Genomic DNA, 230686 nt, shown 5'->3' on the forward strand with positions numbered 1-230686 from the left:
AGGTTGCGTGCCGCATCTACCGCACCCTGAAAGCCCAGTTTATCTGGGACACCATCATGACCAGCACCTACGACTACGCCGAGCCAGGGTTCATCCTGATCGACAAGGTCAACCAGATGAACAACAACTGGTTCTGCGAAGACATCCGCGCCACCAATCCCTGTGGCGAACAGCCCCTGCCCCCGTACGGCAGCTGTCTGCTGGGTTCTGTGAACCTGACCATGTTCGTGGACTACCCGTTCACCGACAAGGCCAGCTTCAACTATGAGAAGTACCGTAAAGTCGTTGGCATCTTCACACGCATGCTGGACAACGTAGTGGAAATCAATGGCCTGCCGCTGGAAGAGCAGCGCCACGAAATCACCTACAAGCGCCGCCACGGCATGGGCATTCTCGGCCTGGGCTCCACCCTCGCCATGCTGCGTATGCCGTACGGCTCGTCCGAATCCGTGCAGTTTACCGAGGAAGTCGTACGTGAAATGGCCGTGGAAGGCTGGCGCCAGTCCCTGGCCCTGGCCGACGAGAAAGGCCCGGCGCCGATCATGAACGACGAGTTTGAAGTCACCCCCAAGATGCTAACCAAGTGCCCGCAGCTGTCCCAGGACGGCTACAAGCTGGGCGACAAGCTCAAGGGCAAGGTACTGCACGCCAAGTACAGCAAGTACATGCAGCAGATCGCCGGCGTAGAGCCGGAGCTGATCGAGCAGCTGGCCGAGAAAGGTGGCCGCTTCACGCACCACACCTCCATCGCGCCCACCGGCACCATCAGCCTGTCACTGGCCAACAACGCCAGTAACGGCATCGAGCCGAGCTTCTCGCACCACTACGCGCGCAACATCATCCGCGAAGGTCGCAAGACCAAGGAAAAAGTCGACGTATTCTCCTTCGAGCTGCTGGCGTACCGCCACCTGGTCAACCCCGGTGCCATGCCCTTCTCTGAAGAAGAAGACAAGCGCCTGCCCCACTACTTCACCACGTCTGAAGACGTGACGCCGGCGCAGCACGTGGACATCCAGGCCGCAGCCCAACTGTGGGTGGACTCGTCCATCTCCAAGACCGCCAACGTGCCCCAGGACTTCGCGTATCCGGACTTCAAAGACATCTACATGTACGCCTACGACAAAGGCCTGAAGGGTTGCACCACCTTCCGCTTTAACCCGGAAGCCTTCCAGGGCGTGCTGGTTCAGGAGAAAGACCTGGAAAACACACTGTACGAATTCACCCTGGACGACGGCAGCAAGGTGACCCTCAAGGGCAACGAACAGGTGGAGTACGACGGCGAGCTCCATAACGCCGCCAACCTGTTTGATGCGCTTAAAGAAGGCACCTACGGCAAATACTGATCCCGGGAACCGACACAGGACAACGAACATGACCGTTAAAATCAGCAACAAAATCGTCGGCTACCGCGTAAAGAAAGCCGACCCAGAATCAGCACAGCCAGCCGCGCAGCCGGAAAACAAACCGGTTGAGATGAACGAATACATCGAACGGCCGGACTTCCTGCTGGGCACCACCTACAAGATCAAGCCGCCGGTGGCCGAGCACGCGATGTACATCACCATTAATGACATCCTGCTCAACGAAGGCACCGACCACGAAAGCCGGCAGCCGTATGAAGTGTTCATCAACTCCAAGTCGATGGAACACTTCCAGTGGGTAATCGCCCTCACCCGCGTTGTCTCCGCCGTGTTCCGCAAAGGCGGCGACGTCACCTTCCTGGTGGAAGAACTGCGCAGCGTGTACGACCCCAACGGCGGCTACTTCAAGAAAGGCGGCGTGTTCATGCCCTCTCTCGTCGCCGAAATCGGCGCCGTGATCGAGAAGCACCTCAAGGCCATTGGCCTGATTGAGAGTGAGGAAATGAGCGAAGTCACCAAGCGCATCCTCGCCGAAAAACGCGCCGAATTCGAAGCCAGCCACACCACGGCCACGAACGACGACAAAGCCGGCGACTACCCACCCAACGCCACCATGTGCGGCAAGTGCAGCACCAAGGCGGTGATCGTGATGGATGGGTGTGCGACTTGCCTGTCTTGCGGCGATAGTAAGTGCGGTTGAGGTGATTGACTGCGACGAGTGATGAGAAGGCCTGAAGTGTTAAAGCTTCGGGCCTTTTCTTTTTTTGGGGTCTCCGGAATCATTGGACCGTTTTATGATTGCGGAAATGCGACCGCTTCATGATTGCGCAGTATAGAACCTGCGATCTGGGCTGTTTCGCTTGGTAGGTTACTGTATTTACGGCTATTTTTAGCGAGTATTTTAGGGAATCGGTTAGATCGTGAAACGTAATAACGAAGCCGTCAAGTTTTGGCAATCACTGAGACGTCGGTTTAACTGCTGTTAGGCGGCGTCGATAGTGTGATCCAGGTGTCGGAAAGGTTGTTTAGAAGTCAGAAAATAGACGTACTTGGGAATGTTCAAGTCGGGCGTGATCATTCCGTCAACACTCTCATGTGTGTAGTAGACTTCAGGGAGTTTGACTGTAGGATAGGGGAATATCGATGGACGAAGCTTTGATTCAGATAACAACCGGCGTGATAAACCATCAGATTGACGGTGTAACTTCGCGTTTGTCAGGCGAAGTAAAGTCATTATGGACAAAACACGTTGCTTCTTTTAAGAAATACTTACTGGCTTCAAACAAGAGGTACGAAGCCACTAAGACTCTGCTGTACAAAGATCAAGCGGTACCTCTTCGTGACATATATGTAGGGACACGATTGAGGCTTGACAGGCAAGAAGTTTCGGAGCTTGACTTTATAAAGCAACTGTTGGAGGGGAACCGGTGTCTGGTTAGCGCAACGGCGGGAGCGGGTAAGTCGTTTTTCTCGAAATGGGTGTTTTTAAAAATCCTTTCCGGGAAAGAGTCGATTCCGCTGTTCGTGGAACTGCGTAATCTGAATGGTACGAACTTCGGCGTAATCGAATATTTGCTCAATGATTTAAAAAATAATTTCAACGTCACAATGACGCGAGATCTACTTATTGAGCTTATTTCTCGCGGCAAGTTTACATTAATTCTTGATGGCTACGACGAGTTAACCAAGGATAAGGTCAAAAAGATAAATGCAGAACTTCGGTCTTTAGAGGTTCCTTTTGCTGAGTCTTCAGTCCTAATTACGACACGCCCAGGCGGGGAAGAGTTGGAGTATTTATCGGGATTTACTACCTATCAAGTTCAGAGTCTTAAACTTTCTGATGCCATATCACTGGTAAAAAAGCTCAAGTATGACGATACAGTCAAGAGGTCGTTCTTACGTAGTCTCGAAGACCAGCTTTTCGAAGAGCATAAAGATTTCTTGTCAAACCCTCTCCTGCTCACGATTATGTTGATGACGTATCGTGATTTGGCGGAAATACCATCTAAAATGCACATTTTTTACGAACAGGCATTCGATACTTTGTACTATCGACATGATTCATCGAAAGGTATGTATCGCAGAGAAGTCGAATGCCAGCTAGCCATAGATGACTTTCGAGATATATTAGCGTGCGTGTCTGCGTCTAGTTATATTCGTGGTCAGATTACCTTGACGAATACGGATCTTATTGCCTTTATAAGGAAAGCTAAACAAACAGCCAATATTCCGAAGCTCACTCCGAGTAAATACGTCGATGATTTGGTGCAGTCAGTCTGTATATTCCTACAAGATGGGACTCGATATACTTACAATCATCGTAGTTTTCAGGAATATTTCGCTGCTCTCTTTCTTGTACAAATTCCTACCGAGAAAAAAATCGAGGTCTATAAAAGATTTCTGAGTCGGGAAGGAACCGACAAGGCATTGACGCTTGCATTCGAGATGAATCAAGCAATGGTGGAGCGAGAGTTCATAAAACCAATGTTGAAAGAAATACTCGCACTGGCGAAGAAACCAGAAGATTTATTGATATCTTGGATGAAGTCGATAAAGTTGGAGAGAATGAGCATTCATCGAGTTGTGAACGGTAAACAAAAAATGACACTTAGTAGACCACGCTACAGTTTGGTGGAGGCGACCAATTACTGGCATTTCCAGTTATACATTGAACAAATGTACAAAAAGAGTGCAAAAAAATACTTGAAATTTGGATTGATGACACAGAAAGCTTTTGTAGAAGAGTTTGGAAGTGGAGAACACTCTGAAGTCATAGAGCTAGGTGCGAACATGACAGCGGAATCAAGTTCAATACTTGGGCGCCTCGGTATCATAGAGATTAGTAAAAGGCGGTTCGAATTTCTAAAGTGGCTAATCGCTGATATCGATTTGCGAGACAAACGAACTGGGAGTTCTGAGCTTGAGGCTTGGCTTTGACTGAAGATGAAAGAAGGGTTTGTTTGCATTTCCATTGCCCGAGTGTAACCGACGCGGTTCGGCTAAGAGGAAAACCGCACCGCCTAACAAGACGGTCAACCGGACGCTGGACTTCCCGCTCTTCAGTCCCCTGAATCACGATGTGATGAATGGCTGCCCTATCAAACACATACAGATACCCTGACCTGTGTTGTTTGCTGTAGGTACCGAGCAACTCGAATTCACCAATCTTCTGGCCGATCACTTCCCCTTCCGGCAAGCCGAACTCCCTGCCCTGCTCTTCCGCAAGCAGTTGCAGCCAGTTCGGTAGTACGGAGCGCTTTTCAGGAATGAATATGGACTGAATAAACTCGCCGGTAACACCGGTGAGGCCTACCTGCGAATACATGGATTCCCCATCGACAACCTGGTGAGACAGCACCCAATCTGCGTATTTAAGGATGAGCATATTGCTCGAATGGGAGATCAATTCAGGCTCTGGATATTCCAAGGCCAGATCTTGCGAGACTACCAACGTGCCGGAATAGCCCAAGACGGGGGGAGAAATTAGCAACGCACAGGCTAACGCTCAGAATCCTTTCATATTCGCCTCCATGTGAATTGCTGATAGCCTAGCGAAAGGGAAGCGATATTGAAATATCCATTGGGGCATTGCCCTCATTCCGAAACCGAGCACGATGCAGGCTCTATAGCTTTCAGTAGGCGATCTTATGACAATTGAATCCTGGTTTACGTTTGTCCTCGCGTCAGCGGTTCTACTGGTTATTCCCGGCCCTACGATTCTGGCCGTCATCAGTTATTCCGTTGCTCATGGTCGCCGTGCCAATATTCCTCTGGTGGCTGCGGTCGCGCTCGGTGACTCTACGGCATTGTTTGCTTCACTTGTGGGGTTGGGGGCGTTGCTTGCGGTATCTGCGTTCTGGTTCACAGTTGTAAAAATAGCGGGTGCTTTATACCTGCTTTACCTTGGTATCAAGTTGTTTCGGGCAGGCTTCTCTCCCACTGACATATCGGAGCCGGCGCCTGACTCCTCCCATTTGAAGTTGTTCACCAACACGTATTTAGTAACGGCGCTCAACCCAAAGGGCATCGTTTTCTTCATGGCTTTTTTACCGCAATTCATCACGCCGGGTGGAAACGGGGTGTTCCAAATGTGGTTGCTTGCAGTCACTTTTGTTGCCTTGGCGACCATCAATGCCACGCTTTACACAGTTTTCGCATCCTCGGCACGTCGGCTACTTGTCTCGCCCAAAGCACAGCGTAGATTTAACTTTGCAGGTGGTGCGTTACTTTCAACAGCAGGTGTTTGGGCATTGTTTGCCAAACGTCCGGCGATATAGAAGCGAACGAATGAGCGAATTCGTCGAAAACCTCAACGATGTATTTTGCCAGTTCGGCCCGGTTTCCGTTCGGCGTATGTTCGGTGGCTATGGCGTGTACCACGATGGCCTAATGTTTGGCCTTGTTGCGGATGATGTTCTGTATTTGAAGGTCGATGGGGAATCGATGGGGCGGTTTACAGAGCTGGATTTGGAGCCGTTCGAATACGAGAAAAATGGCGCTAAGATTAAGATGTCTTACTACATGGCACCGGAGAGCATTTTCGAGGATTCTGAAGAGGCAAGAGAATGGGCAGAGCTGGCATTCAATGCGGCGCTCCGGGCCAGGAAACCAGCAGCAAGAACCAAGGCAAACAAGAAATGACAGCCTACGTAATCGGCCATGGACTTACCCCGGTACAGTAGGCGCTCCTAGCCTTTGATCGGAGCATAAGAGGAGTTTTCATGAGAGTAGGCTTGCTGATCATCGTGGCATTCTGGTGCCTTCCAGTTTCTTCTCAAACGCTCGAGATTATGGGGTCGGACGAGGGTTTTCTGCCGTTTTATTACGGTGACAACCTTAACAAGGGCATTCTGGTCGAGGTGATCAATGAGTTCAGCCTGGAAGCCGGTATTACAGCCGGTTTTCGCCCGATGCCGCGCAAGCGCCAGGCCTGGGCCCTGGAAAAAGGACAAGCCAACGCGGTTTTTGCCAACCCGTTGTGGATGCCGCTACCAAGCCGGATGCACGCCGTCGGACCGGTGTTAACCTGGCGTGATCGTCTGTTCGCACAACCTGGCCGGCAACCGGCCTCCTTCGATGATCTTGATGGCAGCATCTGTCTGCGAAAATGGTTTGTCTACAGTGATCAACTTGAGCGGCGGATTGGTACCAACCTGGCCCGCCATGACTCTTACAATGCCCAACAGATGCTGGGCATGTTTCTGAACAAACGCTGCGATTACGCCGTCATGAACGAAATGGAGTTCCGGTTTCTGGCAAAGTTGGTGGAAGTCGATCCGAATTTTTACAGCACGGAACTGATCGACGCCGAATGGCCGGTCTATCTTGGTATCCTCAAAACCGAGGCGGCTCTGATTGAAGCGGCGGAAGCTTTTTTCGCTACCCGCACGGTTGATGCGGAAGCCATGCTACCCAAACTGCCGCCGCCGGACCGGCACATCTCGATTCAGCCGGACAAGTAAGGCAACTGATTACTATGACCGCTACCCTCACCATGGATCATTTGCGCCGCTACGCCATCTCGCGCAGTCTCTTCAAGCCGACCACTTTGGCACGTGCGATTAATAAACTGGGTTTTGTCCAGCTCGACCCAATACGAGCGCCGGCACGGGCGCAGGATTTGACGCTCCGCCATCGTGTTATCGACTACCAGGCGGGTGACCTGGAGGCTCGCTACCCGCGCCTGGCGGTCGAGGAAGATTTCTTTATCAACTACGGGGTTCTTCCCCGTACCACGCAGCGCCTTATGCACCCGCGCACGGCGCGCACCGAGTGGCCACGCTCACGCTGGGAACAGGCGCAGGCGGTGCAGGAATTTGTGCAAAGCCGTGGTGTCGTTCACCCGCGCGAGGTGGACTCAGCCTTCGAGCATGGCACCACCAAGAATTGGTTCGGCGGTAATAGCCGTGCCAGTACGCAGCTCTTGGACGGCATGCATTATCGTGGGCTGCTGCGTGTGGCAAAGCGCGAAGCCGGGGTACGCCTGTATGCGCCGCCGCTCGCTGATGAGCTCGACGCGGTGAACCCGGATACCACACTGGACGCATTGGTCGACGTAGCAGTCGCAAAGTATGCCCCGCTGCCTGCGGCTACGCTCAGCCGCCTGGTAACGAGCGTGAGTTCTTCAGCGGTCCCGCAGTGGCGCGAGCGTCGTCGTGAAGCACTCGCGCGTGCAAAGGCTCGCCTGCCCCAGGCGACAGTCGATGGCTGTCGCTGGTTTTGGCCCATCGGCGAGAATCCTGGCAGTCGCCGCTTTGCGAGTGACAATGTGCTGGATGACCGCCTGCGCCTACTGGCGCCCTTCGATCCTTTAGTTTGGGACCGCGATCGCTTTGAGCGTTTCTGGGGCTGGGCCTACCGTTTTGAGGCCTACACTCCGGCACCAAAACGGGTGCGTGGTTACTATGCACTACCTATGCTGTGGCGCGGTCATGTCATAGGCTGGGCTAATGCCGCCGTACGTGATGGGCAACTGGAGCTAGAGCCAGGGTACGTGCGCGGACATGCCCCAGACGACACCGCGTTCAATCCAGCGTTGCAGGACGAGCGGGTACGCCTCGAGCGCTTTCTTTCGCTGTGAGGCTCGGTGTGCGTGCGTCAAATGAGAGCAGTGTACTTGAAGTGACACCCTCCACCAGGGAGAAGCCCGATGGGTCTGAAAGAACATTTCCAATTATTGGCCGCTTACAATCAGTGGATGAACGCAAAGGTCTACGAAGCGGCCGGTCGCCTCTCCGCCTCGGAGCTAACCAAGGACCGTGGGGCCTTCTTCGGCTCCATTCTGGGAACGCTCAATCACATCGTTGTGGCTGACACCCTATGGTTCAAACGTTTCGTGACCCACCCATCCTGCCTGGACTCATTTCAGGCTGTCGTTGATCTTGAAAACCCTAAGAGCCTGGATCAGATTGTCTTTGACGATCTGGACGGCTTGAAGGAACACCGGATCTGGCTGGATCGCCAGATAATCGAATGGACATCCCTGCTTTCAGAAGAGGACCTGGATTTTGTTCTCACCTACCACAACATGAAAGGTATTCCTGCCAGTAAGCGGTATTCAATCCTGGTTCTTCATTTCTTCAACCATCAAACCCACCACCGCGGGCAAGTTTCAACGTTGCTGTCGCAGATGGGTGTGGATGTTGGCGTTACCGACCTGTTGGAACGGATTCCGGATGAAACGCAGGTATAACCAAAGCCGGTCTTGAGGTGACTCCGGACTGGCGAACAGCCACGCTGGCCTCAGGATAGAAAATCACGTCTACACTCAAAGTGGTGAAGGGTTAGCTGCGCCCCAATGTAGGAGCAAGAAGTGCAGCACCATTCGTACTGGGAATAATCACGATTGGTAATGATTAAGGAAGAAAACAATGTCTGCCCAACTACTCAAGATTTGTCTGCCTGCCCTGCTTCTCCTAAGTGCCTGTGCTGTGAAAACCGGCGGCTTACCCGGAGATCCCGCCCATCTAAAAGTTGAGCCCAAGCTGTTCTGCCCGGGCGATGAAGTAACCGTCAGCTGGGATGTCGGCAATATCCCGCGTGATCGATCTCATTGCGTTGTTCTGGGCGAGGATTACACGTCCGACGCTAGCTGCGGCACCACGGCTGAATGCCCTACGGATGGCAGTTGCATTGATGGGTTTTGCTGTCCTTCCTCGTTTCCGACCGGCATTGCGCAATCCTGCCCGAACCATAATGGATGCTACCCGCCGTTCGAACTGACCGTTACCGCAGACACGCTCACGCTTACCCCACCGGTGAACAACGAGAACGAGGAATTAGCCGGCTCGCGGACCGTTATGCCCACCGCCACCACTACGTTCAACGGCCAGGTCAGCTTTGAAGGCGAAAACTACACCATGGCGGGAACCACAGAAGTAGTGCAGCTCACCCCGCCATCCACCCCGGTCTATGAGTTTCCGTTTGTGTGCACCGGTGCAAATCCGGGATGGCTACCGCTCGATCTTGATGAGGAATTTGGCTGGAGAGAGCGTCGATATGCCAGCGACAACGTGCGGGTTGTCAATGTGCGTAACACAACGGGCCACACCATCCAGCTACGTACGAACAACCCGGCAGTCGGCCCGGTCACGCTGGAACCGGGGCAACGCACTGACGCCTTTAATGGCCACCCGCAAGGAGAATGGTCTGCGAGCCTGTCTCCCAGTGACCCTGCTTCTCTTGTACCTCCGCGCTGCGGAGCCACTGACATTTCCGATCCTTGGCCCGACCTGCAGGTCGAAGCGACCTTGGAATGCGCGAATCCCGATATGGATTAGATTCATCACTCCGTAGGCATACTGAATGAATGTAGAAGTCTCGATCACAGAAGGAAGAACTGAGCACCTATCAGAGATACGCGGCCTGATCCTGGAATGGGGTTACTCCGTCAACGAATCCCAGGCTCGGGAATGGCTCATGGCATTACTGGAATCCCCGAGCCATCAGATATGGGTAGCTATTTCAGATGCCGCAGTGGTTGGGTGGGCGGTCGCCGAGAGGCGTATTTCTATCCGTGAGCTGTTTACCTCTGAGATCACTGGGCTGGTTGTGAGCGCCAATGTTCGACGGGCGGGTGTTGGGCGCTTGCTCGTTCAGGCTGTTGAAGACTGGTCCCGCGCCAAAGGGCTGTCACGGGTTGTGGTACGATCCAATGTGAGTCGTTCGGAGTCCCATGGGTTTTACCCGTCTATCGGTTTCGAGCATACAAAGACGACTCATGTTTATGTGAAAGATCTGGATGGGTCCACGCTATGAAGTGCATTTTCACCATACTTTTGGGCATAGGCCTTATTGGTTGTGCATCGCAGCAATCAGCCGTCGATCTGAAGAACTCGGATTCTGCCATCATTGGTGAAAAGCCCGAAGGTTATCCAAAAACCTTTATCAAACGCCTGCCTGATTTGCCCGGCTTTTGTATTGAGGTGACAGAAGACTGGAGAAAACATCCGTATCAGGGTGAGACGATCTGGCTGAAGGAAAAAACGATAAAGAGTCTGAACTGCCCTGGGGAACCCTTGCCGGGCTCTACCAATGTATTGAAGAGATAAAGAATGATTGACCGCAAATATCACAGAATCGTATTTTCGTTTTTCATGTCACTGTTGATGTCCTGCATCATGTCGCTGGTGATCAGCGTTTTTAACGTGGGGTGGACCAGCAATATCGTTTCAATCTGGCTGAATGCCTGGCTTTTTGCGTTTGTCGTCGCCTTTCCCACCATCATGCTGGTGTCGCCCGTGGTTCACAAGCTGGTCAGCCTGGCGTTGAAGGACGAGGCTTGATTTCTATTTCTATTTCTATGCCTCTGCTCGGAGCAACCTCGGCCGCTTGCGCTTCATCTGCCAGCGCCAGAGCCATTCCAGGGGCCCTTGGGTGAACAGCCGCAGCCAGACAGCGCTGAAGATCATCTGGGCGATGAAAAATACCGTTGAATACAGCATCAGCGCTGCGAGCGAGAGTGAGGCGAAGCGGTCGCCCCACATGCCATAGAACACGCAGATGCAGACGGCGGACTGCAGAATGTAGTTGGTGAGTGCCATACGACCGGTTGGCGCAAGGGCCGAGCGAACCGCCCCGGTCAAGTGCCCCCTGCCCCGCCACCAAAGCAGCAGAACGGCACCATAGCCCATGGCAAGCAACGGTGGAGCGCCTACACCGCCCAGCAAATTGACAACCCTGTGGGCCAGGCTCTCTTCACCCAGTTTGACCTCGGCCATGGCCAGGGCGGTGCCGACCACCAGGCCAACCAGTGCCACCACAATCAATAGCCGGACATGGCCCGAATTGCGCTCCGCCAGGTGCAGGCGGGCAGCAGCGGCGCCAAATAGAAACATCGCCATCACCCGTAGGGGGCGCAGGTGTTCAATCCGATCCAGAAACACGCTGACGCTGAGGTAGGCATTGGCTTCGACCACCTCCAGGTAACTCCCCCCACTCAGGGCTGGCACATTGTCCTGCAGCAGGCGCAGTGAAAGGCCGCTTCCGAGATCCGCCAACCCCAACTGGGGCTCGAACCAGAGTGCTACACCCGTGACTACCAGCAGGGCAACGCCGCAGGCAGCCAGCGTTGGAGCGCGAACGTTCAGGAAGGCCCCCAGGAAAAGCCCCATTACCCCGTACAGCATGAGGATGTCCCACGGGGATAGGAACAGAGAATGGGCGGTGCCAATAACCAGCAGCCCCAGCATTCGCCGCAAGTGATAGCGGACGGGGCTTTGCTGTACCCGCTGGGCCAGCATCATGAAGCTGTAACCAAACAGCAGGGAGAACAGGCTGTAGAACTTGGCCCGCACCAGGATGTCCAGCCAGGTGGCAATGGGTTCGTCCCATTCCGACCAGGTTAACGCTTGCCTTGTGTCAGCGGAGACGAACCCCCAGCCCGAGAACACCTGAATATTAATCAGCAGGATACCGAAGATGGCAAAGCCCCGAAGGGCATCCAGACCGTCAATACGTTCGCCTTTGCTCGCCATTTCGGATACTCCCTGCGCCGCAGTTGGGTTCTTTCCGTATAAACGCAACCTTCGCATATCAGGTTTAGCGGTAATAGATGAAGATCGCTTGAAGGCTACCGGATCGTAACTGGCGGTTCGTTGACAGCCGTCGGACTGTGCACGCAGCATTGGAACCCTTAGCATTTGTAACCCGGCGCAAACAGGGAGCCCCATGAATCTGCAACCTATCTTCTCGCAGGCCGGTGCGGCACTGTTGGCCCTCTTCGTTCTCAGCCTGGGTTCTGTGGCCCAGGCCGATGACTGGTCCCCGACTCTGCAGAAAGAAATCGAACGCATTGACCGAACCTTCTCTGGCGATCTCGGGGTCTACATCCGTCATCTGGGTACGGGCCAGAAGGTTTCTCATAACATCGACCAGGACTGGTATCTGGCCTCTACCGTCAAAATTCCGCTAGCCATCGTATTGATGCAACGTGCCGAGAACGAAGGCCTGGATCTGGAGCAGAAACTCACTCTCCGGGCTGCAGATTATGTGGATGGCACTGGAGATCTGCTCTGGGTGGACCCCGGTGCCCGTTACAGCCTGGAAGAGCTCAACAGACGCTCTATTGTCGACAGTGACAGCACAGCAACCGACATGTTGATACGTTTTCTTGGCGAGAAATCATTCGGAGAGGATGTGGCACGGCTGGTTCCCGAAGGGCTGGGGCCGATTACCACGATCCTCCAGGTGCGCTACGACGCATACAGGGAAGTTCACCCCAGTGTTTCGGTGCTGACCAATCGTGATTTCATCGATCTGAAAACCGCCCGCACCTACCAGGCGCGGTACGATATGTTGCTGGAAAAACTCAACATTACTGCAAGAGAGGCGGATGCCAAAGGCGTGCGTGAAGCCTTTGAGCGCTATTACCAGCGGGGAATCAACTCAGGCAGTCTCGAAGCCTTCGGGGCATTGCTGGAGCAACTGGTCAGGGGCGAACTGTTGAATGACGCCCACACGGACCAATTGCTGGGGTATCTATCCGAAATAACCACGGGTGATCACCGGATTGCAGGGGGCTTGCCAGCGGGCACCCATTTCGCCCACAAAACCGGCACCCAGGTGGCCCGCTCCTGCGATATCGGCCTGCTCAACCCCCAGGCACCCGATGAAGCGGTTATCGTCGCGGTTTGCGCACGCGATTATGCAGCCCTGTCGGAAGCGGAAAGAGCCTATCAGGCGATTGGCAATGCGCTGCATGAGTCGGGGCTAACGGGAACCGTAGATTAAGGCGCGTCACCCAATTCCAAACTCACCCAATCATGCTAGGCTGATCTCAAACAACTCGAACCAGCCAAGGCACAACCAATGAGAAAGAACATTCTGATTACCGGTGCCAGCACCGGCCTCGGTGAAGGCATGGCCCGCGAATGGGCCGCCAAGGGCTGCAATCTTGCGCTCTGTGCGCGGCGGGCGGATAAGCTGGAAGCATTACAGCGGGAATTACAGCAGGCCTACCCCGATATTCGGGTGCTGGTCCGCGGCCTGGACGTGTGCGACTACGAGCAGGTGTTCGAGGTATTCCGGGGCTTTCGGGAAGAGCTGGGCGGCCTTGACCGCGTGGTGGTGAATGCAGGTATTGGCAGCTCCCAGCCGATTGGGCGCGGGCACTTTGCCGCCAACCGGCAGACGGCGGAAACCAACTTCATCGCCGCCATTGCCCAGAGCGAGGCGGCGATGGAGATTTTCCGGGAACAGAACAGTGGGCATCTGGTACTGATGTCGTCAGTCAGCGGTGTTCGCGGCTTCCGTGGCCCTATCAACGTCTACGCAGCCACCAAGGCCGCCGTAGCGTCACTGGCTGAAGGCCTGCAACTGGACACCAAGGGCAAGCCCATCAACGTCAGCAACATCATGCCGGGCTACATCCTCACCGACATCAACCGCGATACCAAGAACGCCCCCTTCCGGGTGGATCTGGAAACCGGCGTAAAAGCTCTGGTGAAAGCGATCGATTCCGAGGTACGCCGCGCCTATGTGCCCTGGTGGCCCTGGACACCGCTCAGTTACGTGTTAAAGGCCCTGCCCTTTGGGTTATTTGCGAGGGCGATGTAACCAGTCAATTACCCATCCCGCAACAGAACCGCCGGATTCAGCCGCATCGCCCTCAACGTAGGCAGCAATCCTCCCAGCAACGCCAGCGCGCTGACGACGCCGGCCACCAGTGCGCCGATCCACCACAGATCTCCCGCTGGCAGTTTGAGCGCCAGGTCTGCCACCGGCAGCGCGATCAGCGAACCCAGCGCCGTGGCAAACACCGTTGCGAGAAAGGTCAGCAAGCCGGTTTCCAGCAGCATGGAGTTCCGGATGGCCTGGTGCCTGGCACCGAGACAATGCAGCAGGTTGGCCTCGTAGAGTTGGCGCCTGCGGCTGACGCTGACCACGCTGGACAACACCAACAGGCTTGCCAGCAGGCTGACGGACGCAACCGCCGCAAGGCCAGCGGCTGCCTTGTTGAGCAGGTCTCCCGCCGTTTCAAGCCAGTCCGCCGTGCGCAGCGTGATGACGTTGGGAATGTTGCCGGCCAGCCATTGCTGCGATTCCTTGGCGGCGGTGTCGCTCTGGTAGACCGCGCCGACGTACAGGCTGATCAGTCCATCCAGGGCGCCTTGCTGCAGAACGCCTTCAAACCAGAATCGGGTCTGTAGGCCTTTCTGGCGGTAGATGGCCCGGATTTCGACGATAATCGGCTGGTCCTGGGCCGTGAACTCAATCCGGTCGCCCACCGTTAGCCCGAGTGCGTTGGCTTCACGGTCTTCCATCGCCATGTAGGCCGGCTCCCCTTCCGGGGCCGGAGTGCTCCACCAATTGCCTTTTACCAGCTCAAGGCCTTCCGGATTTCGCGCCAGGTAGGTGAGCTTGTATTCGTCACCCATGGCTTCGCGCCTGGCTCGGGGGTCGTCAGCGAGCGCGTCTGCGATGGGCTCTTCATTGATGGCGGCCATTCGGGCGCGAACCAGTGGCAGAAGCTCCGTTCTGCTGGACGGGTCCAGCGATTCAAGGCCGGACGTGAGCGGCTCCATCTGGTCCGGGAACACTTCATAGAGGATGAGCGCGGGGGATTCCGCCGGGATCGTGGTTTCCAGCGCTCTCAAAAGTGTGGTGACCATCAGGGTACAGGCCACCACCAGGGTCAACGCGGTGCCGAGCGACAACAACGTTGCCCTCAGTGGCGAATCCGGCCGGTGGAGGTTGGCGAGCGCCAGCCGCCGGGCGAACTTGCGGTCAGCAAAGCCACTGTTTTCCAGCGCTTTGGCTCCTCGCCGCAGCCCTTTGATGATGCCCTCCAGCAAGGCCCAGAGTACGACCACCGCCAGCAGGAACAGGAATCCCAGTTGCGGCGACGGCAACCAGAACAAGGTGGCGCTGATATAGATCGCCAGCAGCACGTAGCTCGCGATCCGCCATGTGCGGGGTTCGTTACGGGCGGCCTGTACCTGCCCCCGGAACAGCCCAGCCGGTGACGCGGCAAGGGCCCTGGCCAGGGCCGGCAGCGCGAACACGTAGGCTGTGAGTACTGCAAACAGCCAGCTCAGCAGCAAGGGAACAAACCACAGGGATAACCAGCCCCCTGCCCCTTCGGGCCCGGACAGCGCGTAGGCGTCGCCCGCGAGGGATATCGCCACCGCGGAAAACCCCAATCCGATTCCGCCACCGATCAGGCCAGCCAGGCTGCCCAGCAGTCCGATCTGCAACAGGTAAATGGCCACCAAGGGTTTTCGGCGCAGGCCCAGCGTCTGCAGGGTGGCGATGGTACCCAGTTTTTCATCCAGGTAGGCGTGTATGCTGTTGGCGACACCGACGCCGCCAATAAACAGCGTGGTGAAGGCAATCAGGATGAGCGCTGTGGCAATCTGGTCCAGCCGTTCGGCGATGCGTTGGCTGCGCTCGGCGAAGGTGGTGGTATCCCAGTTTGGTTCCGGGAATGCCTGTTCGAAGTCCGCCAGCCACGTATCCAGGTTCTGGTCGGTCTTCACCCGGTATTCGTAGTCCACGCGGCTGCCTGGCCGGATCAGTTCCGTCGCCTCGACCGCCTGTTCGGAAATCATGATGGGCAGGCCACGCCAGTTGGCATTCAGGCGACGGTCCGGCTGTTTCTGGATCAGGCCGCTGATGCGAAAGGTGGCCGCGCCGATCTCGATCTGGTCCCCGATGGTCTGGCCCAGGCGCTCGGCCAGCAAGGGGTCGATCACGGCGCCCCATCGGCCATCCTTGCGTGCGGTTAGCTCGGCACGCGACTGATCCGGCGTTAGCTGCAACTCACCGTAGAGCGGATAGGCCTCATCCGGAATCAGGATCTCGGCGCGAAAGAAGCCGTCACCGCTTTCGCCACTGACAATCGTGTCGAACTCCCGAACCAGCGAAAGAGTCCCGGTGCGCCCTACCCAATCGATCACGTCACTTGGTAACGGCTCACTGGCATCGAGCTCCACATCGCCACCCAATAACATGCGGGTATCCGCCAGCAGGCTCTGCTCGATCACCCGGTAGAGGCTGGCCGTAGCGGCCACCAGGGTAACGCCGAGGATAAGGCAGGCGAGAAAGACCTTGAGCGCAGAGATGCGCGATCGCAGATCGGTGATCGCGAATTTGAGCATCCACAGCGGCTTTGTCTGAGCGTTACGCTTCATAAAGGCGCCCACCATCCATCCGGACCCGGTGCTGGCAGCGCTCCGCGACACGTTCGTCGTGGGTCACCAGCACCAGGGTGGATTTGCTTTCCTTGTGGAGGTCGAACAGCAGCGAGAGTACTTTTTCTCCTGTGGCATGGTCCAGGTTGCCGGTGGGCTCATCGCCCAGCAGCAGACTTGGCTGGTGCACCAGTGCCCTTGCGATCGCGACACGCTGTTGCTCACCCCCGGAAAGCTGTCCTGGATAATGCTGCAGCCGGTGGGTAAGGCCGACCGCCTCCAGCATCGAAAGGGCCTGCTCGCGGGCATCCGACTGCCCGGCGATTTCCAGCGGCAGACTAACGTTCCCAAGTGCCGTCAGGCCCGGCAACAAATGAAAGGACTGAAAGATGATGCCCAGGTGTTCGCTTCGCCAGTCGGCCAATGCGTTGGCATCCATCTCGCCCAGGCGCTGGTTGCCTACGAGGATCTCTCCACTGGTCGGGCGCTGGAGCCCGGATAGCAACAGAAGCAGCGAGGTTTTCCCACTTCCGGAGGGGCCAGTAATCGCCAGTGTGTCGCCGGGCGGGATCGTGAGTGAAGCGTTGTTGAGCACCGCGACGGTGCCTGACTCAGTTGGGTAGGTAAGGTTAATGTCGCTTATCTGGACGCTGGTGGACACAAAGGCACCTTTCTTTTTAAATAACAGAATGTAGCTTGCACGGCGATTATGACGATAGCGGGCAGCCGCACAGAAGCTGAAAAATGATTGACAGTGATTCAACGTCATTGAGAGTACGAGCAGTTTTCCAGACTAGCGCACCGTACGAAACGGGTCAGACGCAGTTTTACACGACTTTTGCAAAGATGGGAGAGCGCTATGGCAGGTGGTTGGTCCCGGGATGGCGCCGTTCAGGATCAGATCGACGCGAGCGTAGACGACGAGGTGCAGCGCGCACGCAGCCAACTGGTGAGCGGCGAGAGTGCCACCCATTGCGAGGAGTGTGACAGTGCGATTCCGGAAGCGCGCCGCAAAGCGATTCCCGGGGTTCAACTTTGCGTTGCGTGTCAGTCTAGTCTTGAAAAACACGAAACGTCTCATGGTGGTATCAATCGCCGTGGCAGCAAGGACAGTCAGCTGCGCTGGTTCAAGAAATACGGCATCCGTAAACGTGAAGCTGGCGTGCTTTTCCCGCTTGAAAGGAACTCTTCAAAGTACCCGCATAGTGATGAAAAGTGAGCCTGTCCTCAGACAACGTGGTTACAGCACCAACGAGGTTGCAAGGAACAGCATCAGGCCCATACCGATAATGTCGGTGAACGTTGTCAAAAAGATGCTGCTCGCAGTGGCTGGGTCGGCGCCGAACCGTTTGAGCACCAACGGCACCGCCACCCCGAAGATACCGCTGCCCATGCAGGCGCCGACCATGGCGATGAAGATAACGAGGCCGAGCATGGCCGGGTTAGCGGAATCGGTGGACAAGGCATAAGCAAACATCGCAATACCGGCAATGACGCCAACGGCAGCGCCATTGAGTGCGCCCAGTAGAACTTCCTTGCGCAGCAATCGCCGGATTGGATAGTCATTGATCTGCCCCAGGGTGATGCCCCTCAGGGTAATGGCCAGCGCCTGACAGCCGGTGTTGCCGCTTTGCCCGGCAAGAACCGGCAGGAAGGCCGCTAAGGCAACAATCTGGGCGATGGTGCTCTCGAACATGCCGACTACGAAGGCAGCAGCGAACGCGGTAATCAGATTCACCTGCAGCCAGGGGTGGCGCATGCGAAACGCCGCCAGCACCGGTGTGTTGATCTGTTCTTCCTTTGCCACACCGTATTGGGAACCGGCCTGGGCACTGAGTTCCGATGCGATGCGTTCGTAGAGCTTCCAACCCCGCACCTCGCCCACCACGTGCTGCTGCTCGTCCACCACCGGGTACATGCGGTAGTGTCGGTAGAGCACTTCACTGACTGCATCCTTCACCAGCGTGCCTTCCTGGAACGCAAACGGCTCTCGCACCATAATGGTAGCCAGCGCCTCAGAGGGTTTGGCCAGAATCAGGTCCCGCATGCCGACCACACCCACCAGGCAGTCATTATCCGTCACGAAAATGTAGCTAATCTCCGAAACATCGGCGCTTTTCACCATGAAGGTCAGCGCCTCCGCCACGGTGTAGCTGTCCGGTAATGTTGCTGTTACCGGCGTCATCAGTTCGCCGACGGTTTCTTCCATGCCGGAAAGCACTGCGCGGGTCGCCGCTTCTTCCGGTGCGGACAGATCTCCGAGATGTGAAGCGATGACCTGTGCCTGTTCCGCAGGCAATCGCGAAAGGATGAACTGAATATCGTCCACGGGTGACTGCATCAGCTCTTCAGCGGCATCCAGCGGATTGAGATCGCGCATACGCTCAATCCGCTCGATCAATTCCATATTCTGGGTCATTTCGCGCTCCGACATCAGTGCCTGTTATATGACTATAGCAACACTGACCGATCAGCACCGGTTGGCGTGCCGCAGCCGGAGCGTTCTTCTAGTGCAGACGTAGCAGCCGGTTCAGGCCCCGGATCATCGCCCGCATGAGGTCTCGACGCGCCCTGCGCTGATCCCGCTTCACTTGCTCAAGATTGACGCCTCCCATCCCATCGCGATATCTGAGCGGTATGCTGCTCCGGTGCAACTCTTTTGCATTACCGTCTGCCGGCTCGCGGAAAGCCAGCGAATTGCCACCGCTAAGGTAGGTCTTTTCTGCTGAGATCAACATGTCTCTATCCTCCCTGGCGCCGCACCTTGTGGCGGATCGCACTGGTTGTCGTATGAGTTCAGGTACATGCTAAACTTGTTCTAAACTGCAAACTATTCCCTAGAACCGAGAACAGACTTTGCAAAAACGAACAGATAAACAACCCAAAAAATCGCCCACCGCCTCCGCGAGAACACGGAGCAATCTGGCGTGGAATGACTTTGAACTGGTGCTCGCCATTGCTACTTCTGGCTCGCTCTCTGGCGCGTCTCGGGCGTTGGGCGTGAGCCACGCTACGGTGTTCCGGCGGCTGGGCGATGTTGAGCAGCGCCTTGGGGTGATTCTCTTTGAGAGAGGCCGCACAGGTTATCGGCCCACACTGGCAGGGGAAGAACTCGCAGACACGGCAAAGGTCATGGACGAGGCCGCCCTGGCCGCCGAACGCAAGGTGGCCGGCCGTGACCTGGAGCCCAGTGGCGAGATCTGGACCACCACAACGGACTCTCTTCTGATGGGCGTGCTGGCACCGTTGTTCACGCAGTTCCGGCACAAATACCCAGGCATTGTGTTGGATGTTGCGGTGTCCAATCAGTTGTTCAATCTCACACGTCGGGAGGCGGACGTGGCTATACGCCCCTCCAACCGTCCACCGGAAAACCTGATTGGCCGGCCACTGACCACCCTCGGCCAGGCTGTCTATGCTCACAAAGACCTCGGCCTGACGCCGGGAACCTCCATAGAGGCCCTTGCCAGTGAGCCCTGGATTGGCGCCGGGCCGAGGCTTCAGGATTCCTCCGTGGACCAGTGGATGGATAACCACGCGCTGAAGCAGGCCTGTGTTTACCGTGTGGATACCCTGGTGAGCATCCTCAGCGCCATTCGCTCCCGCATGGGGCTGGCCGTGATGCCCTGCTATCTCGCGGACGAGGACCCGGACATCGTTCAACTCACCGACCCCATTCCAGAGCTGGAATACGGCCTGTGGTTTCTGATGCATCCGGACCTGCGAGGCGTGGTGAGGATTCATGCGCTGATGGATTTTCTGACAGAGGCCGTCCGCGCCCAGAAAAATCGCCTGGCCGGGCGTCGTTTGTAATAACCGGCTACGCTGATGTCATCCATGGAAAGAAGGCACAAAGACAATGCAATGCGCTCTGATCTATGACTTCGACGGCACCCTTGCCAAAGGCAACTGCGCCGAACACGGCCTGATGCCGGCCTTGGGTTTGAACGAGCATTCCGACTTCTGGCCGGAAGTGAATCGCAAGAACCGTGAGCGGGACGGCGATGAGATACTCACCTACCTCGGCGAACTGGCCAAGCGCGCCCGCGATGAGGGCAAGCAGGATGAGCTGAAACCGGAGAGACTACAGGCCTACGGAAAGTCCATCCCCCTGTTCCCCGGGGTCGTGGACTGGTTTGACGCCATCAACTGCTTCGCCAGCGACCAGGGTATTGCCCTGAGCCATTACATTGTCTCCAGTGGGCTGGAAGAGATGATTCGCGGCACGCCGGTGGCGAAGCATTTTAAGAAGATTTTTGGGTGCCGCTATCACTATGATGAAGCCACAGGGCATGCCAAGTGGCCCGCTGTAGCCATCGATTACACCACAAAAACCCAGTACCTTTTCCGCATTAACAAAGGCATCGAAAACAGCTGGGACAACGTCACCATTAACGAATACATTGAACCCGGTGAACGCCCCGTGCCCTTCGACCACATGATCTATTTCGGCGACGGTGACACCGATATCCCGGCAATGAAAATGGTGAAGGCGCAGGGCGGGTGCAGTCTAGCGGTGTTCGACGGTGACAAATGGGGCGACGGCAATACCCAGAATAAGATCGAAAAGCTTATCTCCGAAGAGCGGGCCAACTACGTGGTACGGGGTGATTACACATCCGGCAGCCAGCTGGATGTAACGGTTCGAGGTATACTCAGGCTGTACAAGCGGAAGCATGGCTAAATGAACGCGGAGAAAGCCGCCGACTGATACTGAACGGGAAACAGCAGCGTGATGCCAGAATTGAAAACCGTCGGCCTCTTTTTAGTGACCGCCCTGGCCGAGATCGTCGGCTGCTACCTGCCCTATCTGTGGCTGCGGGAAGGCAAGACCATCTGGCTGCTGATCCCCGGCGCCCTGAGCCTGGCCGCGTTCGCCTGGTTGTTATCGCTGCACCCGACGGCCGCTGGCCGGGTGTACGCAGCCTATGGTGGTGTTTATATCTTTATGGCGATACTTTGGTTATGGGCCGTGGATGGCGTTCGGCCAACGGTCTGGGATCTGGTGGGCACGGCTGTGGCTTTAACGGGCATGGCCATCATTATGTTTGCGCCCAGGAGCACGTAACGCACTGAGGATATGATGGCGGGCATGACCAACACCACCGTGAGTAAACCCATTTTCTGGCGCGATGCCCGACTGCCCCATGTGGAATTACGCAAGGTCAGCGACGGACGCCAAGTCTGTTATGCCCCTCACAGCCATACGCAATGGTCCATTGGCGCTATTACCGGCGGCGAAAGCACCTATCAGTATCGGGAGGATCTTTTCCATGTTCGCGCTGGTGATCTGGTACTGATGAACCCGGAGTGGGTTCATTCATGCAACCCCATCGACAACCAGCCCTGGGCCTACCTGATGCTGTATGTGGATACCGGATGGCTGACGGATCTGCGGTTTCGGGCCGGGCTGCTGCCAACCCCACACTGGCAGGACATTGCCACTGCAACCCTCTCGGAGCCCATCTGGTATGAACGCTACTGCCGCATGGCAGAGTGCCTTCTGGATGCTCAGCGTGCCCTTCTCGAAAAGCAGACCGAGGTGGTGGAGTTCCTGTCAGACCTGATGCATGAATTGGCCCGGCAACCGGTGGTGCAGCAACCAAAGGCGCCGGATGCCCTGACTGAGCTGGCACGCTATCTGGACAACCACATGGCAGAAGACGTATCGCTGGATACGCTCTGTGAAATTTCCGGTTACAGCGCCGGCCACCTGATCCGGGCGTTCAGGCAATATTTCGGGCTTACGCCCCATGCCTATCTTCTCAACCGCCGCATCCAGCTAGGGCGCCTTGAGCTCGCCAACGGCACCCCTATCGCCGAGGCCGCACTGAACGCAGGCTTCGCCGACCAGCCTCATTTCCAGCGCACGTTCAAACGGCTGATGGCGGCAACGCCGAATCAGTATCGACAGTCCTCAACCAGTCACCAGATACAGGCAGCTGATCGCAAGCAATAAAGCCAGGGTCCGGTTGATGGTCACCAGCACCGCAGGCCGCTGCACGTATCGCCGCAGGAAAGCCCCCGCATACACCCAGCACGCCAGGGACAACCAACAAATCGGCAGGTAGAGCGACGCAAACAGCAGGATCTGCTTCAGGTCGTGGGCGCTGGTATAGGCGCCGATGCCAGACGCCGAGGCCAGCCAGGCTTTGGGGTTCAGCCACTGCATGATTGCCCCGGTGCCGAAGCCCGGCGCCTTATCAACACCTGTTTCCGGTAGCTGGCCGCTGTCCATGGCCAGCTTTATACTCAGATAAAGCAGGAATGCGACACCGCCCCATCGCAACAACGTCTCCAGCATCGGCACCATGGTCAGCAGCGAATAGAGCCCCAGCCCTACGGCAACGAACAGTGCGATGAAGCCCAGGGTTGCACCGGTTACGAAGATCAGCCCCCGGGAAACCGGATAGCGGATGCCACTGCTCAGACAAACAAGGTTGACCGGCCCCGGGGAAATGGACGCCGCCAACGCAAACGCGGACATGGGCAGAATCAGGGAAAGGCTCATGGATGGTATTCTCCGTTCAGGTTATGAGCGGAGTTTGCCCCGAACACTGAAGCCGGTATTGAACAAAATTGCGGTTCGCGAAAAGGTTCCAGGCGATATTTCCCCTGGAACCTCATGCACCGAGTTCAGGCGCGCGCTTCCAGAACAATGTTGAACGGAGTTTCCGCCGCTCTGCGGACCTTGCGGAAACCGCCTTCTTTGATTACTTCTGTCAGCTTTCGCTCTCCCGCCTGAGCGCCGAGCGCGAGACCAGTCTTCTGTGCCAGGGCTGTGGGCACACAGATACTGGTGGATGCTGCGTAGAAAAGCCGCCCTACCGGGTTGAAGTTATCACTGAGTTCGTCGGCGGCCATTGGTTCAACCACCATCCAGGTGCCATCCGGTTTGAGTTTTTCGAACACATGGGCGGCCGTACCCGCTGGGTCTCCCATGTCGTGCAGGGCATCAAAACAGGTTACCAGATCGAAATCGCCTTCCTCGAAATCACTCGCCGTCGCCTGTTCAAAGCGCACTCGGCCGGGGTCAAGGCCCTGTTCTTCACGGTGTGCATTGGCAGCGTCAATGGAGCCCCCATGGAAGTCGAACCCCACAAACGTCGAGTTGGGAAACGCCGCTGCCATCAACAGAGTGGAGTGGCCATGGCCGCAGCCAAGATCGGCAACCCGAGCTCCGCGCTGCAATTTCTCTACCACACCATCCAGGGCGGGCAACCAGCTCTGAACCAGGTTGTGCACGTAGCCTGGACGAAAGAACTTGGCAACGGCACAGAACATACATTGAGCCTGGTCACCCCAGGCAACGCCTTCACCTGTGCGGAACGCAGCACGCACCTTTGGTTCGTTCTCAAATGTAGTAAAGGCATTTTCGAAGCCCCCAATCATGTAAACCGGGCTGTTTTCATCTGCGAATACCATCGCCTGCTCCGGAGGCAATCGGAAACGCCTGGTTGCCTGGTTGTAGTCCAGGTAAGTCGAGGCCGCCTGATGGGCCAGCCATTCCCGTAGATAGCGCTCGGAATAGCCGGTTCTCTCGGCGAGCTCAGACGAGGTTGCCGGCCCGCCACTTTGTAGCTCCCGATACAGGCCTAGCCGATCACCCATCTTGACCAGGGCGGCGCTGTAGGCGCCACCAAGGTCTCCAAGAACCTGCCCGACAAAGGCATTGAGTTTGTTTTCATCAAAAACTTGAGTTGCTTCCATGATCGTTCTCCCGGATTTCGTGGAGGTATGAGGTTGTCGTGGCGACGAACCTACTCTCTTCCCTGAGGAAAACCGGGCACGCAGCTCACATGACCATAGTGGAGGTATTCCGGTTCGGGCAAAATGATCATCCGCCCGGCAAGCATGACTGATCTACCGGAGTTCATGGAACGACCTCTCCCGGCGCCAGGTCGCCGGGGCTTGTCCAACGGCACGCTTGAACGAGCGACTGAACGCTTCTTCCGACTCGTAACCCACTTTATGGGCGATGGTGGCCAGCTTGGCGTTACTTTCAACCAATAGGTTGGACGCCACCTGCATCCGCCAGCATCGAAGATACTGCATGGGTGGCCGCCCAATCAGTTCAACGAAACGCTCCTGCAGCGCCGAGCGCGAAAGGCCGGCATGACTCGAGAGCTTTTCCAGGGTCCAGGCTTCCGCCGGCTGGCTGTGCATCAGGCTGAGAACCCGGCTCAGGTGCCGATCCTTCAAGGCCGCGAGCCATCCGGTCTGCGTTTTCGGCATCGTGCTCAGGTAAAGCCGGATAAGATCCACAAACATCATTTCACTCATCCGTTCCAGAACGGCTTCACCACCGGGCCGTCTCGCGCCAGATTCGGCTTGCGCAAGCCTGGCCAACTGGCCGGTCCAGCTGTTTTCAGACAACTCGCTGGCCCGAGCATGGATAATCCGTGGTAATGACGTGAGCAAAGGATTGAAGGGGCCGAGATCGCATCCCAGAAAGCCGCACAACAGCGTGGCAACTGGCTGGGACATGTCGGTTCCGTCATGAGGAGTGGCCGGACGCACGCGTTTGTTGTCCTGCTGGTGCACCATAAACGGTAAGCCGGCACGCCGTTTGAGATTTGCAATCAGGAATGGAAGGTCGGGCTCCGCCCTGAGTCCGGGAGCACAGGACATCACATGGGCATCACCATGGGGAAAGAGAATGACATCCCCGGCGTTCATTTCAAACGATGGCTCCCCCGTTATGCCTGCCCAACAGGTGCCATGCAGCACAACATGGTATTCCATCAGGTGCTCAGAGGCCGGCAGGACGGTGCCAGAAATCAAGACCGAGGCGGGCGCCTCAATCACCCAGGTACCTGCACATTCAACGTGAAAGAACAGTGCTCCGCGCAGGCGAATACGACGAAGCAATCCGGAAAGCACATCCTCGCTCATGACAGTTGCTCCGACCGCAATCCTGTTTCACAGACACGCGACTGCCTATCTGATCAAATTCCATTCAACCATAACCCGAACAGGAAAGCGCTTTATTCGTAAGGAATGAACTCCGCCTCATCCCCAACCACCTTATCGAACCGCCCTGCCCGCCAATCGTCCTTGGCCTGCTCGATTCGTTCTTTCCGGGACGATACAAAGTTCCATTCGATAAACCGGCGGCCTACCGGTTCACCGCCGATCACCGCGATGCGGGTGTCTTCCGTAGCGGTGACGGATACACCCGGTTCACGAGCAAACACAGTCATACTGTGCGCTGGCAATTCGGAGCCGTGGGCCGTCAGGCCGCCCTGGGCCACGTAAACAGCACGTTCGGGGGCGTCGGGCAGCTCGAGTGTCTGCCCGGCCTTGAGGGAGGCTTCCAGATATAGGGTGTCGCTGAATTGTCGCACCGGCGAAACCACACCATAGGCGCTACCGATCATAACCCGTACCGGGACATCCTGGATGGTGATCGCCGGGATGTCGTCACTTGGATAATGATGGAAAGCTGGCTCTGTCTCCTCGTGGTCTTCCGGCAGCGCCAGCCAGAGCTGCAGGCCATGCAGCCGGTGATCCTCTACTGTGATGCTCGGGCGTTCACGTTCAGAATGGGTGATGCCACGGCCGGCCACCATCAGGTTAATGTCGCCGGGGCGGATGGGCTGGAGGCTGCCGATGGAATCCCGATGGAGAATCTCGCCCTCGAACAGGTAGGTCACGGTTGCTATGCCAATGTGCGGATGCGGGCGCACATTGATGCCCTGCCCCGCCGAAAAATCCGCCGGCCCCATTTCATCAAAAAAGATCCAGGGGCCAACCATTTTCTGTTTTGCAGTCGGTAGCAGGCGGCGCACGGAGAAACCACCGAGATCCGTGATGCGAGGGCTCAGTATGGTTTGAATTGCACTGCAGGGTGCCTCGATAGCGTCGCAACGTTGTTCGGCAGACTCCAATACATTACTCACGGCACCGCTCCTATGCGTATGTTCAGGAAGTTCCACATTGCCCCGAATAATTGAGATGTTCAACTATCCAATACAGCGACGGACGTATTTGTTAGTCTCATCGTGTCTACCATTGTTAGAACAGGGAGCGTTTTATGAAAACCATTGGCCTTCTTGGCGGCATGAGTTGGGAATCCACTCAAACCTATTACCGGCTGATCAATGAGGGCGTGAAATCACGTCTGGGCGGATTGCATTCCGCAAAGCTGGTGCTCTATAGCGTGGACTTCGCGGAAATTGAAGCGCTTCAACACCAGGGAGACTGGCCGGCAACCGCCAGGATTCTTTCCGGCGCAGCGCTTTCCCTGGAGAACGCGGGAGCGGATTTTCTGATGATCGGCACCAACACCATGCACAAAGTAGCGCCGGAGATTGAAGAGGCTATCAACATCCCCCTGCTTCACATTGCCGATGCCACAGCGAAGGTGCTGACACAGGACAACATCCAGCGCGTGGGGCTCTTGGGTACACGGTTTACCATGGAGCAGGCCTTCTACCGCGAGCGCCTGGAAGCGGCTGGCATTGAGGTGGTCACACCGGATGCTCCCCAGCGGGCGGAGGTTCATCGGGTCATCTACGAAGAACTCTGCCAGGGCGAGATCCAGGCGCCTTCCCGGGAGGCGTATCTGGCCGTCATCAACTCACTGGCCGAGCAAGGTGCGCAAGCGGTCATCCTGGGATGCACGGAAATCGGCCTGCTGATCAAGCAGACCGATACCCCCGTCCCGCTGTATGACACAACGGCGATCCATGCAGCGCAGGCCGTGAATCAGGCCCTCACGGAGGACTGATTTCAGCAGGGGCCATGCTAGCGCTCGGTCAGCAAGGCAGCACGCTCAATCATTGGGCGCCAGTCCGGTTGCACCGGCAGTTGGAATGTATCCGCCAGCACCCGCTCTATACCATCTGCCTCCAGGACCTCCCGGTGAGTACGGCCATCGGAGTAACGGACCGTATAGCGGCCGTTCAGCAGTGTGTAGCGGGCCTCCGTGCTGGTGCGAGCCACCATCAGGTTTTTCCGGAAGTGTGAATCCGGGTGCTCAGAGGTGTACCAGTTGGCAACCTCGTAGTCACCTTCCAGACGGGGTTCGCTAGACAACTCGTAGACGGGCTTCCATTGCTCGTCTATCCACATCTGTAGCAGCATTCCCGGCCCGAACGGGATCAGCCGGAAAGTCTCGTGGGAAGTGGCCTGGGGTTCTATCGTGTCCATGCGGAGCGGCGTCGTGAGTACGCAGCCTCCAAAACCCACGTCCACCAGCCACGGCACGTTGTCCACAACAACCCTTAGCGCCATGTGAGAGTATGGCTGCGGGGCGGTCCCGGGCGCTGCATTCCAGCGTACACGGGCGGAAAGGCCTTCCACGTGGAAACCGATGGCCTCAAGCACTCTTTTGAACAGGCCATTGTGCTCAAAGCAGTAACCACCGCGCCTGCCATGGACCAGCTTGTCTTCTACGGCATCCGGGGCGATATCCACACCGCGCTCCAGCAGTACATCAATGGCCTCGAACGGGATGGCGTCCGGATGGCGCTGATGGAGTTCTTTGAGAGTCTCCAGGGTCGGTGCCACGGGCCCCTCACTACCGATGCGTGCCAGGTAAGGCTCCAGGTCCACATTCGGTGGGTACGAGCACTCCAGAGCCGTGGCAATCTCATAGACCGCAAAGGGGGCGTAGGTATCCAGGAAGCGCACATCGGCGTTGCGCTCCCGGAACTGTGCTTTGAGGGACTGGCCGGCTTCACCAAGAAGACCCCGCCCAAGAGCGATGAGATCATAATTCCGGGCGTCGTAACGCTCCGTTGCCTTCTCAGGCTCAGCCGTGCCCTGGGCATCGATACCCAGGGCCGTGAGTTCACCCAGCACCGCTTCCAGGACCGCCTCGGAACGCCCCAACACCAGAACACGTGCTCCGTTCAGGGAAATAGAGTCCTCCTTAACTGCTGTATTCATGCCGTTACCTCCCCATAAGGATTGTTAAGCCGGGCCTCACGGATGCTGCCATAGATAACGCCCACCTCAATGTCCTGGCTCATGATATTGGTCTCCTCGCTGTATTGTGGATGTGGTTATGGACGATAAGACCTAAACCTTAGTTTAGGTCAAGCCCCCGATTCACCGATACCCGCGGCCGCATCGGTAATTACTGAACCGTATAGGAAACTCGGGGCTTTCCGCTGGCAGAATTCCGGATAAGAGCGCATCGTTAGGAATCTCGATTACCGCGAGGCCTTTACTTCACCACTCTCTTACTGAGTTACCTATGACCACTGCTACCTGGTTTCTATTACTGGGCGCCCTTCTTCTGTTAGTGGGCTTTACGGCGTCCTACATCAAAAACGGGCCTGCCACGTCAGCCATTGTGTACCTGCTCGTCGGTTTTGTTGTCGGCCCGATGGGCTTTGGACTGTTCCACTTCAACCCACTTGAAGAATCCGCACTGCTGGAACTACTGACCGAAATAGCCGTGTTGATTTCGCTGTATTGCGCTGGCGTTAAAATGCCCGCCCCGGTGACCTTCAGGCGGTGGCGCAACCCCCTGAGACTGGCGGTTGTGTCGATGTCGCTGACCGTGGGTATTGTGGCGCTGTTTGGATACTTCTGGCTGGCCCTGCCCCTAGGCGCAGCCGTACTGCTTGGTGCCGTAGTGGCGCCCACCGATCCGGTGCTTGCCACCGAAGTACAGGTTCGGCATGCCGATGATCCTGACCGGCTGCGGTTTGCGCTAACCAGTGAAGCAGGAATGAACGACGGCAGCGCCTTTCCTTTCGTGATGCTGGGGCTCGGACTGTTAGGTTTGCATGATCTGGGAGATGTCGGGTGGCGATGGTTCGCGGTTGATGTTGTCTGGGCCAGCGGCGCGGGAATCGTCATCGGTATTGTGGCCGGCTGTCTGGTCGGCTGGCTGGTTCAGAAACTGCGCACCACGTTCACCCACTCCGAGTTTCTGGAAAGTTTCCTTGGGCTGGGCCTGATTGCGTTTGCCTATGGCATCAGTCTGCTGGTCAATGCCTGGGGATTTCTGGCGGTATTCAGCGCGGCAGTGGCATTGCGGCATACCGAACTGAAGCTGGCCGGTCTTAAGCAGTCCTATTCAGATGCAACGTCCGGAGAAACCTATCCGGGCGAGGCGCCGCTGGCCATCGCCCATGTGCATCAGAGCTCTCTGATATTCAACGAACATCTGGAGAGGCTGGCAGAAATCGTTCTGGTCCTGCTGATTGGCGGTTCCCTGTTCTGGGATTCATGGAGCTGGCGCGCGGTTGGTTTCGCCGCCTTTCTGTTCTTCGTCGCCCGCCCCATCAGTGTTCACCTTGGCCTGCTCGGCAGCAAGGCGCCGATCCGGTTGCGAAATCTCGCGGGTTGGTTCGGTGTGCGGGGCATTGGTTCTCTCTACTATCTGATGTACGCCATCCAACATGGGCTGCCGGAAAACATTGCCCTGGAGTTGATTCACCTGACCCTGGTGGTGGTCGCCCTGTCGATCCTGGTTCATGGCGTAAGCGTTAAACCGGCCATCGCTCGATTCTGGCGGGCGCGAAAATCGGCGCACTGAAGCGCCCGCCATAGTGAACATTCTGCTCGATCAACGAAGCAGTGGCAGCAACGTGTTTTGCCAGATCGACGTTTCATATTGCTCGCGGAACCACCCAAGATGGCCAATGCGACTTTCGCCAACCTCCTTCGGATGAACTCGGTGCATCGTGACAGCCGCGTGAGTGTAGAAACTGTGCAGTGAATCAACATTCCGCCGGGACATCATTTCGTCATCAGAGAAGGCGACGGCGGAAATGGGTACCTTTACCGCAGCGAACTGCTCGCGCAGTGCCCGGCCTTCTTTCCCCACCGCGTATTCGGGGTCGAGGCACCATTGCCGCCACTGGCGTATCACATTGGGCGGTAAGTCACCCACGATGTTCAGGCGCTTTCCGGGAAAATAGCCAAACATCCGCACACTGACAGGTGCCATGAAGTACCACAAAAACCAGGCAATGCGTTTGGTGGGTGGTGAATTCTCACGCCAATAGCCGCTGCCACAGGCGACGGTAACCGCGTGATCCAGATCGTTTACGTTCAGCGTCATACCCAGCAACTGGCCGCCGACGCTGTGCCCAATCCATTGAAGACGCTGCCCCGGGTAATGCTGACGGGCGAAGTCGATAACCGCCCGGCAGTCTTCACTCCCCCACTCCGTCACCTTGACCGGGCAATCCCGAAGATGGCTGTTCAGGGAGGCGCCCATACCGAAATAATCGAAGGTTATCGCGGTAAAGCCCTGGCTGCTCAGATAGCGTGCGAATTTCTCGTAGCAATGCTGCCCCACACCCATAGCGCCAGCTACGATGACGACCGAACTGGACTGAGCCGCAGGAAATACCCGAAGCTGGATTCGATGACCACCCGGTGTTGTGACGGGCACATCCTTTCTATTGGTTGGGGGTAATGAAGACTCCCTGGCACTCATGATAGTTCTCCTGATACTTGCCGAATACCTTGCCCTGGTGTCAGAAATCGTTGGCGAGATGATTGAGGAACTTAAGGATGACGGTCACTTCTTCGTCACTGAAACCCTCGGTCATACGATTGTTCAATTCCGTGATCAGCGGTTTGGCGCTCTCGATTTTCTCGCGCCCGACATCGGTGAGATACAGGCGGGATGCACGGCCATCCCTGTCACAGGTGCGTCTCTCCAACAGGCTCTTGTTCTCCATCCGCCCGGCCAGCCCCGTCAGCGCGGAACTGTTCAGGTGCAGGCTGTGGGCCAGGTCCTTCAGCAGACACCCCTCGTCACCCGCAACCAGCAACAGAGCCCCCACCTGGGTGACCGAAATACCCAGCGCTTCTTCGCTGCGCTGGTCAGCGTGTTTGTATACTCGATGGCGGGCCTTGTTCAGGAGATAGAAAAACCGTTTATCCATTAGTCACCCAGTTACTTCACATGTGAATCAAATATACTACACGTGTGAAATATCTGACAAGCCCGTCAACGCAGCGTTGGACATCCGGCGCAGTCAATTCCTATACTCGAAGTCCATTCCGCTGGAAGACTTTCTTTATGCGCGTTTTCGCCAACCCCGTCGGTTCCGGCTCTCTCTGGTTTGATAATCTTGCTACGGCTGACGGTACGCCGGTGGCCTACGACCCCCAGGCGCGAGCATTTCTACCGATGCCACCCTTCTGCGCCAACCGGGACGTGATTGGCTGCAACTGGATCGCACCGGAGCAAGGCGCTTTCTGTCGCGCCTGTGCAATGACGGCGCTGGCACCAGACCCATCGATTGCCAACGCCATCCCCAACTGGGCCCAAACCGAGGCCTCCAAACGCTGGGTGATCGATAATCTGGGTCGCTGGCACTGGTTTCGCCCGGAAGACCCCGGCGCAAGGCCGGTGTTCCATATGCTCGCCGAGGGCCCTACTCCGGTGCCAATGGGCCACGCCCAAGGCGTCGTCACCATCAGTGTCGCAGAAGCAGACCCGGTGCTGCGCACCACCCGCAGGGAGGCGCTGGAAGAGCCCTACAGAACGATGATTGGCCACATGCGCCATGAGATTGCCCACATGCTCTGGTGGCGTCTGAGCCTGCGTGAGGACTTCCTGGATGCCTTCCGCGCAATGTTTGGTGACGAGCGCATCAGCTACCCGGGCGCGCTTCAGCACCACTATGAGAACGGCCCGCCGCAGGACTGGAAAAAGTTCTACCTCACCAGCTATGCCTCGGCCCATCCCCATGAAGACTGGGCGGAAACCGCGGCGCATCTGTTACACCTGACGGACCTGACCGACAGCTTTGTGGCCTCCGGTTTAACCTCTCCGGAAGTGCCAGGTCCGAACTGGGATCCCTATTCAGAACCAGACGCCCAGCGTTTGATCCATATCGCCGCGTCCATCGCCATGGGCGTGAACCATGTAAACCGGTCAATGGGTCTGTCTGACCTGTACCCCTTTGTTCTGTCGGATTTCGCGCGCCACAAGCTGGCGTTTGTGCATGACTGGCTTCGCAGGGGTGCCCAGGGGCTCTGAATAGCAGAACTTGCATAAAAAAACGGCGTTTCAACTTTCATTGAAACGCCGTTTTACTATCGAAATGCCCGCACTTTGGTGCGGGCATTCAATCACGACAGATCGAAACGATCCGCGTTCATCACCTTGTTCCAGGCGGTGACGAAGTCCTTGACGAACTTCTCCTTCGCGTCTGCCTGGGCATACACCTCAGACACCGCGCGAAGCTGCGAGTTGGAACCGAAGATCAGGTCCACACGCGTACCGGTCCACTTCACGTCGCCGGTTTTGCGATCGCGCCCTTCAAACACGTCCGCGTCAGCCGATGTTGGCTTCCACTCGGTGTTAAGGTCGGTCAGGTTCACGAAGAAATCGTTCGTGAGTTTGCCCGGCGAGTTGGTCAATACACCGTGCTTCGATTGCTTGTAATTGGCACCCAGTACCCGCAAGCCACCTACCAGTACCGTCATCTGCGGTGCGCTCAGGTTCAGCAACTGCGCCTTGTCGATCAACATTTCCTCGTCGGAAACGGTGAACGCCGCGCGGCGATAGTTGCGGAAGCCGTCCGCTTCGGGCTTGAGCCAGTCAAAGGCTTCAACGTCCGTCTGGTCATCGGTTGCATCGGTGCGTCCCGGTGAGAACGGCACGTCGATGCTGTGGCCTGCATCCTTGGCGGCCTTCTCAACCGCGGCATTACCGCCGAGCACGATCAGGTCAGCCAGGGAAACCTTCTTGTTGCCCGACTGGGCATCGTTAAAGGACTTCTGGATGCCTTCAAGCGCCTGTAGCACCTTCGCCAGTTGCTGTGGCTCGTTTACTTCCCAGTCTTTCTGGGGAGCCAGGCGGATGCGGGCGCCGTTGGCCCCACCGCGCAGATCGGAGCCACGGAACGTCGACGCGGCAGACCATGCGGTGTAAACCAGCTCGGAGACCGACAGGCCCGCTCCCAGGATCTTGCTCTTGAGGTCAGCAATGTCCTGGGCATTGATCAGCTCGTGATCGACCGCTGGCACCGGGTCCTGCCAGATCAGGTCTTCTGCCGGCACTTCAGGGCCGAGATAGCGGGCTTTCGGGCCCATATCGCGGTGCGTCAGCTTGAACCAGGCGCGAGCAAAGGCGTCCGCAAACTCTTCCGGGTTCTTATGGAAGTGCTCGCAGATCTTGCGGTATTCCGGGTCCTGCTTCATCGCCATATCGGCGGTGGACATCATGATTCCCACGCGCTTGGACGGATCTTCCGCATCAGGCGCCATGTCTTTCTCGGTCAATCCTTTCGGCCGCCACTGCTGGGCGCCGGCCGGGCTCTTGGTCAGTTCCCACTCGTAGCCAAACAGCACGTCAAAATAGCTCATGTCCCATTTGGTCGGGCTGGGTGTCCAAGCGCCCTCGAGACCACTGGTAATGGCATCACGGCCCTTGCCGCTGCCATGGCTGCTCTTCCAGCCCAGGCCCATTTCTTCGATCGGCGCTGCCTCCGGCTCTGCGCCAACCTTGTCCGGATCACCAGCGCCATGGGTCTTACCAAACGTATGGCCGCCAGCGGTCAGGGCTGCTGTTTCATAGTCATTCATCGCCATTCGGGCAAAGGTTTCGCGAATGTCGCGAGCCGATGCCAACGGGTCCGGGTTTCCATCCGGGCCTTCCGGATTCACGTAGATCAAACCCATCTGAACCGCGGCCAGAGGATTTTCCAGGTCGCGATCACCGGAATACCGGCTGTTCGGCCTGTCACTGGTGGCCAGCCATTCCCTTTCCGCACCCCAGTAAATGTCTTCCTCGGGCTGGAAAATGTCCTCACGGCCGCCGGCGAAACCAAAGGTCTTGAAGCCCATGGACTCAAGGGACACGTTGCCAGTGAGGATAAACAGGTCGGCCCAGGACAGCTTATTGCCGTACTTCTGCTTGACGGGCCACAGCAGACGGCGGGCCTTGTCCAGGTTGCCATTGTCAGGCCAGCTGTTGATAGGCGCGAAACGCTGGTTGCCGGTGCCGGCACCACCGCGTCCATCACCGGTTCGATAGGTACCGGCGCTGTGCCATGCCATACGGATCATGAACGGACCGTAATGGCCGTAGTCTGCGGGCCACCAGTCCTGCGAATCTTTCAGTACGGTTTCTATGTCCTTCTTGACCGCAGGCAGGTCAAGTTTCTTGAATTCTTCAGCGTAGTTAAAGTCTTCCCCCAACGGGTTCGACTTGGGGTTGTGCTGGTGCAAAATACCCAGGTTCAGTTGGTTCGGCCACCAGTCGTTGACACCCGGACCCTCGTCCTGCAGCTTTGTGCGGGCCCCGTGCATAACCGGGCATTTACCTTCGTTTCCGCTCATATCACTCTCTCCGTGGGTTGCTACCATCTCTTTCGTTGTTTCATTGATCGTTGTTGCACTGACAAACGGAACCAATCAGCTACCAATCTAGTCAATGTACTCGCATTTTTCACTATTAGTTCAGGTTGTTTTTTCGTACCAATGCAATAGTTTTTGTTTATCAATATGTCCCCCCGCGAGTTACCGGTTGATAACTGTGATCTGGTTGCTGAAGATCTATACTGAACACTCAGAGATTTGAAACGTTCACTGGCATAGCGACGGGAGTTTTGGATGAACACTCAGGAACAGCTTGAAAGCACCATCCGTGAACTGGTCTGCGAAGGTAAGGGCATTCTGGCGGCGGACGAGAGCAATCCAACCATCGCCAAACGGTTCAAGGCGGTTGGTGTGGAGTCCACCGAAGAAAACCGACGACACTATCGCAACCTGATTCTCGCTGCGCCGGGGCTGGGAGAGTACGTCAGTGGTGTGATCCTGTTCGAGGAAACCCTGCGACAGCACGCGGACGATGGCGCCAGCCTACCCTCTGTGGCGGCAAAACAGGGCATTGTGCCCGGCATTAAGGTAGATAAGGGCAAGGGCCCGATGGTTAATGCCCCCGGGGATGAGATTACCGAGGGCCTGGATGGATTGGCCCAGCGGCTTGAAGACTACAAGGAACTCGGTGCGCGGTTTGCCAAGTGGCGGAACGTTTACCACATCACCGATACCAACCCCAGTCGCGCCGCCATTGAGGCAAATGCAGAGGTCTTGGCACGCTATGCCGCCATCTGCCAGTCCTGTGGTGTGGTACCCATCGTGGAACCGGAAGTGCTGATCGATGGCGACCATAGCATCGAGCGAAGCGCGGAGGTGAATGAGGCCGTTATCAACGAAGTATTTCAGGCCCTGCGGCGCCATCACGTTGAGCTTGAGACCATGATTCTCAAACCCAGCATGGTCACTCCTGGCAACGCCAATGGCCAGAAGGCAAGCCCAGAGGACGTGGCAAAACACACCTTGAGAGTGTTCCGGCGTGTGGTGCCGGCAGCGGTACCCGGCATCAACTTCCTGTCTGGTGGTCAGACACCGGCAGAAGCGACCCTGAACCTGAACGCTATGAACAGTGGCCCGGCGCTGCCCTGGACACTCAGCTTTTCCTACGGGCGGGCACTGCAGGAGCCAGCCCAGAAAGCCTGGGCGGGCATTTCCTCCAACCGCGAAGCCGCCCAGGCGGCGATGGTTAAGCGTGCCAAGCTGAACAGCCTGGCCACCCTCGGGCAGTATGCTTCGGAAATGGAGGGCTGACCTCTACGGCCAGCCTTCGTATCAACAACCACCGGTGCAATTCGCGGAGCCATCAAAGCTCATGGTTTTTCCGCTCAGCGGAACGTGAACGGGCACTGAGGACAGGCTTATAAACTGCTTGGTGCGCGTTCCGTCCCGGACCATGCCATCCTGTGTGGCGGCCTCGTTGGCGTGGGACGCGATCACCGCGTTTGGCTTTATCAGGTCATTTACCACGTAGGCCGCCTCTTCGGGGCCAGTGGTGTAGGTGTCACCGATGTTGAGAACGACAAGACCGGCACCGTAGTGGTCTTTGACAACCAGTTTCTGCTCAGCGGTGATACCGGTGTCACCGGACAGGTACACCACCAGGCCGTTGGTGAACGTGAGCACGTAGCCGGTGGGCGGTCCGACACTGGCGCCAACGCCCGCCGCTTTCAGGTATTCCGCCAGCGGGCCGGTGAGAAAGCTCGGCGACAGGCCGTTACTGTGCACGGCAGGCACGGTCGTGATGGCCACACCGCCCACCACCCGTTCAGCACCGAACCTCACCAGCAGGGAATCCTCTGGATTACCCTCCACGCTTTTGAGCTTGCTGGCAAAAAAGGCCGGCATTTCGCTACCCGTTACGATCTTTGCCTTCTTGGCAGCGGTGATTTTCACGGAATTGGACTCGGGAAGCACCACCACCGGAACCTCCGGCCCACCACAGCTACCCTGATTAACCTCGCGAATATGGCGATCCCCCACATGGTCGCCATGAACGTGGGATACCAGCACCACGTCAATGTTGCCTAATCGCGGATCATCGGCACCCGCAACGGTTCGACCGGCGTCATAAAGAATACGGGTGCCATTGGGGTCCTCAAAGATCAGCGCCCGGTCCATGGCGCAGAATTCGCCGTCATGGCTCCCAAGCGGGGTAACGTTAACTGTGTCGGCAGCGGCCGACAGCGATACGGCGCTTGCCAGAAAGGCAGCAACCAGGCTCTTGCAGGCGTTATTCATATCTCCCTCTCCACGGTTTTTGGCGGTACCATAACCAATACGATGGATGCGTCACTTCATAGCAGTGTAGCTGGAGAATGGAATTCCGGAGTGGTAAACGTGAACAGATCTATGCAGCTTCAGTAACCGGGACGGGCTGTCGAAGGCAAGCCAGCATGGGGGCCACGTCACGGATTTTTCTGGCTTCGGGCCACAGCCACTGGGCCTCCGCGTAGCCGCCACGCAGATAGTTCAGCCATTGTTTGATTCGGCCGGTCACAAACCTGTCTTCAAGGCGGTCCTGCAGCGCAACGGCGTAGCCTTCTACCAGCCTGACCACCTCGGGCCAGGTCATATCCGCCACCGATTCCTTGAGCTGGCTTGCACGAATCCGCCGTGCCAGATCCGGCCGGGCGATCAGCCCACGACCGATCATCACATCGTCACAGCCAGAGACCTCACGGCAGCGCCAGTAATCCGCCACGGTCCAGATCTCGCCGTTGGCGATCACATGGGCATTAACCGCTTCCCTGACCCGGGCCACATCTTCCCAGTAAGCCGGCGGCTTGTAGCCGTCCACCTTGCTGCGGGCATGAACCACGATTTCGGACGCGCCGGCCGCTTCCAGCGCCTGGCCACAGGCAACGCCCATGGAACGGTCATCGTACCCCAGACGCATTTTCGCGGTCACCGGCACATGAGCAGGCACGGCGGCACGAACCGCTTCCGTAATCTGTTGCATCAATTCGGGCTCGCGCATGAGCACGCAGCCACCCTTGTGCTTGTTCACGGTCTTGGCGGGGCAACCGAAATTGATATCAACCTGTGTGGCGCCCAACTCCACCGCCTTGGCGCCATGCCGGCCCATCTGGACGGGGTCTGAGCCCAGCAGTTGAACGGCCACCGGTACGCCAACCTGGGTTTCGCAGCCATTGTGCAGTTCCGGGGCGTATTTGTAGAAAATACGGGGCGGCAACATGCCCTGAGTCACGCGAACAAATTCCGTTACGCACCGGTCGATGCCACCAACGGCTGTCAGTGTCTCTCGAATGGGTGCATCAACCAGCCCTTCCATTGGGGCAAGGATTATTCGCATCAGGGCTCCACGAATTGATCAAGGAATAAACGGGTGGGAATTGTAGAGAAGTTTTAGGGACGTTGGTAGGCCGGAATTACAAGCGTTCCACGCTGACGAACTTACCCTGGTCATCAAACAGGATACGGAAACTGCCCTGTACGCCGTCGCGAAGGTAAAAGCGGGAGAGAATACGGGCCGGGAAGCGGACGGATCGCCCGTCCCGGGCCGTGGTGTGGACATCCGTCGCCGAGCCCTGATAGAGCTTGATCCACTCATCAGGGCTGATATCGACGTCCACGATAATCTGCTGCATCAGGCGGCCTTAGTTGGCAAGCTCAAGCAGCAGGCGGTTCAGGCGGCTCACGTACGCGCCCGGGTCCTGCAGTTGCTCACCACTGGCCAATGTGGCCTGGTCCAACAATACGGCAGACAGCTCCTTGAAGCGGTCCTCGCCCTGCTCGTTCTCAAGGCGCTGAACCAGCGGATGCTCAACGTTGATCTCGAAAATCGGCTTGCTGTCGGGCACTTTCTGGCCCGCCGCTTCCATGATTTTCTTCATCTGCGCGCCCATATCGAAGTCGCCAACCACCAGGCAGGCCGGTGAATCAGTCAGGCGGTTGGTTACCCGCACTTCCTGCACCCGGTCATCCAGTGCGGTCTTGATGCGCTCCAGCAGGTTCTTGTGTTCCTCGGCAGCCTCTTCCTTGTGCTTCTTGTCTTCCTCAGTTTCCACTTCGCCAAGGTCGAGATCACCACGGGCAACGTCCTGGAACTGTTTGCCGTCGTACTCGTTCAGATAGCCCATCATCCACTCATCGATGCGGTCAGAGAGGATCAGCACCTCGATGCCTTTCTTGCGGAACACTTCCAGGTGCGGACTGCTCTTGGCGGCCATGAAGTTGTCGGCGGTGATGTAGTAAATCTTGCTCTGGCCTTCCTTCATACGGCCGATGTACTCATCCAGAGACACGGTCTGCGCCTGCTCACCGGTATGGGTGGACGCAAAGCGCAGCAGGCCGCCGATTTTCTCGCGGTTACTGAAGTCTTCCGCCGGGCCTTCCTTCAGCACAGTGCCAAATTCATTCCAGAACTTCTGGTACTGCTCCGGCTCTTTCTTGGACAGCTTGGACAGCATATCCAAAACCCGCTTGGTCACCGCTGTACGGATGCTTTCAACGGTGCTGTCGTTCTGCAGGATCTCACGGGAGACGTTCAGTGACAGGTCGTTGGAATCGATCACACCCTTGGTGAAGCGCAGGTACAACGGCAGGAACTGCTCTGCGTCGTCCATGATGAACACGCGCTGCACGTACAGCTTCAGGCCGCGGGGCGCTTCCCGGTTATACAGGTCAAACGGCGCACGTCCAGGTACATACAGCAGGCTGGTGTAATCGAGCTTGCCTTCCACCTTGTTGTGCGACCAGGTCAGCGGGTCTTCGAAATCGTGGGCAATGTGCTTGTAAAACTCTTTGTACTCCTCATCCTTGATCTCACTGCGAGACAGCGTCCACAGGGCGGTGGCGTCGTTGACCGTCTCATACTCGCCCTTTTCACCCTCTTCTTCAGATTCGGACTTCATCACCACCGGGAAAGAAATGTGGTCGGAGTACTTCTTCACCAGGTTGCGCAGACGGAAACCGTCGGCAAATTCCTTGGCGTCATCCTTCAGGTGCAGGACGATCTGCGTGCCGCGCTCGTTCAGGTCCACATTCTCAATGGTGAACTGGCCATCACCCGCAGACTGCCAATGAACGCCCTCTTCCACCGGTGCACCGGCGCGGCGGGTAAACACTTCCACGGAATCGGCCACGATGAATGAGGAATAGAAGCCGACACCAAACTGACCGATCAGCTTGCTGTCCTTCTTCTCATCACCGGAAAGCTGCTTGAGAAACTCCGCAGTGCCGGACTTGGCGATGGTGCCCAGGTTCTGGATAACATCGTCCCGGTTCATGCCGATACCGTTGTCGCTCAGCGTGACGGTGTTCTTTTCTGCATCGAAGTCGAGGCGGATTTTCAGTTCCGGGTCGCCCTCGAACAGGCTGTCGTCTTTCAATGCAGCGAAACGCAGTTTGTCTTCCGCATCCGACGCGTTGGAAATCAACTCACGAAGGAAAATTTCCTGGTTGGAGTACAGGGAGTGGATCATCAGGTTAAGCAGCTGCTTAACTTCGGTCTGAAAACCCAGGGTCTCTTTTTGCGATTCAACCGTCATGGCTTGTTTTGTCTCCTGCTGTGTTTGCTTCGGTGGAGCGGCGCGGGTTCGAAGCCCTGTCCAAAACACGCTGTGAATACGTCCATGTACGCTCGGCTCCGCCATCCATGGCTCCACACGGTTTTGGACAGGGCTTCAAACCCACGCCACCCGACTATTGAGTAATACTGATTCTGGCACGGAGCCCGGGCGAGCAGTTGAGGATGGGCTTACGAAACCGTGCGGAGCCATGGATGGCGGAGCCCGAGCCGCACAGGGACGTCTCGAGGCGTGTTTCGTAAGCCCATCCTCAACTGCTTGCCTGCACCAGTGCCTGAGTTGTTAGAACCAGAAATGGGGCTAGACCGGGGCATTTCAACCCCGATCAAACGAATTCAGTCTTCCAGAAGGAAGTGCGCCCGTGCGGTCGCGATGGGCTGGGAGCGGGACTTCTGCCAGGCGGTGATCATCACATTGGCTACGCGGTTACCCTGGCGGGTAAGCTGACATTCCGCAAAGGTCTCGCGGTCGAGGCCGGCACGCAGGTAATCCAGGGAAAAATCCACAATGCGGGGCATGCGCAGGGCTTCCTGGGACATCATCAGGTAAATCAACGCAGAAAGCTCCATGAAGCCACCAATCACCCCGCCATGAATGGCCGGCAGTATCGGATTGCCCAGGTTTTCTTCCTTCTTCGGCAGGCGGAAGATCAGGTCATCGCCATAGCGATCACACTCCAGGCCGATAAACCGGGCGTAAGGGATACTTTCCAGCATGCGGGAGAAGTCACCGGTTTCCTGGGTATAGCGGAGGATTTCCGGGTTGGTCATTCTTCGCCTCCGGTAATCAGATCGCGGAAGGATTTCGGGGTTGCTTCCCTGCCGATCCGCATGAAGGTGCCCACGCAGTTCGCGATGGTCTCACCGGGGTCCTGGAAGGCCTCGCAACGGGTAAAAATAATATTGCGGGTAACCTTGTAGGCTTCCGCCCGAGCATATACCGGTTTACGGGGCTCGGCCGGGCGCATGTAGTCCACTCGCAGGTCCAGAGTCGGGCATAGCTCGAATTCGTCCAGGGCGCACAGGGTCGCGGAGCCAGACGCCGTATCCATCAACGTCGTGATGGCGCCACCGTGGATCACTCCCGTGTCCGGGTTACCGATGATACGGTCACTGTACGGCAGGCACAGCGTCAACTGCCCATTTTTTACCGCGGTTACCGTCAAACCCAGTTCTCGCCCCTGGTTCAGGGTGTCGATAAACCGGCGCACCCGATCCATCCCAATGGAGTCTTTCATAACGTTCGGCTCATCACGTCAGTGTTGGGTTTCTTTATCCGATTCTTTACCGGAGTCTTTCTCAGTGTCCGACTTTGGCAGCGGCTCCTCGAACACCTTGCCGTCTCGCAGCGCCCTCAGCGCGGTAGAACGGAACTCCCGACGGTACAAAACGATGACGATCAAGGTAGAAGCACCCATGAATACCAACGGGTGGATAAACCAGGAAACCACGGCCAATGCATAATAGTAAGAGCGCAACCCAAGGTTGAAGGCATCGCCCGCAAGATTGCAAACCCTTCCGGCGCTCTTTGCAAAGGCTTCCCGGGCAGCAGGACTTGCCTTGGTATCGGTTGTGAGCGGTGCACTGCCAATCAGCACGGAGACGAAATTGTACATCCGCATGGACCAGGTGAACTTGAAGAACGCGTAGATGAAAATCACCATCAACACGACCATCCGCATTTCCCAGATTTCCCGGCTGGGCAAGGTGCCAAACGGCATGGTACTGAACACTTCCATGACCTCTTGGGTGTATCCCAGCGCAGTAATGATACCGGCCAGGATCAACAGGCAGCTGGACGCGAAAAAGGCACCGTTGCGCTCAAGGTTACCCACCACGGAGGCGTCGGATATACGGTTATCCCGGCGAAGCATCACGCGCATCCAGTCTTCACGATAAAGGTCGAGAGTGTTGGAGAGGCAGGGTCGATCGTTGGCCTTGCGCCTGGAATACTCGGAATAGCCCAGCCAGCAGATCAAAAACCAGATCAGGGCAATGAGTTCCAGATAGTTGCTCATGAAGTCGTTCCGGATGCGGTATAAAACGGGAATTGGAGTCTTTGATCATACCGCAAAGCCGACAAAGCCTCCACACAACAAGCTCTTACGGGTAGTATCACAGGCGCTCACAGGGATATGGTATAAACATCCCAATGCCCAGCAATGGCGACCGCGGATATCTGCCAGGGTCTGCCCAGGTATTCAAACAAGGAGTTTATCGTGAACGTTCACAAAGGCTTTCGACATCTTTCCGTTTTTGTGCTGGTGGCCTTCCTCGCCGGTTGTTCAGTCAACCCGGTAACCGGCGAAAAGCAGCTGTCATTGATTCCCGAGAGCCAGGAACTCTCCATTGGCAGTGAGCAGTACAAGCCCACTCAGCAAACCCAGGGCGGTCAGTTCTATCTCGACCCGGAATTGAATCTGTACGTCAGCCAGGTAGGCCAGAAGCTGGCAAAGGTCAGTGATCGGCCCGACCTGCCCTACGAGTTCGTGGTATTGAACAGCAGTGTGCCCAATGCCTGGGCGCTCCCGGGTGGCAAGATTGCCATCAACCGTGGCTTGCTGATGGAGTTGGAAGATGAAGCTCAGCTGGCATCAGTCCTTGGCCATGAAATTGTTCACGCCGCCGCTCGCCACAGCGTCCAGCGCATGCAGCAAGGCATGCTGATCAGCGCAGGCGTGGCGGGGTTGGGTTTTGCCCTCTCTGATAACGAATGGGCCGGCCTGATCATGGGCGGCGCGGCCATGGGGGCGCAACTCGCACTCGCCCAGTACAGCCAGGGAGATGAGTTGGAGTCCGACCACTACGGCATTCGTTACATGAAAGCCGCCGGATACGACCCGCAGGCAGCGGTGGAGCTGCAGGAAGTGTTTGTGCGGCTCTCTGAGGACCGTGACACAAGCTTCATTGAAGGCATGTTCGCCACTCACCCGCCGTCACAGAAACGCGTTCGTGAGAACCAGGAACTGGTCAATAAAATTGGCGCGGGCGGCTATCGCGGCGAAGAAACCTACGAGAAGAAGCTGTCGTTCCTGCGCAGCCGCCAGCCTGCTTACGATGCCTATGACGAAGCCATGAAACTGGCCAGCAACGACAAGCTGGACGAAGCTCTCGCCAAAGTGAATGAGGCCATCAAGGTAGAACCGGAAGAAGCCGCTTTCTACTCACTTCGTGGGCGCATCTACCGGGCCAAAGAAAACCTTGATAAAGCCGCCGCAGACTTCGACAAGGCCACGTCGTTGTATCCGGAGATGTTCACTTACCAGCTTCACAGCGGCCTGAATGCCCTGGAGCTGAACAATTATGACAAAGCCCGCGAACACCTGAGCCAGGCCAATCAGGTTGTGCCGACATCAATCGCCTACCTGCGGCTGGGTGATGTTGCTGTCAAGCAGGGTAAACGCCAGGAAGCCATCCAGTATTACAGCACCGCAGCAGAGGCCGGCGGTGAGGTGGCCGAGGAAGCAAAACGCAAGCTGGCCCAACTGACGCAGAACTGACGTCATCGTCCGCATTGACTTTTAGAGCAATAACTCTAAAAATCGATGTACTTAAACAACAATCGGACGATTGCCATGCTTGCGAAACGTATCCAGCCGATGGTGTTCCAGGCCCGGCGGCTTTATGTGGAGCTGATGTTCCAGGTGATGGGGCGCGCGCTCCAGGCTGTCAGTGAAATTGATTCCGCGGTGCAAAAGGAAGCCCGGGCCCTGCCCGATGGCTTCCTGTTTGAAATGATGGTGATGCCAGACGGGTCACGACTCATTGTTGAACACACCGGGAATGGCCGCTTTCATTACCATGGGGACTCCGCACCTCGCCCGGTGGACCTGTCCATTCAGTTCAAGCACATCGCTCACGCCTTCCTGGTGCTCTCGTTCCAGGAGAAAACCTCGGTGGCGTTCGCCAACGACCGCATGCTGGTGGATGGCGATATCAGTTATGCCATTCGCATGACCCGCGTCCTCAATCGGCTTGAAACCTTCATCCTGCCCAAGCTGGTGGCGAAACGTGCGGTAAAGGAATACCCCTCAAACCTTCACCTGCCTGAGAAACTCCTCAGCGCAGCCCGTATCTACCTCAAGGTTGCAACCCATTTTGTCGAGACGGTGAGAGCATAATGACGAACCAATATTACGAGTTTTTCTGCCCGGTCAAAGTCATCGCCGGCAAAGCGGCTCTTGAGCATATTCCTTACGAGCTCACCGGCCTCGCCGCCAAGCGCCCGATGATCGTAACCGACAAAGGTGTCAGGGCCGCCGGCCTTCTGGACCCGGTAGTCGCGGCCTGCGAGGAAAGCGGGCTGGAAATTATCAGCATCTACGACGATGTACCGCCGGATTCGTCCACCGACGTGGTCAGGGACATTGCCGGCATCTATCGTAGCGAGAAATGCGACTCCATCATTGCGGTGGGTGGTGGCTCTGCCATCGATACCGCCAAGGCCGTGAACATTCTGGTGTCAGAAGGCGGAGATGACATTGCCGCCTACAGTGGCGCGGGGGTGATCAAACATCCCCTGAAACCGTTCCTGGTGGTTCCTACCACCGCCGGTACAGGCTCGGAGGTAACGTCGGTAGCCGTCATCACTGACACAACCAAATCGGTGAAACTCCCCTTCACTTCGTCATTCCTGCTGCCCAATGCGGCCGTGATCGACCCCAGGATGACACTGACACTGCCTCCCCACATCACGGCTGCCACCGCCATGGACGCCATGACCCATGCCACGGAAGCCTTTACCTGCATGGCCAAGAACCCGCTTAGTGATGCCTATGCCACAGCGGCGGTTAAAAAGATCAGCACCTCGCTGTTGCAGGTCATGGATAACCCGAAAGACAGCGATGGCCGACTGGAGCTGGCGCAGGCCTCGACCATGGCCGGGATCGCCTTCTCGAACTCCATGGTGGGACTGGTTCACGCCCTCGGGCACGCCACCGGCGCCATCTGCCACCTGCCCCATGGTTTGTGTATGAGCCTGTACCTGCCTTACGTACTGGAGTACAACCTCGAGTCGATCCGGGCACCGCTGGGCGAGTTACTGCTCTACCTCGAGGGGCCTGATGTCTATTCCGCCACACCGGCCAGCCGCCGCGCGGAAGCCAGCATATCAGCCCTGCGCAAGCTGCGAGACGAGCTCCACAAACGCTGCAAACTGCCCCGCACTCTCAAGGAAACAGGCAGCGTTGAGGAACACCAGCTTGATACCATCGCCGAAATGGCCATGGACGACGGCGCCATGATGTTCAATCCGAAAGAGGTTAGCCTCGAAGATGCTCGCGCGGTTCTGAAGCGCGCCTGGGCCTGATCGGGTAACGCCCGGCACCCGGCTCAGGCCGGGTGTTTCAAGCCCTTCAGGGAATACAGGCCGACACTCAACGCTACAAAAACATTCAAATCATGTCATTGAAATTGACAGGAGAAACAGTGACAATTCCGCAGTAGCTGGCAGGGATGTAGCCGGATTAGAATATCTCCTTGAAACAGAGCCTCGCATCTATGCGCAAAGACTCATCCAGTCGGCACATCCTGATCTCTATTGCGTCACTGGCACTCCTGTTTACGTCCCTCTGCGGCGCAACCGCATTCGCTAACGAGGAAGCTCCCTCACAGGACGCAGAGCGCGTATTCCGATTTAACGTCTCGCCGAATGGCTACCCCCCTTACCTGATCACAGAAGGCGACAAACAGTCCGGCATCATGTGGGACGTGGTTGTCCTGGTGGCTAAGCAGTTGGATTATCGCGTTGTCGCCGAAAAAATTCCCCGCAAACGGGTCGATCAGATGCTGATGGACGGCTACATAGACGGCACCACCCGGGCGAAGGAATGGACTGACAACCCCGAGGATTTTGTCTTCACAGATCCCGTGGTGAATATTGAAGAAGTCCTGTTTGTGCCGAAAGACTCAGCGTTTCAGTTTGAAGTGCCTGAGGATCTGCTTTCGAAAACCCTGGTAACCCACCTCGGTTACCATTACCCCGCATTGGAACCGTACTTTGAGTCAGGAGACATCAGGCGCTTTGACGTCTCCAAGGACCGGGACATGTTCCTGTACGTTCTCCATGGCGAAGATCTCGACGCCGCGATCGCAGATCGCCTGGTTGGCAAGTGGATCCTGAGGAACGAGGGGCTCCAGAGAGAGTTCACCACTACCTCGACCAAGCTCAGCGAATACGGTTTCCGACTGATGCTCCGGAAGGAGTGGGCACCTTTTGCCAACGCGTTTAACCGGGAACTCCAAGCCCTCCGGGAAAACGGCAGACTGGATGAAATTCTCTCCAACTACCGTTAATTCCGGAATCGCCTCTGTTATTCAAGTCGCCTGAGCAGGAGCATCGGCGATACGCTCAATACGGGCTTCAGTTGCCAGCGACCGAACAGCGCCAACACCAGGGCACTGAACAGTGGGATGGGCAGTATGGTCTGCCAGTGCCAACGGAACTCGCCTTCAAACATGCGGAACTGCAACGCCCAAACGGCGCCTTCCGCAGCCGCAACGCCGAGAATACCGGCAAAGAATCCCAGCAACGCGAATTCCAGCATGGTACTCCTTACCAGCAGTGTCTGTCGGCCGCCCAGAGTCCGCAGCAGCGCACCTTCCCGTTGCCGATCCTGCATGGTGGCACTGACTACCGCAGCCATCACAACCAGAGCGGCGGCCAGGATCAACGCCAATATCGCTTCGATAGCCTGGGTAACCTGCCGTACGATTTCCTGAATACGCTCAATCACATGGTCGATTTCAAGTACGGAAACCGTGGGAAACCGGCGTGAAAAATCGTTGAGCTGGGATTTCAGGTCCGCCGGCAGATAGAACGCCGTAATCCACGTGGCGGGCATGTCTTCCAGCCCACCTCCCGGAGGAAACGCCATGTAGAAATTGGGTTTCATGCTGTCCCACTGGACCGTACGAACACTGGTCACGGTTTCCGTGATCTTCTCTGAGCCAATGGTGAAGCCAAGCTCATCCCCCACCTCAACACCGAGCTTTCCAGCCAGCTCCGCTTCAATGGAGACACCGTCGGTCTGCCCGTTCGTGAACCATTGGCCAGCAACAATGCCGTTGTCCTCCGGCAATTCTTCCATCCAGGTCAGGTTTAACTCGCGGTTAAGGGCACCGACCCGCTCGTCCTTGGTCACGGCTTCCTTCACCGGCTTCCCATTCAACTCGGTAAGCCGGCCACGGACCATGGGATACAGCTTCTCCAGTGGGTGCCCGCGTTCGGCCCAGAATGCATCCACCTCATCCACCGCCTCCGGGGCGATGTTGATCAGGAAGTGATTGGGCGTGTCTTCAGGCAATTGCGACTGCCAGTCGTCCAGCAGGGACGTTCTGACAAGGATCAGCGTAGCCGCCAGCATCAACGTCATGGCGAAGACCGCAATCTGGGACAGGCTGGCTCGGCGATGCCGGTACAGACCCACAAGTGCCAGCCGCCAGGCGTTCCCACCACCACTGATGCGACGCAGTGTAGTGACCATCAACCACCCAAGCAGGCCCAGAGTACCGAGCAGCAAGGCAAGCCCGCCAAGCAGGGACAACACCAGGGACACTTCCCTGGCGTACATCCATACCAAGCCAAAGATTGCGACGACTGCAATCACCAGGTCGGGAATCGCTTCGCGGCCGGATTCGCCGGGCTGGCTTCGCAACACCCGCATCGCCGGTACATTCCGCAGCCTTCGGATGGGCGGATACGCAAAGGCAAACAGCGACACCAGCGCTGTCAACAACGCCGGCGCCAACGCATTGGGATCAATCTGGTAGTCTATCTGCCGCTCCAGCACATCCCCCAACACGCTGGACAGCAGCCAATACAGAGGTAAGGCCACCAACAGGCCGCCAACGGCACCAACAATACCCCACAGAGCCAATCGACGCAGGTACAGGCGGCCTATTCCCTGGCTGCGAACCCCCAGGGTTTTCAACAGCGCGACGGTATCCCGTTGCGATAACGCGTACTGACGGCTGGCGACCGCCACGGCGACCGCCGCCAACATCACCGCCAGGCTGCCACCCAGCAACAGAAAACGCTCAGCCCGTTCCAGGGAGCGGGAGAAGGTCTCGCCGTCTCGCACACCCTCCCACTCGTGGCTGGGCTCCAGACGTGGCTGCAGCCAACCGTAGTAATCGTCGAGCAGCGCTTCTTCACCGGCAAACAGGTACACGTATTCAACCCGACTGCCCTCCTGAATCACACCGGTTGCGCCAACGTCATCCACGTGCATCATTACCCGCGGCGCCAGAGCAGACATATTGAAGCCGCCGTCCGGCTCACGCACCAGCAGGCCGGAAATGATCAGCCCCTGATTACCAACCTCCAGGGTGTCTCCCAATTCAAGCTCCAGGAGTCGCAGCAAACGCGGGTTGATCCAGACCTCGCCCGGCGCAGGTCCATGGGCAACCGTTTGCCTCGGCGCCTCCGCACCCTCCTGGTATTCCACTTCGCCCCGCAGCGGGTATGCGTTGTTCACCGCTTTGACCGACACCAGCTGGAAATTCCCGGCACCAAAGACCATCGTGGAGAATTCGACCATACGGGCCGTTTCCAGCCCTCTTTGCTCGGCTTCCTGCATCCAACCCTCAGGAATCGGGCGGCCGTTTTCCGCTTCCAGTTGGCGATCCGCGGCAAGAAAAGAGCTGGCTGACGACACCAGGGTACGCTGCAACTGGCTGGCGAACAGGGCAATGGTTGCTACCGTGGCAACCGCGATGATCAGTGCCGAGAGCACCACACGAACATCCCGTTCCCGCCAGTCACGTTTGACAGACATGAGTTTCTTTGAAGCCGCCATCAGTTCACCGCTTCTGGCTGAGGGGCCGTCGAGGGCTCGGTCAATACACCGGCCTCAATATTGAATTGTCGGCCACAGCGTGCGGCAAGCCGTTCGTCGTGGGTCACCATGACCAATGTTGTGCCCTGCTCCCGATTCAGGGTCATCAACAGGTCGGATACGTCAGCGCCAGTGCGGTTGTCGAGATTGCCCGTGGGTTCGTCGGCAAACAGGATGGCCGGCTCGGAGGCAAAGGCGCGAGCAATGGCCACCCGCTGCTGTTCGCCACCGGAAAGCTGCCTCGGGGTGTGAGAGAGCCGTTCGCCAAGCCCGACCCGTTCCAGTAACTCCTTTGCTTTGGCTTTTGGAGAATCGAAACCGCCCAGCTCCAGCGGCAGCATAACGTTCTCCAGCGCGGTCAGGGCCGGCAATAACTGGAATGACTGGAACACGAAGCCAACACGGCGGGACCGGAGTTTCGCGCGTTCATCCTCACTGAGCTTGCTGATCACCGAACCATCAAGTTCAACAGTGCCATCAGATGGGGTATCCAATCCGGCCAACAGCCCCAACAACGTGGTTTTGCCGGAGCCGGAGCGCCCGACAATGGCGACGGATTCACCCCGGTTGATTTCCAGGCTGACCCCCTGCAAGATCGTCAACGTATCTGTCTCCAGGCTGACCTTGTGCGTCAGGTTACTGACTTTCAGCATGGGGCTAACGTTATCCGGTTTGTGATCACTTAAGTCGCTCACGAGCTCTCCACAACGGTTGTCTTGAACACAGGACCTCTATGCATACGGTATTTTTACGCCTGAGATCAATAGTTTTTCTCGCTTTAATGTGTGTTGGTGCCCAGGCTCAGGCCAGCCAGAGCACACTGATGATCGTTGGCGACAGCCTCAGCGCAGCCTACGGCGTGCAAACCGGGGAATCCTGGGTGGCTCTGCTTCAGGAACGGCTCGAGGGCGAGGGCCTGGACCACTGGCAGGTGGTGAACGCTAGCATCAGCGGCGAAACCACCGACGGCGGTCTACGCCGCCTGCCGGATCTTCTGGATAAGAACGAACCCGCCGTTGTTGTCATCGAGCTCGGCGGTAACGATGGCTTGCGGGGATTTCCGCCCAACGTTATCCGCCAGAACCTGGCCCGGATGATTGAGCAGGTAAAGGAGGCGGGCGCCGAAACCCTGCTGGTGGGCATGCAGATTCCGCCCAATTACGGTCAGCGATATACCCGCGCCTTCGCGGACATTTACCCCGAACTTGCCGACAAATACGAGACCGAACTACTCCCCTTTTTCCTGGAAGGTATCTATGACCAGGAAGGCATGATGCAGGGCGATAGCATCCATCCAACGGCAGAAGCGCAGGGTCAATTGCTCGATAACATCTGGCCAGTACTGGAACCCATGCTCAGGGAATAGCCCTGCTTTAAGCCACCAGCGTGCGGGCATGTGCCACAGCCCGCCGCTCCGACCAGTAATAGCCATCCTGAACGTGCTCAACAAAGCCGACATGGCCGCCCCAACGGGGCGCTTCCAGCCGCACGTAAGAGCCCAGTTGCGCACGGGACTCCGGAAAACATTGCCGGGACAGGAACGGGTCATCGGCAGCGTTAACCATCAGCGCCGGCACACGGATGTCCTTTAAAGTCCACAAGGCAGAACAGTTTTCCCAATAGTCCCTGGCATCTCGGAAACCGTGTAACGGGGCGGTGTAGCGATCATCAAACTCATGGAAACTGCGAATCTTTTCGAACCCGGTAATATCGATCAGCCCCGGGAATCGTTTCGACTTCTCTTCCATCTTCGCGTGAAGGTCACGCAGAAAACGTTGCATATAGATACGCCGGCTGGGCCGGGCCAGCGTATCGGCACTGCCGGCCAGGTCACAGGGTACGGAGTAGGTGATAGCGCCGCAGATACGGCTATCCACCTGCTCTGACTTCTGCCCGAGGTATAGCAGAGTGAGGTTACCGCCCATGCTGAAGCCCGAGAGCATCACTTTTCCATACCCCTGAGCAAGTCCATGCTGCACGACCCTGTCCAGGTCGCCGGTTGCGCCGCTGTGGTAAAAGCGGGGCTGGTGGTTCATCACACCGCCGCACGAACGAAAGTTCCAGGCCAATACATCCCAGCCGTCGTTCAACAGCGCCCGCGCCAATCCCTGCATGTAAGGACGCTGACTGTGCCCTTCCAGGCCGTGGGATAACACTGCCAACCGGTCGTTCCCCTGGCGATACCAATCCAGATGTAACTCGTCATCGTCCTCTGTTGGCAGCGATTCCCTGACCGGCTCTGTCAGTGACACCTTGCGAAACAGAGTCGGCCAGACAGACTGGACGTGGCCATTGCGCAACCACAGCGGTGGCTTGTAATACAGATTGTGGTCGTACAAAATTTAACCTTTCAATTCATGGGGTTGACGCCGCCGGGCAAAGTCCCTATTATGCGCGCCATTCCGACTTTGTTCCCCGATAGCTCAGTTGGTAGAGCAACGGACTGTTAATCCGTTTGTCGCTGGTTCGAGCCCAGCTCGGGGAGCCATTTACAGCACCTCCTCTCGCTGCATGAACTCCCGCAGCACCCGAAACAACGTCACCCCATCTCTGGTTCCTGCCATTTCCCGGATTGAGTGCATGCCAAACTGTGGCACACCGATATCCAGCGTTGTCACCCCAAGATTACCGGCGGTGAGCGGGCCAATCGTGCTTCCACACCCCATGTCACTGCGCACCACAAAAGTTTGATATGGCAGGTCAAGCTCATCACTGATGTGGCGGTACAACGCTGCTGAGCGGCTATTGGTGGCGTAACGCTGGTTATGGTTGACCTTGATCACTGGCCCCTGGTTCAGAAGCGGGCCGTGGTTCTCGTCGTGCCTGTCCATGTAGTTGGGGTGGATACCATGAGCGTTGTCCGCCGAGATCATCATCGAGCGGGCAATCGCGCGCGCCCGACCCTTACCGCACCAACGATCCAGAACCGCTGACAGGAACGGCCCCTGAGCCCCTTCCGCCGACATGCTGCCCACTTCCTCGTGGTCGTTGCATACCAGCAGCGCCGGTTCGTCTCCGGAAGATTCGATCAAAGCCTGCAGCCCTATGTAACAGCTCAGCAGGTTATCCAGCCGTGCCGATGCAATGAAGTCCTCGCGCAGCCCCACCAGCGATGCTGGCTGGGCGTCGTAGAAGCCAAGCTCATAGCCCAGAATTTTACGAACGCGGACACCCGGGGCCTCCGTGGCCAATTGGTCGGTCAGCAGATCGGTGAAGCGGGTGGTGTCGTCCTCCGGCACTTGCATCAATACCGGCGGAAGATCGGTTTGTGGATTAACCGTGCGATTGCTGTTGGCTTCCCGGTCCAGATGAATGGCGAGGCTGGGTATATACGCCACGGCCTTGCGAAAATCGATCAGTGTGTCTTTCACCGACCCGGACTCATCCACGTAAGTGACCCGACCCGCCAGGGACAGGTCACGATCAAACCAGGGATTCAGCAACACGCCGCCGTACACTTCCACACCCAACTGGAAAAACCCCTTGCGGCGCAGTTCCGGGTTGGGTTTCACCTTCAGACAGGGGCTGTCGGTGTGGGCACCCACCATACGAATACCGGCTTCCTCGGGGTCGCGGCGACCAGTGCGGAACGCCACGATGGATGAGCCGTTACGGATGGCGTAATAGCCCTGCCCCGCTTCCAGTTCCCAGTCTTCTTTCTCATCCAGGGCCCTGAAACCCGCCTGATCAAGACGATGCTTCATACTGGCTACAGCGTGCCAGGGGGTCGGTGATGCGTTCAGAAATTCGAGCAGATTGGTGTTAAATTCAGCGTGTTCCATGATGTCCCTGATAAACTGATAATTGCGGCGCCAGTATGGCATGATGGCGCCCGACGTCATATCCGTACAAAACGGCTGCCCGCGCAGCCCGGCTACCCGGAGAGTGTACCTTGCCCGCACCGCGTTTTCTTGATATCGAATACTGCCAGACCGACGACGTTCTGTTCCCCGTGGCCATGGCCTGGTCACTGGAAGACGGTCAGATGAAAACCGTCGTCATCGCCCCGGCCGACGAATGGATACCGGAAGACGCCGACCTGGGCGATATCGACCTGCTCTACCTGGAAGAACAGGGCGTACCCCTGATCGAACTGGCCCAGGAGCTTCATCAGGACCTGCCCGACCAGACGGTTTACGTGGACGGCATGGACCCGGACGAAATCCTGGTGGATCTGATCTTCACCGCCGTCGCCATGGACGCGCCCTTCGAAATCGCGGGCATGGAAGAACTGGTCACGTCCCTGCCCCGGGAAGCACTGGACGACCGACGCAGGCAACTGCTGTCCGACGAAGGCCTGGAACCTCAACTGCCCGAAAACGGGGTCTATGCATTATTATTGATTGCACGTGAGGAAGGCTTCTTCGACTGAACCCCATCCTACAACGTCGCTGGCAATGCGAACTGTGACTTGTGTCGACGTAACAAACAGTTACAGAAGGCAGAATCTGTCGGAATCCGACAACGCCAGGAAGCCCAATAACAATGAACACGCTGTTGCGACACCTCTTCACGGCCGCCACGCTTTCCGCAGCATTGCTCACACCGGGCATGGCCAGCGCACAGGATAAAGTTCCCCGCGAAGGCATGACCTACGTCGGCATTCTGGCCACCGGCCTCAACCACCGGTCTGTAGGCCAGAACACCCTCGAAACAGCCTGGTCAACCACAGGATCCATGGTGCTTGGAACACATATTTCCGAGTATTTTCACGTGGAGATCCGCGCAGGTGCGGGTACCACCACCGCCGAAATCGACAACGAACTGGAATTGGACATCGAGTACTTCGCCAGTTGGTACATCGGCGGCCATTACCCGATCACCGATTACGCCAACGCCTATGCCCAGTTCGGGTTTTCCCACGTTCAGGGGGTAGCCACTCTGACTCAGCTGGGCAAGGCCCGGGAAGCCGATCCTGACGATGACTCGCCCTACGCCTCAATCGCGGACGAATATCCGGACAGTTCCTTCAGCGTGAGCTGGCTGCTTGGCCTGGATTTCGAGGTTATCGATAATGGTTTCATCGTCCTGGAAGGTGGCCGGTTATTTGAAGACACCGAAACCGGCGCGAACACCTTCCAGTTCTCAACCGGTTTTAAATACGAGTTCTGACCTGCCAGCACCGGTGAATTCGAGCATTGCGCTGAAAATCCCGGTCCAGGGTGTCCCGGGTCACTTCTTCAATGGCGAACTCCTCTTCCAGGCTCTCATCCAGCTTGAAGCGCCGGAAGTTGGTCGAGAAAATCAGCAGGCCCTCTGAGGTCAGCCGCTGCATCGCCTGGCGTATCAACCTGCCATGGTCTTTCTGAATATCCAGTACCCCGGCCATGCGGGCGGAATTCGAGAAGGTGGGCGGGTCCATAAAAATCAGGTCAAAACGCTGATCGCTGGTTGGCTTGCCCGCCAGCCACGCCAGGCAATCCGCCTGCTCCACCCGGTGATGGGATGCATCGGCACCGTTAAGCGCGAGATTCTCCTGAGCCCAGTTCACATAGGTTTTCGACATGTCCAGGCTCAGTGAACGGGTCGCGCCGCCGACCGCTGCGTGCACGGTGGCCGCTCCGGTATAACAGAAAAGATTCAGGAACCGCTTGCCCGCAGCATTCTGCTGAATCCAGTTGCGTACTGGTCGATGGTCCAGGAACAGGCCCGTATCCAGATAATCCTTGAGGTTCACCTTCAGAACACAACCATGTTCGTGAACGTTGAAAAACTCTCCGCTGGCTGCCTGCTTTTCGTACTGGCTGGTACCTGTCTGCCGCTGTCGTTGCTTGCAGACCATGTCTTCCCGCTCGACACCGATGGCGTCAGGAATCACCGCCAGAGCCTCGGTCAACCGTTCCCGTGCGGAACGCTCGTCGACTGACTTGGGAGCAGCGTACTCCTGAACGTGGACACGACCCTCGTAGACATCAATAGCGAGTGCAAACTCGGGCATATCGGCGTCATACAGGCGGTAACAGCCGATACCCTGCTTGCGGGCCCACTGGCCGACGGTCTTCATATTTTTCTTCAGGCGATTGCGCAGCATCGCAGCGCGCTCTTCATTGGCGATGCGAAGCGTCACCTCGCCAGGTACATCGGGCTCCCGCGGTGTCATGGCGCTGGCGTCATCCACGTTGAACAACAGCAACTGCGCCGGCAACTTGCCGTTGTAGAGTCGGTACTGCTTGTAGCTGCGAAGGCCTATGGATTTGCCGTACTCGGGCGCACCGGTGAATACGCCAAACCGCCAGCCCGGCAACGCTTCCTTAACGGCTTCACCCAGGCTGCGATAAAGACCACCCAGCTCCTTGCGTTCGCTCAGGCGCTCGCCGTAGGGAGGGTTAACCAGCACCAGGCCAGTCTCAGCCCAGGCCTCTTCGCGGCTGAACTGGTCAACTCCTTGCTGCTTGATGGTTACGATGCCTTCCAGGCCAGCCCGTTGCAGGTTGTTCCCTGCGGTTTGTATCACCCCTCGATCCTGGTCAAAGCCCAGGAAGGCAGGAACGCGCCCCTCAATGCCCTGCTTGCCTGTATAGGCGCGCTTCTCGGCTTCCTGGCGCAGTGACAACCACAGGTCCGGCTGGTGGCCCAGCCAACGCTCAAAACCGAAACGTTCGCGCTTGCGGCCGGGCGCCAGATCCAGAGCCATCATGGCAGCCTCAATCACCAGCGTGCCGGAACCACACATAGGGTCGATGAAATCGCCGCCGGCTTTCGCCAGTTCCGGCCAACCGCATCTCGTCAGCAGAGCCGCCGCCAGATTTTCCTTCAGTGGCGCTGCCCCCTTTTCCGTGCGGTAGCCCCGCTTATGGAGGCTGTCGCCGCTCAGGTCGATGCCTACCGACAGTTTGCCGCGATTCAGGCGTGCGGATACCGTTACATCCGGGTTTTTGGCGTCCACGGAAGGCCGCTGACCACTGGCACTGCGCAGACGGTCCACAATGCCATCCTTCACTCGCTGGGCACCATATTGCGTGTTTCGGATGGCTTCGTTCTGACCGACAAAGTTGACGCGAAAACTGCCATTCATCGGAATATGCTGCTGCCACTCCAGATCCGTCACACCCCCCAGCATCTGGTCACCGGAGGTGGCATCCACGTCCGCCAGATGAAGGATGACCCGGTTTGCGAGCCTCGACCACAGGCAGGCACGATAGCCACTTTCAAGGGTGCCGTTGGCCCAGACACCTGCCGGTGCGTTCCGGACCGGGTCCATGCCGAAGGTACGCAGTTCGTCCTCCAGCAAATACTCCAGGCCCTTGGGGCAGGTTACGAAAAAGTTAAGGTCTGACACGTTCGACTCCTGAGTCGTTTCTACGATGGCTAAGGTCGTGGGATTAGCGCATTTTCCGAGGTTTTCACTGGCTTGTTATGTCACACAACTATAAGAGAAGCTTCATATAGATGAAATAAATAGTGTACAAGGGCGCTGGCTTAGTCTTACCTTGTAGGTGACGCGTCGTTCCGGGGAGCCAACAAAGGGCTCTCTGTTAACAGGATCCTGACTGCTCTGGCCATACCTGACAATAGTGGGTTACCCCGGAAGGGTTGCCCCAAGTCTCGGCCACGGCAGATGTGTACACGCTTGTTCTGTTAATCCATCAGTGAGGAACGGCATGAAAAGACAGAAAAGAGATATGTACGCTCGTGCATTCAAACGGGGTTACCTGGCCGGCGTGTCCGGTAAAGCAAAAGACAGTTGCCCGTTGGAACAGCCGGAAGTTCGCCAGGAATGGCTCAACGGGTGGCGAGAAGGCCGCACAGATCAATGGGAGGGCATGACCGGCGTATCCGGCATCCACAGACTGGCAAACGTAACGGCATAACGTTGTTTGTCAGCACCCCGAATCTTTAATCTGATCTTTCAACAACACACAATTTGGCGCAGTACCCAGAGCAACCCAAACGGGTCCTCCCGACCCGTACCATGCGATGAAACGCCACGGGGTTTATTCCCCGCACGGGCCCGCTAAGCGGGCCCACTTTATTTCTGGCCTCACTTCCTGGCACACCTCATGGCACACCGTTCTCACCACCGCATCAAGTCAGACGCCGAATCGCGTCGACCGACTCCCGGATCAGCGCCGGACCGCGATAGATAAAACCGGTATAAATCTGCACTAACTTTGCGCCGGCACGAATTTTCTCAGCCGCGCTGTCACCGTCGGTAATGCCGCCTACCCCGATAATCGGTAACGACTCTCCCAGTTCCGCATACAGAGCCTGAATCACCCGGGTGGAAGACGCCTTTACCGGCGCCCCGCTGAGCCCCCCAGCTTCTTCCGCGTACCGATGCCCGGCAACGGCCTCGCGGCTGATGGTGGTATTGGTGGCTATGACACCGTCCAGCCCCGACTCTTTCAGAGCGTTGGCCACAAAGCGCACTCCGTCGTCGTCCATATCCGGGGCAATCTTCACCGCCAACGGCACGTAGCGCCCATGTTCCTTCTCACAACGTGCCTGCTCCTCCTTGATGGCGTGCATCAGGCCCTTTAGAGAGTCGCCAAACTGAAGATCCCGCAGGCCGGGCGTATTGGGGGATGATACGTTCACCGTGATGTAGTCAGCGCGGGAATACACCGCCGCGATACCTTTGCGATAATCTGACTCGGATTCCTCGTTGGGTGTGGCCTTGTTCTTGCCGACATTGATACCCAGTACGCCGGCGTAACGACGCTTGTCCACCTGATCCAGCAGGTGCTCAAGGCCATGATTGTTAAAACCCATCCGATTGATAATGGCGCTGTGCTCAGGGAGCCGGAACATTCTCGGCTTCGGGTTGCCGGGCTGAGCCAGAGGCGTGACAGTGCCTACTTCGATAAACCCAAATCCCAATGCGCCCAGGGCATCCAGATGATCAGCGTTCTTGTCGAGCCCTGCAGCCAGCCCAACGGGATTGGGAAACTCCAGGCCCATCACCTTGGTTGGCAGCGGCTCCGGCTTGCTGACGAGCGCCTGGAGCAACCCGAGCTTTCCTGCCATATCGAGCCCCGACAACGTCAGGTTATGAGCAGTCTCCGGTGGCAGCCGGAACAGCAGTTCGCGCATAATGCCATACATACACAATCTCCCTGATCGAGAACGATGCGGAGTATACCGGAAGTTTTCCACAGCATCGCCCTACACCTTAAATATGACGGCTAAATGTCTGTAGCGTTAAGCTCTTGTGACCTTTTCCACGGAATCTGTGGATAACCCTGTTGAAAATCGCGGGGCAACGCGGCCGAACCCTTGATATTCGCGCCAGCCTACAGATTGATCATTTTTTGATCAGTTTATTTATTTATAAATATCAAATAGTTACGGAGCCTTTTCTGTCACGGCAGGCAGTTCGGTCACAGAATGTTACGTCATTCAGCGATTACGCCCATGTGCATAAAACATACAGTGGCAGGTTCGTTATACTGACGATCAGGCCCACGGAGAACCTCAATGACGGACCAGCAGACCTTTTCCTCCCAAGAACACAAGGGACTTCCCCAGGAGCGCAGGGCAGCATCGCGTGTAACCGTTATCGGAATGCTACTGGATGGTGTACTGGGCATTCTCAAGGTCATCGCCGGAACGCTGTTTCATTCCCAGGCGCTGTTGGTGGATGGCATTCATTCCTTTACGGATGTCGCATCGGACCTGGTCGTACTGGGCGTCATGCGGGTGTCCCGTCAAGCGCCAGACCAGGACCATCCTTATGGCCACCAACGCATAGAAACCATGGGCACCATGGTGCTCGGCAGCATCCTCATTGCCGTTGGCGCGGCCCTGGCCTGGGATAACACCCTGCGACTGCTTGATGGCGGCGCTGTGAACATTCCCGAATGGCCGGTGTTGGTGGCAGCCGTCATCTCCATTGCCAGCAAGGAATGGATCTATCGCTACACGCGTCGGGTTGGCATAGCGATCCGTTCTGACCTGATCATCGCCAATGCCTGGCACAGCCGCACTGATGCCCTCTCCTCCGTGGTGGTGCTCTTCTCGACCATCGGCGCCATGCTGGGCTATCTGTGGCTGGACATTCTCGCGGCAGTGATTATCTCCGGGATCATCATTCACATCGGTTGGCGCTTCACCCGCGACAGCGTGAAAGAACTCGTCGATACAGGCCTGTCCCCGGAAGATACCGAAGCACTGAAACACATCGCCAGTAAGACCGACGGCGTGCGCAACGTGCATGAACTTCGCAGCCGACGCATGGGGCATGACATCCTGCTGGATGTGCACCTTGTGGTGTCGCCGGAGATCAGTGTCTCCGAAGGGCATCAGATAGGAATGCAGGTGGTAAAAGCCATGCGCAATGCCCTGGACAACATTCTCGACATCAATTTCCACATTGATGCCGAGAACGACGAAATCCACCCCCAGACCTCCGAGCAACTGCCCGCCCGAGCGGAAATCCGCGAGGTACTTCACCAACACATAGAAAACCTGCCGTCCAACAACCGGCTACGGCTTCATTACCTCCGCAACCGGGTCCATATGGAACTGTTTATGGAGATTCCTGAGTCTGAGGCACTTCCCGACGCCCGTCAGATCAGCGAGGACCTTGGCCGCTACGCGTGGTTCGGCAGCCTCAGGATATGGCACGCCCATACCGAGAACTGACAGGGCGTCTAGCGACGCCGCTTTTCCTCCATGCGGGACAGGAACTCCTGCATGATCAGGGTGTATAACTCCCCTCCCAGGAAGCGATCCTCAACCCCGGCATCAATGCTGGGGTTGTCGTTTACCTCAATGACTGCCACTCGGTTACCAGACTGTTTGATGTCCACACCGTAAAGGCCATTGCCGATCAGACGTGTGGCGTTGAGCGCTGCCTGGATGACGTTCCGGGGCACCTCGTACGTCGGCATGGTATCGAAACCACCGCTGTCCACTTCCGCGCCACCGTGCTGGTAGATTTGCCAGTGTCCCTCCACCATGTAGTATTTACAGGCATAGATGGCCCGGCCGCCAAGCACCCCGATACGCCAGTCATAATCGGTGTAAAGGTACTCCTGGGCCAGTACCAATGCCGACTGTTTGAACAGCTCTTTCAGGCCCGCCCGCAGCGTTTTTTCATCCTCCGCCTTGGTGACTCCCCGTGAAAAGGCGCCGTCAGGAATCTTGATAACGGCAGGAAAGCCCAGATCACGAATCACCTGTTCAGCGCTGTCTTTCTGATCTTTCGACAGAATCAGGGTTTTTGGTGTCGGGATCTTGTTGTTCTTCAACAGATCCGCCAGATAGACCTTGTTGGTACAACGCAGGATCGACACCGGGTCGTCGATCACCACCATGCCCTCGGCCTCGGCCTTGCGGGCGAAACGATAGGTGTGATGATCGATGGCAGTAGTCTCGCGAATAAACAGGCCGTCGTATTCCGGCAGCCGCATATAATCACGGCGGCCGATCTGCTCCACGTTAATCCCCAGCTTACGGCCAGCCTTCTCGAATTTCTCCAGCGCCTCTTTGTCGCTGGGAGGCATTTCCTCGTCCTCGTTGACCAGCATCGCAAGATCAAACCGATAACGACGGCGGGTACGGGGTTTGCGCCAGACCATGCTGCTGAAACGGTCAAACGCCGCCGCGAATGCATCCTGTTCTTTCCCTTTCAGGTCGGCGGGACAGCCTGGCTTCATGGACGCTATCTGCCAGGTTTTGCCACGGCGGAACACCACGTCCAGAACCGGGCACGGGAAACGATCAAACAACGCGCGTGCAACCGGCTTCAAATCCCCATGTTCCGCCTGCCCGAAGTACGTGCGGACACGCACTTCCCGCGTGGCGTGGTTATTGTCACCGGCGGGCTCGATCTCAGCCCCGGCTTCCTCAAGCCAATTGATCACGCTCGCATCCAGTTCATCCAACTGCAGCGAGAACAGCCCTTTGCGGCTGAGGTCGTTGAGCGTCATCACAGACGGCACCACATGATGGCCACGAGCCTCAGCCAGTAGTGAACAGTAATAGCCACGACTGAGGTACCGGGCGCTCTGGCACAGGTTGATCACCCGCACCCGACTGGAAGTGGGCGCGGAGAACTGTAGATACTGATCAAAAGTCAGCACGTCTTCACTGGGGTAATACGGTGCCCAGTCCTTGGCGCGGTCAACAACAATCAACAATCGTGACATCAGTGGCATTCCTCCATGAAGGCAGTGCCGGAAGCTTGGGGAACACAGGCCCACCATGCGTCGACGGTGCCTGTACAATCTCGCAACAATACGCCGGAACGCTTTAGCCTACAATTAGCACGAAATGCGTGCTTTTACGCATGATTGCATGCTATCGGCAACGTCAGCACTCACTCATAATAGCCGTCAAAGCTGAATCCGGCGAAGCCGCCACATTTGAGTTATCCAGAGTTCTTTCACTATGACATCACTCGCTTTTCGTCACGCCACAAGCGATGACCTGGACGCACTGGTAAAGCTGGAGAACCGCTGCTTCGCTGAAGACCGGATCTCACGGCGCAGCTTCCGGCGCTTCCTGGATATGCCGCGGGATCGCCTGATTGTCGCGTTGGCCGGCGACGAACTTGTGGGCTACTGCCTGGTGTTGATGAGCGCGGCCACCCGGCTGGCGAGAATCTATTCCATCGCGGTGTCGCCAGCCGAACGCGGCCGCAATATCGGCGAGCAATTGGTGCGTGAGGCAGAAGCTGCGGCGGTCGACGCCGGCCGCATTGTGATGAGACTCGAAGTGCGGGAAGACAATTCCCCGGCGATACGGCTCTACCAACGCCTGGGCTATCGCCAGTTCGGCACCTATCGGGACTACTACGAAGACCACGGCACCGCACTGCGCTTCGAGCGTCGTATCCTGTTCTACGAACCTTCGCGGGAATTTCCGGCGGTACCCTATTACCCCCAGACCACAGAATTCTCCTGCGGCCCGGCAGCCCTGATCATGGCCATGGCGGCCCTGGATGAACAGCAGCCAATGACCACCCTGGAAGAACTGAAACTCTGGCGTGAGGCCACCACCATCTTTATGCTCGCCGGCCACGGCGGCTGCGGCCCCCACGGCCTGGCACTGGCGGCCTGGCACCGCGGGTTCCACGCCAGCGCCTACATCAGCAAAGAAGGCGCCCTATTCAAGGATACGGTTCGCAACGACGACAAAAAGCGGGTTCTGGAGCTGGTGCACGAAGGCTTTCTCTACGACATCGGCCAGACCGGCATCGAACTCCATCACGACCCGCTCACCCTGGATGGCATGGAGGCTGCGCTCCACGATGGCCGCGTGCCGGTGATCCTGATCAGCACCTGGCAACTGAATCGCAGCCGCGTGCCCCACTGGGTGACGGTGTGTGCGATGGATGATCAGTTTGTATACCTGCACGACCCGGAAATTGACACGGACGTTGGTGAGACCGTCGCTGACAAGCAATACCTGCCGGTAGACCGCCGGGTGTTCGACCGCATGTCCCGTTACGGCAAGAACCAACCGTTGCAGGCAGCGGTCATAGTAGGACCAAGACGTTAGCCAGTCCGCAAGGCAGCCTCTTTAAGCTCGGAAATATCATCCCGTAACCGCGCAGCCGTCTCGAAGTCCAGATCCGCAGCGGCCTTGTACATATCGTCCTCCAGGCGGGTGATCTCCTTGAGAACCTCTTCCGGAGAGCGGTTACCCGCCTTGGCACGGTACTTCTCTGCCTCCTCGGCGGCCTTCTCGCCCGGACGCTCGGCCTTACGGCGACCGCGACCACCGCCACCACCGGCGCCTTCCATGATATCCGCGATCTTCTTGTTCAGACCCTGCGGCGTGATGCCATGCTCCTCGTTATGGGCCGCCTGCTTCGTTCGGCGGCGTTCGGTTTCGTCGATCGCCCGCTGCATGGAACCGGTGATCCGATCGCCATAGAGAATCGCCTTGCCGTGGAGGTTACGCGCAGCCCGCCCAATGGTCTGGATCAGCGAACGTTCCGAACGCAGGAAACCTTCCTTGTCGGCATCCAGGATAGCCACCAACGATACTTCTGGCATATCCAGACCTTCCCGCAGCAGGTTGATGCCTACCAGTACGTCAAACTCGCCCCGGCGCAGGTCACGGATGATCTCAACACGCTCTACGGTATCGATGTCCGAATGCAGGTAACGCACACGGATATCATGCTCCATCAGGAAGTCTGTCAGATCTTCGGCCATACGCTTGGTGAGCGTGGTCACCAGAACCCGCTCGTTGACGTCAGTGCGCAAGCGGATTTCCGAGAGCAGATCGTCCACCTGGGTAGAGGCCGGGCGAACTTCGATTTCCGGGTCCAGCAGGCCGGTTGGCCGCACCACCTGTTCAACCACCTGCCCTGCATGCTCGGCTTCGTAGTTGCCGGGGGTGGCGGAGACGAACAGCATCTGCGGCGCAATCCGTTCCCATTCATCAAAGCGCATGGGCCGGTTATCCAGCGCAGAAGGCAGTCGGAAGCCGTACTCCACGAGAGTTTCCTTACGGGACCGGTCGCCCTTGTACATGGCGCCGATCTGGGGAATGGTGACATGGGATTCGTCCACCACCAGCATCGCATTGGCTGGCAGATAATCGAACAGCGTCGGAGGCGCCTCGCCCGGCTGGCGACCAGACAAGTACCGGGAGTAGTTCTCGATGCCGTTGCAGTAGCCCAACTCCAACATCATTTCGATGTCGTAGCGGGTGCGCTCTTCCAGACGCTGCGCTTCCACCAGGCGATTGTTGTCCCTGAGTTGCTGCAGGCGCTCATCCAGCTCGACCTTAATGCGCTCAACGGCATCCAGCACTTTCTGCCTTGGCGTGACATAGTGGGATTTCGGATAAATGGTGACACGGGGCACACGCCGGAGAACCTCACCGGTCAAGGGATCAAAGTAACTGAGGTTTTCCACCTCGTCATCGAACAACTCAATGCGGATGGCTTCTTTCTCGGATTCTGCCGGAAACACATCGATCACATCTCCCCGCACCCGATAATTGGCCCGGTGGAATTCGACATCGTTGCGGGTGTACTGCAGCTCGGCGAGGCGCCGGAGGATGTGACGCTGGTCGATCTGGTCACCCCGGTCCAGGTGCAACATCATTTTCAGGTAGGACTGGGGATCACCCAGGCCGTAAATGGAGGATACGGTGGCAACGATGATGGCATCCGGCCGCTCCAGCAGGGCCTTGGTCGCCGACAGACGCATCTGCTCTATATGTTCGTTGATGGAGGCGTCTTTCTCGATAAAAGTATCGGAAGATGGCACATAGGCTTCCGGCTGATAGTAGTCGTAATAGGAAACGAAATACTCCACCGCGTTGTCCGGGAAGAACTCACGAAACTCGCCGTACAACTGGGCTGCCAGGGTTTTGTTGTGGGCCATGATGATAGTCGGCCGCTGCACCTGCTGAATGACGTTGGCAATGGTAAAGGTCTTGCCCGAGCCGGTCACACCCAGGAGCGTCTGGTGGGCCAGGCCGGAGTGGATACCGTCCACCAGCCCATCAATGGCTTTGGGCTGATCCCCAGCTGGCTGAAACGGGGAATCCACCTTGAAGGCGCCGTCTTTCATGAGCGCGCCGGTTTCTGAAGTGGCCATAGTCTGGAGACATCCTTCGTTCAATCAAAAGTGATCTGGGCAACGCATTGCACCGCGAATATCAAAAGGTGCAATCTGCAGAGAAACTTATCGTCACGCGGGCTTCATGATACCATCTGAATCGTCAAAGGCGGCCTGAACATGGTGGAAACCACTACCCCGACGCCGCCGGAGCCCTATCAGACGCAGCTTTAAGGAGCGCAAGTTTGGACCTTCAACTTTCCAGCCGAGTACAGGCAATCAAGCCCTCTCCCACCCTCGCAGTCACCAACAAGGCAGCGGAACTTCGCGCTGCTGGCCAGGACATTATCGGCCTGGGTGCCGGCGAGCCGGACTTCGATACCCCGGATCACATCAAACAGGCGGCCATCGAAGCCATCAACAACGGCCAGACCAAGTACACCGCCGTGGATGGTACGCCCGCACTGAAAAAGGCGATCATTGCGAAGTTCAAACGGGACAACGGCCTGGAATACGAAGCCAACCAGATCTTGGTAAGTGGTGGTGGCAAGCAGAGCTTTTTCAACCTCGCGCTGGCCACACTGAACAAGGGCGACGAAGCCATTATTCCAGCGCCGTACTGGGTATCTTACCCGGATATGGTACTGGTGGCTGAAGGCAAACCGGTTATCATCGAAACCAGCGCCGACACCCGCTTCAAGATCACCCCGGAGCAGCTGGAAAACGCCATCACCGAGCGCACCCGCCTGTTCGTGATCAACAGCCCGTCCAACCCAAGTGGCATGGCTTACAGCCTGGACGAGCTGAAGGCCATTGGCGAAGTGCTGAAGAAGCACCCGCAGATCATGATCGCCACAGACGACATGTACGAGCCGATCCTGTGGACCGGTCAGCCGTTCTGCAACATCCTGAACGCCACGCCGGAGCTGTACGATCGCACTTTCGTGCTCAATGGCGTGTCCAAGGCCTACTCGATGACCGGCTGGCGCATCGGCTACGCCGCTGGCCCGGCAAAAATCATCGGCGCGATGAAGAAGATCCAGTCCCAAAGCACGTCCAACCCGGCATCGATTTCCCAGGCGGCCGCAACGGCAGCGCTGGACGGTCCTCAGGCCTGCGTGCAGGAAATGGTCACGGCGTTCAAAGAACGTCACGACTACCTGGTAGAAGCCCTGAATGCCCTGCCGGGCGTTGAATGCCTGCACGGTGACGGGACCTTCTATGTCTTCCCGAGTTTCCAGGCGGCCATTGACGCAGACTCGGGTGTCAGTAACGACGTAGAGTTTGCCGAGAAGCTGTTGAAGGAAGCCGGCGTGGCTCTGGTGCCGGGCTCCGCTTTCGGTGCACCGGGCCATATGCGCCTGAGCTTCGCCACTAGCCTGGATACGCTGAAGCAGGCCATTGAGCGTTTGCAGAAAGCGCTGGGCTAAAAATCCTGGCAAGGGGTTGACGAGGCGTTGGGGTAACCTTAATATACGCGCCTCGTCACACGACGACGTTCCCCGATAGCTCAGTTGGTAGAGCAACGGACTGTTAATCCGTTTGTCGCTGGTTCGAGCCCAGCTCGGGGAGCCACTATTCCGAAAAGCCGCTAGTCCTCTGGATTAGCGGCTTTTTTCGTTTTGGTTCTTTGGGTTTAGGTTTGGCCCTAGCCTGTTGGTATGGTGCACCCTAGCCGGCTAGTAGCGGTGCCACGGCGAGGTAGGACTTCCTTCCCGAAAAACGCTACAAGCACGTCCGTGTGCGCTTGGGCTCCGCCATCCATGGCTCCGCACATTTTCGGGAAGGAAGTCCTACCCCGCCTGATTCAGCCTCTGGAGTTATCGAAACAGATTACGCTGCGCCAGTGCACCCTATGCTTACAACTCCAACATCGATAACCACAGCTATCAATAAAAATCGCCTAACAGCGATATCTGAAAGTTCAAACCGGTGCGGTGGTGGCTCCCTCCCAAAAATGTGCGGAGCCATGGATGGCGGAGCCCAAGCGTACATGGATGTACTAGAAGCGTTTTTTGGGAGGGAGCCACCACCGCACCGAAGCACCATACTATCAGGCTAGAAAAGAATCAGACCAAGAACCAAAGTTAAAGGCCAACCACCTCAGAGTGAATAGCCTCCAACGCAGCCAGAGGATCAGCAGCCTGCGTAATCGGACGGCCGATGACCAGGTAGTCGGAACCGGCTTTGAGGGCATCTGTAGGCGTCATGATGCGTTGCTGGTCGCCCTTGTCGGCAGACAGCGGACGGATGCCCGGGGTGACCAACTTGAAATCCTTGCCTTGCTCCGCTTTCAACGCCGGCGCTTCCTGTGCGGAGCAGACGACGCCGTCCAGGCCGCAGTTGCGGGTCAGAGTTGCCAGGCGGGATACCTGGGCTTCCGGGGAATCCGTGATACCGATACCGGCAAGATCCTCCGGCCCCATGCTGGTCAGCACAGTAACGGCAATCAGCAGTGGCCGATCCTTGCCGAAGCTTTCCAGGCGGTCGCGGCAAGCGGTCATCATTTTCTCACCGCCGGAGGCATGTACGTTCACCATCCAGACACCCAGATCCGCCGCGGCCGCTACGGCTGCGGACGTTGTGTTCGGGATATCGTGAAACTTCAGATCCAGGAAAACGTCGAAGCCGCGGTTCTGCAGGTCACGAACCAGAGCCGGCCCTGAACGGGTAAACAGCTCCTTGCCGACTTTAAGGCGACACTTCGCAGGGTCCAGTTGATCAACCATAGCCAACGCGGGCTGATCGGAGGGGAAATCCAGGGCAACGATGATTCGGGGATTATCGGGGGTTTGCACGGTCAGTTTCCTGCAGAATGTCGTGTTTTCGGGTTACTCAGCTTCCACGCCCTGTATTGGGCGAACGGTTTCCCACTGCTTGCAGCTGGGGCACAGCCAATGCAATTGCTGACCGGAGAAACCGCAGTTTACACATCGGTATACCGGGCGGTTGGCGAGTATCAAGTGGCCGATGCGGCTGACCAGACGGCCTTCGTCCGTCGTCATGCCTTTTTCATAGCCCGCCAGTTCCACCAGGCGCAGCAGACCGCGGACGCTGGGGCGGACTTCCAGTTCCCGGCGCAGTAACTCGATTGCAGCCATGCGGCCGGAGGTTCGCTCTACGGCTTCAACCAGCGCCAGCAGCAAGCTCGTGCTCGGCCAGGCTTCGTAGAACTTGCCAAGTTTTTTGACCAGACGCCCAACATCGCCGTGTTCGCGCTCAAGCTTCATCAGCCGGTCCACAGCTTCTGAGCCGAATTCAGGGTTCTGATCGAAGACTTTCAGGCTCTGGCTGGCCGCGTCCCGGTAGCTGCCCTGGCGAATGAGCAACTTCATCATGATAAACGTGGCCCGGACACAGGAACGATCGTACTCCAGTGCTTCCTTGGACAGCTTCTGAGCCATCCAGCGGTCGTCGTGCTTGAGGGCATCCTCAGCCTGCTCGCAGGTTATATAGGCCAGCATTTTGTACATGCGGGCATCGTGGTCGCCGGTCGTCAATGTACGGGCGACCTGCCCTGCTTTACCCCATTCCTTTTCCTGCTGGTACAGCTCGATCAATTGCAATGAAGACTTACGGCCGTACTCCCTGTCGCCCATCAGTTGATGAAGCAACGCTTCTGCCCTGTCCAGAAGGCCTGCGTTCAGGTAATCAATGGCCAGTTCGTAGGTGACCTGTTGAGAGTAACGCGGCGGCAGTTCCGGACGGGCAAGGAGGTTCTGGTGAATCAGAATGGCCCGGTCGGTCTCGCCCTTGTGGCGGAAATGGGCGCCGATAGAGAGGTGCAGGCCCACCGTTTCCTTATTCACAGCCAGAGACTGAACGAAGTTCTCAACCGCCTGATCGGAATAGTTGGTGAACAGAAATTGCAGACGATCCTTAACGGATTCCTCATCGGAGATCGGCGTTTTGGAGCGCTCCCTAGTGCTGCCCATTCGCCCCACAAACCAGCCAGCGGCCACCGCAACCGTTAACAGCAGCCATTGAAGCACTATATCCATTAAAGCGTCCGGTCGTTCTGGGCCCTGGATTTCTCCAATGCCTGCTCGGTACGAGCAAGTCGTTTTTCGAGGTTACGGCGGGAAACCGATGTGCGAACGGTTGCAAGCATGGTAATCAGAACTCCGATCAAAGCGCCGATCACAAAAGACAGGATAATCCAGACGGCAACACCGTGAGGCTGAGTCTCAAAGAGCAGGAAATTAAGGGAGACTGCCATCTGATTATTCAGGGAGAAAACAAGTGCTACCAGAACCAGAAACAATACCAGCAGAATGAGAAGGACCTTCTGAAATCCGGCCATAGTCGCAATGCTCCACACGGACCTGGTTGTTTACCTCAGGACCTGGTTAACGTCTTTCCCCAAGAGGGTAATCAGAAGCCTTTTTTAAGGCTATCGTTTACCTGCTCACGCAACTCCTTGCCTGGCTTGAAGTGCGGAACAAATTTGGCCGGTAATTGCACGGCTTCGCCGGTTTTCGGGTTACGCCCGGTTCTGGCTGCGCGATGGTGTAATGAAAAGCTACCAAAACCCCGGATCTCGATTCGCTGGCCATCCGCCAGTGATTGGGACATGTGTTCAATAATCGTTTTCACAGCCAGTTCCACATCCTTCACTGAAAGCTGCGTCTGCTTGGACGCAATCAGCTCTACCAGTTCAGACTTCGTCATTGGGCTCATCCCTCTTCACATTATTATCGGATAGCCGGTTACCAGCTCCTTGCCTCTAGTTTAGCCAAACCAGAAAAAAACACAAAAAAAACGGGCTCTTAGAGCCCGTTTTTTTCATACCAACCGGAAATGTTATTCCTTGTTGGCGTTTTGCTGCTGCATCTGCTCCTTGATGAGATCACCGATGGTCGTCGCACCAGAGGAAGATTCAGCCGCTTTGGCGCGAACACCTTCCAGCGCCTGCTTGTCATCTTCAACGTCCTTGGACTTCACAGACAGGTTGATAACGCGGTTCTTGCGGTCGATGCTGATGATCTTCGCTTCAACTTCGTCGCCTTCGTTCAGCGCGTTGCGTGCGTCTTCAACACGGTCACGGCTGATTTCAGAGGCTTTCAGTACAGCTTCAACTTCGTCGTTCAGGGTGATGGTAGCGGCTTTTGCGTCAACCGCAGATACCGTGCCCTTCACGATGGAGCCCTTGTCGTTCAGCTGTACAAACTCGGCGAACGGATCGCTTTCCAGCTGCTTGATGCCCAGGGAGATGCGCTCACGCTCGGGATCAACAGACAGGATAACGGTTTCAACTTCGTCGCCCTTCTTGTATTCACGGACGGCTTCTTCGCCAGTCTCGTTCCAGCTGATGTCTGACAGGTGAACCAGACCATCGATGCCGCCGTCCAGGCCGATGAAGATACCAAAGTCAGTGATTGACTTGATCTTGCCGGAGATACGGTCGCCTTTGTTGAACTTGCTGGAGAAATCTTCCCACGGGTTAGCAACACACTGCTTGATACCCAGGGAGATACGACGACGCTCTTCGTCGATGTCCAGAATCATCACGCCCACTTCGTCGCCAACCTGAACGACTTTGGACGGATGGATGTTCTTGTTGGTCCAGTCCATTTCGGACACGTGAACCAGGCCTTCAACGCCTTCTTCCAGCTCAGCGAAGCAGCCGTAGTCGGTCAGGTTGGTTACACGTGCAGTAACCTTGGTACCTTCCGGATAACGACCCTTGATATCGACCCAGGGATCTTCGCCCAGCTGCTTCAGACCCAGTGATACGCGGTTGCGCTCACGGTCAAACTTCAGAACCTTGACGTTGATCTCGTCACCGACATTGACGATTTCGCTCGGATGCTTGATGCGCTTCCAGGCCATATCGGTAATGTGCAGCAGGCCGTCAACACCGCCCAGATCTACGAACGCGCCGTAGTCGGTCAGGTTCTTGACGATACCCTTGATTTCCAGACCTTCGGTCAGGGTTTCGAGCAGAGCTTCACGCTCAGCACTGTTTTCAGCTTCCAGAACGGCGCGGCGGGAAACAACCACGTTATTACGCTTCTGGTCGAGCTTGATAACCTTGAATTCGAGTTCTTTGTTCTCCAGGTGCGCGGTATCGCGAACCGGGCGAACATCTACCAGCGAACCAGGCAGGAAGGCACGGATGCCGGCCAGATCGACGGTGAAACCACCCTTGACCTTACCATTGATAACACCCTTAACCACTTCCTCAGCTTCGAAGGACTTCTCAAGTACCTTCCAGGCTTCTGCGCGCTTGGCTTTCTCACGGGACAGACGGGTTTCACCGAAGCCGTCTTCCACAGCGTCGAGAGCTACGTCAACAACGTCGCCGATAGCAACTTCCAACTCGCCTTTTTCATTGAGGAACTGGGAGGCGGGGATAACACCTTCGGACTTCAGTCCGGCGTTAACGGTGACCCAGTCGTTATCGACGTCTACAACGGTTCCCTGGACGATGGAACCTGGTTGCATGTCAATTTCTTTTAGGCTTTCTTCAAAAAGATCCGCAAAGCTCTCGCTCATTATGTGTCCTATGTGATCAACGCAAGTTTACTCCGTGCTACCAGCAACACGGTCTGTTAGTTTCAATCCGGATCCAGCCAGTGGCTGGCCGATAACGCCGAATCCGGAATTTCAACAACAAAAAGGTGTAGTCAGGCCTGACCTGCTGCGGCCATAACCCTGACTAGCACCTCTTCTATACTCAACCCCGTCGAATCAATGACTTGCGCATCGTCTGCAGGCTTGAGCGGGGCGGCGGCGCGGTTCATATCCCGCTCATCGCGCACCCGTATCTCCTTTAAAAGGGCGTCAATATTAACATCGACCCCTGCGTCCTTCAACTGGCTGTAGCGTCTTTGCGCACGCTCTTCGGCACTGGCTGTCAGGAAGATCTTCACTGGCGCGTCCGGGAACACCACCGTTCCCATGTCACGACCGTCCGCGACCAGCCCGGGAGGCTTCTGGAAATCACGCTGGCGCTGCAGTAGCGCGTCGCGCACAGGCTGCATGACAGCCACCTTCGAGGCATTGTCGCCACAGGTCTCTGTACGTATATCTGCGGTGACGTCAACACCGGCCATCAGTACCTTTGCCGGCTCACCTGGTGGGGTTGGCTCAAACGCCACATCGAGGCTGGCGGCGACTTTTACCAGAGACGGCTCATCATCCAGGGACACGCCCTGCCGCTCCGCAGCCAATGCCGTGAGGCGATACAGCGCGCCACTGTCCAACAGGTGCCACCCCAACCGGCGGGCGAGCATCTGGGTAATGGTGCCTTTACCGGAACCGCCAGGGCCGTCCACGGTAATAACCGGTGCCTTGCTTTCAGCCATTACTCAGCCCCTTCGGCGGCGATATTGATGCCAGTCTGCTTTGCCAACTCCACAAAGCCCGGGAATGAGGTGGACACGTTGGCGCAATCGGTCACCTCGATATCCCCTTCAGCCCGCAGGGAGGCGACGGAGAACGCCATAGCTATGCGGTGATCCCCGTGGCTATTCACGGTTCCAGCGGTCATCGTCTGACCACCATCAATGACAATACCGTCTGGAGTCACGGTGGTTTCCACTCCAAGCGCGGTCAGGCCGTCTGCCATCACCTGGATGCGATCACTTTCCTTGACGCGAAGCTCTTCGGCGCCGCGCAGAACCGTTCTGCCCTCAGCGCAGACTGCGGCAATAAACAGCACGGGGAATTCGTCGATTGCCAGCGGAACCTGATCCTCAGGGATATCGATACCCTTGAGTTCGGCGGAACGAACGCGAAGATCAGCGACCGGCTCCCCGCCAATCACACGCTCTTCGAGGACTTCTATATTAGCCCCCATCATGCGCAGGATGTTAATCACGCCGACTCTCGTCGGGTTCATGCCAACGTGGCGGATGGTCAAGTCGGAATCCGGGGCAATACTCGCCGCAACGAGGAAAAACGCTGACGAAGAGATATCCGCCGGTACGTCTATGGCGGTGGCGGTCAACGAACCGCCACCGGTCACGCTGGCCGTCGCGGTATCGCGATGCACGTGATAGCCAAAGCCTTCCAACATGCGCTCAGTATGATCCCGGGTAGGAGCTGGCTCGGTAACGGAGGTTACGCCCTCGGCATAGAGACCGGCGAGTAACAGGCAGGATTTAACCTGGGCGCTGGCCACCGGCATCTCATAATGAATGCCGGTTAGCGCGTGCCCACCCCGGATTTTCAAAGGCGGCCGCCCGCCCTCGGCAGTGTCAATCACCGCACCCATTGCTCGCAACGGATCTGCCACACGCCCCATGGGACGCTTGGAGAGGCTTTCGTCGCCGGTGAGCTCGGAGTCAAACGGCTGCGCGGCCAGCAAGCCCGAGAACAGGCGCATGGCAGTACCGGAATTGCCCAGGTACAAAGGGCCGCGCGGCGCCTGGAGACCATTGATACCGACGCCGTGAATGCGGACAAACCCCGCGTCCGGCCCTTCAATGGTCACCCCCATGTCGCGGAACGCCTGCAAGGTTGCCAGGCTGTCCTCGCCTTCAAGGAAGCCTTTCACTTCCGTGATACCGTCGGCAAGAGCACCCAGCATGATGGATCGGTGGGAAATGGATTTGTCGCCCGGCACGCGTATCTCGCCGGAAATCCGGCCGCCGGGTTGAAGACGGAACGTTACCTGTTTCTGACTGTTGTTTGTCACGTAAGCCTGTCCTGAAAGCATCTTGGAAAAATGTTCCCGCGCCGCCTTGGCGCGACTGAAAACCCGCAACAGAGTTGCACTGTCCTGATCGGCGATGGCGGTACGAAGCTGATCCAGATCGTGGGTAAAATGATCAATGACCCGCAACACCGCATCCCGGTTGGAAAGAAAGATATCGTGCCACATCACCGGGTCGCTGGCTGCAATTCGGGTGAAGTCCCGGAAACCGCCCGCTGCGTAGCGGAAAATATCCAGATTTTCGTCCTCGCCTGCCAGGGTATCCACCAGTGAGAAAGCAATAAGATGAGGAAGATGACTGGTGGCTGCCAGCACCTCGTCGTGATAGGCCACAGACATGGTCAGAACCGTCGCACCACAGCCTTCCCACAATGCCCTGAGCTTCTCCAGGTCGGGCTGACCAACGTTCTCCGCCGGCGTGAGTATAACCTTGTGATTGGCAAACAACTCAGGGTTGGCCGCGCGGATGCCGCTTTTTTCAGAACCGGCGATGGGGTGGCCGGGTATCACTTTCGCGGGCAGGTCGCCAAACACCTCTCGCACATCGTTGACGAAACTCGACTTGGTGCTGCCGACGTCCGTCAACACGGCGTTTTCGCCAAGATGGGGCCTGATTTCCGCCAGCACTGCCCGCGTTGCCTTAACCGGTACCGCCAGCACCACAAGGTCGCTGCCGGCCACAGCCTCAGCAACCGACCCGGCAGCTTCATCAATAACGCCTAATTCCGTGCCAAGCGCCAATTCGTCCGCGCGCTTGTCAGCGCCCACAACGGTAACCGCGAGGCCATTGTCGCGGATCGCTTTGGCCAGAGAACCACCAATCAGCCCAAGACCAATAACAGCAACACGCTGGAACAGTGGCTGAATCTCGGACACGTTACTCTCCCCGTCCGCTGGACGTATCCAGTGCACGGGCCAAAGCTTCGATAAACCGTGCATTTTCTTCGGGCAAGCCAATCGACACCCGCAGATGCCTGGGTAGGCCGTAGCCGCCGATCGGCCTGACAATCACACCCTGCTCCAGTAGCGACTGATTGATGTCAGCCGCCTGATCGCCCACATCCACAGCAATAAAGTTGCCGGCAGACGGAATGTATTCCAGCCCCATGTCGTTAAAAGCGGACTCGAGCTGTTTCATCCCGGCTGCATTCACTTCACAGGAGCGCCGCAGATAGTCTTCATCGCTCAACACAGCCGTCGCCGCTACCAGAGCCAGAGAGTCTACATTAAAAGGCTTACGTACACGATTGATAACATTGGCAATGTCCGGCGAGCTAACACTGTAGCCAGCTCGCAGCGATGCCAACCCCCAAGCCTTGGAGAATGTCCTGGTAACGATCAGGTTCGGATAGCGCTTGAGCAACGACAGGCCATCCACATAGCCCTCCCCCTGAAGGTATTCACAGTAGGCTTCATCCAGAACCACCAGAACCCTGGGGGGAATACGGGCCAGAAACGACTCGATCGCCTCAGCGCCATGAACCGTGCCCGTGGGGTTGTTGGGGTTGGCCACAAACACCAGCGCGGTGCGATCTGTTATCGCCTCCACCATGGCGTCGAGGTCATGGCCATAGTCCCTGGCGGGCACCGACACACCTTTGGCGCCGATCGCCTGGGTAACAAGCGGGTATACCGCAAAAGCATATTGGGAAAACACGACTTCCGAAGAGGCATCTGCAAAGCACCGTGTGATCACCTCCAGGACATCGTTGGAACCGTTGCCAAGGGTAATCTGAGCGGGCGCCACGCCGTATCGGGCCGACAATGCCTGCTTGAGATCAAACCCATTGCCATCGGGATAGCGACAGAGCTCGTCCAGGGCTCCCTTCACCGCCGCCAGCGCCTTTGGGCTGGGCCCAAGAGGGTTTTCGTTGCTGGCCAGCTTGATGATGTTGTCGGGCTTCAGGCCCAACTCCCTGGCCAGCTCATCAATGGGCTTGCCCGGCTGGTAGGGGGATAGCGCCTGCACGCCTTTGACCGCCAGACTTTGGTAATCAATCGACATTTCGACCTTCCTCAGTCATTTGCGTTTCTGTCACAGGACCCCAATAGGATAGGACCCCAGGCGCTTCAACTCGACCGCCTCTTCATCGATCTCTGACAGCACCTTGCTGACCTGCGCATCTTCCACATGGCCCTCAAAATCGATGTAGAACACGTAGGCCCAGGTGCCGCTGGGCGATGGGCGGGTTTCGATACGGGTCAGGCTCAGACCATGTTTGTGGAACGGCTCAAGCAATTGATACAACGCACCAGGCTTGTTGCGCATGGACACCAGAATGGACGACTTATCGTTACCACTGGCCGGCACTTCCTCACGGCCGATGATCAGGAAACGGGTGGTGTTGTCCGGACGGTCTTCGATACTGGTCGCCAGCATTTCCAGGCCGTAAAGTTCCGCTGCCATGTCTCCTGCGATCGCGGCTGTGCCCGGCTCTTCCGCTGCGCGCCTCGCGGCTTCGGCATTACTACTGACCGTGACCCGCTCAATACCGTAACGATGGGTATCCAGCCACTGCCGGCACTGGGCGAACGACTGCTGATGGGAATAAATGCGGACAATGTCCTGCCCCTGGTGCTTTGGCGACACCATCAGGTGGTGGTGTATCCGCAACTGCACTTCGCCGCAGATCTTCAGCGGCGAGGACATGAACATATCAAGGGTATGGTTGATCATACCTTCCGTGGAATTTTCCACCGGGACCACACCATAGTGGGCCGCGCCGGATTCCACTTCACGGAACACTGCATCGATGGCGGGCAAAGGCACGCTGACCACGGAGTGCCCAAAATGCTTGAGCGCCGCCGCCTGGGTAAAGGTGCCAATCGGCCCGAGGAAAGCGATGTGCATCGGCTTTTCCAGTGCCAGGCACGCGGACATGATCTCCCGGAACAGTCGGGCCATCTCCTCGCCGGACAGCGGGCCGGGATTGCTCTCCTTTATACGCCTCAAAACCTGGGCTTCACGTTCCGGACGGTAGAAGAATACATCCTCACCCGGGTTGGCTTCCATCTTCACGCGAGCCACTTCCTGGGCGCATTCCGCGCGTTTGCTGATCAGGTCCATGATTTCCTGATCCAGGCGATCAATATCGACCCTCAACTGCCCGAGACGGGCCTGCTCATCGCTCATGATCAGCCCCGCTCCTTCGCAAACACGGTCATGTAATCAATCAACGCATCGACACCGGCTTCTGGCATGGCGTTGTAGACGCTGGCCCGCATGCCACCCACGGAGCGATGGCCCTTGAGGTTCAGCAACCCTCTCTCATTCGCACCTTTCAGGAAAGTACTGTTGAGCGCGTCATCTGCAAGGGTGAACGGTATATTCATCCAGGATCGGAAGCGCGGGGATATCGGGTTGGCGTAGAAGTCGTTCTCATCAATAAAACCATACAGTTTGCTGGCTTTACGACGATTGACCTCACCCATAGCCGTAACACCGCCCTGCTCTTTCAGCCATTTGAATACCAGGCCTGCGAGGTACCAGGAGTATGTCGCCGGCGTGTTGTACATGGAGTCATTATCCGCAATGACCTGATAGTTCATCATCGTCGGCGTGATCTTGAGCGCCTTGCCCAACAGATCCTTGCGAATGATCACGACCACCAGGCCGGATGGACCGATGTTCTTCTGGGCCCCGGCGTAGATCAGGCCAAATTTCGAGATGTCCAGCGGGCGTGACAGCATGGTGGACGACATATCCGCCACCAACGGCACGGAACCGCTCTCCGGCACGAAGTTGAACTCCAATCCGCCGATGGTTTCATTAGGCGTGTAATGCAGGTAAGCCGCATCGGTGCTCGTAGTCCAGCTATCCTGATCGGGAATGCTGGCAAAGCCACTCGATTCGCTGCTTGCCACGACATTAACCTGACCATAACGGCTGGCCTCGGCGATGGCTTTCTTCGACCAGATACCCGTGTTCACGTAGTCCGCAGACGTCTTGTCGCCCAACAGGTTCAGTGGAATGGTCGAGAACTGGCTGGACGCACCACCCTGCATGAAGAGTACGGCGTAATCATCTGAAACGCCGGCCAATTCCCGAAGGTCTTTCTCGGCAGTTTCGGCGATTTCCACGAACTCGTCACTGCGATGGCTCATCTCCATCACGGACATGCCGGTGCCGCGCCAATCCAGCATCTCTTCCCGTGCCTGTCGCAAAACAGGCTCCGGCAAGGTTGCCGGGCCTGCACAAAAATTATACGCCCTGCTCATCACTTCCTTCCTCACCGTCGACCTCTTCGGCATCGGTTTCGGCAATACGCTCAACACCCACGAGGCGTTCGTCTTCCTGGCTCAGTTTGATCAGGCGAACACCCTGGGTGTTCCGGCTCAGAACCGATACTTCGTCGGTGCGGGTACGCACAAGCGTGCCTTTGTCCGAGATCAGCATCATTTCGTCGCCTTCAAACAGCTGCAACGCCGTGACCAGGTTGCCGTTACGCTCGGAACACTGCATGGCGATAACGCCCTGGCTGCCCCGGCTGTAGGTCGGGAACTCGTCGAAGGTGGTGCGCTTACCGTAGCCGTTCTCACTGGCCGTCAGCAGAACCGCGTTTTCCTGCGGAATGATCAGTGACACAACATGATGTCCTTCCGGCATTCTGATACCGCGCACACCGCGAGCCGTACGGCTCATCGGACGTACCGCTTCCTCGTTGAAGCGAACGGCCTTGCCCGCCGAGGAGAACAGCATGACTTCCGCATCACCCTTGGTGATGGCCGTACCAATCAGGGTGTCACCCTCGTCAAGCGACAGAGCAATCAGACCATTGCTGCGCGGACGGGAGAAATTCGGCAACGGCGTTTTCTTGACCACACCCGCCGAAGTGGCCATCAGCACGTACTGGTCTTCCGGATAGTCACGAACCGGCAGGAAGGTGGTAATACGCTCCCCTTCTTCCAACGGCAGGATGTTGACCATCGGACGACCGCGGGACGCGCGGCTGGCCCGGGGAATCTCGAACACCCGCAACCAGTACACCTTGCCCCGGTTGGAGAAGCACAGAATGGTGTCGTGGGAGTTCGCTACCAGCAGTTTCTCGACGAAATCTTCGTCTTTCATGGACGTAGCGGCCTTGCCGCGACCACCACGGCGCTGGGCCTGATAATCTTCGACGGCCTGAGTCTTGGCATAACCACCGTGAGAGATGGTGACCACCAGATCTTCCTCGTCGATCAGATCGGCGATGGTCAGGTCACGCTTGGAGCTGGTGATTTCGGTCAGACGGGTATCGCCAAACTCGGTCACCACCGCTTCCAGTTCTTCACGGATAACCTGCATCAGGCGGTCCGGATCGCCCAGAATTTCCAGCAGGTCGGCAATCTTCTCGAGAATGTCCTTGTACTCATTCTGGAGCTTTTCGGTCTCAAGACCGGTCAGGCGGTGCAGGCGCAGGTCCAGGATCGCCTGAGCCTGTTCTGGCGACAGGTGATAAAGGCCGTTGCGCAGGCCAAAGATCTCCGGCAGATCATCGGGGCGGCATGCGTCTTCGCCCGCCCGCTCAAGCATCGCCAGAACGTCACCCGGTGCCCAGCCCTGAGCCATCAGCTTCTCTTTCGCCTCGGCCGCAGCCGGAGACGCCTTGATCAGCGCGATGATTTCATCGATGTTCGCCAGAGCAACCGTGAGGCCTTCCAGGATATGGCCACGTTCGCGGGCTTTACGCAGTTCGTAAATGGTACGACGGGTAACCACTTCGCGGCGATGCCGGACAAATGCGTCCAGCATTTCCTTGAGGTTGAGGATTTTCGGCTCGCCGTTGATCAGGGCGACCATGTTGATGCCGAAAACCGTCTGCAACTGAGTGTGGGCAAAGAGGTTATTAATGACCACGTCCGGGTTTTCACCGCGACGCAGCTCAATCACTACCCGGATACCTTCCTTGTTGGACTCGTCCCGCAGCTCGGAGATGCCTTCCAGTCGCTTCTCTTTTACCAGCTCTGCAATTTTCTCGATCAGCCGCGCTTTGTTCAGCTGGTACGGCAGCTCGGTAATAATGATGGCGTCGCGGTTGGTTTTCTTGTCGTGCTCGATTTCATGGCGGGCACGGATGTAGATGCGCCCACGGCCGGTGCGGTAGGCCTCAACAATGCCGGCGCGACCATTAATGATGCCCTGGGTGGGAAAGTCCGGCCCCGGAATATGCTCCATCAGGTCGTCGATGGTCATATCCGGATTATCAATCAATGCCAGGCAGCCGTTCACAATTTCCGTCAGGTTATGGGGCGGAATATTGGTGGCCATACCCACGGCAATGCCTGAGGAACCGTTTACCAGCAGGTTGGGAATCCGAGTGGGCAGTACGTCCGGAATCTGTTCGGTGCCATCATAGTTGGCCACGAAATCCACAGTTTCCTTGTCCAGATCCGCCAGCAGGGAGTGGGCAATCTTCTCCATGCGGATCTCGGTGTAACGCATGGCAGCCGCGTTGTCGCCGTCGATGGAACCAAAGTTACCCTGACCATCCACCAGCGGGTAGCGCAGGGAAAACGGCTGGGCCATACGAACAATGGTGTCGTAAACGGCCGAGTCACCATGGGGGTGATACTTACCGATGACGTCACCCACCACACGGGCGGATTTCTTGTAGGCCTTGTTCCAGTCGTTGTTGAGTTCGGACATGGCAAACAGTACGCGGCGATGCACCGGCTTGAGGCCGTCGCGCACGTCTGGAAGTGCCCGCCCCACGATGACGCTCATGGCGTAATCGAGATAGGACTGTTTGAGCTCGTCTTCAATATTTACCGGCAGGATCTCTTTGGCTAACTCACCCATCGAGAAAGGTTCCTTTGCATTTGCTGGAAGTCGTTTCAGGGCCGTTCAGAGCGCCCCATAGTTATTCTTTAACAAGCGGCCAATACTACCACATTCAACCCCTTAGCGGGGGATATGGCGGTGGCCGTCAGTCAAAAACCACAGTCTTGTTTTCGTAGGTAATCACACGGTCTTCAATGTGTGCCCGCAAGCCCCGTGACAGCACGTTTTTCTCCACATCCTTGCCCAGCCGAACCATGTCTTCAATGGAATCGCTGTGGCTGATGCGGACCACGTCCTGCTCGATGATGGGGCCTTCGTCCAGATCCTGGGTCACGTAGTGGCAGGTGGCGCCAATCAGCTTCACACCCCGGCTGTAGGCCTGGTGGTATGGGCGGGCACCCGCAAACGACGGCAGGAAGCTGTGATGAATGTTGATCACCTTGCCCGGGTACTTCTCGCACAGACTACCGGGCAGGATCTGCATATACCGGGCCAAAACAACCACATCGGCTTCATAGCCTTCTATCAGGCCATCCACTTCACCGAAAGCCTCGTCGCGGTTGTTCTGGTTCACCGGAATATGGTGATAGGGTATCTCATGCCACTCCACCATGCGCCGGAGGTCTTCATGATTGGAAATAACCGCCACGATTTCGGCATTGATCTCGCGGCTGTGCCAGCGATGGAGCAGATCCGCCACGCAATGGGATTCCTTGCTGCACATCAGGATCACTTTCTTGGGCTGGGCCGAATCAGCAATGTGCCAGTTCATATTGAACTCGCGGGCAATCGGCTCAAAGGCCGTGCGGAACTGGTCCAGGCCGAAAGGGATCGAGCTGGCCTTGATCTCATGCCGCATGAAGAACCACCCGGTCTGGGTGTCGGAGTGGTGGCTCGCCTCTGTAATCCAGCCATTATAGGTCGACAGAAAGTTACTGACCTTGGCAACAATCCCCACCCGATCCGGGCAGGAAATCACAAGACGATAGGTATGCTCCATGGAAGCCTTTCCTTAATCTGATCCGGGATCACGGGCGCGCAATTTCACACCCTTAAAAATGACCGGCTATGATAGCTTATCTGAGCACCAGAAACGAGGCACAGAAACATGGATAGACACCCCCTACAGGCAGGTGCCCGAAAAGCCGTCGCAGGCCGCTCACTGGCCGCGAGAATGATGATCGCCCTGGCGCTACTCTTACCTCTACAGCCGGTAACTGCAGAGGCCATTCTAGAGGGAGAGCGCCACCACCCGGTGCAGGCCAGGAACGGCATGGTGGCTACCAGCCACACCCTGGCCACCGAAGTTGCGTTGAACGTGCTGAAGAACGGCGGCAATGCGATGGATGCCGCCGTTACTGCCGGATTCGCCCTGGCGGTCACCCAGCCGCGCTCCGGCAACATCGGTGGCGGCGGGTTTATGCTCTACGCACCGGGCAACGGTGAAGCGGTGGAGGCCATCGACTATCGGGAGAAAGCACCGGCCGCTGCCACCGAAACCATGTTCCAGGACGACGATGGTAACGTGGTCGAGAATCGCAGCCGTTTCACCCACAAGGCATCCGGTGTGCCCGGCACCGTCGCCGGCCTGGCGATGGCCCTTGAACGCCACGGCACGCTGTCGCTGGAACAGGCCCTGGCCCCGGCGATCAAGCTCGCGCGGGAAGGCTTTATTGTACCCGCACGCTTCACCGAGGGCCTGGAACAGGCGCGGGAACGACTGCAGCGCTGGCCGGCAACTCTCGCAACCTTCTATAAAGAGGATGGCTCTCCGTGGCAGCCAGGCGAGCGATTTCGGCAACCGGAGCTTGCCGACACCCTTCAGCGCATTGCCGATCAAGGCATCGATGGCTTCTATCAGGGCAAAACCGCGCAACTCATCGTAGAGGAAATGGAACGAAACGACGGCCTGATCACACTTCAGGACCTGAAGAACTACCAGCCCCGGGTCCGCCAGCCGGTTCATGGCACCTACCGCGGCCACGACATTTATTCCATGTCACCACCCTCTTCCGGCGGCACCCACATCGTGCAGATCCTTAACCTTCTTGAGGGATACCCGCTCGGCGACTTTGGCCACAATTCCGCCGCCAGCATTCACCACATGGCCGAAGCCATGAAGCTCGCCTACGCTGACCGCGCGGAATACCTCGGAGATACTGACTTTGTGGAGGTGCCGCTAAAGGGCCTGACCAGCAAGGCCTATGCCGAAACGTTGCGTAAAACCATTGATCCGGCCAAAGCCAGGCCGTCGACCGAGATCAGTGCCGGTAACCCTGGGGCCTATGAAAGCCCGGAAACCACCCACTTCTCCGTTGTCGACCGCTGGGGCAACGCGGTTTCCAATACTTACACCATTAATTTCAGCTACGGGTCCGGCATCACCGTTGGCGGGGCGGGTTTCCTGTTGAACAATGAAATGGACGACTTCAGTGCCAAACCCGGCGAACCCAACGCCTATGGACTGATCGGTGGCGAAGCCAACAAGGTGGAGCCCGGCAAGCGTATGCTGAGTTCCATGTCGCCGACGATTGTCAGGCGTGATGGTCGTAACTATCTGGTTACGGGAAGCCCCGGCGGCTCCCGAATTATCACGACAACCTTGCAGGTGCTGCTGAATGTGATTGATCATGGCATGAACATTCAGTCTGCGGTGAGTGCCCCAAGGATTCACCACCAATGGTTGCCAGACGAGATCCGCATTGAACAGGGCATCAGCCCGGATACCGTGAGGCTGCTGGAGGAAAAGGGGCACAAGGTGGTGACAAAAAGTGCCATGGGCGCCATCCAGAGCATACTGATCGATACTGAAGGAACCCTCTACGGCGGTGCAGACCCGCGCCGCAGCACATCTTCAGCCATGGGCTATTGAGGGGCACACAGCCCCGGGAGGCATTATGTTTTTATCCGTTCAACTGAGCTGCTACCCACTCACCGATGACTACAAGCCGCCCATTCGTGCCGTTATCGAGCGGCTTGAAAAAACAGGGCTGGAGATCTTTCCGGGCCGCATGAGCACCGAAATGTTCGGTGAGTACGACGAGGTAATGCGCGTGCTCTCAGACACCATGAAATGGTCGTTCGAGGAGTACGGTAAAGCGGTGTTTGTGGCCAAGATCATGGAAGGTGATCGCCGGCCACGCTAGGGCGCTTTTGAGCCAGGCCCAGACACTCGCTCTAGTCTGGTGTAACTTTCAAAACACGTCCGTCAGCATTATCCGTTAACAGATAAACCGAACCGTCAGGGCCCGTTACGACGGCCCTGATGCGTTCGCCCAGCTCACCGAACAGGGTTTCCACGTCCGTTGCCTTGCCGTCCGCCAACCGAACACGATGCACCTGCCGGGTCACCAGTCCGCCAACCAACAGATCACCCTGCCACTGAGGAAACAGATCGCCGGTGTAAACGGTCATGCCCGATGGGGCGATGGATGGCGTCCAGTGCAGCAGCGGCGCCTCAACGCCCTCACGCTCCTCGAACGGGGTTACCCGCGCACCGGTATAGTCCAGCCCATGGGTGGTGACCGGCCAACCGTAGTTGGCGCCCGGGCGAATGACGTTGATCTCATCACCACCCCGGGGCCCGTGTTCATGAGCAATCAGCCGGCCCTGTTCGCTGTCGTAGGCCAGCCCCTGCACATTGCGATGACCATAGCTGTAGATTTCACCCTGGTAGGTGTCGTGCCCTGCAAAAGGGTTGTCGTCCGGCACGCTGCCATCCGGGTTAAGGCGCACAATACTGCCAATGTGGTTTTGACGGCGCTGGGCCTGCTCGCGGTAGTCGAAACCGTCTCCGAGGGTTAACACCAGCGTATCATCCGGCAGCCATACCATCCGCCCTCCATAATGAGCGCTGCCCTTCTTGGCCGGTTGTACCCGGAATAGTTCGCTCACATTCTCCAGGCCCTGCTCTCCCAGTTGCCCCCTGGCCAAGCAGGTGTGATTGGCATCCATGGTGCCACAGGCATAACTCAGGTAAATCTGTCGGCTCTCCTCGAAGTCCCTGGCGGGAAGCACATCAAACAGCCCTGCCTGGCCGGATGCGAAAACCTCCGGCACACCATCCAGCGGTTCCGGCATCAGGTCGCCGTTAGCCGTCAGCATTCGCAAACGTCCCGGCCTTTCAGTAACCAGCATTCGCCCATCGGGCAGGAACGCCATTGACCAGGGATGTTCCAGGCCGCTGGCCACAGTTTCAATCGTATAGTCTGTCGCCTCATCCGCTATGGCATCAGATTCAGGCAGAACCGCCCCGGCAACCATCAGAAGCATCGCAACAGGCACTGCCGAGGCATTGCCATTTTTACGGGGCAACCGGGAAACCAGAACGGCAAACAACAAACCAGAGAGAGCAGCCGTTACCAGCATGGCCAACAGTCCACCCATATCTCGCGTGGCAGCGATCAACGTAGGCATGGGCGCCAATGCATCCACAATCCGCAAGGTCGCCCACAATCCCACAGCCGAGGCAAGCGGGCACAGCCACAAACGGCCTGATTGACCAGCCAGCCGGGCCACAAGAGACGCAGCACCCTGAGAGAACAGGAAACTGAGCCCGAAGAGGATGGCGTACAAAGGGGCAAAGTTCAGAAGATCCTGAACTGTGGTTTGCAAACGGGTCGCCATACTGATTTCAACCCCCAGGCCTTCCAGCGCCTGGAGATTGAACTGGGTTTGCACAAGGCTGCCCAGCACGGAGCCCACGATCAACGCGACGATGAATGCCAGCACCACTCTCCTCCAGCCAACCAATGCTGCCATTACTTCTCTCCGGAAGGCTCCAGCTTGTCCTGAGTGCGCAGTTCGAAGTCACTGGCGTCGTGCCGTTCATGCAACTGCCTGCTCTCCTCGCCCCAGGTGCGGTTTACCATCAATCCACGCTTGACCGCCGGGCGTTCTGCGATCTCATCGGCCCAACGCACCACGTTCTTGTAGGTATGCGCTTCCAGGAATTCCGCCGCTTCATACACCTTGTTTTTCACCAGTGCGCCGTACCAGGGCCAGATCGCCATATCTGCGATGGTGTATTCGTCGCCCGCAATGTAGCGATTGTCGGCCAGTTGCCGATCCAGCACGTCCAACTGGCGCTTCACTTCCATGGTGTAGCGGTTGATCGGGTACTCGTATTTTTCCGGTGCGTAGGCGTAGAAATGGCCAAACCCACCGCCCAGGAACGGCGCACTGCCCATTTGCCAGAACAACCAGTTCATGGTTTCCGTGCGCGCCACAATGTCCGTCGGCAGGAACTCGCCAAACTTCTCAGCGAGGTAAAGCAGGATGGAGCCGGATTCAAACACGCGGACGGCCGGCGTGTGGGTGTGGTCCATCATTGCCGGTATCTTGGAATTCGGGTTCGCGTTCACGAAACCACTGCCAAACTGTTCCCCCTCGGTGATGCGGATCAGCCAGGCATCGTATTCCGCTTCCTTGATGCCCTTGGCCAACAGTTCCTCGAACATGATTGTGGCCTTCACGCCATTCGGGGTTGCCAGTGAGTAGACCTGGAACGGGTGCTCCCCTACCGGCAATTCTTTCTCGTGAGTGGGTCCGGCGATGGGGCGATTGATTTGCGAAAAGGCTCCGCCGCTCTCGGCATCCCATTTCCAGACTCTCGGTGGCGTGTAGGTGTCATCGGTCATTCATTCTTCCTCAGTTTAGTGGATCTGTTGGTAACAAGGCCTCACGCGGCCAGTTCCTGGCGCATCATGTTCAGCAGTCCGCCTTCGATAACCATACGGACCTGGCGCTCGCTAAGTTCATGCGTCAGTTCATAACGTTCGCCGTTCCGGGTATTTTTCGCAACAATCCTGTCCCCGGCTTTTAATGTTTCAACCAGCCCCTCAATCGATAACTCATCGCCCTGCTCGATGCTATCGAAGTTCTCCGGAGTGACAAAGCTCAAAGGCAACACACCAAAACTGGACAGATTCTGCCAGTGTATGCGCGAATAACTCTTGGCAATCACTGCCCGCACGCCCAGATAACGGGGCGCCAGCGCCGCATGTTCACGGCTTGACCCCTGGCCGTAATTGTCACCGCCAACGATCAGAGACCCGGTGTCCTGATACTCTTTTGCCCGTTCCGGATAGGTTGGGTCCAGCCGGGTATAAGTAAACTCGCTGATGGCCGGAATGTTACTGCGAAACGGCAGTATCCGGGAGCCGGCAGGCAGGATGTCGTCGGTGGAAACATCGTCACCAACCTTGAGCAGAACCGGCGCCTTCAACGAGTCAGGCAGTGCCTCAAACGTCGGCAGGGTGCTGATGTTCGGCCCCTTCTCAACCACCGTTAATTCCGGGTGCTTCGCCGGCGGGCGGATATTGCGATCATCCACATAAAAGGTGCTGTGCTCGTCGAACACAGGATAGTTCATATCGAGATCACGAGGGTCTGTAATCACGCCGGTCAACGCAGACGCCGTGGCTGTTTCGGGGCTGCAGAGACAGACTTTGTCTTCATCAGTACCCGACCGACCCGCAAAGTTCCGTGGAACGGTGCGCAGGCTGATCTGATCCGTTGCCGGTGCCTGCCCCATGCCAATGCAGCCATTGCAGCCGGTCTGATGCAGGCGCGCCCCAGCGCTGAGCAGATCGGTAAGATGGCCCAGTTCTACCAGGTTTTCCAGAACCTGACGCGACGTGGGGTTGATATCGAAAGATACTCCTTCGCAAACCTGACGGCCCTTCACCATCATCGCAGGAACTGCGAAATCCCTCAGGCCAGGATTCGCGGAGGACCCAATGTAGGCTTGGTAGATGGGCTCGCCAGCCACTTCCCGCACCGGGAACACCTTCCCTGGACTGCTGGGAAGTGCAATCAACGGCTCCAGCTTGCCCAGATCGATCTCGTCATGCAGATCGTAGGTGGCGCCGCGGTCGGCTTCCAGCCTCTGGAAGTCACCTTCCCGCTGTTGCTGCTTGAGAAAATCCCGCACCGCATCATCCGCCGGGAACACCGTAGCGGTGTGTCCCATCTCCTGCCCCATGTTCGCGATCACATGGCGGTCCATCGCGGACAGCCCTTTCAGGCCCGGCCCATAGTACTCGATGATGTTCCCGGCACCGCCCTTCACTCCGTGGCGGCGAAGCATTTCCAGGATGACATCCTTGGCACTCACCCAATCCGGCAGTTTCCCGGTCAGCTTCACGCCCATGACCTTTGGCATGTTGAGATAGAACGGCTCTCCACACATGGCCATGGCCACAGCCAGACCGCCAGCCCCCATTGCCAGCATTCCCAGGGAACCGGCAGCGCAGGTATGGCTGTCGGAGCCAAGAAGGGTCTTACCAGGTTTTCCAAAGCGTTCCATGTGCACTGGATGGCTGACGCCGGACCCGGCCGGGCTGAACCACAGGCCGAACCTCTCGCAGGCACTGCGCAGGAACAGGTGATCATCGGGGTTGCGGTTGTCAGTCTGCAGCAGGTTGTGGTCAACGTACTGCGCGGACAACTCGGTTTTGACCTGGCCAAGCCCCATGGCCTCCAGCTCGAGCATAACCAGTGTACCGGTTGCGTCCTGGGTCAGCGTTTGATCGATCTTCAACCCGATTTCCTCGCCGGCCTTCATCGTTCCCGACACCAGGTGTGACTCGATCAGCTTCGTGGCAACATTGCGCGGTTGATTCTTCGTCTGTTTCGTCATCGGATGACCTCCATGCGAGCCAGATTTCAGACCTTCATACCGTTAACTATAGATCCCGCTGGCCAACCCTGTCGTCAGGACTGGGGAAAACACAGCTCCTTGCTTCGGGACGTCAGGCTGCTCCACTTCGGTTTGCTGGTGTTGCGTACTTTTTTCAGATAGGTGTTCACGTCGCTGAAGTGCTTTTCGGTGGCCCCCATCCCGGTTGCCTCGTCCCGGTGAACACCGGACATAAACATCAATGCCTTATATTCATCACCGCCATCATCAATCGTGCCGCTGAGTAACTTCAGATGTGAGGCGCAAAAGATGTGCAGGTTGCGTTTATCGTAATCAACCTCTTGGGCCCAGGCCCAGCTGTTAAAGCTGAGCGCCACCAGAAAGACAGAAGTGCACAGGGTTGGCTTCATGAGGTTTTACTCCCGAAAACACCAAGCGCTGTTGGTGCGTGAATTGCGTGGTCGTCCCGGACGGACTGGGCGTAAACAGCAGCCCAGATGGGACATGTCAGAAATCGGTGCAGCCTTGTTCACTGGAAAGGTTAACTCCAATCAACAAGGCTAACCAGTAGATCAGGCAAGTGTCTTGCGATTGCGGAATTTCAATGTGGCCAATGGAAGCAGTAACAACAGCCAACTGGCTGCGCCACCGCCACCGCTACCGCCACTGCTACCGCTTGGCGCCACCTCTTGTTCCAGAAACTCCAACTCATTTTCAGCCATGGTCATCAATGCTTCGATTTCATTCAACCGAATCTGTTGCGCCTGGAACAGTCCCTGATCCAGCTGCTCTTTGATTAACACATCGCTATTCGAAATCGCTCTGGCCACATGAGCCAGTCGACGCTTGAGCTCGGCGTTACCCAAGCGCACTTCACCATCCGCAATTTCCGCCCCTATACCCAGAGAAACTCCGCCGTTCAAGTTACCATTCATGGCCAGTACGTTTAGCTGTAAAAACTCACGATACGGCAAGCACTGTGATGGGTCTTCGGCAGGATCACCTTCTGGAATGGTTCCGATAACAGGCTTCGGGTCAGCAAAAGGATCAGAGCAGTCATAGTCAGGTGCACTCCCATCGCTGTAAACCGGGTAATCCACAACGCTCATCTGACTGATGTAAAGCCCGTTATCGCTCCCATTCGAAGACTGATTTGCGTCCAAACGCCAGGATTCGCCAACTTCACCGTCTACATAGGTGCCGTCGAAAGCTTGCCTAACCGGCCCGCCAGCCGTTGCTGTTGAATCGTGCCAGCGTATACGGAGGTTGTTTTCCTTGAGTACCAGAGCGCCATTGGAAAAGTCCTCGTCGCTAACAATACAATCCGTGCCGATGCACAGATTCCCCTGCACGACCGTTTCATCCGCCCTAATCTGATCAGCATTAGACGATGAAGCCGCAGCGGCACACACTACAAAAAGACTGCATTTAAACAATTTCATGATTGATGGTTCCCAGCTGAGCAAGTGTTGTTAGTCAATCTGGGCCGCAACAGCCTCAAGCCGATCAACCAGGTCAGTCAGGCGGGATTCCAGGCCAGCCAGACGAACATCCAGGGCATCCACTTCATCAGACACCGAGGCCGTCGCCGTCGTTTTGAATGTGTTGAACTGCGCGAGTGTTATCGCATCGCTATCGTCGACAGCGTCCGCCACGAACGTTACCCGACGCTCGGAGCCCAAATCGCCGACCGAGATCGCATCCGCCACCACTTCCGCGCCGGCGCCCAAGGCTACGTCGCCTTCCGCAGAGATCACCACAGAATCAAGCTGGCTGGTTAAATTCCTGATAAAGAAGGTCGACGGCAATGCCGATCCACCATCCGTGATGCCCAGCAACCAGTCCTCGGTCGGGAAACTTGCAGAGACGCTAGTATCCCGCAACAGGATCTGCGGTGTTGGTGAATGCAGTCGGAGTGTGTCGAAACCAAATTCAGCATCAACCACACAGTGTTCGCCGGCACACAAAGACCCCTTCACGATCAGATCATCCTGAACGACCTCATCCGCGTGACTCAAGACAGGTAACGATACTGCAAGTGTAGACGCCAAAACGAAGGACTTTCGCATTCCATAATCCCTATTTGATGATACGCAGCCAATTGTGCGTAATTAGTCGCATTCCAAACTCAGGCGTCCGCCTCGCAACGAAGACCTATCCAATAAATAGACAAACAGCTGAAGCTTATGTCAGAAAATTAATAAATCAATGAAATACTTGCGACACGATAGATTTATGGCCGCTCAATTAGAGCTAGTATGGTGTGATTGCCTGTCACGTTTCTTGGGCCAGGCCAAACCCGAACGGAAATCGGGGCCATAATAAACAAGGGGAACAGCCATGAAACAAATTGTTCTCGTGTCTTCCATTGGTGTCCTCGCTGTAACGGCCAGTATTTCTTTTTGGCTGAGCCAGACTGACTCCTCTGTTGACACCGAAAAATCGATCAGCAACCCGCAAGCTACCCAGGCACTGACTCAAGAGCCGCAATCGACCAGCCAAAGCCAGAACAGAGGGCTTACAGCCGAACAACAGGCTTTGCTGGACAACCCGCAAACGCTGGAACTGGCCAACCGGCTCGACTTTGAGGAAGAACTGCACACCTTCTTTGCGAACGCCAAGAGCCTGTCTTCGGAAGAGCGCGCTGCGGAGGCAGCAATACTGGAACAGCGCCTGGCTGAGTACGAACGCCTGGGACAGGTCAGCGCAGCAGAGAGCCTGATGGTTCGCATTGCCATGACAAAACTCACCATCGAAGACGAAGCCGCGCAGAAACGGGCGTTGCAAGGCCTGATTGACCGGCAGAATGCCGCTGCGCAGGCACGCAAAGAAGAATGGCTGGCCAAACCCAGGCCGGAGTTTGAAGCCTATAAGCAGCAGGAAAAACAGATCGTGAAAGAGGTAATGGCAATGGACAAAGTGCCTGCAGGAATGACCCGCAACGAGTACTTACGCCAGCGATTGCTGGAAGCCCGTGTGGCCGCCAACAATAATGGCGATGCGCCTCAATAACGCATCGCCATCCCTACTATCGGCGGGTTCCCCGATTCCGGAGAACCTGATACCCAATGTTCTACAGAAGCTGATCAAGTGCCCAATAGAGCGGATTGAACGGCTTGTTGTAGTCAGCCTGCTGATCGGTTTCAGAGGCCTGCATCACAGCACCGCTTCCGTTCAACACGTTGGCCACAAAGTCATCCAGCTCCAGCCCGGCTTCCTGAATGTCTGAGTTGGCAAACTCAATAATTGTGGTGCAGTGGCTCTCGTTCACATCGCGGAACCATGGCAGGTAATACCCAAAATTATTCAGGTTGGACAGGGTACCCTTCAGGCGCTCTGTATCCGTATACCAGCGTTCGTGGATCAACGCCTCTTTGGTAGCCTGATCCGGCGCATTCTCGATTTCCGGATAGAAACGCTCGTAAGAATAGGAGGAGTAATTCAGATCCTGCCAGAAATGCGTATGCCCCATCCGATCATTCGGTAGCTCCGCAGAAAGGGCCGTATACAGTGAGCCGAGATCGTTCAGGTTCATCAGTGGAAGCCCGTCACTGAGGTATTCCAGCGGACCATTGGGCTGATCCAACCCCCAGGCATCACGGATAAACGACTGCAACAACACCGAAGGATAAGCTTCTGGATCCGCTCCGGAAGGCGCACTGAAGGCAGGTCCAGAGTCGTTGATCATGTACCCCCGGTTGGGCTCCATATCTCGGCGAGTCGGGTGATAATTGGTCAAACTGCCCAGGCCGCCGGCACTGCATCCGGTCGTCAGCAATTGCTTCGGCCGCTGCAGATTATCCTTCACCCACGAAATCGCGGCGCGGGTGTTGCGAAGGCCATTGTGATGCCAGATCAAAGGCTCCGCTTCCCCTTCCGGATCTTCGTACACGGCCACCTTGTCACCGGAGTAGACGTCTCCCGTGCAGTACGGGATATAAACCATGTTCCAGTTCTGGGTCTTGACCGATGTCAGTGGATTCAGGCGCACCACAAACGGACTGACCAAGCTGGCACTGGGGTTTGTCAGGTTCATGTAGTCATCGGGAATACCGTCCGGGTTGCGGGCTCCCCGAATGCCCGTCTGGCCAGAGCAGCTCTCGTAATCCCAGCAAGCGCCGCCCCCTTCCAGGTAGATAATCGTATTACTGGTGTTCGGCACGCGGTTCACAAAGAACTTGTACTCAGAGCCGTTACCACAGACAGCGCCGGTTTCGGGTGCCAGGGGAATGGTTTGCCAGGCGTAATAGTTGCCTGGCGAAAAACCATCGTTGAACCCCGGCGGGTTGGCAAGTAAGGGGTAGTCACCCTGACGCTGAGCTGCAGTAACCGGGTTATCCGCTGCCGGTGGGTTAACCAGATTCCCGAGTGTTCGCCAGAAACCATAGTCACCCAGCTCAGCCATCGCCGGGCCTGTTACGCCCAGTAGAATAAGAACAACTAGCAGTTGGTTCTTGATGCTCGTTTTCACAGGCATCCCTCCTTGATTGTTGTTATTGGGGCGTAGTCAATCATTGAGCTCACCCCTGAATCGAAACTAGACGTGACACTCTGTCATTTCAATGAATACCCCTAGAACAATTGGTCCTAAAAAATGATAGGTAATAGCGTTATTGAAAAATGTAAAGGAAATGACTGAATTGGAGAGAACTACCTCATCTACTGCCTACTTAATATTGGAACATGGCCAGCCGTGTCTCCAGCGCATCGGGCCGCTCTGCGGTTCTATGGCTGATTGGCAGTTCCATCGCCATGGGCTTTGGCATCTGGTCCATGCACTTTATCGGCATGCTCGCCTTTAGCCTTCCCATCGAACTAGGCTACGACGTCCCCCTCACCCTGCTGTCATTAGTCATCGCCATAGCGTGTTCTGCGTTCGCCCTTTATCTGGTGTGTCAGGACACGCTGCCCTGGGGGCGGCTGCTATCGGGTGGTTTACTGATGGGCCTGGGTGTAGCCAGCATGCACTACATCGGTATGGAAGCATTGCTCATGCATCCGTACATTTTCTATGTACCCTGGCTGGTTGGGCTATCCATTGTTATCGCCATTGTCGCGGCCACTGCCGCCCTTTGGCTGGCGTTTCGACTGCGAGAGAAAGCAAGCGCGCCACCTTCGGCCGCATTGGCGCGTCCCTGGTTATGGGGTGCGCCATTATCGGCATGCACTATACCGGAATGGCGGCCTCCAAATTCCCGATCGACAGCTTTTGCGGCGCGGCCAACAGCGGGATCGATACAAAGTGGCTGGCTGTGCTGGTCATCATTGTCAGCCTTGCGGTGTTCGCCATTGCTCTAATTGTGTCAATGCTTGATGTACGCACCAGCCAACTGTCCAACTCACTCGATGACGCCAAGAAACAGGGCCGCAACGGCTACTGCTTTTTCGAACACGGCATGAACGCCAATGTGCACCTGCAGATGCAAATGCAGCAAAATCTGCGGCAGGCCGTCAGCCGCAACGAGCTGGTACTGCATTATCAGCCCAAGTTTGTTGCACCTGACGGCCCCATGACTGGCCTCGAAGCCCTACTGCGATGGCTGCATATTCCGGCGAACGTGAACGCCCATTCTGGCTGAACGTGAACACCCTTTTTCTTAACGCATCACCCACCGGAGTTTGTACTCCGGGTGTTCACGTTCAGTCAATTTCCTGAAGTCTTTTTCTCATTGATTCTCCTTTCAGAGCCCAGCGGTGGGCGTTGTGCATGAGTCTGTCCAGGATGGCGTCAGCCAGGGTGTTGTCACCGATAGCGGCGTACCATTGATCGGTAGGCAACTGGCTGATGATCATGGTTGAGTGAGTGCCGTGACGGTCATCCATGATTTCCATCAGGTCGTTTCGCTGTGCCGGTTTCAGAGCTTCCAGCCCCCAGTCGTCCAGGATCAGCAGCTTTACTTTGGCCAACTGGCTGAGAGCTTTCTGGTAGGTGCCATCGGCTTTGGCCTGGGTCAGTTCCAGCAGTAATCGGGAGATCCGGTAATACCGGGTGCTGAGGCCGTTCAGGCAGGCCTGGTGCCCCACGGCGCAACCGAGGTAGGTCTTGCCGCTGCCGCAAGGGCCGGTGATCAACAGGTTCTGGCCCCGTTCGAGCCAGTCGGCCTGGGCCAGTTGAGCTACCTGGGCCTTTTTGAGGTTGCGCGGGTGCTGGTAGTCGATGTCCTGAACGGACGCCCGGAGCTTGAAGCGAGCCTGGCGCACCAGACGATCCTGCTTCCGGTGGTCCCGGCTTTGGAACTCCCGATCAAGTAACAGTTCCAGGCGTTCGGTGAACGATAGCTCGTCATAAGTCCCCGGCTGATTTTGTTGATGCTCCAGGGCGGCAGCCATGCCGCCGAGCTTCAGGTCTCTCAGTCGTGTCAGGGTTTGTAAGGTGTTCATACGGGGGTCCTAGTGGAAGCTCTTTGGGCCACGGATGTTCTCGTGATGCTGGGGCAGTTCGGTGTGTAAGGGCAGCTGTTCCGGCAGCTTGTCCCGGTTGCTCCGGAGGATGGCCTTGATGTGTTTCAGCCGGTCCAGGCCTTCGCGGTTGGCAATGCGGCAACTGGCATTCAGGCGCTCGGCGGGGTACGCCTTGCTCAGGTTGAGTAACCCGAGACAGACCCGATAGGCCTGCTCCGGATGTTCCCGCTCATCCATCCGGCCACTGACCCAGACCAGGGTGTCCGGTCCGATATCCCGGGCCCAGCTCTTGAGGCGTCCGGGCGTCCACTGCTGTTGTTTTTGATGGCGGGTGGGCATGTGCCCTGGCTCGGTGGTGATGCCGTACTGATGGCTGCGTGGGTGACTGGTGATCAGTTGCTGCCGGAAGTAGATCTGCACCAGTCGCTCACCGGCATGGAGGTCTACCTGCTCGCCGACATACTGGTGCGGCACCGAGTAATAATGGCGCTGGAACTCAATGTGGTAGTCGATGTTGACCCGGCAACGCCGGATCTCGACGTACTCATAGGGGTGTTTGGGTAACGCTTTCAGGGCGGGCTGATCGAGTGTCTTGAAGGCTTCCTGCCGGTTGCCCGGCAGCGCTCGGAAGGGGCGGCTGTTCAGGTCGTCCAACAAGGCCCGGATACACTGGTTCAGGTCGGCCAGAGTGAAGAAAGTGTGGTGGCGCAATCGCGCCAGGATCCAGCGTTCAACGATCTGTACGCCCACCTCCGCCTTGGCTTTATCCTTGGGCTTGTAGGGCCGCGCAGGCAGTACCGCGACCTGATAGTGCGCGGCCAGTTGCTGGTAGCTGGGGTTCAGGTCCGGATCGTACCGACAGGCCTTGTTGACACCGCTCCGGAGATTATCGGGAATGATCATCTCCGGAACGCCGCCAAAAAATTCAAAGGTGCGCACGTGGCTCATCAGCCAGTCCTGCAATACCTGGCTCCAGGTCGCCTCCGCGTAGGTGTAATTGGACGCCCCCAGCACGGCGACAAACACCTGGGCCGTGCGGATTTCGCCGGTTTGCGGGTTAATGATCGGAACGGTGGGGCCACAGTAGTCAATAAAGCACTTTTCACCGGCCTTGTGGATCTGGCGCATGGAGCGCCTTTGCTGCTTTTGCCAGTGCCGGAAGCGGTCACAGTATTGAGAATAGCTGTAACACCGGTTGGGGTATTGGGCGGTGTATTCCTCCCACAGCAACTGCTTGGTAACGCCCTTCTGTTTGAGGTTCTGATGGACGGTCAACCAGTCCGGTACCTGGTAACGGCTGGAGCTGGTGGGGTCAGCACCGGGATAGAGCATGGCCGCCAGGCGGCCATCGTCCAGATTCTCGGGTAAGGGCCAGGTGATTTCTAAAGCCTGGGCTCGGGTCAGGAGCTTCTGGATAGCCCCGACACTGGTTTTGGTACTGGCGCTGATCTGCCGGATCGAAAGCCCGGCTTCCAGCCTCAGACGAAGCACTTCTCTGATTTTGCGCATTGGATTTCTCTTTGCTGCCATGACCCTGATTCCCAAAAAAAGAACCAGAGTAGCAAGCGGTTGAATAAACAATGCGTTAAGAAGGATTCTGGTGGAACGTGAACACCGATTCCGGGAACGTGAACGCCAATTCCGGCATGGTGAACACCGATTCCGGAAATTCTTGAAAAGTGTTCATCTTCGACCAGAATGACTGTTCACGTTGAACCAGAATAGGTGTTCACGTTCGTCCGGAATGGGCGTTCATGATGGGCCGGAATATGCAATGGCAAAGCCCCGATCACGGATTCCTGTCACCCGATCGTTTTCTCCCGCTGGCAGAGAGCTCCGGGCTGATCGTGCCCATTGGCAACTGGGTCATCGAGGAAGCCTGCCGGCAAATGAAGGTCTGGTACGATCAGGGGCATCAGTAGTGGAGTGTAGCGGTAAACCTTTCAGCGGTTCAGCTGGAGCATCATAGCCTGGTTGACGTGGTTCGCGAGGCATTGAGAAAGCACTCCCTGGATCCCTCACACCTGGTGCTTGAAATCACCGAAACAACGGCCATGTGCAACGCAGAGACAAGCCTCACCGTATTGAACAAACTATCGGATCTCGGCGTGTCCATTTCCATCGATGACTTTGGCACCGGCTACTCAAGCCTGCTCTACCTCAAACGTTTGCCAGCCAACGAACTGAAAATAGACCGCGGCTTTATTACCGAACTGGCCCAGGATAACGATGATGAAGCAATCATCCAGGCGATCATCGCTCTGGGCAAAACGCTGGATATGAGGATTGTCGCAGAAGGTGTTGAAACAGCCGAACAACAGGCACTGCTGACCCAGCTTGGCTGCAATACCCTGCAAGGGTATCTGTTGGCGAGGCCTGCCCCGCCCGAAGCGTTGCTCGAGAAGATTGCTCACATGACCAAACGTTCGGAATCGGCTCTGGTTACTTAGGTGAGCGAAGCTGCGTGACGACTGTTGGCATCGCTGACAGAAGAATGCTGCTGCCAACTATGTTGAACTATGAAAACGACGGTGCAGATCACGCACCTGTTCGGCAAGACCGGGAACCGGACCTTCAACTGCCACGTTTGGAACGACTTCTCGGATTGGTAACGCTCGTACGGGAGGTGCTGGAACTCCAAGATCGGTAAGCCATACCGCCAATTGCTCGGAGGAGCTCACGTACACGATACGTCCCAGCCCCACCCAGCCATGGGCGGCGGCACACATCGGACAATGCTCACCAGACGTATAGACCGTTGCTTCTGCTCTGGCCTCCGGGGTCATATTCGCCGCAGCCCACCGCGCAATCTCAAACTCCGGATGGCGGGTTCGATCACCTGAGGCAACGTGGTTGTGATCTTCAAAAAGTACCTGCCCGTCCGCTGCTACAAGCACAGAGCCGAATGGCTCGTCACCCAGCTCTAGAGCCTCAGTTGCAAGTTCTATGCACCGACGCAGGTGCTGTATCTCTCCATCGTTCACCATGACGTGCTCCTCGAATCCTGTGGCCAATATCGACGCAGAAATGCGGGTGCCGTCCATCGGCCGCGTACTGATGCGGTTGATTATATTTTGCTGGCTTCGGCTTCAGGCTCACGCCCACCGCGCAACACCAAATATAGCAGCGGGCCGGCAGACACAAATACTGCTGTAAGAACAAAAAACGGGATGAGATAGCCCAACCCTTTTCCGCGACTTTTGCCATCCCGGTACATCCAGACACAGGCCAAAGCAGCGAGAATGTAGAGATCAATAACAACCTGGGCTGTGTCCGGGCTGGACATGAGCTGAACGCCAAAAGCTAAAAGCGACTGCTCTGCTCCGGCCATTACCCAAAAGGTAAAACCCATGAACAGACAGAGAATGATTAGGGGTAAAGTCGATACTCTCATGATCTTCCTTGATTGAAGTTTAAGAAATATAACGCCTTGGCTTTGCGGCGTACCGGAGCACCAGCATAGGTGCGTTCGACAACAGCCCCTGGCTAAGCTGCTTCGAAGTCCAAGCGATGAATACCATCCAGATTGACTGTACCGCGAGCCACCCATAGGTCATACATATCTTGCATCGCCAACCAGCTCTCAGGAGTACGCCCGAGAACCTTGGACAGCCGCAACGACATTTCTGGGCTAATACCACTATCCCCTTTGAGCAGCCGAGACAAAGTAGAAGGTGAAACGCCCAGACTGGAAGCAAGCTGACGAGAACTGATACCGAAAGGCTCCAGGTACACCTCGCGAATGAATTCACCAGGATGAGGCGGATTATGCATAGTCATTAGTGATAATCCTCGTAATCAAGAATGTAGGCGTTGCCGTCCTGGAACTCGAACGTCATGCGCCAATTTCCGTTAACCCTAATCGACCAGCGGCCTTTGTCTTTGCCCTTCAATGGATGAAGCCGAAAACCAGGGATATCCATGTCTTCCATTGAAGTGGCCGTATCCAGAGCAGCCAGCTGCATACGCAGCCTCTTGGCATGGTCGGGTTGTATGCCAGACGTGTGGCCGGTCGAGTAGAACCGCTTCAGTCCTTTGTGACGGAATGATTTAATCATAATAGAATGCCAGCATGTTGCGCACCACGCAACAATAGAGCTTAACGCCAGCAATAAACGGCGCCCTGACAAGGGCGTCCGGTGGAGGCAAAAGGCCGGAACGAATTTAATTGCCTTGTTAGAGCTCTCGGATACTTTTACGGCCCACAATCCAGCCACCTGAACTAACCGCAAGCGAAAAGTAAGCGATCATCAAGGTCAGAACAGCATCCCTCGAGACAACCCCAGTTACTACTGCTGGTACCAGGGCCAAGGCCGAGAGACTCGGATAGTTAAGCCTTTTGAACCGCAACAGAACCAAACATGCAGGCAAACCGAAAATTAGCGCAGAAACATAAGCGATGAACACTCCCCAGAAACCAACAAAGAGGGTCGATAAGAACACATCGGTCAGGCTGCCATAGTCGATGCCGATAAGCGCCGCGCCAAGCGGAAGCAATAAAACCGCGGGAAAAACGGCCAACGGCCCAAGCAATGCGCCCTTCACGATCCCAATTTGAGGTTCTGAGAATGTTTTCATATCGCTCTAACGCCGAGGTAAGCCGCCGGAACGAAGCGCAGCGTAGTGCCGGTCGGCTTCACCCACTGGTTAGAAGCTGGTTTGACTCCCAGTCTCATGATTGATCTTCTATCTCTACAATATCGAATCCAAAAAAACCTTTCCTCACCACGCCCTTTAAGGCATCCCCCGCCCGTGGCTTTGATTCCTTATCGAATCCCGTAAAGGTGAATGAGACGTTTCCATCAGTAAGCACGACGTATTCAATCAAATCGTATCGTATTGCCCTCTCACCCGAACCTTTGACGATAAAATCCTTTTTCTGATCGTGCGATGAGGCCAATTGGTAGTTGAGCAAGGCAATGCCTGTGGTTGACAGGAACACCAAAACGAAAGCCGCTATAGGCCAATTGAAAGCAACCTTTCTTTTACTGAAGACCACTTTGAGCCCTGTTGCTAACAGCAAACCGAGAGTTATGCTCGCTATCGACAAAACCCCATGATCAAGAGTAGTGCTGAATACCGTTCGGATCAGCTGAATCGAGGCTACTATCCAGCCTACTACGATTATCGATATCAGGATTCTTCTCGTCATAGGCTTCTAACGCCAGCAATAAACGGCGCCCTGACAAGGGCGTCCGGTGGAGGCCCATCGGGCCGGAACAAACTTAATGGTATTGTTAGGCATTGGACTTAGAAATTGCTGCTTGTGCATAAAATAGAAGCCCTTTTTCCGCAGGCCTTTCAACGTAGTCCCTTACCTGCTCTATTGGAAAATATTGCCTACCAGCGACTTCCAAACAGTACTGGGTAGTTTGATTTGAGTATGTCCAGTCACCGCCCACTTCTGTGCGTATGATCTCTCCAAGATAGACTCCACACATGAATACAGCGCCACTTAAAGGCCCTGCCTCGTCTAATTCGGATAGTCCTAAAACGATGCTTTCCAATGCATCACAAGACGAAACTCTCGGCTGAAGCTCGAAGCCAATCATCTCTGCGGTAGACTCTAAATGTGCGCAGATCTCTCTTACTTTTTCACTATCCACTCTGACTCTCTTAGTAGTGCCTAACGCCGAAGCGCACCGGTGACTTTGGCGCAGCGTAGCGGAGACAAAGGCATCCGAGTGACGCGCCTGGTTATGTTTTTTTGCTGCGCACGACCTTACATGGTCGAAGCACTATCTCTGTCTTTTCGCCGCAGTCCTCACACTCTGCTGTCAGGAGCTGATCTATCCTGAGCCCCTCAGCTAGTTTTGCAGGAAGCGCTATCGTTTTGCCGCACCCATCACAAGGGAACAATTTTTGCCGCCGGCCGAACTCAACACCTGATTCACTTATTGTCAGAATGTAGCTTTCCTTGCATGCTTCTGAACTACAACTTGCCACCATCCCATCGTAAACAAGCTCAACTTTTCGCTTGATCGTGGCTCCGCAATCATCACACTTGTAAGAGACTTCAGGGCCTGGACTAGATGTTAAAAGGTTACCCTCCGCAACCTTTCTAAATAGATCGAGCGCTTTCTCCACTTTGGTTCTGATTTTTACGGGATCACCATAGACCGACAGATCACTGTCCTTACTTCTCGGTGTCTGCACATGGAGTGCCGCGCCGGAAAGAGAATTCCAAAGTCTCCCAATCTCTTTAACATCGAAGCCTGTCTGAGTGCCAACTTCAACATATTCGAAGTTCTCGTAGTCGGTAACTGATTGCGGCGGATTGTTGGGATCTACAGGTGTCGCGGATATTGAAAATTTGAGAGACGTCGCTGCTAACTCATTGGCTTCCTGTACAACTTGTTGAACAACATCCTTTGGTTGCCATTTTCGAAGATCGGAATAGGACGTGTAGCCATAAGCAGTCATCAACCGCTCGTAGCAGATGAGCTCAATGGTGAACCGAGATTCGAGCGCGGCATAGGTGAGACTGCTGACTGCGCCCTCCTCGAGTAGTGCCTCAATTTTCTCAATTCGACTCCCAATATCCTTCATAGAATCCGTTTCATGCTAGGGCACCAAAACATAACGCTTGCAGCACGCGCGCCCTTGGAATGGAGCCGAAGGCGCAATGTAATGGGCGTCGCCGTGCCTGCACTGGTTATGGGCTTTTGAGTGTCAGTAGCAATCAAATTCAGGAAACTAAAGATGGCTTGAGAATATATCCTTGATTCTTTCTTTGCTCAAAAAATTTGATTCTATTTTGTATGTTCTACTATCAGCGCCTTTTTCTGTCATAAATACCGTGGACTTATCTGATCCGATAAAATAGAAAAATTCCTTATCGCCACCTGACCATATTCCTGAATCTCTGTTTTTCATGAAGACATATCGAAAAGATTCAACAGCAGCTCCATCACACTCAGCCTCACTTTCACTTAAAACAGATCTAAAGAAAGCTTCCGGGCTACAGCCACCTGTATTTACCTCCTTATCTAGACTAAAGCCAACGATATCCTTCCCGGGCTCGTCGCTGTATTTTGCGATTAGAATTTCGCTATCTGTTCCAAGGTATCCCACTACCACGGGATTATTAGGGATATAAAAATCAAGCTCGCCATAAATTATACGCAAATCACTTTCACTTGCTGACAATGAGAAAGGAAAAAATGAAATAAGCGCTAAAATAAAAAACTTATTCATATTAAAGGCCCCATAATGCTGCGCGAATATGAGTTTTATAATTTGCAGCGACTTGGTCTCGACACATATTATAAAGCGAGGTATCTCCAGACATTATTCTCTGGCCAATTTTTGCTATTTCTTTGATGATGTAATTAATGCTTGGCGTGTAAGTCGGTCTTGGTACTAAATCTATTGACGCAGTACATCCCTGAGCTTCTGTGAGGGCTTCATACATTACTTTTGCGGCGTTTTCGTTCACTGAGTGAGGCTGCGCCAAGCCTTGCCAGAAAAAATTGATTACAGCAGCTACATATTCCCTGTCATCTGATCTCATTCCCTTCTCCTTTTTGTCGATGACTCTTCGGCACCGTCCTGATGCCGAGAAAATTCTAACAATATCGCTTAGTTAACTCCAGAGATGAAACCCCTGATCTTCCTGATGACTGGGCCCATAACGCCGCCAGCACAGGCCGGAGCACGCAGTGCGGAGGTCCAGCCCCGAAGGGGCGATTGTGCCTGGCCTTGTATGGATAATTTCTGCCGTGTTTGGGTAAATTGAGGCCCACCCCCAGTGGCCGCTGGGGGCCTTCATGCAGCAGCTCGATGATGGCAGGCTCCTCATTCGAGAGACCGGTAACAAGTGCGTAGCGCTGCATGACTCTCAAGCGATAACTCGAACAGTCATCGGGGCCTCGAGCCCGTATAGCAAGGCAGAGTCAGCTTATTATGAACAGCAGCCAAATCCAAACCTCCGTTAATATCGGTGTCGACGTCGGTAAAGCCAACCTTGATATCGCTCTCCATCCTTCCGGACAGTTTTATTCAATTCCCAACAGCGAAGCTCACATTCGCCGGTTCATAAAAATCCTCAAGAATTATGACATTGAACGCATTGTAGTGGAGGCCACAGGGAGACATGAGCACGCCTTGGTTCAGGCCAGCAATCAGGCCGGCTTGCCCATCATTGTCGTCAACCCAATCAGTGTCAGGCGCTACGCCCAAGCCATCGGCGTGCTCGCCAAAACCGACCGGATTGATGCCCAGGTGATTGCCAAATATGCCGCCACACTCAAGCCGGAATTCAGACCCATCCCGGACAAAACATCACAAAAGATCAGAGGCTTATTAGCCAGGCGGGCTCAGCTTATGGAGATGTCCACCATGGAGAAAAACCGCCTCCAGATCATGCCAAAGCCTCTTCATCGATCCATTAAAAGCCTGCTCAGGATGCTTCAGAATCAGATTGAAGCCGTAACCCGACAGATCGAGCAGGAAGTGGCTAAAGTGGGCCATTGGCGTACCAAAATGGAGGTCATGACCAGCATGCCCGGTGTTGGGAAGGTGCTCGCCTACACCCTCCTCAGTGAGCTCCCGGAACTAGGATCATTGAACCGAAAAGAGATCGCCGCACTAGTCGGTGTCGCACCCATAAACCGGGACAGCGGCAAGCTGAATGGCAAGCGGAGAATACGCGGTGGCCGCCACAGAGTTCGCACTGTCATGTTCATGGCCATGCTCTCATCCATCCAATGCAACCCCGTATTCAAGCGCTTTTATGAGCGCCTGAAAGCCCAGGGAAAGATCCCAAAAGTAGCCCTCATCGCCTGCATGAGAAAAATGATTGTGGTGCTCAATACCATGGTCAAAAACCAGGAATCCTGGCGGAGCGAAATGGCTTAATTTATGGAATTGACACCACAGTCACTTGTTAGGTGCATTCGCTAGCTCTCCATTTCAATGTCTTCGATCTTTCCATCTTCATCGAAAGACACACTTACTACATAGTCTGTAACGTCGTCGGGTAGCGTAAAGTCATAGACCTCTTCGTTTTCCCATTTCGAGCGTAAAACTAATAGACCTATGACTTGCTCACTCGATGGAATTTCAGTGCTCAAATGCTTTTCCCAGTATGTTCCAGGAAGTTCATCTATATGATGCGAAACAAACTCATCAATACTGTACTCACCCCGCTCTGTACCAGATGCCTTTCTGATACCTTCGAGAGCTTTAGCTTCGTTACTCATTCAGTCACCTAATCGGGATAGGGAGGCACCTCACGGTGCCCCTCCTCCCACATCACCGGGCATACGGATCACGTACCACGGCGATTCAGTGACTTGATTCAACCCGTTACCGCACTGCCAATTCCGGCAGTCCATAGCTCCGGAACAATCGGGCCGGTAAGGCGTGCCGCAGGGCCGGCGAATGACTCAGCCGCCACGGTCCATGGGCCGATTTGGCGGTGTTCCAGGCCAGCTCGACCGAGACACCCCTCTTTCTCAGCTCACGATACCCTTTTCGGTCCCATTGCTTCCACACGTAACTTCTCATTCTCCGCCGTATCCACTTGTCCAGGTCCCGCAGCGGGCTCAGTACTTCGGCTGCGTCGAAGTACGCTTTCCAACCAAGCAGGGTCTCTTTCAGATCTGTGATCACCTGGGCCAGTGAGTGGCCCCGTGTTCGGCGGCTCAGTGTCCGGATCTGGGCTTTCAGCTTGCTGATGGCTTTGTCAGCCACCTTCAAGCGTTGCCCTTTCCGGCTGAGGGTGAAGCCCAGGAAACTTCGCTTCCAGGGCCGGTCTACCGCGCTCTTTCGTGTATTCACTGTGAGCCTCAGCGAGTCCTCGATAAAGCGCGTCAGACTCACCATTACCCGCTCACCAGCTCGGCGACTGCTAACATGGATCTGACAGTCGTCCGCGTAGCGGGCAAATTTCAGGTTGCGCCGTTCCAGCTCCCAGTCCAGTTCGTCCAGCACCACATTGGCCAACACCGGAGACAGTGGCCCGCCTTGCGGCACGCCTTCTCGTGTCGGGGCTTTGTGGTGCTCGATCTGGACCCCTGCCTTCAGATACCGGTTGATCAGCCTGAGCAGCGGCTTGTCCGGCGTGTGCCGTTTCAACCGTGTCATCAGGCGATCATGGTTCACCCGGTCAAAGAAGGCCTCCAGGTCCAGATCCACCACCCAGTCACGGCCTTCCCGGGCACAGTGTTGTCCGTATCGGACCCCTTGATGAGCAGAGCGTCCCGGTCGGAAGCCATAGCTGTGTGGGTGGAAGCGCGGTTCCCAGTCTTGCTGGATAACCTGGGCAATCGCTTGTTGGATGAAGCGATCCAGCACTGTCGGTATGCCCAATGGGCGGGAACCGCCATTGGCTTTGGGAATGGTGACCCGCCGTACCGGCTTTGGTCGGTAGGTCTGCTGGAGCAGTTGTTGCCGGATCTCTGGCCAGTGTTGGCGTAGATAATCCGGCAGTTCATCCACGGTCATGCCGTCGATGCCCGGCGCTCCCTTGTTACGTCGAACCTGTTTCAGGGCGCGATTGAGGTTGTCCCTGCTCAATACACGCGCCATCCACGGTGAGGGTTGATCGGAGTGCGAGTCTTCCCGATTTCCGGAAACAGGTTCATCCCCTGGCTTTACCAGGGGCAGCGCAAGCTGCTTTGCGGATGCCATCCCGTTTCCCTGCACGGAACCTCGACTCCTGTCTCTGTTCGGGCCTTCGGTTCACGGGCGAACCTACTATGCCCTCGGCTGATTTCTGCCACGCGATCAGAGGCGATCGCTCGTCTCTCAGTGGGTCCGTCCACACGCAGCAGACCTCCCGGGGTAAGGCACAGAGCTTTCACGGCGTGAACGCCCGATTTATAAAGCACATCCCGGTCGCAGAAGGAGGGCTTCGCGGTCACGTGCCCGCTCGCCCCGGATGTACCACACCTCGTATCGGGTTCCTGTTCGTCGCCCCGCCGCTTTGGATTGGGCTTCCTCCAGACCCCACCTCGCGATGACGCCCTTGCCCTTCTCCTAGCCTTCGGCTCTGCGAACACCTGGCAGGAGGACTTTCACCTCCCTAGTTCTGTGCCATGCCCGGCACACACGCGAAGCTAAGCGGCGCCCTGACAAGGGCGTCCGGTGGAGGCCGAAGGCCGGAACGTACTTAAGCGACTGGTTAGCTGGGGGTAACGAGGAAGACCAATCCCTGGCTAACAACATGACGGCATGCTCCGCTGCCCTGGCACCGCCATACGCCGATGCATCGTGATTAAAACCACCGCCTTTGATGCGGTGAATGAACCTGAACTTCAGGGTAGCAGACCAGGATCGAGTTTTCGGCGGATTGCCCCACAAAGGCAAACACAGATTTCTATACCAACACCTGCGACCGATTGAGCTGCCAGCAACACTGCGAATTCTGACGGCCTTGGCGGAACACCGAAACTGACGATTTTGCTGCCTGCTTACGGCCAAGGCCCCATGGCACCCAACCACCAAAAAACGAACAGGGCACTACCAGCTAACGCTTTTGTTCAGCGGCGACCTTTTTGCAGCGAAGCGGAGAAAAGGGCGTCCGGTGGAGGGCCGCCAGGGCCGGAACGAACTGCAACTACTGGTTAGATTGTGATTCCGCGATTGACTTCATGTTCTCGTTGAACTGCGAATAGTTCTTTTGGTAAAGCGCTGACAGCTTCTTGCGAAACAAGGGGCTGACTAAGCCAAAAAATGATTCTTTTTGTGTGAACCTGCAAGATCCTTTGGAAGTTTCTTCCAAGATGAGCTTTCTCTTTCCATGCAGCAGCGACCTACTTAATGGCAAAGCACCTGTCCATTCGATTGATTTCCCATCAACGACTTTCACGCCGAAAAGGTTAATGGTGACAGGTAGCGGCCCGGCGCGAAATATCAATTTCTCAGGCCGTTCATCATTCTTCTTTATTTCGATTCCGGGACCGTGCCAATCATCCCAGTGCTCAAAATCTGAAAGAATTTTCCAAACGACCTCAGCGCCCGCATCGATATCTATTCCTACCTCAACATCCGGTGTGCTCATGGCTCCTCCTTCTGTCAATCTAACGCGAAGCTTAGCGGCGCCCTTGTAATGGAGGCGAAGCCGCAATGTAAAGGGCGTCCGGCGGCCATCGGCCGCGTACTACAGCGACTGGTTAGTGGCAGGTAATGACACTGCCTGTTCCCTGGCACTGACCGTGACGGCCTACTCCGTAACCCGGCACCGACATCAGCCGATGCACTATGTTTGAATCACCGCCAACGATGCGGTGAATGAACCTGAACTCAAAGGTAGCAGATCCAGACAAAGTTTTCGGCTGACGGCCCCACACGGTGAACACTGAATTTCCCGCCACCGATTCTGCTTGCTGGAGCAACCAAACTGGACGCGCATTATGACGGCCTTGGTGCTCACCAAATTATGCGGGTTTGGCAACCAGGCCCGGCACCAAGGCCACTGGCACACAGCAACCTAAAAGGACCGAAGCCACAGCCACTAACGCCAAGCTAAGCGGCGGCCCGACAGGGCCGTCCGGTGGAGGCCGAAGGCCGCAACAAACTTAAGCGATTTGTTAGTGGTTTTCTTGATCATGGGTACCAGCGCTTGTGCGCCTCGGGGTCATGACCGAAACCGGCTGACATCAGCAAATCGCGATAATCTGTGTTTGCTAATGCAACAGCCTTCCGAAGATCCTCCATACGTCCCTCGCTGATCTTGAGAACAGATAACCAGACTCGCTCCAAGCTCTCTTCGGACCAATCCCGGCAGCCAGGTACAGTATTGGAACAGCTCTTTATCAGAATCTGCTCGACTTCGCCCACTTCATCACTGCCAAACATTAGCTTGACGACCTTTTCGGTTTTTCTCGATAGCTCCATCTTTGACACCATGGTCCTACCCACGAAAAGTAGACACTCGGTTATGCGCATCTGCGCTCGTATTCCACCGGGCTGAGATAGCCCAAAGCGGAGTGTCTTCTCTTTCGATTATAAAACACTTCGATGTACTCGAAGATAGCGGATTTGGCCGCCGCGATCGACTCGAAACACTCGGCATAGACCAGCTCCACCTTCAATCGACTGAAAAACGATTCCATCGGGGCGTTGTCCCAACAGTTCCCTTTCCGACTCATGCTGGGCACACAGTCTTTGGAGCGCAGGTATTCCTGATAGCCCACTGAGCGGTATTGCACACCCCGATCCGAGTGCACAATCAGCCCTGGACTAATCTCTCGGCGGCCATACGCCATGCTCAGGGCATCGGTAATCAACGTCTCGGTCATGCTCATATCCAGTGACCACCCAACGATGTAGCGGGAGTGCAGGTCCATCACGGTGGCGAGATACAGCCAGCGATCTTTCACCCAGATATACGTGATGTCGGTGGTCCACTTCTGGTTCGGCCGTTCAGCGGCAAACTGACGCCACAACAGGTTGTCTGCGACGTTGGTCATTGCCTCGGACGAGCGGCTGTACTTGAACGCTTTGCCATTGCGGGCGCGAATGTCCTTTGCCCGCATGATCCCGGCCACGTAGTTGACCGAGCAGGGTGTGCCACTGGCCGTTAATTCCTGGGCGATCCGTGGGGCACCATAGCGCGCTTTGAAGCACTCGTAGGTCTCCATGATGGCCGCTTCGGTTTCCGCCCTGCGTTGTTCCCTCAAACTGACTGGGCGCTGTTTCCAGCGATAATAGCCACTCGCTGACACTTCCATCACCCGGCACATCAGGCGCACCGCGTAGCACTGACAGAATTCACTGATCAGCGCGTACTTCACTCTTGGGACTTCGCGAAGTACGCAGACACCTTTTTTAGAAATTCGTTTTCCTTCTTCAAGGTCTCGTTCTCGCGCCGCAGCTTGCGCATGGCTTCGCTCTCGGCCTTGGAATAATCGACGCCATCAACGCTGTTAAACTGCTTGTCCGACAGGCGGGTGAACTGACGACGCCAGTTGTAGATCTGGCCCGGATGAATGCCTAGCTCACGGGCAACCGAAGCGGCTGTATTACCTGGCTGATCGGATCTGCGAACGGCTTCCCGACGGAACTCTTCGGTGTAGGCCTGGGTCTTCTTGCGGCTCATGGAGCACCTCCGTGCTAGGGGCAACCCTAACTATAGAAGGTGTCTACTATTCATGGGTAACTCGGACCACTAACGCCCAGCGCAGGCGCAGCCAGCGCGGAGCGCATTTTGTGTTAATGTTTGAGCGCCAGCGAGTAACACAAAAGGTGCGTAGCGTTGGCTGTCGCTCTGCCGCTGATTGTTATGCATTTATCCCTAGGGCCTCATATAAGACTCAAAATTCTCAATGTAGTCGTCAAGATTTTCCATTAACATCTTTCGATACTCCGCTACGAAGTACTCCAATGTTTCATCTTTGGCTGCAGCCATTTCTTCCGAGGAATTCCACCCGCAAGCACTAACCCAAGCATTAAAGCGCGCAGTGGCATACATATTTGACGCGCTCACTTTCCCTATACCCACTTCCGTGGTGATCTGATCATTTGAAAGGTGGATATGAGCATCCGCCCTTTCATAAAATTCGTTATCTACTTCTTGCACGGACTCTCCTTCAGTGCATAACGCCAATATTCAGCGGCGGCCTTTGCGTAGCGAAGCGGAGAAAAGGCCGTCCGGTGGAGGCCCATCAGGGCCGGAACGAACTGGAATGACTTGTTAACTGATTCAGATCCAAACGTCATTCTCTGCCGTTTTGCTGCCAACCTCGTCGCCAGTATTCACAACGCCACGTGGCTCGATAAGCAAAACTTTTGCTTCGTGTTCCGCATAAGGTTTGTGTTCGATGCCTTTCGGGACAACGTACAATTCTCCCTCAGACAGATTCACAGACCCATCTCTGAAATCAATTCTCAGACTGCCCTCAAGCACGATAAACGTCTCGTCTGTATCCGTGTGGTCATGCCAAACGAACTCACCCTGGATTTTGACGACTTTGAACTGGTAGTCATTCATCTCGGCGATGACCTTTGGTGACCATTGCTCATCGAAGAGGCCGAGCTTGTTTTTGAAATTTACCGCCTGATAGCTCATGTGAACTCCTTTTCAGTAACAGTTAACGCCTTGCTCATTTGCGCAGCGGTTGTAGCGGATTTTTGTGCAACAATGAGCGCAGCGAATGCACAAAAAGGAGCGTAGACCGCTGCGTCAAATGGAGCAACTTGTTAGGCACTTGGTACCCTAAGTTCATAGCTCGTATATTTTTGACCAAACATTACGCTTTCGTATACCCGCGATGCCATTTTTGTCAGAAACTTGTATTCAGGGCGAGTGTTAAACAAATGCAATACCACATGACTGTGACCCAACTCTGAAGCCCACACCATCATGTCTTTGAACACGCCAATACCAACACCCCAGTAGGTTTCATTCAAAACTATTGCGAGCTCATAGGATTCATTTTCAAACTGGATTCCACACCAACCAGCAACAGCCCCATTTACACGGATTCCTCTTACTTTACATCCATTAGTTGAATCCACGCTAACCTTGCTTGCAACCCATTCTGCCAATGATTGTTCGTTAAACAGGCCGTGTGCTACTAAATGCTCACGGATCTTGTCTTTATTTAAGATTGAAAGCAATTCACCCCGATCAAGATCTTGTAAATATGTATATTCTATTTTTGCCATAGGTAGTCTTATTATTGCCTAACGCCAGAGTTTAGCGGCGCCCATGCAGCGCAGCGAAATGGGCGTCCGGTGTAGGGCCGTAGGCCCGGAACGTACTACAACGACTTGTTAACCATACTTGATGGCCAGCAAAATTGCCGACACCGTCGTCGCAACTAGAAACGGGGCCAGAAGTATGGGCAAAGAGACTCGATACTCCTTTACCGACTGGTAAATCCAATAGGCAGCAATAAAGAAGGAAGCTACCCCTACCCCGTGGGCCCACTTACCCGAAAACTCAGCAAGGCCCGTGCGCCCGGGTAGCGTCACATTGTCGAAGTAGAATGCCACCGTTCCGGCAACCAGGAATACGAAACTGAACAAACCATTAATGAATGACCAACGCCGACGATAGTAGCCAGCATCTCTGAGGATTGGGTCAAACTTCCACAATGCTCGACTCTCCAGGTTGCCAATGTGGTTAACGCGAAAACGAAGCGGCGCGTCTCACGCGTCCGCCTTACGTGACTGGTTAGAGCTTTTCTCACATTTCTCAGCTCGTTCCTCAAGGCTCCTGAGTTGCGCTTTTGCAGCTCTAAAGTCTTGCTCTGCAGTTTCCAGCCTCGTGCGCCATTTTTTTGTAAGACGACTACTTTTTTGGGCCAGATAAGCTATTAGCAATATGCAGACAACCAACGCGATGAACATTACAGCCTGCATATCATCAATGGAAATTCCGAAAAATTGATTGAGGAAGAAAATCGCCAAGCCGGACGCAAGGGTTTGAGAGAATAGCCTGATAAATCTCTTTGGATTGAATAACTCTTGTTTCATTAAGCTATACCTCTAACGCTTAGCGCACCGGTGACTTTGACGTAGCGAAGCGGAGACAAAGGCATCCGAGTGCCGCGCCTGGTTATGTTTGATATTCGATTTCTACGGCCGACTCGTCTCCACAATGAATGAAGAGTTCCCCTTTCGCTGAATTTGAAGATGAAAACTGAAACCAACCACGGCCAGACTTTTCACGACCATCATCATTTCCAGACCAAGAAAACTCGACTCGCCCTCCATCATCTGGAATGCGGTAGTCGATTTGGCCCTCAACTGCTCCGAATACAAAAAAGCCGAGGCCATCTTCATCGAACTGGAAGTATCCGGGCTCGATAAGATCAACAAAGTCTTGATCCCACATTTCCATCCACTTAATTCGCCAGCGTCCAACGACTTTACTCAAACTACCTCCTTAAAACATAACGCTTGCAGCAGGGGCGCGACGTCAGGAGCGTCCCTTGCCTGCATTGGTTAGGTTTTTTTCGGTGCAAATAGCAACTGCCAAGGATAAAAACAGAAAAGCCGCTGCCCATAGCCCAAAAATGTAAAACTTCTCAACGTCTGTGAACAAAGCCATAGCTGACCACACCAAGCTGTAAACTGTACAGGTGTAGAAACCGATTCTGAAGACAGAAAATCGTGAGCGACCAGTCTCCCAAAACCTTGTCAGCGCAACGAGGAAAAGAATGTTGTAGAAAGGCATAAGCACGGCAATTAGGCCGAAAGCAGCTGCAGGATCGCTGGGGATTCGAGAAACCGCCTCAGGAAATATCAAAACTGACCCGATAACAGACAAAACTAGCATTACCACTCCCGCGAAGAAGTAACCATCGACCGGCAGAACCAACGAGGCAACGTAGAATAAAATGGCTAGTCGGAAAAGCACGCGCTCAACCTGTGAACGTTTTCGTTTGGCGGTCGGTGCCGGCGAGGTTTCACCTTGCTTGATCTGTGCCGGCGGAGTTTCACTTTGCTCGATTCGGTCAAGCGCTACTGCGGCCATCGTAGAGTCAAGCGAATAATCATGCTCATTGATTATTTGCTCATAGATTTCTATGGCTCGATGGAGTGTGGCCGGATCTCGTTCATTTGCCTCCGCAAGTTCGATGAGCTGCTTTAGGTCTCTCAATTGAAATCCTTTTGAAACGGGCAAACCTAACGCCAGCGCACAACGGCGCCCTTGCAATGGAGGCGCAGCCGCAATGTAAAGGGTGTCCGGCGGCCACCGGCCGCGAATTGATGCGCCTTGTTAGGCGATGCCTGCTCAGAGTGCATCGGTCATCCTCCGCGTCGTTACATCTGTAAGACCCGAAGACTCATCAAAAGCCCAGAAAGAATCCAAGTCTGTTCTGAATATATTGCGGTAACCACCGAGGTAAATCCAAACCACCTTGTCTCCTTCTACGCCCCCCCAATTCGAATGTGACGTACCTCCGTCCCACTTGGAATTGATTCGCCAGCCTCGCAATTGGGCAATCCTTTCCAGATCATCGATGCTTGAACCAATAGGCACTGCTTCAAGTAACCAGGCTTGCACCGCTTCATCGGAACTGCGCAGCGGATTCGACGCCAGCGCGACCATGATTGCTACCAAAACCACTACTAATGCTGCTGCAGCTATCAGTCCAACTTTATTCATCTGCAACGCCTAACGCCGCTCAGCACGCGCGGCTACGGAATGGAGGCGAAGCCGCAATGTAGTAGACGTCGCCGTGACTGGCATTGTTAGCTTCCGTACCGGTACGTCTGGATATCGATGTCATTGCTCTCAATATAATCGACTAATCTACGGTATGCGTTTAGAAGCATCGGCCTGTTTCCCCAGTTGTTTTCCTCATCTGCGACACCAGGATTTATAAATGTGCCGGAGCTCGATATGAAGGAATCTGGGTTTTCAAGACACAACTTCGTGTGCTCCCAGTCTATTTCAAAAATTACGTAGTACGCTGATAGAAAATCTGAGATGAGGCCGAACAGCTCCTTGTATGCTTTGAAGCCTCCAGATTTCTGGATTGCTAGGGCTCTCGAAAGGTCCAACACTTCCTCAAGAAGCTCTCGGTCTGACCGAAGATCGGTGGCAGCGCCATTTTCATCCCCACTCGCTTCGACTATGCCCTTAACTTTGGCCTCAAGCTCCGGCCAAAATTTCTCGAAAACTGTGTTGAGAACGCCTTCCTCCAAAACATTGGATTTGTTGGCCTTGTTCAAATCTGAGACAAGTCGACGAAAGTCAGATTTCTCAAATAACGTCGTTTGAAATTGAGTTAGTGGACCGTTGATGTCTGAATTATCCAGCCCAATCAGAATCGGACAAACCAGAGATTGATCTACCTTCTTTGAAATCGCTCCCGCCTCAAACATAAGCCATTGGCTATTGAGATTTTGGCTCGTGACACAAAAAATGCCCGCCATGGAATCGTCAAGTTCCTGCGCAATATCGGATGACCAGCGTGTACCCTTCTCGATATCACTGGGAGTGAAGTAAGGTTTGACCGTTTGCAGCACAGTCGGTAGCCATTCGCGAACTGCCTCTGCAACCTTTCTGCTGGTTTCCCCCGACCAACTGATAAAAATTTTCATACTTTTCCTTCTTTCTGAGAGCTTCTTCTCGATAGCTAAAGCTTAGCTAACTAACCAGCGCCATCACGCCAAAGACAACAATCGCCGATGTAAGTAAAACATTCATAAACATCTGTTGATTCTCTAAGCGATCAAGCCGGCGATTAATCTGATCGGGAATCTCATAATATTTTTCTGTGAAGCCGCGCCTGTAGGTAGCATCAGTCATGTAATTTGCAGCAATGCTCAAACCGAAAAATATGACCATGAGGTTTAAAATACTGACAAATTGCTCCAAATCCCCCGCATCATCAGCCGTCTTTCTTGCTGACTCCAGCACACTTATAAGCCTGTCTCTTTCAGGCCCAGGGGCAGTATTCTCAACGTTGTTTTCTAGAGCAAAAACTTCAGCTTTTGCCTGATCTTTCATCAAGCTCGACTTTTCTTGGAGTTCCGTAAATAGATAGGAAAGCGAAGCCGCAACGAAGAATAGCACTACCGCGGCACCCGCCAGGAAAGCTGCGTTCTTGCTCTTAACTCCAGAAAAGACCCTCAAAAGCCAAGGTACAATCAAAGCGAAGATGCTCAGGAGAACCGATATTACGATTTTCTGATCAAAGTAAATTTTGCATACCTCGTTTCAAGCTAATCGGGATAGGGAGGCACCTCACGGTGCCCCTCCTCCCACATCACCGGGCATACGGATCACGTACCACGGCGATTCAGTGACTTGATTCAACCCGTTACCGCACTGCCAATTCCGGCAGTCCATAGCTCCGGAACAATCGGGCCGGTAAGGCGTGCCGCAGGGCCGGCGAATGACTCAGCCGCCACGGTCCATGGGCCGATTTGGCGGTGTTCCAGGCCAGCTCGACCGAGACACCCCTCTTTCTCAGCTCACGATACCCTTTTCGGTCCCATTGCTTCCACACGTAACTTCTCATTCTCCGCCGTATCCACTTGTCCAGGTCCCGCAGCGGGCTCAGTACTTCGGCTGCGTCGAAGTACGCTTTCCAACCAAGCAGGGTCTCTTTCAGATCTGTGATCACCTGGGCCAGTGAGTGGCCCCGTGTTCGGCGGCTCAGTGTCCGGATCTGGGCTTTCAGCTTGCTGATGGCTTTGTCAGCCACCTTCAAGCGTTGCCCTTTCCGGCTGAGGGTGAAGCCCAGGAAACTTCGCTTCCAGGGCCGGTCTACCGCGCTCTTTCGTGTATTCACTGTGAGCCTCAGCGAGTCCTCGATAAAGCGCGTCAGACTCACCATTACCCGCTCACCAGCTCGGCGACTGCTAACATGGATCTGACAGTCGTCCGCGTAGCGGGCAAATTTCAGGTTGCGCCGTTCCAGCTCCCAGTCCAGTTCGTCCAGCACCACATTGGCCAACACCGGAGACAGTGGCCCGCCTTGCGGCACGCCTTCTCGTGTCGGGGCTTTGTGGTGCTCGATCTGGACCCCTGCCTTCAGATACCGGTTGATCAGCCTGAGCAGCGGCTTGTCCGGCGTGTGCCGTTTCAACCGTGTCATCAGGCGATCATGGTTCACCCGGTCAAAGAAGGCCTCCAGGTCCAGATCCACCACCCAGTCACGGCCTTCCCGGGCACAGTGTTGTCCGTATCGGACCCCTTGATGAGCAGAGCGTCCCGGTCGGAAGCCATAGCTGTGTGGGTGGAAGCGCGGTTCCCAGTCTTGCTGGATAACCTGGGCAATCGCTTGTTGGATGAAGCGATCCAGCACTGTCGGTATGCCCAATGGGCGGGAACCGCCATTGGCTTTGGGAATGGTGACCCGCCGTACCGGCTTTGGTCGGTAGGTCTGCTGGAGCAGTTGTTGCCGGATCTCTGGCCAGTGTTGGCGTAGATAATCCGGCAGTTCATCCACGGTCATGCCGTCGATGCCCGGCGCTCCCTTGTTACGTCGAACCTGTTTCAGGGCGCGATTGAGGTTGTCCCTGCTCAATACACGCGCCATCCACGGTGAGGGTTGATCGGAGTGCGAGTCTTCCCGATTTCCGGAAACAGGTTCATCCCCTGGCTTTACCAGGGGCAGCGCAAGCTGCTTTGCGGATGCCATCCCGTTTCCCTGCACGGAACCTCGACTCCTGTCTCTGTTCGGGCCTTCGGTTCACGGGCGAACCTACTATGCCCTCGGCTGATTTCTGCCACGCGATCAGAGGCGATCGCTCGTCTCTCAGTGGGTCCGTCCACACGCAGCAGACCTCCCGGGGTAAGGCACAGAGCTTTCACGGCGTGAACGCCCGATTTATAAAGCACATCCCGGTCGCAGAAGGAGGGCTTCGCGGTCACGTGCCCGCTCGCCCCGGATGTACCACACCTCGTATCGGGTTCCTGTTCGTCGCCCCGCCGCTTTGGATTGGGCTTCCTCCAGACCCCACCTCGCGATGACGCCCTTGCCCTTCTCCTAGCCTTCGGCTCTGCGAACACCTGGCAGGAGGACTTTCACCTCCCTAGTTCTGTGCCATGCCCGGCACACACGCTGAAGCACAGCGGCGCCCTGACAAGGGCGTCCGGTGGCCGTAGGCCACGAACTGCTGCGACTGGTTAGATGCCGGAGCTGCCCGGCAATTTATTGCGGCACCCAATGCTGAATGCCTACTCCCGATACTTTGCACCAGCGCAACCCATGGCGCTAGGAACCAGAACACTGAACAAGCGGAAACAGCCCGATGTTTACGCCGGATGGCCCCGCGACCCAAACACCGAATTGGCCGCGAAAACCGTCGCCAAACCGAGGGCTGTGTTCTGCCCGAAGACAACTGACAGCCAGTGACCAAACACCAAACCCAAGAACGCCGGAGCCAGGCATTTAATCGGGATAGGGAGGCACCTCACGGTGCCCCTCCTCCCACATCACCGGGCATACGGATCACGTACCACGGCGATTCAGTGACTTGATTCAACCCGTTACCGCACTGCCAATTCCGGCAGTCCATAGCTCCGGAACAATCGGGCCGGTAAGGCGTGCCGCAGGGCCGGCGAATGACTCAGCCGCCACGGTCCATGGGCCGATTTGGCGGTGTTCCAGGCCAGCTCGACCGAGACACCCCTCTTTCTCAGCTCACGATACCCTTTTCGGTCCCATTGCTTCCACACGTAACTTCTCATTCTCCGCCGTATCCACTTGTCCAGGTCCCGCAGCGGGCTCAGTACTTCGGCTGCGTCGAAGTACGCTTTCCAACCAAGCAGGGTCTCTTTCAGATCTGTGATCACCTGGGCCAGTGAGTGGCCCCGTGTTCGGCGGCTCAGTGTCCGGATCTGGGCTTTCAGCTTGCTGATGGCTTTGTCAGCCACCTTCAAGCGTTGCCCTTTCCGGCTGAGGGTGAAGCCCAGGAAACTTCGCTTCCAGGGCCGGTCTACCGCGCTCTTTCGTGTATTCACTGTGAGCCTCAGCGAGTCCTCGATAAAGCGCGTCAGACTCACCATTACCCGCTCACCAGCTCGGCGACTGCTAACATGGATCTGACAGTCGTCCGCGTAGCGGGCAAATTTCAGGTTGCGCCGTTCCAGCTCCCAGTCCAGTTCGTCCAGCACCACATTGGCCAACACCGGAGACAGTGGCCCGCCTTGCGGCACGCCTTCTCGTGTCGGGGCTTTGTGGTGCTCGATCTGGACCCCTGCCTTCAGATACCGGTTGATCAGCCTGAGCAGCGGCTTGTCCGGCGTGTGCCGTTTCAACCGTGTCATCAGGCGATCATGGTTCACCCGGTCAAAGAAGGCCTCCAGGTCCAGATCCACCACCCAGTCACGGCCTTCCCGGGCACAGTGTTGTCCGTATCGGACCCCTTGATGAGCAGAGCGTCCCGGTCGGAAGCCATAGCTGTGTGGGTGGAAGCGCGGTTCCCAGTCTTGCTGGATAACCTGGGCAATCGCTTGTTGGATGAAGCGATCCAGCACTGTCGGTATGCCCAATGGGCGGGAACCGCCATTGGCTTTGGGAATGGTGACCCGCCGTACCGGCTTTGGTCGGTAGGTCTGCTGGAGCAGTTGTTGCCGGATCTCTGGCCAGTGTTGGCGTAGATAATCCGGCAGTTCATCCACGGTCATGCCGTCGATGCCCGGCGCTCCCTTGTTACGTCGAACCTGTTTCAGGGCGCGATTGAGGTTGTCCCTGCTCAATACACGCGCCATCCACGGTGAGGGTTGATCGGAGTGCGAGTCTTCCCGATTTCCGGAAACAGGTTCATCCCCTGGCTTTACCAGGGGCAGCGCAAGCTGCTTTGCGGATGCCATCCCGTTTCCCTGCACGGAACCTCGACTCCTGTCTCTGTTCGGGCCTTCGGTTCACGGGCGAACCTACTATGCCCTCGGCTGATTTCTGCCACGCGATCAGAGGCGATCGCTCGTCTCTCAGTGGGTCCGTCCACACGCAGCAGACCTCCCGGGGTAAGGCACAGAGCTTTCACGGCGTGAACGCCCGATTTATAAAGCACATCCCGGTCGCAGAAGGAGGGCTTCGCGGTCACGTGCCCGCTCGCCCCGGATGTACCACACCTCGTATCGGGTTCCTGTTCGTCGCCCCGCCGCTTTGGATTGGGCTTCCTCCAGACCCCACCTCGCGATGACGCCCTTGCCCTTCTCCTAGCCTTCGGCTCTGCGAACACCTGGCAGGAGGACTTTCACCTCCCTAGTTCTGTGCCATGCCCGGCACACACGCCAGCAATAAACGGCGCCCTGACAAGGGCGTCCGGTGGAGGCCGTAGGCCGGAACGAATTTAATTGCCTTGTTAGCTGTGGGTAACGAGAAAGACCATACCCTGGCTGACAATTTGACGGCATGCTCCGCTGCCCTGGCACCGCCGTACGCCGATGCATTGTGATTGAAAACTCCGCCGTCGATGCGGTGAACGAACCTGAACTTCAGAGTAGCAGGCAAGCAAGGAATCGGGCTTCGGCGGACGGCCCCGCAACGCAAACACCTACCTTTATACCAACACCATAATCCGCTGAGCTACCAGCAAGACGACGAACTTTGACGGCCTTGGCAGAACGCCGTTGATTCGGGTTTTACTGCCAGATTTCGGCCAAGGCCCGATGGCACCAAACCACCCCAAAAGACCCAAGGCACTACCAGCTAACGCCAGCAATAAACGGCGCCCTGACAAGGGCGTCCGGTGGAGGCCGAAGGCCGGAACGAATTTAATTGCATTGTTAGCTGATGAAGACTCTCGGCTATGGATCCGCTTTTCTGAGCACTCCATCTGAAACTAGTTTTTTCACGCTCTCACTCGTAGCCGACTCTATTAAATCATCCCACCCCGCGTAGGCATTCCCGCGTGATTGCCCCGTCGCATACCATGCGACTCGACCATCCACAATTGCTATTAACGAAACCTCATATTTGGCCCAAGGCTTGTTTAAAGTGTAGCCACCATAGGTGTAAGTTGTGCTTGAACCGGAAATCATGTTGCCGGTAACGGTAGCATTGCTTTGCGTCTCATAGCTTGGAGGAACATAGCTAGATGACGTTCCGCTGTCACTGGGCTGCAAAATTAAAACCGCGTCAATTTCCTGCTCCTTCACTCGAGCATCTATTTGTTCTGCGGACTGGGACTCACCAACAAAAAATACCTCAGAAGATTTTATGCACTCACTATTTGTCAAACGACCCAAGTTCGAGCAAAACTCGCTCTCTGCGACTTCACGATGATTTAGGTTTTGAAACTTTCCGAACACCAGTACCTTATCGAATGCACGGCCCTCAAGCTCTGGATTTGCTCTAGATGTCATCTCTGTGCTTGCACAAGCTGATACCAACACAATGAGAACGACAGGACCTGCAAGGCGCAGAATTTTTTGGAAATATTTCATATATCCTCCAGCGGACTTTTACTCTGCCCAAGATTAAGCCCCAGTGACGAGGACTATTTTTTATCTGTTAACATTTGTTTAGCAATCATGCCAGACCTAGATCCTTGAGCGTAAGGTCTGCGTTTGCTTTTGCACGAAAAGTGTCCACTGATACCCAATCGCCCTTTGCACTATCAAAGTATTTCCAGAAATCCCAACCGTTAGTGCTTGCCGCATTACCAACAGCACCAACGGATTCTTTGGCTGCAATCCCTGCAGACGAAAGGTTGTCATATAGCTCACCCTGAAACTTGATGCCTTCAGGGATTACTTCAGCAAAAAGTTCGTGCTTCTTTTGGCCTCGCAGCCCATATATCGCTCGAAGCTTTCCCAACGGTATCCTAGAGCCGCGCGGCATAACAAAAAAACGGATTGGGGCGTCCGGCCGCTCGCCATGATTACCAGCATTCTTTGTTGCGGTTTCAGTAGCTTTGCCGGTTTGAGCATCCTGAAAATCTAACAGGCGAGTTATGACGGAATCTGGGGTATCTACAAGCGGCTTAGCCAAGGCCTGGAGGCGATCAAACACTTTTTGGCTGATTTCAATCTGGATAGACTGGCTCATGACAAGACTCCAAAGTAACTATGGAGAAACTATAGTTACTCCATAGTTACTTTGCAAGCTTTGTGTGCACTGCTAACGCCAGGCTTTGCGGCGGTTTTGGAGGAGCAAAGCGACGGAAAAACCGTCCGACAACAGCCCCTTGTTAGCTGATGAACTGAGCCATGGCACGGTTTTGAGCTCCTGCTCCAGCCTCAAGACCCGCTTTGACACCAGCCCGGTTCTTTTCTGGTTGGTTCTGACTTGCTTTCAGCTTACCTATCAGAGTTTCAATTTCGATCTCTACACCGACGATCGCCTGTACCAAGCGTTCGGTGAAATCCGTTGGCGCATCATCAACGGACCAGGGATTGCCCATGTCCGACTCATGTTGATCTGTAAGTCGATGGAGATGATGTTTCAGCCAGGTCGAATCCTCAATAACGCGAGCAGTCCCTTCTGCATGGACAGCCAAATAGTTCCATGTTGGAACGACCCGACCTGTTTCTGCCTTGGTCTCATACCATGAGGGTGACACGTAGGCATCAGGCCCCTGAAAAACTGCAAGAATCCGAGCGCCATCACGCAGACGCTGCCAGACAGGATTGCTTCGAGCCAGATGACACTGAAGCTGCCCAAGGGAGCCATCTTTTCCAGAAATCAGATGAAAGGGGACATGGTTGGCCTCAATTCCACCCTCATCCGCGACTACCAGCAGACCAAACCCGTAGTCCCGAATATATTGCTGTAGCTTGCTTATGTCGTCTTCCTTGAAGTGGCTAGGTACATACATTCCTTGAGACTCCTTGGTACAGGTCTTGCCCAGCTAACGCCGATGATAAGCGGTGGCCCGACAGGGGCATCCGGTGGAGGCCGCAGGCCGGAACGAACTTAATTGCCTTGTTAAAGCGAGGCCACCCCATTGTGAATTTCTGACACTCAAGTTCGAATACCCACACCCAACAGCTTGTACAAACCTGAAGCATTGCGCTAGGAACCAGAGCTCCATTTACGCGACTTTACTAGCTGATGCGCCGGATTACCCCGCAACCGAGACACTTAATTATGACAAAGCACTCCGCTCGGCTAAGCAGCCAAACCCGATAACAAACTGACCGATTTTCACCAAACCCAGCAATAAAACCTACCGAAGCCACAGCCTTTAACGCTTAGCGCACCGGTGACTTTGACGTAGCGAAGCGGAGACAAAGGCATCCGAGTGCCGCGCCTGGTTATGTTTGATATTCGATTTCTACGGCCGACTCGTCTCCACAATGAATGAAGAGTTCCCCTTTCGCTGAATTTGAAGATGAAAACTGAAACCAACCACGGCCAGACTTTTCACGACCATCATCATTTCCAGACCAAGAAAACTCGACTCGCCCTCCATCATCTGGAATGCGGTAGTCGATTTGGCCCTCAACTGCTCCGAATACAAAAAAGCCGAGGCCATCTTCATCGAACTGGAAGTATCCGGGCTCGATAAGATCAACAAAGTCTTGATCCCACATTTCCATCCACTTAATTCGCCAGCGTCCAACGACTTTACTCAAACTACCTCCTTAAAACATAACGCTGAGCACAGCGGCGACCTTGGAATGGCGACGAAGGAGCCATGGAAAGGGCGTCCGGCGGCCATCGGCCGCGTACTGCTGCGACTTGTTAAGGGCCTGTTCACCCTTGGTTTTTATTGGGCACCCAATGCTGAATGCCAACTCCCGATACTGTGTGCCATCTTGACCCATTGCGCCAGGAACCAGGCCACCGAATGAGCGGAAATTACCCGACGATTACGCCGGATTGCCCCGCGACCTGAACTCCAAATTACGCGCCGAAGCCGTTGCCAAACTTAGGGCTGCTTTCTGCCTGCCGGCAACCTGCCAAGCGGCGGTAAAACACCAAACCAAAGAACACCGGAGCAAGGCCTTTAACGCCCGCCATAAACGGCGCGAGGAACGAGCGTCCGGCGACCGCAGGGAGCGAATTTAATGGCCTTGTTATGCGTTGACAGCATCTATTCTGACTTTGGTTCTGGTGTAGTTGATTGGCGGATACTCACCGTGATTCTGAAAGTACCACCACAAGAATTGCCCTTCAGCACCAAGTAAGGTGTCGCCAAATTTCCGGTAATCACAAAAAGCTATCTCAATCGGCCCGTAATTTTTTATTATCATGCCAAATTTCAGCTTGTTCGCTCTCGACGTGGCATGCAGGTTTGCATGGCGAAAGTATCTAGTTTTGAAGCTGCTTTTTGTTTGGCCTATATAGAGAATCCTACTTTCTCCATTGAGACGAGGCACTGGTTTTGAAGACAAGAAAAAATAGATTATGTTTTTTTCCTGTGCAGCAGCTTGTGAGCCATAGACATTTTCAAAGGCGGTCTTTGAAAGCTCGTTAATTTGACCCGGTAGACGATCAAAACCGTACACCAGAGATGGCAGCTCATGCTTTGTAATCAAACCTACTACTCCGCACCAAGATGGGTTGAGCCGTCAGGCAACCATTCTATATTTAAGCCACCATCACCAAAACGCACAACACCTTCCCTTTTCGGTAGTTCATTACATTGGGCTCGATACTCAATAAAGTTATCAAGCAATTCGATCAGGTGCACTTTGAATCCTGACTCAGTAGCCTGCTCAAAAATATCGTCTTCAACCGTCCAACGAGTACCGCTCAAGCGAGCCTCATTATCTTCCGCACAGAAAACCACTTCGCCATTTGCTTTCACAACCTCAGGGTATTGCTTGGCAAGCATAGCAAGGCGAGTAGCTTCGAAGTCTTGATCAAAATTTGGCATATTTTTTCCTTTGGCTCGTTATTCTTTCAGCTTGCGCCATCTGGGCGACAGGTTGCGTCGTAGAGCCGCATAACGCCTGCATAAACGGCGGCTTTTACGCAGCGAAGCGGAGAAAAAGCCGTCCGGTGGAGGGCCTTCAGGCCCGGAACGTATTTGATGCACTGGTTAGCTGGGGGTAACGATGAAGACCAATCCCTGGCTAACAACTCGACGGCATGCTCCGCTGCCCTGGCACCAACACCTGCCGATGCTCTGTAATTTGAAACCACCACCAATGATGCGGTGAATGAACCTGAACTTCAGAGTAGCAGAGCCAGACAGAATTTTTGGCGGACTGCCCCGCAAGGCGAACACCTACCTTAATACCAACGCAAAAACTCTGACTGAACTACCAGCAAGACCGCGAGCTTTGACGGCCTTGGCTAATCCGCCGGATCTCCGGTTTTGCTACCAGCTTTCGGCCAAGGCCCGATGGCACACAACCACCCAAAACGACCAAGGGCCACGCCAGCTAACGCCGGGCGGCAGGGGCGCGACGTCAGGAGCGTCCCCTGACCGCCTTTGTTAAGTTTTACCATTCCATCGCGTGATCAATACAAAACACTATCCCATTTAAAGCATTTTTCTCACAACCAGACTGAATGCAGCGTTCCGCTGATAAACCGCCGTAGAACTGAGTCAATAAATCTTTTCGATATGGAATGTCATCGAACGCAGCGAATGCAGATTTTGATTGAACCTTTACTGCCAAAGGCCCACGAGAGTGAATATCGATAATCCATAGCTGCTGGCAGCTAGGACACCTGAAAAGCCCATAATCGCCACTCTCTTCAAGCTTGATGAGAACTTCTATGAATTGCGGAAGCTCCTCATCCGGATGAAGCTCAAAGTGCTGTTTTCTTGATGCGCAGATACAGGTCATAGTTTGTAAACTTAACGCTGAGTGCAGGGGCGCGCGCAAGCGCGTCCGCTGGCACGACTGGTTAGCTGGGGGCAACTGGAGGCATAGCCGCTGGCAACCAACATGACGGCCTACTCCGTTGCCCTGGCACCAACCACCTGCTGATGCACCGTGATGAAAACCACCGCCAATGATGCGGCGAATGAACCTGAACTTTAGAGTAGCAGGGCTGAACCCGGTTTTCGGCGAACGGCCCCGCAAGGCAAGTACCGATTTCTATACCAGCGCCAACAACTGATTGGGCTGCTAGCAAGACGCGAATGCTGACGGCCTTGGCGAACACCCGACATTACCGGTTTTGCTACCTGCTTACGGCCAAGGCCATTGGCACAGAGTCGCTAAAAAAGAAGCAAGGCCTTACCAGCTAACGCCCGCAGCATGCGCGGCTTTGGAATGGAGGCGAAGCCGCAATGGAAAAGCCGTCGCCGTGCCTGCGATGGTTATGTGGTCGTCTCGCCATTGACCTGAATTCCGATCCAGATTTTGGGTTGCCGTCACTCACTCTTGCCAGACCTCCCCAATTTACCGTACACCAAGCCTAGGTACACCGCTGGCCAGACGAAGGGGCCGAAAATGTATGCCCTCAAGATAAGCCAATAGCCGGTCTTTTCCTTTACCCAGTCGCCAAACAAAGCAAAGAACGCCGCTATAGCGACAAAACTTACGACGCACATCAGGAAAGCTTTTACGATCGGATGGATAGCCTTAGTTCGCATCAACGATGCCTATACACATAACGCCTGCATAAACGGCGGCTTTTACGTAGCAAAGCGGAGAAAAAGCCGTCCGGTGGAGGCCCATCGGGCCGGAACGAATTTAATGCAATTGTTAGGTTTTAAGACCCACGCTCAGCCTCGGCTTTTATCGCGGCGGTGCTTTTGATAAAGCCTGCAACATAGGCCTGACCCACAATACTCCAAGCCACACGAGCACCAATACCGGTAAAGTATTCACCGTGGAGCAAGCGGGTTCTCGTTGGCCCCAACTTCTCTAGACGATGGTAGTGGTTTCCGCGAACAAGGCCGCGCAATCCCCGAGGATAACCCTGCCACTCAAGGTATGTGCCGTTTTCAACCCGAGTTAATTCTATCGGCATGGTGGTCAACTTTTCCCCCCTGAGGGGGAAACGGATAATGCCTTGTGTCCCCGGCTTTAATGCACCATCAATCTGGATTTGCCGTATACCTGGGCTCCATTTCGAGTAACCCGGAAAATCAGTGATGACATGCCAAACAGCATCAATGCCTGCCTCAACGATGCATTCCTCGACAGTTTGATACTTAGAACCTTCCATAGTGAAACCTAACGCTGAGCGCAGCGGTGGCCTTTACATAGCGAAGCGGCGTAAAGGCCATCCGACTGACGCGCCTGGTTATGCAAATTTAGTCCCGTAACTCTGCAATAACTTTCCACTGCTTTCTTCCTGGAAGCAAACACTCCCAAAACCTCCAGCCGTTGACAGGATTCCCTGTTATTGCAACGGCAGCAGACGAGGGAGAAGTGAACCGCTTGCCCTGAACTACAAGGGCACCTTCGGCTACAACTCCAGAATACAGCTGCCCCTTATAGGTTGCGCGAAATTCGGTCCCATGGGGAAAGGTAACCCCCTTACATACCCATGGATTTCCGCCTGTGGTTTCGTCACCTGCTGTAGGTTTAGATGCTGGATCGTCAAGCCCAAGGAGCGACCGAATCACGTCATTTTCGGTCATCGATTCGGACTTACGGCGAACTGTGAGCTCTTTGAAAACTTCAAAATCAACTTCGATAGCTGCCATGACTAGGCACTCCTGTTTAGTTATTACAGGAGTAATAGTAGCGTTTATAGCATTTATAGCAAGAACTTTTTGAGTCTATAGCGGAACCTTTTTATGCATAACAGCTAATTCAACGACAAATGACATCTACCAAAAACGCGCCTATTTCATACACCCTAGATGTCACTGACCATAATTTTCTTTTATTTTCAATAAATTAAAATATTCAACAACTGACCAGTCTGAAAAATAAGCGTCAATTGTCAAGTTTCACCCAGTACACCTGTTCGCTTATCTGAAATAGATCCTCAACGACTATTCCATATCTTTCATAGAGTTGTCAGCTCATTGGTACGAAATTTACGAAGTTTTGCGACAATTGTCGTATATCTCCGTTTTTCACCGTGAAATAACCCAAAAGCAGGCCTAAAATGCTGTATAAATAAACAGCATGGAGGCTGAGCCGATGATTTTGGATGTCCCACCAAAGTTGCCAGACAACCCTACCCGCTTTATGGATCAGCTGCGCACACTGATTCGTAGCCGAAATATGGCCTACAAGACTGAACAGACGTACTGCCACTGGATCAAGCGCTTCATCCGTTTTCATGGTATGCAGCATCCTTCCGCTTGTTCGGCAAAAGAGGTGGAACAATTTCTATCGCACCTTGCGGTGCAGCGTAACAACAGTGTCAGTACCCAGCGGACTGCGCTGAATGCCCTCGTGTTTCTGTTCCGCGAGTTTCTGGAGCAGCCCCTGGATGAACTATCGTTTGAAATGGCACGAAAACCCAGACGCTTACCCACCGTTTTTACCCATGATGAAGCCAAAGCCGTTATCAACGGCCTGGAAGGCGCTCCTCAGTTGGTTGCGCGCCTGATGTATGGCTCCGGCCTGCGAATCAACGAAGCCTTAAGACTTAGAGTAAAAGATGTGGATTTCGGGATGCAGCAAATCATCGTGCGCAGTGGAAAAGGCAATAAGGACAGAACAACCTTGCTCCCGGACTCATTGGCAGAGCCATTAACCCTGCAAATTGACGCTTGCCTGGTTCAGCACAAGAAAGACCTGGCCGGCGGTCATGGCGAAGTCTATATGCCCTTTTCTCTGAATCAAAAATACCCCAGCGGAGGCAAAGAACCTGCCTGGCAATATCTGTTTCCAGCCGCCAAGTTATCCATGGATCCGCGTAGCGGCGTCTTACGCCGGCACCATCTTCTGGATCGCGGTGTTCAACGGGCCATCGGTTTAGCTATTCGTGAGGCGGGAGTATACAAGCAGGCAAACAGCCACGCGTTTCGCCATAGCTTTGCCACTCGCCTACTGGAAAACGGATACGATATTCGCACTATTCAGAAGCTGCTGGGTCACGCCGACGTGCGCACCACTGAAATCTACACACATGTGGTTCGTAAAGGAGGCTTTGGAGTTCGCAGCCCGATAGACGACGCTTTCTAACTTTCCCAGCGGCTTTCCGGAATGCGCTGTACGTGGATATGCCCGATCAGGCGAATGGTGGGGCGAATCAGGAATTGGAAACTGCCAATAATGAACAGCCAGATGGCCGCCTTCTCGTGTTCGGGAAACAGAAACAGGACGCTGCCCACCAGAAACCAGATGGCGATCAGGAAATCATTAATGATGCTGAGCACTTCGTAACGGCGCCGTATAACCAGTTCTTCATGGCCTAACCGAAGGGTTAGTGGGTTATCTGTACGGTCTTCAGCCATTACACATCCTGTTTCCGGTGGGTTTGGTGAATTATTGCATGTCTTTGTAGGCTGCGTCGGTGCGCGCCGCCATGATGTAATCGTTTTTGTGCAAGCCACCGATTTTATGAGTCCACCATCGTACGGTCACTTTACCGTATTCCAGAAGGATGGCGGGGTGGTGCCCTTCCTCTTCGGCCAGGTCTCCCACTTTGTTGGTAAACGCTTGGGCCTGGGCAAAATTCTTGAGCTTGAACACTCGCTGTAACTGCTCTTCCCCGTCCAGCTCAATCTCCTGCCAGTCGGGTACGTCTTTCCCCAGGGCTTGCTTCTGGTCAGCAGTGACTTTGGGTGCATCTGCGCTGCAGGCTTCGCAGCTTTCTTTCGTCAGTTCACTCATTTCAACCTCCATGGTTGATGGCTGTACTACAAGCGTGGGTTCGTTCCGCCACATTATCAACCCACTGCTTGAAATCCTGTCTTTTTCAGAATACTGTATATTTAAACAGTATATTGAGAACTTTCCATGAGCGAGATTCTGAACACGCTGATGCAAGACGCCCGTGTATGGCAGGGTCAGCAGCATATCCGTACCAGCCGGCCATCGGAGCCAACCGGTTACCAGGTGCTGGACAACCAGCTCGGTGGTGTTGGCTGGCCTCGTGGGGCGTTGAGTGAATGTCTGCTGGATGAGCCCGGCATCGGTGAGTTGCACTTGCTACTGCCTCTGATGCAACGGCTTTCTCAGGCGGGTAAAACCGTATTCTGGCTGAACCCGCCCCATACACCCTACGCCCCTGCCCTGGCCCGTGAAGGGGTCAATCTGGACCAGGTCATACTGATCAATACTGAAGACGAAGGCGACTTCCTGTGGACACTGGAAAACTGTCTGCGTTCACCGGTCACCGGCCTGGTGATGGCCTGGCCCGGAAAACTGGCCGCCCGTGACATACGGCGCTTACAACTGGCCGCGGAGGCCGGCAGCAATGTGTGCGTGCTGTTCCGCGAACGGCGCCATGCCGAACAGAACTCCCCGGCGTCGCTACGCCTGGATCTGACGGCAGGAAGCCAACAGGCGCTCAAGGTCAATGTTCTGAAACGTCGCGGCAGCTGGCCCGGCCAATGTTGCTCAGTAGCCATGGAGCACCGGGCGGATCTGGCCTTCCGGGAAGCGCCCCGGGTGGTCCAAGGCCCCTGGGCCGGCAAGACCGGGTAAGGCGTATCATGCTCTGGCTGTACCTGCACTTTCCTCACCTGTTGCTCGACCATATTCGCCGCTCCCGCGAAAACCAGGGAGCGCTGGCTGTTGTGGAAGGCTCCGGCCAGAAGATTATCCAGGCCTGCCCGGAAGCCTATGCCCAGGGAGTACGCGCTGGCATGCGTCTGAAAACCGCCATCAGCCTGGTACCGGAACTGGGTATGCTCAGGGCGGACCACCAACAGGAAGCCCGGATACTGGAAGACCAGGCGCGCTGGCTATACCGGTACGCGGCTCACATCGTATTGGTACCCCCGAATGGCCTGTTGGCGGAAGTGGGCAGCCTGCAGCGGCTTTATGGTGGACTGGCCGCCGTCTGGCAGACTGTGGAACAGGGGCTGGATGAACGCCAGCTTAACGCCTGGATAGCCATCGGCCACACACCACTGGCCGCCCGGCTGATTGCCCATGCCGGCAAGGGTGAATGCACGGCAGACAAAGGCCATATCCTGCGCACATTGGGGCAGATGTCCCTGCTGACTGCAGAGTTCGATGACAAAACCTGTACCCGCCTGCAACGACTCGGCCTGAACACCCTGGATGAGGTCTTCGCACTGCCTGCCGCTGAACTGGCCCGCCGTCTGTCGCCGGAAACCCTCGCGTATGTGCAGAAAATCCAGGGTAACCGCGCGGACCCACAAACACCCTGGCAACCGCCCCACACCTTTCGTCAGCAGGCGGATTTTGTACAGGAGATTGAGCAGTCCCAGGGCCTGCTGTTCCCTCTGCAGCGCATTCTGTCAGAGCTGGAAGAAGACCTGTGCTGGCGACAGCAGGATACTGACAGCCTGCTGCTGGTCCTGCGGCACCGGCATCAAGAGCCTACCCGCATTCGGGTTCGCACCTCCGGCCCCGAGCATCGGGCCGAAGCATTTCTGAATCTTATCCGCCTACGGTTTGAGCAGCACCCGTTAAGGGCTCCGGTGATCTCATTAGTGCTGTCGGTTAAACGCTTCCTGGGGCGGGAAGCGGCCTCTGGCCAGGACCTCCTGGGTGAAACGCAGGATCTGAACGAAGCCTGGCATACCCTGATCAGCCGCCTGCAGGCACGGCTTGGCGGACATTCATTACGGCAGTTATCGCCGCAAGCAGATCACCGGCCCGAACGGGCCTGGTCGGCCTCCGAGGTGCAGCAAAAAAATCATACCCGCCTTCCTTCTCCCGACCCGTTACCCCGTCGTCCTTTATGGTTACTCAAAGGGCCACAACCGCTGGCCGAAGCTCCGACCATGTGGTTTTCGGGCCCGGAACGGATCAGTGGGGGCTGGTGGGACGGCCAGCGGGTTCACCGGGATTATTACATTGCCGAACTGTCCAACGGCCAGCTTGCCTGGGTGTTCCGGGATGTGCGGGATGGCTGGTTTGTGCATGGCTGGTTTGGCTGATGAGCGACTTCAGCTATGCCGAACTCTTCTGCTTCAGCAATTTCACCTTCCTGACCGGGGCTTCACACCCCCATGAACTGGCCGAGCAAGCACTGGAGCTGGGCTACTCTGCACTGGCCATCACAGATGCCTGCTCAGTGGCTGGCATTCCTCGGGCCTGGGCTGCACTGAAAGACAGCCCGGTAAAGCTGATCACCGGCAGCTGGTTTGAACTTGAGGACGCTCCGCCCGGAGCGGTTACTCCCCGCTTCATCCTGCTGGCCCGCACCCGCAAGGGTTATGGTCAGCTTTGCCAGTTGATCACCACTGGTCGCCGGCAAGCGGAGAAAGGCCAGTACCGGTTGTTCTTCCGGGATATCGAAACCCATTCACTGGACGATTGTGTGTGCCTGTGGCTGCCACCCTCACCCACGGTTGCGGATGCAGACCAGGCCCTGGCCTGTGGTGAATGGCTTCAGCGCCTGTTCGAGCCGAATCTCTGGATAGCCGCAGCCCGCACTCTTGAATCCGGGGAGGAGCAGCAACTGGCACGGGTACGCTGGCTGTCAGGCCACCTGCGTTGTCCGATAGCCGCCACCGGAGAGGTGCACATGCACAGCCGCGAGCGGCAACCGTTGCAGGATGTGCTCACGGCCCTGCGCAACCACACCAACCTGGAGAACGCCGGCCATTGCCTGTTCCAGAACGGGGAGCGCTACCTTCGACCATTACCGGTTCTTGATCGCCTGTTTCCGGAAGCCTGGCTCAGGGAAACCCTGGTGATTGCAGAGCAATGTACTTTCGAACCGGGTAGCTTGCGGTACGAATACCCACCGGACCTGGTGCCGGGCGGAACATCACCGGCGGCCTACCTGAAACAACTGACCCAAGACGGTGAACGCCGGCGATACCCAAACGGCACGCCATCGAACGTTCAGAGGCTGATACGCAAGGAACTGAGCCTGATATCAGAGATGAAGTACGAGCACTACTTCCTCACTATCCAGGACATAGTCGCCTTCGCCCGCAGCAAAGGCATTCTGTGCCAGGGCCGCGGGTCGGCTGCCAACTCTGCCGTGTGTTACTGCCTTGGCATCACCGAGGTCAACCCGGCTCACGTGGAGTTGCTGTTCGAACGCTTCATCTCCAAGGATCGCGGAGAGCCACCCGATATTGATGTGGATTTCGAGCATGAACGGCGGGAAGAGGTTATCCAGTACATCTACCGGCGCTACAGCCGGGAACGCGCAGCCCTGGCCGCCACGGTGATCCGCTACCGGCCACGCAGTGCCATCCGGGATGTGGGCAAGGCCCTGGGCTTTGATCCCGCCATGGTGGAACAGCTTTTGGAAGGCATCGATTGGCGGGACAAGGCCAGCAACTGGCGCCAGCAGATTCTCGACAAACACCTCACCCGCAACCCGAAAGTGGCCGACCAATTCTTTACCCTGGTGAATACCCTGTTGGGCTTCCCCCGCCACCTGTCCCAGCATGTCGGTGGTTTTGTCATCAGTGCCGGACCATTGGCCGAATTGGTACCAGTGGAGAACGCGGCCATGGCGGACCGTACCGTCATACAGTGGGACAAGGACGATCTGGAAAGCCTGGGCCTGATGAAAGTGGACGTGCTTGCCCTGGGCATGCTCACGGCCATCCGCAAGGCCTTGGACCTGATCAGTGAGGAAAAGGGTGCCCCTTTTTCCATGCAGGATATTCCGCAGGAAGATCCTGCCACCTATGCCATGTTGCAAAAAGGCGACAGCATCGGCGTCTTCCAGGTGGAATCCCGCGCGCAGATCAATATGCTGCCGCGCCTGAAACCGGAAACCTATTACGACCTGGTGATCGAGGTGGCCATTGTTCGCCCCGGCCCTATCCAGGGTGACATGGTTCACCCCTATCTGCGTCGCAAGCATGGCCTGGAGCCGGTGGACTATCCCAACGACGCTGTACGGAACGTTCTGGAGCGCACCCTGGGTGTGCCTATCTTCCAGGAGCAGGTGATCAAGCTGGCCATGGTGGCCGCGGGCTTCTCTGCCGGTGAAGCCGACCAGCTCCGCCGTGCGATGGCTGCCTGGAAGTCCCACGGCGACCTGACACCGTTTAGGGACAAGTTGATCAACGGCATGCTGGAACGCGGCCACGATGCCGATTTCGCCGAACGGTTATACCTGCAGATCTGCGGGTTCGGCGGTTACGGTTTTCCGGAATCCCATGCCGCCAGTTTTGCGCTGCTGGTGTATGTGTCCTCCTGGATTAAACGCCACTATCCAGCTGCCTTTTACTGCGCCCTGCTCAACAGCCAGCCCATGGGGTTCTACTCACCGTCCCAACTGGTCCAGGACGCCCGTCGTCATGACGTCACCGTGCTACCACCGGATGTAAACCACAGCCAATGGAATCACACCCTGGAGCCGCCCAATCGTCATTTACGTCTGGGGCTCAGGCTCATACAGGGCCTCTCTGCCAGCGGCGCCGAGCGCCTTTACAACAATCGCCCGGCTGAAGGTTACCGGTCCACCGCCGAACTACGTCACCTGGCCGGCCTGAACCAACGCGACATGGAACTGCTCGCAGGCGCTAACGCCATGCCAACGTTTACCACTAATCGCCATCAGGCTTACTGGCAACTGCTTGAGCACGAACAGCCCGCGGAGCTCTTTGCCAAAGAGACAGCGGCTCATTACCAGCCAGAACACTGTTACCAGTTGCCCGAACCCACGGAAGGCCAGAATGTACTGGCCGACTACGCCAGCCAGGGCCTGACCTTGCAGCGCCATCCCCTGGCCCTGCTCCGGGAACAGGGGCACCTGAAGTTCTGTCTCAACGCTGAACAACTCAAGAATATCCAGCCTGGCCGACCGGTTCAGGTTGCTGGCCTTGTCACAGGCCGCCAACGCCCCGGCTCCGCCTCCGGCGTCACCTTCGTTACCCTGGAAGACGAAACTGGAAACGTAAACGTGGTGGTCTGGCTGGAAACCGCACGGCGGCAGCGCAAGCCGTTGATAACGGCCCGGTTGTTACATGTGAAAGGGATCCTGGAAAGAGAAGGCGATATTGTTCACGTGATGGCAGGAAGGCTGTCGGATTTGAGCCATCTGATTCAGACGTTACCGGTTAATTCCCGGGATTTTCATTGATGAAGCACCATTGCGGAGGCGACTAAATCGAGTAGGAGGGGGAGTTATCTCCCCCGTCCTCTCACACCACCGGGCATACGGTTCCGTACCACGGCGGTTCATGGTCGGCTCTGAAGCCGAGTCATCGTATCCAGCAAGCTTACCAGAGACAGACGGTCGAATACCCTCTTAGGCAGGGCCGCGTTCATATGAGACGCACCGCTGTTCCACCAGGGTCCACGACCATTGGTCGCGCTCCTCCAAGCCCTTATCTCAGTCAAGCCTAGCCGTACCAGGTTGCGGGCCCGCGTGCGGGTCCGCTTCCACTGCTGCCACAGGATCAGGCGAAGCCGCCGTCTTATCCAGCCATCCAGGGCTTCGACCGAACGCTTCGAGGCGGTCAGGCGATAGTAATTTGCCCAGCCTCTCAGCACCGGGTTCAGGTTCCGGATGGTGGTCGTCAACGACTGTCCCCGTGACCGTTTCAGCAGGGGGCGAAGCTTGGCCATGAAGGCCTTCAGGCTTTTGGGCGCGACTCTCAACCGGACCTGACGTTTATGCCAGCTCACGCTGTAACCCAGAAAGCTCCGGCGCCAGGGGCGATCCACGGCACTCTTCGCCGTATTCACCGTCAGGCGCAGGTGCGTTTCCAGGTAGTGGGTAATGCTGGTCATGGTCCGTTCACCGGCTCGTCGGCTGCGAACGTAGAGGTTGCAATCATCCGCATAACGACAGAACCGGTGCCCCCGGCGTTCCAACTCCCGATCCAGTTCGGTCAGAAGCACATTGGACAGCAGAGGAGATAAGGGACCGCCTTGTGGCGTCCCTTCCCCCCTCGGGCTGACCAGCCCGCCTGACAGCATGCCTGCTCGCAGGTAACGCCGGATCAGGGTGAGTATCCGCCGGTCAGTGATGTGACGAGCCAGCAGGCTCATCAGCACATCGTGATTGACCCGGTCGAAGAACTGGGCCAGATCCAGATCGACCACCCAGCGGTGGCCGTCGTTGATATGCCGTTGCATCGCCTTGACCGCCTGATGGGCACTTCGACCAGGACGGAACCCGTAGCTGTGATCCGAGAAGGTCGGCTCCAGCATCGGGCTCAGTGTTTGGTGAAGTGCTTGCTGGATCAGGCGATCCTGCACCGTCGGAATACCCAGTATCCGTTCCCCGCCTTGCGGCTTGGGGATGCTGACCCGGCGTACCGGTTGAGGATGGTAGTCTCCGGCCAACAGCCGCTCGCGCAGTGTTGGCCAATGCTGTTGCAGGTGGCCCTTCAGGGCTGTTACCGGCATCTGATCGACGCCAGCCGCCCCTTTGTTGGACACCACCCGCTGATACGCACGCATCAGGTTCGGGCGCTCAAGCACCTGCTCCATCAGCGCGTTCGGCTCCGCGTTCGTCCACGGGTGAGCCCCCGCGCCTGCCTCGACACGGGCCTCAGTACCTGCCGGGTTCCGCCCAACCCCTTCCTGAATGCCCTGACCCATCCGGGTCGCTTCTGTCTTCATAAGCACATCACGAGAACTCACCGTCTACTAACGGCCAACCATGTTCGGTCCTTCAGTACGCGGTAACGCACCTACTATGACCTCGGCTGAGTTCTGGCTCCCCATCCCCACCTCTCGCGAAGTGAGTAGCACAGCGGCAGAGAACCAGACTTCCCAGGGTAAGACGCGTGACCTTCACACTTATGCCCGCCGCATTTACGTCCACACCTTCCGTGCAAGTACAGGGCTTTGACGATAGTTGACGCCTTACCCGGTGTGACCGCCTCATATGCGATTTCTGTTCGTCAGGCCAGTGCTTTGCCTGCGGCTTCCTTCAGATTCCATCTCACGATGGACACCCTTGCCGTCCGGCTAGTGGTTCCCCTTGCCGGGTCCACAGGGGACTTGCACCCCCAAGTCATCCGGCCAGCACCACCTGAACCGGAACAGCGCCCGTCAAGGCGCTACGCGCCATGCCTGGCGCACAACAAGAAAGCCCCGCAAAAACGGGGCCTTCTCTCAGGTGCTGAAGTGAAACAATCAGCTAAGCAGCTTGATCATCACACCTGCAGCCACCGCAGAGCCGATAACACCGGCCACGTTTGGCCCCATAGCGTGCATCAGCAGGAAGTTCTGCGGGTTGGCCTCAAGGCCGACCTTGTTGGATACCCTTGCAGCCATCGGCACCGCAGACACACCAGCGGAACCAATCAGCGGGTTGATAGCTTCCTTGGTGAAGCGGTTCATCAGCTTCGCCATCAGAACACCACACGCAGTACCCACAGCAAAGGCCACAATACCCAGGCCCAGGATACCCAGCGTCTGCGCATCCAGGAACTTGTCAGCCATCAGCTTGGAGCCAACCGACAGGCCCAGGAAAATCGTTGTGATATTGATCAGTGCGTTCTGGGCAGTATCGCTCAGGCGCTCGACCACGCCACACTCGCGCATCAGGTTACCAAAGCAGAACATACCCAGAAGCGGCGCAGCGTCCGGCAGGAACAGAACCACCGCAATCAGTACCACCAGCGGGAACACGATTTTCTCTTTTTTGCTCACCGGGCGGAGCTGGGACATCTTGATGGCCCGCTCTTTCTGGCTGGTCAGCGCCTTCATGATCGGCGGCTGAATCATCGGCACCATCGCCATATAAGCGTAAGCCGAAACTGCAATCGCCCCGAGCAGGTGCGGCGCCAGAACACTGGACACATAGATGGAGGTAGGACCATCCGCACCACCGATAATACCGACTGCGGCGGCTTCAAGGATGGTGAAGTCCAGGATACCCAGCCAATCGAGCAACGCAGCACCCAAAACGGTTCCGAAGATACCAAACTGGGCTGCAGCGCCAAGCAGCATTGTCTTGGGGTTTGCCAATAGCGGGCCAAAGTCCGTCATTGCGCCGACACCCATGAAAATCACCAGCGGACCAATGGTGCTACCGATAACCACAGAATAGAAGTTATACAGCATGCCATTGCCATAGCCGAAGTCCTGGGCAATGGCATTTGCCATCGCCATGTCGGAGTAGCTGGCCTCTTTGACCGCCACCTTGAAGGCTTCTTTCAGCTCAGGGGTAATAGCCTGGCCGGCCTGATAAGCAACATCCAGCGGCGCAGCCAGTGCGGCCAGCACCTGCGTAGTGTCGCTCTTCAGGGCGAAATGAATCGCATTCTCCGCCGCAGTCAGGGCAAGCCCTGCCTCCGGAATATTCGCCAGAATACCGCCGAACCCGATGGGTACCAGCAGCAGCGGCTCGAACCCCTTGCGAATCGCAAGGAACAGAAGAAGAAGGCCGATGGCGATCATGATCACCTGGCCAAGTTCCATATTGAACAGGCCACTACCTGTCCAGAGTGTCATTAATTTATCCATGGAATGCTGGCCCTTATGCGATTGTCAGCATTTCATCATCAGGGGAGACGGCATCACCGACCTTGATGAAGACTTCGCCGATGGTACCGGCTTTCGGTGCCCGAACCTCGGTTTCCATTTTCATGGCTTCGAGAATGATCAGCACATCGCCCTCTTCCACGGCGTCGCCGGGAGATACCAGAACCTTGAAGATATTGCCGCCCAGAGGCGCGACCAGAGGCTCGCCTTCACCCGCAGCCGGTGCAGGCGCGGAAGAGGAAGCAGCAGGTGCGGATGCAGCACCACCTTCACCCTGAATCTGGCTGATTTCACCGCCTTCGGACACCGCAACAACATACTTCTTGCCATTAACATCGACAGTGTAGGTTTCCGGGCCTTCAGCTTTCTTGCCAGGTGCTGCGTCTTCAGCGGTCGGAACCGGCTCAAATGCATCCGGGTTGTTACGGTTTTCCAGGAACTTCAGGCCGATCTGCGGGAACAGTGCGTAGGTCAGAACGTCGTCCTCAACATTGTCGGCCAGCTTGATGCCCTTCTCTTCCGCCAGCTTCTTCAGCTCGTCGGTCAGCTTGTCCATTTCCGGCTCAAGCACATCGGCCGGACGACAGGTCATCACTTCCTTGCCATCCAGAACGCGCTCCTGCAGCTCCTTATTCATGGCCGCCGGCGCAGCGCCGTACTCGCCCTTGAGGATGGCGGAGGTTTCCTTGGAGATGGACTTGTAACGCTCACCGGTCAGAACGTTCAGTACCGCCTGGGTGCCCACGATCTGGGAAGTCGGAGTGACCAGCGGAATGAAGCCCAGGTCTTCGCGAACCTTGGGGATTTCATCCAGAACTTCGTCGAACTTGTCGCTCGCGTTCTGCTCTCGCAGCTGGTTTTCCATGTTGGTCAGCATGCCGCCCGGTACCTGGGCAATCAGGATGCGGGAATCGGTGCCACGCAGGCTGCCTTCAAATTTCGCGTACTTCTTACGCACCTGGCGGAAATAGCTGGCGATTTCCTCAAGCAGGGTCAAGTCCAGGCCGGTGTCACGATCTGTGCCTTCCAGAATGGCAACAACCGCCTCGGTGGGCGAGTGGCCGTAGGTCATGCTCATGGAGGAAATGGCGGTGTCCACGTTATCGATACCGGCTTCCGCGGCCTTGATGGCGGTGGCGGTAGACATGCCGGTGGTGGCGTGGCACTGCATATGGATGGGAATATCCAGCTCTTTCTTCAGACGGCTGACCAGATCAAAAGCTACGTAAGGCTTAAGGATACCGGCCATGTCCTTGATGGCGATGGAGTCCGCGCCCATGTCCGCCACTTCTTTCGCCATTTCAACCCACATTTCGATGGTGTGCACGGGGCTGGTGGTGTAGGCGATGGTGCCCTGGGCATGCTTGCCAGTCTTACGAACGGCCTTGATCGCACGATCCAGGTTACGCGGATCGTTCATGGCGTCGAAAATCCGGAACACGTCTACGCCGTTCTCGGCGGCACGCTCACAGAAACGGTCGACCACATCATCGGCGTAATGACGGTAACCCAGCAGGTTCTGGCCACGCAGCAGCATTTGCTGTTGGGTGTTGGGCATAGCCTTTTTCAGTTCACGGATGCGCTCCCAGGGATCTTCGCCCAGGTAACGGATGCAGGAGTCGAAGGTAGCTCCGCCCCAGGATTCCAAAGACCAGAAACCAACCTTGTCGAGTTTCTCGGCAATGGGCAGCATGTCGTCAAGCCGCATGCGGGTGGCAAGCAGGGACTGGTGGGCGTCACGCAGGATAACGTCCGTAATCCCCAGCGGTTTCTTTGTGTCAGTCATCGTGTCAGCCTTCTGTTTAAAGGTTCTAATCTATCTGCCAGGTCACTTCTTGTGGCGTGACCGGTATTGTGCAATCGCTTTTTTAATCGCTTCAGCGGTGTCAGGATCAACCGACGATGGTGCCGAAGGCCTTGCACGTGGAGTACGGGCCGGAGCAACGGGTTCAGGCGGGCCGAACCGATGGACCAGTTTTGACATGAGCAGGGTTGCAAACACCAATATGATCAGGAATACGAAGACAAACCCCATGCCTGCGACCATCAGATCGATGGCTTGTGACATTAGCTCACTCATAACAAATAGCTACCTGTATTGAGTTGTTGATTTTCCCGAGCCCTTGGCCAAGCCTCGCCAGGAGCGTGGTTTTACCAGCCATTCGGACAGTTCGGGGGGCAAAATCCCGCGTAATTTACCGTTTTCCGACTCACTGAGCAACCTAATTGGCGGTTTCAATAGGTGGTTTCCGAGCTCTCTGGCCCGTACTGACGGGCCTGGAGTGGGCAAAAATCATTCTCATTCATGCATACCGCACACGCATTTTCCGGCCCTTTATACGTCCTTGCTCCAACCTTTTCAGGGCCGTGGCGGCTGATGCCTTCTCCACTGCCACAAAACACTGAAAATCGAATAGATCGATCTTGCCTACAACGGCCCCGGGCAGCCCAGCCTCACCGGTCAGCGCACCAAGCACATCTCCTGGCCGGACTTTGTCTTTGCGCCCACCCGCTATACACAGGGTTCTCATCGCCGGCTCCAGCGGCTGCAACGCAGTTTTCAGCAGCTTGTCTGTATCCCCCCAGGTCACGGCTTGCTTACGCCCGGATTCCAGCCGGTTAATCTTATGGGCCTGCGACGGGGTGCAGAAGGTGACCGCCAGCCCCTGCTCCCCGGCCCGGCCGGTTCGACCGACTCGGTGAGTATGTACTTCCGGGTCCCTGGCCGGCTCCACATTAACCACTAACGGCAAAGATTTTATATCCAGACCGCGGGCCGCCACATCGGTCGCCACGAGCACGGAACAGCTCTGGTTGCCGAAACGAACCAGAACACTGTCACGATCCCTCTGCTCCAGATCACCGTGAAGCGGGAGCGCCGCAAACCCGAAGCCGTTCAGCTCATTGGCGACATCATCACATTGCTGTTTCGTGGTGCAGAAGGCAATGCAGGACGCTGGTTGGTGTAACGACAATAGCGCCGCGACGGCCTGGACCTGCTGCCCGGGCGCGATCTCGTAGAATCGCTCGGTAATATCGGATTCAACAGCCTGACTCTCAATCCGGACGTCAGCCGGCGTATGCTGATATTGCTCGCTCAACTTGCGGATATTCTCGGGCCACGTCGCCGAGAACATCAGGGTCTGCCGTTTTGCGGGCGCCTGGCTGATGATGTCTTCCACCGCGTCCTGGAATCCCATATCCAGCATCCGGTCCGCCTCATCCAGGATGAGGGTTGTGAGCTGGTCCAGCTTCAGAGTGCCCTTTCGTAAATGATCCTGAATGCGCCCTGGAGTACCCACCACAATATGAGCGCCGTGGCTGAGGGAGCCAATCTGGGGGCCGATAGCCACGCCACCACACAGTGACAGAATCTTTACGTTGTCACGGGCCCTTGCCAGCTCACGCAGCGACTTCGACACCTGGTCCGCCAGTTCACGTGTGGGACAAAGTACCAGCCCCTGCACCGAAAAGCGTCGCGGATTCAGCCTTTCCACCAGGCCAATGCCAAACGCCGCCGTCTTGCCGCTTCCGGTCTGCGCCATGGCGATCAAGTCCTTACCTGCCATAGCATGAGGCAAGGCGCCGGACTGAATCGGTGTCGGATTTTCAAAGCCAAGCCTCGACAGGTTCGCGAGCATTGGCTCGGAAAGGCCCAACTGACTGAATGACGGCATAAAAGAAATTCCCGGGGGCAAATGGATAAATAAAGGATGGGTTCGACCAGCAGCGCTGCGGGCGTATACTTGGGGCCAAGTTTACCAGAAATTGCAGACACTCACGGAGCCGTTCATGCCATCACTACAGGATCAGTTGTTGAAAGCCGGCCTGGCCGACGAGAAAAAGGCCAAAGCCATTCGCAACGAGAAACATAAAAAACGCAAACAACAGCCCAAGGGAGCGGTTGAGGTCAATGAAGCGGAAATTCGTGCCCGCCAGGCACGGGAAGAGAAAGCAGAACGGGATCGGCAATTAAACCTTGAGCGCCAGAAGCAGGCTGAGAAAAAGGCCATCCAGGCCCAGATTCGGCAACTGGTGGAAACCAATCGTCTTGATCGCTCGCGAGGTGAGACCTCTTATCAGTTTGTCCACGACAAGAAAATCAAGAAGCTCTTTGTGGACGACACCATGGTGGATCAACTGTCACGGGGAAGGCTGGCTATTGTCTTCGTGAACGACGCCTACGAAGTGGTAGCTGAGGGCGTAGCCCGCAAGATCATGGAGCGGGACGAAAGTGCCGTGGTGGTGTTGCATGACCGCAAGAGTGACGATCAGGGGGATGATGACCCTTATGCCGGATATGAGATCCCCGACGATCTAATGTGGTAAGGCAACAAAAAGCCCCGCTCTCGGCGGGGCTTTTTGTTTAATATGGCGCGGCTGGGAGGATTCGAACCTCCGACCGCCTGGTTCGTAGCCAGGTACTCTATCCAGCTGAGCTACAGCCGCTAAAAACAGTGCCTACTGAAAATGGCGAACTTGGTATAAGTGGCGCGGCTGGGAGGATTCGAACCTCCGACCGCCTGGTTCGTAGCCAGGTACTCTATCCAGCTGAGCTACAGCCGCGCATTCATACTTCCAGATTCAGCAATGTTCTCTTTCTTCTCCGAAAAGAAATGGCGGAGAGGGAGGGATTCGAACCCTCGATACGCGCAATGCGTATGGCTCCTTAGCAGGGAGCTGGTTTCAGCCACTCACCCACCTCTCCTTGAGAACGGGGCGTATACTACCATAATTTTTCTGATTTCATAGGGTTGACACGAGTTTTTTCGAACCGCGCTCCCATAGGTTCAGAAAAGCCGTTCGGGAGACACAAAAAAGCCGTTCGGGTTTCCCTCGAACGGCTTTTTGTCACTCTCAGCTGTTGCCGGGCTCCGGCTCTTCAGAGCCTTTCTCGCTCTGAATTCGCTGATAGATTTCTTCGCGGTGAACCGCCACTTCTTTGGGGGCGTTTACACCAATGCGAACCTGGTTCCCCTTCACCCCAAGGACGGTTACGGTGATTTCATCACCGACCATCAGGGTTTCGCCAACACGGCGGGTCAATATCAACATGTCCTTTACTCCCTTATCCAGAGCTACCTGTTCCGACAAATGTATACTGCTTACTTTTATAGTGGGATCACTTGCCAATCAAAAGCCGCACAATCACTTATACGTACTTATAAAAGCAAAAGCCTGCAAATGATGCCCTTTTTTCGGAAAACCAATGCGAACCGGCTTTTATGTTCGCGTATTTTCAGGCTTCCTCTACCCCGGGCTTGTCCAGTTCGAACGCACTATGCAGTGCCCGAACGGCCAGCTCAAGATATTTTTCGTCAATCACCACGGAGATTTTAATCTCAGACGTGGAGATCATCAGGATATTGATTCCTTCATTAGACAGTGCTGCAAACATTTTAGTTGCAACGCCGGCATGAGACCGCATACCCACACCCACAATACTGACCTTCGCAATCTTGCTGTCGCCGCTAACTTCACGGGCACCCAGTTCGTCGGACACCCGCTGCAGAATGGCCTGGCCACGCTTGAAGTCGTTGCGATGCACGGTGAAGGTGAAATCCGTGCGGTTATCCGCACCCACGTTCTGTACGATCATGTCGACTTCAATGTTGGCATCGCTGATCGGCTGAAGTATACGCAGGGCGCTGCCCGGGGTATCCGGCACACCGGCGATCGTCAGTTTGGCTTCATCACGGTTAAAGGCTATGCCGGAGACAACCGGTTGTTCCATGGCGTTTTCATCCTCAAGTGTAATCAGGGTACCCTCGCCTTCCTCAAAGCTGGAGAGCACCCTTAAAGGAACATTGTATTTGCCTGCAAATTCCACCGAGCGAATCTGAAGAATCTTGGAGCCCAGGCTGGCCATCTCAATCATTTCTTCAAACGTAATTCGCTCCAGCCGGCGCGCGCTGTCCACTACCCGTGGGTCAGTGGTATAGACACCGTCTACATCAGTGTAGATCTGACACTCGTCAGCCTTCAATGCCGCAGCAAGAGCAACAGCAGTAGTATCGGACCCGCCACGACCAAGGGTGGTGATGCTGCCGTTCTCGTCAATGCCCTGGAAACCGGCAACCACAACCACACGACCGGCGTTGAGGTCTTCCCGCATGCGCTGCTCGTCAATCTGCTTGATGCGCGCCTTGGTATGGCTGCTGTCGGTCAGAATTCGAACCTGGGCACCGGTATAAGAGCGCGCATCACAACCGCGCTTTTGCAACGCCATGGACAACAGAGCAATGGTCACCTGCTCCCCGGTCGAGACCAGCACGTCCATTTCCCGGGGCGTGGGTTCTTCCATGATGTCGTTGGCCAGACCAATAAGACGGTTGGTTTCCCCACTCATGGCAGATACCACAACCACCACGTCATGACCTTCCTTGCGGAAGCGGCATACCTTTTCTGCAACCGCTTCAATCCGTTCTGTGGTGCCCACCGAAGTGCCACCGAATTTTTGAACCAAGAGCGCCATTTCTTTCCCGATACCAAACGTGGACAGACAGCGGGGCAGCGCCCCACCTCAGACGACCAAATGGGCGAGATTATATACACCTGCCCATTTTGGATACAGTTATCTATGCAATATTTTTCTCAACCCAGGCAGGAACACCTGCCAGGGCATCCGCCAGTTTTGATGGGTCGTTTCCGCCACCCTGGGCCATATCTGGACGACCGCCACCTTTACCGTCAACCTGAGCCGCCAGATGCTTCATCAAATCTCCGGCCTTGATCCTGCCAGTCGCCGATTTGGTGACACCGGCCACCAGTGTCACTTTGCCGTCTTCAACACTGGCCAGCACCACAACACCCTCGCCCAGCTTGTTCTTGAGTTGGTCGGCGGTTTCCATCAGCGCTTTGCGATCCGCGCCTTCCATTTCAGAGGCCACCACTTTAAGGCCAGCCACATCCACGGCAGAACTGGCCAGATCGCTACCAGCAGAGCTTGCCAGCTTCGCCTGGAGAGCATTGATGTCCTTCTCCAGCTGTCGATTGCGATCCAGCGTCTGCTGAACTTTCTCGACCAGGGACTCACGCGAGCCTTTGACCAGCTTTGCAGCTTCCCGCAGGGTTTGCTCGGTTTCCTCAACCCATTCCAGAGCGCCAAACCCAGTGACGGCTTCGATACGGCGAACGCCCGATGAAATACCGCTCTCCGATGTGATACGGAACAGCCCGATGTCGCCGGTACGCGCCACATGGGTGCCACCGCACAGTTCCACGGAGTATGCGTCAGAGCCCATGCTCAGGACTCGGACGGTATCGCCATACTTTTCACCGAACAGCGCCATGGCACCTTTGGCCTGGGCCTGTTCCATATCGGTAATTTCGGTCTCAACCGGGGTGTTACCCAATATTTGTTCATTAACCTGACGCTCGATTTCCCGCAACTGTTCCGGTGTTACCGACTCAAAGTGGGAGAAGTCGAACCGCAGTTTGTCAGGATCTACCAACGAGCCTTTCTGTGTAACGTGCTCGCCCAGCACATTACGGAGCGCGGCATGCATCAGGTGGGTTGCGGAGTGGTTCTTCTTGGTCCGTTCACGACGAGCGTGGTCGATGCGGGCATCCACTTCCAGCCCCGGGAACAATTCGCCTTCAATCACGGTACCGATATGCAGGTGATTGCTGCCCTCTTTCTGGGTGTCGGTCACCTTGAAGCGGCCACCGCTCCAGGTCAGCAGGCCGGTATCGCCCACCTGACCGCCTGACTCCGCGTAAAACGGCGTGCGTTCCAGCACCAGAATCGCTTCATCGCCGGCTTGGGCCGCTTTCTCTTCACCACCCACTATCACGGTGCGAATGGTTTCGTGGCCGTCGATATGTTCGTAACCGGTAAACTCGGTAGACCCTTCAATGTTCAAACCGGCTGCATTGTAATCCATGCCGAATTTGCTCGCCGCGCGGGCACGCTCGCGCTGGCGCTCCATGGCTTTCTCGTAGCCATCGTAGTCCAGGGTCAGGCCACGCTCACGGGCAATGTCGTTGGTCAGGTCAACCGGGAAACCGTAGGTGTCGTACAGGGTAAAGATGGTTTCGCCCGGAATTTCGGAACTCTTGAGCGCCGCAATGTCCTGTTCAAGCAGGCGCAGGCCTTTGTCCAGAGTCTTGGCAAACTGTTCCTCTTCCTGCAGCAGCACCTTTTCAATCTGCTTGCGGCTGCTGACCAGTTGCGGGAAGGCACCGCCCATCAGCTCAACCAAAGCGCCAGTCAGCTTGTGGAAGAAAGGCTGCGTGGCACCCAGTTTGTTGCCATGGCGCGCAGCCCGGCGAATGATACGGCGCAGTACGAAACCACGCCCTTCGTTGGACGGCATGACACCGTCAGAGATCAGGAAGGCACAGGAGCGGATGTGATCCGCCACTACGCGTAGCGACGCTTCTGTGGTTTCAACGCCGCCAAGGATGTCGGAGGCTGCATTGAGCAGGTCCTGCATCAGGTCAATTTCGTAGTTGCTGTGAACGCCCTGCAGCACCGCGGTGATGCGTTCCAGACCCATACCGGTATCCACGGAGGGCTTGGGCAGGGGCAGCATCTCACCGTCCGCCTGGCGGTTGTACTGCATGAACACCACGTTCCAGATTTCGATGTAGCGGTCACCGTCTTCTTCCGGGCTACCGGGAGGACCACCATCCACATCAGGACCGTGGTCGTAAAAGATTTCGGTACAGGGACCACAGGGACCGGTATCGCCCATTTGCCAGAAGTTGTCAGATGCGTATGGGGCGCCCTTGTTGTCGCCAATCCGCACGATTCGATCTGCCGGAACACCAACTTCCTGATTCCAGATATCAAAGGCTTCGTCGTCGGACGCGTAAACGGTGACCCACAGTTTTTCCTTTGGCAGCTTCAGCCAGTCGTCGCCGGTCAGGAAGGTCCAGGCAAAATTGATGGCTTCACGCTTGAAGTAGTCGCCAAAGCTAAAGTTACCCAACATTTCGAAAAAGGTATGGTGGCGCGCTGTATAGCCTACGTTCTCAAGGTCATTGTGTTTACCACCTGCACGCACGCACTTCTGCGTGGTTGTCGCCCGGCTGTAATCGCGTGCTTCGCGCCCCAGGAACACGTCTTTGAACTGGTTCATTCCCGCGTTGGTAAACAACAGGGTCGGGTCGTCCGCCGGCACCAGTGAACTGCTCGGCACAATAGTGTGGCCCTGCTGTTTGAAGTAATCGAGAAACGCCTGTCGCAACTCTGCGGTTTTCATAGCCCTTTGATACCCTTCTATAAACCCGTGCGGGTCCGCGTTTAAAGACACATACTTACATGCGCTTGCAAATCCGCTACTCTAGCACACGCCGAGAACAGGAAAAACGTGAAACATCACAGGAGAAGCCATGCCCCGCCGCTTTCATACCGCCGAGGAACTCCTTCCTCCCGCTGCATTCATCAAGCGACTGATGGCGGTGATTTACGATTCGTTGATCAGCATAGCGGTGCTACTGGTAACTACCTGGATGTACACCCTTGTAGCGGGCTGGGTCACCGGGTGGGACCAATATGAAGCCATGGCGGAAGCGGGGACTCTGAAGGCAGACCCACTGCTCACATTTGTGCTGTTCCTGGCGCTGTATCTGTTCTTTGGATACTTCTGGACCAAAAACGGCCAGACACTCGGCATGCAGGTGTGGCGTATTCGCATTGAAAACCTGGACGGCACGTCCGTGTCCTGGACACAGGCCCTGAAGCGATACGTGGCCGCGGCGGCTATCCTGTTCGTCGCGCTGCTGGGTGCCTATTACCTGAACGCAGCGACTCTCTTCGTGACTATCCCGGCGATCCTGGCGCTGTTCTACCCGATCAATGGGTTGTCGCTGACCGACCGCGCTTCTGGCAGTATCGTTGCCACTGTCCCCAAAGAGACTAAAAAGAAGTAGCTATCCGGCCCTTTTCATCAGTACCGCACCAACCACCGCATTAATCGCGATTGGCAGGACGATTGCCAGCACCGGGTTGAAGCCAAACACCAGGCTCATGGGGCCCAGCAGATCCTGCATGTACTTGAACAACAGCCCCACAATCAGGCCTGTAAAAACCCGGAACCCCATGGTAACGGACCGGAGCGGACCGAAAACGAAAGAGATCGCGACCAGCACCATGACTGCGGTGCCCAGTGGCATAAGCACTTTTTTCCAGAATGCCAGCCAGTAGTTGGCGGCATTCAGGCCCTGCTCTCCCAGATAGCTCGCGTAGGTATAGAGACCGGAGATCGCAAGGTCCTCCGGCTTTACAATCAGCACACTAAGAACGCTGGGCGACAGACCAGTTTCCCATCGCAGGGCCCGATGGGTTTCCTGGGTGGTTTTTTCATCGCTTAGCCTGGTAGTGGCCACGTTTTCCAACAGCCAGTGATCGCCCTGATAGATCCCTCTTTCAGCGAAACTGGCGGACACCAGCCAACGTTCCTCATCAAATCTGAACAGCGACACCCCGTGCAAGACGCCGTTGGGCTGAACCGCATTCAGATGCATGAACACATCACCCTCCCGGTGCCAGATGCCCGAGGCAGAAGCAATATTCTCACCCGCGCCCTGGGCCACGGTCTTCTGGCTCTGGGCCATCCGCTCAGCCGGTGGCGCGATGTACTCGCCAATCAGCACACCAAGGACGACCACCACCAGGGTCGGCTTCATGGCAGACCAGACAATACGTTTGAGAGAAACGCCCGCGGCCCGGATAACCGTGAGCTCCGACGAACTCGCCATGGTGCCGAGGCCGACCAGGCATCCCATAAAGGCGCCAAGCGGGAGGTAGTCATAGATGCGCCGCGGCAATGTCATCAGCACATAGAGCAACGCCTGGAGGGTCTGGTAATCGTTTTCCGCGTCGTCCAACTCGGCGATAAATGCGAAGATCAGGTCCAGGGACAGCACCACCAGCATCACCAGGAACATGGCACCACCCACCGTGCTCATCACATAGCGATCAATCTTACGCATGTTGCCGCGCCTCCTTCAGCAGGCGCCGGCGGTAGAGCCAGGCAGGCCCGAACTGCAGCCATAACCCGAGGGCCAGAAACAGGGCATGCACCCATAGCAACCCGATCCATTCGGGCACCTTGCCGCCTTCAAGGGCATCACGGGCCACGATGAGCAAACCAAGGTAAGTGATATAGACCAGCATGGCCGGCAACAAGTGGAAGAATCGCCCCTGCCGGGGATTCACCCGGCTAAGGCGCACAGCCAGCAGGGTGACAATCGGCACGATGAGCGGCAGTGTGAACCGCCAGTGCAGCATGGCTCGGTGCTCCGGATCATCCGACGCCATCAAGGCGGAGGTCGCAAGCCCTTCCTCCAGCTCTTTCTCACCCGCACTGCCACTGCGGATCTTGAGCCCGTAGGCTTCGAACCCGGTGACGTCGTACGCCAGTTGCCCCGGCAAGCCTTCAAAACGGGCACCATCTTCGAGCACCAGGAAGCGGCTGCCGGTTTGCTCGTCAATAAACTGGGACCCTTCCCGGGCGGTAATGATGGTAAGCCCCTTGCCGTCTTCACTGTGCTCGGCAATGAACACACCCTCAAGCCGACGCTTGTCTTCACTCAACGCTTCCGTGTAAGTCACACGTTCGCCAGACGACAACGACTGGAAGCGTCCCGGCGCCAACATCTCAAATTCCGTCGCCTGGCGTTGCTCGTTGAATATCCCCTCGACTTTCTTCATGCCCCAGGGAGACACATAGAGGCTCATGGCCCCCACCACCAACATCACCGGAATACTGCCAAGAAGTGTTTTCATCAACAGCTGCTTGTCGCTCACACCACAGGCAAACAGCACCGTCATTTCACTTTCCAGGTACATGCGCCCGTACGCCAGCAGGATGCCAATGAAAAAGCCCAGGGGCAGGATCAGCTCCAGGAAACCGGGAAAACGGTAAGCCATAATCTGGAACAACACATCGCCCGCCAGCTCACCGGCAGCGGCTTCCGCCAGATACTTGATAAACCGGCCGCTCATGAACACCAGCAACAGAATGCCGGATACGGCAAGCATGCTGATGATCACCTGGCGGGTTAGGTATCGGAAAACGATGCTCAAATCGGTCTCTCAGAGCCGGATGCGACCGGAGTCGATGGAAATCGGGATTCGCCGTATTCTAAGTAACCTTGGTGCCGAATGACAGAGCACAGTCGTTAACAACCTGTCAGCGCTTGATAATTTACCCCCAAACCCCAATGCTATAGGCATTCGGACATTCAAGCCCGAGGCCGGGCCTGTCCTCCATCAGAATAACCAACGGGAGTTGCTATGAATTTTACTCTGAGCAGTAAGCCCATTTCGGATACCAAAGCGGATTGCCTGGTTGTTGCCCTGCCGGAAAAAGGTGACTGGCCTGCTTCCACGACCCAAGCAAACGAAGCCCTGGGCGGACTGATCAAGACCCTGCAGAAGAACGGGGATGCTACCGGTAAAAATGCAACCACCCTGCTCGTTCCACTCGAAGGCCAGCCCTGGGCTCGCCTGCTGGTCGTTGGCACCGGCGCCGACAAGGATCGCTCCCCCGCCAACTACCGCAAATCGCTGATCGCCATGGCCAGCCAGATCAAGGATGGCCCGTCCAAACACGTACTGGTCGGCCTGAGCGACACCCTTGTCACTGGTGACGACGCCACCAGTTCGGAAACGGCACGCCTGAACCTGATCGGCCGCACCCTGGAAGAGCAGTTCTACCGGTTCAGCGAATTCAAGAGCGAGAAACCATCACAACGCAAACTGACGAAGGTGACCGTTGCTGCCTCCTCCGCCGGAAAGGCCCTGAAGGACGCCTTCAATCTTGGTCTGGCAACCGGCCGTGGTATGAATTTCACCCGGGATTTGGGCAACACACCGCCGAATATCTGCCATCCCACCTGGCTGGCTGAGCAGGCTGAGAAACTGGCCAAAGACAACGACGTCATCAAGACCGACGTGCTGGACGAAAAGCAGATGCAAAAGCTGGGCATGCACAGCTTACTGTCCGTGTCTGCCGGCAGCGCCCAACCCGCCAAACTGATCGTAATGGAATACCGTGGCGGCAAGGCGAAAGACAAGCCTTACGTCCTCGTGGGCAAAGGCATTACCTTTGACACCGGCGGCATCAGCCTCAAGCCCGGCGAAGGCATGGATGAAATGAAGTACGACATGGGTGGCGCCGCCGCCGTGTTCGGCGCCATGAAAACCATTGCCGAGACCAAACCGAAAATCAACGTGGTTGCCGTAATCGCCGCCGCCGAGAACATGCCCAGCGGCACTGCGACACGCCCGGGTGACATTGTTACTTCCATGTCTGGCCAGACCATCGAAATCCTGAACACCGACGCAGAAGGCCGACTCGTACTGTGCGACGCCCTCACCTACGTCAAGAAATTCGACCCGGAAGTGGTCGTCGACATGGCCACACTGACTGGCGCCTGCATCATCGCCCTGGGCAGCCATGCCACCGGCCTGCTGAGCAACAACGACACCCTGGCCAACGAACTGCTGGCCGCTGGTGAACGCGCTGGCGACCGCGCCTGGCGCCTACCTCTGTGGGACGAATACCAGAGCCAGCTCGACAGCAACTTTGCTGACATGCAGAACATTGGTGGTCGCCCGGCCGGCACCATCACCGCTGCCTGCTTCCTGTCCCGGTTCACCAAGGACTACCCCTGGGCCCACCTGGATATTGCAGGTACTGCCTGGCTCTCCGGCAAAGCCAAAGGCTCGACTGGCCGCCCGGTACCCATGCTGGTCGACTACCTGATGTCCCATGCCGGAAAGTAATCCGGGCTCACAGGATGAACGGAACCAGTCCTACTGGTTCCACATCCTCGCCCAGAACACCCCTGCGGCTCGCAATCTCCATACCGCCAAACTGGTGGACAAGGCGCGCCAGCAGGGAGACCGCGTGGGCGTCGTCTGTGACACCATGCAACAGGCTCAGGAACTGGACGACCTGCTCTGGAACTTCAGCCCCGAGGCTTTTATACCCCACAGCATCGTGCCGGACTCCGCCACGACCTGCACTGATCCCGTTGGGATATTGCTTTGCCAACCGGTAGCGGAAGACTGGGACACGGTGATCATCCTCTCATCCACCCTGCCTGCGGACGCAGACCGGTTTAAACGATTGGCGCTGGTTGCCCATAACGACGAAACGGTGTTGAGTCAGGCACGATCGCATTTCAAGCAGTTACGGGCATTGGGAATTGAGCCTCGAGTGCATGACCAAAGGAAGCGGTGAGACGTAAAACAGGCTCACAATCATACCCAGGCAAAACCATTGAACACAGCCGAGACAACTCGAACTCCATAAGGGTATGGGGGTGGTTTGAATTTCAGGCGAGAAAAGGTGTCTGAGCGAAGCGAGTTCTTTTCCCGCCTGAAATTCAAACCACCCCCGTACCCCTCCCCCCATGGTTCGCCGAGAACCCAAGGAGCATGTATAATCGAGCGTCTCAATTTTCCCTTGTGAATCAACCAAACGGTCACCAGCAGAAACCCATGGAAAAAACCTACCAGCCAGAAAACATCGAGCGCCAGTGGTACGAAAACTGGGAATCCAAAGGGTACTTCCGCCCCCGTTCAGAAAAGGCGGAGGGGGGCGAAGGCGAATCCTTCAGCATCGCCATCCCACCGCCCAACGTCACCGGCAGCCTCCACATGGGCCATGCTTTCCAGCACACCATTATGGACACGCTCACCCGCTTCAAACGTATGCAGGGCCGCAATGCCCTTTGGCAGGTAGGCACCGACCACGCCGGTATCGCCACCCAGATGGTGGTTGAACGCAAGCTCGCGGCGGAAGAAGACAAAACCCGTCATGACCTTGGCCGGGAAGAATTCATCAAGCGCATCTGGGACTGGAAGGCACATTCCGGTGGCACTATCACCGGCCAAATCCGCCGTCTGGGTAACTCGGTGGACTGGGACCACGAACGTTTCACCATGGACGACGGTTTCTACAAAGCCGTGCAGGAAGTGTTCATCCGCCTGTACGACGAAGGCCTGGTCTACCGTGGCAAGCGCCTGGTCAACTGGGACCCGAAGCTGCATACAGCCATTTCCGACCTTGAGGTCGAGAACAAGGAAGAGAAAGGCTTTTTCTGGCACCTTCGCTACCCGCTGGCCGACGGCGAAAAGACGCAGGATGGCAAGAGCTATCTAGTGGTGGCGACCACTCGCCCGGAAACCATGCTTGGCGATACTGCCGTGGCCGTGCACCCGGACGATGAGCGCTACCAGCACCTGATTGGCAAATTCGTTGACCTCCCGCTGGTAGGCCGACGCATTCCCATTCTCGCCGACACCCACGCCGACCCTGAAAAAGGCAGTGGCTGCGTCAAGATCACCCCCGCCCACGACTTTAACGACTACGCCGTGGGCAAGCGCAACAACCTGGTAATGATCAACGTCATGACCCAGGACGCCTGCATCCGCGATGTAGCCGAAGTGGTCAACGCCGATGGCACTGAAAACACCGATGTGGACGGCAGCCTGCCGGCTGCGTACGCCGGCCTTACCCGCGAACAGGCCCGCAAGCAGATCGTGGCGGATATGGACGCCGAAGGCCTGGTACAGGAAGTGGAAGACCACGTGCTGAGCGTGCCCCGGGGCGACCGCTCCGGCCTGATCATCGAACCCATGCTGACCGACCAATGGTTTGCCGATGCCAAAACCCTGGCAAAGCCGGCGATCGAAGCGGTCGAAGACGGTCGTATCCAGTTCGTGCCCAAGCAGTACGAAAACATGTACTTCGCCTGGATGCGGGATATCCAGGACTGGTGCATCTCCCGCCAACTGTGGTGGGGCCACCGTATTCCCGCCTGGTACGACGCCGAGGGCAATATCTACGTCGGTCGTAGTGAAGAGGAAGTGCGCCAGAAACACAACCTTGCCGCCGACCTGCAGCTAAACCAGGACGACGACGTGCTCGACACCTGGTTCAGCTCCGCCCTGTGGACCTTCGGCACCCTGGGCTGGCCGGAAATCACCGAGCGGCTGAAAACCTTCCACCCCACCAACGTTCTCGTGACCGGTTTTGACATCATTTTCTTCTGGGTGGCCCGGATGATCATGATGACCATGCACTTCATGAAAAACGAGGACGGCACCCCACAGGTACCGTTCAAGACCGTGTATGTGACCGGCCTGATCCGCGACGAGCACGGCGACAAGATGTCCAAGTCCAAGGGCAACGTGATTGACCCTCTGGACATGATCGACGGCATCGAGCTCGATGACCTGCTGGAGAAACGCACTGGCAACCTGATGCAGCCCAAACTGGCCGAGAAGATCGGGAAGCGCACCCGGAAGGAGTTCCCGGAAGGCATTACCGCTCATGGTACGGATGCCCTGCGTTTCACTCTCTCCGCTATGGCGACCACCGGCCGCGACATCAACTGGGACATGAAGCGCCTTGAAGGCTATCGTAACTTCTGCAACAAGCTGTGGAACGCTGCCCGTTACGTGCTGATGAACACCGAGGGCGAGGATTGCGGCGTCAACGGTGAGGCCGTGGAATTGTCGCTGGCAGACCGCTGGATCATCAGCGAGCTGCAAACCTGCGAGCAGGACGTGATCCGCCATCTTGACCAGTACCGGTTCGACCTGGCCGCGTACGCCCTGTATGAGTTCATCTGGAACGAATACTGCGACTGGTACCTGGAACTCTCCAAGCCGGCGTTGAACGACGACAACGCCAGTGCGGAAGCCAAACGTGGCACCCGCCGCACCCTGGTACGGGTGCTGGAAGCGGTCCTTCGCCTGGCGCACCCGATGATGCCGTTCATCACCGAAGAAATCTGGCAGCGCATCGCACCTCTGGCCGGTAAGAGTGGTGACAGCATTATGCTGCAACCCTTCCCCCAGCCAGATGCCAACAAGCAGGACTCTGCGGTTGCCGCCGATATTGAATGGCTGAAAGGCGTGATTGTCGCTGTTCGGAATATCCGCGGCGAGATGAACATCTCCCCGGCAAAAGCCATCCCGGTGCTTCTGCGTGGTAAAAACCCAGACGACAAACGCCGCTTGGACGAGAACCGACAGTTCCTATCATCACTGGCGCGCCTGGACAGCCTGGAATGGTTTACCGAAGGCGAAGCCCCCATGTCAGCCACCCAGTTGGTTGGCGAGATGGAAGTGCTGGTGCCCATGGCCGGTCTGATTGACAAGGATGCCGAACTCAAGCGACTGGACAAGGAATTGGAGCGACTGCAGAAAGAAGTTGGCCGACTGGAAGGAAAACTTGGCAACGAGAAATTCACTGCCAAGGCGCCCGCAGAGGTGGTAGAAAAAGAGAAGGAAAAGCTCAGCGATGCCCAGGGCAGCATGAGCCGGCTCAGCGAGCAACGGGCCGCCATCGAGGCCATGTAACCCATGGCCACGCCAGGGAATAATCAGGGGCTGTCCGGGAATGGCCGCATCGCCATTCTCGGAGCAGGCTCCATGGGCCAACTCTGGGCGGGCTACCTGCCCACCGGGACGGTAACGTTTATCCCTCGTCGCAAGGTTACCCCGGAAACAGGTAACCCCGCACTGACTTACACGTTCCGGCGGTTCGAAGGCCCGGAGGAAGTTGTCACAGTTCCCTACCTGCTCGCCACCGAGGCCCCCCCCTCACTGTTGATGGTCACCACGAAGGCGGGCGATACGCTCGATGCCATTGAGTCCAACCTCCATTATGTTTCTCCGGACACCCCCATTGTCCTGTTCCAGAACGGCATGGGCTGCCAGCAAGCCGTCGCCGAGCGTTGGCCACAACGACCGATCCTGGCCGCCAGCACCACCGAAGGGGCGAACCGCCCAGCACCAGGCTGCACAGTCCACGCCGGCAAAGGCGAAACCTGGGTTGGCCCATTAACCAAGAGTGCGACGACGCATCTGACGCAGGTAGTAACGGCGCTTGGCACCAGCGGGTTGACGGTTCACGCAGAGCAAGACATTCAGAGGCGGCTGTGGGACAAACTGATCATCAATGCGGGTATCAATGCCTTTACGGCAATCCTCGACTGCCCGAACGGTGACATCCTCACGGACCCGTTCTACCGGGAACACATCGATGAGTTGTGCGACGAAATCTCGAAGGTGATGAAGGAGGATATCGGAAAAGCCCTGCCATCAATCACAATTCGCGAACGCATCGAAACGGTTGCCCGCAACACGGCGCGGAATACCTCATCCATGCGCAGCGACAGGCGGCGGGGCCGCCCTACCGAAATTGACTTTATCAATGGGTATATGGTCGGGCGCGGGCATGCGCTGGGCGTTGATGTTCCGACAAACCAGATGCTGACAAACCGTATTAAACAGCTATCGCCATAGATGTCAGGAGCATACCATTCAGATCCCGAATGTCAGACCCTGAACGCTTCCACGAGACGCTGCAGGGATGCAGTCAGTTGTGACATTTCCCGTGACGATGCCAGGGTTTCCTCGGCGTTATCTGCCGTTTTCTCACCCAGGACACTGATCTGTTCAACGTTGGTATTGACGTTCTTCGCCACGGCAGACTGCTCCTCGGCCGCCTGTGCGATCTGGTGGCTCATATCAACAATGGTCGAAATCCCCTGGGCAATCCGGTCCAGCGCTTCCGTCACTTCCGCCGATTTCTTCACCGTGGTTTCAGTCACGTCATGGCTGTTGGTCATGGCCGCAACGGCTTCCTTCACGCCGCTCTGCAACCGGGTGATCATACCCTCGATTTCTTCAGTCGATTTGTGGGTACGCTGTGACAGTGAACGTACTTCGTCTGCCACAACCGCAAAACCACGGCCCTGCTCACCGGCGCGCGCAGCCTCGATGGCCGCATTCAATGCCAGGAGATTGGTCTGCTCCGCAATCGCCTTGATTTCGACCAGAACCTGGCTGATGTTATCGCTGTCGGCGTTTACCCGGTTGATGACATCAACCGCGCCGGATATTTCGGTGGCAAGACGGTTGATGGTGGCGACGGTATCCGCAACCACTCCGCGGCCTCTCTCGGTATCCTCTTCAGCCGCGCCAGCGCTATCAGACACGCGATGAGCACTCTCAGTGACCTCATTGACCGCTTCCACCATCTGGTTCATGGCTTCGTTGATCTGGCCTGACTCCTCCATCTGCCGCGCAACGGCCTCACTGTTCGCAGCCGCGGTATCGTTGACACGAGTGGCCTGCCGATCGACGTCCGATGTAGTGCTGCTCACTGAGCGGATCAATTCGGCAATCCGGTCCGTCATGTTGTTGAACTCGGTAGTCAGTTCACCCAATTCATCACGATTATCCAATTGGATGTGAGTCGTCATATCGCCCTCAGCCACGGACCTTGCTGCCGTGCTGAAACGATTAATAGCCGTGCGTACCGACATAAAGAAGCCGACGTAGAGGTAAACCACCACCAACAGGACAATTACCAATGCGGCAATAATCAACTGCCGTTGCTGCAGCTCGCCCTCCAGACGTGAGTTCAGGTTTGCGCCAACGACGTCAAAAATTCCAGCCTTGAGCGCATCGTAATGAGCAAGCTGGTTTTCGATGGTGCGGTTGAAATCCCGCCAGGGTAACTCGAGGCGCATGGGCGTGATGATGTTGGCATCCAGCTCGTCACGCACAACCACCAGACTCTCGAGAATGCCCTCGACAGCATCACCTGTCGTTTTCTCCAGGGTCGGCGATGCGTCCATCGATACGGTCAGTGCAGGCCCGAGCAGTGATGCGCGGTTGGTCAGTTCGTCATAGATTTCATTAAGAGCGTCACTGAGGTTGTAACCCACCTGCCCGTCGATGAGCGCAAAGGTCCCGAACGTCCTGGCCCGGCCAATGATGCTGCGGGCATCCGGCAGCGACTCACGCAAAAGCCCCAGAAGCAGCAGGTTTTCCCGGGATGCGTCCTGCCCCAGGCCGGAAATTTCAATGGTCGCGGACAAGAGCGCCCGCACTTTCTGGACAAACTCCTGATAATACTTGAACTGGGGGTCGATATTGCCCTGATAACTGTCAGTCGACTTGAGTGTTTGCCACTCTTCCACCAGCATCGCCACCTGCTGGGACCAGTTACCGGACTCATCAAAACGAGCCTCTGTGTTAACCAGTTCCTCAAGAATTCTATCAATCGTTTCTGACGACTCTGCGGACTGTGAGAGCAGTTCATTGTCATCCTTGATCTTGCCGGGGGCACGAAAATCCCGGTATGCCATGGACTCTGCCAGCAGCGTATCCACCTTTTCGAGCTGCTCCAATCCCTCCACGCCCCGGGTCATGGTATCAACCGACCGGTTCAGTTCACTGATAACCAACCAGGAAAGGGCAATAATGGGAAGCAGGAACAACACACTGATCAGGCTGAATTTGTAGAACATCGGCAGCCGATTCATCAGCGCTACTGCAGGCTTGATAAGCTGGTTCACGTGTACCCCCACAGAAAGCATCGAAAGGATGGAACTTTATTCTATTTGCTTATATTGTCGACTAAAGTACTACAAACTTGAGTGTTTTTCGGCGTAAAAATGTAATTTTTTCAAAATGTCGTGATCAGCGCACACCGGCAATAACCAGCAGCGCAAGGATGCAGATCCAGACCAGCATGCTTCGGTTCAGCAAATCCCGGATGGCCTCCAGGCTGCGGCCACCAAAGCCCGCCCATTCGTCCGGATGGATCTTTGAGAACCGTTCCGGGTCCAGTGCATAGCCCGTCAATGCCGCGCTCGCGGCGCCCATCAATAGCTGGTTGGTTCTGAGGCTAAAATCAAACAGTCTTCGTTTTCCTTCTTTCATCCAGCCGGCAAGATCACCTGCGACTCCAAACGTGAAGGACAGTAGTCGTGAGGGAAGCCAATTGAGTATCTCCGCCAGCGCGGCAAACCCTGGTCTCGCTGCCACCTGCGGCCAGTGATCCCTTAACGCGACAACTCCCCTCGCAAAGAAGGCAGCCGCAATACCGCCAACGGCATACCAGAAAGCGACCAGAAAAAAACGCTCGAAGACGCTGACCATCAGCGTTCGTGACAAAGCCAGATGCATCTCATCGGGCGACGTTGCCGCGCCCCGTTCCTCAGCCGGTAAAATATCCATAACGTGATGCCAAGCGGACTGCATGTCGCCCCTGGCCCAGGATTCGCTGTAAACCTCCAGGCGCGCCCGCCAACCCGGCGCACCCATCAACAACACCATCAACAAAAACTCCAATGGATACGCGGCCATGCGCCAGCCAATGGTGTGCAGATAGTACTCCCCGGCGGCCAGAATCAGCGAGGGCACAAGAATAATAACCAGCCCCTTCCATAGACCTGCCTCGTTACCAGACCTTTCAGCGCCTCCCCGGTTAAACGCGGAACGCCACAACGGCTCAGAAGACCAGGCGTTGGCCGCATCCAGCTTGCGTCTCACCAGGTAAGCGAGCAGAAACACCACCAATACCATCAGTTATCCGCTCCGTTGCCATGCCCTGTACCAAGCAGTTGCCGATATCGGGGCCAGTCAAAAGCCGGGCCTGGATCGGTTTTGCGACCGGGTGCGATATCGCTGTGCCCGGTGATCCTCTCTGGCGTGATGGCCGGCCACGATTTCATGATCAGTGCTGACACGTCAGCAAGCACCTCATACTGAGCTGCGGTGTATGGAATGTCATCCGCACCCTCCAGCTCAATGCCGATTGAATAATCGTTGCACTCTTCCAGGCCCTGAAAGCAGGACCGCCCGGCATGCCACGCGCGCTCCAACAAGCTGACGAACTGAAGGCATTCGCCATCCCGGCGGATCAGCAGGTGTGACGAAACCTTCATATCGGCGATGGTCTCGAAATAGGGGTGCTCTGAGGGGGACAGTTGGTTGCAGAAAAACCGTTCGATGGCATCGCCTCCGAACTGCCCGGGAGGAAGGCTGATGTTATGAACAACCAACAGGGATATTGCCGCCCCTTCGGGGCGTTTGCCAAAATTTGGAGACGGGCACCAACGGGCGCCGGCTACCCGACCGGTCGTCCGTAATCCGGCGACAGCCGGTGGCGACAGGTCAATGGTGTTGCGCGAAGGGATGGTTTCAGACAATGTGGTTCCAACAGGCCGGGGCGAACAGACCGGACCACCGATGCGTTCGCCGTTGTTGCTTTGATGCCCCTGATTGAAGCACAAAGTCTCCGGTCTTGCTATACGATCAGTCCTTGCGGCTACTGCGAAGGTTGTCGATGATGGATTCCAGCGCCCGGTCGAATATCAGGCCGTCGTCCAACATGGAGATCTCATCCGCAGCGAGCGCCAGTGCGAGGTTTTCACGCTGATATTCCGCCACCTTGGCACCACTGCGATTAACGAAGATGTACTTGCCCGTCGCCTTGATAAACGCGGCCAGCTTGCAGCGTGTTTTGTTGCCATCACGGGTCAGCTCAACCCAGGAGCCAACACGAAGGCCATCAGCCCGCTCCAGCCATTGAAGCTCGACATTTGCGCCGGAGCTCCCGGCCAATTCCTCTGCGGCCGGCTCTTCAGGGCTTGGCACGGGGCTAGCAGATACAGACGTGGTGGCATCCGAGGGCTCGGAGGCGCCTGCCATTACGCCCTCAGTCGTTCGCTCCACTTTCTCTGGAGGTTTGGACTCGGTATCCGACATATCCCTGGAGACCACAGACGGTTCCGCCTCCACCTTTTGGGGCGCAGCCTGAGGTTCAGGTTCGGGCGCCACAGCAGGGCGGGTTGTGGTGACAAGGCGCTGGAACACGTCCACGTGGGCCAGTTCAAGGTCTCTTATGGCGGCGTCGGTGGCAAACGGGTCCCACGAAATTTCCTGTAGGGCGTTTCTCAGACCGTCCACGATTCCCGGAATCGACCGCAGCAGCTCGCTGCGAGTGTTGTCGTTGATGGGCCTGGGATCAACACTCCATACGAGCTGCCGGGTAAGGTCACATGCCTCATCCCAGCGCTCACTGTCTTCACCCTCACGCAGCACGATCCACTGTAGATACTTTGCCCACGCCTCATTCAACAGTGTGACGACCGGAGGAGACAGATCCCGACCGGTAATCTGTTCGTTCAGCAGGTTCTCAGACGCTTTGGATGCCCGCTCCTGCTTGGCCCTGCCTTCCTCAGCATCACGCAGGCGCTGCTCCACGAGCTCCCTGCGACGCCGGTCCAAATCCATGAAATGGCCGAAATCGCTGAGCAGCTCACTGAAAATATCGACGTTGTCGGTAAATTCGTTAAGCACGCGATCAACCACCGACTCGATCTTGTCTCGTAGCGGATCACGCTGGCCGGCCTTTTTCTCGGTCCAACCGATAGCAGACATGGCCAGCTCATTCAGCAGCTTCCGTACCGGATGTCCGCCCCGGTTAAAGAAATTGTTGTCGCTCAGCGCCACCTTGAGTACAGGAATCTGAAGGCGCCCGATCACGGACTTCATCACCGGATGGAGCTGACGGTCTTCCAGGATAAAATCAAACAACATCGACACGAGATTGATGACGTCGCTGTCCACTTGGCCGACATCATGTTTCTTCCCGGTTTCCGACCGGAACACCTGCTGTAGTTGCTCTGACAGAGGCACAACCTCACCCTGCCCCCAATGGACTGACTGAGACTGGATTTCGTGAAGCCGTGTCATCAGTGTACGGGTATCGAGCGCGCCGGCGCTGGGCACACCACTGTTTTCTGTGCCGTACTCGCTCGAACTCTGCCCCTGGTGCAACAGAGCACTCAGTTCAGAAAACGTTGCCCGCACATCGTCGGACGGCGTCGTGAGCGGCCCCGACGCATCTGACTCCGAGCTCGCTGACAGCGTCCCAGCAGTCCGCCCCCCAGCCGGGGCGGATTTGCCAGACGCGCCCTGGCCACCGACCGGCGGGCGACGCATGTCGGGCAGCACCCCTTCGGCGATCAGGGTTTTGTTGGCATCCTTGTAGAAATCACCCAGAACCCCCACCAGCAAGCGGTCGAACAGTTTAAGCACCACCAGCTTGGCACGGATATCGATATCCAGATCGGAACAGGCTTCCGCAACCCCTCCGCAGATCACCTCCGGGCTCAGGGGCATCTGGCTATCTTCCAGACGCACCGAGGGCAGCAGGTGAGCAACCCGCACATTCAGCAGGCGTATAACCTCCGCGTGTTGGTTGCGCAGTTTGTTGATCAGGTTGTCGATGGCGACCTGCTGCTCCAGATCGGAATGGTCCAGCAACGCCAGCGAGTCCTGGTCCACCTCATCCAGGGTGCCACTGCCACCACCCGGCTTGAACGAGCCGATGTCATTGAACGCGCGGCTGACGTACTGCAGCACCGACACGGTCATGTTCTTGCGCCGCAGCCTCAACTCACGCATGGCGTCAAAGTACGCGGTCTGATCCTGGTTGGTTCCAGCCTTGTCCGCCAGCTCAAAAAGCGCGTCGTCCGCCTTGTCGAAAAAACCAGACAGTACAGACTTCAGTGACTGACCCGATACGTCACGCAGGCGCACCAGAGAGCCCGGCAGGGAAAACCTGTCAGGAAGCTTCTGGCCTTTGAGACTTACAACCTTGTTATCCTGCGCCATTCGGCTGCTCCGGGTGATAGCTGGAGAAATGTGTTATTGCACATCTTAGGCCTTACCCACGTCACCTTGTGTCAGAATTTGTCACCTTTTGTGTCTAAGTGATGGTTGTCACAGTTTAGCACCCCCACCTTTCCACGTTTGGCGAATCTGGCTGTGGCCTATAGAATCACAACCGCACACCCAACGTGCCTCCAAACCGCCACTGAACAACCGGAAATTCTGCCATGATTCCAGCCGAACTGCTCCGCCAGTCCCGCATTGAAACCGTTGCACAAAGCCTGCGTGAAGACATTGGAGATGGCGACATTACTGCCATGCTGATTCCACAAGCGCGCATCAGTCGCGGACATGTCATTACCCGGGATGCCGCAACCATTGCCGGACGCGCATGGGTTGAGGAGGTGTTCCGGCAGGTGGACCCGGGGGTCACCCTGAGCTGGCAGGTGCAGGACGGAGACGAGGCAAGCCCCGGCCAATCGCTGTTTTCCATGGAAGGCCCGGCTCGCAGCCTGCTCACCGCCGAGCGCTCAGCCCTGAACTGGCTGCAGTTGCTGTCCGGCGTTGCCACCACATGTGCCGGCCATGCCCGCCGTGTCGCCCATACCGGTGTTCAGCTACTGGATACCCGCAAGACCTTGCCTGGCCTGCGACTGGCGCAGAAATACGCGGTTACCTGCGGTGGCTGCCATAACCATCGCATTGGTCTGTGGGATGCCTTCCTGATCAAGGAAAACCACATTGCCGCCTGTGGCTCCATTGCGGATGCCGTCAGAGAGGCCCGCCGACTTGCCCCTGGCCGGCCGGTGGAAGTGGAAACCGAAGATCTGGAAGAACTGGATCAGGCCCTGGCCGCAGGCGCGGACATCATTATGCTGGATGAGTTCTCACTGGAGGATATGCGCCAGGCGGTTATTCACACGGCGGGCGCCGCAAAGCTGGAAGCGTCCGGCGGCGTCAACAGCGAGACACTGGTGCCGATTGCCGAGACCGGTGTTGACTATATCTCTATCGGAGCACTGACCAAGGATGTCAGGGCGGTGGATCTGTCCATGCGCCTGGACACCCACGACTGATTCGGCCGGAGGCCCGGTTCACACGCTCAGGGTTGATTATACGCTCAGGGCTAATTACACGCTCAGGGCTGTCCGGACAGCAGGCGGTCCATTTCTTCCAGCTTGCTAATCAGGGCGGCCCCGGATTCTTCCCTGCCCCGGAAGTGCTCTTCCGCCATCGGTGCCATACCTGACACCTGAGGCAGGGGCTGACCGCCCTCAATCAACACTTTCATGCGGCTGACAAAGACGAACTGCAACCACTGGGTAAACTCCAGCGTGTCCACGGCAAATGGCTGGGCACTCTGCAGCGCCTCTGGCGATGGCGGCTCACTCTCCCAAGCATCAATTCGCCGCAACTCAATCTCTATCTGAAGCAGGCTGTCCGCGACACGGGTGGTATGGTCGGACGAATTCGCCATAGATACGCTCACTCTCAATCTGCCAGGGGTTCCAGTTCAACGGTTTCGCCATGAAGCACTCGGTACAGGTCTTCATACTGCCGAGTCAGCGGATGTTTCGGTGCCATATGAATCAACGGTTGCCGGCTCTGGTGCGACTCCTTCATCTTCACCGAGCTGGACAACCTCACCGGCAATACGGGCAGGCCCTCGTCCATCAGCTCACGCACCAGCTTCTTTGGCAGGCTGGCGCGGGGCTGGAACTGGTTTGCGACAATACCTTCGACCACGAGGTCTTCGTTGTGGTCTTCCTGCAGCTCCTGAATCTCGTGAAGGATGCTGTAGAGAGCCTGACGGGAAAAATCATCGCAATCGAAAGGGATCAGGCATCGCTGCGCCGCAATCAATGCGGATCGAGTGTAGAAATTGAGCGCCGGCGCCGTATCAATGTAGATTTCGTCAAACGACTCACCGAGCTTCTTCAGTGCTTCTCTCAGCTTGTAAATCTTGTGCTTGGCTTCCAGTTTGCGCTCCAGAAAATCCAGTTCCGGGCTGGAAGGCATAACAAACAGGTTGTCGAAGGGAGAGGCGTGGACAAACTCGTCCGCGCGCCGATTAAACACGGTAAACGCTACCGTCTGCTCAAGGTAGTCGGCAATGGTATCCTTGAGCTCGCCCGCGGGCCTACCCAGCAGGTAGTGGGTGGAATTACCCTGGGGATCAAGATCGACAACCAGTGTTCGTTTGCCCCGGGCGGCGCTGATCGCGGCCAGGTTACAGGTGATACTGGACTTGCCGACGCCACCTTTCTGGTTAAACACTACTCGTCTCATGCTGCTTCCTCTGACAGTTTCCCTGCGAATATAACGCCTTACCAGCCCAACACCGACTTAACGAACGGGATCGTCAGTCGTCGCTGGGCGCGTAATGAGTTTTCATCCAGGCGATCCAGAATGGCCAGCAGATCGGCCAGTTTCCGGGGTGCTCGCCTGAGTATGAATACGGCCACATCATCACTGAGGACAAGGCCGCGCTGCTCCGCCCTCGCCATCAGTATCCTCAGGCGATCATCGTCGCGATAGATGCCCAATTGAATGGTCAGGCCATGACTCAACCGGGACACCAGATCCTGCAACCCGAATGGCAACGACGCCGGCAGTTCCGACAGGCTGACGACCATCAGGTGCCCATGGTCATTCACCCGATTGTACAGATGGAAGATGGCCTCTTCCCAGTTTTCCTGGCCCGCAATGAGATCCAGGTCATCCAGGCAGATCACTGACTGGCCTTCCAGCCCTGAGAGCGAGTCGGGACCCAGAGGAAACAACTCCTCCATGCTGACACAAACCGCACTCTGTTGGTTTTGCTCCGCCAGATGACAGACCGCCTGCAACAGATGGCTTTTGCCAGTGTCTGCGTCGCCACAAACGGCGATGACGGGTACAACACCAACCTGCTCGCAGGCAGACTTAAGTCTTGCCGCGGCATCGGCATTCCGGCCACCATGAAAATTATCAAAACGGGCGTCGTCTCGAAGCTTGACCCCCAACACCAGCTGTGACGCACTCACTGCCTCTTTGCCCTCCATGCCCTCAGACTCCATACGCCGATATAGTGCGCACCGCTGAAAATGGCTGAGGCCGCCACCAGCAGAATGCCAACGTCCATAACCCACGGTTGCATCGGCAAATCCGCCAGCAGAATGATGATCGCGAGGGCGACCAGAATCTGGATCAGGGTGTTAAGTTTACCGGGCAGGCTCGGCTGCATTTCAAAGCGACCGACACCGTAATGAAACGCCAGCCCACCACACACGATCAGGAGATCCCGGCCCAGCACCAACCAGAACAGCCAGGCCGGGAGTACGCCAGTTATAGCCAGCATCAGATAGGTGGTGATCAGCAGTGCCTTGTCCGCCAATGGGTCGGCAATGGCGCCAAGCCGGGTTCGCCAGTTGTAGTGACGAGCCAGGAAACCATCAAAGGCATCCGTTGCGGATGCCAGAAAAAATATCACCAGGGCAAAACGATATTCCTTGGCCATAAGGGCTGCCGCAAAAGGAGCAATCAGCAAAATGCGCAAAAACGTCAGCGCATTTGGAATCCAGCGCCAGCGGTGCGTCATGACATGACTCCCCTAATACCGAACACCGCGATATTATTCCCCGTCTTCCGACTCGACGATGGAGGCAGGCTGCCAGCGGTAATGAAGCACCTGATAGAGTGACTCGAACGCCTGTTCTGACTCTTCCTCGTTTGCCAGTAGAGGCTGGTAAACGAACAGCGGGTTGGCGGAGGCCGCAGCGCTCTCCGTGCTCTGTTCCGCCAGTGCAATACCGCCTTGCGGGGCCTGCTGCACCGATTGGGCCTGCGCCTGACCACCGGGTTGACGCTCATCACCTGTGGGCATGCGTGAGACCTCGGCGTCTGAAAGCGGAACCAGCCGCGGATCCAGGGCAATGTACTGCTTCAGCTGCTCCATCTCCCCTGAAAAGGCAACCCTGAGCGTCAGTTGGTCCTTCCGCGCTCTGGTGGCACCCGCATCGACCACGGGCGACAGGTTTTTGAGAACCCCATTCACACGGGCGTAATCCTTCAGATTGCTGACTCCATGCACAACGATATCCACCTGTGGAGACTCGCCGACATCACTGCCAGCAACCGCATAACGATCGGCAAACATTTCCGCCCAGCGCCCGACAACGGCAGCAGCCAGAGCTTGCGGCGTGTCGGCGGTCACCGATTGCTCCGTACTATCCAGCCCCATACCGTCAAACACCCATCCGGCACGCCACTGTGATCCGGAACGGCTGACCCGTACCAACGACATCAGGTCATGCTCCATATCCTCGGACGATCTGCGAACACTGGATGAAAACTGTCCCCATATGTCCGACAACAGTTCACGGTCGTCCCGGTATCTTGCGGGAGGAAGCCCCACCGGCAAACCCCGGTCAACCGCCGCGTCCTGAAAAACGCGACGCCACTGTTCATCGGCGCCCGTCCCGGTACTGTCGTTTCCCTGATGGACCAGGGTACGGCGCCCGCCTTCTTCGACCGCGATCCAGGCCAGCGTCAGCGGCCTATTCGCGCCCCACACCGGTGCATCCGCGGACGCCAGCGCACGGTTGACGCCGACCGCGCCGAAGCTCATCCGTAGCCTGTGATTTCCCGTATCGGAGCGTAAGAACTGGTAGGACTGAAGCAGCGATTCGGCGTTCGCCAGGAGTTCTTCAACGCCTTCGTTGCGCAGCACGTCGCGGGTGCCGGAAACGCGTACAAACACCCGGCTCAGGCCGTCCGCATAGCCCTGCTCAAGTTCCTGTGGCTGCGAGCCAGCGACGGGCACTTCCACCGAGTAAAGGCCGGTAACGGTAACAGCTGCCGCTGGCGCGGCCATCAGCGCCAGTACGCCAAACAACCGGAGTGACTGACGGACTATCCGCGCTGCCTGCATCGAGATTTTTCCTGAGTCTGGCATGAAACACCCTGCGATTCGTCTTAATGGCGCATAGGATACACCAAGCCCCCTGGTGTGAGTAGCTAACCGGGATTGCAGAAAGTCAATCCGGCGCCACACTGCCTAAAGGATGACAAACGGGGCAATTGCATTTGGAGCGCCGTTCCGCACCTGTTAAAATCCGCCGCCTGTCCCACTGTCCAAACGGTTAAGCACACCATGAGCGAACAGAAGCCCTCTCTCACCTATCGTGATGCCGGCGTTGATATTGATGCCGGTAACGAACTCGTCGACCGCATCAAGAATACCGCGGCGCGCACACGTCGCCCGGAAGTCCTTGGCGGCCTCGGTGGCTTTGGCGCCATGGTGGCTATTCCCCCTGGCTACAATGAGCCGGTGCTGGTATCAGGCACCGACGGCGTCGGCACCAAGCTTCGACTCGCCATGCAACTCCAGAAGCACGACACCATTGGCATTGACCTTGTGGCCATGTGTGTCAACGACCTGGTAGTAGGCGGCGCGGAACCCCTGTTCTTCCTGGACTACTACGCTACCGGCAAGCTGAATGTCGACGTGGCCGCCCAGGTTGTCGACGGCATTGGCGCTGGCTGTGAACAGGCCGGCTGCTCCCTGGTGGGTGGCGAGACGGCGGAAATGCCGGGTATGTACGAAGGGGACGACTACGATCTGGCCGGTTTCTGTGTGGGTGTGGCAGAGCGCAGCGAGATCATTGATGGCAGCCGCGTGCAGGCTGGCGACGTTCTGCTCGCCCTGGGTTCTTCCGGCCCGCATTCCAATGGTTACTCCCTGATCCGCAAGATCCTGGAAGTCAGTAACGCTGACCTGAACCAGATGGTTGCCGACGTCACCCTCGCGGATGCCCTGATGGCGCCCACCCGCATTTATGTGAAAAACCTGCTCCAGCTCGTCCGCGAAGTGGACGTTCGTGCACTTTCCCACATCACCGGCGGCGGCCTTCCGGAGAACATTCCCCGGGTTCTGCCTGACGGCATGGTAGCAGCCATCGATACGGACAGCTGGCAGCTACCCCCGGTGTTCCAATGGCTGAAGGATGCCGGCGGCGTTGCCAGCGAAGAAATGTACCGCACCTTCAACTGTGGCGTCGGTATGGTTGTATGCATCCCCGCCAACCAGCGCGAACTGGCCCTTGATACGCTGAACGCTCTGGGTGAAAAAGTCTGGCAGGTCGGCATCATTGAAGCCTCTGACGACGCCACGGCCTCTGCATCAGTACGTTATGCGCCAGGGCTGTTGTCGGCATGAAGGCAGATTCCGTAACCGCCCCACGCATCCTGGTCCTGGCTTCCGGCAGCGGCACCAACCTCCAGGCCCTCATCAACGCCAGCCGGGAGCGGGACTTTCCCGGCCAGATCGTTGCGGTAGGGTGCAACCGCCCTGGCGCCTTCGCTCTGGAGAGGGCAGCCCAGGCCAACATCGACACCTTCACCGTGGATCACACCCATTACGGTTCCCGCGAGGAGTTCGACGGCGCACTGATGGCGGAGATTCGCCGTCACAACCCGGACCTGATCGTCCTGGCGGGCTTCATGCGCATCCTGACCACGGATTTCGTGCGGGCACTGCGTGGCACCATGCTGAACGTGCACCCTTCCCTTCTGCCCAAGTACACCGGGCTGAAGACCCATCAGCGTGCACTGGACGCTGGCGAAACAACCCACGGCGTGTCCATTCATTTTGTCACCGAAGAACTGGATGGCGGGCCGGTGATTGCCCAGGCAGAAGTGAGCATATCCCCGGACGACACCCCGGAATCCCTCGCCGAGAAAGTCCAGGAGAAAGAACACGTGCTTTACCCGATCGTAGTGCGCTGGTTCTGTGAGGGACGCATTCAACTGGGCACCGACTATGTAGTGTTCGACGGTCAGCCACTGAATCGACCGGTGGTACTTCCGGACGAGAACTCAGCAGCCTCGGCCTGAGTAAACTTATCGTCATCTCCGGAAGCAACCAGTCACGCTAGACTGTTCAGTGACAGATCTGCCATTGCAACCGGAGGAGTCGCATGCCCCTGAAATTCAGCCTCACAGCGTTGCCCGCCCTGTTAACCGGGGCGCTGCTTCTCGGAGCCTCGCTCGCACACGCCTCGGACGAGCAGGAGGACGTTACCCTCCAACCCATGAAGCTCAGCTACAACGCCTCCCTGGACAAGGGCATCTCCCTCAATGGTGACGCCCGCCGCATCCTGGAACAACGGGACGATGGCACCTGGCATTTCAGAACCGACGTGGATTCCTTTGTTGCAGACATTGACGAATCGCTGATCTTCCGCTGGGAAGACAATCAGGTGGTTCCCCTGCGTTACCGCTACAAGCTCTCCGGCCTCTTCATCCGGGACCGTGAGGAAGCGATCGATTTTGACTGGGAAAATAACGTGGTCAGTGGGCATCACGAAGGCGATAAGTTTTCGATGAAGCTGGAGAAAGGCGCCATGGACCCCATGGGCTATCAGCTGCAGCTAAGCCAGGACATCAAGGCCGGCAAGCGCGAGATGGAATACCGCGTCATCGACAAGGGCGACTACGACACCGACAAATTCGCCGTCGTTGACGAGGAAACCGTGCGCATCAACGGCGACGACATCCGCACACTTAAGGCCGAGAAAGTTCGCGACAGCGACAGCAAACGCGAATCCCTGATGTGGTTCGCGCCGGAGCGTGACTATCTGCTGATTCGCTTCCTCCAGGTAGAACCTGACGGCAGCGAGTACGAACTGACCATCAGCGACGCCAGGGTGGGCCACTAGAGCGGTGAGTTAAGGGCTGGCCGTCGCCCAGACAGTCTTCACCTCATCCGCGATGATTCGCAGCCCCTCCGCCACGCGCTCATCGTCCTGTGAGTAGGTCACCCGCAGGCATTCGTGGCGGTGCTTCCAGCCGTCTTCCGGCAAACCGGGGAAGAAGTAGTGCCCCGAGACCACCAGCACGCCCCGCGCTTTCAGCCGCTGATACAGCTCCAGACTGCTGATCGGCAGCCCCGGAAACCAGAGCCAGAGAAACATGGCGCCTTCGGGTTTATGGACATACCAGCGACAGCTGTCCTCGCCCATGGCATCCCGGAACACCGCCACCGCCCGCTCCATTTTCGCCTTGTAGAACGGGCAGACCACGTCCCGGCTGAGAGACAGGATTTCTCCTGAGCGCACCAGAGGCTCCGCCAGCATGGCGCCAAAGCTACCAGTGGCAAGGTTCATGATGGCATTGATGCCCGACAAGGCCTTGATCACCGGCTCCGCCGCAATAACGATGCCCGTACGCACGGCCGGCAGGCCGAACTTGGACAGGCTCAGACACAGGATCACCTGGTCGTTCCAGTGGGGTTTCGCATCCACAAACAGCAGGCTTGGAAACGGTGTACCGTAGGCTCCATCCACAATCAGCGGGATGTCGTGCTGGCGGGCCATGGCTTCCAACCGGGACAGCTCTTCGTCGGTGACCACATTTCCAGTGGGGTTCGTGGGCCGGGAAACGCAGATGGCGCCGGTTTCAGCCGTTACCTCAACCGCATCGAAATCCACCCGGTATTTGAACTCATGGGCGTCGGTGAATGAGATATCCGGCTGCACGGCGTGGAACAGCCCGGGCTCAATACCGGCATCGGCATAGCCTATGTACTCTGGCGCCAGTGGCAACAGGACATGCTTGTGCACCCCATCACCATAGTCACCACCAAACATATTGAACAGCATGAAAAACGCGGCCTGACTGCCATTGGTCAGGGCAATATTTTCCGGCTTCAATCCCCAGCCATACTCACGATTCAGAAGCTCGGCCAAGGAGGCAATGAACTGCTTCTCACCCTGGGGCGGGTCATAAATACCAACCAGCCTGCGCGTATCACCATCACTTTGGGCCATGTCGGCCAGTATCTGCTGGACCCGAGCCTGGATCTCGGGAATATGACCGGGATTGCCCCCACCCATCATGATCATGTCGTCGCCGGACGCCAGGGCGTTGCCAAGGTCATCCATCAGGGAGGTGATTCCCGCATCCGCGGTAAATTTCCGACCAAAGGAAGAGAGTTTCATGATGCTTTTCGGTACCGGATTAGAACGGATTGTCACCCAAGTGTAGGCCAGAGCCAGCAGCGCTGCCGGTCAGTCGCTCAGCGAGATGCCCAGGTTGCTCACACCGTCGTTGGCGGCATCGCCGTGGATGCGTTCAACAAACTGGCTGGTGGGCGTGCGCTGGCGTTTGAGGGCCAGGATCAGGTCGCGCTGGAATACCTTGTCTTCTTTCATCAGCGGGTGCTGGTCCAATAGCCTGACCAGCTCATCTTCTTCCAGATCTTCACCTTCAGAAAGCTCAACAAAGTTCATGACGGTCGCGGTGGCCATCTGGGAGGCGTCGGTTGCACGGTGCTTGCCCGGATTGAGCCGGTTCAGCAACGCCTGTTCCAGCAACTGGCAAAAATCAAAGGCGGGATAGACACCGTAAGCGTCATAGGCGCTCACATCTGGCGACAGCGATTCGAGTTTCGCCAGCAATTGGGGAATGGCCGCTTCGGAAACGTCCTTTTGCAGCATTTCCCAGCCAAGATCGAGCAAGTGGCGCATTTTCGCACCGGTTTTGAGCCCAACGGCGTCCGCAAACAGGGCGTAATTGGGGAAGGAGCGCTCAGCGAGGGCCATCAGGAAGGTAAATTCCCGCCAGCCCTGCAGTTGTGAGACAGCTTTCAGAAACTGATTGGCGTTCACTGTGGCTCTCTCCTGACGATGTCGCTTACCGGAATCGCCCCTGCGGCACTGCCACTCATGTTCGCGGCAGGGTCACGCCTGTTTGCCCCAGGTACTTTCCGCCCCGGTCTTTGTAGCTGGTGTCGCAGATTTCATCGGACTCAAAGAACAGCATCTGGGCGACGCCTTCGTTGGCGTAGATTTTGGCCGGCAAATTGGTGGTGTTGGAAAATTCCAGGGTGACCTGCCCTTCCCACTCGGGTTCCAGTGGTGTGACGTTGACGATGATGCCACACCGCGCGTAGGTGGATTTGCCCAGGCAGATGGTCAGCACACTGCGGGGGATACGGAAGTATTCCACGGTGCGCGCCAGGGCAAAGGAGTTGGGCGGGATGATGCAGACGTCGCCGGTGTAGTTGACGAAGCTGTTGTCGTCGAAGTTCTTCGGGTCCACGGTGGCGGAGTGGACGTTGGTGAAGATTTTGAATTCGTTGCTGCAACGGACATCGTAGCCGTAGCTGGATGTGCCGTAGGAGATTACGCGGCCTTTTCCGGTTTCGCGGACCTGATCGTATTCAAAGGGTTCGATCATACCGTGATCCCGGGACATCCGGCGAATCCAGTGGTCGGATTTGATGCTCATGGGTGACGTCTCGTATCCATAAAAAAGAGAGGCGGTAGTTTACCTGTTCACTTAATGACTGTCGAAGGCTTGCCCGCTAATTTTGACAGTGCACAGGATTGCTACAACGGGGGCTGCGGCCACAGAGAGGACCGGCTTGAAACACGCCGTTAATACGTCCATGTAGGCTTGAGAAAAACATCCATGTTTTTCACAGTTTCAAACCGGTCCTCTCCGCAGCCGCGACTCAGCTTTTGTCGTGTCCGCTCAATGCTCCGTAACGGAAACGCTAGAAATGGAACCGGTGAGGTTTCTCTCCCGAGTAGAGAGCTCCGCCCCTACCCGCCTTGCGATGTCCTTGTAGCGCCTTGCAACTTCCGAGTCCGGCTCTGCCACTACCGAGGGGATGCCGCCGTCGGTCTGTTCGCGGATGGTCAGGTGCAGCGGGAGTTGGCCCAGCAGCGTGGTGTCGTATTCTTCGGCGATGCGTTCGCCGCCGCCGTGGCCGAAGAGGGGTTCTTCATGGCCGCAGTTGCTGCAGATGTGCACACTCATGTTTTCCACCACGCCCAGCACAGATATGTCCACCTTGCGGAACATTTCGATGCCTTTTTTGCCGTCCAGCAGGGCGATGTCCTGAGGCGTCGTGACGATAACGGCGCCGTTTACCGGGACTTTCTGGGCGATGGTGAGCTGGATGTCGCCCGTGCCCGGGGGCATGTCGAGGATGAGGTAGTCCAGTTCGTTCCACAGGGTCTGCTGCAGCAGTTGCATGACGGCGCCACTGACCATGGGGCCGCGCCAGACCATGGGGGTTTTATCGGTGACGACGAAGGCCATGGAGTTGGCCTGCAGGCCGTGAGCTTCCATGGGGACGAAGTACTTGTTTTCCCGGGTGTCGGGGCGTTTGCCTTCGGGGACGCCCAGCATCATGCCGATGCTGGGGCCGTAGATGTCCGCATCGAGAATGCCGACACGGGCGCCTTCGGCTTGTAGCGCCAGGGCGAGGTTGACGGCGGTGGTGGATTTGCCAACGCCGCCCTTGCCGGAGGCCACTGCGATGATGTTCTTGACGCCGGGAACGGACTGGATGTCTTTCTGGCCTTTGTGGGAGTGGATTTTCTGTCCCACGTGGACATCCACGCCTTCAACGCCATCGACGTTATCGAGGGCGTTGGTGAGCAGCTCTTTCAGGGCGCCGGCGATGCCTTTGGACGGGTATGGCAATTCGATCATCACGGTGACCTTGCCGCTGTCGTCCGCGGTCAGGGATTTCACCGCACCCAATTCATACAGGTCCTTGCCCAGGTAGGGGTCGCGGTACTGTTGTACGGCGGTTTCCAGTGCCTGCTGTGAAATCTGTGCCATCGGAATCTCCGGTCTAACGTCACGCGCATTTATTAGCGCGGAAACAGGTGTTTCGGGTGAAAATTATCTGCTCGGAAGGTATCATTTGTGCCCGTTTCTGGCCATAAGGGTTCTTTACCCGGAGCAAGGCCGGTAAACGCGAACGCCCAACTCCTGACGAATGAAGGTTCGGACCACAACATGACGCAAGCGAGTTCAAAGCAACAGCGCGATATTCTGGTAACCAGCGCCCTGCCGTACGCCAATGGCCCCATCCACCTGGGCCACCTGCTGGAATACATTCAGACGGATATCTGGGTGCGCTATCAGAAAATGCGTGGCCAGAACTGCTACTACGTTTGCGCGGACGATGCTCATGGTACTGCCATTATGCTCCGTGCCGAGCGGGAAGGCATCTCTTCCGAAAACCTGATTGATCGTATCCGGGACGAGCACCAGCAGGATTTCGGTGGTTTTCACATCCGCTTCGACAACTATTACACCACCCACTCCGAAGAGAACCGCCAGTTCTCGGAATACATCTATCGCCAGTTGCAGGAAAACGGCCACATCGCCACCCGCAAGATTACCCAGGCGTTCGATCCTGAAAAGAACATGTTCCTGGCGGACCGGTTCATCAAGGGCACCTGCCCCAAGTGCAAGACCGAGGACCAGTACGGCGACAACTGCGAAGCCTGCGGCGCCACCTATACCCCAGCCGAGCTGATCAATCCCCGCTCGGCGGTTTCCGGTGCCACGCCGGTGGAAAAGGAATCCGAGCACTACTTCTTCCGTCTGCCGGAATTTGCGGACTTCCTCGCGAACTGGACTCGTAGCGGTACGCTGCAGCCCCAGGTGGCCAACAAGTTGGCCGAGTGGCTGGATGCGGGCCTGCAGGAATGGGACATCAGCCGCGATGCCCCCTATTTCGGCTTCGAGATTCCCGATGCACCGGGCAAGTACTTCTACGTCTGGCTCGACGCGCCCATTGGTTACCTCGCCAGTTTCAAGAACCTGTGCAACCGGGAAGGCATTGATTTCGAGCATTTCTGGAAGGCGGATTCCACCGCCGAGGTGTACCACTTTATCGGCAAGGACATTATCAATTTCCACGCCCTGTTCTGGCCGTCCATGCTGCACAGCGCCGGGTTCCGCACACCCAGTGCCGTCTGGGCCCATGGTTTCGTGACGGTAAATGGTAAGAAAATGTCCAAGTCCCGGGGCACGTTCATCATGGCCCGGACCTATCTGGACCATCTGAATCCGGAATACCTGCGCTACTACTTCGCCGCCAAACTCACCGGCAGCGTCGACGATATGGACCTGAACCTGGAAGACTTCGCCGCGCGGGTGAACTCGGACCTGGTGGGCAAGGTCGTCAACATTGCCAGTCGCAGCGCCGGGTTCATCACCAAGCGCTTTGATGGCCAGCTCGGTACCGTCACCGAACATGAAAAGCTGAAAGAGTTTATCGAGGCCGGCGATGAGATCGCGGACTTTTTCGAGGCCCGGGAGTTCGGCCGCGCCATGCGTCGAATCATGGAACTGGCTGACATCGCCAACCAGTACGTGAATGACGAGCAGCCCTGGGTCATTGCCAAGCAGGACGGCCAGGACGACAACCTGCAGGCCATCTGCACCAACGCCATCAACATGTTCCACCTGCTGATGACTTACCTGGCGCCGGTTCTGCCGGAAACCGCCAAGGCTTCCGAGGCGTTCCTGAATGCGCCGCTGGACTGGAACAAGCGCGAGCAACGGCTTGAGAATCACGGCATCAACAAGTTCAAGCCGCTGATGAACCGCGTGGATATGGCTCAGATCGAAAAAATGCTGGACGCGTCCAAGGAAGAAATGCCCGCAGCGACAGGACAGAAGGCCCCGGAAGCCAATCGCGAGCCGATTGCGGATGAAATAGAATTCGGGGATTTCGCGAAGGTGGATCTTCGGGTCGTCAGAATTGTCAAAGCCGAACACGTGGACGGCGCCGACAAGCTGCTTCGCCTTACCCTTGACGTTGGAGAGGGCGAGCGCAACGTCTTTGCCGGCATCAAATCGGCGTACAAACCTGAGGACCTCGAAGGACGCCTGACGGTGATGGTGGCCAACCTCAAGCCCCGAAAGATGAAATTCGGGATGTCAGAGGGCATGGTGCTGGCGGCCGGCCCCGGCGGAAAAGACATTTTCATCTTGTCACCGGATTCGGGTGCCACGCCCGGCATGCGGATTATGTAATGGCGCGCTCTGATGACTGAGTATCTGCTGATCCTGGTCAGCACCATACTGGTGAACAATTTTGTGCTGGTTCAGTTTCTTGGACTGTGCCCGTTCATGGGCGTATCCGGGAAGCTGGAAACCGCCATGGGCATGTCATTGGCCACCACGTTTGTGCTGACCCTGGCCTCGGTGTGCAGCTACCTGGCGTATACCTACCTGCTGGAGCCGCTGGACCTGGCGTTCCTGAAAACCATCACGTTCATCCTGGTCATCGCCGTTGTGGTGCAGTTCACGGAGATGGTGGTGCGCAAGACCAGCCCCCTGCTCTATCGGGTATTGGGCATTTTCCTGCCGTTGATCACCACCAACTGTGCGGTTCTGGGTGTTGCCCTGCTTAACCTCAACAAGAACAATAACTTCGTGGAGTCTGTCCTGTACGGATTCGGAGCCGCCGCCGGCTTTTCGCTGGTGCTGGTGCTGTTTGCTGCCATGCGTGAACGCATCGCCGTGGCCGATGTTCCGGTTGCCTTCCGGGGCGCCGCCATTGGCATGGTCACCGCCGGGTTGATGTCTCTGGCTTTCCTGGGCTTTACTGGTCTGGTCAGCGTCTGACGGAGCGTTTGTATTATGTGGACGAGCATACTGATTGCCGTACTGGTTCTGCTCGCGCTGGCGGTTGTGTTCGGCGGCCTGCTGGGCTTTGCCGCAGAGCGCTTTCGGGTGGAAGGCAACCCGTTGGTGGACCAGATTGACTCCATGCTTCCCCAAACCCAGTGCGGCCAGTGTGGTTTTCCCGGCTGCCGTCCCTACGCCGAATCCATTGCCAACGGCGATGCCATCAACAAATGCCCTCCGGGCGGTGAAACCACCATCAAGGCACTGGCGGACCTGCTGGACGTGGAGCCACAACCGCTGGACGCGGAACACGGGGTGGAACAGGCCAAGCGTGTTGCGGTGATTCGCGAGGACGAGTGCATTGGTTGCACCAAGTGTATCCAGGCCTGCCCGGTGGACGCCATCCTCGGCGCCGCAAAACACATGCATACCGTAATCGAGAGCGAATGCACCGGCTGTGATCTGTGTGTGGAACCCTGCCCGGTGGACTGTATCGACATGATTACGGTAGAGCCCGACATTCGCTCCTGGACCTGGACACCGCCCAAATCCGGTGTGATTGCCACCGATCGTCAGGGGGCCAACGCCTGATGACACAGCTCTGGGACTTTTCCGGCGGCATCCATCCTGCCGAAAACAAACACCAGTCCACATCACGCCCTATCACTGGCGCCGGCCTGCCAGAGGTTCTGGTATTGCCGTTGCAGCAGCACATAGGCGAGCCGGCCGAAGCCTGTGTTGCAGTCGGCGATCGAGTTCTCAAAGGCCAGAAAGTTGCCGACGTGACCGGCGGCATGGGCGTACCCGTTCACGCGCCGACGTCCGGCACCATTGAATCCGTCAGCCTTCAGCCCGTTCCCCACCCCTCCGGAATGAGCGACTGGTGCATTACCCTCAAGCCCGACGGAAAAGATGAGTGGGCACCTCTCAACCCGATAACGAACTACCGGGATCTGGACCGGGAAACGGTGCTCGAACAAATCCGCGACGCCGGCATTTCCGGCATGGGAGGCGCCGGCTTCCCCACAAACATCAAGCTACGCCCGCCGAGGGACCGGAAGGTAAACACGCTGATCCTGAACGGCGCGGAGTGTGAGCCCTACATCACGGCCGACGATATGTCGATGCGGGAGAACGCGGGCGAGATCATTGCCGGGTTGCGCATCATGGCGTGGATACTGCGCCCGGAGCGGGTTGTGATCGGCATTGAGGACAACAAGCCAGAGGCCATCTCAGCGCTCAGGAAAGCCGCGGAGGGCACCCAGACAGAGATCGCGGTCATCCCCACAAAATATCCCTCTGGCGGTGAAAAACAGCTGATACAGATCCTGACAGGCATGGAAGTGCCCAGTGGCGGGATTCCAGCGGATATTGGAGTGATGTGCCAGAACGTGGGCACAGCCATCGCCGTATCCGCCGCCATTCATCGGGGCGAGCCGTTGATTTCCCGCGTCACAACGGTCACTGGGTATGCAGTTACCGATCCCGGTAATTTCGAGGTCCTGATCGGCACACCTATCGACTACCTGCTCGCGCAGGCCGGGCAGGAAAACAGCAAGCTCCACCGCCTTGTTCTGGGTGGGCCGATGATGGGCTATACCCTGGAAACGCCAGCCGTACCGGTGGTCAAGACCACCAACTGCGTCATTGCCGCCACTGCCACGGAATTACCGGACCCGGCTCCGGAACAACCCTGTATTCGCTGCAGCATGTGCGCCGAAGCCTGCCCAATGGAGTTGCTGCCCCAGCAACTGTTCTGGTACTCCAAAGCCGGGGAGTTCGACAAAGCCGAGCACCTGAACCTGTTCGACTGCATCGAATGTGGTGCCTGTTCTTACGTCTGCCCCAGCTCCATTCCGCTGGTGCAGTATTACCGGGCGGCCAAAGGCGAGATACGGGTACAACAGGCTGAACAGCTGAAAGCGGATCGCGCCCGTGAACGTTTTGAAGCCCGTCAGGCGAGACTCGAACGGGAACAGCAGGAGAAAGAACAGCGCCGCAAAGAACGAGCGAAGGCGGCTGCCGAAGCCCAGGCCAGGAAGCAGGCCGAGGCTGAAAAGGCGGACGCAGAAGGCCAGCCCGCCGATGACCGTGCCGCCAAAGCCGCCCTGGTGCAGGAAGCCCTTGCCCGTAAAAAGGCCAAGGGCCAACAACAGGCCGAAACGAAAGCTGAGACATCTGAAACCAAAGCCGCCAGCGAACCGGCGCCCGATATTGACGCCCTGGAGAAGCAGCTTGCCCAGGCCACCGCAAAGCTGAACACCATGCAAAGCATGCTGGAGGACGCCAGGGCCGAGAATGCGGACAATGTCGAAAAACTCGAGAGAGCCGTCACCAAGAACCACGACCGGGTGAAGCGGGCGGAAGAGGCTCTGGCAGAGGCCCGGCAATCTGTGGCGGCCACCGATACCCAAACGACAGACTCATGATGAACAGGCTCCAACGCTAATGGCACTTGCGCAACAGTCCTCGCCCCACGCCCGTAACGCCCGCTCCACGTCACAGGTCATGCTGTGGGTGATTCTGGCGGCCCTGCCCGGCCTGCTGGCGCTGACCCTGTTCTTTGGCTGGGGCAATCTGATCAACGTGGTCTGGTGCATCACGGTGGCACTCGCGGCCGAGGCTTCTATCCTCAAGCTTCGCAAGCGCCCGGTGGCTTTCTTCCTGAAAGACAACACTGCTGCGGTCACTGGCCTTTTGCTGGGCCTTTCCCTGCCACAGTTTGCGCCCTGGTGGGTGTCGGCGGTTGCCGTCATCGCCGCCATCGTCATGGCCAAGCAGCTCTATGGTGGTTTGGGCTCCAACCCGTTCAATCCTGCCATGGTGGGTTACGCTCTGGTGTTGATCTCGTTCCCCGTGGCCATGACCACGAATTGGGCGCAGCCCGGCCTCCTATGGGAGACCGCTCCGGGGTTTGGTGACACCCTGAGCATGATCGCCTCTGGCCAACAGACAGCGGTAGACGCCTTCACCATGGCCACGCCGCTGGATGAGTACAAACACAAGATTACCACCCACACCGCAGCGGAAGTGCTTGCTCACCCCACCTTCGGTGACGGTGTTGCCCGGGGCTGGGAATGGGTCAACGCCGCGTTCCTAGTGGGTGGTCTGGTTCTTGTCGGCCTGAAGATCATCACCTGGCACATTCCAGTCAGCATGCTGGCGGGCCTCGCACTTATGAGCCTTGCCTTTGGCAGCAACGCGGACCTGTATGCGCCGCTGTCCATGCACCTGCTGGCCGGGGGCACCATGTTGGGCGCGTTCTTCATTGCCACGGATCCGGTGTCCGCCGCGTCCAGTCATCAGGGCAAGCTTATCTACGGAGCGGGTATTGGTATCCTGATCTACCTGATCCGCACCTGGGGCGCCTACCCCGATGCGGTGGCCTTCAGCGTTCTGCTGATGAACTTCGCGGTGCCGTTTATCGACCATTACACGCCGCCCCGTACCTACGGGCATCATAAGCCCCGGCGCGGCATTCCCGGCAAGGGTCAGGGGTAAACCATGGCAGCACTCGCGAAGTCCATCCGTCGCAACGCCATTGGCCTGGGCCTGTTCGCCATCATTACAGGCGGCACCATCGCCATCACCCAGGTCATGACGGCCGAGCGCATACAGGAACAGGCCGCCAGGGCGGAAGCACAGGCGCTGTTTGAGATCATTCCGGAGAACCGGCACGACAATCATCTGCTGACCGACACGGTGCAGCTTCCGGCGGATAACGGAATGAATGCTAACGACCCCGTCACGGCCTGGGTGGCACGTCGCAATGGCCGCCCTACCGGATTGATCATGCCGGTGGTGGCCCCTGACGGTTATTCTGGCAACATTCACCTATTGGTGGGTCTGGATATGAAAGGCACGGTGCTGGGAGTTCGGGTGACCAGCCACCGGGAAACCCCTGGCCTGGGCGACCGCATTGAAACCAAGAAGTCAGACTGGATCCACTCGTTCACCGGCCGCTCTCTTGGCAACCCGGAACCAGAACGCTGGACTGTCAGGAAGAATGGCGGGGTATTTGACCAGTTCACCGGTGCGACCATCACCCCGAAAGCCGTGGTTAATGCGGTGCAAAAAACACTCATCTATTTCCGTGAGCATCGCAGCGACATTCGCGACATCCTCAATGAACCCGCGTCACCCCGAAGCACGCCTCTGACGCCCGAGGAAATCGCTGGCCAGACACCAGAACGGGAGCATTCGTAGCATGGCGACCAAATCCAGCTCAGAGATCATCCGTGACGGGCTTTGGACCAACAACCCTGCCCTGGTTCAGGTGTTGGGGCTTTGCCCCCTGCTAGCGGTGACCAGTACCGTCGTTAATGCCATCGGCCTGGGCCTGGCAACGCTGATGGTGCTGATGGGCTCGAACCTGGCAGTGTCACTGATCCGCAACTTTGTTAGCGAGTCGGTGCGCCTGCCTGCCTTCGTGATGATCATCGCCTCTTTCGTCACCTGCGCTGAACTGTTGATGCAGGCCTATACCTATGAGCTCTACCAGATCCTGGGCATTTTCATTCCGTTGATTGTGACCAACTGTGCCATTCTGGGCCGTGCGGACGCGTTTGCCTCCAAGAACCCGCCCCTACCCGCCCTGCTGGACGGTGTCATGATGGGTATCGGTTTTCTGGTAGTGCTGATTGCACTCGGCGCCATGCGGGAACTCGTGGGACAGGGCACCCTGTTTACCGATATGGATCTCCTGCTGGGCCCCATGGCGGCAGACTGGGGAATCCGTCCGCTGGAGCAATACCCGGACGTGCTCTTCATGGTGCTGCCGCCAGGCGCCTTTGTGGGGCTGGGGCTGCTTATCGCGCTGAAGAATGGCATCGACAATCATCTCAAGGCCCGCCGTACGGCGGCGGAGCCCATCGTGGCCGGTAGCAAGCGTGTGCGGGTAACAGGCCATGTATCCTGAACATCCAATGACCATTACTTTCTCAGCCAGCGGATAACCCATGAACAAGGCAAAACGTACGGAAATCTTTACCCGTTTGCGGGAAGCCAATCCGACACCCACAACCGAGTTGAACTATACCAACCCGTTCGAACTTCTGATCGCGGTGATCCTCTCGGCCCAGGCCACGGACGTCGGTGTGAACAAGGCAACAGCAAAACTATACCCCGTAGCCAACACACCCGAAAAAATCCTCGCGCTGGGAGTGGATGGCCTGAAGGAATACATCAAGACCATCGGGCTGTTTAACAGCAAGGCCGAGAACGTGATCAAGACCTGTCGTGCGCTGATTGAAAAACACGGCGGGGAGGTTCCGGACAACCGGGAAGACCTGGAAGCCCTTCCGGGTGTGGGCCGCAAGACCGCCAACGTGGTTCTGAACACCGCGTTCGGGCAACCGGCAATGGCGGTGGATACCCACATCTTCCGGGTATCGAACAGAACGGGGATTGCGCCGGGCAAGAACGTGCTGGAAGTGGAGAAGCGCCTGATGCGGCTGGTGCCCAGGGAGTTCCTGCTGGATGCCCATCACTGGCTGATCCTTCACGGGCGCTACACCTGTACCGCCAGGAAGCCCAAATGCGGCGCCTGCATCATCGAAGATCTGTGCGAATTCAAGCAGAAACGGGATTACATGGACTGACACCGGCCCCGGACAACCGGAACCGGTGCCCTTACCGGGCGCTTACCGCTGGCCCAGCATCTTCTCTTTCAGATCTTCCTGGGCAGGCTCGTCTGACAACCAGATGCCGAACAGGGCCTTCTTGAACTCCAGGTCGCCAATGGTAGCGCGTTCCTTGCCATTCTTAAGGACGCGCACGCCTTCACCCGGCAGGTAAACAAGATCAAAAACGTCACCGTCCTTGATCTCTTCTGAAAACACATCCAGGAACGCATCCACATCGTCCTTGATCGCGGCCAGGTCTCCCCCTGTGGAATTCTCAAACCCTTCCATTGTGGCGGATTTCATTTTGTCGCTGGTGATCATCCCGGAAATAATGTGCAGGGTGATGGCCTGGGGCTCGTCCGCGTTGATAATGGCCTGGCCATCGTCGATGGTCTCGGGCACATACAGACCGCCGATATAAAGGTCCATGAACCACTTGGAACGGGTACCCGCACCATTGAGCTTAAGCTCGATATCCATCGCCGAGTAGGTATCCGGCACATCAACGCCCTCCACCGTCAGAGCGGCGGCTGGTGTTGTAAGGGCTGCTGTCAGCAGCAGTGATGCAAATCCTGTTGATAGGGCCTTCTTCATCGTCCTTTCCTTATTGATCGTTATTATTGAATGTCTGATTGCACCGGAGTTCGACACCCATATCCCCCTCCGGCCATCCAAGTTTAACAGGGAGCAAACGAACGCTTACGCCGGCTGGTTCTCATTTGGCAACGCAAAAAAAACCGGCCTGCAGACAGCGGGCCGGTTTTTGGTGGTACAGAACCGATTACTTGAACAGCATGGTTCCCGACAGGCCTTCCTTCTCCAAGATTTCGCGAAGGCGACGTAGCGCCTCCACCTGGATCTGGCGAACCCTCTCACGGGTCAGTCCAATCTCCTGGCCCACTTCCTCAAGCGTGCTGATGGGGTAACCCCTCAAGCCAAAGCGGCGGGACAACACTTCCTGCTGTTTGTCACTGAGCTGATCGATCCACTTTTCGACACAGGAGCACATGTTGTTGTCCTGCAGCAGGTCGGCGGGATCAGAGGCGCCTTCGTCTGCGACGGTATCCAGAAGGGATTTTTCACCGCCGGTACCAATGGGGGTGTCCATGGACGCAACGCGCTCGTTCAGGCCCAGCATCCGCTTAACGTCTGCTACCGGCTTGTCGACCATGCGCGCGATTTCTTCCGCCGACGGCTCGTGGTCCAGCTTCTGGGTAAGCTCCCGTGCCGCGCGCAGGTACAGGTTGAGTTCCTTAACGACGTGGATGGGAAGGCGGATGGTGCGGGTCTGGTTCATGATGGCCCGCTCAATGGTCTGGCGGATCCACCAGGTCGCGTAGGTGGAGAAACGGAAGCCCCTCTCGGGGTCAAATTTCTCTACCGCACGGATAAGCCCAAGGTTACCCTCTTCTATCAGGTCCAACAGTGTCAGACCACGGTTCACGTAACGCCGGGCAATCTTGACCACCAGGCGTAGATTGCTCTCGATCATACGTTTGCGACCGGACTCCTCTCCCTTACGGGCGAGCCGTGCAAAGTACACTTCTTCTTCGGGTGTTAAGAGAGGAGAGAAACCGATTTCGTTGAGATAAAGCTGGGTGGCGTCCAGTTGTTTCTGGCTGGTGAAGTATCGACCCTGGGCCGGGATGTCTTCTTCTGTTTCAACGGCTTCCACTTCGGCCGTTTCTTTTTCTTCTACTTTGTCCTCTGCTAACAGCTGATCGTCTGCGTCTTCAACATCTGATACACGATCAATGATGAGTTCTTCATGCTCTGCTGACATAACTCTTTGCCCCGCCTTTCAATGATCCTGGAAATTCGCTCACGTCTTTTTGTTATTGCGAGCGCCTGCTTTCTTCGTGTTCTTGTTCAGGACATTTATTGCTAGCTGTTGACGGTTGCCGGAACCGTCGTTTTTTTATTGTTTGTCTCGACTATTATCTTTCGTTGCCTCTGATTTTCGGTGCCGGACGCCAGGTTTTGTTCTGCCAATCCGTTTCATCGGCCCGGGAGGTAGTGGGCGGGGTCGACCGGGTTGCCATTTTTCCGGATTTCAAAATGCAACTTGGGCCTGTCCGTGCCGCTGTTTCCCAGTTCAGCGATGACCTGTCCGGCTTTAACGTCCTCCCCTTCCTGCACCAGAATCTTCCGGTTGTGAGCATAAGCACTCAAATAGTGCTCGTTGTGGTTCACTATGATCAAGTTGCCATAACCGAGCAACCCACTTCCAGCATAAACGACATTACCACTTGCCGCTGCCCTCACAGAGTCACCTGCTTTTCCAGCAATATCAATACCTTTATTGACTTTCCCGGATGTAGAATAACCTGCAATTACGGTGCCAACGTGGGGCCAGCGCCAGTTGACATTGGATACTGTCTGGCTTTGACCCGTTAATGGTGACGACTTATCGGGCCGCCGCGAAACCGTCGGCTTTGGCTCCGGTTTGGGAGCAGGCTGTCGCGATGCGGTGCGGGTTGGTGGTCGCGAGACCGACGTTTTACTACTTCCGCCAGTCTGCGCTGTGGATGTTACATTTCCGCGAAGGTCCAGCCTGAGAACCTGCCCTGCCTTGATGTGGTAAGGCGGGCTTATACCATTGGCATTACCTAATTCCCGGTAGTCACGGCCGTACCGCCAGGCGATGCTATAGAGCGTTTCCCCGGATTTGACAACGTGGCGGCCCCAGTACACTGGCGGGTTGTAGAGGTCATCACGGTAGATTGCCTGCGTGTTGCAGCCAGTCAGCAGCATGGCGCCAAAAAGCACAAGCAGAAAGGTGTAGAGGCGCGTCCGTTTTTTTGAACACGGAGAGACAGGGGCACCGGAGGGGAGCCGCGGGAAGACTGCCGTCGCAGCAATGATGGACCCACGCACTAATCTCAAAAGAATAAAAATACGCCCGTTATTAGTAATTCGTATAAAAAATTCGGCGGTTTATAAAGTGTTTTAAGTAACTTGCTAATTTATTGCACATTTTGGGCATGAAACCAAGTTACCCATCTGTTGCGTTTGTTACTGCCCGAAACAACCGTACGGATCAAAAAGTAACACTTAGTCTCGATACGCCCGTGAACGCCGTCACAACAGCGAGCAGAAAACCAGGCTAGCGGGCGGCGCCAGGCTGTTTTTTCCTGCCCACCCATTCCACCAGCAAAACCAGCAACAGACCGGCGAACGCACAGGTTATCGCCAGCAGTAACTGTGACTCGTCACCGGTCAACTCAGCATAGCCCATCGGACTGACGCTTGCTTCATTCAGGGGCACCTGCTGGCCGGCACTGTTGGTGCGCCAGCTTAGTGTCTCTTTCCAGGGCCAGATCTTGTTCAGCGCCCCCACCATGAAGCCAGTCAACAACGCCAGCACAAGGTCATGGTAGCGATGGAACGCCCAGGTAATGAGCCGGGCAACCGACAGTAAACCGACCAGACAACCAACAGCGAAAATCCCGAGGATGCCCAGATCCAGGGAACGTATGGCGTCCAGCACCGGGACGTACATACCCAGAATCACCAGGATAAAACTGCCGGAAATTCCTGGCAGGATCATGGCGCAGATGGCCAGGGCCCCGGCACCGAAGAACACCGGCATCGAGGGCGACAACGGGCTGCCAGACAAAGTCGTTACCCACCAGGCAAAAACGGTTCCCACCGAAAATGGCAACAGCAACATTGGCTCATAACGACGAACCTGACGGCCGACGTGCCACACTGACGCGACGATCAGGCCGAAGAAAAAACTCCAGATAAGGATCGGATAAGTGGCAAGGGCATGACTGATCACGGACGCGAGTGTGGCAATACTACCCAGGATCCCCGCCAGCAGACACAGTAGGAAGGTGCCGTCACACGCCGCCCAGAATTGCCTCACCTGACCACGGATCAGATGCTGAAAGAAGGCTTGTGGAACGGCATTGATGGCTTCCAGCAACCGGAAGTAAATGCCGGTAATGAATGCAATGGTGCCACCCGACACGCCGGGTACGATATCAGCCGCCCCCATGGCCATGCCCCTCAGGAATACCGCAAAGGGATGATGGGAGTGAGGTACGTCGGCAGAAGACTCAGAGGGGCGTTCTGCGGTCACCGTACAACCCCACCCAACAGGGGCACAAAACGCACCGGTTCAATATCCCTGGTCTCGAAACGGTCGCCCTGGCGTACCATTTCCACCAACATCTGTGTGCCCTCGCCGATCGGCGCCACAATAACGCCTCCATCCGCCAGTTGGTCTTTCAGTTCCGGCGGGATCTCACGGGGTGCCGCGGTGACGATGATGCCGTCAAACGGCCCCTGTTCTGGCCACCCCATACCTCCGTCTGCGTGCTTGAGCATCGTATTACGGTAGCCGAGCTGGCGAAGCCGGTCACGGGCCCGGTCCTGGAGCGGCTTGATGCGCTCAACGCTGAAAACCTGATCCACCAACCCGGCAAGGATCGCGGTCTGGTAGCCCGACCCGGTTCCCAGTTCCAGCACTTTCCGGGGTTTGTGGTGCATCAGGGATTCTGTCATTCGCGCGACAATGTAAGGCTGAGACAGGGTCTGACTGTAGCCAATGGGCAGCGCAGTATCTTCGTAGGCCCTATGGGAAAGCGCTTCATCAAGGAATATGTGACGCGGCACGTCCGCCATGGCCGTAAGCACCTGCTCATCGGCTATACCAGCCTCTCTGAGCCTTTGTATCAGTCGCATACGGGTTCGGCGGGACGTCATTCCAATACCGTCAATCGCTGCCACCATTAACGTCCCTCCCGTCCTGACAGCAACTCAACCCACTCTCGCAGTGGCGACAGTACCTCATGGCGCGTCATATCCACGTGGACGGGAGTGATCGAAACGTAATTCTCGCGCACTGCGTTGAAATCGGTCCCCGGTCCGGCGTCGCTGCCCTTGCCAGCGGCACCGATCCAGTAACGGGACTTGCCCCGGGGGCAGGTCATCGGCACCGCGCCTTCAGCCCGGTCGCGATGGCCAAGCCGGGTCACGCGGAAGCCGGCAATCTCTTCCCATGGCACATCGGGAACGTTCACATTGAGAATGCATCGAGGACCAAGAGTTAACGGCTGATCGCTTTCCAGCAACGCGCGAACAACCCTGGCCGCCGTTTCGTAGTGGAAACGGCCTTCGTTCACCAGCGATACCGCTATTGCTGGCAACCCCAGGTTTCTGCCCTCGGTGGCAGCGGCCACCGTACCCGAATAGATAATATCGTCGCCAAGGTTGGCGTGGGTATTGATGCCCGAGACCACTCGATCAAACGGCTCTTCAAACAGCCCGTTAACCGCAAGGTGAACGCAATCTGTCGGGGTCCCGTCCACGGACCGGAAGCCATTGGGATGGTCTTCCACCGTTAGCGGGCGGCTCAGCGTCAAGGCATTGCTGGCACCGCTATGGTCCCTATCCGGCGCCACAACTTCAAGATGGCCCAGCCCCTGGAGCCCGTCGTGTAGGGCCTGAAGACCAGGCGAATGAACGCCATCATCATTGGACAACAGAATTCGCACAATTTTCTCCAATAAACGTGGTTGCGTCCGTTATATCAAACACATCGTCCAGCAACGTTGTTGCGTATTGCCCCGGCGCAAGCCGGAACGACAACCGCAACTGGTCATTGCCGTCCCAATGCCACTCCAGACCTTCCGGTTTCAGGCTCAGCGGCCGACGCTCAGGCTTCATGCGGGTGGTTGAAAACACCGCTGCCAGTTGCGGGTGCTCCGCAACCACGGAACGCTCGATTTCGCCCTGGACCGACACTGCCTCGGTGCCACCGTCGCCCCAGAGAGGACCTGTCACCATCAGGTTCTGATTTTCACATGCGCCAGGCTCTCCCTCCAGAGGTTCCAGCCAGGTGCCTGTCTCAACACGATGGGCGAGCACCTCGTTGAATAACCACGAACGTGCCGCCGAAAAGTACAATACGTTCTTACTGTCGCGACTGCCAGAGGTTGACCGCCCTCGCCCACGCTTTTTGACATTGCGACCACTCCGACGGTTCAGTGTTGTCGGGTCCATGGTCAGCGCCCTATCCAGATTGGCACCGCCATGGCCAAACCGTTGCGAACCGAAATAATTCGGGCATCCGAGGTCCCGCAACCGGGCCAGAGCCGCATCGATAGCAGATGTGTCGCCGACCACGTCCTTTAGCACCAGCTCAAACCGGTTGCCCTGATGATCGCCCCGCCTCAGTTTTCGAGCCTGGCGGTACTGAGCCAATACCGGCCAGTGTTCCTCCACCGCCTGGATGAACGCCCCATCGTCGTCTTCCTGTCCCGGCCGATAAAGGCTAAACCACTGACGCGTGACCGCATGACGGTCCTTCAGCCCGCAAAAACCCACGTCGAAATGCCGACAGCCGCAGATATTAGCAAGCTGCCGCGCCACGTAGTCGGTGTTGTCCCCGACTTTTTCCAGACGCAGGCACAGGTGCTCTCCCCCGCCGCCACTGTCATCGGGCATAGACAGCTCTTCATCCACGAAAAAGTCGCCGGGGAGCGATTTGATACGCGCCGAAGCCACCCGAGAGCCCGAGGAGGTTGGCCAGTCGAGTCGCCAGCCGTTGGAAGCGTGCTGAGCATCCGTCATGATGAAACCGGCTCCAGCAGGCAAACCGCCTGGCACGCAATGCCCTCACCGCGGCCGGCAAAGCCCAGCTTTTCGGTGGTGGTCGCCTTGACGCTGACCCGGCTCGCCGGGATGGCAAGATCCTCGGCAATGGTCAACCGCATGGCCTCAATATGGGGCGCCATTTTCGGGGCCTGGGCAATAATGGTGGCATCCACGTTACCGACACCAAACCCTTCACCGGCAACACGCTCCATCACGCGGCGCAGCAAGTCCCGGCTGTCCGCTCCCGCCCACTCATCACTGGTATCGGGAAACAGATGACCGATGTCGCCCAGGGCCACGGCACCCAACAGGGCATCTGCAAGGGCGTGCAAAAGCACGTCCCCGTCGGAATGGGCCTTGAGGGCATGGGTGTGCGGAATGGTCACACCGCCAATAACGACTTGATTTCCCTCACAGAAAGCATGGACATCAAAGCCCTGCCCGATTCGCATAGTGCTGTTTCCTTTTCAATCAGTAACGATGCAGGCTTGCCGCTAGAGACGGCTGAGGATAAAACCGGCCAGTGCCAGATCAGCGGGTACCGTAATCTTTATATTATCCGGTCGCCCCTCAACGATACAGGGAACATTGCCTGCGTATTCCATGGCCGAGGCTTCATCGGTCACCGGGTAACCTGACGCAATGGCAGCTTTCAGAGCCATCCTCAAGGCGCCACAACGGAACATTTGAGGAGTCAGGGCGCGCCACAGATGACGACGGTCGATGGTTGTCTCCACCTGATTGCTGTCACTTGCCACAAGTTTGAGCGTATCGGCCACCGGCGTCGCCAGCAAGCCACCCACAGGGTGATCCTGAAGTTGGGTCAGCAATCGTTCGAGGTCATTGGGATGCAGGCAAGGCCGGGCGGCATCGTGTACCAGCACCCAATCGTCGTCATCCGCCCGAGAGGCCAGTGCCTCAAGTGCAGACAATACCGAATCCGCACGCTCAGCGCCCCCGGCACAGGACTCTATACGTGCGTTAGAACTGGCTGCAGTTTCCGGCCACCAGGGATCGTCCGCGCGAATAGCGACCACACAACCTGAAAAATCAGCATTGTCCAATAACCTGGAGAGAGTGATATCAAGGATATATTGATGGTCCAGCCTGAGATACTGCTTCGGGCAGTCTGCCTTCATTCGCTGGCCGGAACCGGCGGCGGGAACAATCAACCAATAGCGGGGTTTACTCATGGACGTGGTCAGCTTTGATCGGCCTGGCTTGCGGCTGGGTTACTGCTCGACCACCAGGAAGAAGGTTTCATCGTTGCGGATCAGCCCCAGGTTCATGCGGGCACGTTCTTCAACCGCCCCTTTCTCGCCGCGGAGGTTACGAACTTCCGCATAGAGACGCTCATTGCGGGCTGAAAGCTCGGCGTTTTCCTCGCGCTGCTCGGCAATGGCGTTCTCCAGTCCCCATACCTGGGCAAAACTACCTTCCCCAACCCACAGGCGCACCTGCAGCAGGAGAATAAGAATAATCATGATGGACCAGAGTAACTTCATTGCGAATTCCGTTTACGATGCATCAACCGGACAGTAAGTATAGACCTTAGTGTAGTTTAGCAACAAGTTCTGCTAACCAGTTGTACAAAAAGGCCATCATGCCTCACATCTTGAGGATCACGATGGCCTTTCCGGATCGGTTACCTGTCAGCATCCCGCCGACAGGGTATCCTTCACAGGCGATTAGCCCTGGCCTTTGATCTCGCTCAGGCCACGATAGGGAGCCTTTCCATCCAACGCTTCCTCAATGCGAAGCAACTGGTTGTACTTGGCAACCCGGTCAGAGCGGCACAGGGAGCCGGTCTTGATCTGACCCGCACAGGTGGCCACGGCCAGATCGGCGATGGTGGTGTCTTCAGTTTCACCGGAACGGTGGGAAATCACCGCCGTGTAACCCGCATCCTGAGCCATCTTGATGGCGTCCAGAGTTTCGCTCAGGCTACCAATCTGGTTGAACTTGATCAGGATGGAGTTACCAATGCTCTTGTCGATACCCTGCTTGAGGATTTTGGTATTGGTCACGAACAGGTCGTCACCTACTAGCTGAACCTTGTCACCCAACTTCTCAGTCAGCACTTTCCAGCCGTCCCAGTCGCTCTCATCCATACCGTCTTCGATAGACACAATCGGATAACGCTCGCACAGGCCAGCGAGATAGTCGGCGAAACCGGCGGAATCAAAGGACTTGCCCTCACCGGAAAGCTGGTACTGACCATCCTTATAGAACTCGGAAGAGGCACAGTCCAGCGCCAGGGTCACATCAGTACCCAGCTTGTAGCCAGCCTTCTCCACCGCTTCCTGGATCACCCCCAGAGCGCCTTCGTTGGAAGGCAGATCCGGTGCAAAACCACCTTCGTCACCCACGGCGGTGTTAAGGCCTTTGCTGTTCAGCACTTTCTTCAGCGCGTGGAAAATTTCCGCACCAATGCGCAGCGCTTCGGCAAATGACTTCGCAGCCACCGGCTGGACCATAAATTCCTGGATATCAACGTTGTTGTCTGCGTGCTCGCCACCGTTGAGGATATTCATCATCGGCACCGGCATGCTGTACTTGCCGGAGGTGCCGTTCAGGTCCGCAATGTGAGCATACAGCGGCTTGCCCAGTGAAGCGGCAGCGGCTTTGGCAGCGGCCAGGGAGACAGCCAGAATAGCGTTGGCGCCCAGGTTGGCTTTGTTCTCCGTGCCATCCAACTCAAGCATGATGTTGTCGAGAGCACGCTGATCAGCTGCGTCTTTACCAATCAGGGCATCGCGAATCTTGGCGTTTACCGCCTCAACAGCTTTCAGAACGCCCTTACCCAGATAGCGGCTCGTATCCTTGTCACGAAGCTCCAGAGCTTCGCGTGAACCCGTCGACGCACCAGAGGGGGCGCAAGCACTGCCGATGGTGCCGTCCTCAAGAATCACGTCCGCTTCAACCGTGGGGTTCCCGCGAGAATCCAGTACTTCACGGCCTTTAATGTTGGCAATCTTGGTCATTCTTCTCTGTCTCCAAGTTTGATTTCAAAATTGGGAGTAAGAGCGAGCGGGAACGGCCCTACGAAAAACGCTACAAGCACATCCCTGTGCGCTTGGGCTCCGCCATCCATGGCTCCGCACATTTTCGTAGGGCCGTTCCCGCTCACTCCCATAGTCCTTCTGGAACGCAAAAAAACCGCCAATCAGGCGGTATCAATAGGTTTGAAACTCTTCACAAGGTCATCAACGGCCTTCACCCGGGCAAGGAACGGCTCAAGCTGGCTCAGGCGGAGAGCACAGGGCCCGTCGCACTTGGCTTGATCCGGGTCGGGGTGAGCCTCAAGGAACAGACCCGCAAGCCCCTGGGACATGCCCGCCAGGGCCAGGTCGGTTACTTGGGCTCGGCGGCCACCGGCTGAATCCGCGCGACCACCGGGCATCTGCAAGGCGTGAGTGACGTCAAACATCACCGGCACATTCATGGACTTCATGATACCGAAGCCCAACATATCCACCACAAGGTTGTTGTACCCGAAGCTGGTGCCGCGCTCACACAGGATCACCTTGTCGTTACCGGCTTCCCCGCACTTCGCAATGATGTGCTTCATTTCCTGTGGCGCCAGGAACTGGGCCTTCTTGATGTTGATGACCGCCCCGGTTTCTGCCATGGCAACAACAAGATCCGTCTGTCGGCTCAGGAAAGCCGGCAATTGGATGATATCGCAAACTTCTGCGGCAGGTGCAGCCTGCTCAGGCTCGTGAACATCGGAAATGATAGGGACACCGAACTTGCTCTTGATGTCCGCCAGAATCTGCAGCCCCTTCTCAAGACCGGGGCCGCGGAAGGAATGCACGGAAGAGCGGTTGGCCTTGTCGAACGACGCTTTGAATACGTAGGGAATCCCGAGCTTTCTGGAGGCCTCGACGTACGCCTCGGCCACTTCCATCGCCATTTCGGCAGATTCCAGCACGTTCATGCCACCGAACAACACGAACGGCTTATCGTTGGCAACCTCGATTCCCGAGACGTTCACCGTACTCTGCGCCATGATCAGGATTCCTTTTTACGGGCCAGAGCTGCCTCAACAAAACCCTTGAACAGCGGATGGCCGTCCCGCGGCGTGGAGGTAAATTCCGGGTGGAACTGGCAAGCCACAAACCAGGGGTGATCAGGCACTTCCACAACCTCAACCAGTTTGCCGTCGGTGGAGCGACCGGAAATTCTCAGGCCGGCGCCTTCCAGCTGTGGCAGGAAATGATTGTTCACTTCGAAACGATGACGGTGGCGCTCACGGATGGTCTTACGACCGTAACAGTTGGCGATGGTGGAACCTTCAGCGACCACGCAGTCCTGAGCGCCCAGGCGCATGGTGCCGCCCAGATCAGACTCTTCGGTGCGCTCCTCTTTCTCGCCGCTGGCATCCAGCCACTCCGTGATCAGCCCCACAACCGGCTCCGGGGTGTGTTCGCGGAATTCGGTGCTGTGGGCATCTTTCAGGCCCGCCACGTTGCGGGCGTATTCAATAACGGCCACCTGCATACCCAGGCAGATACCCAGGTACGGAACCTTGTTTTCGCGGGCGTACTGCACCGTGCGGATCTTGCCTTCGACACCGCGTTCACCAAAGCCACCTGGAACTAGAATGGCATCGGCACTGGCCAGCGCACCGGTACCATCGCGCTCGATGTCTTCCGAGTCAATGTAGTTCATACGGACTTTGGTGCGGGTCTTGATACCGGCATGCAGGAGCGACTCGATCAACGATTTGTAGGCGTCCAGCAACTCCATGTACTTGCCGACCATGGCGATAGTAACTTCACCTTCCGGATTCATCAGGGACTCAACGACCGCATCCCATTCGCCCAGGTTGGCCGGGCTGGCATCCAGACTGAAACGCTCAATAACCAGCTGGTCCAGACCAAATTCGTGCAGCATGCGCGGAATGGCGTAGATGGACTTGGCATCCTGCAACGGAATGACCGCCCGCTCTTCCACGTTGGTGAACAGTGCGATCTTGCGACGGGAACTGGCGTCCACTTCGTGCTCCGAACGACACAGCAGAATATCCGGCTGCAGGCCGATGGAACGCATTTCCTTTACCGAGTGCTGGGTAGGTTTGGTCTTGATCTCACCGGCCGTGGCGATGTAGGGAACCAGGGTCAGGTGCATGAACAACGCACGCTGCGGGCCAACTTCCACCTTCAACTGGCGGCAGGCCTCAAGGAATGGCAGCGATTCAATATCGCCCACCGTGCCGCCGATTTCGATCAGTGCCACATCGGCGCCGGAAGCGCCTTCAACCACACGACGCTTGATCTCGTCCGTGATGTGGGGAATCACCTGAACCGTACCACCGAGGTAATCACCCCGGCGCTCCTTACGAATCACTTCCTCGTAGACGCGACCGGTGGTGAAATTGTTCCGGCGTGACATCGGCGTGCGAATAAATCGCTCGTAGTGCCCCAGGTCCAGATCGGTTTCCGCGCCATCTTCGGTGACAAAAACTTCACCGTGCTGGAACGGACTCATGGTGCCGGGGTCCACGTTGATGTACGGGTCCAGCTTGAGAATAGTGACCTTCAGGCCGCGTGCCTCTAGGATCGCAGCCAGAGAGGCCGATGCGATACCTTTCCCCAAGGAGGACACGACACCGCCGGTGACGAAAATATAACGCGTCATGCAGATTCCGTGATTTGTCTGGTTCGGTGAAGGAGGGAGATTGTCATCTCAAGATGGGACGCCAGACTACCAGAAAGGCGCCACCTTCTCAATTACATTCCCGCTCCACAACAATCCGCCAGCCACTGGCCGGGGCCTCTCCACAGTATTTGCCGGAAACCCACAAGTCGCCAGCTCCGACCACTTCTTCATGGCCGTCCACCACCTCAAGAAGCAGCGGTAGCCGGGCTCTTTCCCAGGGTGGAACATTTTTTTCCTGAAGCCAGTTCTTCAATAATTTCGACGGGCCGCCAGGGGCTGGGCGGATGCGTTCGCCCCCTGCCCTCGTAGATACCCTTATTTCCGGCGCCGGTGTTTTAGGCTTACCTGACGCCGCCAGCGTCAATCGCCATCCACCCCACGATAGCGCCTGATCCGGAACCAGGACAGGCTTTCCGGCAGGCAATTTCGTGAACTCGGGAACCAGGTACAGGCACCCCCGAAAACGTCGAATCACGAACCCCGTTCCCCGAAGCTCCGGCTCCCTGTCCGCCGGCGAGCTCAGAAAATCTTCCAGAACCTGCGGCCAGTCTGCAATGGCGGGGGGCTGATAACGAAAATACCTTGCCCACCAGCGCAGCAGGTTTTTCTGCTCCGCCAGAGACAGTGCACCGAGCGCACTCAAACAAAGCTCACCAGAAGGCCCGGCACATTGTTTAAAGTGGATTTCCGCCAGCTTTGCAGCCAACTCGTCCCCCTCTCGACACGAATGGGCGGTATGCCCCATACGACTGATCAGCGACGGCCAGCGTGACTTGAGGAGAGGAAAAATCGACGTACGGAGAAAGTTGCGATCAAAGCGCTCATCGATATTACTGGGATCTTCCATCCACTCGATACCGTGCTGAACTGCCCATCCGTGAAGCTCTGCGCGACTGAAATCAAGCAGTGGTCGATACAGCCGACCAGCACCCAGAGGGCGTGTCACCGGCATACCACCCAGCCCCGCCATGCCAGTCCCGCGCAACAACCGAAACAGCACTGTTTCAGCCTGATCATCACCATGATGGGCCATCAACAGTAACTCTCCCGGCGCCAGAATCTCCTCAAACACCTGGTAACGCGCATTCCGGGCGGCCTCCTCAATACCGCCACCGCTAGCGCCAATATCCGAAGATTCGCGACCGCTGACGGTGACACGGTGACTGTCGAGTGGCACACCAAGCTGCCGGCAAATCGATCGACAGAAACGCTCGGTTTGATCGGCGTTAGGCTGCAACTGATGGTTGATATGAACCGCAGAAATCTGGCCGCTATGGGCGTACAGCCAGGTGGCAACATGAAGAAGCAGAACGGAGTCCATGCCACCGCTGAGGGCAATGCGAAGGTGTGAATGATCAGGCAGGTGCCTGACCGGAGTACATAGCGCCTCCGGCCAGTCTCTTCCGGAGCCGGGGTTACCGGCCGGTGTCATATCGGGTCAACCGCTCGTAGCGGCGGGACACCAGTTCGTCGGCCGGCAGGCGACCGAGTTCGGCAATGCCCTTACTCAGGGTCTCACGCAGGGATTCTGCCATTTCTTCCGGGCTGCGATGCGCCCCGCCCAGCGGTTCTGTAATAACGTTGTCCGCCAGCCCAAGATCCTTCAGTCGGTCGGCGGTCACGCCCATCGCTTCTGCCGCCTGGGAAGCGTATTCCGCACTCTTCCACAGGATTGACGCACAGCCTTCGGGTGAAATGACTGCATAGGTGGAATACTGAAGCATATTCAACTGATCGCACACGCCGATGGCCAAAGCACCGCCAGAGCCACCCTCGCCTACCACCGTGGAAATAATCGGCGTCTTCAGGCGGGACATGACGGCCAGGTTGAAGGCGATCGCTTCACTCTGGCCACGCTCTTCGGCTCCGATACCTGGATAGGCACCCGGGGTATCAATAAAGGTCAGGATCGGCATGCGAAAACGCTCAGCCATCTCCATCAGCCGCAAAGCCTTACGGTACCCTTCCGGGCGCGGCATACCGAAATTCCGCTTTACCTTGTCGCGTACTTCCCGGCCTTTCTGGTGACCAATCACCATGACTGGCTTGCCATCCAGGCGGGCAGTGCCACCGACGATGGCCTGATCATCCGCATAACGACGGTCACCGTGCAACTCGTCGAAGTCGTCAAAGATCATGTCAACGTAGTCGAGGGTATAGGGCCGGCGGGGATGACGAGCCAGGCGGGCTACGTCCCAGGGTTTGAGGTTCGAGAAGATGCTTTCAGTCAGGCTGACACTCTTCTTGCGCAGCCGGCTGATCTCATCGGTGATGTTGATATCGGTATCATTTCCCACCATGCGAAGCTCTTCAATCTTGGCTTCAAGGTCGGCAATCGGTTGTTCGAAATCCAGATAATTAGGGTTCATGATGTTCCATCATTTGCTTGCAAGGCGAGAATGTAAGTCGCCAAACCAGAATTTTGGACAAAGATAGCAGCGCCTGAGCATTGGCTAAAGCGGACCTTCGTATGAGTCCGCTTTCTGACAAAAACGTAATTATTCAACGTGTCCGCCATACCCGGGATGAACCTTGCCGGATAGTATCAATCATAGACCAGTTCTACCGACTGGTCGCCTACGAGGTATTTCAACTCCAATAACAGGTCGTCATCGGGCTGTACGCGCCACGATTCACCCAGTTCGATACGGGTACTGGCATTATCGCTACTGTATTCAATCCATACCGGGCTGCCCTCACAACGGAAGGGCCTGAGCGTGGAGTCCAGTTTATCCAGCAGGCCGTTCTGAAGCTGATCCGCGTGAATAGCGAGCTTGAGACCACGACTGAACTGTTGCCGGGCCGTACCAACATCCATCACCGAGCTGACGCGCATCTTCATCTGGCCAGAATAATCATCATGGCTGACCTGGCCTTCCACCACAATGACCTGGTCGGACTGAAGCAACTCCCGATTCTCGAAAAAAGCCTCTGAAAACAAAGTGGCCTCAATGCGGGCACTGCGATCATCCAGGGTGATAAACGCCATGGTCGACCCTGTACGGGTCTTCATGGAACGTTGCGCAACGACAAGGCCGGCAACACGCTGGGGCTGGCGAGCCGGTTTGAGATCAGCAATGGATGAACGCACGAACCGACGCACTTCTTTCTCATATTCATCGAACGGATGGCCCGTCAGGTAAAGGCCCAAGGTGTCTTTTTCCCCCTTGAGGCGCTCTTTCTTGGGCCATTCCCGCACATTCGCCACGTCGGAATAAGGATCGCCATCTTCCCCGCCCATCAGCATGTCGCCAAACATGTCGGTCATGCCCACGGACTCGTTGCGGGATTGCTGGCCGGCCTGCTGAATGGCCTTATCTATGCTGGCCATCAACTGGGCGCGCCCTGCCCCCAGCTTATCCATGGCACCGGAGCGGATCAGGGCCTCCATGGCCCTCTTGTTTACTTTTTTCAGATCCACCCGGCGGCAGAAATCGAAAATATCCTGGTAGGGCTCGCCGTCGGCGCGGCCGGCCTGAATACTGCCAATCGGTCCCTCACCAAGCCCCTTGATGGCGCCGAGACCGTACACAATGGCGCCGTCATCGTTGACGGTAAAAGTGTATTCAGAGCGGCTGACGTCGGGCACCAGCAGCTCCAACCCCATGCTGCGGCACTCCTCCACCAGCGTGACCACCTTGTCGGTGTTCTGCATATCCGCCGTGAGTACCGCGGCCATAAACTCAGCGGGATAATGAGCCTTCAGCCACAGGGTCTGGTAGGAAACCAGCGCGTAGGCCGCCGAGTGGGATTTGTTGAAGCCATAGCCAGCAAACTTTTCAACCAGGTCGAAAATGTTCTCCGCCAGGGTTTTGTTGATGTCATTGTTTTCACAGCCGTCGAGAAAGAACTGCTTCTGCTTGGCCATTTCCTCGGGCTTTTTCTTACCCATAGCCCGGCGCAGCATGTCGGCGTTACCAAGACTGTAGCCGGCCATCACCTGGGCAATCTGCATAACCTGTTCCTGATACAGGATAACGCCATAGGTGGGCTCGAGAACGGGCTTCAACCCCTCATACTGATAATCAGGATGCGGGAATGACATGGGCTGCCTGCCATGCTTCCGGTCGATGAAGTCATCCACCATGCCCGACTGCAGTGGCCCCGGACGGAACAAGGCGACCAGGGCGATCATATCCTCCAGGGAGTCCGGTTGCAGGCGACGAATCAGGTCTTTCATGCCACGGGATTCAAGCTGGAACACCGCTGTGGTTTCCGCCTTCTTGAGCATGTCGAACGATGGCACGTCGTCCAGCGGAATCTCGTTAATGTCCAGCGCCGGCTTGCCCTGTTTCTCCAGGCGCGGGTTAATCATCTTCAGGGCCCAGTCGATGATGGTCAGGGTCCGCAGCCCCAGGAAGTCAAACTTCACCAGGCCGGCATCTTCCACATCGCCCTTGTCGAACTGGGTCACCAGGCTGCCGCCCTCGTCATCACAGTACAGCGGCGAGAAATCGGTAATCTTGGTGGGTGCAATCACCACGCCGCCGGCGTGCTTACCGGCGTTTCGACACACACCCTCGAGTTTCAGGGCCATTTCCCAGATTTCCTGGGCTTCCTCGTCATTTTCCAGGAACTCGACCAGTTGTGGTTCCTGCTCCAGGGCCTTCTCCAGGGTCATACCCGGCTCAAAGGGAATCATCTTTGAGAGTTTGTCCGCCAGCCCGTACGACTTGCCCTGAACCCGGGCAACGTCCCGCACAACCGCCTTGGCAGCCATGGTGCCGAAGGTAATGATCTGGGACACCGCCTCGCGGCCGTATTTTTCCGCCACGTAGGCGATAACACGATCACGGCCTTCCATGCAGAAGTCGACGTCGAAGTCGGGCATCGAAACCCGTTCGGGGTTCAGGAAGCGCTCGAACAGCAGGTCGTATTCCAGAGGATCAAGATCGGTAATCAACTGGGCGTAGGCCACCAGGGAGCCAGCACCGGAACCCCGGCCAGGGCCTACCGGCACGCCGTTATTCTTGGCCCACTTGATGAAGTCCATAACGATCAGGAAGTACCCCGGGAACCCCATCTGGATAATGATGTCCAGCTCGAAGTTCAGGCGCTTGTAGTAGGCCTCGCGCTTGGCATCGTATTCGGGGTCGTTCTTGCTGAGGGTTTTCGCCAGCCGCTCTTCCAGTCCCTCTTCCGACACCTTTCGGAAGTAGTCATCCATGGTCATGCCATCGGGAATGGGGTAGTTCGGCAGAAAATACTCTCCCATACGCACCGGGACTGAGCAGCGCCGGGCAATTTCCACCGTGTTCTCGACCGCCTCGGGGATATCAGAGAACAGCTCAATCATTTCATCGGCGCTGCGCAGATACTGCTGGTCGCTGAAACGACGCTCCCGCCTGGGGTCGTCCAGGGTCCGGCTCTCGCCAATGCAGACCCTTGCCTCATGGGCTTCGAAATCCTCGGCATGGAGGAAGTGGACATCGTTTGTCGCCACCACCGGGCAGCCCAGCGCCTCCGCCAGCTCAACATTCAGGTGCAGGCAATCTTCATCCCCGGGGCGCCCGGTGCGTTGCAACTCCAGGTAAAACGACCCCGGGTAAAGGTTCATCCAGTATTCGGCACGCTGCCTGGCAAGGTCCAGCTTGCCCGACATCAGCGCCTTGCCCACGTCCCCCAGTCGGGCTCCAGACAGGGCAATCAGCCCTTCGGTGCGGCTTTCCAGCCACTTTCGCTGGATAATTGGCTTACCGAAACGCTGCCCCTCTGTGTACCCCAGCGAGACCACTTCGGTCAGATTCAGGTAGCCATCGTTGTTACGGGCCAGCAGAGTGATGCGAAACGGGTTGTCGGGCTCGTCCGGGTTTTCGACCCACAGGTCTGCGCCGATAATGGGCTTCACCCCAGCACCCATGGCCGCCTTGTAGAAGCGCACCAGGGAGCACATATTGGACTGCTCCGTAAGCCCGACAGCGGGCATGCCCAGTTCTGCAACACGACCGATCAGGGGTTTCACGCGCACCAGGCCATCGACCATGGAATATTCGGAATGCACGCGGAGGTGGACAAAGGTCTGTGACATAGCGTCGGAAATTTCCTGCAGGTTAACGGCGGTTCGGGGCCAGGTCAGCGACCAATCAATTCTTTGATGTCTTCTTCAGTTTGCGGGCCGAAGCGGGCCTCGACGAGGTCTCCATCCGGATCCACAATAAACGTTGCGGGCAGGGCCACGGGTGTTTCCCAGCCAAATTGCGGCCCTGGATCCTCTGCCAGCATGCTGTACTCAATACCCATTCTTCGCCCCAGGTCGATCAGTTCCTGGCCACGAACATCATCAAAATTCACACCGAGGACCACCACGGCACTGGCGGTGTCGATACTGTTCAGCTCCGGAATTTCCTCCAGGCAGGGTTTGCACCACTCGGCCCAATAATTGACCAGCACCCAGTGGCCCCTCAGGCTCTCCCACTGCAGTACGGTTCCGTCCGACTTTTCAAACTCGTGGTTCTGGCAGCCTGCCAGCGGCAACAAGGCCAATAGTATACCGATCCTGCACAACCTGGTGGAATAACGCACCAGTGCAGAGTACTTTGCAGGATATCGCGCAGGGTATTGCAAAGGGTGGCCTCCTGTTAGACTACGGCGCTCAGACAAACTTGCGGTTAACCTGACCTGGGAAGAGGGAGAACCATGACAGAACCAACCCGAATTTTCCACAATCCGCGCTGTTCAAAATCCCGGCAAACCCTTGAACTCCTTCGCGAACAAGGTGTTGAACCGGACATTATACGTTACCTGGAAACGCCACCGACAGAGCAAATCCTGGAACAGATCCTTGCAGCCCTGGACATCACTCCCAGAGAGCTGATGAGAACCGGGGAAAAGGAATACAAGGAACAGGGCCTGGACGACCCCGAGCTTGGCCGTGAGACGCTGATCAAAGCGATGGTCGACACTCCGAAGCTGATCGAGCGGCCCATCGTAATCAGGGGTAACAAGGTAGCCCTGGGCCGACCGCCTGAAAATGTCCTGAATATTCTCTAACCGGAGATCTCCAATGGCGACCACCTCGCCCTATATCCTGGTGCTGTATTACAGCCGCACTGGGCAAACGGCCGAATTGGCCGCCCAGATTGCCCGGGGCGTATCCCGGGTGCAGGGTATGGATGCCAGAATTCGCACCGTGCCCAGTGTGTCGCCGGACACCGAGGCGTCCCTGCCTGCGGTACCGGACGACGGCGCGCCCTTTGCCAGCAAGGATGATCTTGCGAACTGTGCGGGCCTGGCCATCGGCAGCCCGACCCGGTTCGGCAACATGGCAGCACCGCTGAAGTATTTCCTCGACAGCACCGGCGACCTGTGGCTGAACGGAACCCTCAGCGGAAAGCCCGCCGGCGCGTTTACGTCCACTGGCAGCCTGCATGGCGGTCAGGAGAGCACCCTGCTGACGATGATGGTGCCACTACTGCATCATGGAATGGTGCTGTGCGGTGTGCCCTATTCGGAAAGCGCGCTCAACGAGACCTCCGCCGGGGGTACGCCCTACGGCCCTTCCCACTGGGCTGGCACCGGAGAGCCACAGTCCGTGAACGACCACGAAAAAGCCATATGCCAGACATTTGGCGAGCGCCTTGCGCGGCTTGCCATGAAATTGCGCTAACCCCGGCGCCACTCAACGACAACGGATCACCGAATGCTTCACAACCCCAAAGCCCGAATAACCGCCCGGCTGACCATTCTGCTTTATCTGGCCACACTGGCGGCCCTGCTTGTCAGCACCTTTTACCCCACGCAGGTCGAGGGCGTATCCGTCACGCTGATGCTCAGCGTAAAGCTGGTCCCGCTGCTGGCGTTTGCCGTACCAGTGTTCCGGGGCCACAACCGCGGTTACATCTGGCTCAGTTTCGTGGTGATTTTCTATTTTACCCAGTACGTCGTATCGTCCTGGCTCAGCGAAGGCGCTATCACCCCCCTGATCATCGCGGTGCTGACCTTCCTGCTGTTTACTGTGGCCATGGTCCACCTTAAGGTGAACCGTCCGCAGCCCGTTACCGAAACCTGACAGGGAACGCATCATGGCCGACAGCACTCATCCACCCGCGCCACATAGAAGTACCTTGACCCTGAGGGATATCTGCACGGCGCTGGTCACCGGTGGTGAGATTACCCAGGAGGATGCCGAACGGGTTCTCTCGGCCAACATTGGTATCCAGACAAGGGGCAGCGGGCCCGCTAGCCAGCGCCATCCACTGGAACTGGTCGCCAAGGCCGGGTTGGAGAGCCAGAAAACCGGCCACACCCTGGATCTGGACAGACTGACCCAGTGGCTCGCGGAGTGGGCGGAACAGCCCTACTACCACATCGACCCCCTGAAGATAGATACACCCGCGATTGCCCGGGTGATGTCCTATGCCTTTGCCCAGCGACACGGCATTCTCGCGGTTGAAATAGGCGAGGATGAAGTTCTCATCGCCAGCACCGAACCCTTCAAGAATGACTGGGAAGGCAACCTGCGCCAGGCGGTGAGAAAAGACATCCGCCGCGTGGTCGCCAACCCCGAGGATATCCGCCGTTACACCGTTGAGTTCTATCAACTGGCGAGCTCCGTCAGCAAGGCAGGCGGCAACAACGCAGCCAACCCCGCCGGTACCCAGAATTTCGAGCAACTGCTGGACCTCGGGGCCAGCGAACACCCGGATGCCAACGACCAGCACGTGGTCAAGATTGTTGACTGGCTGCTGCAGTACGCCTTCGACCAACGCGCATCGGATATCCACATAGAACCACGGCGCAATGTCACCCAGGTGCGCTTTCGCATCGATGGGGTGCTGCACAACGTCTACGAATTCCCGGACCAGGTCGGCGTGGCCGTGACCAGCCGCCTGAAGATTCTCGGCAGGCTGAACGTGGCGGAAAAGCGCCGCCCCCAGGACGGCCGCATAAAAACCCGAAAGCCGGACAACAGCGAAGTGGAGTTGCGGCTGGCCACCATGCCAACCGCGTTTGGCGAGAAAATGGTGTTGCGGATATTTGATCCGGAAGTGCTGTTGAAGTCCTACGAACAACTGGGGTTTTCCAAGGAAGACCGGGAACGCTGGCAGGCTATTACCGATCACCCCCACGGCATTGTTCTGGTCACCGGCCCTACCGGCTCTGGCAAGACCACCACCCTGTACTCAACCCTCAAGCAACTGGCCACTCCCGAGGTGAACATCTGCACCATCGAGGACCCGATTGAGATGGTGGAGCCGGCCTTCAACCAGATGCAGGTTCAGACCAACATCGAACTGACGTTTGCCTCGGGCGTGCGGGCGCTGCTGCGACAGGATCCGGACATCATCATGATTGGTGAGATCCGTGACCTGGAAACTGCAGAAATGGCGGTTCAGGCCGCTCTGACCGGACACCTTGTGCTGTCCACCCTGCACACCAACGATGCCCCCAGCGCCATCACCCGCTTGATGGAACTGGGCATCCCCCCCTACCTGATTCGTGCCACGGTGCTGGGCGTAATGGCACAACGGCTAACCAGAACCCTGTGCCCCCACTGCAAGGCGCCAGGGCCGGTGGACGCGCAGGCCTGGCAAAGCCTGACCCGACCCTGGAAAGCCACCATGCCCAAGCAAGTCTACCACCCGGTTGGCTGCCTGGAGTGCCGAAACACCGGTTACTATGGTCGGGCCGGCGTGTATGAAATCATGCAACTGTCCGGCAACCTGATCCGGCAGATTACCGAGCAGTGCGAACTGGACCAACTGAGAGTGGATGCGTACAAGGATGGCATGAAATCCCTGCGGCTTAGCGGCGCGCAGAAAGTGGCCGCCGGCTCCACCACGGTCGAGGAAATCCTGCGGGTAACCCCCGAAAGCCAGCGTTGATGCGCTCCCGGTTATCATGCCAGACATGGTTGAGCGCTACTGGGGAAACGCTCCGCACTGGGTGAGCAACTGCTGCCAACGCTCTTTATGGGCCGTAATGGCGCGGGCCAGTTGTCCCCAGACACTGTCGGTATTGCCCGTTTCCAGATAGAGCCGATACCAATCGCGGAACGCAGACGGCATAGTCTCTGACTGCTGGGCGGCGAGCGTATCCAGCGGTTTGATCAGTGCCTCCCTCGCCTGCTCAATGCGGCCGAGATAGTCCTCAATATCATCGCCGTAACCGTCGGTATAGATATCCACGAGCTCGTCGGGCGGCACTTCAGGCTCCGCCCCCGAGCAAAGTGGTGCCCCTTCCACTCTCCTGGTCAACAGAGCCGTTGCGTCCTCAAGCCGCGCTGTGATCAGCCGAGCGCTGTTTAATAGCTGACCCGCACGATGTTCTGCCTGCCAGAGCTGATGCACACCACCCACATAATCCAACGGCTCATCTGTGTTGCCATCCAGCAGGCCTCTGACCGTCTGGTTGACTCGCTTTACGCCCGAGGACAACTCCGCCAGAACCTTGTCATCGCCGCTCCCGGGATAATATCCCTGCGACAGGGTAAACAGACGCTCAATCTCTTCCACCCCCCAGGTGGCGTTCCATATCGCAATGGGGAGCGATTCGGTTTTATGGGCGATGGCCTCTTCCAGTTCTTCCTGTATATCCTCGCCATCGGTCTCCGAAATACAGGTCTCAGCGGCACGGATAAACCGTGTTTCATAACGCAATCGATTCAACGGTTGCATTACCCGCCCCATGATCGAATTCCTTTCGCCGACCACGTATTGCAACTCACACCCGTAAAGAGACAGGAAATCGAGCATTCCCATGTCCAGATCCGGCATGTCGAGAACGCGCTCCCGTCGGCGCGGGATCTGGGGAACAGGGGCTATATCGGAGAGTTCGGGGCGCAGTTCCAGAGCATCGGCTACGCTCACAACGTACCCATCCATCATATCTGGAACACCGGAATCCGGCGCGCAGCCGGCAAGGTATAGGCACACCAAAGGCATTATCAGGCATCGAACGTCAGGCACCATGGAGGGTCAACCCTGCTGCAGAAACCTGTCGACCCCTGCAAAGTCCGTAGCCACCGCCCGCTTCGTGTCCGGCAGATCTCCCTCACGCACAAGCCAGACCGTGCGCATGCCAGCGTCCTCAGCGGCCTTCAGTTCGGCCTCAACATCGGAGAGGAACAGCACCGTTCTGGGTTCGACACCCAATTCGTCGATGATGTTGCTGTAGGAAGTTGATTCCTTCTTACCGCCGATACGGGTATCAAAGTAACCGGAAAAGAATGGCGTTAAATCCCCGGCTTCGCTGAAACCGAAAATCAGCTTCTGCGCCTTCACAGAACCGGAAGAATATACGAACAGCCGCAAACCTCGATCATGCCAGCGCTGCAGATACTCGGCGGCATCGTCGTAGATGTGCCCCCGGAAAGCACCCTGCTGGTAACCCTGCTCCCAGAGCATTCCCTGCAAGGCCTTCAACGGTGTTTCCTTGCGATCTTCCCGAATCCAGGTATCCAGCACCTCAACAAGCCCGTCGATATCCTCCCTGGCGACACCTGATGTTTGGGCAACGGCATCCAACTGCTCACGGATTTCCGTGCTGTCCGCCGCACCTTCCCGTACAAACTCAGCCATATGCTTCGCCGAGTAGGGAAACAAAACCTCATGCACAAAGGAGATCGAACTGGTGGTTCCCTCGATATCCGTCAGGATCACGCGGATCATCCAGCCACTCCCGCCAGGCGCTCATAGCGCGGCAGCCGGCTGGCGATGTCTTCACCAGTGAAGTCTGCCACCCAGCCTTCCGGGTTGGTAAACAGACGGATGCAGGTAAACGCAGGCTCCGGCCCCATATCAAACCAGTGGCGTGTGCCATCCGGCACGCTGATAAGGTCATTTTTCTGGCACAGAACAGCGTACACCTGGTCACCAAAATGCAGGTAAAACAGGCCCTGCCCGCGAACAAAGAAACGCACCTCGTCTTCGCTGTGCACATGCTCATCCAGAAATTTCTGGCGGAAGGCCTCTTTCTGGGGGTTGTCCGGGTTCAGGCTGATGACATCCGCTGCCTGGAAGCCACATTCCTCCTTCAGCGCCTGGATCTCACCGGAATAGGCCTCAAGAATGTCATCAGATGACGCGTCTGCAGGCAGATCCCGGGTAGCCCATTGCTCAAAACGAACGCCGTGCTCTGCCAGCAGGTTAGCGATTTTGCCCGCGTCTTCGGTCACGATGCGGGGGGATTCGGGCACACTCTGGTCAAAAATACTCAAGGTTGTCATCGGCGGACCCTCATGGTTTCAAGCTCACATTCGAAAAGGAATTCAAAGGCTTCGACGTGGCGCAGGCAGTCTGACATGGTCCTGCCCCAGGTATAAAGGCCGTGCCCACGAATCAGGTAACCCGGTTGTTCAGGATGCTGACGAAACCAATCTCTGGTTTGGTCCGCCAGCGCCGGAATATCCTGAGTATTGTCGAACACCGGCACGGTCAGTTGCGACTCGTGGGTATCAACCCCGGAAAACGCTTTCTGTAACTCGTACCCCTGTAACTTCAGCGGTTCTCCGGCGGGCAGCAGCCGGCTCAACACCGTTGCCTTGACAGAGTGGGTATGCAACACCGCACCAACGTCCGGAAAGGTCTGGTAAAGCACCGTATGCAAACGTGTTTCCGCCGACGATCGGGCATTGCTCTGGACGGGGGTGCCAGCAAGGTCCACCACCATGACATCACCTGCCACCAGCTGGCCTTTGTGTCGGCCGGACACCGTGACGGCGATATGCTCATCATCGATCCGCGCAGAATAGTTGCTGCTGGTAGCCGGCGACCAGCCCTGGCCGTAGAGAAACCGGCCGGCATCAATGATGGACTGCGCGGCAATGGCGTAGCGGGTTACGTCAAACAAAAATCACCTCGGGACAGACACGCCGGATCAGCGTTTGATGATTACCATTATAAGGATGAGCGTGCCGCCCGCAAAGGCCGACGAACGCCCACCGGTCGGCTTGGAAAGCCATGGATCATACCGTGGCTTTCAGCGGAAGGCTGCGCTGGCGCTTCCCGCTCAGGGCAAATAACGCGTTACCCAAAGCGGGTATCACCGGAGGTACACCGGGCTCCCCCACACCGGTGGGCGATTCATCGCTATCGATGATATCCACCACCACCTCGGGCCGCTGATCATGACGCATGAGCGGGTAATCGTGGAAATTGCTTTGCTGGACCTGTCCGCCTTCCAGGGTAATGTTGCCGTAGAGCGCTGCCGTGAGGCCAAAGATAATACCGCCCTCGATCTGGTCGCGAACAATGTCCGGATTGACCACCTGGCCGCAATCCACAGCACAGTACACCCTGTGCACCCGGATTTCCCCGAACTCAACGCTGGCCTCAACCACCTGGGCCACGTAGGTGCCAAAACTGCGGAACAGGGCAACGCCACGGGCCCGCCCTTCGGGTGCGGCGCTATCCCATTGGGCAAGTTGGGCAACCCTGTCCAGCACGCCCAGGTGTCTAGGTTCGTGATCAATCAATGAGCGCCGGAACCGGTACGGGTCCTGGCCTTGCTCATGAGCCAGCTCATCCATAAAGGTTTCAACAGCAAAGCCGTTGTGAGAGAAACCCACAGACCGCCACCAGGACACCGGCACCCCCGGATCTGTGTGGGTATGGCGTATGTCGATATTCGGCACCCGATACGGATATTCTATGGCACCTTCGATGGCGGAATGATCCTTCGGAGTCGCGACACCCTCGGCGAGCAGCCCAACGCGCCCCAGAGTGCCGTACAGGAATTTCGGAGCCCAGGGGTACTGGGCTGGTGCCGCATTGCGTACGTACCAGTCCAGTATCTGCGGGCCAACAATCTGATGGTGCCAGCCAGTGACATTATCGCCGCTGACACTGGCCCGCATCCGGTGCAGCATGGCCGGTCGATAAACATCGTGACGGGTATCTTCTTCCCGCGACCAGATCAGCTTGACCGGTTTGCGTACCCGGTAGGCGACAGACGCCGCTTCCTCAATGTAATCATTGGTCAGCCGGCGCCCAAAGCCACCGCCGAGGAAGGTGGTATGGATGGTCACCTCATCGGGCGAGAGGTCCGTCACCCTCGCAGCCGCGATCCGACCAAGATCGGGTGCCTGGGTCGGTGCCCAGACTTCAATGGCGCCGTCCCGATACCACGCCGTAGCGTTCATCGGTTCCAACGTCGCATGGGCAAGGTAAGGCTGCTTATAACTGGCCTCCACCACGCGCTCCGCACCTTGTTGTGCGTCGTCATAATCACCTTCGCTGCGCTCGCTTTCCCCCGGGTCTTCATCGGCGGCTTTGTGGTACGAGGAGAACACCAGTTCGGAGGACACATCCAACGCGCCGTCGTTGTCCCATTCGATCGTCAGGGCGTCCTGGGCCTTACGGGCCCGCCAGTATTTATCTGCCACAACTGCCACGCCACGCTCGATCTCGAACACATCCAGAACGCCCGGCAACCGGCGAGCGGCGGTATCATCGTATGATTTTACCCGGGCGCCATAGCGCGCAGGGCGGGACACCACCGCGTAAACCATGCCCTCAAGTTCGACATCAATGCCGTAGATTGGCGCGCCGGTGGACTTGGCTTCGGCATCCAGGCGTCCCCGTTCCTTACCTATGTACTTCCACTCCTCACGGGGTTTGAGTGACGGAGCCTCCGGCACCGGCTGCTTCGCCGCCAGTTCTACCAGCCGACCGTAAGCCAGGCTGTCGCGCCCGTTCGGATGAATGACCCTGCCTTCGACCGCCCGGCACTCAGCGGGGCTGACTTCCCAGACATTGGCTGCGGCAGCAACCAGCATCATACGGGCAGAGGCTCCCGCCACCCGTAACGGCTGCCAACTGGTCGCCAGACTGGTGCTGCCGCCGGTCAATTGCAGGTTGTAGAGGGGATTACGGTATTCCGGGGCCGCAGGGGCAAATCGCGGTTTGATGGAGGCTGGCGCCACCCCGAGCTCTTCCGCAATGAGGGTGGTCAGGCCAGTGTAAGTTCCCTGCCCCATCTCAACACGCGCCAAGGTGAAGTAGACCTGATCATCGGTCGTCAGCTCCAGCCAGGCATCCGGTTTCCAGCTACCATCCTGCTCATCATAACCATTCTGGATGCCAGCGCAGCCCGGAAGCGACAGGGACAAGACCAGCCCGCCGGAGGAGCCGGCGGTTACCTTCAGGAAATCGCGTCGATTCATGGACATATTACGCTTCCCCCCGATCAGGTCGGGCAGCGTCGTCAACAACCACAGACTCAACCGCCGCGATGATGCGGGAATAGGTACCGCAACGGCAAAGGTTTCCGCTCAAGGCCGCGACGATATCATCGTGAGAGGGAGCGTCGTTGTGCTGCAAAAGGTGGGCGGCGCTCATGATCTGGCCGGACTGGCAGTAACCGCATTGGGGCACGCCATGTTCGACCCATGCCTTTTGCAAAGGATGCAGGTTTCCATCTTGCGACAGACCTTCGATGGTCGTCACATCCCCACCGTCGGCCAATTCTACCGGGGTGGAACAGGAACGCACCGGATGCCCGTTCAGGTGCACGGTACAGGCGCCGCAGAGCCCCATGCCGCATCCAAATTTGGTACCTTTCAGTCCGAGTTCATCGCGGATCACCCACAACAGCGGAGTATCGCTGTCTATGTCGAGCATCCGTTCCCGGCCATTAACGGTAAGGCTCACGGCCATGGTTGTTCTCTCCCCTGCTGCCCAGAGCACTGGCCCCGGCTGAGTTTTATTATTATGAACGCTGAGCGTTCTTATTTGATGACTTCGTTGCCGTCCTTATCCGTCCAGATCTTCCGTTCGCCGGTTTCCATTTTACCCTGGGAGTCCCAGACCTCGCGGTCGGTTGTTGCCTCTTCCACCTTGCCGTTGTCATTCCACATAACCCGGTCTTTACATCCGGCCAGTGCCGCTACCACGAAAAGTACCAACATCAGTTGCTTCACACTTACCTCCAGACCGATCTTATCGGCGTTGGGTGAATAGTCAGGATCCGTGAATCTCACGGTTACGCTGTTTGTCGCGGTCGCCCTTGCGGACCATGACATAGACGGCGCCGGTGCCGCCATGGCGCTTCTGGGCCGAATGAAACGCCAGCACATCTTCCAACTCTGGCAGCCATTTGGCCAGATGGCTCTTGAGCTGGGCGATACCGTCGGGGTTACGCTCTCCCTTGCCGTGGAGAATAATGACGGATCGAAGTCCATAGCGCACGCAATCATTAATGAAGCCGAATACATCCCGACGCGCTTCTTCAACGGTCATCCGGTGCAGGTCCAGGCGCGCTTCGATCGGGTATTGCCCAAGACGGAGCTTACGGAATACGCCATGCTGAACTCCGGGCCGTTGCCAACAGAGAACATCGTGCGCTGTCAGAGGCTCAACCATATCCGCCGTCAGTGGATTGCAGTCTCTGTGCGGCTGATCTATGGCGGACCGCTGACGCTCAAGGTGCCCTGGGGTCAGATCCTTTGGGGCTTTAACATCGGCTTTGTTCGGCTTCCGGATACGGCGGACATCCTTCATTTCCTCCAGGAAGCTCAGGCGCTCATCTTTGGTTGTCATGGCGATATCATTTACGGTCGAAGTTGCATGGACTTTACCACCCGGCTCACCCATCATAAAGGAGGCCCCTCGCCCTACCCACTGCCGGGCCGGGGCTGGCCCGCGCTCAGACAACCATCGTAGGGCCGGTAGATAGACCGTTGGTCTACACTTCAGGCTCATAAGCACGACAACGGACCGCGATTATGACTGCCGCATCGCAAGACAGTGCACGCCCCCAGAATACCCGTGCCATCATGGCATTTCTGCGGGAGCATTCGCCTTTTTCAAACATGGACGATGCACATCTGGCCCATTATGCCGAGCATGCCTCGCTGAGATTCTACGCCGATGGCGATGTAGTGCTGTCACCGGACGATGGCCCGGTACAACGGTTCTACGTGGTCAAACAGGGCCGTATTCGCGGCGAACGGGAGCGAGACCGGGACGGAGAAACCGAAACCACCTTTGAGATCAGCCAGGGCGAATGTTTTCCATTGGCCGCGCTGATTGGAGAACGCCCCACCCGCACACTGCATCGCGCCTCCGGAGACACCTTCTGTCTGAGCATTGAACACGACACCTTTGTCATGCTGTTCTCGCAGAGTGATCCCTTTCGTGATTTCTGCCTTCGCGGCGTCAGCAGCCTGCTTGATCAGGTGAATCAGCGCATACAGACCGGCGCCATGGCTTCCATTGGTTCCAGTAACTCGCTGGACACCCCGCTGGAACGCTACGCTATTCGCAATCCCATCGTCTGCTCGCCGGACCTCCCGGTCCGAAAAGCGGTCGCGCGCATGCACGAAAACAGTGTCGGGAGCATCGTGATCACCGATGACGAACGGCATCCTACGGGTATATTCACCCTCAGGGACCTGCGCACCATGGTGGCAGAGGAGAAGGGCCCTCTGGACACGCCTATCGGCCAGGTCATGACCCGGAACCCCTGCTGCCTCACAGCCAACGCAGATGCTTTTGAAGCCGCCATGCTGATGGCAGAGCATCACTTTGCTCACATTTGCGTGGTGGATGACGAGCACCGACTGATTGGCATGGTATCCGAGCGTGATCTGTTCTCGCTTCAGCGGGTCGATCTGGTCAACCTTGCCAGGACCATTGGCACTGCCAGCCATCTCCGCACCCTGGTCAGCCTCCGTAAGGATGTGTCCCGGCTGGTGGACGCGATGCTCGCTCACGGGGCCGATTCCGGTCAGGTGGTAAAAATCATTACCACCTTGAACGATGTCACTGTAAGACGGGTCCTGGAACTGAACATCAAGAAGAACGACCCCGGCATCCCTTTCACCTGGCTGACATTCGGAAGCGAAGGTCGGCAGGAACAAACCCTGTTAACAGATCAGGACAACGGCATCCTGTTCCAGACACCGGAGGGGATGACCGAGGCACAGGTCAGGGAAAAACTGCTGCCCTTCGCGGAAACCGTCAACAAGGAGCTGGCGGAATGCGGCTTTACCCTGTGCAAGGGTAATATCATGGCCAGCAATCCCAAACTGTGCCTTAGCGGCAGGGAGTGGGATGACTGGTTTGCCCGTTTCATTGACGCCTCAACCCCGCAGAATCTGGTGTATTCGTCCATTTTTCTCGACATGCGGGCGGTATTCGGGCCAATGGAACCACTGGAACGATTGCTGGATAAAGTGCTCACGCGCATACGCAAGAACGACCTGTTTCAGAAGATGCTGGCGGGCAACGCCATTACCCGCAAACCTCCCCTGACCATGTTCCGCAACTTCCGTTATGCCCCGGATGGCAAGAAAAACACACTTGATCTGAAGCGCCAGGGGCTTGCTCCTTTCGTGGAAGCCGTTCGGGTATTTGCCCTCGCCAATAGCGTCGGCTCGGCCAACACATTGGAGCGCATGCAACAGCTCGCCATAAAAGGTGTCTTTGACACCAAAGACGCCAACGCATGGCAGGAGGCCTACAGCCTGATCCAGGCTATCCGGATGAGGGCACACCAGGAAATGCTGGACCGGGGCGAGCCCCTGTCCAATTATATAAACCCGGATGACCTTAACCCGCTGGACCGCCGGATTCTTCGCGAATCCTTCCGCCAGGCACAACGCCTGCAACAGAAACTGGAAATCACCTACCAACTCTGAAAACCGGGTCAACAGTTATGCTGGAGCAGATCAAAGACTGGATCGAACGGCGCAGGGCCGGCAGCACCGGTGGTCACGACCGAGAACACTTGCCAACGCCAAAAACCGCCGGAGACCAGCGCCTGTCAGACTGCCGGCTGATCGTACTTGATCTGGAAACGACCGGCCTCAACCCGGCAAAAGACAATGTCATCGCCATTGGCGCGGTGGCCATCCGGCACAACGCCATTGACCTGGGTGACCAGTTTGATCTGATCCTGCGTCGCCCGGAGCTGGACATCAGCGAGACGGTACTCATCCACGGCATTGGGCCGGAAGCCCTGACTCAGGGACATGAGACAGAAGACGCACTGCTCCATCTGCTGGAATGGATGAATGGCGACCCTATCCTTGCCTACCATTCCGCCTTTGACCAGAAATTCCTTGAAAAGGCGCTCAAGCAAACACTGGGCTACACCCAGCCCCACACCTGGCTCGATGTCGCCGAGATGCTTCCCGCCTACTTCCCCAACTCCAAAACCGGGGGCAAAGGACTGGACAACTGGGCCGATTTTTTCGACCTGGAAGTCAGCGCCCGACACCATGCCGCTGCCGACGCCATGGTGACGGCTGAGTTAACCCTCGCTGTTATCAATAAAGCACAAAAAAGCGGTGTCACCAGCCTGCGTGACTTCAATGGCAAACTGAAGTACTACCGACAACTGAAGAATATCCATCGACAAGGCTAGAGCCCCGGAACTGTGTCGCGTTTGCAGACCTTTTGTCCCTCAAATAACTGAGAATTAGACCTTTTGCCAATATCTATCTATCGCTTGACGGGTAAAGTCGAATAGGACATCACGTCGGAGAAGAACTATATGAATAATAATTTCTCTACAACCAACACTTCACAGAAAACCCACCCAACCTCCACAACAACAATACAGGAGTGATCCTATGTCAGGTCATGACTACGATGCTGTGAACTACTGGAAGGCGAACCTACGCCTTATATTCGGGAGCCTTATTGTCTGGGCCCTCGTGTCTTATGGGTTTGCGATACTGCTTCGCCCCATGCTCGCCGGAATCCCCATTGGCGGAACCGACCTCGGCTTCTGGTTCGCCCAACAGGGTTCGATTCTTACTTTCATCGCGTTGATCTTCCATTACGCCTGGCGGATGAACAAGCTCGATGAAAAATTCGACGTGCATGAGGAGTAAGTTCGAATGAGTCAATTTGCCATTAACCTATTATTTGTGGGCGGCTCATTCGCCCTCTATATCGGTATCGCCATCTGGGCGAAGGCCGGTAGTACGAGTGATTTCTACGTTGCCGGCGGCGGCGTTCACCCGATCACCAACGGTGCGGCGATCGGTGCTGACTGGATGTCCGCAGCATCCTTTATCTCCATGGCGGGCCTGATTGCCGCTGGTGGTTATGCAAACTCGACGTTCCTGATGGGCTGGACAGGCGGCTACGTTCTGCTGGCCATGCTTCTGGCGCCTTACCTGCGTAAGTTTGGTAAGTTTACGGTTCCCGAGTTCATTGGTGACCGCTTCTACAGCAAAAATGCTCGCTTGGTGGCAGTTATCTGTCTGATCGTAGCTTCTGTAACCTACGTCATCGGCCAGATGGCGGGTGCCGGCGTAGCCTTCTCCCGCTTCCTTGAAGTCGAATCAACCATGGGTCTGATCATTGCGGCTGTGGTGGTATTTGTCTACGCCGTACTTGGCGGCATGAAGGGCATCACCTATACGCAGGTGGCTCAATACTGCGTACTGATCGTCGCCTATACCATCCCTGCGGTCTTCATCTCCCTGCAGTTGACCGGTAACGCCCTGCCCCCGCTGGGTCTGTTCTCGACTCACGTGGATTCTGGCATGCCGATCCTGGACAAGCTGAACCAGGTCATCACGGATCTCGGCTTCAACGAGTACACCGCTGATGTAGACAACAAACTGAACATGGTTCTGTTTACCCTGTCCCTGATGATCGGTACCGCTGGTCTGCCTCACGTCATTATCCGGTTCTTCACTGTGCCAAAAGTAGCGGATGCTCGCTGGTCTGCAGGCTGGGCGCTTGTTTTCATCGCCCTGCTCTACCTCACAGCGCCGGCTGTTGCTTCCATGGCTCGCTTGAACCTGATGACCACCATCTACCCGGAAGGCACCCAAGCAGAGCCGATCCAGTATGATGAGCGTCCAAACTGGATCAAGGACTGGGAAGTCACTGGGCTGATCCAGTTCGAGGACAAAAACCAAGACGGCCGTATTCAGCTGTACAACGACTCACCTGAGTTTGAAAGCACAGCTCAGTCCCGTGGCTGGGAAGGAAACGAGCTGGTCGTTAACCGGGACATCCTGGTACTGGCCAACCCGGAAATCGCCAACCTGCCAGGATGGGTTATCGGCCTTATCGCCGCTGGTGGTCTGGCGGCAGCCCTGTCGACGGCAGCCGGTCTGTTGCTGGCAATATCGTCGGCGGTCAGTCACGACCTGATCAAAGGCTCGATAAATCCCAACATCACGGAGAAAGGCGAGCTGCTCGCAGCCCGAATATCGATGGCAGTCGCAATCTGTGTTGCCACCTATCTGGGCGCAAACCCACCGGGCTTCGCGGCACAAGTTGTTGCACTAGCCTTCGGCATCGCAGCAGCGTCCCTGTTCCCGGCACTGATGATGGGTATTTTCTCCAAGCGGGTTAACAATGTCGGTGCAATCGCCGGTATGCTGACCGGTCTGGGCTTCACCCTGGCGTACATCTTTGTGTACAAGGGCTGGCTGTTCATTCCGGGTACCAACAACCTGGCAGACACCCCAGAAAACTGGGTACTGGGCATTTCGCCCCTGTCTATCGGTGCAGTTGGTGCTGTCGTCAACTTTGCGGTAGCCTTCATTGTGTCCAACGCAACTGAAGAACCGCCCGTTGAGATTCAGGAACTGGTTGAAAGCGTCCGCTACCCACGTGGTGCGAGTCAGGCTCACGACCACTAAGCAACGAATCAGCCTAATTCACTGAATGAATTAGAAGGTTGATGACGAACGGGCTTCCTCTGTGAGGGAGCCCGTTCTTTTTTAAGGAAACCCGTTTTATGTTCTGGACGTTTGTCGCTACCGTTGTTTGCGGCCTGGGAGCCGCAGGTATTGCGCTCGGAATTCGGGCGATTACCCGAAACCTCGCTCCGAAGTGGATCATTCCAGTCTTTGCCGGGGCTGGTATGCTCGGGTACCTCATCTACACCGAATACACCTGGTTTGAACAAAAGCAGTCCCTGATGCCCGAAGAGGCTGTCATTGTGGACACGGAGAGCAACGGCATTTTATGGCGCCCATGGACGTTTTTCTTCCCTTACGTCAATGCTTTCTCGACAGTCGATACCAAAAGCATCAGCGAAACCCCGTCAAACCCGGACGTTTTGCGCTTCACCCTGTATCGCTTTGAGCAGAAAATGGTCGATGCTGTTTCTCATCGGATTCATATTCTTAACTGCAATACCCGCGAACTTGTACCACTGGGTTCAGACGGCGCCCCACGGCTTGATAACATGAAAAAACTGGACCCGCATGACAAACTGTTGATGACCGTTTGCGGCGAATGAAGATAACCCCAACCGCTCCCGAGAACCCCGGGTAGAATAAAAAGAGCGAACTATGATTAGTGCCTGGTTGCTGGTCTTAATTTCCATCACCTACATTTCGATTCTTTTTGTTATTGCCTGGGCCGGCGACAAGCATCCTGGTCTCTACCGTCGCCGACTGGCACGTACCCATATCTATGCTCTGTCACTGGCGGTCTACTTCACCTCCTGGACGTTTTACGGTGCCGTAGGCCGAGCCACTCAGGAGGGGCTCGGCTTTTTGCCAATCTATCTCGGCCCGTTACTCGTTTTTGTCTTTGGCGCTCCCCTGTTGCGCCGTATCATCTTCATCAGCAAGCGCAACAACACCACCTCGATTGCGGACTTCATAGCATCCCGTTATGGCAAATCCCAGTCACTCGCCGCTATGGTGGCAATCTTCGCACTGATCGGCAGTGTTCCTTACATTGCCCTGCAGCTTAAAGCCATCTCCATGGGCTTTAGCGTCCTCTCGGACACTGGCGTGGAACCCAATGAACTCAGTACCGCTGCGTGGAACGATTCGGCCTGGTATATCACGCTGGTACTCGCAGTATTTACCGTTCTGTTCGGTACCCGACACCTCGAGTCAACCGAGCACCACCGGGGCATGATACAGGCAGTGGCCTTTGAGTCGTTGATAAAGCTCGTGGCCTTCGTGGCCGTTGGCCTGTTCGTTATCTATGGTCTTTATGGCGGCTTCGGTGATCTCTGGGGCAACGTCCGCAGCGCCGGGCTCGTCGGCACACTGACCACCGACAGCGTAGAGGCTCCGGCTTTTATTACCCAAACGCTGGTGGCCATGCTGGCAATCATCTGCCTACCCCGACAGTTCCATGTCATGGTGGTGGAAAACACCGACCACCGGGATTTTGAAACCGCCCGCTGGGCGATGCCGATTTACCTGATTATTGCCAGCGCCTTTGTTCTACCTATTGCGGCAGCAGGCTTGTTATCCCCGGAAGCCAGCGCGTCCGATCCGGACATTCTGATTCTGAACCTGCCAATTCTGGCCGGAGAACAATGGCTCGCTATCCTGGCATTCCTGGGCGGTGGATCAGCTGCGGCAGCAATGGTCATCGTCTGTTCGGTCGCCATCGCAACCATGGTCAGCAATGAAATCATCATGCCGGCGCTACTTAAGTTCTTCCGCCCCGGCATGAACAAACGTTCCGATCTCAGCTACCTGCTACTCAGCATTCGACGGGTTGCTATCTTCGTGGTGTTGCTCACTGCCTACGGGTTCTATCGCATGGCAGGCGCGGATTACAGCCTGACAGCCTTTGGGCTGCTCTCATTCGCCGCAGCGGCCCAGTTCGGACCCGCACTTGTCGGTGGTATTCTCTGGCGCAAGGGCAACCATACCGGCGCTGTCTGGGGCCTCGGTCTCGGCTTCCTGATGTGGTGCTATACCCTGCTGTTACCCGCTCTGGCATCCACTGGCTGGTTAAGCGATACCCTTATTGATCATGGGGTTTGGGGCATTAACTGGACAAGGCCCACGGCTCTTTTTGGTTCTGAACTTGATCAGACCAGCCACGGCATTATCTGGAGCCTGGGCATCAACACCGTTACCTACATCGTTCTCTCGATGCTGACCCGCCAACGGGTGCGGGAAAAGATCCAGATCGCCTCGTTCTTCCACGATCCCCAACCGAGAGCTGAGACGCCGCAGCAACAGAGCTGGCAGGGTGAAATCTTGACCTCTGATCTGCAGGCAATCTCCGACCGTTTCATGGGGGAAGAGCGAGCCGAAGCCATCTTCCGCAACTACGAGCGGCGCAACGCCATTCGCCTGCACCCTCATAGGCCAGCTTCGTCACACCTGATGAAGTTCATTGAGCGGCAACTGGCATCGGTTATCGGGGCGTCCACGGCACGCGTGGTACTGGAGTCCACGCTCACCGGGCGGGACATGCAGATCGAGGACGTCGTGAGCATCGTCGATGAAGCCTCGCAGGCCATGACCTTCAGCCGGGAATTACTGCAATCGGCAATTGAAAACATCAGCCTGGGTGTTTCCGTCGTGAACCACCAACAACAGCTGGTGGTATGGAACCACCGCTACCTGGAGCAATTCAGCTACCCGAAGGGCTTCGTCCGGGTCGGCCGTCCGGTGGAAGACCTGATGCGGTACAACCTGACCAGTGCCAACCTGCCAGCGAGACGAATCGACGAGGTCATTGCTGATCGCTGCGCCAGCATGCGCGAGGGTCGGCCGATGTCCTACGAGCGACAACGACCGGACGGCACCGTACTGAGGATTGATGGTAGCCCGATTCCCGGAGGTGGTTACGTAACCACCTTCCAGGACATCACCGCTATGCGAAGGACCGAGCAAGCGCTGAAGGAAACCAATATCTACCTGGAGCAGCGCGTCAAAGAACGCACCCAGGAACTCCAGGTGATCAATGAGCAGATGCTCAAGGCGAAATCCGTGGCTGAACAGGCCAACCAGAGCAAAACCCGCTTCCTGGCGTCAGCAAGTCATGACCTTCTCCAACCCCTGAATGCCGCGCGCCTGTTCACCTCGGCTCTGGCGGGTAAAGCCAGGGATCCTGAAATGACCGAACTGGTGGACCACATTGACAGCTCGCTGGGCGCCGCCGAAGAAATCATCAGCACCCTATTGGACATCTCAAAGCTGGACGCCGGTGCACTGGAACCGGATATCGGTGTGTTTCCGGTTAACGAGATCATGCGGCACCTGGCAACCGATTTCTCTGCCATCGCAAAAGACCAGGGCCTGGATCTTCATGTTGTCCCCAGCAGCGCCTGGGTGCGATCAGACTCAAAACTGCTGCGGCGCGTTATCCAGAATTTTCTTTCCAACGCCATTCGTTACACCCCAAGTGGGAAAATCCTGCTGGGCTGTCGGCGTCTGAAAGGGTATATCCGCATTGAGGTATGGGATACCGGGCCGGGTATTCCGGAAGACCAGCTTACTCACATCTTCGAGGAATTCCGTCGTTTTCAGCAGGGCCGAGACAAAAAAGGCCTTGGTCTGGGGCTCGCGATTGTCGACCGCATCTGCGGCATGCTGAATCACCCGGTGAACGTACAGTCAGTTCAGGGACTCGGCAGCGTATTCAGCATCACCGTGCCAGTTGCGCCGGCCGAGCAAAGTGACCAGAGCACCACCAAATCTGCACCCGCGTCGCGGCGTGTATCGAGCCTGGGAGGCCTTCACGTGGTCTGTATCGATAATGACCCTGCTATCCTCCATGGCATGAGTGCCTTGCTGGATAACTGGCACTGTGACGTGACAACAGCCGAAAGTCTGGAGGATGCTCGGGACAAACTGAACGGCACGAAACCGGACATCATATTGGCCGACTACCAATTGGACGATAACCGGAATGGGCTCGACGCCATGGACTCATTGAGGGACGAGATCAGCAATGATATACCTGGCATACTCATTACCGGCTATATGGCTCCGGACGTGAGGGAGGATGCGATCAACAGGGGCTACCAGATCCTTTATAAACCGGTGAAACCAGCCGCATTGCGAGCACTGGTTAACAAGTTGCTGAAACAGAAACGGTCATGACCGAACCCACTAGCAATGCCATCGGCGCCAACTTCGGGAAACTCAGTTACCTGGTCGTCGACGACTTTGAGAACTTTCGATTGTCCATGCGGCAAATCTTGCGGAATTGCGGCGCCGACAAGATCGAGTCGGTCGCCAACGCATCCGCTGCCGTCCAGTATTGTGCCTATAACCACGTAGACGTGGTGCTTTGCGACTACAACCTGGGTGAGGGCAAGAACGGCCAGCATATACTCGAGGAGCTCCGGCACAAGAAACTCCTGAAACGCTCTTCGCTGTTTCTGATGGTGACCGCCGAAACCTCCAAGGAGATGGTGATGGGCGCCCGGGAATACCAACCTGACGGCTACCTCACCAAGCCCATCAACCGTGCCATGCTTGAAAAGCGACTGGGCGGCCTTATCGCGCAACGCAATGCCCTGCTTCCGATCAACCGGGAGATCGATCGGGAAAACTTCCCCGAGGCCATTTCTCTATGCCTGCAGACGCTACCCTCGCAACCTCGCTACAAGACCTGGCTAATGAAAACGCTGGCCGACCTCTATTATCAGGTTGGAGACTTCAGCCATGCCCTGAAAATCCATGACGATGTACTGAGCCAGCGCGATCTGTCCTGGGCACGGCTTGGTCGTGGCAAAATTCTGATTGCCAACCAGAATTACGATGAAGCGGCGGCAACCTTGAAAGCACTGGTGTCTCAGCATCCGGATTACATGGAAGCGTATGATCTTCTTGCCGAGGCTCTCGAAAAACAGGGCCGGCCCACCCAAGCCCAACAGATTCTTGAGAAGGCGGCAGAGCACTCCCCTAACGCGCTGTTGCGACACAGGCACCTGGCCGTACTTGCCTCGTCCAATCAAGACATGCCGACAGCGTCCAAAGCCTGGCGGCAGACCGTCAGCCTTGGCACCTACTCGATACACGACAACTCAGAACACTATCTTGCATTGGGCCAGTCACTGTCAGACCTCAGTGAAGGGGACTCGTCAAATGAGGGCACAGCCCATGCGGACGAAGCTCTGACCATACTCCGACGTATGGAAAAGCGGTTTGCCGGACAGGAAAACATTAAGCTGCGTAGCCGAATTGTCCAGTCCCGGGTTCATGCCGGCCAAGACCGAATGAATGAAGCCCAAAATGCTCTAGACAGCGTTGCGGACGAACTCGACCCTGATCTAATGCCTCCCGAAGCCTGCCTTGACTACGCCAAGACGCTGTTCCGTCTGGGCCGGGAGGCCGATGCCAAGGGCCTGCTCAATGCCCTTGCCCTTCGTTGCAGCGATAACCCTCCGCTATTGCAGAAAATCGAGAGCTTACTCGATGAACCGGTGGGCTTCCGACAAAAACTTCAAGCCCGGTCTCTGAATCGTGATGGCATCAAGGCGTTCGAGGCAGGCAATCTGGAAGAGGCCGTGACCACATTCAACCGGGCACTGGATATCGTGCCCTCCCACGCCTCTCTCAATTTGAACCTGGTACAGGTATTGATGAAGCAATATCAGGGTACAGCAGGTGATCGAGAGCTTTTGAAGCGCTGTGAAAAATGCCTGGAAAAACTCGCTGATCTGCCAGAACAACATCGCCAGCACCGACGCCTGATCTCTTTGCGCAAGAAACTGGAGGGAATGATGTCATGACCACCAATGATCATGATGAGTTGACTCACCCCCGAGGTACACAGAGCATCGACTTTTCAATGGTGCTGGCCTCAGCCGTCCATGACATGAAGAATTCGCTGGGCATGTTGCTGAACTCCCTGGATGAGCTTCGCCAGGAGCAGACAGACACCATCAGCGATTCTCCCCGCTTCAACACCCTGCAGTATGAAGCCGAACGCATGCACAACGATCTGGTGCAGTTGCTGGGCATCTACAGGCTCGGCGAAAACAACCTGTCCGCACATGTTGAGGAGCACTTCGTTCCGGACTTCCTGGCCCAGCAAATGGCACGCCATACGCCGCTTCTTGAGGGCATGGGGATCAAGCTGGCGATCGAATCCGATGATATCAACGGCTTCTTCGATGAGGACCTGCTGACCGGCGTACTCAATAACACCATCAACAACGCCATCCGATACACCAAGAGTATGATCAAGCTGACAGCGGCGATACATGATGATTTTCTGGTTATTGGCGTGGAAGATGACGGCGACGGATACCCGGAAAACATGCAGCACAATGGAACGCCCAGCTTCAAATCCCTGAACTTCAACAGTGGAAGTACCAGCCTTGGGTTGTTCTTCGCATCATCGGTTGCCCAGCTTCATAGCAATGGTGACCGCCATGGATATATCAAGCTGCACAATGATGGCCGCCTGGGCGGTGGCGTATTCGAGATCTGGCTGCCATGATGGAACACAGCCAATACTTCAGGAAGGGAACCAATGGCTCGAGGTCACGCTTTAATTGTCGATGATTCGTCGACGGCACGCATCATCCTGGCCCGCCTGCTGGAACGCGCCGACCTGACGACAAAAGGCGTCGTCAGCGCTGAGGAAGGCCTCACACAGTTACGTGAAGAGGCTTTCGACCTGGTTTTCCTGGACCACCTCTTGCCCGGAATGAACGGCTTGGAAGCCCTGGATGTGATCAAGGCGGACTCTGAGCTACGGCACATCCCGGTTTTCATGTACACATCGCAAAGCGCGGAGCGTTATCGTCAGGATGCCAAGGCCCGTGGTGCCGCTGGTGTGATTGGCAAACAGGTTGATCGGGAACAACTCCTTACCACTATCGAGGCTATCCTGACAGATGCCTCCACCTTGCCTAGTCTGTCGCCAATCGACAATAACACTGGCGAACTCATTGAACAAAGCTACACAAGACGACTGACAGGACGGCTCGCCACCCTGGAGATCGCCTATGAGGAAACGCACGACGAACTCAGGCAGCTGCGCAAAAGTGTTGCCCTATTGGAAGCCATGCATCAGGAAGGTCTTGACGGGCAGCGCAACCGACTGAAGTGGCTGGCGATTGGCAGTGTCGCCGGCCTCGCAGGTATCGTTCTCTTCTTCGGTCTGGAATTGAGAGACCTGTCGATCTTGCTTGAAAGCCTGAACGGACAACTGGCCGTTATGCAGGAAATTGTAGGTAGCCTGGTTGAACTCGAGGAAGTGAGCAGGCAATAAAAAAGCCCCGGCAGCATACGCTGTCGGGGCTGTTTTATATTAAGAGCCTGACGATGACCTACTCTCACATGGGCAGAAGCCACACTACCATCGGCGCTGGTCTGTTTCACGGCTGAGTTCGGGATGGGATCAGGTGGTTCCAGACCGCTATGGTCGTCAGGCAAAACGGTTGATCACTGGGTGGACGAGGTAGAACGATGTGATGTCGATTTCGATTGAGCACAATGGCTCTTGCGTTATCCGCAATTGTCTTGGGTGTTATATAGTCAAGCCTCACGAGCAATTAGTATCGGTTAGCTCAACGCCTCGCAGCGCTTACACACCCGACCTATCAACGTCCTGGTCTTGAACGGCTCTTCAGGGACCTCAAGGGTCCAGGGAGATCTCATCTTGGAAGGGGCTTCCCGCTTAGATGCTTTCAGCGGTTATCCTATCCGAACATAGCTACCGGGCAATGCGTCTGGCGACACAACCCGAACACCAGCGGTTCGTCCACTCCGGTCCTCTCGTACTAGGAGCAGCTTTCCTCAAATCTCCAACGTCCACGGCAGATAGGGACCGAACTGTCTCACGACGTTCTAAACCCAGCTCGCGTACCACTTTAAATGGCGAACAGCCATACCCTTGGGACCGGCTTCAGCCCCAGGATGTGATGAGCCGACATCGAGGTGCCAAACACCGCCGTCGATGTGAACTCTTGGGCGGTATCAGCCTGTTATCCCCGGAGTACCTTTTATCCGTTGAGCGATGGCCCTTCCATACAGAACCACCGGATCACTATGACCTACTTTCGTACCTGCTCGACGTGTCTGTCTCGCAGTTAAGCGGGCTTGTGCCATTACACTAACCGCATGATGTCCGACCATGCTTAGCCCACCTTTGTGCTCCTCCGTTACGCTTTGGGAGGAGACCGCCCCAGTCAAACTACCCACCACACAGTGTCCTTAACCCCGATAAGGGGTCGAAGTTAGAACCTCAAACAGGTCAGGCTGGTATTTCAAGGTTGGCTCCACCAGAACTGGCGTCCTGGTTTCAAAGCCTCCCAGCTATCCTACACAAACATGCTCAAAGTTCACTGTGAAGCTATAGTAAAGGTTCACGGGGTCTTTCCGTCTAGCCGCGGATACACCGCATCTTCACGGCGATTTCAATTTCACTGAGTCTCGGGTAGAGACAGCGCCCCCATCGTTACGCCATTCGTGCAGGTCGGAACTTACCCGACAAGGAATTTCGCTACCTTAGGACCGTTATAGTTACGGCCGCCGTTTACCGGGGCTTCGATCAAGAGCTTCGCGCAAGCGCTAACCCCATCAATTAACCTTCCGGCACCGGGCAGGCGTCACACCGTATACGTCCACTTTCGTGTTTGCACAGTGCTGTGTTTTTAATAAACAGTCGCAGGGGCCTGGTATCTTCGACCGGCTTCTGCTCAACCCGCGAAGGGCGTCACATACCACCGGCGTGCCTTCTCCCGAAGTTACGGCACCATTTTGCCTAGTTCCTTTACCCGAGTTCTCTCAAGCGCCTTGGTATTCTCTACCTGACCACCTGTGTCGGTTTGGGGTACGGTCTCGAATAGCCTGAAGCTTAGAAGATTTTCCTGGAAGCAGGGCATCAATGACTTCCCGCCCTAAAAGGGCAGTCGTCGTCGCGTCTCGGCATTGTGGGACCGGATTTGCCTAATCCCACTGCCTACATGCTTAAACCGGGACAACCGTCGCCCGGCTCACCTAGCCTTCTCCGTCTCTCCATCGCAGCTATCCAAGGTACGGAAATATTAATCCGTTTCCCATCGACTACACCTTTCGGTCTCGCCTTAGGGGCCGACTCACCCTGCGCCGATTAGCGTTGCGCAGGAACCCTTGGTCTTCCGGCGTGGGGGTTTTTCACCCCCATTGTCGTTACTCATGTCAGCATTCGCACTTCTGATACCTCCAGCATGCCTCTCGACACACCTTCGCAGGCTTACAGAACGCTCCCCTACCCCGTGCACTTGCGTGCACAGCCGCAGCTTCGGTAACCAGTTTGAGCCCCGTTACATCTTCCGCGCAGGCCGACTCGACTAGTGAGCTATTACGCTTTCTTTAAAGGATGGCTGCTTCTAAGCCAACCTCCTAGCTGTCTGAGCCTTCCCACATCGTTTCCCACTTAACTGGTATTTGGGGACCTTAGCTGGCGGTCTGGGTTGTTTCCCTCTTCACGATGGACGTTAGCACCCACCGTGTGTCTCCCGGATAGTACTCACAGGTATTCGGAGTTTGCATCGGGTTGGTAAGTCGGGATGACCCCCTAGCCGAAACAGTGCTCTACCCCCTGTGGTATTCGTCCGAGGCGCTACCTAAATAGCTTTCGGGGAGAACCAGCTATCTCCGGGCTTGATTAGCCTTTCACTCCGATCCACAAGTCATCCCCTGGCTTTTCAACGACAGTGGGTTCGGTCCTCCAGTTGATGTTACTCAACCTTCAACCTGCTCATGGATAGATCGCCCGGTTTCGGGTCTATGCCCAGCGACTAAATCGCCCTATTCAGACTCGGTTTCCCTACGGCTCCCCTAAACGGTTAACCTCGCCACTGAACATAAGTCGCTGACCCATTATACAAAAGGTACGCCGTCACGGAACAAGTCCGCTCCGACTGCTTGTACGCATACGGTTTCAGGATCTATTTCACTCCCCTCACAGGGGTTCTTTTCGCCTTTCCCTCACGGTACTGGTTCACTATCGGTCAGTCAGGAGTATTTAGCCTTGGAGGATGGTCCCCCCATGTTCAGACAGGATGTCTCGTGTCCCGTCCTACTCGATTTCACTGGACTCAGGTTTCGGATACGGGGCTATCACCCACTATGGCGGCTCTTTCCAGGGCCTTCTCCTACCAGTTGTCCAGCTTAAGGGCTGGTCCCCGTTCGCTCGCCGCTACTGAGGGAATCTCGGTTGATTTCTTTTCCTTCGGGTACTTAGATGTTTCAGTTCCCCGAGTTCGCCCCGTACAGCTATGTATTCACCGTACGGTACCGGTCCGAAGACCGGTGGGTTTCCCCATTCAGAGATGCCCGGATCACAGCTTGTTTGCCAGCTCCCCGAGCCTTATCGCAGGCTTCCACGTCTTTCATCGCCTCTGACTGCCAAGGCATCCACCGTATGCGCTTAGTTGCTTGACTATATAACCCCAAGACAACTGATCCGTTTCTCACACCCAACCAGAACATCGCACCCACCGAAGTGAACACAACCTTCTCATTCAGAGATGAGATTCAGAGACAGTCACTCGAAGTCATATACAACCACTTCAACGACAACACCGGATAACGCTTGAAATCGCTATCACATTGAACACTTTCTCTCGGAGATAATGAGAAAAAGTATTCGTGTTCTATCTCGTCCAATTTGTTAAAGAGCAAATCTGACCCAGTGATCAGAAAGAAGAACTTCCGCTTAACAACTCTTGTCATTAAACCGAAACGCTTGTTTCTGCACACTGACCGAAGCCAGGCATTCATCGATCTGTCCAGGTATTGGTGGAGCTGAGCGGGATCGAACCGCTGACCTCCTGCGTGCAAGGCAGGCGCTCTCCCAACTGAGCTACAGCCCCTAAAAGCTATTTACAAGAATTGTGTAGATCTAGGCGTGTTCGGGCGCCGCATAGCCTGCTATGCAAGTCCGGACACAACGACGAGCTACGCAATTCTGGTGGGTCTGGGTGGACTTGAACCACCGACCTCACCCTTATCAGGGGTGCGCTCTAACCACCTGAGCTACAGACCCGGTTTTGCTTGTCCTGAAACAAGCCAAGTCGGGCCTGCATAGACCCTTTGCTCTCTTCTTAAGCTAACCAAGTAATTCGTGTGGACTCTGACCGAAGCATTCGGCTTCGTTTAAGGAGGTGATCCAGCCGCAGGTTCCCCTACGGCTACCTTGTTACGACTTCACCCCAGTCATGAACCACACCGTGGTGATCGTCCTCCCGAAGGTTAGACTAACCACTTCTGGTGCAATCCACTCCCATGGTGTGACGGGCGGTGTGTACAAGGCCCGGGAACGTATTCACCGCGACATTCTGATTCGCGATTACTAGCGATTCCGACTTCACGGAGTCGAGTTGCAGACTCCGATCCGGACTACGATGCGTTTTGTGAGATTAGCTCCCCCTCGCGGGTTTGCAGCCCTCTGTACGCACCATTGTAGCACGTGTGTAGCCCTGGCCGTAAGGGCCATGATGACCTGACGTCATCCCCACCTTCCTCCGGTTTGTCACCGGCAGTCTCCCTAGAGTTCTCAGCCGAACTGCTAGCAACTAGGGATAGGGGTTGCGCTCGTTACGGGACTTAACCCAACATCTCACGACACGAGCTGACGACGGCCATGCAGCACCTGTGTCAGAGTTCCCGAAGGCACCAATCCATCTCTGGAAAGTTCTCTGCATGTCAAGGCCAGGTAAGGTTCTTCGCGTTGCGTCGAATTAAACCACATGCTCCACCGCTTGTGCGGGCCCCCGTCAATTCATTTGAGTTTTAACCTTGCGGCCGTACTCCCCAGGCGGTCAACTTAGTGCGTTAGCTGCGCCACTAAGACTTCAAGAGTCCCAACGGCTAGTTGACATCGTTTACAGCGTGGACTACCAGGGTATCTAATCCTGTTTGCTCCCCACGCTTTCGCACCTCAGTGTCAGTATTGGTCCAGAGTGCCGCCTTCGCCACTGGTGTTCCTTCCTATATCTACGCATTTCACCGCTACACAGGAAATTCCACACTCCTCTACCATACTCTAGCCTGACAGTTCGAAATGCCGTTCCCAGGTTGAGCCCGGGGCTTTCACATCTCGCTTATCAAACCACCTACGCGCGCTTTACGCCCAGTAATTCCGATTAACGCTTGCACCCTCCGTATTACCGCGGCTGCTGGCACGGAGTTAGCCGGTGCTTCTTCTGTGAGTAACGTCAAGCCTCACGAGTATTAGTCGTAAGGTTTTCCTCCTCACTGAAAGTGCTTTACAACCCGAAAGCCTTCTTCACACACGCGGCATGGCTGGATCAGGGTTGCCCCCATTGTCCAATATTCCCCACTGCTGCCTCCCGTAGGAGTTCGGGCCGTGTCTCAGTCCCGATGTGGCTGATCATCCTCTCAGACCAGCTACGGATCGTCGCCTTGGTAGGCTCTTACCCCACCAACTAGCTAATCCGACATAGGCACATCCAATAGCGCAAGGTCCGAAGATCCCCTGCTTTCCCCCGAAGGGCGTATGCGGTATTAATCCGGGTTTCCCCGGGCTATCCCCCACTACTGGGCAGTTTCCTATGCATTACTCACCCGTCCGCCGCTCGTCAGCGGGGAGCAAGCTCCCCCTGTTACCGCTCGACTTGCATGTGTTAAGCCTGCCGCCAGCGTTCAATCTGAGCCATGATCAAACTCTTCAGTTTAAATCATACAAGAATCCGAAGATTCTCTATTCTTGCTCAAGACAAAACTCAATTTCGACGAGTCACTGTCCTGATATTTCGTATCCGAAATACCTCGGCCAGCGCCCACACGAATTACTTGGTTAACTTTTTAAAGAGCGTTCGGGGCTTGCCCGATCAAGGTGGCGTATTCTACATCGAATCGCTGCCTTGTCAACCGCTTTCTGAAGAATTTTGAAACTCGAAATCTTCAATTAATTCAAACGGTTGTCTTTCAATTTCTGGCCCGCCTCAGTGGCGTGCCCCTCGAAAGAGATGCGTATTCTACAGAGCTCACTCCGACTGTCAACGGTTCGTTATAACTTTTTCAGGAAACCTGACGATTTATCGTCAAAGCTCGGTTTTCACAGCGGCCGCAGCCTGGGTTGCTTTCTCCCTGGCCTCGTCAATCGAGCTACCGGTCGCAAGCGCGACCCCCATTCTCCGCCGCCCCTTCAGTTCAGGTTTCCCAAAGAGCCTGATAAAGATGTCAGGTTGAGCCAACGCTTTTTCAAGCCCGGTATAGGCAACCGCATCCGAATCACCCTCCGGCAATATCACTGCGGAGGCTGAGGGGCCCTGTTGACGGATCGCCGGTATCGGCAACCCGAGGATGGCGCGGGCGTGCAAGGCAAACTCGGACAGATCCTGGGAAACCAGAGTCACCAACCCCGTGTCATGAGGGCGTGGCGACACTTCTGAAAACCATACGTCATCGCCCTTCACAAACAATTCCACACCGTAGACACCATAGCCACCCAGATTGCTGGCAACCGCTTCCGCGATTTCCCGGGAACGGGCCAGCGCCTTGTCACTCATTGGTTGCGGCTGCCAGGATTCACGGTAATCGCCGTCTTCCTGATGGTGCCCAATAGGATCACAGAATGAAATACCGTCGCGGTGCTTCACGGTCAGCAAGGTAATTTCGTAGTCAAAATCCACAAACCCTTCGACAATCACCCTTCCCTTGCCGGCTCGACCACCGGTCTGGGCATAATCCCAAGCGGTCTCAATATCATCGGCGGACTTGACCGTGCTCTGCCCTTTTCCTGAAGAACTCATAACGGGCTTCACCACCAGAGGCATTCCGATGGCTTCGACGGCCGCAAGATACTCCTCTTTCGACTCGGCAAATCGATAGGGCGACGTTGCAAGCCCGAGTTCTTCGGCGGCCAGGCGACGGATACCTTCCCGGTTCATGGTGAGATTGACGGCTCTTGCGGTGGGAATCACCCGATAGCCTTCCTGCTCAAGCTTTACCAGCTCCGGCGTGGCAATCGCCTCAATTTCCGGCACGATGAGGTTTGGCTTTTCCGCCTCAATAATGCTGCGTAAGGCAGCGCCATCGAGCATATCGACAACGTGACTCCGATGGGCCACCTGCATGGCCGGGGCGTTGGCGTAACGGTCAACTGCGATAACTTCCACGCCAAAGCGCTGGAGTTCAATCACAACTTCCTTGCCCAGCTCTCCCGAGCCACAGAAGAGAACCCTGAAAGCATTTCCTTTCAGCGGAGTACCAATACGAACTGTGTCAGTCATGAAAGTTTCTGCCTTTCCTGATATCGGGGGTCAAAGACCTAGATCAAAAATTTGCTTTCACGCTCGGCCACTTTGCGCAGCACTTCCTGGCGCTCTTCATTGCTCATCTGGGACCATCGCGTGATCTCATCACCACTGCGATGGCACCCAACACACATATCGTTGTCATCAAGGGCGCAAATACTCACACAGGGCGAGCGCACCTTATCAGCCACTTTCATTCCGCAACCTCACCTAACGTCTTGACCACTACTTTAACCTTTCCTGATCTCTGCTTCTAACGCCGGTTCCGTCAACGACTCACCCCAGGTGCTTCCATGCACAAGATCAGCCAGAGGCAACCGCGAGCGCCATCCCTTTTTCTGTAGTTCAGGCTGTTCAAGAAACTCGCTGACATAGCCAAGGCACAGATAGGCCAACGGGTAAACGTGTTCGGGGAGCTTCAGTGTCTTCGCCAGCTTTTCCTGATCCAGAATACTGACCCAGCCCACACCGATCCCTTCAGCCCTTGCTGCCAGCCAAAAGTTCTGTACCGCCAGGCACGTGCTGAAAAGATCCGTTTCGACGATCGAGTTACGTCCCAGCACATGGCTACCACCACGACTTCGGTCACAGGTGATGCATAGATTAATCGGGCTCTCCAGGATGCCCTGGAGCTTCAGACTCTTATACTGTGTATTGCGATCGCCTTCATAATTTTCCGCGGCTTTCCGGTTTTCTTCCTCGAAAATGGAAAGCACTGCGCTGCGCACTGACTTGCTATCGATCACGAGAAAGTCCCACGGCTGCATAAAACCGACGGAGGGTGCGTGGTGGGCCGCGTCGAGCAGTCGGGCAAGGACATCCGGGGGAATCGGATCAGGAAGAAACTGCGAGCGCACATCCCGGCGTTCATGGATCGCACGATAAAGCCCGCTCGTTTCTTCATCACTAAAGGGGCGATTCTGGTTTGGCCGGTGGGTTCTGTTGTCTGTCATTCTTTGCCTCTAATGCCGTCGGTTGAGTCCCAGCAAATGCTTCAGAAACCCCGTGTCCAGACACTCCTCAACGAGATCCGCCAGGCGATCCAGCTGTTCCAGGCGATGTGCCTTGTAGTCTACGGCCTGATGCTGAGCTCCCAAGCCCGCCCATTCGAGTATCTCACGGGTCGCTTCAGGCTGATCGAAAATGCCGTGAACATAGGTTCCAATTATCTGACCGTCCTCACTCACTGCGCCTTCAGGCTGTCCATTCAGCGTCGCCATGGGGCGTTCAAGCGCGGGGCCACAGGAAATACCGTTATGCATCTCATAACCTGTGAACCCCGGCCTTCCACTGCCAAGCGTTAACTCTCCGGAAACATCCTTCAGCGTTTTGCCGGCAACCATCCGTGTGGTCATGTTGAGCAACTCAAGGCCAGGCGTGGTACCGGCATCCCCTTCCAGGCCGTCCGGGTCGGATACCTCCCGCCCCATCATCTGAAAGCCACCGCAAATGCCTAACACCTTGCCGCCATAACGGAGGTGTTTCTGAATAGCCTCAGGCCAGCCCTGGCATCTCAGCCACTGCAGATCATGCCGGGTGCTTTTGCTGCCCGGTAACAGGATCAGGTCAGCCGGGGGAATCCGCTGGTCGGGGCCGATGAATTGGAGGTTGACGCCCGGGTGCAGACGAAGGGGGTCAAAGTCATTGTGATTGCTGATGCGAGGTAACACCGGGACGATCACATTCAGTGCATCGGGTTCATTGGTGCCACTGGTGCCAACGCTGTCTTCAGCGTCAATCACCAAGCCATGCAGATACGGCAATACGCCAGCTACGGCTTTATCAGTGCGTTCGGCCAGCCAATCCAGGCCTGGCTTCAACAAGGCAATATCGCCCCGAAAACGGTTGATAACGAAGCCTTTCGTGCGCGCTCGTTCGCTCTCGGTGATGAGTTCAAGCGTGCCCACCAGTTGGGCAAATACACCACCCTTGTCAATATCGCCGACGAGGAGCACTGGGCAATCGGCCGCTTCGGCGAAGCCCATGTTGGCAATATCATTCGCACGCAAATTGATCTCGGCGGGGCTACCAGCCCCTTCGGCAATGATTACCTCATAGCGGGCACTCAGGTCACGCCATGCCTCCATCACAGAGGCCATCGCCTCGGCCTTGTAGGCATGGTAATCCAGAGCGTTCATATTGCCGTGAACCTTGCCTCGCAGGATTACCTGGGCACCGCAGTCACTCTGGGGC

General features: G+C 56.6%; 213 protein-coding genes, 7 tRNA genes, 3 rRNA genes and 3 pseudogenes (2 of these 226 running past the window's edge). 77 read left to right on the plus strand and 149 right to left on the minus strand.

The window, feature by feature from the left end; all coding sequences use genetic code 11:
• From SIC19_RS00795 to SIC19_RS00805, 3 genes are all read left to right on the plus strand, one after another.
• Nucleotides 1-1343, plus strand: the 3' portion of a protein-coding gene (locus SIC19_RS00795) for an adenosylcobalamin-dependent ribonucleoside-diphosphate reductase (RefSeq protein WP_127401087.1). It extends 796 nt beyond the left edge of the window; 1343 of the gene's 2139 nt are visible here — the last part of the coding sequence; its start codon lies beyond the left edge, outside the window; the stop codon is at nucleotides 1341-1343.
• A 28-nt stretch (nucleotides 1344-1371) separates the two neighbouring features.
• Nucleotides 1372-2061, plus strand: coding sequence for an NrdJb (locus SIC19_RS00800; RefSeq protein ID WP_127401086.1), 690 nt, complete (start codon nucleotides 1372-1374; stop codon nucleotides 2059-2061).
• Nucleotides 2062-2504: 443 nt separating this feature from the next.
• A complete protein-coding gene (locus SIC19_RS00805) occupies nucleotides 2505-4298 on the plus strand; it encodes an NACHT domain-containing protein (RefSeq protein ID WP_127401084.1) in 1794 nt (597 codons plus the stop codon).
• On the opposite strand, the gene SIC19_RS00810 is transcribed toward SIC19_RS00805, so the two are convergent.
• Nucleotides 4201-4788: a hypothetical protein gene (locus SIC19_RS00810; RefSeq protein ID WP_127401082.1), complete on the minus strand. Its 588-nt coding sequence runs from the start codon at nucleotides 4786-4788 to the stop codon at nucleotides 4201-4203. The genes SIC19_RS00805 and SIC19_RS00810 overlap by 98 nt on opposite strands.
• Before the next feature lie 220 nt (nucleotides 4789-5008).
• Here SIC19_RS00810 and SIC19_RS00815 point away from each other — a divergent pair, with 220 nt between their 5' ends.
• The 9 genes from SIC19_RS00815 (at nucleotide 5009) to SIC19_RS00855 (ending at nucleotide 10645) form a co-directional block, all read left to right on the plus strand.
• Nucleotides 5009-5638: a LysE family translocator gene (locus SIC19_RS00815; RefSeq protein ID WP_127401080.1), complete on the plus strand. Its 630-nt coding sequence runs from the start codon at nucleotides 5009-5011 to the stop codon at nucleotides 5636-5638.
• A 10-nt stretch (nucleotides 5639-5648) separates the two neighbouring features.
• On the plus strand, nucleotides 5649-6002 hold the full coding sequence (locus SIC19_RS00820; RefSeq protein ID WP_127401078.1) for a TfoX/Sxy family protein: 354 nt from the start codon (nucleotides 5649-5651) through the stop codon (nucleotides 6000-6002).
• An 80-nt stretch (nucleotides 6003-6082) separates the two neighbouring features.
• Nucleotides 6083-6823 (plus strand): substrate-binding periplasmic protein, encoded by a 741-nt coding sequence (locus SIC19_RS00825; RefSeq protein ID WP_127401076.1) that lies wholly within the window; start codon nucleotides 6083-6085, stop codon nucleotides 6821-6823.
• 158 nt (nucleotides 6824-6981) lie between these two features.
• Nucleotides 6982-7941, plus strand: coding sequence for a DNA glycosylase AlkZ-like family protein (locus SIC19_RS00830; protein ID WP_412535560.1), 960 nt, complete (start codon nucleotides 6982-6984; stop codon nucleotides 7939-7941).
• A 69-nt stretch (nucleotides 7942-8010) separates the two neighbouring features.
• Nucleotides 8011-8553 carry a DinB family protein gene (locus tag SIC19_RS00835; protein ID WP_127401072.1) on the plus strand — a complete coding sequence of 181 codons (543 nt, stop codon included), beginning with the start codon at nucleotides 8011-8013 and terminating at the stop codon, nucleotides 8551-8553.
• A 178-nt stretch (nucleotides 8554-8731) separates the two neighbouring features.
• Nucleotides 8732-9640: a hypothetical protein gene (locus SIC19_RS00840; RefSeq protein ID WP_127401070.1), complete on the plus strand. Its 909-nt coding sequence runs from the start codon at nucleotides 8732-8734 to the stop codon at nucleotides 9638-9640.
• A 25-nt stretch (nucleotides 9641-9665) separates the two neighbouring features.
• Nucleotides 9666-10118 (plus strand): GNAT family N-acetyltransferase, encoded by a 453-nt coding sequence (locus SIC19_RS00845; protein WP_127401068.1) that lies wholly within the window; start codon nucleotides 9666-9668, stop codon nucleotides 10116-10118.
• The gene (locus SIC19_RS00850) at nucleotides 10115-10411 is read left to right on the plus strand and encodes a hypothetical protein (protein ID WP_085680962.1); all 297 of its coding nucleotides are present in this window, start codon (nucleotides 10115-10117) and stop codon (nucleotides 10409-10411) included. The genes SIC19_RS00845 and SIC19_RS00850 overlap by 4 nt, the downstream gene beginning before the upstream one ends.
• A 3-nt stretch (nucleotides 10412-10414) precedes the next feature.
• Complete coding sequence (locus tag SIC19_RS00855; RefSeq protein WP_036208309.1) at nucleotides 10415-10645, plus strand: DUF2798 domain-containing protein; 231 nt, start codon at nucleotides 10415-10417, stop codon at nucleotides 10643-10645.
• A 15-nt stretch (nucleotides 10646-10660) separates the two neighbouring features.
• Here the strand turns inward: SIC19_RS00855 and SIC19_RS00860 are convergent, their stop codons facing one another.
• Nucleotides 10661-11836 carry a DUF418 domain-containing protein gene (locus SIC19_RS00860; protein WP_127401066.1) on the minus strand — a complete coding sequence of 392 codons (1176 nt, stop codon included), beginning with the start codon at nucleotides 11834-11836 and terminating at the stop codon, nucleotides 10661-10663.
• 193 nt (nucleotides 11837-12029) lie between these two features.
• On the opposite strand from SIC19_RS00860, the gene SIC19_RS00865 reads away from it, so the two are divergent.
• Together SIC19_RS00865 and SIC19_RS00870 are read left to right on the plus strand one after the other, a co-directional pair.
• A complete protein-coding gene (locus SIC19_RS00865) occupies nucleotides 12030-13091 on the plus strand; it encodes a serine hydrolase (RefSeq protein ID WP_127401064.1) in 1062 nt (353 codons plus the stop codon).
• Between the two features lie 78 nt (nucleotides 13092-13169).
• Complete coding sequence (locus SIC19_RS00870; protein ID WP_075196886.1) at nucleotides 13170-13916, plus strand: SDR family oxidoreductase; 747 nt, start codon at nucleotides 13170-13172, stop codon at nucleotides 13914-13916.
• 8 nt (nucleotides 13917-13924) lie between these two features.
• Here SIC19_RS00870 and SIC19_RS00875 read toward each other — a convergent pair whose 3' ends face one another.
• Nucleotides 13925-16492, minus strand: a complete 2568-nt coding sequence (locus SIC19_RS00875) for an ABC transporter permease (RefSeq protein WP_228712234.1) — start codon at nucleotides 16490-16492, stop codon at nucleotides 13925-13927.
• Entirely contained in the window at nucleotides 16482-17153 is a 672-nt protein-coding gene (locus SIC19_RS00880; protein WP_199448396.1) for an ABC transporter ATP-binding protein, read from the minus strand. Before SIC19_RS00880 ends, SIC19_RS00875 begins: the two co-directional genes overlap by 11 nt.
• A 198-nt stretch (nucleotides 17154-17351) precedes the next feature.
• On the opposite strand from SIC19_RS00880, the pseudogene SIC19_RS00885 reads away from it, so the two are divergent.
• Nucleotides 17352-17615 (plus strand): annotated as a pseudogene (locus tag SIC19_RS00885) (DksA/TraR family C4-type zinc finger protein); the annotation flags it as partial.
• A 117-nt stretch (nucleotides 17616-17732) separates the two neighbouring features.
• On the opposite strand, the gene SIC19_RS00890 reads toward SIC19_RS00885, so the two are convergent.
• A complete protein-coding gene (locus SIC19_RS00890; RefSeq protein ID WP_227664032.1) occupies nucleotides 17733-18911 on the minus strand; it encodes a magnesium transporter in 1179 nt (392 codons plus the stop codon).
• A gap of 88 nt (nucleotides 18912-18999) precedes the next feature.
• Nucleotides 19000-19230 carry a hypothetical protein gene (locus SIC19_RS00895; RefSeq protein ID WP_007154336.1) on the minus strand — a complete coding sequence of 77 codons (231 nt, stop codon included), beginning with the start codon at nucleotides 19228-19230 and terminating at the stop codon, nucleotides 19000-19002.
• A 118-nt stretch (nucleotides 19231-19348) separates the two neighbouring features.
• Between SIC19_RS00895 and SIC19_RS00900 the strand changes: the two genes are divergently transcribed.
• The 4 genes from SIC19_RS00900 to SIC19_RS00915 are packed head-to-tail and all read left to right on the plus strand — an operon-like array spanning nucleotide 19349 to nucleotide 22451.
• Entirely contained in the window at nucleotides 19349-20305 is a 957-nt protein-coding gene (locus tag SIC19_RS00900) for a LysR family transcriptional regulator (RefSeq protein ID WP_075196889.1), read from the plus strand.
• A 46-nt stretch (nucleotides 20306-20351) separates the two neighbouring features.
• Nucleotides 20352-21176 (plus strand): haloacid dehalogenase-like hydrolase, encoded by an 825-nt coding sequence (locus tag SIC19_RS00905; protein ID WP_127401058.1) that lies wholly within the window; start codon nucleotides 20352-20354, stop codon nucleotides 21174-21176.
• Nucleotides 21177-21227: 51 nt separating this feature from the next.
• Nucleotides 21228-21560, plus strand: a complete 333-nt coding sequence (locus SIC19_RS00910) for a YnfA family protein (RefSeq protein WP_127401056.1) — start codon at nucleotides 21228-21230, stop codon at nucleotides 21558-21560.
• Nucleotides 21561-21584: 24 nt separating this feature from the next.
• The gene (locus SIC19_RS00915) at nucleotides 21585-22451 is read left to right on the plus strand and encodes an AraC family transcriptional regulator (protein ID WP_127401054.1); all 867 of its coding nucleotides are present in this window, start codon (nucleotides 21585-21587) and stop codon (nucleotides 22449-22451) included.
• On the opposite strand, the gene SIC19_RS00920 is transcribed toward SIC19_RS00915, so the two are convergent.
• The 4 genes from SIC19_RS00920 to SIC19_RS00935 all read right to left on the minus strand — a co-directional run bounded on the left by SIC19_RS00920 (nucleotide 22410) and on the right by SIC19_RS00935 (nucleotide 26394).
• Nucleotides 22410-23003, minus strand: a complete 594-nt coding sequence (locus SIC19_RS00920) for a LysE family translocator (RefSeq protein WP_127401053.1) — start codon at nucleotides 23001-23003, stop codon at nucleotides 22410-22412. The two genes, SIC19_RS00915 and SIC19_RS00920, sit on opposite strands and share 42 nt — an antisense overlap.
• 125 nt (nucleotides 23004-23128) lie before the next feature.
• Complete coding sequence (locus SIC19_RS00925) at nucleotides 23129-24202, minus strand: class I SAM-dependent methyltransferase (RefSeq protein ID WP_127401051.1); 1074 nt, start codon at nucleotides 24200-24202, stop codon at nucleotides 23129-23131.
• A 153-nt stretch (nucleotides 24203-24355) separates the two neighbouring features.
• On the minus strand, nucleotides 24356-25387 hold the full coding sequence (locus SIC19_RS00930; protein ID WP_127401049.1) for an AraC family transcriptional regulator: 1032 nt from the start codon (nucleotides 25385-25387) through the stop codon (nucleotides 24356-24358).
• Between the two features lie 92 nt (nucleotides 25388-25479).
• Complete coding sequence (locus tag SIC19_RS00935) at nucleotides 25480-26394, minus strand: pirin family protein (protein WP_127401047.1); 915 nt, start codon at nucleotides 26392-26394, stop codon at nucleotides 25480-25482.
• Nucleotides 26395-26528: 134 nt separating this feature from the next.
• Here SIC19_RS00935 and SIC19_RS00940 point away from each other — a divergent pair, with 134 nt between their 5' ends.
• Nucleotides 26529-27224 (plus strand): aspartate/glutamate racemase family protein, encoded by a 696-nt coding sequence (locus tag SIC19_RS00940; RefSeq protein ID WP_127401045.1) that lies wholly within the window; start codon nucleotides 26529-26531, stop codon nucleotides 27222-27224.
• Nucleotides 27225-27241: 17 nt separating this feature from the next.
• On the opposite strand, the gene SIC19_RS00945 is transcribed toward SIC19_RS00940, so the two are convergent.
• Nucleotides 27242-28387 (minus strand): arylamine N-acetyltransferase family protein, encoded by a 1146-nt coding sequence (locus SIC19_RS00945; RefSeq protein WP_127401043.1) that lies wholly within the window; start codon nucleotides 28385-28387, stop codon nucleotides 27242-27244.
• Nucleotides 28388-28697: 310 nt separating this feature from the next.
• On the opposite strand from SIC19_RS00945, the gene SIC19_RS00950 reads away from it, so the two are divergent.
• On the plus strand, nucleotides 28698-29990 hold the full coding sequence (locus SIC19_RS00950) for a cation:proton antiporter (RefSeq protein WP_091641968.1): 1293 nt from the start codon (nucleotides 28698-28700) through the stop codon (nucleotides 29988-29990).
• 30 nt (nucleotides 29991-30020) lie between these two features.
• Here SIC19_RS00950 and SIC19_RS00955 read toward each other — a convergent pair whose 3' ends face one another.
• Nucleotides 30021-30899 carry an alpha/beta fold hydrolase gene (locus SIC19_RS00955; RefSeq protein WP_127401041.1) on the minus strand — a complete coding sequence of 293 codons (879 nt, stop codon included), beginning with the start codon at nucleotides 30897-30899 and terminating at the stop codon, nucleotides 30021-30023.
• Between the two features lie 40 nt (nucleotides 30900-30939).
• Nucleotides 30940-31353 carry a MarR family winged helix-turn-helix transcriptional regulator gene (locus SIC19_RS00960; protein ID WP_126812940.1) on the minus strand — a complete coding sequence of 138 codons (414 nt, stop codon included), beginning with the start codon at nucleotides 31351-31353 and terminating at the stop codon, nucleotides 30940-30942.
• 137 nt (nucleotides 31354-31490) lie between these two features.
• On the opposite strand from SIC19_RS00960, the gene SIC19_RS00965 reads away from it, so the two are divergent.
• Nucleotides 31491-32456: a putative zinc-binding metallopeptidase gene (locus tag SIC19_RS00965; protein WP_041333119.1), complete on the plus strand. Its 966-nt coding sequence runs from the start codon at nucleotides 31491-31493 to the stop codon at nucleotides 32454-32456.
• 92 nt (nucleotides 32457-32548) lie between these two features.
• Here the strand turns inward: SIC19_RS00965 and katG are convergent, their stop codons facing one another.
• On the minus strand, nucleotides 32549-34762 hold the full coding sequence (gene katG / locus SIC19_RS00970; protein WP_127401039.1) for a catalase/peroxidase HPI: 2214 nt from the start codon (nucleotides 34760-34762) through the stop codon (nucleotides 32549-32551).
• Between the two features lie 273 nt (nucleotides 34763-35035).
• Here katG and SIC19_RS00975 point away from each other — a divergent pair, with 273 nt between their 5' ends.
• On the plus strand, nucleotides 35036-36052 hold the full coding sequence (locus tag SIC19_RS00975) for a class I fructose-bisphosphate aldolase (RefSeq protein ID WP_127401037.1): 1017 nt from the start codon (nucleotides 35036-35038) through the stop codon (nucleotides 36050-36052).
• A 21-nt stretch (nucleotides 36053-36073) separates the two neighbouring features.
• Here the strand turns inward: SIC19_RS00975 and SIC19_RS00980 are convergent, their stop codons facing one another.
• From SIC19_RS00980 to SIC19_RS01010, 7 genes are all read right to left on the minus strand, one after another.
• The gene (locus SIC19_RS00980; protein ID WP_127401035.1) at nucleotides 36074-37039 is read right to left on the minus strand and encodes an MBL fold metallo-hydrolase; all 966 of its coding nucleotides are present in this window, start codon (nucleotides 37037-37039) and stop codon (nucleotides 36074-36076) included.
• Between the two features lie 109 nt (nucleotides 37040-37148).
• On the minus strand, nucleotides 37149-38114 hold the full coding sequence (locus SIC19_RS00985; protein ID WP_127401033.1) for a tRNA dihydrouridine synthase: 966 nt from the start codon (nucleotides 38112-38114) through the stop codon (nucleotides 37149-37151).
• Between the two features lie 76 nt (nucleotides 38115-38190).
• A complete protein-coding gene (locus SIC19_RS00990; protein WP_007154354.1) occupies nucleotides 38191-38409 on the minus strand; it encodes a DUF2835 domain-containing protein in 219 nt (72 codons plus the stop codon).
• Between the two features lie 9 nt (nucleotides 38410-38418).
• On the minus strand, nucleotides 38419-40311 hold the full coding sequence (gene htpG / locus SIC19_RS00995; RefSeq protein WP_127401031.1) for a molecular chaperone HtpG: 1893 nt from the start codon (nucleotides 40309-40311) through the stop codon (nucleotides 38419-38421).
• Between the two features lie 374 nt (nucleotides 40312-40685).
• Entirely contained in the window at nucleotides 40686-41120 is a 435-nt protein-coding gene (locus tag SIC19_RS01000; protein WP_127401029.1) for a PaaI family thioesterase, read from the minus strand.
• Nucleotides 41117-41587 (minus strand): PaaI family thioesterase, encoded by a 471-nt coding sequence (locus SIC19_RS01005; protein ID WP_041333114.1) that lies wholly within the window; start codon nucleotides 41585-41587, stop codon nucleotides 41117-41119. The genes SIC19_RS01000 and SIC19_RS01005 overlap by 4 nt, the downstream gene beginning before the upstream one ends.
• Nucleotides 41588-41605: 18 nt before the next feature.
• The gene (locus tag SIC19_RS01010) at nucleotides 41606-42367 is read right to left on the minus strand and encodes a DUF599 domain-containing protein (protein WP_127401027.1); all 762 of its coding nucleotides are present in this window, start codon (nucleotides 42365-42367) and stop codon (nucleotides 41606-41608) included.
• Between the two features lie 201 nt (nucleotides 42368-42568).
• On the opposite strand from SIC19_RS01010, the gene SIC19_RS01015 reads away from it, so the two are divergent.
• The 4 genes from SIC19_RS01015 (at nucleotide 42569) to SIC19_RS01030 (ending at nucleotide 46643) form a co-directional block, all read left to right on the plus strand.
• Nucleotides 42569-43849, plus strand: a complete 1281-nt coding sequence (locus SIC19_RS01015) for a M48 family metalloprotease (RefSeq protein WP_075196936.1) — start codon at nucleotides 42569-42571, stop codon at nucleotides 43847-43849.
• Between the two features lie 75 nt (nucleotides 43850-43924).
• Complete coding sequence (locus tag SIC19_RS01020) at nucleotides 43925-44470, plus strand: hypothetical protein (protein ID WP_007154360.1); 546 nt, start codon at nucleotides 43925-43927, stop codon at nucleotides 44468-44470.
• On the plus strand, nucleotides 44470-45657 hold the full coding sequence (locus SIC19_RS01025) for an iron-containing alcohol dehydrogenase (protein ID WP_041333110.1): 1188 nt from the start codon (nucleotides 44470-44472) through the stop codon (nucleotides 45655-45657). The genes SIC19_RS01020 and SIC19_RS01025 overlap by 1 nt, the downstream gene beginning before the upstream one ends.
• 191 nt (nucleotides 45658-45848) lie before the next feature.
• Nucleotides 45849-46643 (plus strand): substrate-binding periplasmic protein, encoded by a 795-nt coding sequence (locus tag SIC19_RS01030; RefSeq protein ID WP_127401025.1) that lies wholly within the window; start codon nucleotides 45849-45851, stop codon nucleotides 46641-46643.
• A 17-nt stretch (nucleotides 46644-46660) separates the two neighbouring features.
• Here the strand turns inward: SIC19_RS01030 and SIC19_RS01035 are convergent, their stop codons facing one another.
• Together SIC19_RS01035 and SIC19_RS01040 are read right to left on the minus strand one after the other, a co-directional pair.
• Nucleotides 46661-49147, minus strand: a complete 2487-nt coding sequence (locus tag SIC19_RS01035; RefSeq protein ID WP_041333106.1) for an ABC transporter permease — start codon at nucleotides 49145-49147, stop codon at nucleotides 46661-46663.
• On the minus strand, nucleotides 49147-49839 hold the full coding sequence (locus SIC19_RS01040) for an ABC transporter ATP-binding protein (protein ID WP_082040509.1): 693 nt from the start codon (nucleotides 49837-49839) through the stop codon (nucleotides 49147-49149). The genes SIC19_RS01035 and SIC19_RS01040 overlap by 1 nt, the downstream gene beginning before the upstream one ends.
• A gap of 80 nt (nucleotides 49840-49919) precedes the next feature.
• Between SIC19_RS01040 and SIC19_RS01045 the strand changes: the two genes are divergently transcribed.
• A complete protein-coding gene (locus tag SIC19_RS01045; protein WP_127401023.1) occupies nucleotides 49920-50552 on the plus strand; it encodes an arylesterase in 633 nt (210 codons plus the stop codon).
• Nucleotides 50553-50559: 7 nt separating this feature from the next.
• Here the strand turns inward: SIC19_RS01045 and SIC19_RS01050 are convergent, their stop codons facing one another.
• Entirely contained in the window at nucleotides 50560-51525 is a 966-nt protein-coding gene (locus SIC19_RS01050) for a YheT family hydrolase (protein WP_127401021.1), read from the minus strand.
• Between the two features lie 73 nt (nucleotides 51526-51598).
• Here SIC19_RS01050 and SIC19_RS01055 point away from each other — a divergent pair.
• Nucleotides 51599-51674 (plus strand) — tRNA-Asn (locus SIC19_RS01055).
• Nucleotide 51675: 1 nt separating this feature from the next.
• Here SIC19_RS01055 and SIC19_RS01060 read toward each other — a convergent pair.
• Nucleotides 51676-52968 (minus strand): M18 family aminopeptidase, encoded by a 1293-nt coding sequence (locus tag SIC19_RS01060; protein ID WP_075196937.1) that lies wholly within the window; start codon nucleotides 52966-52968, stop codon nucleotides 51676-51678.
• Between the two features lie 110 nt (nucleotides 52969-53078).
• Between SIC19_RS01060 and SIC19_RS01065 the strand changes: the two genes are divergently transcribed.
• Nucleotides 53079-53558, plus strand: a complete 480-nt coding sequence (locus tag SIC19_RS01065) for a hypothetical protein (protein ID WP_036208396.1) — start codon at nucleotides 53079-53081, stop codon at nucleotides 53556-53558.
• 113 nt (nucleotides 53559-53671) lie between these two features.
• Nucleotides 53672-54298 carry an outer membrane beta-barrel protein gene (locus SIC19_RS01070; protein WP_127401020.1) on the plus strand — a complete coding sequence of 209 codons (627 nt, stop codon included), beginning with the start codon at nucleotides 53672-53674 and terminating at the stop codon, nucleotides 54296-54298.
• Here the strand turns inward: SIC19_RS01070 and rlmKL are convergent.
• Nucleotides 54282-56465, minus strand: a complete 2184-nt coding sequence (rlmKL, locus tag SIC19_RS01075) for a bifunctional 23S rRNA (guanine(2069)-N(7))-methyltransferase RlmK/23S rRNA (guanine(2445)-N(2))-methyltransferase RlmL (RefSeq protein ID WP_127401018.1) — start codon at nucleotides 56463-56465, stop codon at nucleotides 54282-54284. The genes SIC19_RS01070 and rlmKL overlap by 17 nt on opposite strands.
• Before the next feature lie 322 nt (nucleotides 56466-56787).
• On the opposite strand from rlmKL, the gene rmf reads away from it, so the two are divergent.
• A complete protein-coding gene (gene rmf / locus SIC19_RS01080) occupies nucleotides 56788-56997 on the plus strand; it encodes a ribosome modulation factor (protein WP_040474610.1) in 210 nt (69 codons plus the stop codon).
• 214 nt (nucleotides 56998-57211) lie between these two features.
• On the opposite strand, the gene SIC19_RS01085 is transcribed toward rmf, so the two are convergent.
• Nucleotides 57212-58231: a quinone-dependent dihydroorotate dehydrogenase gene (locus SIC19_RS01085; RefSeq protein WP_041333094.1), complete on the minus strand. Its 1020-nt coding sequence runs from the start codon at nucleotides 58229-58231 to the stop codon at nucleotides 57212-57214.
• Between the two features lie 372 nt (nucleotides 58232-58603).
• Between SIC19_RS01085 and SIC19_RS01090 the strand changes: the two genes are divergently transcribed.
• Nucleotides 58604-59770: a cation diffusion facilitator family transporter gene (locus tag SIC19_RS01090; RefSeq protein WP_127401016.1), complete on the plus strand. Its 1167-nt coding sequence runs from the start codon at nucleotides 58604-58606 to the stop codon at nucleotides 59768-59770.
• 8 nt (nucleotides 59771-59778) lie between these two features.
• Here SIC19_RS01090 and SIC19_RS01095 read toward each other — a convergent pair whose 3' ends face one another.
• The gene (locus SIC19_RS01095; protein ID WP_041333093.1) at nucleotides 59779-61278 is read right to left on the minus strand and encodes a RimK family protein; all 1500 of its coding nucleotides are present in this window, start codon (nucleotides 61276-61278) and stop codon (nucleotides 59779-59781) included.
• Between the two features lie 241 nt (nucleotides 61279-61519).
• On the opposite strand from SIC19_RS01095, the gene SIC19_RS01100 reads away from it, so the two are divergent.
• Entirely contained in the window at nucleotides 61520-62632 is a 1113-nt protein-coding gene (locus SIC19_RS01100; RefSeq protein ID WP_127401014.1) for a GNAT family N-acetyltransferase/peptidase C39 family protein, read from the plus strand.
• Here the strand turns inward: SIC19_RS01100 and uvrB are convergent.
• On the minus strand, nucleotides 62629-64665 hold the full coding sequence (gene uvrB, locus SIC19_RS01105; RefSeq protein WP_227517948.1) for an excinuclease ABC subunit UvrB: 2037 nt from the start codon (nucleotides 64663-64665) through the stop codon (nucleotides 62629-62631). The two genes, SIC19_RS01100 and uvrB, sit on opposite strands and share 4 nt — an antisense overlap.
• A 233-nt stretch (nucleotides 64666-64898) precedes the next feature.
• On the opposite strand from uvrB, the gene SIC19_RS01110 reads away from it, so the two are divergent.
• Nucleotides 64899-66083, plus strand: coding sequence for a pyridoxal phosphate-dependent aminotransferase (locus SIC19_RS01110; protein ID WP_127401012.1), 1185 nt, complete (start codon nucleotides 64899-64901; stop codon nucleotides 66081-66083).
• 69 nt (nucleotides 66084-66152) lie between these two features.
• Nucleotides 66153-66228 (plus strand) — tRNA-Asn (locus tag SIC19_RS01115).
• Between the two features lie 512 nt (nucleotides 66229-66740).
• On the opposite strand, the gene pyrF is transcribed toward SIC19_RS01115, so the two are convergent.
• The 12 genes from pyrF to purU all read right to left on the minus strand — a co-directional run bounded on the left by pyrF (nucleotide 66741) and on the right by purU (nucleotide 81078).
• Complete coding sequence (gene pyrF, locus SIC19_RS01120; protein WP_127401009.1) at nucleotides 66741-67451, minus strand: orotidine-5'-phosphate decarboxylase; 711 nt, start codon at nucleotides 67449-67451, stop codon at nucleotides 66741-66743.
• Nucleotides 67452-67484: 33 nt separating this feature from the next.
• Complete coding sequence (gene lapB, locus SIC19_RS01125) at nucleotides 67485-68654, minus strand: lipopolysaccharide assembly protein LapB (protein ID WP_036208447.1); 1170 nt, start codon at nucleotides 68652-68654, stop codon at nucleotides 67485-67487.
• Complete coding sequence (locus SIC19_RS01130) at nucleotides 68654-68956, minus strand: LapA family protein (RefSeq protein ID WP_007154690.1); 303 nt, start codon at nucleotides 68954-68956, stop codon at nucleotides 68654-68656. Before SIC19_RS01130 ends, lapB begins: the two co-directional genes overlap by 1 nt.
• A gap of 71 nt (nucleotides 68957-69027) precedes the next feature.
• The gene (locus tag SIC19_RS01135) at nucleotides 69028-69324 is read right to left on the minus strand and encodes an integration host factor subunit beta (protein WP_007154691.1); all 297 of its coding nucleotides are present in this window, start codon (nucleotides 69322-69324) and stop codon (nucleotides 69028-69030) included.
• 132 nt (nucleotides 69325-69456) lie between these two features.
• Nucleotides 69457-71151 carry a 30S ribosomal protein S1 gene (gene rpsA / locus SIC19_RS01140; RefSeq protein ID WP_007154692.1) on the minus strand — a complete coding sequence of 565 codons (1695 nt, stop codon included), beginning with the start codon at nucleotides 71149-71151 and terminating at the stop codon, nucleotides 69457-69459.
• 131 nt (nucleotides 71152-71282) lie between these two features.
• Nucleotides 71283-71963 carry a (d)CMP kinase gene (gene cmk / locus SIC19_RS01145; RefSeq protein WP_126812967.1) on the minus strand — a complete coding sequence of 227 codons (681 nt, stop codon included), beginning with the start codon at nucleotides 71961-71963 and terminating at the stop codon, nucleotides 71283-71285.
• On the minus strand, nucleotides 71963-74191 hold the full coding sequence (locus SIC19_RS01150; protein WP_127401007.1) for a bifunctional prephenate dehydrogenase/3-phosphoshikimate 1-carboxyvinyltransferase: 2229 nt from the start codon (nucleotides 74189-74191) through the stop codon (nucleotides 71963-71965). The genes cmk and SIC19_RS01150 overlap by 1 nt, the downstream gene beginning before the upstream one ends.
• A gap of 1 nt (nucleotide 74192) precedes the next feature.
• Nucleotides 74193-75320, minus strand: coding sequence for a histidinol-phosphate transaminase (gene hisC, locus SIC19_RS01155; RefSeq protein ID WP_412535562.1), 1128 nt, complete (start codon nucleotides 75318-75320; stop codon nucleotides 74193-74195).
• A gap of 30 nt (nucleotides 75321-75350) precedes the next feature.
• Nucleotides 75351-76448, minus strand: a complete 1098-nt coding sequence (gene pheA / locus SIC19_RS01160) for a prephenate dehydratase (RefSeq protein WP_075196914.1) — start codon at nucleotides 76446-76448, stop codon at nucleotides 75351-75353.
• 2 nt (nucleotides 76449-76450) lie between these two features.
• Nucleotides 76451-77533 (minus strand): 3-phosphoserine/phosphohydroxythreonine transaminase, encoded by a 1083-nt coding sequence (gene serC, locus SIC19_RS01165; protein ID WP_127401003.1) that lies wholly within the window; start codon nucleotides 77531-77533, stop codon nucleotides 76451-76453.
• Nucleotides 77517-80096, minus strand: a complete 2580-nt coding sequence (gyrA, locus tag SIC19_RS01170) for a DNA gyrase subunit A (protein ID WP_036208563.1) — start codon at nucleotides 80094-80096, stop codon at nucleotides 77517-77519. Before gyrA ends, serC begins: the two co-directional genes overlap by 17 nt.
• A gap of 127 nt (nucleotides 80097-80223) precedes the next feature.
• Nucleotides 80224-81078 carry a formyltetrahydrofolate deformylase gene (purU, locus tag SIC19_RS01175; RefSeq protein ID WP_075196917.1) on the minus strand — a complete coding sequence of 285 codons (855 nt, stop codon included), beginning with the start codon at nucleotides 81076-81078 and terminating at the stop codon, nucleotides 80224-80226.
• Nucleotides 81079-81252: 174 nt separating this feature from the next.
• Here purU and ggt point away from each other — a divergent pair, with 174 nt between their 5' ends.
• Complete coding sequence (gene ggt, locus SIC19_RS01180) at nucleotides 81253-82950, plus strand: gamma-glutamyltransferase (RefSeq protein ID WP_185906483.1); 1698 nt, start codon at nucleotides 81253-81255, stop codon at nucleotides 82948-82950.
• 25 nt (nucleotides 82951-82975) lie between these two features.
• Complete coding sequence (locus tag SIC19_RS01185) at nucleotides 82976-83224, plus strand: thiamine-binding protein (RefSeq protein ID WP_036206861.1); 249 nt, start codon at nucleotides 82976-82978, stop codon at nucleotides 83222-83224.
• Between the two features lie 31 nt (nucleotides 83225-83255).
• On the opposite strand, the gene SIC19_RS01190 is transcribed toward SIC19_RS01185, so the two are convergent.
• The 6 genes from SIC19_RS01190 to SIC19_RS01215 form a co-directional block, all read right to left on the minus strand.
• Nucleotides 83256-84839 carry a PQQ-dependent sugar dehydrogenase gene (locus SIC19_RS01190; RefSeq protein WP_127400999.1) on the minus strand — a complete coding sequence of 528 codons (1584 nt, stop codon included), beginning with the start codon at nucleotides 84837-84839 and terminating at the stop codon, nucleotides 83256-83258.
• Nucleotides 84839-85717, minus strand: a complete 879-nt coding sequence (gene yghU / locus SIC19_RS01195; protein ID WP_036206857.1) for a glutathione-dependent disulfide-bond oxidoreductase — start codon at nucleotides 85715-85717, stop codon at nucleotides 84839-84841. The genes SIC19_RS01190 and yghU overlap by 1 nt, the downstream gene beginning before the upstream one ends.
• A gap of 41 nt (nucleotides 85718-85758) precedes the next feature.
• Nucleotides 85759-87720 (minus strand): aconitate hydratase, encoded by a 1962-nt coding sequence (locus SIC19_RS01200; protein ID WP_127400998.1) that lies wholly within the window; start codon nucleotides 87718-87720, stop codon nucleotides 85759-85761.
• Nucleotides 87721-87794: 74 nt separating this feature from the next.
• Nucleotides 87795-88130: a hypothetical protein gene (locus SIC19_RS01205; protein ID WP_085681025.1), complete on the minus strand. Its 336-nt coding sequence runs from the start codon at nucleotides 88128-88130 to the stop codon at nucleotides 87795-87797.
• A 162-nt stretch (nucleotides 88131-88292) separates the two neighbouring features.
• Nucleotides 88293-89072: a hypothetical protein gene (locus SIC19_RS01210; RefSeq protein ID WP_127400996.1), complete on the minus strand. Its 780-nt coding sequence runs from the start codon at nucleotides 89070-89072 to the stop codon at nucleotides 88293-88295.
• Nucleotides 89073-89192: 120 nt separating this feature from the next.
• Entirely contained in the window at nucleotides 89193-89789 is a 597-nt protein-coding gene (locus tag SIC19_RS01215; protein WP_127400994.1) for a hypothetical protein, read from the minus strand.
• A 271-nt stretch (nucleotides 89790-90060) separates the two neighbouring features.
• Between SIC19_RS01215 and SIC19_RS01220 the strand changes: the two genes are divergently transcribed.
• On the plus strand, nucleotides 90061-90732 hold the full coding sequence (locus SIC19_RS01220; protein ID WP_127400993.1) for a hypothetical protein: 672 nt from the start codon (nucleotides 90061-90063) through the stop codon (nucleotides 90730-90732).
• Between the two features lie 61 nt (nucleotides 90733-90793).
• Here the strand turns inward: SIC19_RS01220 and SIC19_RS01225 are convergent, their stop codons facing one another.
• Complete coding sequence (locus tag SIC19_RS01225) at nucleotides 90794-92197, minus strand: pectin acetylesterase-family hydrolase (RefSeq protein WP_085681033.1); 1404 nt, start codon at nucleotides 92195-92197, stop codon at nucleotides 90794-90796.
• Between the two features lie 203 nt (nucleotides 92198-92400).
• Between SIC19_RS01225 and SIC19_RS01230 the strand changes: the two are divergent.
• Nucleotides 92401-93266 (plus strand): annotated as a pseudogene (locus SIC19_RS01230) (MHYT domain-containing protein); the annotation flags it as partial.
• Nucleotides 93267-93360: 94 nt separating this feature from the next.
• On the opposite strand, the gene istB reads toward SIC19_RS01230, so the two are convergent.
• Nucleotides 93361-94101, minus strand: a complete 741-nt coding sequence (istB, locus tag SIC19_RS01235) for an IS21-like element helper ATPase IstB (protein ID WP_127400812.1) — start codon at nucleotides 94099-94101, stop codon at nucleotides 93361-93363.
• A 9-nt stretch (nucleotides 94102-94110) separates the two neighbouring features.
• On the minus strand, nucleotides 94111-95652 hold the full coding sequence (gene istA / locus SIC19_RS01240) for an IS21 family transposase (protein ID WP_127401805.1): 1542 nt from the start codon (nucleotides 95650-95652) through the stop codon (nucleotides 94111-94113).
• A gap of 251 nt (nucleotides 95653-95903) precedes the next feature.
• Between istA and SIC19_RS01245 the strand changes: the two are divergent.
• Nucleotides 95904-96572, plus strand: a pseudogene (locus tag SIC19_RS01245) (putative bifunctional diguanylate cyclase/phosphodiesterase); the annotation flags it as partial.
• Between the two features lie 57 nt (nucleotides 96573-96629).
• Here SIC19_RS01245 and SIC19_RS01250 read toward each other — a convergent pair.
• The 10 genes from SIC19_RS01250 to SIC19_RS01295 all read right to left on the minus strand — a co-directional run bounded on the left by SIC19_RS01250 (nucleotide 96630) and on the right by SIC19_RS01295 (nucleotide 101635).
• On the minus strand, nucleotides 96630-97109 hold the full coding sequence (locus SIC19_RS01250) for a nucleoside deaminase (RefSeq protein WP_127400991.1): 480 nt from the start codon (nucleotides 97107-97109) through the stop codon (nucleotides 96630-96632).
• Between the two features lie 80 nt (nucleotides 97110-97189).
• The gene (locus SIC19_RS01255; protein ID WP_041333076.1) at nucleotides 97190-97516 is read right to left on the minus strand and encodes a DUF2834 domain-containing protein; all 327 of its coding nucleotides are present in this window, start codon (nucleotides 97514-97516) and stop codon (nucleotides 97190-97192) included.
• 92 nt (nucleotides 97517-97608) lie between these two features.
• Complete coding sequence (locus SIC19_RS01260) at nucleotides 97609-97902, minus strand: HigA family addiction module antitoxin (protein ID WP_023012140.1); 294 nt, start codon at nucleotides 97900-97902, stop codon at nucleotides 97609-97611.
• Nucleotides 97902-98180 (minus strand): type II toxin-antitoxin system RelE/ParE family toxin, encoded by a 279-nt coding sequence (locus SIC19_RS01265; RefSeq protein ID WP_127400989.1) that lies wholly within the window; start codon nucleotides 98178-98180, stop codon nucleotides 97902-97904. The genes SIC19_RS01260 and SIC19_RS01265 overlap by 1 nt, the downstream gene beginning before the upstream one ends.
• A gap of 118 nt (nucleotides 98181-98298) precedes the next feature.
• Nucleotides 98299-98700, minus strand: coding sequence for a hypothetical protein (locus SIC19_RS01270; RefSeq protein WP_126810249.1), 402 nt, complete (start codon nucleotides 98698-98700; stop codon nucleotides 98299-98301).
• A 94-nt stretch (nucleotides 98701-98794) separates the two neighbouring features.
• Nucleotides 98795-99274, minus strand: coding sequence for a hypothetical protein (locus SIC19_RS01275; RefSeq protein WP_126810250.1), 480 nt, complete (start codon nucleotides 99272-99274; stop codon nucleotides 98795-98797).
• A gap of 85 nt (nucleotides 99275-99359) precedes the next feature.
• Nucleotides 99360-99728, minus strand: a complete 369-nt coding sequence (locus tag SIC19_RS01280) for a hypothetical protein (protein ID WP_126810251.1) — start codon at nucleotides 99726-99728, stop codon at nucleotides 99360-99362.
• A 91-nt stretch (nucleotides 99729-99819) separates the two neighbouring features.
• Entirely contained in the window at nucleotides 99820-100671 is an 852-nt protein-coding gene (locus SIC19_RS01285) for a hypothetical protein (protein WP_126810252.1), read from the minus strand.
• 147 nt (nucleotides 100672-100818) lie between these two features.
• Nucleotides 100819-101319: a hypothetical protein gene (locus tag SIC19_RS01290; protein WP_126810253.1), complete on the minus strand. Its 501-nt coding sequence runs from the start codon at nucleotides 101317-101319 to the stop codon at nucleotides 100819-100821.
• Between the two features lies 1 nt (nucleotide 101320).
• Nucleotides 101321-101635, minus strand: coding sequence for a hypothetical protein (locus SIC19_RS01295; RefSeq protein ID WP_126810254.1), 315 nt, complete (start codon nucleotides 101633-101635; stop codon nucleotides 101321-101323).
• Between the two features lie 392 nt (nucleotides 101636-102027).
• On the opposite strand from SIC19_RS01295, the gene SIC19_RS01300 reads away from it, so the two are divergent.
• Nucleotides 102028-102981, plus strand: a complete 954-nt coding sequence (locus tag SIC19_RS01300) for an IS110 family transposase (RefSeq protein WP_126810255.1) — start codon at nucleotides 102028-102030, stop codon at nucleotides 102979-102981.
• Between the two features lie 41 nt (nucleotides 102982-103022).
• Here the strand turns inward: SIC19_RS01300 and SIC19_RS01305 are convergent, their stop codons facing one another.
• From SIC19_RS01305 to SIC19_RS01435, 27 genes are all read right to left on the minus strand, one after another.
• Entirely contained in the window at nucleotides 103023-103325 is a 303-nt protein-coding gene (locus tag SIC19_RS01305) for a DUF2004 domain-containing protein (protein WP_085681055.1), read from the minus strand.
• Nucleotides 103326-103431: 106 nt separating this feature from the next.
• On the minus strand, nucleotides 103432-104757 hold the full coding sequence (gene ltrA, locus SIC19_RS01310; protein WP_127400988.1) for a group II intron reverse transcriptase/maturase: 1326 nt from the start codon (nucleotides 104755-104757) through the stop codon (nucleotides 103432-103434).
• Between the two features lie 928 nt (nucleotides 104758-105685).
• Nucleotides 105686-106129 carry an SRPBCC domain-containing protein gene (locus SIC19_RS01315; RefSeq protein WP_289601065.1) on the minus strand — a complete coding sequence of 148 codons (444 nt, stop codon included), beginning with the start codon at nucleotides 106127-106129 and terminating at the stop codon, nucleotides 105686-105688.
• A gap of 545 nt (nucleotides 106130-106674) precedes the next feature.
• A complete protein-coding gene (locus SIC19_RS01320) occupies nucleotides 106675-106965 on the minus strand; it encodes a hypothetical protein (protein WP_269400283.1) in 291 nt (96 codons plus the stop codon).
• Between the two features lie 41 nt (nucleotides 106966-107006).
• A complete protein-coding gene (locus SIC19_RS01325; RefSeq protein WP_144402177.1) occupies nucleotides 107007-107906 on the minus strand; it encodes an IS3 family transposase in 900 nt (299 codons plus the stop codon).
• Entirely contained in the window at nucleotides 107861-108169 is a 309-nt protein-coding gene (locus SIC19_RS01330) for a transposase (RefSeq protein WP_041333525.1), read from the minus strand. The genes SIC19_RS01325 and SIC19_RS01330 overlap by 46 nt, the downstream gene beginning before the upstream one ends.
• A gap of 195 nt (nucleotides 108170-108364) precedes the next feature.
• A complete protein-coding gene (locus tag SIC19_RS01335) occupies nucleotides 108365-108649 on the minus strand; it encodes a DUF3144 domain-containing protein (RefSeq protein ID WP_269400284.1) in 285 nt (94 codons plus the stop codon).
• A gap of 123 nt (nucleotides 108650-108772) precedes the next feature.
• On the minus strand, nucleotides 108773-109138 hold the full coding sequence (locus tag SIC19_RS01340) for a cupin domain-containing protein (RefSeq protein ID WP_269400299.1): 366 nt from the start codon (nucleotides 109136-109138) through the stop codon (nucleotides 108773-108775).
• 131 nt (nucleotides 109139-109269) lie between these two features.
• Entirely contained in the window at nucleotides 109270-109737 is a 468-nt protein-coding gene (locus SIC19_RS01345; RefSeq protein ID WP_269400293.1) for a hypothetical protein, read from the minus strand.
• Nucleotides 109738-109845: 108 nt separating this feature from the next.
• A complete protein-coding gene (locus SIC19_RS01350; RefSeq protein WP_289601064.1) occupies nucleotides 109846-110169 on the minus strand; it encodes a hypothetical protein in 324 nt (107 codons plus the stop codon).
• A gap of 54 nt (nucleotides 110170-110223) precedes the next feature.
• Nucleotides 110224-110550, minus strand: coding sequence for a hypothetical protein (locus SIC19_RS01355; RefSeq protein WP_269400289.1), 327 nt, complete (start codon nucleotides 110548-110550; stop codon nucleotides 110224-110226).
• Nucleotides 110551-110632: 82 nt separating this feature from the next.
• Complete coding sequence (locus SIC19_RS01360; protein WP_164834383.1) at nucleotides 110633-110953, minus strand: hypothetical protein; 321 nt, start codon at nucleotides 110951-110953, stop codon at nucleotides 110633-110635.
• A 42-nt stretch (nucleotides 110954-110995) separates the two neighbouring features.
• Complete coding sequence (locus SIC19_RS01365) at nucleotides 110996-111679, minus strand: hypothetical protein (RefSeq protein ID WP_289601063.1); 684 nt, start codon at nucleotides 111677-111679, stop codon at nucleotides 110996-110998.
• 135 nt (nucleotides 111680-111814) lie between these two features.
• Nucleotides 111815-112189 carry a hypothetical protein gene (locus SIC19_RS01370; protein ID WP_289601062.1) on the minus strand — a complete coding sequence of 125 codons (375 nt, stop codon included), beginning with the start codon at nucleotides 112187-112189 and terminating at the stop codon, nucleotides 111815-111817.
• 86 nt (nucleotides 112190-112275) lie between these two features.
• The gene (locus tag SIC19_RS01375; protein ID WP_289601061.1) at nucleotides 112276-113130 is read right to left on the minus strand and encodes a TIR domain-containing protein; all 855 of its coding nucleotides are present in this window, start codon (nucleotides 113128-113130) and stop codon (nucleotides 112276-112278) included.
• 46 nt (nucleotides 113131-113176) lie between these two features.
• Nucleotides 113177-113683, minus strand: coding sequence for a hypothetical protein (locus tag SIC19_RS01380; protein ID WP_289601060.1), 507 nt, complete (start codon nucleotides 113681-113683; stop codon nucleotides 113177-113179).
• Nucleotides 113684-113852: 169 nt separating this feature from the next.
• Nucleotides 113853-115178: a group II intron reverse transcriptase/maturase gene (gene ltrA / locus SIC19_RS01385; protein WP_127400988.1), complete on the minus strand. Its 1326-nt coding sequence runs from the start codon at nucleotides 115176-115178 to the stop codon at nucleotides 113853-113855.
• An 851-nt stretch (nucleotides 115179-116029) separates the two neighbouring features.
• A complete protein-coding gene (gene ltrA, locus SIC19_RS01390) occupies nucleotides 116030-117355 on the minus strand; it encodes a group II intron reverse transcriptase/maturase (protein WP_127400988.1) in 1326 nt (441 codons plus the stop codon).
• A 939-nt stretch (nucleotides 117356-118294) separates the two neighbouring features.
• Nucleotides 118295-118933 carry a hypothetical protein gene (locus tag SIC19_RS01395; protein ID WP_036204336.1) on the minus strand — a complete coding sequence of 213 codons (639 nt, stop codon included), beginning with the start codon at nucleotides 118931-118933 and terminating at the stop codon, nucleotides 118295-118297.
• Between the two features lie 85 nt (nucleotides 118934-119018).
• Nucleotides 119019-119537, minus strand: a complete 519-nt coding sequence (locus SIC19_RS01400) for a hypothetical protein (RefSeq protein WP_036204334.1) — start codon at nucleotides 119535-119537, stop codon at nucleotides 119019-119021.
• Nucleotides 119538-119679: 142 nt separating this feature from the next.
• Nucleotides 119680-120306: an FMN-binding negative transcriptional regulator gene (locus SIC19_RS01405; RefSeq protein WP_036204332.1), complete on the minus strand. Its 627-nt coding sequence runs from the start codon at nucleotides 120304-120306 to the stop codon at nucleotides 119680-119682.
• A 439-nt stretch (nucleotides 120307-120745) separates the two neighbouring features.
• Entirely contained in the window at nucleotides 120746-121066 is a 321-nt protein-coding gene (locus SIC19_RS01410) for a hypothetical protein (RefSeq protein ID WP_164834383.1), read from the minus strand.
• A 444-nt stretch (nucleotides 121067-121510) separates the two neighbouring features.
• Nucleotides 121511-121972: a hypothetical protein gene (locus tag SIC19_RS01415; RefSeq protein WP_127400977.1), complete on the minus strand. Its 462-nt coding sequence runs from the start codon at nucleotides 121970-121972 to the stop codon at nucleotides 121511-121513.
• Between the two features lie 5 nt (nucleotides 121973-121977).
• Entirely contained in the window at nucleotides 121978-122313 is a 336-nt protein-coding gene (locus tag SIC19_RS01420; protein ID WP_127400975.1) for a hypothetical protein, read from the minus strand.
• A gap of 571 nt (nucleotides 122314-122884) precedes the next feature.
• The gene (locus SIC19_RS01425; RefSeq protein WP_127400969.1) at nucleotides 122885-123235 is read right to left on the minus strand and encodes a hypothetical protein; all 351 of its coding nucleotides are present in this window, start codon (nucleotides 123233-123235) and stop codon (nucleotides 122885-122887) included.
• 874 nt (nucleotides 123236-124109) lie between these two features.
• Entirely contained in the window at nucleotides 124110-124568 is a 459-nt protein-coding gene (locus tag SIC19_RS01430; protein WP_412535564.1) for an SRPBCC family protein, read from the minus strand.
• Nucleotides 124569-124656: 88 nt separating this feature from the next.
• Nucleotides 124657-125052, minus strand: a complete 396-nt coding sequence (locus SIC19_RS01435) for a hypothetical protein (RefSeq protein ID WP_412535565.1) — start codon at nucleotides 125050-125052, stop codon at nucleotides 124657-124659.
• A 445-nt stretch (nucleotides 125053-125497) separates the two neighbouring features.
• Here SIC19_RS01435 and SIC19_RS01440 point away from each other — a divergent pair, with 445 nt between their 5' ends.
• Entirely contained in the window at nucleotides 125498-126490 is a 993-nt protein-coding gene (locus SIC19_RS01440; RefSeq protein WP_051946894.1) for an integron integrase, read from the plus strand.
• Here the strand turns inward: SIC19_RS01440 and SIC19_RS01445 are convergent.
• Together SIC19_RS01445 and SIC19_RS01450 are read right to left on the minus strand one after the other, a co-directional pair.
• Complete coding sequence (locus SIC19_RS01445) at nucleotides 126487-126762, minus strand: YrhK family protein (RefSeq protein ID WP_036206757.1); 276 nt, start codon at nucleotides 126760-126762, stop codon at nucleotides 126487-126489. The two genes, SIC19_RS01440 and SIC19_RS01445, sit on opposite strands and share 4 nt — an antisense overlap.
• Nucleotides 126763-126793: 31 nt before the next feature.
• The gene (locus SIC19_RS01450; protein ID WP_036206996.1) at nucleotides 126794-127141 is read right to left on the minus strand and encodes a 4a-hydroxytetrahydrobiopterin dehydratase; all 348 of its coding nucleotides are present in this window, start codon (nucleotides 127139-127141) and stop codon (nucleotides 126794-126796) included.
• 126 nt (nucleotides 127142-127267) lie between these two features.
• On the opposite strand from SIC19_RS01450, the gene imuA reads away from it, so the two are divergent.
• The 3 genes from imuA to SIC19_RS01465 are packed head-to-tail and all read left to right on the plus strand — an operon-like array spanning nucleotide 127268 to nucleotide 132503.
• Complete coding sequence (gene imuA / locus SIC19_RS01455; RefSeq protein ID WP_036206755.1) at nucleotides 127268-127957, plus strand: translesion DNA synthesis-associated protein ImuA; 690 nt, start codon at nucleotides 127268-127270, stop codon at nucleotides 127955-127957.
• Between the two features lie 8 nt (nucleotides 127958-127965).
• Complete coding sequence (locus SIC19_RS01460; RefSeq protein ID WP_036206752.1) at nucleotides 127966-129384, plus strand: Y-family DNA polymerase; 1419 nt, start codon at nucleotides 127966-127968, stop codon at nucleotides 129382-129384.
• Nucleotides 129384-132503 carry an error-prone DNA polymerase gene (locus SIC19_RS01465; RefSeq protein ID WP_127400967.1) on the plus strand — a complete coding sequence of 1040 codons (3120 nt, stop codon included), beginning with the start codon at nucleotides 129384-129386 and terminating at the stop codon, nucleotides 132501-132503. Before SIC19_RS01460 ends, SIC19_RS01465 begins: the two co-directional genes overlap by 1 nt.
• A gap of 98 nt (nucleotides 132504-132601) precedes the next feature.
• Here SIC19_RS01465 and ltrA (SIC19_RS01470) read toward each other — a convergent pair whose 3' ends face one another.
• The 5 genes from ltrA (SIC19_RS01470) to dbpA all read right to left on the minus strand — a co-directional run bounded on the left by ltrA (SIC19_RS01470) (nucleotide 132602) and on the right by dbpA (nucleotide 139542).
• Nucleotides 132602-133993: a group II intron reverse transcriptase/maturase gene (gene ltrA / locus SIC19_RS01470; protein ID WP_412535514.1), complete on the minus strand. Its 1392-nt coding sequence runs from the start codon at nucleotides 133991-133993 to the stop codon at nucleotides 132602-132604.
• Between the two features lie 519 nt (nucleotides 133994-134512).
• A complete protein-coding gene (locus SIC19_RS01475; protein WP_369810904.1) occupies nucleotides 134513-135847 on the minus strand; it encodes a sodium ion-translocating decarboxylase subunit beta in 1335 nt (444 codons plus the stop codon).
• A 13-nt stretch (nucleotides 135848-135860) separates the two neighbouring features.
• Nucleotides 135861-137651, minus strand: coding sequence for a sodium-extruding oxaloacetate decarboxylase subunit alpha (gene oadA / locus SIC19_RS01480; RefSeq protein WP_036206746.1), 1791 nt, complete (start codon nucleotides 137649-137651; stop codon nucleotides 135861-135863).
• 42 nt (nucleotides 137652-137693) lie between these two features.
• Nucleotides 137694-137945: an OadG family protein gene (locus SIC19_RS01485; protein WP_036206745.1), complete on the minus strand. Its 252-nt coding sequence runs from the start codon at nucleotides 137943-137945 to the stop codon at nucleotides 137694-137696.
• A 223-nt stretch (nucleotides 137946-138168) separates the two neighbouring features.
• Entirely contained in the window at nucleotides 138169-139542 is a 1374-nt protein-coding gene (gene dbpA, locus SIC19_RS01490; protein ID WP_127400965.1) for an ATP-dependent RNA helicase DbpA, read from the minus strand.
• A gap of 115 nt (nucleotides 139543-139657) precedes the next feature.
• Here dbpA and SIC19_RS01495 point away from each other — a divergent pair, with 115 nt between their 5' ends.
• On the plus strand, nucleotides 139658-140194 hold the full coding sequence (locus tag SIC19_RS01495; protein WP_036206740.1) for a DUF2058 domain-containing protein: 537 nt from the start codon (nucleotides 139658-139660) through the stop codon (nucleotides 140192-140194).
• A gap of 43 nt (nucleotides 140195-140237) precedes the next feature.
• Here SIC19_RS01495 and SIC19_RS01500 read toward each other — a convergent pair.
• From SIC19_RS01500 to alaS, 6 genes are all read right to left on the minus strand, one after another.
• A tRNA-Arg gene (locus tag SIC19_RS01500) sits at nucleotides 140238-140314 on the minus strand.
• Between the two features lie 40 nt (nucleotides 140315-140354).
• Nucleotides 140355-140431 (minus strand) — tRNA-Arg (locus tag SIC19_RS01505).
• Nucleotides 140432-140482: 51 nt separating this feature from the next.
• A tRNA-Ser gene (locus SIC19_RS01510) sits at nucleotides 140483-140573 on the minus strand.
• Between the two features lie 149 nt (nucleotides 140574-140722).
• Complete coding sequence (csrA, locus tag SIC19_RS01515; protein WP_007155535.1) at nucleotides 140723-140920, minus strand: carbon storage regulator CsrA; 198 nt, start codon at nucleotides 140918-140920, stop codon at nucleotides 140723-140725.
• 184 nt (nucleotides 140921-141104) lie between these two features.
• Nucleotides 141105-142340, minus strand: a complete 1236-nt coding sequence (locus tag SIC19_RS01520) for an aspartate kinase (protein ID WP_075195259.1) — start codon at nucleotides 142338-142340, stop codon at nucleotides 141105-141107.
• A 103-nt stretch (nucleotides 142341-142443) separates the two neighbouring features.
• Nucleotides 142444-145074 (minus strand): alanine--tRNA ligase, encoded by a 2631-nt coding sequence (gene alaS, locus SIC19_RS01525; RefSeq protein ID WP_127400963.1) that lies wholly within the window; start codon nucleotides 145072-145074, stop codon nucleotides 142444-142446.
• Between the two features lie 130 nt (nucleotides 145075-145204).
• Here alaS and SIC19_RS01530 point away from each other — a divergent pair, with 130 nt between their 5' ends.
• Nucleotides 145205-145744 carry an RDD family protein gene (locus tag SIC19_RS01530; RefSeq protein ID WP_036206731.1) on the plus strand — a complete coding sequence of 180 codons (540 nt, stop codon included), beginning with the start codon at nucleotides 145205-145207 and terminating at the stop codon, nucleotides 145742-145744.
• On the opposite strand, the gene lptG is transcribed toward SIC19_RS01530, so the two are convergent.
• Both lptG and lptF read right to left on the minus strand, forming a co-directional pair.
• Nucleotides 145745-146806 (minus strand): LPS export ABC transporter permease LptG, encoded by a 1062-nt coding sequence (gene lptG, locus SIC19_RS01535; protein WP_126810291.1) that lies wholly within the window; start codon nucleotides 146804-146806, stop codon nucleotides 145745-145747.
• Nucleotides 146799-147902 carry an LPS export ABC transporter permease LptF gene (lptF, locus tag SIC19_RS01540; RefSeq protein WP_085681073.1) on the minus strand — a complete coding sequence of 368 codons (1104 nt, stop codon included), beginning with the start codon at nucleotides 147900-147902 and terminating at the stop codon, nucleotides 146799-146801. Before lptF ends, lptG begins: the two co-directional genes overlap by 8 nt.
• Before the next feature lie 210 nt (nucleotides 147903-148112).
• On the opposite strand from lptF, the gene SIC19_RS01545 reads away from it, so the two are divergent.
• From SIC19_RS01545 to SIC19_RS01560, 4 genes are all read left to right on the plus strand, one after another.
• On the plus strand, nucleotides 148113-149606 hold the full coding sequence (locus SIC19_RS01545) for a leucyl aminopeptidase (RefSeq protein WP_075195263.1): 1494 nt from the start codon (nucleotides 148113-148115) through the stop codon (nucleotides 149604-149606).
• Entirely contained in the window at nucleotides 149593-150066 is a 474-nt protein-coding gene (locus SIC19_RS01550) for a DNA polymerase III subunit chi (protein ID WP_075195264.1), read from the plus strand. Before SIC19_RS01545 ends, SIC19_RS01550 begins: the two co-directional genes overlap by 14 nt.
• Before the next feature lie 260 nt (nucleotides 150067-150326).
• Nucleotides 150327-153197 carry a valine--tRNA ligase gene (locus tag SIC19_RS01555; RefSeq protein WP_126810294.1) on the plus strand — a complete coding sequence of 957 codons (2871 nt, stop codon included), beginning with the start codon at nucleotides 150327-150329 and terminating at the stop codon, nucleotides 153195-153197.
• Nucleotides 153198-153200: 3 nt separating this feature from the next.
• Nucleotides 153201-154145 (plus strand): ketopantoate reductase family protein, encoded by a 945-nt coding sequence (locus tag SIC19_RS01560; protein ID WP_127400961.1) that lies wholly within the window; start codon nucleotides 153201-153203, stop codon nucleotides 154143-154145.
• Between the two features lie 32 nt (nucleotides 154146-154177).
• Here SIC19_RS01560 and SIC19_RS01565 read toward each other — a convergent pair whose 3' ends face one another.
• The 4 genes from SIC19_RS01565 to SIC19_RS01580 all read right to left on the minus strand — a co-directional run bounded on the left by SIC19_RS01565 (nucleotide 154178) and on the right by SIC19_RS01580 (nucleotide 160319).
• Nucleotides 154178-156229, minus strand: coding sequence for a methyl-accepting chemotaxis protein (locus tag SIC19_RS01565; RefSeq protein WP_185906435.1), 2052 nt, complete (start codon nucleotides 156227-156229; stop codon nucleotides 154178-154180).
• 103 nt (nucleotides 156230-156332) lie between these two features.
• Nucleotides 156333-157220: a regulatory signaling modulator protein AmpE gene (locus tag SIC19_RS01570; RefSeq protein ID WP_085681081.1), complete on the minus strand. Its 888-nt coding sequence runs from the start codon at nucleotides 157218-157220 to the stop codon at nucleotides 156333-156335.
• A complete protein-coding gene (gene ampD / locus SIC19_RS01575; RefSeq protein WP_087149022.1) occupies nucleotides 157220-157846 on the minus strand; it encodes a 1,6-anhydro-N-acetylmuramyl-L-alanine amidase AmpD in 627 nt (208 codons plus the stop codon). Before ampD ends, SIC19_RS01570 begins: the two co-directional genes overlap by 1 nt.
• 106 nt (nucleotides 157847-157952) lie before the next feature.
• On the minus strand, nucleotides 157953-160319 hold the full coding sequence (locus SIC19_RS01580; RefSeq protein ID WP_127400959.1) for a DUF1631 domain-containing protein: 2367 nt from the start codon (nucleotides 160317-160319) through the stop codon (nucleotides 157953-157955).
• Nucleotides 160320-160543: 224 nt separating this feature from the next.
• Here SIC19_RS01580 and nadC point away from each other — a divergent pair, with 224 nt between their 5' ends.
• Nucleotides 160544-161392 carry a carboxylating nicotinate-nucleotide diphosphorylase gene (gene nadC, locus SIC19_RS01585; RefSeq protein ID WP_127400957.1) on the plus strand — a complete coding sequence of 283 codons (849 nt, stop codon included), beginning with the start codon at nucleotides 160544-160546 and terminating at the stop codon, nucleotides 161390-161392.
• Between the two features lie 62 nt (nucleotides 161393-161454).
• Here nadC and SIC19_RS01590 read toward each other — a convergent pair whose 3' ends face one another.
• The 5 genes from SIC19_RS01590 to SIC19_RS01610 are packed head-to-tail and all read right to left on the minus strand — an operon-like array spanning nucleotide 161455 to nucleotide 165228.
• A complete protein-coding gene (locus SIC19_RS01590; protein ID WP_036206702.1) occupies nucleotides 161455-161793 on the minus strand; it encodes a YqcC family protein in 339 nt (112 codons plus the stop codon).
• 14 nt (nucleotides 161794-161807) lie between these two features.
• The gene (locus SIC19_RS01595) at nucleotides 161808-162605 is read right to left on the minus strand and encodes a ParA family protein (protein WP_036206700.1); all 798 of its coding nucleotides are present in this window, start codon (nucleotides 162603-162605) and stop codon (nucleotides 161808-161810) included.
• A gap of 38 nt (nucleotides 162606-162643) precedes the next feature.
• On the minus strand, nucleotides 162644-163360 hold the full coding sequence (gene hda, locus SIC19_RS01600) for a DnaA regulatory inactivator Hda (RefSeq protein ID WP_075195269.1): 717 nt from the start codon (nucleotides 163358-163360) through the stop codon (nucleotides 162644-162646).
• Nucleotides 163339-163896, minus strand: a complete 558-nt coding sequence (locus tag SIC19_RS01605) for a CDP-alcohol phosphatidyltransferase family protein (protein ID WP_036206696.1) — start codon at nucleotides 163894-163896, stop codon at nucleotides 163339-163341. Before SIC19_RS01605 ends, hda begins: the two co-directional genes overlap by 22 nt.
• Before the next feature lie 33 nt (nucleotides 163897-163929).
• On the minus strand, nucleotides 163930-165228 hold the full coding sequence (locus SIC19_RS01610) for a DUF2066 domain-containing protein (RefSeq protein ID WP_127400955.1): 1299 nt from the start codon (nucleotides 165226-165228) through the stop codon (nucleotides 163930-163932).
• A 222-nt stretch (nucleotides 165229-165450) separates the two neighbouring features.
• On the opposite strand from SIC19_RS01610, the gene purM reads away from it, so the two are divergent.
• From purM to SIC19_RS01625, 3 genes are all read left to right on the plus strand, one after another.
• Nucleotides 165451-166515 (plus strand): phosphoribosylformylglycinamidine cyclo-ligase, encoded by a 1065-nt coding sequence (purM, locus tag SIC19_RS01615; RefSeq protein ID WP_091643922.1) that lies wholly within the window; start codon nucleotides 165451-165453, stop codon nucleotides 166513-166515.
• On the plus strand, nucleotides 166512-167192 hold the full coding sequence (purN, locus tag SIC19_RS01620; RefSeq protein WP_085681091.1) for a phosphoribosylglycinamide formyltransferase: 681 nt from the start codon (nucleotides 166512-166514) through the stop codon (nucleotides 167190-167192). The genes purM and purN overlap by 4 nt, the downstream gene beginning before the upstream one ends.
• 83 nt (nucleotides 167193-167275) lie before the next feature.
• Nucleotides 167276-168016 (plus strand): DUF3108 domain-containing protein, encoded by a 741-nt coding sequence (locus tag SIC19_RS01625; RefSeq protein ID WP_091643925.1) that lies wholly within the window; start codon nucleotides 167276-167278, stop codon nucleotides 168014-168016.
• A gap of 9 nt (nucleotides 168017-168025) precedes the next feature.
• Here SIC19_RS01625 and SIC19_RS01630 read toward each other — a convergent pair whose 3' ends face one another.
• The 4 genes from SIC19_RS01630 to apbC form a co-directional block, all read right to left on the minus strand.
• A complete protein-coding gene (locus tag SIC19_RS01630; protein WP_091643928.1) occupies nucleotides 168026-169297 on the minus strand; it encodes a valine--pyruvate transaminase in 1272 nt (423 codons plus the stop codon).
• Nucleotides 169298-169366: 69 nt separating this feature from the next.
• Complete coding sequence (locus SIC19_RS01635; protein ID WP_091643931.1) at nucleotides 169367-169966, minus strand: YjaG family protein; 600 nt, start codon at nucleotides 169964-169966, stop codon at nucleotides 169367-169369.
• A 55-nt stretch (nucleotides 169967-170021) separates the two neighbouring features.
• On the minus strand, nucleotides 170022-170588 hold the full coding sequence (gene dcd, locus SIC19_RS01640; protein WP_127400954.1) for a dCTP deaminase: 567 nt from the start codon (nucleotides 170586-170588) through the stop codon (nucleotides 170022-170024).
• A gap of 246 nt (nucleotides 170589-170834) precedes the next feature.
• Nucleotides 170835-171935: an iron-sulfur cluster carrier protein ApbC gene (apbC, locus tag SIC19_RS01645; protein ID WP_127400952.1), complete on the minus strand. Its 1101-nt coding sequence runs from the start codon at nucleotides 171933-171935 to the stop codon at nucleotides 170835-170837.
• Nucleotides 171936-172115: 180 nt separating this feature from the next.
• Between apbC and metG the strand changes: the two genes are divergently transcribed.
• The 8 genes from metG to nth are packed head-to-tail and all read left to right on the plus strand — an operon-like array spanning nucleotide 172116 to nucleotide 180346.
• Entirely contained in the window at nucleotides 172116-174149 is a 2034-nt protein-coding gene (metG, locus tag SIC19_RS01650) for a methionine--tRNA ligase (protein ID WP_127400950.1), read from the plus strand.
• 12 nt (nucleotides 174150-174161) lie between these two features.
• Nucleotides 174162-174743: an electron transport complex subunit RsxA gene (gene rsxA, locus SIC19_RS01655; RefSeq protein WP_007155451.1), complete on the plus strand. Its 582-nt coding sequence runs from the start codon at nucleotides 174162-174164 to the stop codon at nucleotides 174741-174743.
• 15 nt (nucleotides 174744-174758) lie between these two features.
• Complete coding sequence (rsxB, locus tag SIC19_RS01660) at nucleotides 174759-175337, plus strand: electron transport complex subunit RsxB (protein ID WP_041335008.1); 579 nt, start codon at nucleotides 174759-174761, stop codon at nucleotides 175335-175337.
• A complete protein-coding gene (gene rsxC / locus SIC19_RS01665) occupies nucleotides 175337-177175 on the plus strand; it encodes an electron transport complex subunit RsxC (protein WP_127400948.1) in 1839 nt (612 codons plus the stop codon). Before rsxB ends, rsxC begins: the two co-directional genes overlap by 1 nt.
• Before the next feature lie 19 nt (nucleotides 177176-177194).
• On the plus strand, nucleotides 177195-178247 hold the full coding sequence (rsxD, locus tag SIC19_RS01670) for an electron transport complex subunit RsxD (RefSeq protein WP_075195278.1): 1053 nt from the start codon (nucleotides 177195-177197) through the stop codon (nucleotides 178245-178247).
• A gap of 3 nt (nucleotides 178248-178250) precedes the next feature.
• Complete coding sequence (gene rsxG / locus SIC19_RS01675; protein WP_091643944.1) at nucleotides 178251-178952, plus strand: electron transport complex subunit RsxG; 702 nt, start codon at nucleotides 178251-178253, stop codon at nucleotides 178950-178952.
• A 1-nt stretch (nucleotide 178953) separates the two neighbouring features.
• Nucleotides 178954-179664: an electron transport complex subunit E gene (locus SIC19_RS01680; RefSeq protein ID WP_036206662.1), complete on the plus strand. Its 711-nt coding sequence runs from the start codon at nucleotides 178954-178956 to the stop codon at nucleotides 179662-179664.
• A 40-nt stretch (nucleotides 179665-179704) separates the two neighbouring features.
• Nucleotides 179705-180346: an endonuclease III gene (nth, locus tag SIC19_RS01685; RefSeq protein ID WP_036206660.1), complete on the plus strand. Its 642-nt coding sequence runs from the start codon at nucleotides 179705-179707 to the stop codon at nucleotides 180344-180346.
• A 42-nt stretch (nucleotides 180347-180388) separates the two neighbouring features.
• Here nth and SIC19_RS01690 read toward each other — a convergent pair whose 3' ends face one another.
• The 17 genes from SIC19_RS01690 to SIC19_RS01770 form a co-directional block, all read right to left on the minus strand.
• On the minus strand, nucleotides 180389-180964 hold the full coding sequence (locus tag SIC19_RS01690) for a chalcone isomerase family protein (RefSeq protein WP_127400946.1): 576 nt from the start codon (nucleotides 180962-180964) through the stop codon (nucleotides 180389-180391).
• Between the two features lie 187 nt (nucleotides 180965-181151).
• Nucleotides 181152-182153, minus strand: a complete 1002-nt coding sequence (gene rpoS / locus SIC19_RS01695; protein ID WP_036206655.1) for an RNA polymerase sigma factor RpoS — start codon at nucleotides 182151-182153, stop codon at nucleotides 181152-181154.
• 215 nt (nucleotides 182154-182368) lie between these two features.
• Complete coding sequence (locus tag SIC19_RS01700) at nucleotides 182369-183124, minus strand: peptidoglycan DD-metalloendopeptidase family protein (RefSeq protein WP_185906434.1); 756 nt, start codon at nucleotides 183122-183124, stop codon at nucleotides 182369-182371.
• 352 nt (nucleotides 183125-183476) lie between these two features.
• Nucleotides 183477-184379, minus strand: coding sequence for a DUF368 domain-containing protein (locus SIC19_RS01705; protein ID WP_227662402.1), 903 nt, complete (start codon nucleotides 184377-184379; stop codon nucleotides 183477-183479).
• Nucleotides 184380-184453: 74 nt separating this feature from the next.
• Nucleotides 184454-185110 carry a protein-L-isoaspartate(D-aspartate) O-methyltransferase gene (locus SIC19_RS01710; RefSeq protein WP_036206648.1) on the minus strand — a complete coding sequence of 219 codons (657 nt, stop codon included), beginning with the start codon at nucleotides 185108-185110 and terminating at the stop codon, nucleotides 184454-184456.
• A complete protein-coding gene (gene surE / locus SIC19_RS01715) occupies nucleotides 185110-185874 on the minus strand; it encodes a 5'/3'-nucleotidase SurE (protein ID WP_036206645.1) in 765 nt (254 codons plus the stop codon). Before surE ends, SIC19_RS01710 begins: the two co-directional genes overlap by 1 nt.
• Complete coding sequence (gene truD, locus SIC19_RS01720) at nucleotides 185852-186952, minus strand: tRNA pseudouridine(13) synthase TruD (protein WP_036206642.1); 1101 nt, start codon at nucleotides 186950-186952, stop codon at nucleotides 185852-185854. The genes surE and truD overlap by 23 nt, the downstream gene beginning before the upstream one ends.
• Entirely contained in the window at nucleotides 186949-187428 is a 480-nt protein-coding gene (ispF, locus tag SIC19_RS01725; protein ID WP_036206639.1) for a 2-C-methyl-D-erythritol 2,4-cyclodiphosphate synthase, read from the minus strand. The genes truD and ispF overlap by 4 nt, the downstream gene beginning before the upstream one ends.
• Nucleotides 187429-187470: 42 nt before the next feature.
• Entirely contained in the window at nucleotides 187471-188169 is a 699-nt protein-coding gene (ispD, locus tag SIC19_RS01730; protein ID WP_075195282.1) for a 2-C-methyl-D-erythritol 4-phosphate cytidylyltransferase, read from the minus strand.
• Between the two features lie 39 nt (nucleotides 188170-188208).
• Nucleotides 188209-188481 carry a septum formation initiator family protein gene (locus tag SIC19_RS01735; protein WP_036206633.1) on the minus strand — a complete coding sequence of 91 codons (273 nt, stop codon included), beginning with the start codon at nucleotides 188479-188481 and terminating at the stop codon, nucleotides 188209-188211.
• 183 nt (nucleotides 188482-188664) lie between these two features.
• The gene (gene eno, locus SIC19_RS01740; RefSeq protein WP_127400940.1) at nucleotides 188665-189960 is read right to left on the minus strand and encodes a phosphopyruvate hydratase; all 1296 of its coding nucleotides are present in this window, start codon (nucleotides 189958-189960) and stop codon (nucleotides 188665-188667) included.
• A gap of 182 nt (nucleotides 189961-190142) precedes the next feature.
• Entirely contained in the window at nucleotides 190143-190988 is an 846-nt protein-coding gene (gene kdsA, locus SIC19_RS01745; RefSeq protein WP_036206626.1) for a 3-deoxy-8-phosphooctulonate synthase, read from the minus strand.
• Nucleotides 190989-190990: 2 nt separating this feature from the next.
• Nucleotides 190991-192619, minus strand: a complete 1629-nt coding sequence (locus SIC19_RS01750; protein WP_036206623.1) for a CTP synthase — start codon at nucleotides 192617-192619, stop codon at nucleotides 190991-190993.
• Nucleotides 192620-192707: 88 nt separating this feature from the next.
• Nucleotides 192708-194072 carry a tRNA lysidine(34) synthetase TilS gene (gene tilS, locus SIC19_RS01755; RefSeq protein WP_085681116.1) on the minus strand — a complete coding sequence of 455 codons (1365 nt, stop codon included), beginning with the start codon at nucleotides 194070-194072 and terminating at the stop codon, nucleotides 192708-192710.
• Entirely contained in the window at nucleotides 194056-195009 is a 954-nt protein-coding gene (accA, locus tag SIC19_RS01760) for an acetyl-CoA carboxylase carboxyl transferase subunit alpha (protein WP_085681118.1), read from the minus strand. Before accA ends, tilS begins: the two co-directional genes overlap by 17 nt.
• Before the next feature lie 176 nt (nucleotides 195010-195185).
• A complete protein-coding gene (gene dnaE, locus SIC19_RS01765; RefSeq protein WP_127400938.1) occupies nucleotides 195186-198668 on the minus strand; it encodes a DNA polymerase III subunit alpha in 3483 nt (1160 codons plus the stop codon).
• Between the two features lie 44 nt (nucleotides 198669-198712).
• The gene (locus SIC19_RS01770; protein WP_226909903.1) at nucleotides 198713-199123 is read right to left on the minus strand and encodes a TlpA family protein disulfide reductase; all 411 of its coding nucleotides are present in this window, start codon (nucleotides 199121-199123) and stop codon (nucleotides 198713-198715) included.
• A 153-nt stretch (nucleotides 199124-199276) separates the two neighbouring features.
• Between SIC19_RS01770 and arsC the strand changes: the two genes are divergently transcribed.
• The 4 genes from arsC to SIC19_RS01790 are packed head-to-tail and all read left to right on the plus strand — an operon-like array spanning nucleotide 199277 to nucleotide 202464.
• Nucleotides 199277-199630 (plus strand): arsenate reductase (glutaredoxin), encoded by a 354-nt coding sequence (gene arsC, locus SIC19_RS01775; RefSeq protein ID WP_041334988.1) that lies wholly within the window; start codon nucleotides 199277-199279, stop codon nucleotides 199628-199630.
• Between the two features lie 13 nt (nucleotides 199631-199643).
• Nucleotides 199644-200246 (plus strand): NAD(P)H:quinone oxidoreductase, encoded by a 603-nt coding sequence (wrbA, locus tag SIC19_RS01780; RefSeq protein WP_127400936.1) that lies wholly within the window; start codon nucleotides 199644-199646, stop codon nucleotides 200244-200246.
• A gap of 33 nt (nucleotides 200247-200279) precedes the next feature.
• On the plus strand, nucleotides 200280-200648 hold the full coding sequence (locus SIC19_RS01785; RefSeq protein ID WP_127400935.1) for a DUF2069 domain-containing protein: 369 nt from the start codon (nucleotides 200280-200282) through the stop codon (nucleotides 200646-200648).
• Between the two features lie 13 nt (nucleotides 200649-200661).
• Nucleotides 200662-202464, plus strand: coding sequence for a GspE/PulE family protein (locus tag SIC19_RS01790; RefSeq protein ID WP_127400933.1), 1803 nt, complete (start codon nucleotides 200662-200664; stop codon nucleotides 202462-202464).
• Nucleotides 202465-202500: 36 nt separating this feature from the next.
• Here the strand turns inward: SIC19_RS01790 and SIC19_RS01795 are convergent, their stop codons facing one another.
• The 8 genes from SIC19_RS01795 to smrA form a co-directional block, all read right to left on the minus strand.
• Nucleotides 202501-203448 carry a DUF3080 family protein gene (locus SIC19_RS01795; RefSeq protein ID WP_412535567.1) on the minus strand — a complete coding sequence of 316 codons (948 nt, stop codon included), beginning with the start codon at nucleotides 203446-203448 and terminating at the stop codon, nucleotides 202501-202503.
• Nucleotides 203449-203556: 108 nt separating this feature from the next.
• Nucleotides 203557-204249 carry an acireductone synthase gene (mtnC, locus tag SIC19_RS01800; protein ID WP_127400929.1) on the minus strand — a complete coding sequence of 231 codons (693 nt, stop codon included), beginning with the start codon at nucleotides 204247-204249 and terminating at the stop codon, nucleotides 203557-203559.
• Nucleotides 204246-204806, minus strand: coding sequence for a 1,2-dihydroxy-3-keto-5-methylthiopentene dioxygenase (locus tag SIC19_RS01805; protein ID WP_036206594.1), 561 nt, complete (start codon nucleotides 204804-204806; stop codon nucleotides 204246-204248). The genes mtnC and SIC19_RS01805 overlap by 4 nt, the downstream gene beginning before the upstream one ends.
• Nucleotides 204803-205429, minus strand: a complete 627-nt coding sequence (locus SIC19_RS01810) for a methylthioribulose 1-phosphate dehydratase (protein WP_127400928.1) — start codon at nucleotides 205427-205429, stop codon at nucleotides 204803-204805. Before SIC19_RS01810 ends, SIC19_RS01805 begins: the two co-directional genes overlap by 4 nt.
• A gap of 115 nt (nucleotides 205430-205544) precedes the next feature.
• Nucleotides 205545-207749: a xanthine dehydrogenase family protein molybdopterin-binding subunit gene (locus tag SIC19_RS01815; protein WP_127400926.1), complete on the minus strand. Its 2205-nt coding sequence runs from the start codon at nucleotides 207747-207749 to the stop codon at nucleotides 205545-205547.
• A gap of 1 nt (nucleotide 207750) precedes the next feature.
• Nucleotides 207751-208236, minus strand: a complete 486-nt coding sequence (locus SIC19_RS01820; protein ID WP_075195295.1) for a (2Fe-2S)-binding protein — start codon at nucleotides 208234-208236, stop codon at nucleotides 207751-207753.
• 71 nt (nucleotides 208237-208307) lie between these two features.
• On the minus strand, nucleotides 208308-208499 hold the full coding sequence (locus SIC19_RS01825; RefSeq protein ID WP_127400924.1) for a hypothetical protein: 192 nt from the start codon (nucleotides 208497-208499) through the stop codon (nucleotides 208308-208310).
• Between the two features lie 40 nt (nucleotides 208500-208539).
• Nucleotides 208540-209118 (minus strand): DNA endonuclease SmrA, encoded by a 579-nt coding sequence (gene smrA, locus SIC19_RS01830; RefSeq protein WP_075195305.1) that lies wholly within the window; start codon nucleotides 209116-209118, stop codon nucleotides 208540-208542.
• Between the two features lie 185 nt (nucleotides 209119-209303).
• On the opposite strand from smrA, the gene SIC19_RS01835 reads away from it, so the two are divergent.
• The 9 genes from SIC19_RS01835 (at nucleotide 209304) to SIC19_RS01875 (ending at nucleotide 221496) form a co-directional block, all read left to right on the plus strand.
• Complete coding sequence (locus SIC19_RS01835) at nucleotides 209304-211220, plus strand: putative nucleotidyltransferase substrate binding domain-containing protein (RefSeq protein WP_126810318.1); 1917 nt, start codon at nucleotides 209304-209306, stop codon at nucleotides 211218-211220.
• Nucleotides 211221-211237: 17 nt separating this feature from the next.
• On the plus strand, nucleotides 211238-211948 hold the full coding sequence (locus SIC19_RS01840) for a PolC-type DNA polymerase III (protein ID WP_075195297.1): 711 nt from the start codon (nucleotides 211238-211240) through the stop codon (nucleotides 211946-211948).
• Nucleotides 211949-212156: 208 nt separating this feature from the next.
• A complete protein-coding gene (locus tag SIC19_RS01845) occupies nucleotides 212157-212420 on the plus strand; it encodes a DUF4212 domain-containing protein (RefSeq protein WP_007154785.1) in 264 nt (87 codons plus the stop codon).
• 6 nt (nucleotides 212421-212426) lie between these two features.
• The gene (locus tag SIC19_RS01850) at nucleotides 212427-214193 is read left to right on the plus strand and encodes a sodium:solute symporter family protein (protein ID WP_075195298.1); all 1767 of its coding nucleotides are present in this window, start codon (nucleotides 212427-212429) and stop codon (nucleotides 214191-214193) included.
• Nucleotides 214194-214291: 98 nt separating this feature from the next.
• Nucleotides 214292-214798, plus strand: a complete 507-nt coding sequence (locus tag SIC19_RS01855; RefSeq protein ID WP_091643969.1) for a hypothetical protein — start codon at nucleotides 214292-214294, stop codon at nucleotides 214796-214798.
• A 52-nt stretch (nucleotides 214799-214850) separates the two neighbouring features.
• Entirely contained in the window at nucleotides 214851-218369 is a 3519-nt protein-coding gene (locus SIC19_RS01860; RefSeq protein WP_041334959.1) for a PAS domain-containing hybrid sensor histidine kinase/response regulator, read from the plus strand.
• On the plus strand, nucleotides 218366-220006 hold the full coding sequence (locus SIC19_RS01865; protein WP_127400923.1) for a tetratricopeptide repeat-containing response regulator: 1641 nt from the start codon (nucleotides 218366-218368) through the stop codon (nucleotides 220004-220006). The genes SIC19_RS01860 and SIC19_RS01865 overlap by 4 nt, the downstream gene beginning before the upstream one ends.
• Nucleotides 220003-220719 (plus strand): sensor histidine kinase, encoded by a 717-nt coding sequence (locus tag SIC19_RS01870; RefSeq protein ID WP_127400921.1) that lies wholly within the window; start codon nucleotides 220003-220005, stop codon nucleotides 220717-220719. Before SIC19_RS01865 ends, SIC19_RS01870 begins: the two co-directional genes overlap by 4 nt.
• 33 nt (nucleotides 220720-220752) lie before the next feature.
• Nucleotides 220753-221496: a response regulator gene (locus tag SIC19_RS01875; protein WP_036206551.1), complete on the plus strand. Its 744-nt coding sequence runs from the start codon at nucleotides 220753-220755 to the stop codon at nucleotides 221494-221496.
• A 45-nt stretch (nucleotides 221497-221541) separates the two neighbouring features.
• Here SIC19_RS01875 and rrf read toward each other — a convergent pair.
• From rrf to SIC19_RS01920, 9 genes are all read right to left on the minus strand, one after another.
• Nucleotides 221542-221657, minus strand: a 5S ribosomal RNA gene (rrf, locus tag SIC19_RS01880).
• 101 nt (nucleotides 221658-221758) lie between these two features.
• Nucleotides 221759-224654 (minus strand): 23S ribosomal RNA (locus SIC19_RS01885).
• A gap of 355 nt (nucleotides 224655-225009) precedes the next feature.
• Nucleotides 225010-225085, minus strand: a tRNA-Ala gene (locus SIC19_RS01890).
• 96 nt (nucleotides 225086-225181) lie between these two features.
• A tRNA-Ile gene (locus SIC19_RS01895) sits at nucleotides 225182-225258 on the minus strand.
• 111 nt (nucleotides 225259-225369) lie between these two features.
• Nucleotides 225370-226909, minus strand: a 16S ribosomal RNA gene (locus SIC19_RS01900).
• The 16S, 23S and 5S rRNA genes sit together here with 2 tRNA genes alongside, the layout of an rRNA operon.
• A gap of 369 nt (nucleotides 226910-227278) precedes the next feature.
• A complete protein-coding gene (gene purT / locus SIC19_RS01905) occupies nucleotides 227279-228469 on the minus strand; it encodes a formate-dependent phosphoribosylglycinamide formyltransferase (protein ID WP_127400919.1) in 1191 nt (396 codons plus the stop codon).
• A gap of 38 nt (nucleotides 228470-228507) precedes the next feature.
• Nucleotides 228508-228690, minus strand: coding sequence for a DUF1289 domain-containing protein (locus SIC19_RS01910; RefSeq protein WP_007154793.1), 183 nt, complete (start codon nucleotides 228688-228690; stop codon nucleotides 228508-228510).
• Between the two features lie 33 nt (nucleotides 228691-228723).
• Nucleotides 228724-229446, minus strand: coding sequence for a 5,6-dimethylbenzimidazole synthase (gene bluB / locus SIC19_RS01915; protein ID WP_127400918.1), 723 nt, complete (start codon nucleotides 229444-229446; stop codon nucleotides 228724-228726).
• A gap of 9 nt (nucleotides 229447-229455) precedes the next feature.
• Nucleotides 229456-230686, minus strand: the 3' portion of a protein-coding gene (locus SIC19_RS01920; RefSeq protein WP_127400916.1) for a cobyric acid synthase. It continues 236 nt past the right edge of the window; 1231 of the gene's 1467 nt are visible here — the last part of the coding sequence; its start codon lies off the right edge, out of view — the gene reads right to left on this strand; the stop codon is at nucleotides 229456-229458.

The organism is Marinobacter sp. MIT930201 (assembly GCF_047122665.1).
Classification (GTDB): Bacteria; Pseudomonadota; Gammaproteobacteria; order Pseudomonadales; family Oleiphilaceae; genus Marinobacter; species Marinobacter salarius.

Bases quoted from the DNA above. Each gene is read 5' to 3' on its own strand.
- SIC19_RS00800 (WP_127401086.1), top strand. From the start codon at position 1,372: ATGACCGTTAAAATCAGCAACAAAATCGTCGGCTACCGCGTAAAGAAA.
- SIC19_RS00805 (WP_127401084.1), top strand. From the start codon at position 2,505: ATGGACGAAGCTTTGATTCAGATAACAACCGGCGTGATAAACCATCAG.
- SIC19_RS00815 (WP_127401080.1), top strand. From the start codon at position 5,009: ATGACAATTGAATCCTGGTTTACGTTTGTCCTCGCGTCAGCGGTTCTA.
- SIC19_RS00820 (WP_127401078.1), top strand. From the start codon at position 5,649: ATGAGCGAATTCGTCGAAAACCTCAACGATGTATTTTGCCAGTTCGGC.
- SIC19_RS00825 (WP_127401076.1), top strand. From the start codon at position 6,083: ATGAGAGTAGGCTTGCTGATCATCGTGGCATTCTGGTGCCTTCCAGTT.
- SIC19_RS00835 (WP_127401072.1), top strand. From the start codon at position 8,011: ATGGGTCTGAAAGAACATTTCCAATTATTGGCCGCTTACAATCAGTGG.
- SIC19_RS00840 (WP_127401070.1), top strand. From the start codon at position 8,732: ATGTCTGCCCAACTACTCAAGATTTGTCTGCCTGCCCTGCTTCTCCTA.
- SIC19_RS00845 (WP_127401068.1), top strand. From the start codon at position 9,666: ATGAATGTAGAAGTCTCGATCACAGAAGGAAGAACTGAGCACCTATCA.
- SIC19_RS00850 (WP_085680962.1), top strand. From the start codon at position 10,115: ATGAAGTGCATTTTCACCATACTTTTGGGCATAGGCCTTATTGGTTGT.
- SIC19_RS00855 (WP_036208309.1), top strand. From the start codon at position 10,415: ATGATTGACCGCAAATATCACAGAATCGTATTTTCGTTTTTCATGTCA.
- SIC19_RS00860 (WP_127401066.1), bottom strand. From the start codon at position 11,836: ATGGCGAGCAAAGGCGAACGTATTGACGGTCTGGATGCCCTTCGGGGC.
- SIC19_RS00865 (WP_127401064.1), top strand. From the start codon at position 12,030: ATGAATCTGCAACCTATCTTCTCGCAGGCCGGTGCGGCACTGTTGGCC.
- SIC19_RS00870 (WP_075196886.1), top strand. From the start codon at position 13,170: ATGAGAAAGAACATTCTGATTACCGGTGCCAGCACCGGCCTCGGTGAA.
- SIC19_RS00875 (WP_228712234.1), bottom strand. From the start codon at position 16,492: ATGAAGCGTAACGCTCAGACAAAGCCGCTGTGGATGCTCAAATTCGCG.
- SIC19_RS00890 (WP_227664032.1), bottom strand. From the start codon at position 18,911: ATGACCCAGAATATGGAATTGATCGAGCGGATTGAGCGTATGCGCGAT.
- SIC19_RS00895 (WP_007154336.1), bottom strand. From the start codon at position 19,230: ATGTTGATCTCAGCAGAAAAGACCTACCTTAGCGGTGGCAATTCGCTG.
- SIC19_RS00905 (WP_127401058.1), top strand. From the start codon at position 20,352: ATGCAATGCGCTCTGATCTATGACTTCGACGGCACCCTTGCCAAAGGC.
- SIC19_RS00910 (WP_127401056.1), top strand. From the start codon at position 21,228: ATGCCAGAATTGAAAACCGTCGGCCTCTTTTTAGTGACCGCCCTGGCC.
- SIC19_RS00915 (WP_127401054.1), top strand. From the start codon at position 21,585: ATGACCAACACCACCGTGAGTAAACCCATTTTCTGGCGCGATGCCCGA.
- SIC19_RS00920 (WP_127401053.1), bottom strand. From the start codon at position 23,003: ATGAGCCTTTCCCTGATTCTGCCCATGTCCGCGTTTGCGTTGGCGGCG.
- SIC19_RS00925 (WP_127401051.1), bottom strand. From the start codon at position 24,202: ATGGAAGCAACTCAAGTTTTTGATGAAAACAAACTCAATGCCTTTGTC.
- SIC19_RS00930 (WP_127401049.1), bottom strand. From the start codon at position 25,387: ATGAGCGAGGATGTGCTTTCCGGATTGCTTCGTCGTATTCGCCTGCGC.
- SIC19_RS00940 (WP_127401045.1), top strand. From the start codon at position 26,529: ATGAAAACCATTGGCCTTCTTGGCGGCATGAGTTGGGAATCCACTCAA.
- SIC19_RS00945 (WP_127401043.1), bottom strand. From the start codon at position 28,387: ATGAATACAGCAGTTAAGGAGGACTCTATTTCCCTGAACGGAGCACGT.
- SIC19_RS00950 (WP_091641968.1), top strand. From the start codon at position 28,698: ATGACCACTGCTACCTGGTTTCTATTACTGGGCGCCCTTCTTCTGTTA.
- SIC19_RS00955 (WP_127401041.1), bottom strand. From the start codon at position 30,899: ATGAGTGCCAGGGAGTCTTCATTACCCCCAACCAATAGAAAGGATGTG.
- SIC19_RS00960 (WP_126812940.1), bottom strand. From the start codon at position 31,353: ATGGATAAACGGTTTTTCTATCTCCTGAACAAGGCCCGCCATCGAGTA.
- SIC19_RS00965 (WP_041333119.1), top strand. From the start codon at position 31,491: ATGCGCGTTTTCGCCAACCCCGTCGGTTCCGGCTCTCTCTGGTTTGAT.
- katG (WP_127401039.1), bottom strand. From the start codon at position 34,762: ATGAGCGGAAACGAAGGTAAATGCCCGGTTATGCACGGGGCCCGCACA.
- SIC19_RS00975 (WP_127401037.1), top strand. From the start codon at position 35,036: ATGAACACTCAGGAACAGCTTGAAAGCACCATCCGTGAACTGGTCTGC.
- SIC19_RS00980 (WP_127401035.1), bottom strand. From the start codon at position 37,039: ATGAATAACGCCTGCAAGAGCCTGGTTGCTGCCTTTCTGGCAAGCGCC.
- SIC19_RS00985 (WP_127401033.1), bottom strand. From the start codon at position 38,114: ATGCGAATAATCCTTGCCCCAATGGAAGGGCTGGTTGATGCACCCATT.
- SIC19_RS00990 (WP_007154354.1), bottom strand. From the start codon at position 38,409: ATGCAGCAGATTATCGTGGACGTCGATATCAGCCCTGATGAGTGGATC.
- htpG (WP_127401031.1), bottom strand. From the start codon at position 40,311: ATGACGGTTGAATCGCAAAAAGAGACCCTGGGTTTTCAGACCGAAGTT.
- SIC19_RS01000 (WP_127401029.1), bottom strand. From the start codon at position 41,120: ATGACCAACCCGGAAATCCTCCGCTATACCCAGGAAACCGGTGACTTC.
- SIC19_RS01005 (WP_041333114.1), bottom strand. From the start codon at position 41,587: ATGAAAGACTCCATTGGGATGGATCGGGTGCGCCGGTTTATCGACACC.
- SIC19_RS01010 (WP_127401027.1), bottom strand. From the start codon at position 42,367: ATGAGCAACTATCTGGAACTCATTGCCCTGATCTGGTTTTTGATCTGC.
- SIC19_RS01020 (WP_007154360.1), top strand. From the start codon at position 43,925: ATGCTTGCGAAACGTATCCAGCCGATGGTGTTCCAGGCCCGGCGGCTT.
- SIC19_RS01025 (WP_041333110.1), top strand. From the start codon at position 44,470: ATGACGAACCAATATTACGAGTTTTTCTGCCCGGTCAAAGTCATCGCC.
- SIC19_RS01030 (WP_127401025.1), top strand. From the start codon at position 45,849: ATGCGCAAAGACTCATCCAGTCGGCACATCCTGATCTCTATTGCGTCA.
- SIC19_RS01035 (WP_041333106.1), bottom strand. From the start codon at position 49,147: ATGGCGGCTTCAAAGAAACTCATGTCTGTCAAACGTGACTGGCGGGAA.
- SIC19_RS01040 (WP_082040509.1), bottom strand. From the start codon at position 49,839: ATGCTGAAAGTCAGTAACCTGACGCACAAGGTCAGCCTGGAGACAGAT.
- SIC19_RS01045 (WP_127401023.1), top strand. From the start codon at position 49,920: ATGCATACGGTATTTTTACGCCTGAGATCAATAGTTTTTCTCGCTTTA.
- SIC19_RS01060 (WP_075196937.1), bottom strand. From the start codon at position 52,968: ATGGAACACGCTGAATTTAACACCAATCTGCTCGAATTTCTGAACGCA.
- SIC19_RS01070 (WP_127401020.1), top strand. From the start codon at position 53,672: ATGAACACGCTGTTGCGACACCTCTTCACGGCCGCCACGCTTTCCGCA.
- rmf (WP_040474610.1), top strand. From the start codon at position 56,788: ATGAAAAGACAGAAAAGAGATATGTACGCTCGTGCATTCAAACGGGGT.
- SIC19_RS01085 (WP_041333094.1), bottom strand. From the start codon at position 58,231: ATGTATGGCATTATGCGCGAACTGCTGTTCCGGCTGCCACCGGAGACT.
- SIC19_RS01090 (WP_127401016.1), top strand. From the start codon at position 58,604: ATGACGGACCAGCAGACCTTTTCCTCCCAAGAACACAAGGGACTTCCC.
- SIC19_RS01095 (WP_041333093.1), bottom strand. From the start codon at position 61,278: ATGTCACGATTGTTGATTGTTGTTGACCGCGCCAAGGACTGGGCACCG.
- SIC19_RS01100 (WP_127401014.1), top strand. From the start codon at position 61,520: ATGACATCACTCGCTTTTCGTCACGCCACAAGCGATGACCTGGACGCA.
- uvrB (WP_227517948.1), bottom strand. From the start codon at position 64,665: ATGAAAGACGGCGCCTTCAAGGTGGATTCCCCGTTTCAGCCAGCTGGG.
- lapB (WP_036208447.1), bottom strand. From the start codon at position 68,654: ATGGATATAGTGCTTCAATGGCTGCTGTTAACGGTTGCGGTGGCCGCT.
- SIC19_RS01130 (WP_007154690.1), bottom strand. From the start codon at position 68,956: ATGGCCGGATTTCAGAAGGTCCTTCTCATTCTGCTGGTATTGTTTCTG.
- SIC19_RS01135 (WP_007154691.1), bottom strand. From the start codon at position 69,324: ATGACGAAGTCTGAACTGGTAGAGCTGATTGCGTCCAAGCAGACGCAG.
- rpsA (WP_007154692.1), bottom strand. From the start codon at position 71,151: ATGAGCGAGAGCTTTGCGGATCTTTTTGAAGAAAGCCTAAAAGAAATT.
- cmk (WP_126812967.1), bottom strand. From the start codon at position 71,963: ATGGCTGAAAGCAAGGCACCGGTTATTACCGTGGACGGCCCTGGCGGT.
- hisC (WP_412535562.1), bottom strand. From the start codon at position 75,320: ATGTCGATTGATTACCAAAGTCTGGCGGTCAAAGGCGTGCAGGCGCTA.
- pheA (WP_075196914.1), bottom strand. From the start codon at position 76,448: ATGAGCGATGAGCAGGCCCGTCTCGGGCAGTTGAGGGTCGATATTGAT.
- serC (WP_127401003.1), bottom strand. From the start codon at position 77,533: ATGAGCAGGGCGTATAATTTTTGTGCAGGCCCGGCAACCTTGCCGGAG.
- gyrA (WP_036208563.1), bottom strand. From the start codon at position 80,096: ATGGGTGAGTTAGCCAAAGAGATCCTGCCGGTAAATATTGAAGACGAG.
- purU (WP_075196917.1), bottom strand. From the start codon at position 81,078: ATGGAGCATACCTATCGTCTTGTGATTTCCTGCCCGGATCGGGTGGGG.
- ggt (WP_185906483.1), top strand. From the start codon at position 81,253: ATGATGATCGCCCTGGCGCTACTCTTACCTCTACAGCCGGTAACTGCA.
- SIC19_RS01185 (WP_036206861.1), top strand. From the start codon at position 82,976: ATGTTTTTATCCGTTCAACTGAGCTGCTACCCACTCACCGATGACTAC.
- SIC19_RS01190 (WP_127400999.1), bottom strand. From the start codon at position 84,839: ATGGCAGCATTGGTTGGCTGGAGGAGAGTGGTGCTGGCATTCATCGTC.
- yghU (WP_036206857.1), bottom strand. From the start codon at position 85,717: ATGACCGATGACACCTACACGCCACCGAGAGTCTGGAAATGGGATGCC.
- SIC19_RS01200 (WP_127400998.1), bottom strand. From the start codon at position 87,720: ATGACGAAACAGACGAAGAATCAACCGCGCAATGTTGCCACGAAGCTG.
- SIC19_RS01205 (WP_085681025.1), bottom strand. From the start codon at position 88,130: ATGAAGCCAACCCTGTGCACTTCTGTCTTTCTGGTGGCGCTCAGCTTT.
- SIC19_RS01215 (WP_127400994.1), bottom strand. From the start codon at position 89,789: ATGCGAAAGTCCTTCGTTTTGGCGTCTACACTTGCAGTATCGTTACCT.
- SIC19_RS01220 (WP_127400993.1), top strand. From the start codon at position 90,061: ATGAAACAAATTGTTCTCGTGTCTTCCATTGGTGTCCTCGCTGTAACG.
- SIC19_RS01225 (WP_085681033.1), bottom strand. From the start codon at position 92,197: ATGCCTGTGAAAACGAGCATCAAGAACCAACTGCTAGTTGTTCTTATT.
- istB (WP_127400812.1), bottom strand. From the start codon at position 94,101: ATGAACACCTTACAAACCCTGACACGACTGAGAGACCTGAAGCTCGGC.
- istA (WP_127401805.1), bottom strand. From the start codon at position 95,652: ATGGCAGCAAAGAGAAATCCAATGCGCAAAATCAGAGAAGTGCTTCGT.
- SIC19_RS01250 (WP_127400991.1), bottom strand. From the start codon at position 97,109: ATGGTGAACGATGGAGAGATACAGCACCTGCGTCGGTGCATAGAACTT.
- SIC19_RS01255 (WP_041333076.1), bottom strand. From the start codon at position 97,516: ATGAGAGTATCGACTTTACCCCTAATCATTCTCTGTCTGTTCATGGGT.
- SIC19_RS01260 (WP_023012140.1), bottom strand. From the start codon at position 97,902: ATGACTATGCATAATCCGCCTCATCCTGGTGAATTCATTCGCGAGGTG.
- SIC19_RS01265 (WP_127400989.1), bottom strand. From the start codon at position 98,180: ATGATTAAATCATTCCGTCACAAAGGACTGAAGCGGTTCTACTCGACC.
- SIC19_RS01270 (WP_126810249.1), bottom strand. From the start codon at position 98,700: ATGAAAACATTCTCAGAACCTCAAATTGGGATCGTGAAGGGCGCATTG.
- SIC19_RS01275 (WP_126810250.1), bottom strand. From the start codon at position 99,274: ATGACGAGAAGAATCCTGATATCGATAATCGTAGTAGGCTGGATAGTA.
- SIC19_RS01285 (WP_126810252.1), bottom strand. From the start codon at position 100,671: ATGAAGGATATTGGGAGTCGAATTGAGAAAATTGAGGCACTACTCGAG.
- SIC19_RS01290 (WP_126810253.1), bottom strand. From the start codon at position 101,319: ATGAATAAGTTTTTTATTTTAGCGCTTATTTCATTTTTTCCTTTCTCA.
- SIC19_RS01295 (WP_126810254.1), bottom strand. From the start codon at position 101,635: ATGAGATCAGATGACAGGGAATATGTAGCTGCTGTAATCAATTTTTTC.
- SIC19_RS01300 (WP_126810255.1), top strand. From the start codon at position 102,028: ATGAACAGCAGCCAAATCCAAACCTCCGTTAATATCGGTGTCGACGTC.
- SIC19_RS01305 (WP_085681055.1), bottom strand. From the start codon at position 103,325: ATGAGTAACGAAGCTAAAGCTCTCGAAGGTATCAGAAAGGCATCTGGT.
- ltrA (WP_127400988.1), bottom strand. From the start codon at position 104,757: ATGGCATCCGCAAAGCAGCTTGCGCTGCCCCTGGTAAAGCCAGGGGAT.
- SIC19_RS01315 (WP_289601065.1), bottom strand. From the start codon at position 106,129: ATGAGCACACCGGATGTTGAGGTAGGAATAGATATCGATGCGGGCGCT.
- SIC19_RS01320 (WP_269400283.1), bottom strand. From the start codon at position 106,965: ATGGAGCTATCGAGAAAAACCGAAAAGGTCGTCAAGCTAATGTTTGGC.
- SIC19_RS01330 (WP_041333525.1), bottom strand. From the start codon at position 108,169: ATGAGCCGCAAGAAGACCCAGGCCTACACCGAAGAGTTCCGTCGGGAA.
- SIC19_RS01340 (WP_269400299.1), bottom strand. From the start codon at position 109,138: ATGAGCTATCAGGCGGTAAATTTCAAAAACAAGCTCGGCCTCTTCGAT.
- SIC19_RS01345 (WP_269400293.1), bottom strand. From the start codon at position 109,737: ATGGCAAAAATAGAATATACATATTTACAAGATCTTGATCGGGGTGAA.
- SIC19_RS01355 (WP_269400289.1), bottom strand. From the start codon at position 110,550: ATGAAACAAGAGTTATTCAATCCAAAGAGATTTATCAGGCTATTCTCT.
- SIC19_RS01370 (WP_289601062.1), bottom strand. From the start codon at position 112,189: ATGAATAAAGTTGGACTGATAGCTGCAGCAGCATTAGTAGTGGTTTTG.
- SIC19_RS01375 (WP_289601061.1), bottom strand. From the start codon at position 113,130: ATGAAAATTTTTATCAGTTGGTCGGGGGAAACCAGCAGAAAGGTTGCA.
- ltrA (WP_127400988.1), bottom strand. From the start codon at position 115,178: ATGGCATCCGCAAAGCAGCTTGCGCTGCCCCTGGTAAAGCCAGGGGAT.
- ltrA (WP_127400988.1), bottom strand. From the start codon at position 117,355: ATGGCATCCGCAAAGCAGCTTGCGCTGCCCCTGGTAAAGCCAGGGGAT.
- SIC19_RS01395 (WP_036204336.1), bottom strand. From the start codon at position 118,933: ATGAAATATTTCCAAAAAATTCTGCGCCTTGCAGGTCCTGTCGTTCTC.
- SIC19_RS01400 (WP_036204334.1), bottom strand. From the start codon at position 119,537: ATGAGCCAGTCTATCCAGATTGAAATCAGCCAAAAAGTGTTTGATCGC.
- SIC19_RS01405 (WP_036204332.1), bottom strand. From the start codon at position 120,306: ATGTATGTACCTAGCCACTTCAAGGAAGACGACATAAGCAAGCTACAG.
- SIC19_RS01420 (WP_127400975.1), bottom strand. From the start codon at position 122,313: ATGCCAAATTTTGATCAAGACTTCGAAGCTACTCGCCTTGCTATGCTT.
- SIC19_RS01425 (WP_127400969.1), bottom strand. From the start codon at position 123,235: ATGACCTGTATCTGCGCATCAAGAAAACAGCACTTTGAGCTTCATCCG.
- SIC19_RS01430 (WP_412535564.1), bottom strand. From the start codon at position 124,568: ATGGAAGGTTCTAAGTATCAAACTGTCGAGGAATGCATCGTTGAGGCA.
- SIC19_RS01435 (WP_412535565.1), bottom strand. From the start codon at position 125,052: ATGGCAGCTATCGAAGTTGATTTTGAAGTTTTCAAAGAGCTCACAGTT.
- SIC19_RS01440 (WP_051946894.1), top strand. From the start codon at position 125,498: ATGATTTTGGATGTCCCACCAAAGTTGCCAGACAACCCTACCCGCTTT.
- SIC19_RS01445 (WP_036206757.1), bottom strand. From the start codon at position 126,762: ATGGCTGAAGACCGTACAGATAACCCACTAACCCTTCGGTTAGGCCAT.
- SIC19_RS01450 (WP_036206996.1), bottom strand. From the start codon at position 127,141: ATGAGTGAACTGACGAAAGAAAGCTGCGAAGCCTGCAGCGCAGATGCA.
- imuA (WP_036206755.1), top strand. From the start codon at position 127,268: ATGAGCGAGATTCTGAACACGCTGATGCAAGACGCCCGTGTATGGCAG.
- SIC19_RS01460 (WP_036206752.1), top strand. From the start codon at position 127,966: ATGCTCTGGCTGTACCTGCACTTTCCTCACCTGTTGCTCGACCATATT.
- SIC19_RS01465 (WP_127400967.1), top strand. From the start codon at position 129,384: ATGAGCGACTTCAGCTATGCCGAACTCTTCTGCTTCAGCAATTTCACC.
- ltrA (WP_412535514.1), bottom strand. From the start codon at position 133,993: ATGAAGACAGAAGCGACCCGGATGGGTCAGGGCATTCAGGAAGGGGTT.
- SIC19_RS01475 (WP_369810904.1), bottom strand. From the start codon at position 135,847: ATGGATAAATTAATGACACTCTGGACAGGTAGTGGCCTGTTCAATATG.
- oadA (WP_036206746.1), bottom strand. From the start codon at position 137,651: ATGACTGACACAAAGAAACCGCTGGGGATTACGGACGTTATCCTGCGT.
- SIC19_RS01485 (WP_036206745.1), bottom strand. From the start codon at position 137,945: ATGAGTGAGCTAATGTCACAAGCCATCGATCTGATGGTCGCAGGCATG.
- dbpA (WP_127400965.1), bottom strand. From the start codon at position 139,542: ATGCCGTCATTCAGTCAGTTGGGCCTTTCCGAGCCAATGCTCGCGAAC.
- SIC19_RS01495 (WP_036206740.1), top strand. From the start codon at position 139,658: ATGCCATCACTACAGGATCAGTTGTTGAAAGCCGGCCTGGCCGACGAG.
- csrA (WP_007155535.1), bottom strand. From the start codon at position 140,920: ATGTTGATATTGACCCGCCGTGTTGGCGAAACCCTGATGGTCGGTGAT.
- SIC19_RS01520 (WP_075195259.1), bottom strand. From the start codon at position 142,340: ATGGCGCTCTTGGTTCAAAAATTCGGTGGCACTTCGGTGGGCACCACA.
- alaS (WP_127400963.1), bottom strand. From the start codon at position 145,074: ATGAAAACCGCAGAGTTGCGACAGGCGTTTCTCGATTACTTCAAACAG.
- SIC19_RS01530 (WP_036206731.1), top strand. From the start codon at position 145,205: ATGCCCCGCCGCTTTCATACCGCCGAGGAACTCCTTCCTCCCGCTGCA.
- lptG (WP_126810291.1), bottom strand. From the start codon at position 146,806: ATGCGTAAGATTGATCGCTATGTGATGAGCACGGTGGGTGGTGCCATG.
- SIC19_RS01545 (WP_075195263.1), top strand. From the start codon at position 148,113: ATGAATTTTACTCTGAGCAGTAAGCCCATTTCGGATACCAAAGCGGAT.
- SIC19_RS01550 (WP_075195264.1), top strand. From the start codon at position 149,593: ATGCCGGAAAGTAATCCGGGCTCACAGGATGAACGGAACCAGTCCTAC.
- SIC19_RS01555 (WP_126810294.1), top strand. From the start codon at position 150,327: ATGGAAAAAACCTACCAGCCAGAAAACATCGAGCGCCAGTGGTACGAA.
- SIC19_RS01560 (WP_127400961.1), top strand. From the start codon at position 153,201: ATGGCCACGCCAGGGAATAATCAGGGGCTGTCCGGGAATGGCCGCATC.
- SIC19_RS01565 (WP_185906435.1), bottom strand. From the start codon at position 156,229: ATGCTTTCTGTGGGGGTACACGTGAACCAGCTTATCAAGCCTGCAGTA.
- SIC19_RS01570 (WP_085681081.1), bottom strand. From the start codon at position 157,220: ATGGTATTGGTGGTGTTTCTGCTCGCTTACCTGGTGAGACGCAAGCTG.
- SIC19_RS01580 (WP_127400959.1), bottom strand. From the start codon at position 160,319: ATGGCGCAGGATAACAAGGTTGTAAGTCTCAAAGGCCAGAAGCTTCCT.
- nadC (WP_127400957.1), top strand. From the start codon at position 160,544: ATGATTCCAGCCGAACTGCTCCGCCAGTCCCGCATTGAAACCGTTGCA.
- SIC19_RS01590 (WP_036206702.1), bottom strand. From the start codon at position 161,793: ATGGCGAATTCGTCCGACCATACCACCCGTGTCGCGGACAGCCTGCTT.
- SIC19_RS01595 (WP_036206700.1), bottom strand. From the start codon at position 162,605: ATGAGACGAGTAGTGTTTAACCAGAAAGGTGGCGTCGGCAAGTCCAGT.
- hda (WP_075195269.1), bottom strand. From the start codon at position 163,360: ATGGAGGGCAAAGAGGCAGTGAGTGCGTCACAGCTGGTGTTGGGGGTC.
- SIC19_RS01605 (WP_036206696.1), bottom strand. From the start codon at position 163,896: ATGACGCACCGCTGGCGCTGGATTCCAAATGCGCTGACGTTTTTGCGC.
- SIC19_RS01610 (WP_127400955.1), bottom strand. From the start codon at position 165,228: ATGCAGGCAGCGCGGATAGTCCGTCAGTCACTCCGGTTGTTTGGCGTA.
- purM (WP_091643922.1), top strand. From the start codon at position 165,451: ATGAGCGAACAGAAGCCCTCTCTCACCTATCGTGATGCCGGCGTTGAT.
- purN (WP_085681091.1), top strand. From the start codon at position 166,512: ATGAAGGCAGATTCCGTAACCGCCCCACGCATCCTGGTCCTGGCTTCC.
- SIC19_RS01625 (WP_091643925.1), top strand. From the start codon at position 167,276: ATGCCCCTGAAATTCAGCCTCACAGCGTTGCCCGCCCTGTTAACCGGG.
- SIC19_RS01630 (WP_091643928.1), bottom strand. From the start codon at position 169,297: ATGAAACTCTCTTCCTTTGGTCGGAAATTTACCGCGGATGCGGGAATC.
- dcd (WP_127400954.1), bottom strand. From the start codon at position 170,588: ATGAGCATCAAATCCGACCACTGGATTCGCCGGATGTCCCGGGATCAC.
- apbC (WP_127400952.1), bottom strand. From the start codon at position 171,935: ATGGCACAGATTTCACAGCAGGCACTGGAAACCGCCGTACAACAGTAC.
- metG (WP_127400950.1), top strand. From the start codon at position 172,116: ATGACGCAAGCGAGTTCAAAGCAACAGCGCGATATTCTGGTAACCAGC.
- rsxA (WP_007155451.1), top strand. From the start codon at position 174,162: ATGACTGAGTATCTGCTGATCCTGGTCAGCACCATACTGGTGAACAAT.
- rsxB (WP_041335008.1), top strand. From the start codon at position 174,759: ATGTGGACGAGCATACTGATTGCCGTACTGGTTCTGCTCGCGCTGGCG.
- rsxC (WP_127400948.1), top strand. From the start codon at position 175,337: ATGACACAGCTCTGGGACTTTTCCGGCGGCATCCATCCTGCCGAAAAC.
- rsxD (WP_075195278.1), top strand. From the start codon at position 177,195: ATGGCACTTGCGCAACAGTCCTCGCCCCACGCCCGTAACGCCCGCTCC.
- rsxG (WP_091643944.1), top strand. From the start codon at position 178,251: ATGGCAGCACTCGCGAAGTCCATCCGTCGCAACGCCATTGGCCTGGGC.
- SIC19_RS01680 (WP_036206662.1), top strand. From the start codon at position 178,954: ATGGCGACCAAATCCAGCTCAGAGATCATCCGTGACGGGCTTTGGACC.
- nth (WP_036206660.1), top strand. From the start codon at position 179,705: ATGAACAAGGCAAAACGTACGGAAATCTTTACCCGTTTGCGGGAAGCC.
- SIC19_RS01690 (WP_127400946.1), bottom strand. From the start codon at position 180,964: ATGAAGAAGGCCCTATCAACAGGATTTGCATCACTGCTGCTGACAGCA.
- rpoS (WP_036206655.1), bottom strand. From the start codon at position 182,153: ATGTCAGCAGAGCATGAAGAACTCATCATTGATCGTGTATCAGATGTT.
- SIC19_RS01700 (WP_185906434.1), bottom strand. From the start codon at position 183,124: ATGCTGCTGACTGGCTGCAACACGCAGGCAATCTACCGTGATGACCTC.
- SIC19_RS01705 (WP_227662402.1), bottom strand. From the start codon at position 184,379: ATGGCCATGGGGGCGGCTGATATCGTACCCGGCGTGTCGGGTGGCACC.
- SIC19_RS01710 (WP_036206648.1), bottom strand. From the start codon at position 185,110: ATGGTGGCAGCGATTGACGGTATTGGAATGACGTCCCGCCGAACCCGT.
- truD (WP_036206642.1), bottom strand. From the start codon at position 186,952: ATGACGGATGCTCAGCACGCTTCCAACGGCTGGCGACTCGACTGGCCA.
- ispF (WP_036206639.1), bottom strand. From the start codon at position 187,428: ATGCGAATCGGGCAGGGCTTTGATGTCCATGCTTTCTGTGAGGGAAAT.
- ispD (WP_075195282.1), bottom strand. From the start codon at position 188,169: ATGAGTAAACCCCGCTATTGGTTGATTGTTCCCGCCGCCGGTTCCGGC.
- SIC19_RS01735 (WP_036206633.1), bottom strand. From the start codon at position 188,481: ATGAAGTTACTCTGGTCCATCATGATTATTCTTATTCTCCTGCTGCAG.
- eno (WP_127400940.1), bottom strand. From the start codon at position 189,960: ATGACCAAGATTGCCAACATTAAAGGCCGTGAAGTACTGGATTCTCGC.
- kdsA (WP_036206626.1), bottom strand. From the start codon at position 190,988: ATGGCGCAGAGTACGGTGAACGTCTCGGGAATCGAGGTTGCCAACGAT.
- SIC19_RS01750 (WP_036206623.1), bottom strand. From the start codon at position 192,619: ATGACGCGTTATATTTTCGTCACCGGCGGTGTCGTGTCCTCCTTGGGG.
- tilS (WP_085681116.1), bottom strand. From the start codon at position 194,072: ATGACACCGGCCGGTAACCCCGGCTCCGGAAGAGACTGGCCGGAGGCG.
- accA (WP_085681118.1), bottom strand. From the start codon at position 195,009: ATGAACCCTAATTATCTGGATTTCGAACAACCGATTGCCGACCTTGAA.
- dnaE (WP_127400938.1), bottom strand. From the start codon at position 198,668: ATGTCACAGACCTTTGTCCACCTCCGCGTGCATTCCGAATATTCCATG.
- arsC (WP_041334988.1), top strand. From the start codon at position 199,277: ATGACAGAACCAACCCGAATTTTCCACAATCCGCGCTGTTCAAAATCC.
- wrbA (WP_127400936.1), top strand. From the start codon at position 199,644: ATGGCGACCACCTCGCCCTATATCCTGGTGCTGTATTACAGCCGCACT.
- SIC19_RS01785 (WP_127400935.1), top strand. From the start codon at position 200,280: ATGCTTCACAACCCCAAAGCCCGAATAACCGCCCGGCTGACCATTCTG.
- SIC19_RS01790 (WP_127400933.1), top strand. From the start codon at position 200,662: ATGGCCGACAGCACTCATCCACCCGCGCCACATAGAAGTACCTTGACC.
- mtnC (WP_127400929.1), bottom strand. From the start codon at position 204,249: ATGATCCGCGTGATCCTGACGGATATCGAGGGAACCACCAGTTCGATC.
- SIC19_RS01805 (WP_036206594.1), bottom strand. From the start codon at position 204,806: ATGACAACCTTGAGTATTTTTGACCAGAGTGTGCCCGAATCCCCCCGC.
- SIC19_RS01815 (WP_127400926.1), bottom strand. From the start codon at position 207,749: ATGTCCATGAATCGACGCGATTTCCTGAAGGTAACCGCCGGCTCCTCC.
- SIC19_RS01820 (WP_075195295.1), bottom strand. From the start codon at position 208,236: ATGGCCGTGAGCCTTACCGTTAATGGCCGGGAACGGATGCTCGACATA.
- smrA (WP_075195305.1), bottom strand. From the start codon at position 209,118: ATGACAACCAAAGATGAGCGCCTGAGCTTCCTGGAGGAAATGAAGGAT.
- SIC19_RS01835 (WP_126810318.1), top strand. From the start codon at position 209,304: ATGACTGCCGCATCGCAAGACAGTGCACGCCCCCAGAATACCCGTGCC.
- SIC19_RS01840 (WP_075195297.1), top strand. From the start codon at position 211,238: ATGCTGGAGCAGATCAAAGACTGGATCGAACGGCGCAGGGCCGGCAGC.
- SIC19_RS01845 (WP_007154785.1), top strand. From the start codon at position 212,157: ATGTCAGGTCATGACTACGATGCTGTGAACTACTGGAAGGCGAACCTA.
- SIC19_RS01850 (WP_075195298.1), top strand. From the start codon at position 212,427: ATGAGTCAATTTGCCATTAACCTATTATTTGTGGGCGGCTCATTCGCC.
- SIC19_RS01855 (WP_091643969.1), top strand. From the start codon at position 214,292: ATGTTCTGGACGTTTGTCGCTACCGTTGTTTGCGGCCTGGGAGCCGCA.
- SIC19_RS01860 (WP_041334959.1), top strand. From the start codon at position 214,851: ATGATTAGTGCCTGGTTGCTGGTCTTAATTTCCATCACCTACATTTCG.
- SIC19_RS01865 (WP_127400923.1), top strand. From the start codon at position 218,366: ATGACCGAACCCACTAGCAATGCCATCGGCGCCAACTTCGGGAAACTC.
- SIC19_RS01870 (WP_127400921.1), top strand. From the start codon at position 220,003: ATGACCACCAATGATCATGATGAGTTGACTCACCCCCGAGGTACACAG.
- SIC19_RS01875 (WP_036206551.1), top strand. From the start codon at position 220,753: ATGGCTCGAGGTCACGCTTTAATTGTCGATGATTCGTCGACGGCACGC.
- purT (WP_127400919.1), bottom strand. From the start codon at position 228,469: ATGACTGACACAGTTCGTATTGGTACTCCGCTGAAAGGAAATGCTTTC.
- SIC19_RS01910 (WP_007154793.1), bottom strand. From the start codon at position 228,690: ATGAAAGTGGCTGATAAGGTGCGCTCGCCCTGTGTGAGTATTTGCGCC.
- bluB (WP_127400918.1), bottom strand. From the start codon at position 229,446: ATGACAGACAACAGAACCCACCGGCCAAACCAGAATCGCCCCTTTAGT.